At 72.5% G+C, this 230,686-nt stretch carries 153 protein-coding genes and 2 pseudogenes (1 of these 155 only partly in view); 86 read left to right on the top strand and 69 right to left on the bottom strand.

From position 1 onward, the window contains the following. Positions 1-649: 649 nt before the first annotated feature. The 3 genes from WMF24_RS26085 to WMF24_RS26075 all read right to left on the bottom strand — a co-directional run bounded on the left by WMF24_RS26085 (position 650) and on the right by WMF24_RS26075 (position 6,405). Complete coding sequence (locus WMF24_RS26085; protein WP_437730094.1) at positions 650-2,506, bottom strand: CotH kinase family protein; 1,857 nt, start codon at positions 2,504-2,506, stop codon at positions 650-652. A gap of 64 nt (positions 2,507-2,570) precedes the next feature. Continuing rightward, positions 2,571-4,709, bottom strand: a complete 2,139-nt coding sequence (locus tag WMF24_RS26080; RefSeq protein WP_437738856.1) for a cytochrome-c peroxidase — start codon at positions 4,707-4,709, stop codon at positions 2,571-2,573. Between the two features lie 706 nt (positions 4,710-5,415). Continuing rightward, positions 5,416-6,405, bottom strand: coding sequence for an AraC family transcriptional regulator (locus WMF24_RS26075; protein WP_437730093.1), 990 nt, complete (start codon positions 6,403-6,405; stop codon positions 5,416-5,418). Between the two features lie 71 nt (positions 6,406-6,476). Between WMF24_RS26075 and WMF24_RS26070 the strand changes: the two genes are divergently transcribed. From WMF24_RS26070 to WMF24_RS26050, 5 genes are all read left to right on the top strand, one after another. Beyond that, the gene (locus WMF24_RS26070) at positions 6,477-7,403 is read left to right on the top strand and encodes a zinc-binding dehydrogenase (RefSeq protein WP_437730092.1); all 927 of its coding nucleotides are present in this window, start codon (positions 6,477-6,479) and stop codon (positions 7,401-7,403) included. Then, positions 7,400-8,119, top strand: coding sequence for an SDR family oxidoreductase (locus WMF24_RS26065; protein WP_437730091.1), 720 nt, complete (start codon positions 7,400-7,402; stop codon positions 8,117-8,119). Before WMF24_RS26070 ends, WMF24_RS26065 begins: the two co-directional genes overlap by 4 nt. A gap of 16 nt (positions 8,120-8,135) precedes the next feature. Continuing rightward, the gene (locus WMF24_RS26060) at positions 8,136-8,891 is read left to right on the top strand and encodes an SDR family oxidoreductase (protein WP_437730090.1); all 756 of its coding nucleotides are present in this window, start codon (positions 8,136-8,138) and stop codon (positions 8,889-8,891) included. Between the two features lie 684 nt (positions 8,892-9,575). Further along, the gene (locus WMF24_RS26055) at positions 9,576-10,439 is read left to right on the top strand and encodes a tyrosine-type recombinase/integrase (RefSeq protein WP_437730089.1); all 864 of its coding nucleotides are present in this window, start codon (positions 9,576-9,578) and stop codon (positions 10,437-10,439) included. Positions 10,440-10,445: 6 nt separating this feature from the next. Beyond that, positions 10,446-11,720, top strand: coding sequence for an IS91 family transposase (locus tag WMF24_RS26050; RefSeq protein ID WP_437729911.1), 1,275 nt, complete (start codon positions 10,446-10,448; stop codon positions 11,718-11,720). Positions 11,721-12,274: 554 nt separating this feature from the next. On the opposite strand, the gene WMF24_RS26045 is transcribed toward WMF24_RS26050, so the two are convergent. The 3 genes from WMF24_RS26045 to WMF24_RS26035 form a co-directional block, all read right to left on the bottom strand. Further along, positions 12,275-13,576: a cation:proton antiporter gene (locus tag WMF24_RS26045; RefSeq protein ID WP_437730088.1), complete on the bottom strand. Its 1,302-nt coding sequence runs from the start codon at positions 13,574-13,576 to the stop codon at positions 12,275-12,277. Between the two features lie 429 nt (positions 13,577-14,005). Next, positions 14,006-14,620, bottom strand: coding sequence for a glutathione S-transferase family protein (locus WMF24_RS26040; RefSeq protein WP_437730087.1), 615 nt, complete (start codon positions 14,618-14,620; stop codon positions 14,006-14,008). Between the two features lie 230 nt (positions 14,621-14,850). Further along, on the bottom strand, positions 14,851-15,450 hold the full coding sequence (locus WMF24_RS26035; RefSeq protein WP_437730086.1) for a peroxiredoxin-like family protein: 600 nt from the start codon (positions 15,448-15,450) through the stop codon (positions 14,851-14,853). 53 nt (positions 15,451-15,503) lie between these two features. Here WMF24_RS26035 and WMF24_RS26030 point away from each other — a divergent pair, with 53 nt between their 5' ends. Then, complete coding sequence (locus tag WMF24_RS26030) at positions 15,504-16,154, top strand: TetR/AcrR family transcriptional regulator (RefSeq protein ID WP_437730085.1); 651 nt, start codon at positions 15,504-15,506, stop codon at positions 16,152-16,154. Positions 16,155-16,459: 305 nt separating this feature from the next. On the opposite strand, the gene WMF24_RS26025 is transcribed toward WMF24_RS26030, so the two are convergent. Beyond that, a complete protein-coding gene (locus WMF24_RS26025) occupies positions 16,460-17,278 on the bottom strand; it encodes an aminoglycoside N(3)-acetyltransferase (RefSeq protein WP_437730084.1) in 819 nt (272 codons plus the stop codon). A gap of 327 nt (positions 17,279-17,605) precedes the next feature. Between WMF24_RS26025 and WMF24_RS26020 the strand changes: the two genes are divergently transcribed. Further along, the gene (locus WMF24_RS26020; RefSeq protein WP_437730083.1) at positions 17,606-18,040 is read left to right on the top strand and encodes a YciI family protein; all 435 of its coding nucleotides are present in this window, start codon (positions 17,606-17,608) and stop codon (positions 18,038-18,040) included. 41 nt (positions 18,041-18,081) lie between these two features. On the opposite strand, the gene WMF24_RS26015 is transcribed toward WMF24_RS26020, so the two are convergent. From WMF24_RS26015 to WMF24_RS26005, 3 genes are all read right to left on the bottom strand, one after another. Further along, on the bottom strand, positions 18,082-20,649 hold the full coding sequence (locus WMF24_RS26015; protein ID WP_437738855.1) for an ADYC domain-containing protein: 2,568 nt from the start codon (positions 20,647-20,649) through the stop codon (positions 18,082-18,084). A 397-nt stretch (positions 20,650-21,046) separates the two neighbouring features. Then, complete coding sequence (locus WMF24_RS26010) at positions 21,047-25,078, bottom strand: nSTAND1 domain-containing NTPase (protein WP_437730082.1); 4,032 nt, start codon at positions 25,076-25,078, stop codon at positions 21,047-21,049. Then, a complete protein-coding gene (locus WMF24_RS26005; RefSeq protein WP_437730081.1) occupies positions 25,075-26,976 on the bottom strand; it encodes a sigma 54-interacting transcriptional regulator in 1,902 nt (633 codons plus the stop codon). Before WMF24_RS26005 ends, WMF24_RS26010 begins: the two co-directional genes overlap by 4 nt. A gap of 395 nt (positions 26,977-27,371) precedes the next feature. On the opposite strand from WMF24_RS26005, the gene WMF24_RS26000 reads away from it, so the two are divergent. Further along, a complete protein-coding gene (locus WMF24_RS26000; RefSeq protein ID WP_437730080.1) occupies positions 27,372-30,197 on the top strand; it encodes a hypothetical protein in 2,826 nt (941 codons plus the stop codon). A gap of 34 nt (positions 30,198-30,231) precedes the next feature. On the opposite strand, the gene WMF24_RS25995 is transcribed toward WMF24_RS26000, so the two are convergent. The 3 genes from WMF24_RS25995 to WMF24_RS25985 all read right to left on the bottom strand — a co-directional run bounded on the left by WMF24_RS25995 (position 30,232) and on the right by WMF24_RS25985 (position 32,424). Beyond that, the gene (locus WMF24_RS25995; RefSeq protein WP_437730079.1) at positions 30,232-31,095 is read right to left on the bottom strand and encodes a DUF6209 family protein; all 864 of its coding nucleotides are present in this window, start codon (positions 31,093-31,095) and stop codon (positions 30,232-30,234) included. 157 nt (positions 31,096-31,252) lie between these two features. After that, on the bottom strand, positions 31,253-31,453 hold the full coding sequence (locus WMF24_RS25990; protein WP_437730078.1) for a hypothetical protein: 201 nt from the start codon (positions 31,451-31,453) through the stop codon (positions 31,253-31,255). Then, the gene (locus WMF24_RS25985; protein WP_437730077.1) at positions 31,450-32,424 is read right to left on the bottom strand and encodes a GAF domain-containing protein; all 975 of its coding nucleotides are present in this window, start codon (positions 32,422-32,424) and stop codon (positions 31,450-31,452) included. Before WMF24_RS25985 ends, WMF24_RS25990 begins: the two co-directional genes overlap by 4 nt. 290 nt (positions 32,425-32,714) lie before the next feature. On the opposite strand from WMF24_RS25985, the gene WMF24_RS25980 reads away from it, so the two are divergent. Together WMF24_RS25980 and WMF24_RS25975 are read left to right on the top strand one after the other, a co-directional pair. Continuing rightward, entirely contained in the window at positions 32,715-33,242 is a 528-nt protein-coding gene (locus tag WMF24_RS25980) for a methanogen output domain 1-containing protein (RefSeq protein WP_437730076.1), read from the top strand. 9 nt (positions 33,243-33,251) lie between these two features. Then, positions 33,252-35,222, top strand: coding sequence for an ATP-binding protein (locus WMF24_RS25975; RefSeq protein WP_437730075.1), 1,971 nt, complete (start codon positions 33,252-33,254; stop codon positions 35,220-35,222). A gap of 90 nt (positions 35,223-35,312) precedes the next feature. On the opposite strand, the gene WMF24_RS25970 is transcribed toward WMF24_RS25975, so the two are convergent. Then, positions 35,313-36,251: a phosphotransferase gene (locus WMF24_RS25970; RefSeq protein WP_437730074.1), complete on the bottom strand. Its 939-nt coding sequence runs from the start codon at positions 36,249-36,251 to the stop codon at positions 35,313-35,315. After that, positions 36,248-36,790, bottom strand: a complete 543-nt coding sequence (locus tag WMF24_RS25965) for a hypothetical protein (protein ID WP_437730073.1) — start codon at positions 36,788-36,790, stop codon at positions 36,248-36,250. The genes WMF24_RS25970 and WMF24_RS25965 overlap by 4 nt, the downstream gene beginning before the upstream one ends. Before the next feature lie 845 nt (positions 36,791-37,635). Between WMF24_RS25965 and WMF24_RS25960 the strand changes: the two genes are divergently transcribed. The 4 genes from WMF24_RS25960 to WMF24_RS25945 all read left to right on the top strand — a co-directional run bounded on the left by WMF24_RS25960 (position 37,636) and on the right by WMF24_RS25945 (position 43,152). Continuing rightward, positions 37,636-38,991: a glucose/sorbosone family PQQ-dependent dehydrogenase gene (locus WMF24_RS25960; RefSeq protein WP_437730072.1), complete on the top strand. Its 1,356-nt coding sequence runs from the start codon at positions 37,636-37,638 to the stop codon at positions 38,989-38,991. A gap of 166 nt (positions 38,992-39,157) precedes the next feature. Further along, the gene (locus WMF24_RS25955) at positions 39,158-40,306 is read left to right on the top strand and encodes a hypothetical protein (protein WP_437730071.1); all 1,149 of its coding nucleotides are present in this window, start codon (positions 39,158-39,160) and stop codon (positions 40,304-40,306) included. Positions 40,307-40,599: 293 nt separating this feature from the next. Beyond that, positions 40,600-41,991 (top strand): LLM class flavin-dependent oxidoreductase, encoded by a 1,392-nt coding sequence (locus WMF24_RS25950; protein ID WP_437730070.1) that lies wholly within the window; start codon positions 40,600-40,602, stop codon positions 41,989-41,991. Positions 41,992-42,792: 801 nt separating this feature from the next. Next, the gene (locus WMF24_RS25945; protein WP_437730069.1) at positions 42,793-43,152 is read left to right on the top strand and encodes a PQQ-dependent sugar dehydrogenase; all 360 of its coding nucleotides are present in this window, start codon (positions 42,793-42,795) and stop codon (positions 43,150-43,152) included. 143 nt (positions 43,153-43,295) lie between these two features. Here the strand turns inward: WMF24_RS25945 and WMF24_RS25940 are convergent, their stop codons facing one another. The 5 genes from WMF24_RS25940 to WMF24_RS25920 all read right to left on the bottom strand — a co-directional run bounded on the left by WMF24_RS25940 (position 43,296) and on the right by WMF24_RS25920 (position 50,686). Further along, positions 43,296-44,906: a trypsin-like serine peptidase gene (locus tag WMF24_RS25940; protein WP_437730068.1), complete on the bottom strand. Its 1,611-nt coding sequence runs from the start codon at positions 44,904-44,906 to the stop codon at positions 43,296-43,298. A gap of 309 nt (positions 44,907-45,215) precedes the next feature. After that, positions 45,216-45,707: a hypothetical protein gene (locus WMF24_RS25935; protein WP_437730067.1), complete on the bottom strand. Its 492-nt coding sequence runs from the start codon at positions 45,705-45,707 to the stop codon at positions 45,216-45,218. Between the two features lie 76 nt (positions 45,708-45,783). Next, positions 45,784-48,729: a CHAT domain-containing protein gene (locus WMF24_RS25930; protein WP_437730066.1), complete on the bottom strand. Its 2,946-nt coding sequence runs from the start codon at positions 48,727-48,729 to the stop codon at positions 45,784-45,786. A 275-nt stretch (positions 48,730-49,004) separates the two neighbouring features. After that, positions 49,005-49,937 carry a hypothetical protein gene (locus WMF24_RS25925; protein WP_437730065.1) on the bottom strand — a complete coding sequence of 311 codons (933 nt, stop codon included), beginning with the start codon at positions 49,935-49,937 and terminating at the stop codon, positions 49,005-49,007. Next, positions 49,934-50,686, bottom strand: a complete 753-nt coding sequence (locus tag WMF24_RS25920; RefSeq protein ID WP_437730064.1) for an RNA polymerase sigma factor — start codon at positions 50,684-50,686, stop codon at positions 49,934-49,936. Before WMF24_RS25920 ends, WMF24_RS25925 begins: the two co-directional genes overlap by 4 nt. Positions 50,687-51,258: 572 nt before the next feature. Here WMF24_RS25920 and WMF24_RS25915 point away from each other — a divergent pair. The 4 genes from WMF24_RS25915 (at position 51,259) to WMF24_RS25900 (ending at position 57,033) form a co-directional block, all read left to right on the top strand. Further along, positions 51,259-53,082 carry a hypothetical protein gene (locus tag WMF24_RS25915; protein ID WP_437730063.1) on the top strand — a complete coding sequence of 608 codons (1,824 nt, stop codon included), beginning with the start codon at positions 51,259-51,261 and terminating at the stop codon, positions 53,080-53,082. A gap of 27 nt (positions 53,083-53,109) precedes the next feature. After that, complete coding sequence (locus WMF24_RS25910) at positions 53,110-54,240, top strand: hypothetical protein (RefSeq protein ID WP_437730062.1); 1,131 nt, start codon at positions 53,110-53,112, stop codon at positions 54,238-54,240. A 29-nt stretch (positions 54,241-54,269) separates the two neighbouring features. Then, positions 54,270-55,346, top strand: coding sequence for a catalase family protein (locus tag WMF24_RS25905; protein WP_437730061.1), 1,077 nt, complete (start codon positions 54,270-54,272; stop codon positions 55,344-55,346). A gap of 154 nt (positions 55,347-55,500) precedes the next feature. Next, a complete protein-coding gene (locus WMF24_RS25900; RefSeq protein ID WP_437730060.1) occupies positions 55,501-57,033 on the top strand; it encodes a sigma 54-interacting transcriptional regulator in 1,533 nt (510 codons plus the stop codon). Between the two features lie 97 nt (positions 57,034-57,130). Here the strand turns inward: WMF24_RS25900 and WMF24_RS25895 are convergent, their stop codons facing one another. Then, complete coding sequence (locus WMF24_RS25895) at positions 57,131-57,565, bottom strand: globin domain-containing protein (RefSeq protein ID WP_437730059.1); 435 nt, start codon at positions 57,563-57,565, stop codon at positions 57,131-57,133. A 356-nt stretch (positions 57,566-57,921) separates the two neighbouring features. Between WMF24_RS25895 and WMF24_RS25890 the strand changes: the two genes are divergently transcribed. Then, positions 57,922-61,923, top strand: coding sequence for a serine/threonine-protein kinase (locus tag WMF24_RS25890; protein WP_437730058.1), 4,002 nt, complete (start codon positions 57,922-57,924; stop codon positions 61,921-61,923). A gap of 109 nt (positions 61,924-62,032) precedes the next feature. On the opposite strand, the gene WMF24_RS25885 is transcribed toward WMF24_RS25890, so the two are convergent. The 3 genes from WMF24_RS25885 to WMF24_RS25875 all read right to left on the bottom strand — a co-directional run bounded on the left by WMF24_RS25885 (position 62,033) and on the right by WMF24_RS25875 (position 65,782). Next, positions 62,033-63,040 (bottom strand): anion permease, encoded by a 1,008-nt coding sequence (locus WMF24_RS25885; protein WP_437730057.1) that lies wholly within the window; start codon positions 63,038-63,040, stop codon positions 62,033-62,035. Then, positions 63,037-63,654 (bottom strand): DUF47 domain-containing protein, encoded by a 618-nt coding sequence (locus tag WMF24_RS25880; protein WP_437730056.1) that lies wholly within the window; start codon positions 63,652-63,654, stop codon positions 63,037-63,039. The genes WMF24_RS25885 and WMF24_RS25880 overlap by 4 nt, the downstream gene beginning before the upstream one ends. Positions 63,655-64,147: 493 nt before the next feature. Then, complete coding sequence (locus tag WMF24_RS25875) at positions 64,148-65,782, bottom strand: CotH kinase family protein (protein ID WP_437730055.1); 1,635 nt, start codon at positions 65,780-65,782, stop codon at positions 64,148-64,150. A 376-nt stretch (positions 65,783-66,158) separates the two neighbouring features. Here WMF24_RS25875 and WMF24_RS25870 point away from each other — a divergent pair, with 376 nt between their 5' ends. After that, on the top strand, positions 66,159-67,694 hold the full coding sequence (locus WMF24_RS25870) for a serine/threonine-protein kinase (RefSeq protein ID WP_437730054.1): 1,536 nt from the start codon (positions 66,159-66,161) through the stop codon (positions 67,692-67,694). Positions 67,695-67,965: 271 nt separating this feature from the next. Here WMF24_RS25870 and WMF24_RS25865 read toward each other — a convergent pair whose 3' ends face one another. Both WMF24_RS25865 and WMF24_RS25860 read right to left on the bottom strand, forming a co-directional pair. Continuing rightward, positions 67,966-68,553, bottom strand: coding sequence for a superoxide dismutase (locus WMF24_RS25865; protein ID WP_437738854.1), 588 nt, complete (start codon positions 68,551-68,553; stop codon positions 67,966-67,968). Between the two features lie 193 nt (positions 68,554-68,746). Further along, entirely contained in the window at positions 68,747-69,313 is a 567-nt protein-coding gene (locus WMF24_RS25860) for a MarR family winged helix-turn-helix transcriptional regulator (protein ID WP_437730053.1), read from the bottom strand. 444 nt (positions 69,314-69,757) lie between these two features. Here WMF24_RS25860 and WMF24_RS25855 point away from each other — a divergent pair, with 444 nt between their 5' ends. From WMF24_RS25855 to WMF24_RS25840, 4 genes are all read left to right on the top strand, one after another. Continuing rightward, complete coding sequence (locus WMF24_RS25855; protein WP_437730052.1) at positions 69,758-76,741, top strand: SDR family NAD(P)-dependent oxidoreductase; 6,984 nt, start codon at positions 69,758-69,760, stop codon at positions 76,739-76,741. Then, complete coding sequence (locus WMF24_RS25850) at positions 76,738-77,472, top strand: 4'-phosphopantetheinyl transferase superfamily protein (protein ID WP_437730051.1); 735 nt, start codon at positions 76,738-76,740, stop codon at positions 77,470-77,472. Before WMF24_RS25855 ends, WMF24_RS25850 begins: the two co-directional genes overlap by 4 nt. A gap of 30 nt (positions 77,473-77,502) precedes the next feature. Then, the gene (locus tag WMF24_RS25845; RefSeq protein ID WP_437730050.1) at positions 77,503-78,966 is read left to right on the top strand and encodes an SDR family oxidoreductase; all 1,464 of its coding nucleotides are present in this window, start codon (positions 77,503-77,505) and stop codon (positions 78,964-78,966) included. Positions 78,967-79,060: 94 nt separating this feature from the next. After that, entirely contained in the window at positions 79,061-80,596 is a 1,536-nt protein-coding gene (locus WMF24_RS25840) for a cytochrome P450 (RefSeq protein ID WP_437730049.1), read from the top strand. Between the two features lie 105 nt (positions 80,597-80,701). Here the strand turns inward: WMF24_RS25840 and ggt are convergent, their stop codons facing one another. Beyond that, positions 80,702-82,609, bottom strand: coding sequence for a gamma-glutamyltransferase (gene ggt, locus WMF24_RS25835; RefSeq protein ID WP_437730048.1), 1,908 nt, complete (start codon positions 82,607-82,609; stop codon positions 80,702-80,704). A 615-nt stretch (positions 82,610-83,224) separates the two neighbouring features. Between ggt and WMF24_RS25830 the strand changes: the two genes are divergently transcribed. Further along, a complete protein-coding gene (locus WMF24_RS25830) occupies positions 83,225-84,607 on the top strand; it encodes a hypothetical protein (RefSeq protein ID WP_437730047.1) in 1,383 nt (460 codons plus the stop codon). Positions 84,608-84,758: 151 nt separating this feature from the next. Here WMF24_RS25830 and WMF24_RS25825 read toward each other — a convergent pair whose 3' ends face one another. Together WMF24_RS25825 and WMF24_RS25820 are read right to left on the bottom strand one after the other, a co-directional pair. After that, the gene (locus WMF24_RS25825) at positions 84,759-86,009 is read right to left on the bottom strand and encodes a peptide-N-glycosidase F-related protein (RefSeq protein ID WP_437730046.1); all 1,251 of its coding nucleotides are present in this window, start codon (positions 86,007-86,009) and stop codon (positions 84,759-84,761) included. 175 nt (positions 86,010-86,184) lie between these two features. After that, entirely contained in the window at positions 86,185-88,332 is a 2,148-nt protein-coding gene (locus WMF24_RS25820; RefSeq protein ID WP_437730045.1) for a DUF2169 family type VI secretion system accessory protein, read from the bottom strand. 287 nt (positions 88,333-88,619) lie between these two features. Here WMF24_RS25820 and WMF24_RS25815 point away from each other — a divergent pair, with 287 nt between their 5' ends. The 9 genes from WMF24_RS25815 (at position 88,620) to WMF24_RS25775 (ending at position 101,660) form a co-directional block, all read left to right on the top strand. Next, positions 88,620-90,512, top strand: a complete 1,893-nt coding sequence (locus WMF24_RS25815; RefSeq protein ID WP_437730044.1) for a type VI secretion system Vgr family protein — start codon at positions 88,620-88,622, stop codon at positions 90,510-90,512. Positions 90,513-90,737: 225 nt separating this feature from the next. Beyond that, positions 90,738-91,811 carry a DUF2169 family type VI secretion system accessory protein gene (locus WMF24_RS25810; protein WP_437730043.1) on the top strand — a complete coding sequence of 358 codons (1,074 nt, stop codon included), beginning with the start codon at positions 90,738-90,740 and terminating at the stop codon, positions 91,809-91,811. Then, positions 91,808-93,181, top strand: coding sequence for a DUF4150 domain-containing protein (locus WMF24_RS25805; RefSeq protein ID WP_437730042.1), 1,374 nt, complete (start codon positions 91,808-91,810; stop codon positions 93,179-93,181). The genes WMF24_RS25810 and WMF24_RS25805 overlap by 4 nt, the downstream gene beginning before the upstream one ends. Next, the gene (locus WMF24_RS25800; protein ID WP_437730041.1) at positions 93,181-94,164 is read left to right on the top strand and encodes a hypothetical protein; all 984 of its coding nucleotides are present in this window, start codon (positions 93,181-93,183) and stop codon (positions 94,162-94,164) included. Before WMF24_RS25805 ends, WMF24_RS25800 begins: the two co-directional genes overlap by 1 nt. Positions 94,165-94,389: 225 nt before the next feature. Then, a complete protein-coding gene (locus tag WMF24_RS25795) occupies positions 94,390-94,725 on the top strand; it encodes a hypothetical protein (RefSeq protein ID WP_437730040.1) in 336 nt (111 codons plus the stop codon). A 721-nt stretch (positions 94,726-95,446) separates the two neighbouring features. Beyond that, a complete protein-coding gene (locus tag WMF24_RS25790) occupies positions 95,447-96,304 on the top strand; it encodes a hypothetical protein (protein WP_437730039.1) in 858 nt (285 codons plus the stop codon). Positions 96,305-96,356: 52 nt separating this feature from the next. Continuing rightward, on the top strand, positions 96,357-98,258 hold the full coding sequence (locus tag WMF24_RS25785) for a hypothetical protein (protein ID WP_437730038.1): 1,902 nt from the start codon (positions 96,357-96,359) through the stop codon (positions 98,256-98,258). 263 nt (positions 98,259-98,521) lie between these two features. Beyond that, positions 98,522-100,369, top strand: a complete 1,848-nt coding sequence (locus tag WMF24_RS25780) for an ATP-binding protein (RefSeq protein ID WP_437730037.1) — start codon at positions 98,522-98,524, stop codon at positions 100,367-100,369. A 253-nt stretch (positions 100,370-100,622) separates the two neighbouring features. After that, positions 100,623-101,660, top strand: a complete 1,038-nt coding sequence (locus WMF24_RS25775) for a LamG-like jellyroll fold domain-containing protein (RefSeq protein WP_437730036.1) — start codon at positions 100,623-100,625, stop codon at positions 101,658-101,660. Positions 101,661-101,707: 47 nt separating this feature from the next. Here WMF24_RS25775 and leuA read toward each other — a convergent pair whose 3' ends face one another. After that, a complete protein-coding gene (leuA, locus tag WMF24_RS25770; RefSeq protein ID WP_437730035.1) occupies positions 101,708-103,393 on the bottom strand; it encodes a 2-isopropylmalate synthase in 1,686 nt (561 codons plus the stop codon). A gap of 694 nt (positions 103,394-104,087) precedes the next feature. Between leuA and WMF24_RS25765 the strand changes: the two genes are divergently transcribed. Further along, the gene (locus WMF24_RS25765) at positions 104,088-104,660 is read left to right on the top strand and encodes a hypothetical protein (RefSeq protein WP_437730034.1); all 573 of its coding nucleotides are present in this window, start codon (positions 104,088-104,090) and stop codon (positions 104,658-104,660) included. Positions 104,661-105,115: 455 nt separating this feature from the next. On the opposite strand, the gene WMF24_RS25760 is transcribed toward WMF24_RS25765, so the two are convergent. Both WMF24_RS25760 and WMF24_RS25755 read right to left on the bottom strand, forming a co-directional pair. Next, positions 105,116-105,604, bottom strand: coding sequence for a VOC family protein (locus WMF24_RS25760; protein ID WP_437730033.1), 489 nt, complete (start codon positions 105,602-105,604; stop codon positions 105,116-105,118). Between the two features lie 398 nt (positions 105,605-106,002). Next, positions 106,003-107,601: an endo-1,4-beta-xylanase gene (locus WMF24_RS25755; protein ID WP_437730032.1), complete on the bottom strand. Its 1,599-nt coding sequence runs from the start codon at positions 107,599-107,601 to the stop codon at positions 106,003-106,005. A 779-nt stretch (positions 107,602-108,380) separates the two neighbouring features. Here WMF24_RS25755 and WMF24_RS25750 point away from each other — a divergent pair. The 14 genes from WMF24_RS25750 to WMF24_RS25685 all read left to right on the top strand — a co-directional run bounded on the left by WMF24_RS25750 (position 108,381) and on the right by WMF24_RS25685 (position 129,778). Beyond that, complete coding sequence (locus tag WMF24_RS25750) at positions 108,381-110,615, top strand: hypothetical protein (protein WP_437730031.1); 2,235 nt, start codon at positions 108,381-108,383, stop codon at positions 110,613-110,615. A gap of 132 nt (positions 110,616-110,747) precedes the next feature. Further along, complete coding sequence (locus WMF24_RS25745) at positions 110,748-112,616, top strand: IgGFc-binding protein (protein WP_437730030.1); 1,869 nt, start codon at positions 110,748-110,750, stop codon at positions 112,614-112,616. A 1,961-nt stretch (positions 112,617-114,577) separates the two neighbouring features. After that, positions 114,578-116,143 carry an IS21 family transposase gene (istA, locus tag WMF24_RS25740; protein ID WP_437730029.1) on the top strand — a complete coding sequence of 522 codons (1,566 nt, stop codon included), beginning with the start codon at positions 114,578-114,580 and terminating at the stop codon, positions 116,141-116,143. Beyond that, positions 116,143-116,964, top strand: a complete 822-nt coding sequence (locus tag WMF24_RS25735; RefSeq protein WP_437730028.1) for an ATP-binding protein — start codon at positions 116,143-116,145, stop codon at positions 116,962-116,964. The genes istA (WMF24_RS25740) and WMF24_RS25735 overlap by 1 nt, the downstream gene beginning before the upstream one ends. Positions 116,965-117,503: 539 nt before the next feature. Further along, a complete protein-coding gene (locus WMF24_RS25730; protein ID WP_437730027.1) occupies positions 117,504-118,124 on the top strand; it encodes a hypothetical protein in 621 nt (206 codons plus the stop codon). Positions 118,125-118,248: 124 nt separating this feature from the next. Beyond that, on the top strand, positions 118,249-119,640 hold the full coding sequence (locus WMF24_RS25725; RefSeq protein WP_437730026.1) for a DDE-type integrase/transposase/recombinase: 1,392 nt from the start codon (positions 118,249-118,251) through the stop codon (positions 119,638-119,640). A gap of 82 nt (positions 119,641-119,722) precedes the next feature. Further along, positions 119,723-120,448 carry an ExeA family protein gene (locus WMF24_RS25720; protein WP_437730025.1) on the top strand — a complete coding sequence of 242 codons (726 nt, stop codon included), beginning with the start codon at positions 119,723-119,725 and terminating at the stop codon, positions 120,446-120,448. Positions 120,449-120,795: 347 nt separating this feature from the next. Next, positions 120,796-122,796: an ABC-three component system protein gene (locus WMF24_RS25715; protein ID WP_437730024.1), complete on the top strand. Its 2,001-nt coding sequence runs from the start codon at positions 120,796-120,798 to the stop codon at positions 122,794-122,796. Positions 122,797-122,808: 12 nt separating this feature from the next. Next, a complete protein-coding gene (locus WMF24_RS25710) occupies positions 122,809-123,420 on the top strand; it encodes an ABC-three component system middle component 1 (RefSeq protein WP_437730023.1) in 612 nt (203 codons plus the stop codon). Then, complete coding sequence (locus tag WMF24_RS25705; RefSeq protein WP_437730022.1) at positions 123,417-125,627, top strand: AAA family ATPase; 2,211 nt, start codon at positions 123,417-123,419, stop codon at positions 125,625-125,627. The genes WMF24_RS25710 and WMF24_RS25705 overlap by 4 nt, the downstream gene beginning before the upstream one ends. 579 nt (positions 125,628-126,206) lie before the next feature. After that, positions 126,207-126,578 carry a hypothetical protein gene (locus WMF24_RS25700; protein WP_437730021.1) on the top strand — a complete coding sequence of 124 codons (372 nt, stop codon included), beginning with the start codon at positions 126,207-126,209 and terminating at the stop codon, positions 126,576-126,578. Continuing rightward, a complete protein-coding gene (gene istA, locus WMF24_RS25695; protein WP_437730020.1) occupies positions 126,575-128,074 on the top strand; it encodes an IS21 family transposase in 1,500 nt (499 codons plus the stop codon). Before WMF24_RS25700 ends, istA (WMF24_RS25695) begins: the two co-directional genes overlap by 4 nt. Beyond that, the gene (gene istB / locus WMF24_RS25690) at positions 128,061-128,867 is read left to right on the top strand and encodes an IS21-like element helper ATPase IstB (protein WP_437730019.1); all 807 of its coding nucleotides are present in this window, start codon (positions 128,061-128,063) and stop codon (positions 128,865-128,867) included. Before istA (WMF24_RS25695) ends, istB begins: the two co-directional genes overlap by 14 nt. A 38-nt stretch (positions 128,868-128,905) precedes the next feature. After that, on the top strand, positions 128,906-129,778 hold the full coding sequence (locus WMF24_RS25685; RefSeq protein WP_437730018.1) for a hypothetical protein: 873 nt from the start codon (positions 128,906-128,908) through the stop codon (positions 129,776-129,778). A 250-nt stretch (positions 129,779-130,028) separates the two neighbouring features. Here WMF24_RS25685 and WMF24_RS25680 read toward each other — a convergent pair whose 3' ends face one another. Together WMF24_RS25680 and WMF24_RS25675 are read right to left on the bottom strand one after the other, a co-directional pair. Next, positions 130,029-133,535, bottom strand: coding sequence for a protein kinase domain-containing protein (locus tag WMF24_RS25680; protein ID WP_437730017.1), 3,507 nt, complete (start codon positions 133,533-133,535; stop codon positions 130,029-130,031). Positions 133,536-133,677: 142 nt separating this feature from the next. Next, positions 133,678-134,484 carry a hypothetical protein gene (locus WMF24_RS25675; protein WP_437730016.1) on the bottom strand — a complete coding sequence of 269 codons (807 nt, stop codon included), beginning with the start codon at positions 134,482-134,484 and terminating at the stop codon, positions 133,678-133,680. 263 nt (positions 134,485-134,747) lie between these two features. Between WMF24_RS25675 and WMF24_RS25670 the strand changes: the two genes are divergently transcribed. Then, a complete protein-coding gene (locus WMF24_RS25670) occupies positions 134,748-136,586 on the top strand; it encodes a serine/threonine-protein kinase (RefSeq protein ID WP_437730015.1) in 1,839 nt (612 codons plus the stop codon). Positions 136,587-136,611: 25 nt separating this feature from the next. Here the strand turns inward: WMF24_RS25670 and WMF24_RS25665 are convergent, their stop codons facing one another. Further along, the gene (locus WMF24_RS25665; protein ID WP_437730014.1) at positions 136,612-137,199 is read right to left on the bottom strand and encodes a Uma2 family endonuclease; all 588 of its coding nucleotides are present in this window, start codon (positions 137,197-137,199) and stop codon (positions 136,612-136,614) included. Between the two features lie 318 nt (positions 137,200-137,517). Between WMF24_RS25665 and WMF24_RS25660 the strand changes: the two genes are divergently transcribed. The 5 genes from WMF24_RS25660 (at position 137,518) to WMF24_RS25640 (ending at position 141,990) form a co-directional block, all read left to right on the top strand. Continuing rightward, positions 137,518-138,183 carry a hypothetical protein gene (locus tag WMF24_RS25660; RefSeq protein ID WP_437730013.1) on the top strand — a complete coding sequence of 222 codons (666 nt, stop codon included), beginning with the start codon at positions 137,518-137,520 and terminating at the stop codon, positions 138,181-138,183. Further along, positions 138,180-138,977: a hypothetical protein gene (locus tag WMF24_RS25655; RefSeq protein WP_437730012.1), complete on the top strand. Its 798-nt coding sequence runs from the start codon at positions 138,180-138,182 to the stop codon at positions 138,975-138,977. Before WMF24_RS25660 ends, WMF24_RS25655 begins: the two co-directional genes overlap by 4 nt. Then, complete coding sequence (locus WMF24_RS25650) at positions 138,974-139,669, top strand: hypothetical protein (RefSeq protein ID WP_437730011.1); 696 nt, start codon at positions 138,974-138,976, stop codon at positions 139,667-139,669. Before WMF24_RS25655 ends, WMF24_RS25650 begins: the two co-directional genes overlap by 4 nt. Further along, the gene (locus WMF24_RS25645) at positions 139,666-140,358 is read left to right on the top strand and encodes a response regulator (RefSeq protein ID WP_437730010.1); all 693 of its coding nucleotides are present in this window, start codon (positions 139,666-139,668) and stop codon (positions 140,356-140,358) included. Before WMF24_RS25650 ends, WMF24_RS25645 begins: the two co-directional genes overlap by 4 nt. Positions 140,359-140,430: 72 nt before the next feature. Next, positions 140,431-141,990 carry an ATP-binding protein gene (locus WMF24_RS25640; RefSeq protein WP_437730009.1) on the top strand — a complete coding sequence of 520 codons (1,560 nt, stop codon included), beginning with the start codon at positions 140,431-140,433 and terminating at the stop codon, positions 141,988-141,990. An 89-nt stretch (positions 141,991-142,079) separates the two neighbouring features. Here WMF24_RS25640 and WMF24_RS25635 read toward each other — a convergent pair whose 3' ends face one another. From WMF24_RS25635 to WMF24_RS25600, 8 genes are all read right to left on the bottom strand, one after another. Continuing rightward, the gene (locus tag WMF24_RS25635; RefSeq protein ID WP_437730008.1) at positions 142,080-142,865 is read right to left on the bottom strand and encodes a class I SAM-dependent methyltransferase; all 786 of its coding nucleotides are present in this window, start codon (positions 142,863-142,865) and stop codon (positions 142,080-142,082) included. 38 nt (positions 142,866-142,903) lie between these two features. After that, positions 142,904-143,542, bottom strand: a complete 639-nt coding sequence (gene yhhC / locus WMF24_RS25630; RefSeq protein WP_437730007.1) for a cyclophane-containing peptide 2OG-Fe(II) oxygenase YhhC — start codon at positions 143,540-143,542, stop codon at positions 142,904-142,906. 8 nt (positions 143,543-143,550) lie between these two features. Further along, the gene (locus WMF24_RS25625; protein WP_437730006.1) at positions 143,551-144,690 is read right to left on the bottom strand and encodes a hypothetical protein; all 1,140 of its coding nucleotides are present in this window, start codon (positions 144,688-144,690) and stop codon (positions 143,551-143,553) included. Continuing rightward, positions 144,687-145,871 carry an aKG-HExxH-type peptide beta-hydroxylase gene (locus WMF24_RS25620; RefSeq protein ID WP_437730005.1) on the bottom strand — a complete coding sequence of 395 codons (1,185 nt, stop codon included), beginning with the start codon at positions 145,869-145,871 and terminating at the stop codon, positions 144,687-144,689. Before WMF24_RS25620 ends, WMF24_RS25625 begins: the two co-directional genes overlap by 4 nt. Next, positions 145,868-147,058: a radical SAM protein gene (locus WMF24_RS25615; RefSeq protein ID WP_437730004.1), complete on the bottom strand. Its 1,191-nt coding sequence runs from the start codon at positions 147,056-147,058 to the stop codon at positions 145,868-145,870. The genes WMF24_RS25620 and WMF24_RS25615 overlap by 4 nt, the downstream gene beginning before the upstream one ends. A gap of 125 nt (positions 147,059-147,183) precedes the next feature. Continuing rightward, positions 147,184-147,399 carry a hypothetical protein gene (locus WMF24_RS25610; RefSeq protein WP_437730003.1) on the bottom strand — a complete coding sequence of 72 codons (216 nt, stop codon included), beginning with the start codon at positions 147,397-147,399 and terminating at the stop codon, positions 147,184-147,186. Between the two features lie 355 nt (positions 147,400-147,754). Continuing rightward, the gene (locus WMF24_RS25605) at positions 147,755-149,245 is read right to left on the bottom strand and encodes a S41 family peptidase (protein WP_437730002.1); all 1,491 of its coding nucleotides are present in this window, start codon (positions 149,243-149,245) and stop codon (positions 147,755-147,757) included. Positions 149,246-149,555: 310 nt separating this feature from the next. Further along, on the bottom strand, positions 149,556-151,982 hold the full coding sequence (locus WMF24_RS25600) for an FG-GAP-like repeat-containing protein (RefSeq protein WP_437730001.1): 2,427 nt from the start codon (positions 151,980-151,982) through the stop codon (positions 149,556-149,558). Between the two features lie 524 nt (positions 151,983-152,506). On the opposite strand from WMF24_RS25600, the gene WMF24_RS25595 reads away from it, so the two are divergent. Further along, on the top strand, positions 152,507-152,740 hold the full coding sequence (locus tag WMF24_RS25595; RefSeq protein ID WP_437730000.1) for a hypothetical protein: 234 nt from the start codon (positions 152,507-152,509) through the stop codon (positions 152,738-152,740). Between the two features lie 288 nt (positions 152,741-153,028). On the opposite strand, the gene WMF24_RS25590 is transcribed toward WMF24_RS25595, so the two are convergent. Next, entirely contained in the window at positions 153,029-154,450 is a 1,422-nt protein-coding gene (locus tag WMF24_RS25590) for an IS701 family transposase (protein WP_437729999.1), read from the bottom strand. 115 nt (positions 154,451-154,565) lie between these two features. On the opposite strand from WMF24_RS25590, the gene WMF24_RS25585 reads away from it, so the two are divergent. Then, positions 154,566-154,760, top strand: coding sequence for a hypothetical protein (locus WMF24_RS25585; RefSeq protein ID WP_437729998.1), 195 nt, complete (start codon positions 154,566-154,568; stop codon positions 154,758-154,760). Between the two features lie 57 nt (positions 154,761-154,817). Here the strand turns inward: WMF24_RS25585 and WMF24_RS25580 are convergent, their stop codons facing one another. Then, positions 154,818-155,426 (bottom strand): DUF2267 domain-containing protein, encoded by a 609-nt coding sequence (locus WMF24_RS25580; protein WP_437729997.1) that lies wholly within the window; start codon positions 155,424-155,426, stop codon positions 154,818-154,820. 259 nt (positions 155,427-155,685) lie between these two features. Between WMF24_RS25580 and WMF24_RS25575 the strand changes: the two genes are divergently transcribed. Both WMF24_RS25575 and WMF24_RS25570 read left to right on the top strand, forming a co-directional pair. Then, positions 155,686-156,147 (top strand): hypothetical protein, encoded by a 462-nt coding sequence (locus tag WMF24_RS25575; protein ID WP_437729996.1) that lies wholly within the window; start codon positions 155,686-155,688, stop codon positions 156,145-156,147. 206 nt (positions 156,148-156,353) lie between these two features. Then, positions 156,354-157,889, top strand: coding sequence for a dockerin (locus WMF24_RS25570; protein ID WP_437729995.1), 1,536 nt, complete (start codon positions 156,354-156,356; stop codon positions 157,887-157,889). A gap of 49 nt (positions 157,890-157,938) precedes the next feature. Here WMF24_RS25570 and WMF24_RS25565 read toward each other — a convergent pair whose 3' ends face one another. Next, a complete protein-coding gene (locus tag WMF24_RS25565) occupies positions 157,939-158,874 on the bottom strand; it encodes a DUF2935 domain-containing protein (protein ID WP_437729994.1) in 936 nt (311 codons plus the stop codon). A gap of 1,022 nt (positions 158,875-159,896) precedes the next feature. Here WMF24_RS25565 and WMF24_RS25560 point away from each other — a divergent pair. Continuing rightward, on the top strand, positions 159,897-161,411 hold the full coding sequence (locus WMF24_RS25560; protein ID WP_437729993.1) for a serine hydrolase domain-containing protein: 1,515 nt from the start codon (positions 159,897-159,899) through the stop codon (positions 161,409-161,411). Between the two features lie 115 nt (positions 161,412-161,526). Then, positions 161,527-163,041, top strand: a complete 1,515-nt coding sequence (locus WMF24_RS25555; protein ID WP_437729992.1) for a dipeptidase — start codon at positions 161,527-161,529, stop codon at positions 163,039-163,041. A 21-nt stretch (positions 163,042-163,062) separates the two neighbouring features. Here WMF24_RS25555 and WMF24_RS25550 read toward each other — a convergent pair whose 3' ends face one another. Continuing rightward, positions 163,063-163,446, bottom strand: coding sequence for a hypothetical protein (locus WMF24_RS25550; RefSeq protein WP_437729991.1), 384 nt, complete (start codon positions 163,444-163,446; stop codon positions 163,063-163,065). A 244-nt stretch (positions 163,447-163,690) separates the two neighbouring features. Between WMF24_RS25550 and WMF24_RS25545 the strand changes: the two are divergent. The 8 genes and pseudogenes from WMF24_RS25545 to WMF24_RS25510 form a co-directional block, all read left to right on the top strand. Beyond that, positions 163,691-164,473: pseudogene (locus WMF24_RS25545) on the top strand (PAAR-like domain-containing protein); the annotation flags it as partial. 1,427 nt (positions 164,474-165,900) lie between these two features. Next, positions 165,901-166,062: pseudogene (locus tag WMF24_RS25540) on the top strand (RHS repeat-associated core domain-containing protein); the annotation flags it as partial. A 3-nt stretch (positions 166,063-166,065) separates the two neighbouring features. Then, entirely contained in the window at positions 166,066-166,581 is a 516-nt protein-coding gene (locus tag WMF24_RS25535) for a hypothetical protein (protein ID WP_437738953.1), read from the top strand. A gap of 14 nt (positions 166,582-166,595) precedes the next feature. Continuing rightward, entirely contained in the window at positions 166,596-167,609 is a 1,014-nt protein-coding gene (locus tag WMF24_RS25530) for a hypothetical protein (protein WP_437729990.1), read from the top strand. A 66-nt stretch (positions 167,610-167,675) separates the two neighbouring features. Then, positions 167,676-168,158: a DUF1348 family protein gene (locus WMF24_RS25525; RefSeq protein ID WP_437729989.1), complete on the top strand. Its 483-nt coding sequence runs from the start codon at positions 167,676-167,678 to the stop codon at positions 168,156-168,158. 74 nt (positions 168,159-168,232) lie between these two features. Beyond that, positions 168,233-168,892, top strand: coding sequence for a class I SAM-dependent methyltransferase (locus tag WMF24_RS25520; protein WP_437729988.1), 660 nt, complete (start codon positions 168,233-168,235; stop codon positions 168,890-168,892). Positions 168,893-169,074: 182 nt separating this feature from the next. Then, positions 169,075-169,650 (top strand): glutathione S-transferase family protein, encoded by a 576-nt coding sequence (locus tag WMF24_RS25515; protein ID WP_437729987.1) that lies wholly within the window; start codon positions 169,075-169,077, stop codon positions 169,648-169,650. Between the two features lie 73 nt (positions 169,651-169,723). After that, positions 169,724-170,188, top strand: a complete 465-nt coding sequence (locus tag WMF24_RS25510; RefSeq protein ID WP_437729986.1) for a hypothetical protein — start codon at positions 169,724-169,726, stop codon at positions 170,186-170,188. A 126-nt stretch (positions 170,189-170,314) separates the two neighbouring features. Here WMF24_RS25510 and WMF24_RS25505 read toward each other — a convergent pair whose 3' ends face one another. After that, positions 170,315-171,520: an acyl-CoA dehydrogenase family protein gene (locus WMF24_RS25505; protein ID WP_437729985.1), complete on the bottom strand. Its 1,206-nt coding sequence runs from the start codon at positions 171,518-171,520 to the stop codon at positions 170,315-170,317. Between the two features lie 85 nt (positions 171,521-171,605). Between WMF24_RS25505 and WMF24_RS25500 the strand changes: the two genes are divergently transcribed. The 3 genes from WMF24_RS25500 (at position 171,606) to WMF24_RS25490 (ending at position 174,238) form a co-directional block, all read left to right on the top strand. Continuing rightward, positions 171,606-172,391 carry a TetR/AcrR family transcriptional regulator gene (locus WMF24_RS25500; RefSeq protein WP_437729984.1) on the top strand — a complete coding sequence of 262 codons (786 nt, stop codon included), beginning with the start codon at positions 171,606-171,608 and terminating at the stop codon, positions 172,389-172,391. Between the two features lie 275 nt (positions 172,392-172,666). After that, positions 172,667-173,437, top strand: coding sequence for a phosphatase PAP2 family protein (locus WMF24_RS25495; RefSeq protein ID WP_437729983.1), 771 nt, complete (start codon positions 172,667-172,669; stop codon positions 173,435-173,437). A 267-nt stretch (positions 173,438-173,704) separates the two neighbouring features. Further along, positions 173,705-174,238: a hypothetical protein gene (locus WMF24_RS25490; RefSeq protein ID WP_437729982.1), complete on the top strand. Its 534-nt coding sequence runs from the start codon at positions 173,705-173,707 to the stop codon at positions 174,236-174,238. 83 nt (positions 174,239-174,321) lie between these two features. On the opposite strand, the gene ribA is transcribed toward WMF24_RS25490, so the two are convergent. The 5 genes from ribA to WMF24_RS25465 form a co-directional block, all read right to left on the bottom strand. Beyond that, positions 174,322-175,080, bottom strand: coding sequence for a GTP cyclohydrolase II (ribA, locus tag WMF24_RS25485; protein WP_437729981.1), 759 nt, complete (start codon positions 175,078-175,080; stop codon positions 174,322-174,324). 106 nt (positions 175,081-175,186) lie between these two features. Next, a complete protein-coding gene (locus WMF24_RS25480) occupies positions 175,187-176,200 on the bottom strand; it encodes an aldo/keto reductase (protein ID WP_437729980.1) in 1,014 nt (337 codons plus the stop codon). 256 nt (positions 176,201-176,456) lie between these two features. After that, on the bottom strand, positions 176,457-177,698 hold the full coding sequence (locus WMF24_RS25475) for an MFS transporter (RefSeq protein WP_437729979.1): 1,242 nt from the start codon (positions 177,696-177,698) through the stop codon (positions 176,457-176,459). Between the two features lie 43 nt (positions 177,699-177,741). Continuing rightward, a complete protein-coding gene (locus WMF24_RS25470) occupies positions 177,742-179,040 on the bottom strand; it encodes a glycosyltransferase (RefSeq protein WP_437729978.1) in 1,299 nt (432 codons plus the stop codon). Positions 179,041-179,092: 52 nt separating this feature from the next. Next, positions 179,093-179,833, bottom strand: a complete 741-nt coding sequence (locus WMF24_RS25465) for a thioesterase II family protein (RefSeq protein WP_437729977.1) — start codon at positions 179,831-179,833, stop codon at positions 179,093-179,095. Positions 179,834-180,519: 686 nt separating this feature from the next. Between WMF24_RS25465 and WMF24_RS25460 the strand changes: the two genes are divergently transcribed. The 5 genes from WMF24_RS25460 (at position 180,520) to WMF24_RS25440 (ending at position 196,527) form a co-directional block, all read left to right on the top strand. Further along, a complete protein-coding gene (locus WMF24_RS25460; protein ID WP_437729976.1) occupies positions 180,520-186,948 on the top strand; it encodes a MupA/Atu3671 family FMN-dependent luciferase-like monooxygenase in 6,429 nt (2,142 codons plus the stop codon). An 81-nt stretch (positions 186,949-187,029) separates the two neighbouring features. Next, the gene (locus tag WMF24_RS25455; RefSeq protein WP_437729975.1) at positions 187,030-191,649 is read left to right on the top strand and encodes a type I polyketide synthase; all 4,620 of its coding nucleotides are present in this window, start codon (positions 187,030-187,032) and stop codon (positions 191,647-191,649) included. Positions 191,650-191,661: 12 nt separating this feature from the next. Beyond that, the gene (locus WMF24_RS25450) at positions 191,662-194,766 is read left to right on the top strand and encodes a type I polyketide synthase (RefSeq protein WP_437729974.1); all 3,105 of its coding nucleotides are present in this window, start codon (positions 191,662-191,664) and stop codon (positions 194,764-194,766) included. Positions 194,767-194,832: 66 nt separating this feature from the next. Continuing rightward, positions 194,833-196,122 carry a glycosyltransferase family 4 protein gene (locus WMF24_RS25445; RefSeq protein WP_437729973.1) on the top strand — a complete coding sequence of 430 codons (1,290 nt, stop codon included), beginning with the start codon at positions 194,833-194,835 and terminating at the stop codon, positions 196,120-196,122. 72 nt (positions 196,123-196,194) lie between these two features. Then, positions 196,195-196,527, top strand: coding sequence for a hypothetical protein (locus tag WMF24_RS25440; RefSeq protein WP_437729972.1), 333 nt, complete (start codon positions 196,195-196,197; stop codon positions 196,525-196,527). Between the two features lie 264 nt (positions 196,528-196,791). Here the strand turns inward: WMF24_RS25440 and WMF24_RS25435 are convergent, their stop codons facing one another. Further along, positions 196,792-198,747: a type VI secretion system contractile sheath domain-containing protein gene (locus WMF24_RS25435; protein WP_437729971.1), complete on the bottom strand. Its 1,956-nt coding sequence runs from the start codon at positions 198,745-198,747 to the stop codon at positions 196,792-196,794. Between the two features lie 86 nt (positions 198,748-198,833). On the opposite strand from WMF24_RS25435, the gene WMF24_RS25430 reads away from it, so the two are divergent. The 5 genes from WMF24_RS25430 (at position 198,834) to WMF24_RS25410 (ending at position 204,730) form a co-directional block, all read left to right on the top strand. After that, a complete protein-coding gene (locus tag WMF24_RS25430; RefSeq protein WP_437729970.1) occupies positions 198,834-200,210 on the top strand; it encodes a homoserine dehydrogenase in 1,377 nt (458 codons plus the stop codon). Next, complete coding sequence (gene murI, locus WMF24_RS25425) at positions 200,207-201,100, top strand: glutamate racemase (RefSeq protein WP_437729969.1); 894 nt, start codon at positions 200,207-200,209, stop codon at positions 201,098-201,100. Before WMF24_RS25430 ends, murI begins: the two co-directional genes overlap by 4 nt. Before the next feature lie 53 nt (positions 201,101-201,153). Next, positions 201,154-202,338: a chorismate synthase gene (gene aroC / locus WMF24_RS25420; protein WP_437729968.1), complete on the top strand. Its 1,185-nt coding sequence runs from the start codon at positions 201,154-201,156 to the stop codon at positions 202,336-202,338. A 5-nt stretch (positions 202,339-202,343) separates the two neighbouring features. Continuing rightward, positions 202,344-203,954 carry a 3-dehydroquinate synthase gene (gene aroB / locus WMF24_RS25415; RefSeq protein WP_437729967.1) on the top strand — a complete coding sequence of 537 codons (1,611 nt, stop codon included), beginning with the start codon at positions 202,344-202,346 and terminating at the stop codon, positions 203,952-203,954. Positions 203,955-204,376: 422 nt separating this feature from the next. Next, positions 204,377-204,730, top strand: coding sequence for a response regulator transcription factor (locus WMF24_RS25410; protein WP_437729966.1), 354 nt, complete (start codon positions 204,377-204,379; stop codon positions 204,728-204,730). A gap of 507 nt (positions 204,731-205,237) precedes the next feature. Here the strand turns inward: WMF24_RS25410 and WMF24_RS25405 are convergent. Then, on the bottom strand, positions 205,238-205,984 hold the full coding sequence (locus WMF24_RS25405; protein WP_436608824.1) for a TenA family transcriptional regulator: 747 nt from the start codon (positions 205,982-205,984) through the stop codon (positions 205,238-205,240). Between the two features lie 411 nt (positions 205,985-206,395). Further along, positions 206,396-207,001 (bottom strand): hypothetical protein, encoded by a 606-nt coding sequence (locus WMF24_RS25400; RefSeq protein ID WP_061607905.1) that lies wholly within the window; start codon positions 206,999-207,001, stop codon positions 206,396-206,398. Positions 207,002-207,621: 620 nt separating this feature from the next. Here WMF24_RS25400 and WMF24_RS25395 point away from each other — a divergent pair. Continuing rightward, positions 207,622-208,398 (top strand): chlorite dismutase family protein, encoded by a 777-nt coding sequence (locus WMF24_RS25395; protein WP_437729965.1) that lies wholly within the window; start codon positions 207,622-207,624, stop codon positions 208,396-208,398. Between the two features lie 9 nt (positions 208,399-208,407). On the opposite strand, the gene WMF24_RS25390 is transcribed toward WMF24_RS25395, so the two are convergent. The 5 genes from WMF24_RS25390 to WMF24_RS25370 all read right to left on the bottom strand — a co-directional run bounded on the left by WMF24_RS25390 (position 208,408) and on the right by WMF24_RS25370 (position 216,102). After that, positions 208,408-210,189, bottom strand: a complete 1,782-nt coding sequence (locus tag WMF24_RS25390; RefSeq protein WP_437729964.1) for a phospho-sugar mutase — start codon at positions 210,187-210,189, stop codon at positions 208,408-208,410. A gap of 105 nt (positions 210,190-210,294) precedes the next feature. Further along, the gene (locus tag WMF24_RS25385) at positions 210,295-211,695 is read right to left on the bottom strand and encodes an acetyl-CoA carboxylase biotin carboxylase subunit (RefSeq protein WP_437729963.1); all 1,401 of its coding nucleotides are present in this window, start codon (positions 211,693-211,695) and stop codon (positions 210,295-210,297) included. A gap of 153 nt (positions 211,696-211,848) precedes the next feature. Then, the gene (gene rlmN, locus WMF24_RS25380) at positions 211,849-213,009 is read right to left on the bottom strand and encodes a 23S rRNA (adenine(2503)-C(2))-methyltransferase RlmN (RefSeq protein WP_437729962.1); all 1,161 of its coding nucleotides are present in this window, start codon (positions 213,007-213,009) and stop codon (positions 211,849-211,851) included. Between the two features lie 108 nt (positions 213,010-213,117). After that, complete coding sequence (locus WMF24_RS25375; RefSeq protein WP_437729961.1) at positions 213,118-214,269, bottom strand: CgeB family protein; 1,152 nt, start codon at positions 214,267-214,269, stop codon at positions 213,118-213,120. A 942-nt stretch (positions 214,270-215,211) separates the two neighbouring features. Next, positions 215,212-216,102: a serine/threonine-protein kinase gene (locus WMF24_RS25370; protein ID WP_437738853.1), complete on the bottom strand. Its 891-nt coding sequence runs from the start codon at positions 216,100-216,102 to the stop codon at positions 215,212-215,214. A 665-nt stretch (positions 216,103-216,767) separates the two neighbouring features. Here WMF24_RS25370 and WMF24_RS25365 point away from each other — a divergent pair. Both WMF24_RS25365 and WMF24_RS25360 read left to right on the top strand, forming a co-directional pair. Next, on the top strand, positions 216,768-220,631 hold the full coding sequence (locus WMF24_RS25365; protein ID WP_437729960.1) for a serine/threonine-protein kinase: 3,864 nt from the start codon (positions 216,768-216,770) through the stop codon (positions 220,629-220,631). A gap of 233 nt (positions 220,632-220,864) precedes the next feature. Continuing rightward, a complete protein-coding gene (locus tag WMF24_RS25360) occupies positions 220,865-221,542 on the top strand; it encodes a haloacid dehalogenase type II (RefSeq protein ID WP_437729959.1) in 678 nt (225 codons plus the stop codon). A gap of 167 nt (positions 221,543-221,709) precedes the next feature. Here the strand turns inward: WMF24_RS25360 and WMF24_RS25355 are convergent, their stop codons facing one another. The 8 genes from WMF24_RS25355 to WMF24_RS25320 all read right to left on the bottom strand — a co-directional run bounded on the left by WMF24_RS25355 (position 221,710) and on the right by WMF24_RS25320 (position 229,403). Next, the gene (locus tag WMF24_RS25355; RefSeq protein ID WP_437729958.1) at positions 221,710-221,991 is read right to left on the bottom strand and encodes a pyrimidine/purine nucleoside phosphorylase; all 282 of its coding nucleotides are present in this window, start codon (positions 221,989-221,991) and stop codon (positions 221,710-221,712) included. A 147-nt stretch (positions 221,992-222,138) separates the two neighbouring features. Then, a complete protein-coding gene (locus tag WMF24_RS25350) occupies positions 222,139-222,408 on the bottom strand; it encodes a zf-TFIIB domain-containing protein (RefSeq protein WP_437729957.1) in 270 nt (89 codons plus the stop codon). Positions 222,409-222,479: 71 nt separating this feature from the next. Further along, positions 222,480-223,676: an aminoglycoside phosphotransferase family protein gene (locus WMF24_RS25345; RefSeq protein ID WP_437729956.1), complete on the bottom strand. Its 1,197-nt coding sequence runs from the start codon at positions 223,674-223,676 to the stop codon at positions 222,480-222,482. A 94-nt stretch (positions 223,677-223,770) separates the two neighbouring features. After that, positions 223,771-224,637, bottom strand: coding sequence for a hypothetical protein (locus tag WMF24_RS25340; protein WP_437729955.1), 867 nt, complete (start codon positions 224,635-224,637; stop codon positions 223,771-223,773). Between the two features lie 485 nt (positions 224,638-225,122). After that, the gene (locus WMF24_RS25335) at positions 225,123-225,941 is read right to left on the bottom strand and encodes a hypothetical protein (RefSeq protein WP_437729954.1); all 819 of its coding nucleotides are present in this window, start codon (positions 225,939-225,941) and stop codon (positions 225,123-225,125) included. Positions 225,942-225,943: 2 nt separating this feature from the next. Continuing rightward, the gene (locus WMF24_RS25330) at positions 225,944-227,149 is read right to left on the bottom strand and encodes an AAA family ATPase (RefSeq protein ID WP_437729953.1); all 1,206 of its coding nucleotides are present in this window, start codon (positions 227,147-227,149) and stop codon (positions 225,944-225,946) included. Positions 227,150-227,279: 130 nt separating this feature from the next. Beyond that, positions 227,280-228,632 (bottom strand): ATP-binding protein, encoded by a 1,353-nt coding sequence (locus WMF24_RS25325; RefSeq protein WP_437729952.1) that lies wholly within the window; start codon positions 228,630-228,632, stop codon positions 227,280-227,282. Between the two features lie 54 nt (positions 228,633-228,686). Further along, complete coding sequence (locus tag WMF24_RS25320) at positions 228,687-229,403, bottom strand: response regulator transcription factor (protein WP_437729951.1); 717 nt, start codon at positions 229,401-229,403, stop codon at positions 228,687-228,689. Positions 229,404-229,519: 116 nt separating this feature from the next. On the opposite strand from WMF24_RS25320, the gene WMF24_RS25315 reads away from it, so the two are divergent. After that, positions 229,520-230,686: the 5' portion of a TolC family protein gene (locus WMF24_RS25315; protein WP_437729950.1), read on the top strand. 345 nt of this gene lie beyond the right edge of the window; 1,167 of the gene's 1,512 nt are visible here — the first part of the coding sequence; the start codon lies at positions 229,520-229,522; the stop codon falls past the right edge of the window.

Genomic DNA, 230,686 nt, shown 5'->3' with positions numbered 1-230,686 from the left:
AGACCTCCGCCGGATCCCGTTGTGGCACCTCCCTCGCCGGCTCCGCTGTCAGCGCCGGCGGCTCCCCCGCTCCCGCTGGGGGCACCGTCTGCGGCGCCGTTGCCGCCGCCGCCCTCGCCGTTGTCACACGCAATGGACAGGCAACTCACCAGCCACAGCAAGGGCATCCAGACCGTTGGACGAAGCGTGAGCATCCACATACCTCCCTGAGCCGACGGCCTCCTGGGGCCGACGGTCGAACGTTTGCCGCTTGGGTGCGGCCCGCCGCGACTCCGTTCACCGCGCCACGCAGGGCTCGCCGTGGCCGAGGATCTCCGACGATCTCCTCCCGAAGGTCCGGCCGTCGAAGGCGCCGGCCGAGGTGGAGGCGATGAGAGCCCAGGGCCAGCGCGCCGTCGAGCACCTTGACGCGGCCGCCGGCGCGGGTGACGCAGGCGGCGTCGAGCGAGCGGCCACGGCGTCCAGACTGGCCTTCAGGTGCTCGGGGCCAGAGGCCTGCGGCGAGAGGTCGAGGCAGAGGATGGCCTCTCCGCCGAGCGCGGCGCGGGCTTCGATGTGTGGGGCATGGCTCGCGGCAGCGGGGCGGGCCGAGGAGGGGGCTGTCAGCCAGGGGAGTCAGTCGACGGCGGGAGCGCGCCCGACGAACGAATCAAAACAAGCCGCCCCCGAGGAGGGTCGCCTCGAACGAGCCCGTCACGGGCGCCCCGGGCTCCATCGAGGCCTTGTCGAAGCGGATCTTGCCGTCGCCGAACATGCCCGTCATCACGGGCTCCGATTCCGTGAAATCAAGCGCGAACCCGAAGACCGATTGCCAGTCGTACGGGCCCTCGCCTCCGTCGGCGAAGACCTCCGGGGCCACATAGAACACGAGGGCGCGCACCGTCCCGTCGGGGAAGCTCCCGACGATCGACAGCTGGGCGCGCCCGTTCATGATGAACTCGAACCCAGGCTGGGCGGCCTCCTGGCCCGCCGCGACGCCCACGGCCTCGGCCGATTGCGCCGTGTCCGCGGGGATCTCCACGTCGAACGTCCCCGTCCCCGCGGCGAAGGGGTCCATCTGGGCGAGCGACCCCCACGTCGTCGAGAACGTGCCCGTCATGGTCCCCACCGTCGTCATGCACGCCGTGGCGGTGGGCGGGGAGCTCCACTCGGGAGGCGTGGGCTCGATCTCGGCGGTGATCGTGGCGCGGCGCCCGCTCACGAAGCTCCGTATCGCGTCGGTCGCCACCTCCACGGCCTCCGCGTTCTCGCCGACATACGGCGAAAGGAGCCTCTCCATCCTGTCGATCTCGAGGAGCAGCGCGTCCTCGTCCCAGGCCGTCGCGAGGAGGTCCTTCATCGCCTCGGCATAGGCAGCGCGGAGCTCCGGCGTCTTGTAGAGCCGGTCCGCGATGGCCCCCCTCGCCGAGACCGACTGCGGCCGCCCTGGCGCGCCGACCGGGTCGGCCTCATCGAACGACATGTCGGGGCCCCACGGCAAGAAGAACATCTTTCCGGACGCCGGGTCGAAATACACGTGGTGGTTGTTCGTGTTGCCCGCGTAGCCGTCCCACGCGGCAATCAGCGCCTCGGTGGCCCAGTACCTCCGGAAGGTCCCGATATCGAGCACCGCGCCGAGCGTCGCGTCGAGCTCGGCGTCGCTGGCCAGGAGCGCGGCCGCGACGGCGTCGAGCTCGCTTCGGTCCGGGTCGTCCTCGTTGGTCTTCTTCTCGTACGTGGCGGTCCAGCCGTCGCGGAAGTCGCTGATCTGGCCCTCGTAGAGGTCGCCGCTCGCGTCCTGGAAATGGCGCTTGATGAGGCGCTTGCCGACCGGCTCCACGTGCGCGTAGATGCCGAGGTCCTCCCCGTTGACGGTCACGTGGGCGAAGTTGCAGCGCGAGGCGGGCAGGCCTGCGTCGCGAAAGATCTTGAACGCGAGGCACGTCTTTATCAGCGAGGGATCCTGGCGGGCGTTGTTGAGGGTCAGCCCTGCGAGGCCGGCGTGCTCGCGCCCGTCCACGTACTCGTCGAAGCTCACCTTGAGCGACGGCTTCGACAGGCTGGCGGACCCGAGGAAGCCCTTCTTGCGGACGGCGGACATCTCGAGCGTGGTGCCGTCGACGGTGACGGTCGCGGGGAACTGGGTGTAGGGGCTCTCCTTGGGGCCGTCCATGCAGCCCTCGCCGAACAGCTCCGAGACGTTGCGCGACTGTCGGCGGAGCGTCTCCCAGTCCTCGGGCGCCATGGTGATTCCCACCTCGATGACGTGGTCGGGATCGAACATGGCGTCGCTCGGGTCTGGATCGGGTGCGCTGGGGCCGCCGCCGTCGCCGGAGGGGCCGCCGCCGTCGCCGGAGGGGCCGCCGCCGTCGCCGGAGGGGCCGCCGCCGGAGGAGGCGCTGAAGGTTCCGCCGGGCGTCTGCGGCGGATCGGAGCCGCACGCGGATGCGCCGAGGGCCAGCGCGAACGCCACCGCCGAGAGCATGCTGCCTGCGCGAACGAGCGTGGTTGTGTGTGTCCGTGCCATGGGGGCAGTGTCTAGCACGGCCGCCCGCGCCCACGAGCTCGATCGACCGCCGCGCGCGCGACGCTCAGAGCGGGTTGTAGGGCGCGAGCGGCGGGAGGTCCTTCGCGCGGCGCCCAGCGGCTCCGACCGCCGGGATCTCCTTGATCTTTTCGCGCGCGCGGCCGGTGCCGTCGTCGATGGCGGTCCACTCGTTCCAGGTGTGGCCGTCGGCGACGAAGAGCTGCGGGTGATCGAACGGCGCCTGCTCGAACCGGACCCGCTCGTCCGTGAGCGCCTCCAGGAACGCCACGAGCGCCCTGGCCTCGCCGTCCGTCAGGCCGAGCGGCCTGATGTCCGGGTCGAGGTTCGTCGCGTTGGGCTCGACGCCCGTCGTGTCGCCGCCCTCCCGGTGACGACGGTTGCCGCCGCGGTTGTAGAGCTCGACGACCTGCTCGAGCGTCAGCGCGCTGCCGTTGTGGAAATAGGGGCCGGTCAGGGCGACGTTCCGGAGCGTCGGGACCTTGAAGGCGCCGTCGACGGCGTCGCGCTCGCGCGGCTCGATCGGCGCCCCGCTGGCAATCTCGAACGACGCCGGGTCGACGTGGAAGCTATCCGGGACGTCCGCCCGCGCGGCGCGGAGCTTCCCTTGCCGCGCGAAGGAGAGCGGAACGCCGAACGGGTCCACGCCCCCGAGGCCCACGTCCTCGTCGGTCGGCCGGACACCGATGTTGTAGAAGCCGCTGTCGTAGAGCGCGGGGCGGCCGTCCCCCATCAGCATCCGCTTGATCAACCCGCCTTCCTCGGCCTCGTCCTGCAGGTGCGTGGCGGCCCCGGTGAGCTCGGGGCCACGATGGCAGTTGACGCACCTGCCCTTGCCCAGGAAGATCCCGAGCCCCGCGCGCTCCTCGTCGCTCAGGGCGGCGGTGTCCCCTTCGGCAAAGCGGTCGAACCGGGTGTCATCGGACACGAGCGTGGCCTCGTAGAGCTGGATGGCGATGCCCCAGAACAGCGAGAAGTTCGCCTCGATGAGGGGCCTGTCGGCGACGCGCTCGTCCGAGCGCCAGTAGGCCTCCTGGAAGGCCGCCTCGATGAGCTCCCTGTAGGACGGCGCGAGCCCCTGTCCGCTCCGATGGCGGAGCTCGCCGAGGACGCTATCGGTCGGGTCCACGCCCTGCCTGGCGAGCGGCCTGAGCCGCAAGAGCTTCCACCCGATGTCCGGGAACGTCCTCCCCTCGCACGACATCTCGAACGGGTTGACCGCCGGGCCGACCGCCTGCGACGCGAGGCTCGCGTTGTCCAGGTCGACCCGCTCGCGCACGAGGACGCCGTCGCGCGCGGCGTGGACGGCGGCGTCCGGGTCTCGCCGGCCGAAGGGGTTCACGCCGTTGAAATGGTTGCTCGCGCGTCCGTCCCAGAAATTGCGGAAGTTGAACGCTGCGTTGATGACGGTGGGCGTGTGGCGCGGCTCGACGCGGCGCACGCTCACGCCGCCCACCTGGAAGGCGTCCGGCAGCAGCGAGCAGTCCTCCTTGTCGCTCCCGGGCACGACGGCGTTGAAGCGGGCGCCGAACGCGCCCTGCGAAGACACGATGTCGTCGGTCTCGAAGAGGATGTCCGAGTCGCGGTCGCGCGGGTCGGCGAGGCGGAAGAGCGGCCAGTCGCTCGCCCGGAGCGCGAGGTTCGGTCCGCCCCTCGCGCCCGACCCGGTCGGGTCGAACCGCCCGCGCCGCTCGGGGTCGTGGTGGAGGAGGCCGGGGCTGAGCTGGTTTCTCTTTCGGTGATCGGCGCCCGCGTGGAAGTGGCACGTCGCGCACGCCACGCCGTCGCTCCCCGCCTGCATGTCCCAGAAGAACGCCTTTCCGAGCGCGACGGCCGCCTCCCTGCTCTTGACGTACCTGGACAGGTCGCGCGGCTCCGGGACGCGGACGCCCCGGAGCGAGCCGATGGTCGGCGGATCATCCGGCGCGGGCGCCGCGCCTTCGCCCGGCGAGTACGACGGCGGCGGCGGATGCGGCGGCGGCGGCTCGCCGGTCCCGGGCGCGGCCGGCGGCGCTGACCCGCCGGGGTCGAGCGACGATCTCGGTCCGGGATCCGCGCCTCCCGTGCCTTCGGGCTCGAAGGTCCCTTCCGAGCAGCCGGCGATCGCCGACAGGCCGATCAGGGCGCAGGCGAGCATCGCTCCGGGCCCGCTCGCGCGCGGGCCGCCACAGCAAGCATTGACCATCACGAGGAAACCTCCTTCGTCAGTGCGCGGGTGAATGACGGGCGGCGCGCGCCGGCGCCCCCCCGCGGGCCAGCGCGGATCCCGCCCATCCGTCCTGCGACGCGCGGAGCCCCGCGAGCGACGGCGCTCGACGGCGCTCCGCGCCCATCGTTCCAGTTCCTTCAGGCCATTCGAGTCTCGGGACGACAGCGCATGTCCGGGGCGCGCGGCGACGTCTCGCCCTGTGTCGTCTCGTCGCGGCCGGGCGTCTCCTCGCGTCGCGAGCACACCGGCGCGCGCGATGGAATCGAGGGACAGGACGGCCTCAGTCGAGGACCGGGCGAAGAGGGGTGAGGGGACATGACGTATCCCCACAGGGTGCCTGCGCCGCGCCGCGCAGGCCCGGCCATGCGCGCCGCCGAAACCTGACTCATCCACCGACCCGCGGCAATGTCGTCGAAGCCGCACCGCGCGCAGGAGCGAGGCGAGCGCGGATCACCTGGTCATCGAGATCATGGCGAGATCGCGAGACTGCCCTCTTCGAGGATGCCTTGAAGGAACGGGAAGTACGCGAATGGCTCGCTCGCGGCGGAGCCTGTCCGAGGCGGACCGCGCCGGGCGCCCCTCGGTGCACGGAGCCCTCGGCGCGGCGCTCCCGGGCTGGCCGGGACGCGGAGAGACCCGGGATCCCTCCTCTCTGGCGTCCCTCGCGAACATGGCCTCTCGATCACGCCTCCCTGGCGCGCGGAGCCCGGGAGACCTCGTCGCGGCCCTGCCGCCGCACGGCGCTCGGCGGCGACCCCGAGAATCGCTTGAAGGCGCGGCTGAAGGCCGCCTCGGAGTCGTAGCCGAGCCGGCTCGCGGCCTCGGCGACGGTCACGCGCTCGTCGCGCAGCCAGCCGCTCGCCAGGTGCATGCGCCAGCGCGCGAGGTAGCGCGCCGGCGGCGCGCCCACCACGGACGCGAAGCGCTCCGAGAAGATGGATCGCGACATCCTCGCGACGTCGGCCAGCGACTCCACGGACCAGGGGTCGCCCGGGCGCCGGTGGATCGCGGCGAGCGCGCGGCCGATCTGCGGATCGCGGATCGCGGCGAGCCAGCCTTCCGTGTCCTCCCTTCGCGACTCGACCCATGCGCGGACGACCCGCGTGATCACCACGTCGGCGAGGCGCGTCATCACCGTCGCGGCGCCGACGCGCCGCCTGAGCACCTCGTCCGCCATGGCGTCGAGGAGCACGGGCAGCACCGGGTCGTCAGCGCCGCCGCCGCGCACGAGGAGCAGCGGGGGCATCAGCTCGAGCAGCGGATTCACGGCCGGCTGGGCGAAGCTCACGCTGCAACAGACCAGGATCGTCCGCGCGCCCGCGCCGCCGGCGCGCATGTCGAAGACCCGGTCGCCGATCTCCTCGAGCGGCATCTCCTCGAGCGGCCTCACGCGCCCGCGCGCCCTGTGCGCGATCGCGTGGTGCGCGCCGTGCGGCAAGAGGGCGACGTCGCCGGCGTGGAGCTCCAGCCACCCGCGCTCCGGCGCGCGCAGCCAGCAGACGCCCGAGACCACGAAATGGAACCGCGCCTGCGCCACCGGGGGGAGATCGATGCCCCAGGGGCGCGTCAGCTCGCAGCGGCCGTAGGTCCCCTCCGACAGCCGGAGGTCCTGGAGGACCTCGCTCAGCGCGTCGGGGGCGAGCGCCTCCTCGCCGGACGATCGGTCATGCATTGGAGACAAAGTAGCATGGAACGACCGCGGTGACGGGCCCACGATGCCGAGCAGGAGGCATGAGGAACACGATGCGTGCGCTTGTTCATGATCCCAGCCAGCCGCGAGGGCTTCGCTTTGCTGACGTGCCGACCCCGGAGCCGGCGCCGTCGCAGGCGCTCGTGGAGGTCCATGCGATCTCGCTCAACTTCGGAGAGGTCGCGTTCCTCCCGGAGCTGCGCAGGCCCGGCGAGGTGCCGGGGTGGGACGCGGCCGGCGTCGTGGTCCGCGCCGCCGCCGACGGCTCGGGGCCGAAGGAGGGGGCGCGGGTCGCGACGTTCGCGCCGAGCGGCGCGTGGGCGGAGCTGCGCGCGGTCGACACGGCCGATATCGGCGCCGTGCCGGGCTCGGTGGATCTCGGCGCGGCGAGCACCGTCCCGGTGGCGGGCGTGACGGCGCTGCGCGCGCTGCGCGCGCTCGGGCCGGTGGTGGGGCGCCGCGTGCTGGTCACGGGCGCCTCCGGGGGCGTGGGACGCTACGCGGTCCAGCTCGCGCACCGCGCCGGCGCGCATGTGGTGGCCGCGGTCGGGAGCGCGGCGCGCGGCGAGGGGCTGCGCGAGATAGGCGCCGACGAGGTCGTCGTCGGGCTGGACGGGGTGAAGGAGCCCGTCTTCGGGGTGCTCGAGAACGTCGGCGGCGCGCAGCTCGCGCAGGCGCTGAGCCTCGTCGAGCGCGGCGGCTCGGTGCAGAGCATCGGCATGGCGTCGCGCGAGCCGAGCACCATCGACTTCGAGCAGGAGCGGCGGCGCGCGGGGAACCGGCGGGTCGAGGTCTTCGTTGTCGGTCGGAGCTTCGGGGCCGACATTGCGTATCTCGCCTCGCTGCTCGGGCGGGGGGAGCTCGACCCGCAGATCGGCCTTCGTGGGGGCTGGGAGCGGGCGGAGGAGGCGGCCCAGGCGCTCCTGGACCGGCGCGTGGCGGGCAAGGCGGTGCTGGAGCTCCGGAGGGAAGGGCGATGAGCGAGCTGTCGAATCGAACGGTGGTCGTCGCGGGCGCGAGCTCGGGAATCGGGCTCGCGACGGCGCGGGCGGCGGCGGCGCGGGGAGCGCGCGTGGTGATGCTGAGCCGATCGCAATCGAGGCTCGACGAGGCCGCGAGGAGCGTCACCGCGGGAGCCGCGCGCGCGGTGGCCATGGATATGCTGGATCCGGCCGCCGTCGATCGCGTGATGGGGTCGATCGGGGGCGTCGATCATCTCGTGCTCACCGCCGTCGCGGACGAGCTCGGGAGCCGCGCGCCGATCGGGGCGCTGACCGGCGAGCAGGTCGAGCGGAGCTTCGACAAGCTGCGCGGGTTCGTGAACGTGACGCGCGCTGCCGCTCCGCTCCTGCGCGAGGGCGGATCGATAACACTGGTGGCGGGCGCCTCGGCGGTGAAGCCGCCTCGAGAGGGGTTCTCGGTGCTCGCGGCGGCGAGCGGGGCGATCCTGAGCTTCGGCAGGGCGCTGGCGCTGGAGCTCGCGCCGGTGCGCGTCAACGTGGTGATGTCGGGCGTGGTCGACACGGCCATTCACGCCGGGCGGCGCGAGCAGATGAAGGCCTGGGCCGAGAAGGACCTGCTGGTCCGCCGCTTCGGGCAGCCGGAGGACATCGCGCACGCGATCGAGTTCTTGATGACCAACCCGTACATGACGGGCCACACGCTCACGGTCGACGGTGGCCTCGTCGCGATGTGAGGGGATGAGGTGACGGATGGAAGGGAATCATGACCATGGGCGCGCGCTCGAGGGGCGACGGGTCGTCATCGTCGGCGGCACGAGCGGAATGGGGCTCGGTGCGGCGAGGGCCGCGGCGAGGGCGGGCGCGGAGGTGATCGTCGCGGGGCGGCGTCCGTCGGGCGAGCGCGCTGCGAGCGCGCCGGAGGACGCGCGCTTGGCGCACGAGACCGTCGATGTCACGGACGAGGGTTCGGTCAAGGCGCTGTTCGAGCGGACGGGGGAGCTCGATCACCTGTTGATCACCGCCGCGCCAAACCCCGGTTCGTGGGGCGTGTTCCTCGAGCAGGACGTCGCGGGTGCGCAGCAGTTCATGAACGCGAAGTTCTTCGGGAGCTGGGCGTGCGCGCGGTATGCGGCGCCGAGGATGCGGGCCGGGGGGTCGATCACGTTCCTGACCGGCGGCGCCGCGGTCCGTCCGCGCGCGGGGGCGTCGATGGTGTCGGCGACGTTCGCGGCGCTCGAGACGCTGGCGCGCGGTCTGGCGATCGAGATCGGCCCGCTGCGCGTCAACACGATCCGGCCCGGGTACACCGACAGCGAGATGTGGAGCTTCCTCGACGACGAGGCGCGCGAGCAGCTCCGGCAGAAGGTACGGGCGGCAATGCCCGTACGGCGCATCGGGACCGTGGAGGACATCGGGCACGCGGCCGTGTTCCTGATGACCAACCCGCAGATGACCGGGGCGGTGCTGGAGATCACGGGGGGCGAGACGCTGGTGGACGGGCTGTAAAAGTGAACCGCGACCCGACCCGGATTGTCGACCCGGATTGGGCGGTGGGGACCCGACCCAGGTTGGGGGATCCGACCCAGGTTGGGCGCTGGGCGGCGGGGACCCGGTGGGGACCCGACCCCGGCGGGGACCCGACCCAGGTTGAGGTTGGGACCGGGGGGATCCGACCCAGGTTGGGCGCTGGGCGGCGGGGACCCGGTGGGGACCCGACCCCGACGGGGACCCGACCCAGGTTGAGGTTGGGACCGGGGGGATCCGACCCAGGTTGGGCGCTGGGCGGCGGGGACCCGACCCAGGTTGAGGTTGGACCAAGCCGCTTCGCGGCAGCTCCAGCCACCATGAGACCTTGGGAGCCATGGACCTGGCGGCGGCGCTCGGGCCCCCGAGCGAGCGCGATGCGGACGAGGTGCAGGAGTTCGGCGTGAGGCTCAAGAAGATGCTGCGGGCTCTGCTTCGTTGAGCATTCCGGATACCGAGCCGCGATTTCCTTCCGCGGCTCGGGTCCTTGTCGTCGTTGCAGTTGTCGCGGCAGTGATTGCTGCCGCAGCGCGGCTTTTGCCGGTATTCCCTGCGAAAATAAACGCCCGGCGCAGCGCAGGACTGCCCGCCTGCCGCCTCATTCCCTGCCCACCCTGCCGGTCGCGACGCCCCTGCCCGGGCGCCGCGTTCACCAGGAGGGCAGCGATGGGACAGCTCCGCGATCGAATGGCCGAAGACCTGAAGCTGCGGCGATACAAGCCGTCGACATGCGACAATTACCTCCGCTGCGCACGGGCCTTCGTAGCCTACCACCGCAAGCCGCCGCAGCAGCTGGGTCTCGACGAGGTGCGCGCGTTTTTGCTCTACCTCGCCGAGCAGCGGAAGATCGCGGAGGCGACGCAGCACCAGTACGTGGCGGCGATCAAGTTTCTCTACGCCACCACGCTCGGGCGTCCGGAGGTCGCTGTCGCGATCCCGTGGCCGAAGGTACCCCAGAAGCTGCCGCCGGTCCTCAGCGGCACCGAGGTCGAGGCGCTGCTCAACGCGATCGGCTCGGTCAAGCAGCGCACGATCGTGCTGACGGCGTACGGCGCCGGTCTGCGCATCGATGAGGTCTGCTCGCTGCGGGTCGAGGACATCGACAGCAAGCGCCACCTCATCCACGTCCGCAATGGCAAGCACGGGCGTGATCGGTACGTGATGCTCAGCGCCCCCGTGCTGACCGCGCTGCGCATCTACTGGCGGGCGGAAAGACCCGCTGGACCGGAGCTGTTCCCGGGTCGCCAGCAGGGCTCGGTCATCTCGCACGAGGCGGTGCGCAGCGCGCTGCGCGAGGCGGCGAGGCGCTGCAAGCTGCACAAGCGCGTCACCCCGCACGTGCTGCGGCACAGCTTCGCTACCCACCTGCTCGAGCTCGGCACCGATATCCGCGTCATCCAGGCGCTGCTCGGCCACCGCTCCATCCGCACCACCGTCCGCTACGTCCGCGTCAGCCAGGCTCACATCGGTCGCACCCGCAGCCCGGCCGAAGTGCTCGGCACTCAGGAGGCCAAGAAGAAGCTCGGCTGAGCTCGCGTGCACCCGCATCGCCCGGCGCCGCGGCCCGCGGCCGCGGGTAGGCCTCGGCTCGAGGTCGCGGATATCGTCCGCGCCCACGGCGAGGCCTACCTGCGCGCGCACGCCGTCTCCGCCGCCCAGCGCAAGGTCCTGCGCGACATCGCTGCGTGCAGGACCGCGGTGCTCGGCGGCCATGTCGACGTGTGCACGAGCTGCGGCCACGAGCAGCCCTCGTACAACTCCTGCCGCAACCGCCACTGTCCCAAGTGCCAGAGCCTCAGCCAGGCCCGGTGGATCGCCGAGCGGCAGCAACGCATCCTGCCGACGCATTACTTCCACGTCGTCTTCACGCTCCCGGCCGAGCTGCGCCCGCTGGCGCTCGTCAACCAGCAGACGGTCTTCGATCTGCTCTTCCAGTGCGGCTCGCAGACCCTGCTCGCGCTCGGCCGCGATCCCAAGCGGCTCGGCGCCGATCTCGGTGTCACCGCCGTGCTGCACACCTGGAGCCGCGATCTCAGCTTCCATCCGCACCTGCACTGCATCGTCACCGGCGGCGGGCTTTCGCTCGACGGCTCGCGCTGGATCGAGGGGCGGCGCGGCTACCTCTTCCCTGTGCAGGTCCTCGGCAAGCTCTTCCGCGGCAAGTTGCTCGCCGCGCTTCGGCAGGCCTATGACCAAGGAGAGCTCGACCTGACCGGCGGGGCCGCCGCGCTGGCCAACCCCGCGGCCTTCGCTGCGCTGCTCGACGCGCTCTACCGCAAGCCCTGGGTGGTCTACGCCAAGCCGCCCTTTGCTGGGCCCGAGCAGGTCTTTGCCTACCTCGGTCGCTATACCCACCGTGTCGGGCTGTCCAATCACCGACTGCGGTCGATGGATGAGCGCGGCGTGTGCTTCCGGACCCGCGGAGACAAGACCGTGACGCTCTCCGCCGAGGAGTTTCTGCGTCGCTTCCTGCTGCACGTGCTGCCTCATCGCTTCGTGAAGATCCGACACTTCGGCTTGATGGCAGCGTGTCACGCCACCACCACGCTCGAGGTGGCACGCACGACGATCCTGGCGGCGCGAGACGCAGCGCAGCGCGCTGTCGGGGGAGAGGAGCGCCGGGAAGGCAGCTCTCACGAGCACGAGCCCTCTCCGCGCCACGTCGTCAAGGTCGACTGGTGCACGCTGCTCGCCGCGCTCACGGGGATCGACCTGTCCCTCTGTCCTCGCTGCGGTCAGGCTGCGATGGCTCGCCGTCCGCTGCCGTCGTGCGTCGTCGCCTCTTCCGCTGCTCCTCCGGACACGTCATGAGCATCGATGGCCTGGGCAGGAGCAACGACACCACCTCCGTTGCGCGGCGGTCAGGCATCGATCCGCCTTCTGCGCCGTCCATGGCGGCGGCGTGCGTGCTCCTGGGCCTCCGTCGGCGCCGCGCTCTGCCTCGGCACGTCTGCGCCCGACGTCGTGGCAGCGGGATGCCCCCCGCGTGCGAGCCCCGCCGAGCCCGCCCTCTGCTGCCTTCTCGGGCAGGATCCCCATAGGCCTCGCGACCGCTCCGCCCGGCCGCGAACCGGCCCGGTCCAACCCGACGTTTGCGGGACTGCGCCGGGACCTCGCCGCCGCCGCTGCTCAGGCGCAGTCCCGCAAACGCCTATTCGTTGGGCGGCCCGACCCAGGTTGAGGTTGGGGCGACCCAGGTTGGGCGGCCCGACCCAGGTTGAGGTTGGCGGCCCGACCCAGGTTGGGCGGCCCGACCCAGGTTGAGGTTGGGGCGACCCGACCCAGGTTGAGGTTGGGGCGACCCAGGTTGGGCGGCCCGACCCACGTTGGGGCTGGAGCGATGCGAAGCCGCCGCGGGCGCGCGATCAGGCGGCTGCCACGGGGAGCCGGTCCTCGGGCTCAGGCGTGGCGGCTGCGGCGATCGTCCGGCGCAGCAGGGGGCCGATCGTCAGACCCTGCACCACGATGGACGTGACCACCACGACGTAAGTGATCGACAGCACGATCTCGCGCTCGTGGACGAGCGAGCCGTCCGCGAGCTTCCCCGGTATGGAGAGCGCCAGGGCCACGGAGACGCCGCCGCGCAGACCGCCCCAGGTGAGGATGCGGATCGCGCCGGGGGTGAAGGGCCTGCGCCTCTTCATGAGGCTCACCGGCAGCGCGACAGCGATGAACCGCGCCAGCAGCACGACGGGGAACGCGAGCACCCCCGCGAGCACGGACTGGCCGTCGAAGGCGATGATCAGGAGCTCGAGGCCGATCAGGACGAACAGCACCGCGTTCAGGATCTCGTCCATCAGCTCCCAGAAGTCGTCCAGGTGCTCGCGGGTCTTCTCGCTCATCGCGCCTGCGCGCGCTTCATTCCCGATGAAGAGGCCGGCCACCACCATCGCGATCGGGCCGGAGACGTGAATGGCGTACGCCAGGGCGTAGCCGCCCGCCGCGGTCGCCAGCGAGATCAGGACCTCGACCTTGTAGTCGTCGACCTTTCGCAGCATGGCGAGCGCCACGAAGCCGAGCGCGAGGCCATACAGCACGCCGCCGATCGCCTCCTGGAGGAACAGGAGAGAGAGCCTCTGCAGGTCGAAGCCCGACGTCCCCGACGCGATCTCCAGGAGCCCGATGAACGCCACGACGGCCATGCCGTCGTTGAAGAGCGACTCCCCGGCTATCTTCATCTCGAGCTCCTTGGGCGCCCCCACGTGCTTGAGGACGCCGAGCACCGCGATGGGGTCGGTGGGGGAGATCAGCGCGCCGAAGAGCAAGCAGTAAATCGGCCGGATCTCGACGCCCATGAGCGTCATGAGGCCGTAGGTCATGCCGCCCACCAGCAGCGTGGACATGAGCACGCCCCCGGTCGCCAGGACGCCGATCACGAGGCGTTGTTTCTTCAGATCGGCCAGGTTGACGTGCAATGCGGCGGCGAAGAGCAGGAAACCGAGCATCCCTTGCATCAACGTCTTGTTGAAGTCGATGCCCGAGAGGTGCTCCCTCGCCGACGCCTCGACGGCCGGGAACAGCACGCCGATGGCCACCATGGCGATGGAGGTCGTCATCGCGATCAGCATCAAGCCGATCGTTGTCGGCAGCCTGAGGAACCGGTGGTTGAGATAGCTGAAGATCGCAGCGAGAGAGAGCAGGGCCGCCGAGACCTGGAATAGATCCATGCTCCCAGACCTACGGGCCGACGCGCATCGGCTCATGCGAGGCGCGGTGTCGCCCGGGTTGAAGGTTGGACGTCAAAGTTTCCCTGAGCAGAAGATTCAACCTGTCTCGAAATGTCAAGTTCCAGCAGCCTGGCCTATGTCGCTACCGGCGACCTGCCCCGGGTTGCCGGGGTACCCGACTCCGGGGTACCCGACCCAGGTTGAGGTGGGGGTACCCGACCCAGGTTGAGGTGGGGGTACCCGACCCAGGTTGAGGTGGGGGTACCCGACCCAGGTTGAGGTGGAGGGTACCCAACCCAGGTTGAGGTGGGCGACCCAGGTTGAGGTGGCGGTAGAGGTGGGGGGTACCCGACCCAGGTTGAGGTTGGCGGGGGGTACCCGACCCAGGTTGAGGTGGGGGTACCCGACCCAGGTTGAGGTGGGGCTCGATCAGGGGCGGGGCTCGATCGTCGGCAAGCGGTGCGCCGTGTCGATGAGTGAAGCGCGAGCCGCCGTGGCGGTCCACCAGGCTGCCAGGGTGGGACGCCCGATGCGCCAGTTGCGCTCGGGCCAGCGGAAGTCGAGGTAGCCCAGCAGACACGCGACCCCGATCTCGCCGATTGTGAAAAGTTCCGTCGACAACGGTTCTGTCTCGAGCGCATCGAGTGATGCGGCGATCGCTTGCTCGAGCCGCGGAGCCATCGGGTCCGGGTGCTGCGCGGCACGCCGTTCGGCGGCGAACAGCCGTCCGGCGGCCGTTGTCGCGCCGTCGGTCAGGCCCTGGAGCCGCAAGGCGCGGCGACGCTCGCGGCCGGAACGAGGAAAGAGCCGTCCGCCGCCGGCCCTCTCGTCCAGGTGGTCGCAGATCGCCGACGACTCGTAGAGGATCTCGCCTTCTTCGAGGATCAGGGTCGGGACCTTGGCCAACGGGTTGACCGCCCGTAGGCGAGGATCCGTCCACGGGTCGGTTTCAACCAGCTCGATCTCTCCTGCGAGGCCCAGTTCGTGGGCTGCGATGCGGACCTTGCGGGCGAAGGGGGAGGTAAAGGCGATCCACAGCTGCATCGGCGAAGGGTGGCCCATCTGGGGCAATGGAGGGCGACCCAGGTTGAGCGCCCCGAGCGAGCGCCCCGACCCAGGTTGAGCGCCCCGAGCGAGCGCCCCGACCCAGGTTGAGCGCCCCGAGCGAGCGCCCCGACCCAGGTTGAGCGCCCCGACCCAGGTTGCGCCCTTACCGCTGGATACCCGACCCAGGTTGCAGCGAACCGGCGAACCGGTGTCGGCATCGTCCGTGCTCATGCAGTGGCAGCGGACGCACGCCTCGTCGCGGTCGCTCTCGCGTGTTGCGCCAGGGTCACCAGATCGTCCACGGACCACGCGTCGTCGACGTGCTCGCCATACTTTGCGGCCAGCACCCGCCCGTCGCTCGCGAGCAGCAGGTCGGCCGGCAGCCCGAGCCGGCCACCGTGCGGATCGCGCGAGGGAAGTCGCTGCCGCCGCGCGATGACCGCCGGCACACCGAGCGCGATCGCCCTTGAGATCGGCCACCACGCCCGCGGGTCCAGCAGCGCGCGGGGGGCGGACTCGACGCCGAACTCGCTGTAAAGCTGCCTGTCCGGGTCGGCGACGACGGCGAACGGCAGGCCGGCCACGTGCTCGCGGAGCTCGTCGGCGGGCGAGTGGAACAGCACCACCTCGCGGACGCCCGCGGCGGTGATCTCGTCGTGTCGGTGAACAAAGGAGCGCAGGTGGAGGTGGCAGACGGGGCAACCGGCGAAGCGCCGGAACTGCAGGTGGGTCAGGAGCGCAGGGTCGGGGACACGCACCGGAACGCCGGTGACGCTCACGACCTCGCGCCCGGTCACGATGGCGCCGGGCCTCACTTGCCTGGACATCAGCTCACCTCCTTTTAAGCGTACATCGTATACTTACCGAGTATGCGCGTACGATGTACACTGTCAAGGTCATGCCGCGCCCGCGCTCGCTTTCCCATCGAGGCATTGCCGTCGCAGCGCTCGCCGTCATCGACCGAGAGGGGCTCGCGGCGCTCTCGATGCGCGCGGTCGCCAGCGAGCTGGGGATGAGCACGATGGCGCTCTACCGCTACGTGAACGACCGCGAGCAGCTCGAGCGGCTGGTGGTCGACCTGGTGCTCAGCGCCGTCGACGTCGAGGTGCCCTCGCGCGGCTCGTGGATCGAGCGGGTGACGATCCTCGTCGGGCGTGTGCGCGACGCCATCCGTGCGCATCCGTCGGTGGTGCCGCTGACGTTGGCCCATCGGCACAGCTCCGAGGGGGTGCGCCGGTTCGGAGAGGTGCTGCTCGCGGTGCTGACCGAGGCCGGCTTCGCCGGAGCGCAGCGGGTCATCGCCTTTCGCAGCTTGCTCAGTTACGTGATAGGTGCGCTGCAGGCCGAGCACCTCGGGCCGCTGTCGGGGACAGGTACCGCGCAGCTCGCGGAGCTGTCCGAGGCGGAGTATCCGTTTCTCTCAACGACGGCGCGAGATGCGCGGTGCGTGCCGCCGGACCGGGAGTTCTTCGGCGGGCTAGCGATCGTGCTGCGCGGTCTCCAGGCGGACGCGCAACGCTCGGGTTGTTGACGACCGGCGCCCCTCCGGGAGCCGACCCAGGTTGAGCGCCCCGACCCAGGGTGAGCGCCCCGACCCAGGGTGAGCGCCCCGACCCAGGGTGAGCGCCCCGACCCAGGTTGGGCGCCCCGACCCAGGTTGGGCGCCCCGACCCAGGTTGGGCGCCCCGACCCAGGTTGGGCGCCCCGACCCAGGTTGGGCGCCCCGACCCAGGTTGAGCGCCCCGACCCAGGTTGAGCGCCCCGACCCAGGTTGGGCGCCCCGACCCAGGTTGGGCGCCCCGACCCAGGTTGGGCGCCCCGACCCAGGTTGCGCCCTTACCCCCGGTTTCGCGTCATCCACCCCACCCCGTAGTCCACGAGCCCCCGCTGCGGCATCAGCAGGGCCGTGGCGGCGCCGGCGCGGCCGCGGCGTTCCAGGCCGGTGTCCCTGGCGAAATCGGCGCCGACCCGCTCGAAATCTCCGCTGTCGGTCGCGACATCCTCGAACGCAACCCACCTTCGCATCCCGTCGACCAGGATGGGCGCGTGGCGCACCTCGACCCGCTTGCCCGGGTAGTCGGCCCGGTGCTCCGCCAGGTGGAGCGACGTGTTGTTCCCATGACCGACACCCAGCAGCAGCACCCAGCCGTCGAGCTCGTAGATGCGCGCCAGCGGCGACCCCTCGCCGAGGTCGTACTCGAGGCTGTGGTCCGCCGTCACCGCCTCGGCGTGCCGGCCCCAGGCCGCGAACGATGCGAGCGGGTGCGCGCTGCGGCGCACGCCGCGCTGCTTGCGGAACGTCTCGGGGATGGCGCCCATCTGCCGCGTCGGCGTCAGGTCCGGGTCGTAGGCCGGCATCGTCTGGCGGATCGGCTCCCACCACGCCTCGGGCACCGGCGGATCCTGCCAGAGCGCCGGGTCCGACAGGCCGGCCGACTGCGTTGGCATCACCAGCGTGCCCTCGGTCGTCAGGACCTCCTCGAGCGCCAGGATCACCGCGACCGGCCCGCCGCACACCCAGCCCAGCTTGCTCAGCGACGAGTGGACCAGCAACGTCATGCCCGGCCGCACGCCCAGCGCCTTCAAGTCCTCGACCAGCGACGGGACGGTGACGAGGGCGTCCGGGCGCGCCTGGATGACCTTCTCTTCGCTCATGGCACGATGTCGCCTCCAACGTCGCACGGCTCCGTCCCGTGCCGTGAGGCGGGAAGAGACCGCGGCCGTGTCAGCCCCGAAGCTGCTATCACGGGCGCTCCCCGCAGGTCCAGTCGCCCGCCGGCCGCGGCCCCCTGCGGCGGGCGCCGGCGCCAGAGGGCACAAGTGCCTTCGATTCCCGGTGCCTGGCAGCGCAGCGAGAAAAGCTCGCCCCGCGTGTCGATCGCGCGCCCCCTCGTTCGTCGTGAGGGTGGAGCCAGGACCCAGCCGGCCGGGACGACCGTCCGGACGCCCCTCGCGACATCAGCACCAGAAGGAGACACGACGATGCGCTTCATCATCACCGCAGCACCCGGGACCGACCAGGCAAAGACCGATGCGGAAGGACCTCCGGACGAGGAGCTCTTTGCGGCCTACATGAGGTACAACGAGGACATGGCCAAGGCCGGCGTGCTGATCGCGTCCGAGGGACTCAACCCCGGCGGGGCCCGCGCGCGCGTCGGGATCTCCGGAGGGAAGCGCGCCGTGCTCGATGGGCCCTTCGCCGAGACAAAGGAGCTGGTCGGGGGCTTCTACCTCATCGAGGTGAGCTCGAAGGAAGAGGCCATCGAATGGGCGCTGCGCTGCCCCGTCGGCCTCGGCGCCGCCGAGGTGCTCACGATCCAGCAGATGACGGATCTGTCGGACATCCCGCCGCGCTTCAGGGACATCATCGCGGACGTGGCGCCGACGTGGGGCGCGTCGTTCTCGCGGGCGCGGTAGTCGTTCTCGCAGGCGCGGTAGGTGATGGGCGGGCGCCGCCCTCAGTTGCGCGCGGGGACGAACGGCGTCGCGTCGTGGAGGACGATCGACGCGTCCGCCGTGATCCCCTGCCGCTGGGTGAGGCGGTTCGTGGCGATCAGCGGCGCGGACGGGATGATCTCCAGCCATCCGAGCGAGCGGAGGTGGGCCGCCTCGGTGTGCGGTAGCGCCTGCCAGCCCAGATCGATCGCCGCGTCCCAGGCGCCCCTGGCCGGGATCGTCGGCGTGAGCTCGCCGAGAGGGCTCCCGTCGGTCCTGAAGAGCCGCACCGTCATCGTCACGGGCGTGGCGCGCAGGTTGCTCACGACCGGCGCGCTCCACTGCGTCAGCCCCTCGGCGCCGGGCCAGTTCTTGATGTAAAGCCCGCTGACCAGCCTGTCGGAGGCGGGCGTCGCGAGCGGCTCGTCATTGAACTGGACGACCGGCGAGCTCAGGTCACCTCCGTCGCGCAGGATCACCCGGTTCGCGCCGAAGACCGGCAGGTCGGCGCTGATCTCGACCCAGCCGGTGGAGCGCCCGCCGCTGCCCGTGGCCGGGACGCTCGTCCAGTCCGGGTCGCCGTACGCGTTCCAGGCGCCGAAGGGCGGGATCTCCTTCGTGAAGCGCGCGAGAGCGAGGCCTCCGGCGTCCCTGTGCACCGTGACCGTGATGGTCGTCTGCTCCGGATGGGGGTTGTTGACGATCAGGCTCGACCACCAGCTCGTCGTGCCCGTCGCGGGCACGTTCCGAAGGAAGGAGCTCGCGGCGAGCTCCTTCGCCGCCGACCTCGCGTCCGTGAAGCCCACGTCGTCCAGGCGCGCCACGGGCGCGTCGTACGTCGAGCCGCTGCGGTGAACGATGCGGTTCGTCGCGACGACGGGCTCGTCCGACCTGATCTCCACCCAGCCGAGCGCGCCCCCCTTCGTGAGGGTGCTCGGCACGGCCAGCCAGTCGCTGTCGCCATACGAGTTCCACACCCCCCTCGCGGGAACGGCGCGGTGGAGCTCATGGAGGCTGCCGTCGACGCCGTGAATCCGCACCTGGATGGATGCTTGCCTCGTCGACGGGTTGTTGACCACGACGTTCGACCACTGGGTCTTGCCGCCGGCCTCGGGCCAGTTCTTCAGGTAATAGCTCGAGAAGAGTCGCCTGGAGGGCGACATCAGGAAAGGCTCGTCCTCGACGAGCCGGGCGGGCGCGTTCCACGTGCTCCCTGCGCGAAGCGAGGTGCGGTGGGTCGCCACGACGGGCTTGTCGGACGCCAGCGTGATCCACCCGGACGAGGGGCGGTTCTCGTCCGCCGGATCGCCGTCGATCTCCCTCCATCCGGGATCACCGTACGAGTTGTACACACCGAATTTCGGGATCGTGACCGTCACGACGTCGGGAAACGGGGCCCCGCCGCCGGTCGGAAAGACGGTCAGCCTCACGGTGGCCTCCGTGGGGTTCGGGTTGACCACGGTGACGTTCGACCACTGCGTGAGGCCCCCCGAAGCGGGCCAGTTCTTGACGAACACGGACGCATACTGGCGCTCGCACATCGCGTCCGGAGCGCAAGACCAGTTCCGGAGCCGCTCGGGGCGAGAGGGGTCCGGCGCCTCCTCCTCGGGCGAGCACGTCTCCAAGGGGCCCCTGGGCTTGCCGGGATCGGCGATGCGCGGGTGATTCCGGCACACCGCGCCGTCGGGGCCCCAGACGGCCTCCAGGTCCAGCTCGGGCGCGTGGCTACCCTGCTCGCGGATCTGGATCCCCTTGTTGTCCTCGACGTCGATCAGGGTTCCTTCCGCCGTGGCGGCGTCCCCATCACCGGTGTAGTCGGCGCGCACCATCCGGGTGCACGTCTGCCGGAGGCGCTGCGCGTCGTCATCCCCCGGGGTGTCCGGGTAGCCCATCCTGTCGCACTTGATGATCGCCGATGTCGCGCAGGCGAACGTGAAATAATCCGCCGGGGAGGTGCGGGTCCCGCGGTCATCCCAGACCTCGGCGAAAGGAACCGCCCAGCGCGCCTCGGGCGCTTCCAGCGTCGCGCGGCATGCGGGGTGCCACGAGGCTTCGCCCTGGTCCGCCATGGCCGGGTCCTGGATCTCGACATCGTAGTCACGTTCCATCGCGTTCACGCCGCGGATGCGGGCAGGGAACGTCTGCCAACGGCGATCCACGCAGAGGAGATCGACCTTCAGCTCGGCGCCGGCCCAGTCCGCGTCGAGGAGGATGTCTCCCTTGTCGAAGCGGCCTGTCAGCCTGCCTTGCTCGACGCCGACATCGACGATGCGCCGGCCACCCTTCGTGATCTCCGCCAGGCGGAAACGCCTGGGCACCTCGGATGGCTCGGAATCGCCATACGACGAGCCGGGGTCCCAGCGCCCGTGCAGATCAATCCCGTTGCGGGACCGGTGGTTGGTCTCCTGGATGACCTGGCCGGCCGTGGGATCGAGCGAAGGATCGGCGGCCTTCAGGCTCTGCCGCGTGCACCCCATGAGCGATGGCACGAGCGCCAGCTCGGTCGCCAGCGACGCCGCGATCACCTCGGTGGGCTTGCTCGCCCTCGCGATGATCTCGCCCTCCCCTGCGAGCGTCTCCTCCACGTCCATGTCCACCGCGGTGCACGCGGCGCCAGACGCGGCAGCGACGCAGAGGAGCCACCCGGCTGAGTTGCGCCGCGCGCCGGCGCGCCGCCCCGCCGAAACGAAAGACCAAGGAGTCTCACGCCGCTTCGATCCCTGTTGCATACCGAGCTCTCTTCACCTTTCCGTGCTCTGCGCGCGACCGCGCGAGCGACTCGCCGGCGCGCGCGACGCCGCGCCCGCGCCCTCGTGCCCACAGGTCATCGCAAGCCGCGTACCACCAGCACGGCGCCTCGAGCTCGCGTGTCGCTCCACCCGATCCAGCCCACGTCGGTCGCGCGCGCTGCGCTGGTGGTGTGTGTCTTTGGTGGAAAATTCCTTTGACAGCGGTCGCTGTCCATCGCCGGGGACCCCCCGGCGCGGCTCAGTCGCGGTGGGGGCGAGGCGTCGCGCAGATCCGCGCCCCGACCAGGGCGTCGCGCAGGGTCGGCTCCGAGGGCTCGCGGTTGCTGCTCACGCTCGTGAGCGCGTTCTCGTACCAGCTCCCGCCGCGCAGCACGGGCTCGCGCGAGCCGTCGGCCGAGACGGTCCACTCGAACACGTTGCCGGCCAGGTCGTGCACCCCGAACGGGCTCGCCGACGCGGGGTGGGCGCCCACCTCGTCCGGGCCGAAGCCGAGCGGATCGCGGCCGTACGTCGCGTCGTGGTTGGCGTCGTCGGGATCGAGCCGGTCGCCGCCCGGATAGACGCGATCGTCGGCGCCGCGCGCGGCGCGCTCCCACTCCAGCTCGGTGCAGAGCCGCGCGCCGGGCGCGCGCCCGGCCCGGTCGAGCCAGGCCGCGTACGCGCTCGCGTCCTCGAACGAGATCGCCGAGACGGGGAAGCGGCGCCAGTCCTGCGCCGCGCGCCGGGCGCGCCCCGGGTAGCGGAGCAGCTCCCCCTCGCGCGCGCGGTACGCCGCGACCGTGGGCTTCAGCAGGAGCTCGAACGCGCCGCCGCCGGGCTGCGCCAGCTCCAGCACGTGCCAGTCCTTGTGGGCCGCCGGCGTCCGCCGCGCGCGCTCGTCCGGGGGCAGCGCGCGCAGGTACTCCATCCAGTCGGCGAACGTGACCTCGTGCCGCGCGATGAGGTACGCGCCCGTCTCGGCGGCGTGGAGCGGCTGCGCCTTGAGCATCCCCCGGAGCTGGCCCTCCTCGCCCATGCCGTACAGGAAGCGCCCCGGCGGCACGTACACGAACCCCTCGGGCACGTCGGCCGCCGGCGGGAGCGCGACGTCGAGGCGCAGGCGCTCGCCGCGCGCCATCACCACCGGGAGCCGCACCTCGGCGCGCCCCTCCGCGGTCAGCGTGAGCAGGAACGAGCCCTGCTCGACCTCGAGGTCGTCGAGCGGCGCCCTGCCGAGCGCGCGCGGCGCCGAGAGGACGCGGCGGCCGCCCTCCGCCGCGAACCGCTGGAGCGACACCTCGGCCCCCGGCGGGGAGGTGGCCACGGTGACCCGGCCCGGCGCGTCCCAGCGGCGGCGGCGCTCGCCGCCGTCGTCGTGCGCGGCGAGCCGCGCGATCAGCTCGTCGCGCTGGGCGAACCGCCGCTCGCGCTCGGCCAGCGCGGCGCGCTCGAGGAGCGCGTCGCCGAGCAGGGCGCGCGCGTCCGCCCGGTCGCCGCCGAGGCGCAGCGCGGCCTCGAGCTCCTGGGACGCGCGGGCGTACGCGCGGTCGGCGCCGGCCGCGAGCGCGAGCGCGCGCTGCCACGCGGCCTCGCCGCCGTCGGCGTCGCCGGCCCCGAACCGGCCGGCCGCGCCCTGCTTCAGCGCGTCGGCCTCGGCCCCGGCCGCCCGCGCCTCGTCGAGCGCCGCGCGCGCGGCGGCCGCGTGCGCGGCGGCGCTCCGGTCGACCGCCCGCGCCGCCTCCGCGCGCGCCAGCGCGACGCCGAGGCCGGCGACGAGCGGGAGCGCCAGCGCCGCCGCCCACCGGCGGAGCCGCCGCCGGAGCGCGGCGCGGCGCGACGCCGACAGGAAGGCGGCCTCGCGGGGGCCGAGCGCCGCCGGGTCGACGCCGCGCGCCTCGCCGAGCTGCCGCTCGCTCCAGAGCGCCTCGGCGGCGCGGCCGAGGCGGTCCCACTCGGCGGCCGCGCGCTCCAGCCGGTGCGCCACGGCGCGGCGCTCGGCGTCGCCGCTGAGCCAGCCGCGCAGCGTGTCCCAGCCGTGGACGAGCGCCTCGTGCGCGAGCTCGTAGGCGCTCTGCTCCCCCGCGCCCGCCTCGCGGGCGACGAGCAGCCGGCCGCGCACGAGGGCGTCGAGCGCGGCGCGGCCCGCGGCGCGCGCGCGCGGCGGACCGTCGCCGCCGCCCGGCGCGGGGCCGCCGCCCGGCGCGGGGCCGCCGCCCGGCGCGGGCGCGAGGGCCCTGTCGCCGAGGAGCTCGGCGTCGGTCCGGCGGGCGCGCGTGCCGTCGGGGTGCACGAGGGCGACGAGCAGCCGCCGGGCCTCGTCGCGCTGCGCGGGCGAGAGCGCCGCGAGCACGGCGTCGGCGTGGCGCGCGAGCGCCCCGGAGACGCCGCCGAGGGCGTCGAGCGCCGAGGCGGGGATCTCGCGGCGCGCCTCGTCGCGGGCGTCCCAGAGCTCGGCGAGCGTGAACTGCAAGAGCGCGAGGCCGCCCTGGGGCCGCGCCGCCTCGCGGGCCAGCGCCTCGACGACCGCGTCGGAAGCGAACCGGAAGCCCTTGGCGGCGGCGGGGCCCGTGATGACGTCGCGCAGCCGCTCCGGGGAGAGCGGGCGAAGGAGGTAGAGGGCGGGCGCGACCTCGTCGCCGAGGCCGGGCAGCGCGCCGAGCCGGGCGAGGAAGTCGCTGCGCGCCGTCGCGAGCAGGCGCACGCCGCCGCCCGGTCCGATGAGCGCGGCGAGGGCGTCGGCCGCGAGGGCGGCCTCGGCGGGGTCGGCGAGGGTGCAGAGCTCCTCGAGCTGGTCGACGAAGAGGAGCGCGCGCCGGCCGCGCCGGGAGAGCGCGCGCCCGAGGGCGGCCGGCTCGGCGCGGAGCCGCTCGACGAGGGCGGGCTCGCCGCCGTCGGCGAGGGCGGCGAGCGCCGCGGCGAGGGCGGCGAGCGGGCGCCGCCCGAGCCGGGCCGAGGCGACGGCCCAGGCGCCCGCGGCGGCGCCCGCGTCGAGCGCGCCCTCCGCCACGGCGGGGAGCACGCCTGCGCGGCAGAGCGAGGACTTGCCGGCCCCGGAGTCGCCCGCCACGAGCACGAACGGCTGCGCCCGGAGCCGGTCGAGGACGGCGCGGGCGTCGGCGTCGCGGCCGAAGAACAGGCCGCGGTGCTCCGCGTCGAACGGCAGGAGCCCGCGGTACGGCTTTCCCTCCGGGACCGCGGCGTCGACGCGGCGGGCGAGGAGCCGCTCGAGCGCCTCGCGGAGCTCGTCGCCGGAGGCGAAGCGCCGCGCGGGGTCGCGGTCGACGCAGCGGTCGATCACCGCCGCGAAGCGCGGATCGACGCCGGGCGCGAGGGCGGCGACGGGGGCCGGGTCGGTCTCCTGGACGACGCGCGGGAGCTCGGCGAACGGCACCCCGTGGTGCGGCGCTCGCCCGGCGCAGAGCTCGTAGAGGAGCACGCCGAGCGCGTAGATGTCCGCGCGCGGGCTCGCCGGCTCGCCGCGCCAGACCTCGGGCGCCATGTAGAGCGGCGTCCCGACGACGCTCTCGTGCGGGCGAGGCGCGCCGCCGCCGCGCGACGACGCCGGCGGCGCGAGCGGCGCGAGCGGCGTCCTGGCGTTGCCCGGCGCGAACGACGCCGTCGCGCCGCCGTCCTCGGGCAGGGCGCCCCCGGCCCGCGGCGCCTGGGTCTCGCCCGGCTTCACGGACATCGTGGCGGCCGCGTCGTGCATGCCCGCTGCGCCGCCCTCCGCCGCGGCGGGGTGTCGGTGCGCCGCGCCGTCCTCCGGCTCGGAGCCCGCGCCGCCCTCCGGCCCGGGCAGGAGCTTCGCCAGGCCGAAATCGAGCAGCTTGACCTCGCCCTCCTGGGAGAGGACCGCGTTCGCCGGCTTGATGTCGCGGTGGAGCACGCCGCGCCGGTGCGCCGCCGCGAGCCCGCGCGCGAGGCCGACGCCGATGGAGAGCGCCTCGCGCCAGGGGAGCGGCCGGTCGAGCCGGTCGAGGCCCGTGCCGCGCACGTACTCGGAGACGAGGAACGGCCTCCGCCGCACCTCGCCGAAGCGGTGGACCGCGACCACGTTGGGGTGCGAGAGCCGCGCCACCGCGCGCGCCTCGGCGAAGAAGCGCTGGCGCGCCGCCTCCGACGGCGACTCGGCGGCGATGAACTTCACCGCCACGAGCCGGTCGAGCAGCCGGTCCTCGGCCAGGTAGACCTGCCCCATGGCGCCCCGCCCGAGCGGGCGCAGGACGCGGTACTCCTCGAACTCGTCCGGGGGGCTCCACGCCGGATCCGCGCGCTCCGCCGCCACGCTCACGGCCGGCGCTTCGTATCCCGCTGCGACAGGCCGTACTGCTTGATCTTCAGCACGAACGTGCGGACCGGCATGCCGATGAGCTCCGCGGCGCGCGTCTGCACGCCGCCCGTCGCCTCCAGCGCCTCCTCCATGCGACGGCGCTCGAGCTGCCGCACCTCCTCCGCGATCGGCGTGAACCGGCGCGGCGCGGCCGGCGCCGCGGCGTTCGTTCCAGGAACCGCGGCGTGCGCTCCAGGAGCCGCGGCGTGCGCTCCAGGAGCCGCGGCGTTCGTTCCAGGAGCCGCGGCGTGCGCTCCAGGAACCGCGGCGTGCGCTCCAGGAGCCGCCGCCGGCTCCTCGGCCGCGCGGCCGGCCACGCGCGGCGGCAGGTCCCAGACCTCGACGGCGTCGCCCTGGAGCGTCGCGGCGGCGAACTCCATCGCGTGCTTCAGCTCGCGCACGTTGCCGGGCCACGGGTGCGCCGCGACCGCTCGCAGGGCGGCGTCGGACAGCTCGACCTCCGGCAGGCCGAGCCGCGCGCGCGCCCGCGACAGGAACGCGCGCGCAAGGATCGGGATCTCGCGCGGCCGCTGCCGCAGCGGCGGAAGGTCGACCGCGGCGGCGCCCAGCCGGAACAGCAGATCCTGCCGGAAGCGCCCGGCCTGGCACTCGGCCTCGAGGTCGCGGTTCGTCGCGGCCACGATGCGCACGTCGACAGGGCGCTCGCGCACGTCCCCGAGCCGCTGGATCCGCTTCACCTCGAGCGCGCGCAGGAGCTTCGCCTGGGCGCCGAGCGGCAGCTCGCCCACCTCGTCGAGGAAGATGGTCCCGCCGCTTGCGCGCTCGAGCAGCCCGGGCTTCGCCGCCACGGCGCCGGAGAAGGCGCCCCGCTCGTACCCGAACAGCTCGCTCTCCACGAGCGTCTCGGGCAGCGTCGCGCAGTTGACCGCCACGAACGGCCCGGCGGCGCGCCGCGACCAGCGGTGCACGGCGGCCGCGGCGTTCTCCTTGCCGGCGCCCGTCTCGCCGAGCACCAGCACCGGAAGGTCGCTCTGCGAGAGCCGCCGGATGAGGTCGAAGAGCCGGATCATCGCCGGGTCGGCGAGGAGCACGGCCTCATCCCCGAGGACGTGGCGCACCGTGGCCTCGGCCGCCGCCGCGACGCCGCCCGGGGCCGCGACCTCGGCGGCGGCGCGGGCCGCGCAGAGCAGCGTGTCGGCGTCGCAGCCGTCCGCCGGCAGGCACGCGAACCCGCCGCGCGCGCCCGGCGTGACCGGGGCGAGCGCCTCCACGAGCTCCGTCGCGGCCGACCGCGCGGCCTCGCCGGCGAGCTCGGGGAAGACGACGACGAGCTGCGCGCCCCCGCCCCAGGCGACGATGTCCATGCGCCGCACCGCGGCCGCCGCCCTCTGGCCCGCCGCGCGGGGCGCCGCGCCGTCGCCGAGCAAGAGCGCGAGCACCGCGAGCGGGCGGCCGTAATCGGCGGCGCGCTCGACCTCCTCCTCGAGCCGCTGGCGGAGCTGCCCCGCGTCGAGGGCGCTCCGGCTGCGCGCCGGCGGCTCGCACCGCAGGATGAGCGCGACGTCGCCGAGGGCGATCACGTCGCCGGGGCGGAGCGTCCGCGCCCCCGCGATCCGCTCGCCGTTCACGCAGACGCCGTTGTGGCTGTCGAGATCGGCCACGCTGACCTCGCCGTCGGCGACGACGAACCGCGCGTGGCGCCGCGAGATGGCGCCGCTGTCGACGCGGAGGTCGGCCTCCGCCGCGCGCCCCACGAGCAGCGCCCCCTCGGACGGCAGCCAGACCCGCGACGACGAGCCCCCCTGGATCACGAGCAGGTGGGGGCGTACGCCGCGCGGCGCGGCGGACGTGCTGGCGAGCGTCTGCGTCTCGAGGTTCGGGTCCGGCCGCGGACACATTGGCCCGGAGTATCGCTCAGGGGGTCGGGCCCCACAACCGGCGGCCAGCGCGAGGCCAACGCGCGGCCAGCGCGGCCAGCGCGAGGCCAGCGCCCTGGCGGGGCTCGGCAACGTTTGCCGACTCGGCAAGCGCTGCGCGCCGGAGGCGGTGCTCGCCGCGCAGCCGTTGCCGACCGCCGCCCGCCGCGGCGGGGTCGGAGGCCGGTACATCGGTTGCTATTCAGGACCTGGCAGGGCGTGGGACACGCGGCGGGAGCCGCGGGACACGCAGCAGGGCAGGAGAGGGCGCCGGAGGTCCTCCGCGCCGCGGCGCGCGGAGAGCCCTCGCGCCGGCGCCGTCCCGCCCTGGAGACACCATGGAAGATGGAGGGGGAGAGCCCCCAAGGAGCATGCTCGTGCAGACCAGGCAGGCGAAATGGATGATGCTGTCGCTCGCAGTCCCGATGATCCTCGGCGGCTGCGGCGTGAGCGCGGCGGACAGCGACGCAGACGCGGACGGAGGTGAAGAGGCGAGTCAGGAGCAGGTGGCGAGCGCCGCCGACGCCCTCAGCAGGGCCGCCACAGGCACTGTGACGCGCCAGTACGCGTCCCTTTACGTGAAGAACTGGCCCGCGGCGGGCGGGCAGACGCAATGGACCGACATCACGGTCAACAACCCGAACCCGGTCCCCGCGCAGGTCACGATCACGATCCACCGGACCGGCGGGGGATACCCGCTCGAGGTCATCACGAAGACCATCCCGGCGCGCGGCGCGTACAGCTCGTTCGGCGACGCGGCCTGGCTGGCCATCGACGACAGCGACCCGGCGAACCAGCGCTCGATCGGGTGGATCGAGCTCGCCTCCGACGTCCCCGTCGCGGCGACGAGCCGCGTGGCGGTGCGGGACGGGAGCACGTTCGACGCGCCCGTCACCCTCCTCGACGACGAGGCGTTCGTGAGATCGCCCTCCACCCGGCTCTTCTCGAGCCTGTTCCTGAAGAACTGGCCCGCCGGCGGCGGCGCCGCAACGCAATGGACGAACCTGATCGTCAACAACCCAGGTGACCAGGCCGCGACCATCACGGTGCGCGTCCACCGGACCGACGGCGGCGGCGTGCTGGCGTCGCTCAGCCGCACCCTCCCGGCGAAGGGGGTATGGAACTCCTACGGAGACGCGGGCTGGCTCGGCGTCGTGAACACCGACGCGGCGAACGGGCGCTCGATCGGGTGGGTCGAGGTCCTCTCGACAGCCCCCGTCGTCGCGACGAACAGGCTGACGCTCCGGAGCGGCAATACCTACGACGCGCCGGCCGTCCACGTCGAGGACGACGCGCTCACATCGGAGGCGTCGCAGACGCTCCGCGCGAACCTGTTCATCAAGAACTGGCCGACGAACAGCGGGCTCTCGCAGTGGTCCAGCGTCGTCGTCAACAACCCGGGCGCGGCCGCCGCGTCCATCCGGGTGGTGGTGAGGGGCAAGGACGGCGCGATCCTCGGTGATTTCACGAAGACCGTCCCCGCCATGGGATACTGGAACTCGAGCGGCGACGCGAGCTGGGCCGGCGTCCAGAACAGCGATGTCCCGAACAACCGCTCCGTGGGCTGGGTCGAGATCACGTCGAGCCAGCCTGTCTTCGGGATGAACCGGGTGACGTTCCGCGACGGCCATGTGGCGTCCGCGCCCCTCAGGGACCTCGACGACGGCCCGCTCCAGACGGCCACGTCGCGGAAACTCTTCGCCCCGTACTACCTCAATAACTTGCCCACGACGAGCGGGCACACGCAGTGGAGCAACGTCATCGTCAACAACCCGAACGATTACCCCACGACCATCACCGTCCGGATCCTGCGAAAGGACGGCGCGGGCGACGTGACGTTCTTCACGCGGCAGATCCCCGCGCGCGGCCTCTACAACGCGTACGGCGATCCGAGCTGGGTCAACGCGCCGTTCACGGACGCCGCCAACAGGCGCTCTGCTGGGTGGGTCGAGATCACCGCGTCGGCGCCGGTCATCGCCATGGACCGCGTGGTGCACCGGGACGGGAGCGCCTTCGACGCGCCCGACGTGCTGTTCGACGACAACGCGCTCGACGGCGGCGTCCGGTCGGCGTGCGACCCGCTCGGGCCAGGGGAGTTCTGCCCGCGGAGCGCCGAGGAGGTGGTTTCGCCGTTCAAGGAGCTCATGATCGTGGACCCCGCGATCGTGGGCAGCGAGCGCGCCTCCAGCGCGGCGGGCGGGCGCTTCAGCTTCCGCTGGCTGGTGGAGCAGCTCGCGTCGCCTGGCGCGGACCCCTCGGAGCTCGTCGAGCGGTGGCTCTCGACGGGGTTCTCGGCCGGCTCCGTCAACGGCTTCCCGGTCGAGGACCGCCCGGCCGTGCGCGCCCTGCTCGCGTCGTGGCCGAAGATCCCCGGCACGAGCCGGCTCGACCTCTCCCGGTCGCCGTTCGAGCTGCTCGCCATCGTGAACCGGGTCGACCTCTCGTCGGCCGGCGGCGCCGGCGAGGGCCGCTTCGTCTTCGGGCTGAAGCAGGGGAGGGCGGGCGCGCCCATGACGGTCATCTTCGAGTACAAGCTCCCGTCGAGCGCGTCGCGCGAGCTCTGGGCGCAGCGCTTCCACGCGCTCGGCGCTGTCGCGATGGGCCCCGAGCTCGGCGCGCGACTCCAGATGATCACCGACGAGTTCACGTCGCGCGGCGCCGACCCGCTCGGCGCGAACGGCAGCGCGCTCGGGCAGATCCGCACGAACGAGAAGCTCGACTTCAGGCCGTGGCAGCTCCGGGAGTTCAACCTGGTGGGCGGCAGCCCCGCCCGGCTGCAGATCACGACGACGAAGCAGAACCCGGACGAGAGCCTCGGCGGCACGCGCGCGCTGGCCGACTTCATCAACGCGAACGCGGCCGGCATCCTCGCCGGGACGGCGCTCTTCCCGCCGGCGATGCTGGGCGGCGAGTCCAACGCCGAGGGCTTCTTCTGGACGGCGCCCGGCGTGACCGAGCCCCTGCGCCACGCGTTCGCCACGCAGACCTGCAACGGCTGCCACGCCTTCGAGCAGCCGAGCCTCGATGGCTTCTATCACGTGTCGCCGGTGACCTCCGGCGGCGCCGACGGCACGGGGCGGCTCTCCACGTTCCTCCTCGAGACGGACCTGCCCGCCCGCGGACGCTCCCTGCAACAGACGCTCTGCAACGGCAGGTGCCCCGGCGCGGCGCCCGTCCAGGCGACGCCCGCCCGCGTCCACTGACCGGGCGGAGCCGGCGGCGGCCCGCCGCGGGAGCTCAGATCACGGCGTCTTCCGGGAGCTCCGCCTGGTGCAGGACCCCATCCGAGAACACCTGGCCGTCGATCTCGTAATACAGCCGATAGTGCACCTTGCGCGCGTCCGGCCGCGGCGACACCGACCCCGGCGTCGCCGTGGCCCCCTGGAATATCTTGCCCTTGAAGCCGTACTGCTGGACAGGGCCCCACCCGGTATACGCCAGCGTGAGCGTCTCGGCGTGGATGAGCGCGTCGCCGCCGTCGAACACGTGGACGTCGATCCACGCGCGCGCGCCCCACGTCGAGCGGCTGACCCACGCCACGAGGTCGAGGTGGACCTGGATGTCCTTGCCGACGCTCGGCCCGCTCGGGGGCCTGGGGAAGGCGTTCACCTTCGAGATCCGGGCGGATCGCACGTTGACGATGTCGGGCCGCGGCTGCGCCCCGGCGCGGTAGACGACCGGCTGCGCCGGGACCCGCGGCGGCGGGCCGCCCACGTCGAACCAGTAGTTGTCGCCGAAGCGGCTGTCCCACGCGTCGCACCGCGCGCTGGTCTGAGAGAAGTTGTGAAACCACATCTCCACGCGCGTGGCGTCGTCCGGCACGGAGATCTCCAGCGGCGCGGGCCGGTGCGCGATGACGGCCCCTGGCGGATCCCCCGGAGCCCGCTGCGCCTCGACGACGCTCCCCTCGACGATCTCGCCGCGCGGGTGGAAGCGGACAACCGCGGTGATATCGCCGATCTCGGCGCCGCGCCACGGCGTGAAGCACCGGGACAGGCGGGTCATGTCGTACTCGATCCGGAGCCTCCCGCCGCGCTCTATCTCGCCTTGCTGCACGTGCTGCCACGCGGGGAAGAACTGGAGAACAGCCGCCTTTGCCATGGGATCCTCCTCGGTGAAATGGCCAGAGCTACGAACGGGTCGAAACCGCCTGAACGAGCAGAGCTTCTGACCGCCAAGACGCCAAGATGTTGTCTTCTTCTTGGCGTCCTTGGCGCCTTGGCGGTTCATCTCTCGCTCGATCGACGCGATCGTGGTTCTAGTCGCGGCGCGGGAGGATCTCCTCCAGGGCGTGTTCCAGGCGCCGCTCGATCTCGGGATCGTCGAGCGCGGGCGTGATCTCGCCGGGCACGACGCGGGCGCGCATGATGACCCGCGCGTAGATGAAGGCGCTGCGCGCTGTCGGAGGGTCCCTGTCGCCGAGGCAGGAGCGGAGGAGCTGGTAGGCCCTGCCCTTCATGACCCCTCCGCGGCGCGCAGGCGCTCGACGGTGGCGACGATCCGGCGCACCGCGGCGGAGGCCGTCTCGTGCGCGGCGAACGCGTCGCGCACGACGTGGGCCGCCCGGGCGGCGGCGCCCCTGTCCAGCGTGCCCTCCAGCACGCCCTCGGCGAGGCGGACGAGCGGGCCGATCTCGACCATGTCCGTCGCGAGCGAGCGCGTCGCCAGCGCGATCTCCGAGGCCGCCTCGGCCGGGGCCGAGCGCGCGAGCGCCATGGCGTCGTCGGCCAGCTCCTCCGCGATCGCGAACATGTCGCGGTAGCAATCGACCGCCGCGCGCAGGTCGTCCGGGTCGAGCGCGGCCGGGACCGCCTCCGGCAGCGCCGCCGCCGCGCCGTGCGCCGCGGCGATCGCGGGCGCGATCGCCGCGAGCGCGTGCTCCAGCGTGCGCGCCGTCTGTTCGAGCCGGGCGAGGCGCTCGCTCGCGGCCCGGCTCCGCGGCGGCGCGTCGTCCGCGAGCGCCTCGAGCCGCGCCGCCGCCTCGTCGCCGAGCCTCGCCAGGCCGTCGAGCACGCGCGGCCCGAAGCCGCGGGGCACGCCGTCGAGCACGCACAGCGAGCCGACGACGTGCCCCCGCACCCGCAGGGGCACCCCGGCGTAGGCGCGGATGCCGTAGCGCTCGACGAGCTCCCTGGGCACCCGCGCGTCGGTCTCCGCGTCCTCGACGACGAGCGGCTCCTCGTGGCGCACGACGAGCTGGCAGAAGGAGTTGCTGCGCGAGGTCGCGCAGCTGACGCACAGCTCCGGCGGCAGCCCGGTGTGCGCGCGGAAGAGCTGGATGTGCCGGACCACCAGGCTCACGAGCGCCATGGGCGCCCCGGCGAGCTGGGCCGCCCGCGCAACGCAGGCGTCGAGGATGGCGTCCGCGTCGGCGCGCATCAGCACCTGATGCAGCTCGGCGAGGCGCGCAGGATCGTTCAGATCGGCCATGAAGGGGTGCTCTTGGGCGAGGGATCGGCGCCCGCTCCAGGCGCCGCCAGGAGGGCCGCGCCGCGCGCAGAATCTTACCGCAACCGCGCGGCGCGGGCCGCCCCCCGCATGGTGGATGGAGCTCCAGGCTCCAGCGGAGCGCGGACACGCCGCCCTTCATTGCGCGCGACAGAAGAGCTCGCATGCCCGGCGCAGCTGGCAGCGGCATCGCATGGTAAGACCAGCGTGCGCCAAGGGTGAGAGGAACGTGTCCCGGGGCCGACGTGCTCCAGGGGCGAGGAGGCTCCGCGATGAGCAACGATGCAGAGGCCGTACGGCGGCTACCGGTACAGCTCGACAGAGATCACTTCCTGCGGCAGCTCCTGCGCGAGCTCGCCGGGACGTTGCAGGAGGTCGTCGGCCTCGAGCAGGCGTCGGGGTTCGTGAGCATCGTCGGCCAGAAGATCGGCGATCAGATCAACGAAGAATATCGATCGGGGTTCCAGGTCCCGCGGCTCACGCGCGAGCAGGTGACCCAGGTGCTCGTGGACCTGAAGCGGCGGATCCAGGGGGATTTCTACGTCATCGAGGAGAGCGACGAGAAGCTCGTGCTCGGCAACCGCGCGTGCCCGTTCGGCGACATGGTGAAGGACCGGCAGGCGCTGTGCATGATGACCTCCAACGTCTTCGGCCTCATCACCGCGGAGAACCTGGGTTACGCGCGTGTCGTCATCGAGGAGTCGATCGCGCAGGGGCACGCCGGCTGCCGCGTCGTCGTGCACCTGAAGCCGTCGCCCGACGACGCCGGGCCCGCGGGCCAGGAATATTTCAAGGCCTGAGCGCGCGGCATGCTGATGGTCAGCTTCGGCCAGCTCGCCGACGTGCTGCCCGAGCCCATGCTGCTCGTGTCGACCGACGGGCTCGTCGTCGCCGCGAACCTGCGCGCCCGCAAGGAGCTCGGCGGGGAACCCGGCGGGGAGAGCGAGGGCAAGTCCCTCTTCGCGCTCTGCTCCGACGAGGGGGCGCAGGTGGAGGGGCTGCTGAAGCGCTGCGCGCGCGTGCGCCAGCCGACGCTCGGCACGCTGACGCTCCGGGGCGGGCGCCGCTACCGCGTCGAGGGCGCCGTCGTGCGCCCCGCGTCGGAGGGCGCGCCGGCGATCGTCCTGCTCCGCCTCGTGCACGAGCAGGCGGCGCTGTCCGCGTTCGTCGAGCTGAACCGCACGCTCGAGCACCTGCGGCGGGAGATCACGGCCCAGCGGCGGGCGACCCAGGCGCTCGACCGCCAGCGCGAGTGGCTGCGGGTGACCCTCGTCAGCATCGGAGACGCGGTGATCGCGACCGACGTCGAGGGGCGCGTCGTCTTCATGAACCCGGTGGCGGAGCAGCTCACCGGCTGGGCGGAGGGCGAGGCGGTCGGCAGGCCGGTGGTCGAGGTGTTCCACGCCGTCAACGAGGCGACGCGAGAGCCCATCGAGAACCCGACCGTGAGGGTGCTCCGCGAGGGCGTCGTCATGGGCCTCGCCAACCACACCGTGCTCGTGCGCCGGGGCGGCGGCGAGGCGCCGATCGACGACAGCGCGGCGCCGATCCGGGACGCGGGCGGCGAGATCCTCGGCGCCGTGCTGGTGTTCCGCGAGATCGCGGAGCGCCGCGCGCTCGAGCGGGTGGCCGAGCAGCGCCTCGCGGAGCTCGTCGTGGCCGACCGCCGGAAGAACGAGTTCCTCGCCATGCTCGCGCACGAGCTGCGCAACCCGATGGCCGCGATCCTCACGGCCGCGACCGTCCTTCACGCGCCGGACGAGGACCGGGAGGCGGCGGCGTACGCCGCCGCGGTCGTGGAGCGCCAGGTGCGCCACATGGCGCGGCTCGTCGACGATCTGCTCGACGTCGCGCGCATCAACCAGGGCAAGATCACGCTCCGCGCGGAGGTCGTCGACGTCTCGCTCGCGCTCCGGCAGGCCATCGAGACCAGCTGCCGGCCGATCGAGGCTGGCCGGCACGAGCTCCACGTCGAGCTGGCGGAGGGGCTGCCGCCCGTGATGGGCGACGCGACGCGCCTCGAGCAGGTGTTCTGCAACCTGCTGAACAACGCGGCGAAGTACACGCCGCCGGGCGGCCACATCTGGGTGTCGGCGCGCGGCGACGGCGACGAGGTGGTCGTCTCGGTGCGCGACACGGGCGTGGGCATCCCGCCCGAGCTCTTGCCGAACGTCTTCGAGGTCTTCGTGCAAGGCGACAGGTCGCTGCACCGCGCCCGGGACGGGCTCGGCGTCGGGCTCGCGCTGGTCAAGCGGCTGGTCGAGCTGCACGGCGGGTCGTGCTCGTGCGCGAGCGCGGGCGCGGGCCGGGGCGCCGAGTTCACCGTGCGCCTCCCGGCGCTGCGCGGCGGCGTCGCCGCGGCAGGCGCCCGCGCGCGCGAGCCGGCGCTGCCAAGGGAGCGGCTGCGCGTGGCGGTGGTGGACGACAACCACGACGCGGCCCTCCTGCTCGCGATGTCGCTCCGGCACTGGGGGCACGACGTCGTCGTTGCGCACGACGGGATCGAGGCGCTGGCGCTCGTGCGGGCGAGCAGGCCGGACGTCGCGGTGCTGGACATCGGCCTGCCGGGGATCGACGGCTACGAGCTCGCGCGGCGGCTGCGGCAGGAGGCGGCGCTCGACGGGTGCACGCTCATCGCTGTGTCGGGTTACGGCCAGGAGGCCGACCGGCGGCGCGCCCGCGACGCGGGGTTCGACCACCACCTGCTGAAGCCGGTGGAGCCGGCGGCGCTCCTGGATCTGCTCGCGCGGGTGATGCCCTCCGGCGGCGCCGCGCCGTAGGAGGCCCGGCCGCGCCGGGGAAGGGAGGCGGGAGATCCAGGCCGCCCGCGCGCCTCGCGGCCGGACGCGAGGCGCGCCTCGCGCGTGGGCTCACGGGCGCGTCTCGCGCCGCAGCTCGTGGAGGAGCGCGGCGGCGACCGTGCCGGGGTGTACGCGCTCCGGCGCGGCGCGGAGCGCGGCGAGGACGTCCAGGAGCGGGACGGGCTCGCCGGCGGCGGGAGGGGGCCCGCCGAGGAGCGCGCCTGCGAAGAAGAAGCTCGCGGCGTAGAAGGCGAGGGCGATGCGGCGCGCGAGGTGCGCCCGCGCGCGCTCGTCGTCGTCCGGGCGCCGGCCGAGGTACGCGTCGAGCAGGGCCTCGCGCTGCTCGGGCCGCGGGAACGCGAAGACGCCGAGCTGCGCGACGTCGACGAACGGATCGCCCGCGCCGGCGGTCGTCCAGTCGACGAGGACCACGCGGTCGGCCGTGACGAGCACGTTGTTCGGGTTGACGTCGCGGTGGCACGGGGCCGCGTGCGCGTGCGGCGCGCCCGCGCGCTCGAGCTCCTCGACCGCGCGGACGAGCTCGGGCGGGAGGCCCGCGCCGGCGAGCGCGGCGCACCGCGCGTCGAGGGAGCGCAGGAAGTCGATGCGCGCCGGCCCGCGCGGGAACGGCGGGCCGTCGTGGAGCCGGCGCAGCGTCGTCGCGACCCGTTCGAGCAGCGTCGGGTCAGCGCCGGTCGGGCGGAGCGGCGAGCCCGCGATGCGGTCCATGATCGTCACGCCCGTCCGGGCGTCCGCGTGGTGCAGGCGCGGGGCGACGCCGCGCTCGGAGGCGACGCGCATGCAGGCGATCTCGCGCGCGGCGCGCTCCGGGTCGTCGGGGTCGGGCGCGCAGCGCTTGGCGACGTACGGCGCGCCGTCGACGGCGAACGCGAACAGCGTCGCGCCGGAGAGCCCGCCGGAGAGCGGCGTCACGTCCTCGACCGGGCGCCCGGGGAACGCGGCCTCGATCCCGGCGGCGAGCTCGGGGGGCAGCCCCGCGGCGCTCACGACGCCCCCCGCAGCGCGGCGAGCCGCTTCGCGTAGAGGCGGCCCCGCGCGGCCGGGTCGGCGGGGCGCGCCCAGTCCCACCCGATCGCCTGCCAGTCCGGATCGTCGGGGTCGAGCCCGAGCGACGCGACGAACGCGCGGTCGGCGACGAAGAAGTGCCGCCTGTACACGAGGAGATAGCCGCGCGGCGCTTCCGGCAGCGCGTCGACGTGGGCGCGCGCCTCGCCGTGGGTCGCGAACCAGAGGTGCAGGGTGCCGGCGTCGCGGCCGTAGAGCAGCGTCCCGAGCTCGGGCGCGCCGGGTTCTCCCTCGAGGGCGAGGAGCGCCCGCTCCCAGCTCGAAAAGCCGCACTCGCGCGCGACCACCGCGAGGCAGTGCTTGCGGCGGATTCCGGGCGCGGCCGCGGCGAGCGCGGCGTCGTCGGCGCGCCGGAGCTCGGGCAGCGCGCGCAGGCGCCCCAGCGCCCCGGCGTCGCTCGAGGCGACGCGCGTGTGCAACAGCTCGGCGCGGATCTTCAGCTCGCGGACGGGATCCATCATGAACGTCTCCTCTCGAGATCGGCCGCTACCCGCTCCCTCGGCCCGAGGATGTCGACGTGATGATGACGGTGCGAGGTGACCCGCGATCGTCGCGTGCAGGGTGAAAGGCTTCTTTCCGGCGGGAAGGGCGCCCCTGCGCACCCACGCGCGCCAACCTACCGCTTCGAGACGGGGCGCGCCAGGGGGAAGCGCGCGCGTGCTGCCACGCGCTTGACGCCGAGAGGGCGGCGCCGTGGACACGGGCGTCTGCGAGGGCACGCAGGTGTGCGACGACGAGGGGGCTTGCAGCTGGCGCCCGACCGGAGGTGCTCTATCGACGACGCGTGTGCGAGCGAGTCCTGCCTGTACCGCTTCAACGAAGAGGAAGTGGGCCGCGACTCCCCGACGACGTACGAGTCGCCATGAGCTCCGGTGCGCTGTCGGCGCGGTGAGCGCCGGCGCTGGCGAACACGAGCGCCTCGTTCGCGCGATGTGTCATGCGTGGCGCACATGGATTCAACTTGACAGAATGGGTCCGTCCGTACTTTAATAAATACTGTTCCATAACCCGCTTGCCGGACGCTCTGCGATCGGCGTTTTCACGTTGGAAGCTCCCTGAGCGCGCGCCGCGTCCGGCGGGCGGTGGGACGTTGTCTGCGCGGTCACTTGAAAGCAACACAGAGGTAGTTTCGATGTCTCTCTTCATCTCACGTGGTCCGGCCACTTTTCTTGCTCAGCTTGGTCTTCTCACCGCGGCTTCCTGGAGTGCCTCCGGATGTGGCCCCGCGGAGCGACTGGACGGCGCGATCGGGTCGGACGGCCAGGCCGTCATCGTCGACGAGCTAGAGGGCGCTCCGGGTGAGGTCGTGCCCGCCGGGGAAGACGCCTTCACGACGCGCGAGATCACGCAGGGGCTGTCGTACCCGATGCGGATCGTCGTGGGGCCGGACGGCTATCTCTGGTTGACCGAGCGCACCTCGAAGCAGGTCGTGCGCGTGCGGCCGCAGGACGGAGCGCGGACGACCGCCATCACCATCACGGAGGTCTTCCAGTCGGGCGGGCAGGACGGGCTGCTGGGGCTGGCCCTGCACCCGGATCTGCTCAAGGACAAGGGGAAAGACTACGTGTACGTCTCCTACACCTACGACGTCGATCCCGGCGAAGGGGTGGACCGCAGGACGAAGATCCGCCGCTACACGTACGACGCGGCGACCGAGACCCTGGGGAGCCCGCTCGACATCATCACCGGCTTGCCGGGGAGCGACGACCACAACTCCGCGCGGCTCATGTTCGGCGTCGATCAGAAGCTCTATTACACGATCGGCGATCAGGGGAACAACCAGTTCGGCAGGAAGTGCCTCCCCATCCGCGCGCAGGAGCTGCCGACGGCGGCCGACGTCGCGGCGCAGGACTGGTCGACGTACGTCGGCAAGATCCTGCGCTTGAACGTCGACGGCTCGATCCCGAGCGACAACCCGCAGATCGCCGGCACCCGCAGCCATGTCTACTCGTACGGCCACCGCAACCCGCAGGGCCTCACGTTCGGCCTCGGGGGCAAGCTCTACGCGAACGAGCACGGGCCGAAGAGCGACGACGAGCTGAACTTCATCCTGCCCGGCAAGAACTACGGCTGGCCCCACGTGGCCGGCTATCAGGACGGCGAGGCCTACACGTACGACAACTGGTCGGCCTCGAGCCCCGATTCCTGCGAGTCGCTCTCCTGGAACGACTACGTGCCCCCGGCCTCCGTCCCGCGGCAGCAGGAGAGCGCCTTCAGCCACCCTGACTTCCAGGAGCCGCTGCTCACCTTCTACACCGTCCCCAGCAACTACAACTTCTTCGATCCGGCGTGCGGGTTCCTCCAGTACATCTGCTGGCCGACGATCGCGCCCTCCTCGCTCCACTACTACCCCGCCGCGTATGGCAGCTCCGCCGCGACCGCCATCCCCGGGTGGGGGAACTCCCTGCTGATGACGACCCTCAAGAAGGGCGCGCTGTACCGCGTGAAGCTGAGCACGGACGGCGAGTCCGTCGTCGGCGAGCCCGTCGAGCTGTTCAAGACGACCAACCGCTACCGCGACCTCGCGATGAGCCCGGACGGCCAGACGCTCTACGTGATCACCGACACCGCGGGGAACACGAGCGGACCGACCGGCGGGGCCACGACGATCCTGGACAACCCGGGGGCGATCCTCGAGTTCAAGTACACGGGATCGAACTGACGAAGCGCCGGGGGCGCTGGGCCTGCGTCGTGATCGGCGCGGGCCCGCGACCTCGCTGGTAACAGCGCCGGACGACGCCGGACGACGCCGGACGACGCCGGACGACCCCGGGCGCGCGGCTGTTCATGTCAGCACGCGCCCGCCCTGGATCGTGTAGGATGCGAGTGTGGCGGATCTCGACGCGATCTCGGATCGGACCTACGCGGCCGCGGGGGCAGACTTCGCATTCGTGATCACCCGGCGGGGGCGGCTCGTCACCCGGCGGGCGCCCTCCGACATGCCCAGGGAGGGGCGCAGCCGCATCGTCGACGCGGCGGTGCGCCTCGGGGAGCAGGGCCGGCTCGGGCACGTGGAGATGCCGCGCGAGGAGCTGGTCCCGTACGGGGGCGCGGCGCCCATCGACGTGTACTTCGGCGTGGCTGCCGAGGCGATCCTCTGCGTCGTCATGCCCACGTGGGCGGATCGGCACGGCGTCCTTCCCGCGATCGAGCACGGCCTTCGCGCCATCGACGAGGGCACCCCGGCGGAGCCGAGGCCGGCCCGCGCAGGGCACCGGCGGTCCCCCTCGCGCCCGCGCGGTGAGGCGGCGCCCTCCCTGGCGCGCCGCCAGGCCGCCGAGGTCCGCGAGCCGCCGCCGTCCACCTGCGCTGCCGTGGCGCCCTGCGAGGTGCCGCCGTCGCCCTCCCACCGCGCCGCGCCGCCGTCATCGCCGGCCCGCAGGCGCAGCGCCGTCGCGGGCCTCGTCGTGCTCGCGAACGGCGGGCCGCCCCGCTCGCTGGCGCGCCCGGTGCTCCGCGACGCGCCCCCGCCGCCCGCGGGCTCGCCCCGGCCCGCCGCGTCGCCGCAGGCCGTGCGCATCGGCGAGGCGCCGCTCGGCCGCGAGCGCCTCGCGACGATCGACAGGGAGCTCGGCGGGCCGCCGCCGTCGCTGCCCGAGATCCGGGTGGGCGCGGCGTCGGTGGGCCACGAGACGCTGGCGGCGATCGAGGCCGAGCTCCAGCAGCCGGCGCGCCCCGGATCGACGCCCGAGGCGCTGCGCTTCGATCTGGTGAGCATCAGCCGCGAGAGCCTGCTGGAGATAGCGGCCGAGGAGGCGCGCCAGGCGACCGCGGGGCCGCGGCCGTCCATGCCGCTGGTGCGCCCCGAGCGCCTCACCCGCCCCCGGGTGGAGGCGCCCGAGGACGCGCGGCGCGTCGTCGAGGCCGAGAAGCTGGCCCGCAAGACCGCGCCCCCGGAGGTGAGCCTCGAGCCCGGCGAGCCCGGAGCCGAGCTCACGGAAGCGGCGCTGGCCGAGCGGCGCGCGCACCCGGGCTGACCCCCGCCGCCCGGGCCGCCCCCGTGAGGCCGCGCCTCCTGCGCGCGCCGGAGCAGCGGATCCCACGGCGTGCTGCTGGAGCAGCAGCGCGACAGCATCGGTCACATCGCATCTCGGCTCCGCACCGGTGGACGGCGGCCGCGCTCCGACCGGCGCTCACCGCCATGCAGCAAACCGCTCTGCGGCACGGGAGTTGCTGTTTACCAACGCCCAACGCCCAGCGGCCGACAGCCGCCGCCACCGCGCGCAATCCGCCGCGCCGGCGACGACCTCCGCCCCTCCCTGCGGGCCTGATGGACAAGGAGCCTCCCGTGACCGCCTCTCACCGACCCGGCAAGCTGCACCTCAATGCGTTCCTGATGACGATAGGACACCACGAGTCGGCGTGGCGCTTCCCGGAGAGCAGCCTGACCGGCACGTGGGACGTCGCGCACTACAGGCACCTCGCCCGCGTGGCCGAACGAGGCACCTTCGACTCGATCTTCTTCGGCGACGGCCCCGCGCTGCAGGGCGACATCCGCTACAGGCCCGTCGGTCGGCTCGACCCGACCGCGCTGCTGCCGGCGCTCGCCGCGGCGACCGAGCGGATCGGGCTCGTGGCAACGGCCTCGACGACGTACAACGAGCCTTACAACCTGGCCCGTCGCTTCGCCACGATAGACCACATCAGCGGGGGCCGGGCCGGGTGGAACATCGTCACCACGGCCGGCAGCGACGCGGCGCAGAACTTCGGCCTCGACGAGGTGCCTGAGCACCGGCGCCGGTACGAGCGCGCGGCCGAGTTCGTCGATGTGTGCCTCAAGCTGTGGGACAGCTGGGAAGACGATTTCCTGATCGGCGACAGGGCGACAGGGCGCTTCGCGGACGGCGACAGGATCCACCGCATCGATCACGAGGGGCGGTTCTTCCGCGTGCGCGGTCCGCTCAACGTGCCGAGGACGCCGCAGGGACACCCGCTGCTCGTGCAGGCCGGCTCCTCGGAGGATGGCAGGGAGTTCGCCGCCCAGTACGCCGAGGCGGTGTTCACGGCGCAGCAGACGCTGGCCGAGGGGCAGGCGTTCTACGCGGACCTCAAGCGGCGGGTCGCCGCGTTCGGCCGGGACCCGGCGCTCGTGAAGATCCTCCCGGGGATCGTGCCCGTCCTCGGGGGCACCGAGGAAGAGGCCCGGCGGCGCGAGGACGAGCTCGCGGAGCTCCAGGTGCCCGCCTACGGCCTGAAGCAGCTCTCCGGCCTGATCGGCGTCGAGCTGACCGAGGCGGACCTGGACAGGCCGCTGCCCCCCGTTGGCGACGTGAAGGCGGTGCGGGGGATGCAGAGCCGCTTCGCCCTCGTCACCGATCTGGCGCGGCGGGAGAACCTCACCGTGCGGCAGCTGCTTTCGCGCCTCGGGGGCGGCCGCGGACACCGCACGTTCACCGGCACGCCGGAGCAGGTCGCGGACACGATCGAGGAGTGGTTCACGCGCGGGGCGGCCGACGGCTTCAACGTGATGCCGCCGCTGCTCCCCTCCGGCCTGGAGGCGTTCGTCGAGCACGTGGTGCCCATCCTGCGGCGGCGCGGCCTGTTCCGCGCCGAGTACGAGGGCACGACGCTGCGGGACCACTACGGGCTCCCCCGGCCGGAGAACCGGTATACGTTGCGCCGGGCGGCCGGCAGCCAGGCCGCCGCCGCGCTGGCGCGCTGAACGCGCGCGGCGGTGGGCGCCACGCCGCCCGCGCCGGGGCGCACCGGCCGCGACAGCGTGGGCGGCGATAGCGCGGCGCGCGCGGCAGGGGAGGGGAGGGCCTCCTGGCCGACCGGTGCTGTGGACCGTTCCCTCCCGCAGCGGCTGGCGCGCCGCGAGGCTACCTGGTCGAGGCGAGCAAGGGCTGATCATCGCGGCGCCCTTCTCTCCGGCGCCGTGATCGGCCGGAGGGGGCCCGTCTCCTCGCGGCAGGACGCGAGCCACGGACGAGCCCCGAACAACGTGGGGATACGGGCAGGCTCTTCGCGAAGCCCCCGAACTGCGCCGCCTGCTGTCCGGCGATGCGGTGGTTGCCTCAACGCCCGTGTGACCGTGTTCCGCGCCGCGCTCACGCAACGTGTCGATCGTGCTGCAACACAGAATCAACTTGACAGCAGGAGGGGCTTCTGTGCTTTGTGTATTGTAAATACCGATCACTTTGGTCGGAACACAGCTTGTCGGGCGACGCGCGCGTCTGCGGCGCTGGGAGCTCTCTCAGCACATCCACCGCGCCCTGGAGCGCGGATCCCGATCCGCTTCCTCAATCGAAAGAAACAGTGAGGTAGTCAGGACGACCAGGCCTACACGTACGACAACTGGTCCGCCTCGAGCCCGACGCCCTGCGAGGCGCTCGAGTGGAACGACTACGAGGCGCCTCCCTCCGTCCCGCAGCAGGAGGAGAGCGCCTTCAGCCACCCCGATTTCCGGGAGCCGCTCCTCACCTTCTACACCGTCGAGGACGACCACGACTTCCGCACTTCGGTGTGCGGAGAGGTATTCAACTGGATCTGCTGGCCAACGATCGCGCCCTCCTCGCTCCACTACTATCCCGCCGGGCGCGGCGTCCCCGGGTGGGGCAACTCCCTCCTGATCACCAGCCTCAAGAGGGGCGCGGTGTTCCGGGTGAAGCTGAGCGCGAACGGGAAATCTGTGGTCGGCGAGCCTGTCCGCGAGCTCGCCACCAGCAACCGCTACCGCGACCTCGCGATCGGCCCGGACCGCCGGACATTGTACGTGATCACGGATCCGTCGGGGAGCACGAGCGGATCGACCGGTCTTGGCACGACGGTCCTGGACAACCCGGGAGCGATCCTCGAGTTCAAGTACACGGGGTCGCACTAGCCAGCGCCCGAGGCGCCGGGCCTGCGTCGTACCGGCGCAGGCCCGGCCCGGCACCTTCAGGGCCTGATGGCGAGCCGCGCTGGCGTCGGGCGGGGGACCGCGGCGGCCATCGTCTCGATCGGCGTGCGCGCCCGCAGGTCCCGCTAGGGGCAGACGTCAGGCACCCCGCGCGGCACGCAGCGCTGGAGATGGCTGCGCCACTCGCACCCCACGGTGAGGGCGCAGAACAGGGGCCCCTGGTTCTCGCTGCACTCGGTGCAGGCCTCGGCGTCGCCGACGCAGGTCGGCCAGCAGGTCCCGTTGCAGCTCCGGTAAGAGCACCCGGCCGTCGCGGCGCAGGCGCCCGCGTCGCCGTCGTTCGCGCGGCAATCGACGAGGCCGATGGGCCCCATCGTCCCGCCGCACACGGCGTCGACCGGCGTGCCGGTGGGCAGGCATTGCCCCGTGCAGAGGTAGTACGAGCAGCCCGCCTCGGCGTCGCACCCGGCCACGTCGCCGTGGTAGGGCGCGCAGAGCGACGGCGGCACCTGCTCCGCGCACACCGTCTCGAGCGGCGTCCCGCGCGGCCGGCACTGGCCGTTGCACCAGTAGAACCCGCAGCCGGTCGTCGCGTCGCAGCCCGCGATGTCGCGGTCGTGCGCCCGGCACGTCGCCTCGTCGGGCGGCGCACACCCGACGTCCAGCGGCGTGCCCTTGCGGTGGCACCGGCCCGAGCAGCGGTAGTAGCCGCATTCCGCTGCGGCGGAGCAGGCGGGCTCGTCGCCATCCATGTCGCGGCAGTCCGTGCAGGCCTGCGCGATCGCCGTGCCGACAGGCCAGCACGCGTCCGAGCACGCGTACCACCTGCACGCCGGGTCGGCGTCGCACGACGCGACGTCGCGCGCCCCGCCGCACGCGTGGCACGCCTGCTCCAGGGGAGTCCCCTTCAGCCAGCAGCTCCCCGAGCAGTCGTAGTATCCGCAGGCGCCGCCGCAGTGATCGGCCGAGAGCGCGCGGCACGCAGGGTCGTAGTCGCCGACGTGCGAGAAGACGTCGTACTGCAGGGACGGCAAATACTTCAGCCCCCCCGGGCCGTGAATGACCCCGGCGACGTACATGACGCCGCCATCGACCCAGAAGACGGGTCCGCCGCTGTCGCCGCCCTCGACGTCGAGGCCGCCGCTCGTCTTGAACAGGCGCGTCACCGGCAGCCCGTCACGCTCCTCGTCAGGCTCCCAGCCGTCGAACTCCCCCACCGGCGCCGTCCGGCAGGCGTTCAGCCCCGCCGCGCCCGACGCCGAGAGCGTGCGGGAGCCCGCGGCCGCGACGTCGGCCAGGAGCGCGTGGGCGCCGGGCTGGTCGCGCTCGAACTCGATGATGGCCACATCGCGGTCGGGCGCCGGGTAGACGGCCCGCACCTCGCGGCGGATGAGCCCGGCCGCGATGAGCGCGTCGATGTCGGCGTCGGGGCGGATATCGAGATCGCCCGACCAGTGCCAGGTGTCTCCGGTCGTCAGGCCGCAATGGCGCGCGGTGAGCGCGATCGTGGGGGAGAGCATCACGCCGGCGCAGCCGGTGCCGATCGAGAACGGCTGGTCCCGATCACCGCAGTTGCCGTGCTCGTCGCAGCCCCATTGTCGAAAGAGCACGACCTCGCTGCGACACCCCCGCGCCTCCGTCTTGATCGCTCCGTCCGCGCTCCCCACCTCGTCGGATCCTGCCGGCCTGGCGCAGCCGGCGGCCATGAAGGCGGCGACACACAGCCATCGGATCATCTCACGTCGACCTGTCATCTCGGTACCTCGCTTGCATAGGGCAGTTCAGGACGACCACCCCTCCAGGGCCACACGGGCGCGGGCGCCGCGCGCACGTCGGCCCGCTGCCCGGCGCGCGCGCCGAGGAGGCGAGGGCGGCATCCAGCGCAGCGCGGCGCGCCGTCGGAGCCCCTCGATGGTCGGGTGGTCAGGGTCTTGTTCGCCGGCGCCCGCGCGCGTCTGACAATCTTTTTGATCCGGTGGGCAGCGGCGCCCGTGGTCCGCGGCGGGCGCCGGCGCCGGCTGGATTCCTTTCTGGTTCCGCGCGGGTCACTGACCCAGGGCTCTCCAGCCCGACCACCTTTCCTGGAGGGAGGCCCCGATCTGATAGACCGCGCCGGTCTGCTCGATCCAGCGCACGGCGCCCCAGTCCACCGCGGTGTCCTTCATGGGCCCTCCGGGGACGGAGAGGATGATCGCGCCGCCGGTGTAATCCGCGGACGGCTTGAATGCATAACTTGCGATGAGCCCGCCGGCTTGCGAGTAAAGGTCCAGGCGCACCTGAGCCAGCGCGCCCCGGGCCCCGATGTACAGATAGAGCCTCTGCTGCTGGAGGACGTAGGCGGCGCACGCGCCGCACTGGGGGTCCGAGGGCTGCGGCTCCTCGTCGTCGGGCTCTCTCGCGAACTTGAAGCCCGGCGTCTGCGGCGAGCGCACCTCGACGGGCGCGGCCGGCGCTGTCGCCGCGAAGGCCGCGCCGGCCGACGGGTCGAGCGTCGCGAGGAGGAGAGAACCAAGGCCTGACACGAATCGATGCACCATCCGCTTCTCCGTTGTCTTCTGGGGTCGCTCTCTTCTTCGCCGTCACGCCGGCGTTGCTGACGCTGGTTTCGTGCGCTCACGGGACCAGCGCACGAAAGCTCGCCCAGTCGGACGACGGCGCCGCGCGCCGCGCGGCCAGCACGGCTTCCCGGAGACGCGCTCCCGCGTCGGCGGTCGCGAAGCCGGTGTTGTTGTACAGTGTTGATGTAATCTGCTCGGCCACGGCGTCGTTCACCGGCCGCGTCGTCGCGATGACCGAGCCGGCGCCCGCGAGGAGGAACGCCTGCGCCAGGCCGAGCCCGAGCCCCGCGTCGCCTGCGGTGGCCGCCGTGCGCGCCGTGTCGCAGCCCGAGAGGACGATCCGGGCGGGGACCTGCCGGAGCGCCAGGACGTCGCCCACGGCGAGCTCGCCCCCCGCGGCGAGCGGGAGGCTGCTGTCCCAGCCGTCGCGCCCCCCGAAGGCGCCGTGACCTGCGTGGTGGAACACGGCGATCCCGGGCCGCTCCAGCGCGTGGCGCAGCGCGGGGTGCGTGGCGGCGCCGCCCGACAGCCGCGCGACGAGCAGCCCCTCGGCGGAGAGCGCCCCCGCGACGCGCTCGCCCTCGCGCCGCGCCGCCGGCAGATCGCCGCGCGGATCGACGACGACGAGCGCGCCGTCGCCCGCGCGCGGGGCGGCGGCGCCCGCGCTCCGGCCGGGCAGGTCCATGCTGTACGTCACCGGCGCGTGCGCGATGAGCGGTGCGCCGACCCAGGGCAGGGCGTGGAAGTCGACCTGCTCGAGCGCGCCGCTCGGCACGAAGCGGATGCGTCGGGCCGCGGCGATGCTCTCGCGGAAAGGATCGAGGAGCGCCGCGGAGAGCTCGGCGGCGGGCGTCGCGGCGGAGAGCCCGGCGGCGGGCGTCGCGGCGGAGAGCCCGGCGGCGGGCGTCGCGGCGGAGAGCCCGGCGGCGGGCACCGCCACGCCGGCGGCGCCCGCCGCCGCCGACGTCGCGCCGAGCCGCCTCGCCGTGACGCCGGCCCGCGTGACAGCGAACCCCGCCCAGCCGTCGCGGACGCGGTGATAGATGAGCATCAGCTCGCCCTCGTCCAGCGCGGGCAGCGCCAGCGCCCCGTCGCCGGCCGGCTCCGGCGCCGCGCGCCCCAGCACCGCGAGCGCCTCGTCGAGCGTCGCCCGGATCGCCTGGTGGCGCTGCTGCCGGGCGGCGGTCGCGCGCTCGAGCTCGTCGGACGCGAGCCGCCAGTCCTGCCGGTCCTCCGCGTCGAACGCCTCGCGCGCGCGCCGGTACGCTGCCAGGGCGCCCTCCCAGCGCGCCCGCTCCGCCGCGCCCAGCGCCTCGATGCGGTGGCTCCACGCGAGCGCCGCGAGCGCGCGGCCCCGCGACCGCCGCGCGGCCCCGAGCGCCCGCGCCGGATCGCGCCGCAGCAGGAGGTCCACGCGCAGCCGCGCGCTCTCCTCGAGGCGGCCGAGGTACGTCCCCCTGCCCTCGCCGAGCGGCGCGAGCAGCCCGAGCTCGCCGCGCACCGACTCCGCGGCGGCGTAGGCTGCGTCCGCCTCGTCGAGGCGCCCCAGCGCCTCGAGCGCCTCGCCGCGCCCGAGCGCCGCGCGGTAGCGGCCGTGCGCGAGCGCCGACAGCTCGGCGAGCCGCGCGAGCCGCTCGTAGGTCCGCAGCGCGCCCGCGCCGTCGCCGCGCCCGAGCGCGATGCGCCCCTCGATGTCGAGCCAGTGCAGCGCGAGGCGGGCGTCGGGGCTCGGCGCCGCCCTCCGCGCCCCGTCGAGGTGCGCGCGCGCCTCGGCCGGGCGCCGCGCGTAAAGCGCGAGCAGCGCGAGGTTTGTCAGCGCGTTGGCCTTGCCCGCGGGCCTCGGGCACGGCCCGCTGTACAGCGCGATCGCCTGCTCCAGCGCGCCCGGCCCGTCCTCGGCGCTGCCGCCGGCCTCGGCCACGTGGAGCGCGTTCCACCCGACGTCGTTCAGGAGCGACGCGCGCTCGCACGGGGGCGCGCCGGGCGGCGTGGACGCCTGCACCTCGCGCAGGAGCGCCCGCGCCTCCGCGGCGCGCCCGAGGCTCTGGAGCACGTCGGCGCGCTGCTGCATCACGTGGCGCCGGTGCGCGCGCAGGCCGAGGCGCTCGGCGCCCTCGGCCGACGCGTCGAGCTGCCGGAGCGCGGAGCGCAGGTCGCCGGTCTCGAACGAGACGAGCGCCGCGTAATAGTGCTTCATCGCGCGCCCCTCGGGGTGGCTCGCCTCGAGCGGGCCGAGCGCGTCGAGCGCCGCCCGCGCCTCGGTGAACCGCCGCCCGTTGTAGAGGAGCGCGTACGAGAGGGCGAACCGATCGAGGAACTCGTCGGAGATCCGCCCCGCCGCCCGGTGCGACCGGATCGCCTCGTCGAAGCGCGGTATCGCTTCCTGGATCCTGCCGCGCGCGAGGTCCACGCGGGCGAGCTTGCCCGTCGCGCGCGCCCGCGTCGCCGGGTCGGGGCTCGCCGACAGCGCCACGAGCAGCGCGGCGGCCTCGTCGAGCTTGCCCTGCCGGCGCAGGGCGTCGGCCTCGTCGAGCGCGGGCGCCGCGCCCGGCGGCAGGAGCCGCGCGCGGAACGACGCGCGCGCGTCCGCGCCCTCGGCCGTCACCGCGAGCTCGCGCGCGCCCTCGGGCGCGTGGATCTCGGTGAGCACGCCGCCCTGGAAGGGCACGCCGCCCGGCGCGACGGGCGCCGCGTCCAGCGCGATCGAGGCGCGCGCCTCTGCGGGCACCCTGATCCAGACGCGGATCGTCCGGTCGTCCGGCAGCTCGCACACGGGCCCGGCGAGCACGGCGGCGCAGCCCGCGAGCTCGACCTCGAGCGGCAACGGCCGCCGCTCGGGGGCCGTGCGGTGGCGCGCGTCGCCGCCGCACGCGAGCACCGCGAGGCCGAGGAGCGAGAGCGCCGCCGCGCGCGGGGCCACCGCGGGCGCGGCGCGACCCGGCCGCCAGTCACCCCGGCGATCGTCGATGCCGCCCGAGGTGCTCGGTGTCCTGGAGCTCATGCCTCGGGAGCGGGGTTCCCGCCCTCAGCCACGAGCGTGCCCAGGAGCTCGTCCGACGTCCAGACGTGGTCGGTGATGCCGGCCTGCATCGCGGGCGCGACGCACCGCGCGCGCACGACGCGGGTCAGTCAGGTCGTAGGCCACGTGGTTGCGTGCCATAGCGGCGGCGTGGTGCCCGCCTTCCTTCGAGAAGACATGAAGAGATCGGCGCATCGGCCCGTTCGTGTGGCTGGCGATCTTCAGCGGGAAAACCCCTCGGAACGGCGCGGTGCTGGCTAGTCGTGCAGCCGTATCTCGCGCCGCAGCAGCCGGTAGCCCGGGGGGGGCCCGAGCCTCGGCGCGCGCAGGACGTCCTCGGGCCCGGCGGGCAGCGATCCGGGCCGCCCGATCGCGAGCGCGATCTCCAGGTGGCCCGCGGGCACGCCCCGGAAGAGCGTCTTCCGATCTCCCGCGATGCGCGCCGCGCCCTGGCTCGACAGCTCGACCTTCACGTCCCAGGGGCGCGCCCCCCCGTCGCGGATCAGGAAGGCGCGCACCTCGAGCGGGCCCTCGACCCGCGTCGCCGGCCGGAGCGTGATCTCGAGCCTCGATTCAGGGCCGACGCTCGTCGCCTCGCCGCCGGGCGCCGGCTCCGCGCCGGGGTTCCGATTCGTCGAGCGCAGCGCCTGCTCGCCTCCCGAGATGGCGATTGCGTACACCGGCACTGGCGGGAGGGACGGCGCGCCCGGCAGCGCGGTCGGGGCGCTGCCCTGATCCCGGCTCCCGGGCGGCGCGAGCCGGAAAACGAGCAACAGCGCCGCCGCCGCGGCCAGGGCGCCCGTCGCGGCGAGCACCGCGGGGGCGCGGCGCTTCACCGGCAGCGGCAGCACCTTGCCCGCGCCCTGGCCCGCCGCCGCGCCCGCGGCCGCCGCGCCCACGGCCTGCGCGCCCGGCGTGGCCCGCGCTGGCGGGGCGTCGCCCGGGGGCTCCGGCGCCTCCATCCCCGCGAGGATCCGCTCGACGATCTTCCCCCGCGCCTCTCCGTCGAGCGGGCGCGACGCCTCCCAGGCCTCCCGACCCTCCGCGTCGCGCCGCGCCAGCTCCTCGAGCGCCGCGAGCTCGCGCTCGTCCAGCGCCCCGCGGATCCGCGCCGACCAGCGCGGATCGCTCGCGCGGTCCTCGGCGCGCGCGGCGTCCGCCACGGCCCTGAGCAGCTCGTCGTCCCTCATCGGCTACGCCTCGCGGTCGATGTCCCTTCCGGGGACGCTGTCCCCCTCGGCGACGCGTGCACCGCGGCCTCCGCCTCGGCCGCGAGCTCGGCGGCGATCCCGCGGACCTGCCGCGCGAGCCGGCTCCGCCAGGCGTAGACAGCGTCGGCGGTCATCCCGGTGATCGCGCACACGTCCTCGGTCGAGCGCTCGTCGACGAGCAGCAGATAGAAGAGCTCGAGCCCGCGCTCGCTGAGCCGCTCGCGGAGGCGGCGCGCGATGGCCGCGAGGGTGTCGCGCGAGATCATCGCGGGCTCCGGCCCGGTGGCCTCGCTGGCGCCCTTGTCGAGGGTGTCGTCCTCGGTCGGCGCCTCGGTCCACGGGTTGCGGCGGCGGCTGCGCAGGATGGAGGCGACCTCGCGCTCGGCGACGAGCCCGACGAAGCCTGGCAGCGACAGCCCCCGCGCGGCGTCCCACTGCCGGAGCGTCCGCCCGCCGTCCGCGAAGAGCGACAGGAACACGGTCTGGGTCATGTCCTCGACCTCCTGGCGCACGTCGCGGTCCCCCGCCGCCCGGCGCCGCCGGAACAGCGCGCGCGCCACCCGCTCCTGGATGGCCGGCGTGAGCAGGTCCACGAGCTCGCGGAGCGCCGGTCGCTCCCCGGCCATCGCCCGCGCGATGAGCGCGGCCTCCGACGCGCCCCGGGGCTCCGGCGCGACCGCGTCCGCGCCCCTCGACGGCAGCGCCGGTCGAGGAGCCCCTGTCGCCATCGGCGCACGACTACCCGCGCCCTGCCGACCCGTCAAGCCGGGGCCGGCCCGCGCGACGGCCGCGACGCAGGCCGCCCAGAGCACAGACAGGCGCGGTCCGTCACACCCGCCGCACCCGCCGTGTCTGTTGCATCTGTTGCATCTGTTGCGCGCGTTGCGCCCACGACCATGGCGCGTGCGTCCCTCTCATCACGATCTCCACGCTGCGGCCCGGCGCGCTCCGACAGGGATGGACGGGGCAACGATCCCGCGGGCGCCGCCGCGGTCCCACTGGCCTGTTGCCGACGGAGCTTCGCTGCGCCGTCCGGCCATGGAAAGCACCCCCCGAGCGTGCGGGCCCGTGCGTGCGTGCGCGCACGCTCCGTGCGCTCGCACCGCCAGTTTTCTCCAGAAAACACCCGCATTTGGCCGCCGCGCACCGTGGCCCACCCCGTGCTTGGGGCGAGGCTGACCCGCAGCGTGGCGCAACCCGCTGCCGCCACGCCCCTGCTGGCCGAGGCCTGCCGGTCCGGCGCTGTCGTCCCGCGCGACGGACGCCCCGCTCGCCCCGCCCCGCCAAGGAGAGCTCCGCGATGCCCAACGACGACGATCGCATGGTTCCGAGCAGCATGTCTCCCGTGACCGTCCGGCACTACGACCGGGCGTCCCGCACCGTGATCGACACGGCGCCCCCGCAGCCCGGAGAGCTCGAGGTCGCCCCCCGGAGCGCCGGCAAGGGCGGCGCGTGGATCCACCAGAGCATCCTGGGCGCCGCGACCTGGCTGGGCACGAGCCGCGCCGCCTTCGGCATCCCCCTGGTCACCTTTGTTGCGCTGCTCACCGTCCTTTTCTTCCGACCTCGCCAGCTCGCGTCGACAGTCACGGTCGACCTCCACCTCCCCTCGGAAGGGGCCATTCCCGCAGCGCAGCCCGTGGGCGGCGTGGAGCCCGATTGCCAGAAAGACCCCGTGTGGTGCTTCCGGTACGGCGCCACGGGCACCGAGTTCGTCGGCGGCGTCCCTTACTGGATCTTCCGCGTCATGCCGAAGATCTTCGAGGACGAGTTCAAGGGGCGCGGCTACGATCGCTTCGGCTTCGGCGAGGACGACAAGGCCTATTACCATTCGCGCCCGGTGGGCCGCGGGCTCTTCCTCGCCGACTCCACCCTGCACGTCCCGCTGCTGCGCACCAGCTTCGCGCTGAAGCGCGTCGCGATCAACTGCTCCGGGTGCCACCGCGGCGAGCACGAGACAGCGGACGGTAAGGTCACCTACGTCGACGGGATGCCGAACCACACCGCCGACCTTCAGGGATTCAAGCGCTTCTTCTCGCGCGCCTTCCTGGACGAGCGCATGACCGGCGACCGGCTCATCCACGAGATCAACCTCGCGCTCGCGCAGGAAAAGGCCCCCCCGCTCACGGTCCGCGAGCAGATCGTCTATCGGGTCATCCTCTCCGAGCTGAAGCAGCGGGGGCGCGCGGCGACGAGCGCCTGGATGAACCTCCGCGCCGACAACGGACCGGGGCGAATCGACCCCTTCAACGCGGTCAAGTTCGAGGTCCTCGACGCGCCCGACGACGGGAGCGCCGCGCAGATCGACTTCCCCTCGCTGTGGAACCAGCGCGAGGAGATCCGGCCCTGGCACCACGTCGACGGCAACACGAGGAGCTCCATGGCCAGAAACCGCGGCTCGGCCATCGGCGTCGGCGCCGTCGCGATGTCGCTCCCCAAGGACGACATCGACGCGATAGGGCGCTGGCTCGATCGGGACCTCCCGGCGCCGGAATACCCCTTCACGGCGCCCCCGCCGGCGCGGGTGTCGCGCGGCCGCGCGCTCTTCGTCGTGCACTGCGCCTCGTGCCACGGCCTCTACGACCGGCAGACGCGGACGGTCGAGCAGGTCGCGGGCAGCCGCTACATGGAGCGCATCGACGTGGGGACCGATCCGGAGCGCTCCAAGGCGTTCATGAAGCCCGCCGCCGAAGCGCTCAACGCCTTCGGCGAGCGGCGGCACCTCTGGGAGAAAAACGCGTTCCGCCCGGTCAAGAGAGCGGGCGAGTACCTCGCCGGCCCGCTCGACGGGATCTGGGCGCGCGCCCCCTACCTCCACAACGGCTCCGTGCCGACGCTGGGCGACCTGCTCAAGCCGCCCGCGCCGCCCGGCGAGCTCGATCCGGACGAGGCGCAGGCGTTCCGGCCGAAGCAGTTCTACCGCGGCGGCCGGCGCTTCGACGAGCAGAACGTCGGCTGGCTCTCGACCGAGCCGATGGAGGGAGAGCGCGCGCTCTTCCTCTACCGCGCCGTCGACGCCAACGACGAGCCGATCCCGGGCAACGGCAACGAGGGGCACACGTACGGCACCGGCCTCCCGCCCGCGGACCGCGAGGCGCTCGTCGACTACCTGAAGACCCTTTGAACGAACCGGACCAGAAGGAGCATAGCGATGATCCCCCTCTTGGAAACCGCGCTCGCGTTCGCCCTGATCATGCTCACAGCGAGCCTGTTCGTGAGCGCGGTCGTGCAGGTGATCATGAACGTCGGGCGTTACCGGTCCTGCGTCCTCATCCACATGCTGCGGTCGCTGATGCACGGGTTCCGCACGTTCCACAGGGACCCGGAGATCGTCGACCCGGTGACGGGACGCCCGGCGCCCGACGCGCTCGAGAGGAGCGCTGAGTGCGAGATGCGCTTCGTCCACGAGGTGCTCGCGGATCCGGTCCTCCACGCGCGCAGCGCGAAGATCGCCGCCGGGACCGACCCCGAGCAGCTCGCGCTGCAGGTCGAGTACATCGACGCCGACGACCTGATCACCATCGCCGCCGGCGCGTCGGTCCCCATCGACGCGGAGGGGCGCGAGCGCCTGCTGCCAGGCCGGTGGGTGAGCAGCGGCCAGGGCGGCGCCGTCGTGACGAAGCGCTACGCGACGCTCGAGCAGTTCTCCGCCTACGTGCGCCGCTGGTTCCCCACCCTCGAAGGGACGGCATCCCAGACGTTCAAGCAGCGCGCGCGGCGGCTGACGCTCCTCGTCTCCATGATGGTCGTCGTCCTCTTCAACTTCGACGGCTTCCAGGTGCTCGCCCGGCTCCACCAGAACGGCGCCGCGCGCGGGCAGGTCGTCGCGCAGGCGGACACCGTGACGGCCACAGCGGTCCGCCTCGGCGAGGGCACGTCCGCGCAGCGCGCGCCGGACGAGCTCCGCGACGCCACGCTCCAGGATTTCGGGCTCGAGATGCAGAAGACGGCGACCCTCCTCGACGAGGCGAAGCTCGGCCTCGGCTGGCAAGAGAGCTGGATCGTCGAGCGGTTCTGCGCGTACCGCGGCGAGAGCCTCGCGGACCGGCCGACGTGGCTCCAGCTCCTGCGCGATACGCTGTTCTGGCTGGCCGGGCTCGCGTTCTCGTGCGGGATGCTCTCCCTCGGCGCGCCCTTCTGGGTCACCACGTTCTCGCAGCTCATCCAGATGCGCAACGAGGTGCGGCACCGCAAGCAGCAGGAGAGCGCGTCCGGCGCGCGGGCCACGAGCGGCGCCCTGGCGCTCCCCGCGCGCGAGCGCGCCGTCGCGAGGCCTTCCTGAGACGCCCGAGGGGCAGAGAGGACCTTGTCATGAACACGACGATCCGGCTCCACGAGGAGTACCCGCCGCCCGGCGAGGAAGAGACGATTCGACAGCTCATCGAGCTCATGAAGCGCAATTACGAGCGCGCTTACCCGGCGGGCGTCTCCCCGGCGCTCCGCGGCGTGCACCCGAAATCGAACGGCTGCGTGCGGGCCGATTTCATCATCGATGACGGCCTGCCCGACGAGCTCCGTCACGGCGTCTTCCGGGAGCCGCGCGTCTACCCGGCGTGGGTCCGCTTCTCGTCCACATCCCCGCGCATCCAGTCCGATATGCAGCGGGACTCCCGCTGCATGGCGATCAAGCTGCTCGACGTGCCGGGGGAGAAGATCCTCGACGGCGAGAAGGACGCGACGACGCAGGATTTCCTGATGGCGAACACGGACGCGTTCTTCGCCAGGAGCGTGGCGGACTACGCCGAGCTCATGTCCGCCACCGGCGCGGGCAAACCCCTCTCGTTCTTCTTCTCGTGCAGCCCGCCCCGCCTCCGGCTGCGCGAGCTCATGAACTACGTCTCCGTCCTGCTCAAGCCGGTGAAGAACCCGCTTCACGCGCGCTACTGGAGCCAGACGCCGTTCCGGCTCGGCGAGCGGGCGATGAAGTTCTCCGTGGTCCCCCGGCCCTGCGGCGCGCCCCGGGTCGAGGTCGAGCCGGGCGACGACGCGCTGAAGCAGGCCGTGGCGCGGCAGCTCGAGCGGGGGGACTGGATGTTCGACTTCCTCGTGCAGCTCCAGACCCACCCGACGAAGACGCCCATCGAGGATCCGACCATCCGCTGGAGCGAGGACGTGGCGCCGTTCCACAAGGTCGCGACGATGGTGATCCCGGCGCAGCGCCTCGACCAGCCGGGACGGGCCGAGTTCGAGGAGAACCTCTCGTTCACGCCGTGGCACGCCCTGCCGGCGCACCGGCCGCTCGGAGGGCTGAACCGCGCCCGGCGCGCGGTCTACGAGGCGATATCGAAGCTCCGTCACGACAGGAACGGGGTGCGCCGCGAGGAGCCGAGGACGCTCCGCGCATGGCGTGGGCGCGCGCCGTCGAGCGCGCAGCCGCCGCTCGCCTGACAAGAGAGGTCCTGCCCGCCCGCGCCCGAGGGCAGGGAAGGGGGCGCGCGGCGGCCGATCTGCGCAGTACGGAGCGCGCCGACCCGAGCCCCGGGAAGGTTACCGATGTCGGTGTCGGTCTATCGTGATAAACTCACGTTTCGGAATTTCATCCGTGACGTCCTCCACGACCTTGACCGAGCCCAGCGCCCTGTGGTGCCGGAACGACCTGGAGCCGGAGCGGCCTCCGGAGCTCTTTCATCTGGTCATCGCCTGGTCGCGCGAGGAGCCGAGCCGCGTGGGCGAGGCGGCGCTCGTCGAGGGGCGGTGCGTCCTCGGCCGCGGCGGCCCCCAGGCGCAGGACGGCGCGCCGCGCCTCGCCTTCCACCGCCAGCGCCCGATGGGCTGGGCCGCGATGCCGCCGCTGGAGGGGCCGCGGATCTCGCGCCTCCAGCTCGAGATCGAGCCGACCCAGGACGGGCTGCTCGCGGTCCGGTCGGTCGGGCGCTGCCCGCTCTTCATCAACGGCCAGCTCGCGACGCAGGGCCTCCTGAAGCCCGGCGACACGCTCATGCTGCAGAACGCGCTCGTGCTGCTCGTCGTGCGGCGGCGGTGGAGCCTCGAGGTGATCCAGTCGCTCCGGGAGGCGCCGCGGTTCTCGTTCGGCGACGCCGACGCCCACGGCATCGTCGGGGAGAGCCCGGCCGTGTGGGCGCTGCGCAGCAGCCTCGCGTTCGCGGCGCAGTCCGGCAACCACGTGCTCGTGCGCGGCGAGAGCGGCGCCGGAAAAGAGCTCGCCGCCCGCGCCATTCACGCGCTCTCCCGCCGCCGCGCGGGCGTGTTCGTCGCGCGCAACGCGGCGACCTTCCCCGAGGGCCTCGTCGACGCCGAGCTGTTCGGGACGGCCAGGGGCTACCCCAACGCCGGCAGCCCCGAGCGCCCCGGGCTCATCGGCGAGGCGGACGGCGGCACCCTCTTCCTCGACGAGATCGGCGAGCTGCCGCCGCACCTGCAGGCCCACCTGCTGCGGGTGCTCGACCGGGACGGCGAGTACCAGCGGCTCGGCGAGTCGCGGGTGCGCCGCTCGGATCTGCGCGTCATCGCGGCGACGAACCGCCCGGACGAGTCGCTGAAGCACGACTTCCTCGCCCGCTTCGTGATCACGCTGAGCGTCCCCGGCCTCCCCGAGCGCCGCGAGGACATCCCGCTGCTCCTGCGGCACCTGCTCGTCGCCGTCGCCGCGCGCGGGAGCCCGGAGCTGACCGATCGCTTCTTCGAGCGCCGCGGCGACCGGCTCGCCGAGCCGCGGATCGCGCCGGCGCTCGTCGAGGCGCTCCTCCGCCACGCGTACACGCACCACCTGCGCGAGCTGGAGCGGATCATGTGGATCGCCCTGAAGTGGAGCCCGGACAGCTTCCTCGCGCTCACGCCCGAGGTCCGCGCGGCGCTCCGCCCGGAGGCGACCGAGCCCAGGACGGATCCCCCCCGGGCCGGCGCCAGGCTGGAGCCCGGCAAGTCGAACCCGCCGCAGCCGTCCGACTCCAGCCCCCCGATCGGGCGCGCCGAGATCGAGGCCGCCCTCGTGGAGGCCCAGGGCAGCGTGACCGGCGCGGCGCGCATGCTGGGGTTGAAGAACCGCTTCGCCCTGTACCGGCTCATGAAGCGCCACGGCATCGCCGGGCCGGACGAAGAGGTGAGCGAGGGGTGAAGCGGCGCGCGGCGGGCGAACGCGGGTGAAGCGGCGCGCGAACGCGGGTGAGGCGGCGGACGAGGCGTGAGCCGCGGCCGGGCCCGCGGCGCTCGCCTCACGCGCCCCGCGCGGGCGGCGCAGGAGCGTGTTCGCCCGCGCGCATCCGGGCGACGATCGCGCCGTACGCCCTCGTCCACGCGTCCCGGTGCGCCTCGGTCCACTCCGCGGCGCTCACCTCGCGCAGGGCCGCGACGAGCGCCTCGCCGAACCCGTCGTACATCTCCGGGGTCACGCCGTAGGCCACGTGCCGCGCGCCGAGCTCCGCGAGCTTCTCCGTGATCCAGGCGTCGTCCTCGAGGTGGTCGAGCACCGCCATGAGCGCGCGCTCGAACATCGTGCCCTGCGCGCCGGGGCTGTTGCGCGTGAAGAGCGGCCTCGCCTGCGGGTACCGCTCGAACAGGACCCGATAGAAGAGGCGAGGGAACTCGTGATCTCGCTGCACGACGAGCTCGAAGCTGTCGCGCAGCAACTCGGCATCCTGGGACGACATGAGAGACCGCTCCTCCGTCACGATGGGACGACCCCGCGCGGTCAGGCATCGTTCGTGCCCCGGAGCGCGCCCCGGAGCGCGCCCCGGAGCGCGCGATTCTCCAGCCGGCGCGCCGGCCCCCGGCGTGCGCGCACGGCGCGCGCACGTCGGGGGCCGGTGCGCGCACGCTTCAGCAGCGCACCCGAGCGTTCCTCTGCCCACCTGGGCGCCGCTCGCCCCGCGCGACGGCGCCCGCGGCCGAGCGGGCCACCAAAGCAAAAAGCGATCCGTCCGGCTGCCCAGTTGGTATCCTCGATCGCGCACGGGGCGGTCATGCCGCGCTCCCGGTGCGGCCGTGGTGCTGGAGGGCTCGAACCGTGTCGTTCCTCGAAGGTTCTCTGGTTGCGGGTCGGTTCCTGATCGAAGCGCTGGCCAGGAAGGGCGGCATGGGGGAGGTGTTCCGCGCCCGGGACATGACGACCGGCGCGCCGGTGGCCCTCAAGCTGCTGCACGCCGACGCCGAGCGCCCGGAGGAGACCGAGCGTTTCCTGCGGGAGGCGCGGCTCCTCTCCGACCTCAAGCACCCCGGCATCGTCGAGTACCTGGCGCACGGCAAGGCCCAGGACGGCCGGCCGTTCCTCGCGATGGAGTGGCTGTCGGGCAAGGACCTCGGCGAGCGCCTCGATGGCGGCCCGCTGCGCGTCTCCGAGTGCGTGACGCTGCTGGCGAAGGTCGCTGACGCGCTCGCCGTCGCCCACGCGCGGGGCGTCGTCCACCGCGACATCAAGCCGGGCAACCTGTTCCTTCGCGACGAGCGCGTCGACGGCGTCGCGCTGCTCGACTTCGGCATCGCGCGCTGGTCGGTGGCCGGCATGTCGCTCACGCGCACCGGGCGCTTCGTCGGCACCCCCGGCTACATGGCGCCGGAGCAGGCGCGGGGCGATCGCGACCTCGCGCCCAGCACCGACATCTTCGCCCTCGGGTGCGTCCTCTTCGAGTGCCTGACCGGCAAGCACCTGTTCGGCGGCCGGGACCTCGTCGGCGTGCTCGCGAAGATCCTGTTCGACGACGTCCCCGCGGTCGTCTCGCTCCGCCCCGACACGCCGCCCGCGCTGGCCGGCCTGCTCGCGCGGATGCTCGACAAGGACCCGCTCCGGCGCCCCCCCGACGCCGCGGCGCTCCGCGCCGAGCTCGCCGCCCTGTCGCTGCCGGCGTGGGACGACGAGGCGCCGGCGCCCTCGCTCGCGGCGCCGCCCACGTCGCGGGCGCTCACCGGCGAGGCGATGCAGCTCCTCAGCGTCGTCCTCGCCATGCGGGCCGCCGGCGAGCTCGGCGATACGCTGCCGCCCGCCTCGGTCCAGACCTGGTCCCGCCCGACGCGCGACGCCCTGCGCTACCGGCTCGCGCGCATCGGCGGCCGCGCCGAGTGGCTGGCGGACGGCTCGCTGATCGTCATCGTCGCGGCGTCCAGCAGCGCGCACGATCAGGTCTCGGCGGCCGCCCGCTGCGCCATCGAGGTGCAGCAGCACTGGCCCGAGGCCCGCATCGCGCTGACCACCGGCCGCGGGCTCGTCCAGGGCGGGGTCCCCGCCGGCGAGGCGATCGACAGGGCGGTGGCGCTGCTGCGCGTCGGGGCGGAGCCGACGCTGACGGCCGACGCCGAGCCCTCCTACGCGGCGATCGAGCCGGGGATCTGGCTGGACGAGCTGAGCTCGCGGCTCCTCGAGTCGCGCTTCGTCGTCACGACGCTCGGCGGGCAGCTCGTGCTGCGGGGCGAGCGCGCGAGCGTCGACGAGTCGCGCCCGCTGCTCGGCCGCCCGACGCCCTGCGTCGGCCGCGAGCAGGAGCTCTCGATGCTGCTCGGCGCGATCGAGGGGTGCGTCGAGGAGGCGATGCCGTCCGGCGCGATCGTGATCGCGGGGCCCGGCATGGGCAAATCGCGCCTGCGGCACGAGCTGCTCCGGCGCCTCGCCGTCCGGGCGCCCGGCGTCGCGGTGCTGTGCGCGAGCGGCGCGCCGATGACCGCCGGCTCGCCCTACGGCCTGCTCGGCGAGGCGCTGCGCCGCCACTGCGGCGTGGCGGTCGGCGATCCTCCGCCGGCGCAGGAGGCCAAGATCCGCGAGCGCGTCGCCCGCCACGTCCCGCCGGCCGACGCCGAGCGGGTGAGCGAGTTCATCGCGGCCCTGTGCGGCGTCGCGATCGAGCAGCCGAGCGCCTCGCTGCGCGCCGCGCGCGGCGACCCGAAGATCATGAGCGAGCAGATCCGCCGCGCCTTCGTCGAGCTGCTGAGCGCGGAGACCGCGGCGCAGCCCTGCCTCCTCGTGCTGGAGGATCTGCACTGGGGCGACGCGGCCACGGTCAAGCTCGTGGACGCCGCCCTGCTCGAGCTGCGCGAGCGGCCCTTCTTCGTGCTGGCCTTCGCGCGGCGCGAGGTGCACGACGTCTTCCCGAAGCTCTGGGACGGGCGGGTCGTGCAGCGCATCCCGCTCGCCGGGCTGACCCGGAAGGCCGCCGAGCGGCTCGTGACCGCGGTGCTCGGCGCCGACGTCCCGGCCAGCCTCGTGGCGCGCATCGTCGAGCAGGCCGCCGGCAACGCGCTGTTCCTGGAGGAGCTCATCCGCGCGGTCGTCGAGGGCAAGACCGAGGGGCAGCCCGCGACGGTGCTGGCGATGCTCCAGGCGAGGCTGTCGTGCCTCGAGCCCAGGGCGCGCAAGGTGCTTTGCAGCGCGAGCGTGTTCGGGCAGACGTTCTGGCGCAGCGGCGTGCTCGTCCTCCTCGGGCAGGAGCGCACGACCACCGGCGGGGACGGCGCGGACCGCTGGCTGGAGAGCCTCGTCCGCTCCGAGATGGTGGAGGTGCAGTGGAGCAGCCGGTTCCCCGGCGACGCGGAGTACCGGTTCCGCCACGCCCTCGTGCGCGACGCCGCGTACGGCCTGCTCGCCGTGGAGGACCGCGTCCTCGGCCACCGGCTCGCCGGGGCGCACCTGGAGCGGGCGGGGGAGGCGGACCCGATGGTGCTCGCCGAGCACGCGCACCTCGGCGGGGAGCTCGAGCGCGCCGCCCTGTACTACCTGCGCGCGGCCGAGCAGTCGTACCGGAGCAACGACTACGACGGGATGCTCTCGCGCGTCGAGCGCGGCATGAGCTGCGGTCCGCGCGGCGACGTGCTGGGCCGGCTGCTCGGGCTGAAGCTCGACGTCTGCTTCCTTCGCGAGGACTGGCAGGTCGGCCTGGAGATCGGCAAGGAGGCCATGTCGGTGCTGTCGCGGGGCAGCGCCGCCTGGAACAGGGCGGCGGGCCGGCTCATCGTGATGACGGGCCACCTCGGCCTGTCGGACGAGCTGGAGTCGCTCGTGAACGCGATCATGAGCAGCGAGCCCGAGCCGGGGGGCGAGGCGGCGTGCTGCCTGCCCGTCTCGGCGGCGATCACGGCGCTCAGCCACTGGGGCATGCGCGATCTGTCGCTGCGCCTCATCACACGCCTGGAGCAGCTCGCGACGCGCGTGCCCGAGAGCGAGCAGCTCGCGCACGCGCAGCTCCGCTTCAGCCGCTCCACGTTCCTGCGGCTCCTCGGCGACGACCCCTGGCAGGCGTACGAGGACGCGCGGCGCGCCGAGGAGGTGTTCGCGGAGGTGAGCCCCTGGCGCTGGCGCGAGTTCGCGGCGAGCTCGAACGCGCTGGCCATGGCGGAGCTCGGGGAGTGCGCCGAGGCGGAGCGCAAGCTGCGCGAGTCGCTGGAGCGCTCGCTGCGCATCAACGACGCCTTCACGCTCTCCAGCGTCCGCGTCTGGCTGATGATCCTCCTCGCCGAGTGCTGCGCGCCGGAGCACCTGGACGAGATCGAGGCCCTGGCGAACCAGCTCATCAAGCTCGGCGCCATGGAGGCGACGATGGGGCCGGCGCACGGCGCGCTCTCGCGCGTCCAGATGGCGCGGGGCCGCCTCCCGGAGGCGCGGGAGGAGGCCGAGAAGGCGCTCGCGATCCTGCAGCGGGACAGGTTCTACCGGCCGCTCGTCTACCGGACGCTCATCGAGGTGCTGCTCCGTGAAGGCCGCGTGGAGGCCGCCCGGCAGGCCGCGGACGACGGGCTTCGCTACCTCGATCTGCTCGGCGGCTCGCTAGGGTACGGCGAGATCCCGCTGCGCCTCGCGGTCAGCGAGGCGCGCCTCGCCGCCGGGGACGCGGCGCTCGCGCGGGCCGCCATCGAGCAGGCGCTGCGCGCGGTCGAGGTGCGCGCCCGGAAGATCCCCGACGCGGCCGCGCGCCTCCGCTACGTCGAGCAGGTGCGCGGGAACGCGCGGGTGAGGGAGCTCGCGCGCGCGTGGCTCGGGCGCGACGTCGAGCGGCCGCCGGGCGGCGGGACGTCGAGCGACGGCTAGGCGGGCGCGCGCGCCCCGGGCGAGGGCGCGCGCGGGCGCGGCTCCCGATCGCGCGCGACGCGCGGCGGTCGCGCCGGTCGCGCCGGTCGCGCCCGTCGATTCACGGGGATCAGGGCGCGCCGGTCAGCGCGCGGGCGATGGCGTAGATGAGCGCGGAGAGCAGCGCCGAGGCCGGGATGGTGAAGATCCAGGCCCAGACGATGCGGCCGGCCACGCCCCAGCGCACGGCCGACAGCCGGCCGCCCACGGCGCCGACGCCGACGATCGCGCCGGTGATGGTGTGCGTGGTGCTCACCGGGACCCCCAGCGCCGTCGCGCCGAAGAGCGTGGCCGCGCCCGCCGTCTCCGCGGCGAAGCCGCCCACGGGCTTCAGCTTGGTGATCTTCATCCCCATCGTCCTCACGATCCGCCACCCGCCCGACAGCGTGCCAAGGCCCATGGCGGCGTGGCAGACGAGCACCACCCAGAGCATCGGCTCCATGCGCTCGCCGCCCTCCTGGACGCCGGCCGAGATGAGCAGCGCCGTGATGATGCCCATGGTCTTCTGCGCGTCGTTGCCGCCGTGCCCGAGCGAGTAGGCCGCCGCCGAGACGAGCTGGAGCCGCCGGAAGCGCACGTCCACGACCCGGGGCGACCAGGCCCGCCCGAGCCACCGGATCGCCTGCATCAGCGCGAACCCGACGATGGATCCGAGCAGCGGCGCGACGACGATGAACGCCGCCGTCATCCCGAAGATCTTCGCGTCGAGCACCGAGACGCGGCCGGCGTTGAGCACGGCCGCGCCCGCGAAGCCGCCCATGAGCGCGTGCGACGACGACGAGGGCAGGCCCCACCACCAGGTGAGCAGGTTCCAGACGATCGCGCCGGAGAGGCCCCCGAGGATGACGTTGGGGGTGATGAAGGCCGGCTCGACGCCCTTGGCGATGTTGCGGGCGACCGTCGGCTCGAACAGGGCGAACGCGATGAAGTTGAACAGCGCGGCCCAGACCACCGCGGTGCGCGGGGAGAGCACCCGCGTCGAGACCACGGTGGCGATGGAGTTGGCGGCGTCGTGGAAGCCGTTGATGAAGTCGAAGACCAGCGCCACGACGATGATGGCGAGGACGTAGGTCGTCATGCGTGCTCGAGCACCACGCCCTCGATGATGTTCGCGACGTCCTCGCAGCGATCGGTGGCGTTCTCGAGCTGGTCGTAGATGTCGCGCCACTTCATCACGAGCAGCGGGTCGCTGCCTGCCTTGAAGAGCGCCGCCAGCGCCACCCGGTAGTGCGCGTCGGCGACGTTCTCGTGGCGGTTGATCTCGACGCAGAGCTGGAGCAGCCGCTCGCGGTCCTTCATGTCGCGGAGCGACGTGGTCGCCGCGCTCATGGTCACGCACGCGGTCACCACCGACTCCGCGAGCTTTCGCGCCTCCGGCATCGCGGTCTCGATCTCGAAGAGGACGATGCGCTCGCTCGCGGCCTCGATGCAATCGAGCACGTCGTCGAGCCGGGTGATCAGCGCGTGGATCTCCTCCCGGTCGAGCGGGGTGATCCACGTCTGGTGCAGCGCGGCCAGGCAGCGGTGGGTGATCCGGTCTCCCTCGTGCTCGATCTCCTTGATCTTCTTGGCGATTTCCGGGGCGTCATCAAGCCGGTCGAGCATCTCCAGGAGGAGCTCGCTCGCGCTGACGCTCTTCTGCGCGTGCTCGGCGAGGGCGTCGAAAAAGACGGCATCTCGGGTCAATCCCATGCCGCGGTCGTAACCCGGCGCCGCGGCGCGCGTCAACGCGCGCACACGCCCCCAAACAGCTCGTTTATGGACGCAAACAAAGGGAGTCGGCTCCGCCGCCCGCGAGGTCCGCTGTCGGGCCATGCCATCCCGTGCGTTCCAGTTGTGGTGAGTATGTACAATTCCACTTCTCGCCCAGGTTTCACCCGCTGTTCGTTCTCCAGGTGCTTCGATCGGGTGACCGCGGGGCTGGCGGCGCGGGGGGAGCGCTCGCGGCGGGTGGGCTGAGCGGCGGGCCGCCGCTCGCGGCGGGTGGGCCATGGCGTCCGGAGGGCTCCTGGGGCGACGGGGCGCTGCTCCTCGCCCCGTCGCCAGCGGCGATCCCCTCGACGTCGACGAGCTCGCCGACGCCCCCCCGACGCCCCCGCGACGATCGTCTCCGGGGGGACGTCGCCGGTCGCGGACCTGGCGAAGCGCCGTGGGGCGGCGCTCGCCTGTCGGCGATGCCAGGGCGTCACTGCCCGAGGAACGTTGTCACGTCCTGCTGGCGCGCGCTGGCGTGGGCGATCAGCGCGTCGAGGGCCTCGTTGAACGAGGCCTCCGACTGGATGAAGGTGTGCCCCTCGATCTCGCCCTCCGGGCCGACGACGTACGGCGCGATCAGCGCGTGGGCCTCGCGGAAGCGCTGCTCGGCGGCGGCCGGCTCGTACTCGACCTCCACGGTCCGGGCGAGGTAGCCCCGGTACGCCTCGGCGTAGACCTCGTCGTCGAGGAGCAACCGGATGAGCGGCCAGTCGTCGGTGATCTCGTCCAGCGAGAGCGACATCCCCTGTCCGCCGATCCCGCCCGTCGAGAACGCGAAGCTGTGATCCCAGGGGATCCACCGGAGCTGGCTGTTCCTCTCGGCGTCCGCGTACAGGTAATAGTTGTGCGGCATCCGGCCGTACTGGTCCCAGTCCTGGATCACGGTGTTGACGGCGAGCCAGCGAAGGAAGCCGTCGACGTCGAGGCGGGCCTCGATCCCGGCGCGCCACGCCGCCGCGTCGGTCCGGTCCGCGTGGAGGGCGTCGAAGAGCGCCTGGGCGTCCGAGAAGTCGGCCTCGTCCTCGTTGTTCTCCTTGCCGAGCGTGTCCGGATCCCAGGTGGCCCAGGTCGCGCCGGGGCCGTCGGGCTTGTAGAGGTTGCCCTCGTCGTTGCCGAACTGGGTCCTCAGGAACACCTTGTCCGAGGGGAGCTCGATCCCGGTGTACAGCCCGAAGTACGTCGGCCCGTCCCCGTGATCGACGAAGACCCTGTAGAAGGCGGTCGCGGGCACGGGGACCCCGGCCTTGCCGAAGATCTCGGTGGCGATCTTCTCGCGCAGGAGCGACTGGTCCGCCGTGCCGTTGGAGAGGCTCAGGTTCTTGAAGCCGTAGAACCGCTGATCCTTGATCTCCGGATGCTCGTCCTCGAACCTGTCGAACGAGAGGCGGAGCGGGAGCTTCGAGATGCCCTGCGACCAGGCCATGGAAAGGCTCGAGTTGCCCTTGAAGCGGATGCCGACGTGCTGCCACGTCCGGTCCTCGGTCGCGACGTCGCACTCGACGTAGACGGGCGTGCCGTCGATCAGGTCGACGTCGCCGCCGCCCGGCCCGCCCGGCCCGCCCGGCCCGCCTGGACCGCCTGGACCGCCGCTCGGCATGCAGAGCAGGCGGCCGTCGATGAACTCGGCGCACGTCCCCGCGAGCTCGTCGCCGAAGAGCTGCGCGGTGCAGGCCTCGTCGGCCGCGAGGCCCTCGCACGCGGTGAAGAGCTCCTCCGGCGGCCCGCCGCCCGGGCCGCCGGGGCCACCCTGGCCGAAGGGGCCCACCAGCTCGGTCATGTTGTCGAGCATGGCCTGCCAGTTCTCCGGCGTGATGGTGATGTCGAGGCGCGGCACGCGGTCCTGCGGGAACGCTGCGTCGTACTCGGGGGCCTCCTTGGCGTCGCCGTCGCCGCCGGTGCCCGCGCCCCCCGTGCTTGCCCCTCCAGCGCCTCCGCCTCCCGCGCCCGTGCCGGCGGTCGCGCCCGCGCTCGGGTTCGTGTCGGGGGGCGAGTCGCCGCAGCCCTGAAGCGCCGCGGCGGCGAGCGCAATCGCCGTCGCCGCGGTCATGAGGAACCTGTTCTCCATGGAGTCACTCCCGTGCTCGTGTGGTCCGTGGGGATGCTGTTACGAAATCTTCTCGCACGGGTGAAGAAATTGTTTCCATGTGCGAACAGCCCTCGACGCGTCCTTCGGGTACTTTCTCGAGAGCGGCTTCGGCGCGAACGAGAGCGCGCGGGGGGTCTACCTGATCGTTGTCATCTCGGTGGCGCCGGTCCTGTTCGGAGCCCTCGAGCACAGGCCAGCAGGAGCAGAGCCTCGTGCAGTTCGGGACGGAGCCGTGGCCGGTGGGGCCCGAAAAGCCGAGGGGCACGGCGCTGTGGCCGGTTGCTCCCGGCGAGGGTGGTGGGAACGTGTGCTCCTTGTGCTCCGCGCCGCCGCCCGGCTACGCTATCCTCCCACCATGCCGCAGCAGCCCGGTGTCCCCCCCGGCGTCCCCGTCGTCGGCGACGTCATCGCGGGCAAGTACCGTGTCGAGGGCGTCCTCGGAGCGGGCGGTATGGGCGTGGTCCTCGCGGCCTGGCACCTCGTCCTGGAGCGTCGCGTTGCCGTCAAGTTCCTGCTCCCCGAGGCCGCCTCGCTCCCCGACGCCGGCGCCCGCTTCCTCCGTGAGGCCCGCGCCGCCGCGGCCCTCGAGGGACAGCACCTCGCGCGTGTCCTCGACGTCGGCACGCTGGACACCGGCGCGGCCTACATGGTGCTGGAGTACCTGACCGGCGAGGATCTCGGCCAGGTGCTCCAGACCCGCGGCCCCCTCCCGCTCACCGAGGCGGCCGACTACCTCCTGCAGGCCTGCGAGGCGCTCGCCGAGGCCCACGCGCGCGGCATCATCCACAGAGATCTCAAGCCGAAGAACCTCTTCCTCACCCGCCGCCCGGACGGGACTCCGATCCTCAAGGTGCTCGACTTCGGCCTGTCGAAGTTCATCGCCAAGGGTGACTCCGCCAGGGAGGCGAGCATCACGGCGACGGGCCTCACCATGGGCTCCATTCATTACATGCCGCCCGAGCAGATTCGCAGCCTCAAGTACGCGGATGTGCGCACGGACATCTGGGCCCTCGGGGTGATCCTGTATCGCCTGCTCACCGGGCGACACCCGTTCGAGGGCGATGGTGTCGCCGCGGTCGCGGCGGCGATCATGGTGGACACGCCCCCATGGCTCCTGACCCTGCGCCCGGACCTGCCGCCCGAGGTCGCGACGCTCGTGAGCCGTTGCCTCGTGAAGGAGCCGAACGCCCGAGTCCAGAGCGTGACCGAGATCGCCCGCGTGCTCGCGCCCTTCGGGACGCGGCGCGCGATACTCTCGTTCGAGACGATCGATCGCCTCTTGCCGGAGCCCGCCTCCCACGTCACCCGCTCGCCACCGGCGGGCGCTGCCACCGCGGGGCCTGGCGTGCTCGGCACGTCGTCGACCTCGTGGGGTAGAGGGCCCGGAGCGTCGATGACCATCACGACAGCCCCGATGTTCGCGCCCGGGGGCACGCTACCGCCGACCGACAGCGAGACGGCTGGAACGGCGCGCGCCACGCTGCCTCCTTCGTGGAGCAACACCATGCGAAGCCGCGCGCCGCGCGGTCGTGTGGCGCTGCTCGCCGGCGCCGCCGGAGCGCTCGTCCTGGTCGGGTTCTTCCTTGCGTTGTGGCTGACGGCAGGCGCGCCCGCGAGCAGCGTCGCGCCCGCCGGCAGCGGCGCCCCAGCGAGCACCGGCGCGCCCGCGACGACGAAGCCGGCCTCCATGGCGGCCGCGGCCGCCGCGCCAGCGCCCAGCGTCCCGGCGCCGCTCGCGAGCGCATCCGCGGCCGGCGTCACGACGTCGCAGGTCCAGCAGCTGCCGCCCACGCGCAAGTCGAGCCAGCAATCACTGAAGAAGCCACGCGTGCAGCCCGGGCCAGAATCGTCGAACAGCCCGCCGCTCCCGGAAGTTCGAGTAAAGTTTTGAGGTGCTCTCCATCTGTCAAGGAGGCACCTGCTGCGCGATGCCATAGGTAGGGGCTCGCCGCAGGGCAGTGGACGGCCAGCTGCCTACATCCGCATGCGGTCGAGTTTGTACGCCCGGAACCACTGGCGAGATCCGAGCAACGCAGGTTCGCCTTCAAGCTGTGCTTGGGCTGGGTCCACGGCGGGGCGCTCGCCGGCGTCGAGGAGCGCGGCACGGTCGAGAGACAGGCCGCTGCCCCGCTCCCGGGCACCTCGCGTCGCGTGGGCGCGGGCTACTTCGCCGCGCGGAGGTTCCTGGCGACGGCGTCCCAGCTCACGAGCTTGTCGAGGAACACCTCCAGGAAGGCCTGACGGTTGTTGCGGTGGTCGAGGTAATAGGCGTGCTCCCACACGTCGCACGTGAGGAGCGGGACCGCGCCCGTCGTCAGCGGGGTCTCTGCGTTGGGCGTGTCGATGATCTTGCCCTTGCCGCCGTCGAGCACGAGCCACGCGTACCCCGAGCCGAAGCGCGCCACGCCGGCCGCGATGAAGGCGCCGCGGAACTTCTCCCAGCCGCCGAGCCCCGCGATCACGTCGCCCACGTCGCCCGAGGGCGGCGCGCCGCCGCCGCTCGGTTTCATGCCCTCCCAGAAGAAGGTGTGATTCCAGACCTGAGCCGCGTTGTTGAACACCGCGCCAGAGCTCGATCGGATGACGTCGACGAGGCTCCCGCTCGCCTCGGGCTTGCCCTCGAGCAGGCTCTTGAGCTTCGTCATGTAGCCCTTGTGGTGCTTCTCGTAATGAAACTCGAGCGTCTCCCGGCTCATGGCCGGCTCCAGCGCATCCTTGGCGTAGGGGAGCGGTGCCACCTCGAAATTCATCATGTCCTCCTTGTCTCGTTGGTGCGCGCCGCGAGGAGGCCCGCGCCCGGCGACTCTCGAACCCGCGGCGCTGCCCGTCAATCCGCGCTCGCCCCGGCGCCCCCGCCGCACCCCGGAGGTGCCCGCCCGCCCCGGCGCGGCGCGCGTCAGGCCGCGCGGCCGATCGGCCGCGCCGCGACGGCGTCGGCGCGCATCACGTCGCCTTGCGCCTGCCCGGTCGCGCCAGCTTCGCCGGTCGGGCCGGCTTCGCCGGTCGGGCCGGCTTCGCCGGTCGCGCCGGCCGCTCAGGCGCCGGCTTCTTCTCGGTCCGCGTGGCCATCTCGACGACGCGGCCGAGCTCCTCGCGGAGCGCGTCGGCCTTGCCGGGGCCGAGCTGCTCGCGGACGTGCGTCTGGGTCTGCTCCCACAGCGGGAACGCCGCCTCGATGGCGCGCTCCCCCTGCCGCGTCAGGAAGATGAGACGGACGCGCGCGTCGTCCGGCGCGCGCGCCACGCGCAGCAGGCCCGCCTTCTCCAGCGGCACGAGGTTCCTCGTGAGCGTCGTGCGATCCATGACGAGCCCGTCCGCGAGCGCGGTGAGCCGCACGCCCTCGTCCCCGCACGTCGCGACCGCGACGAGCATCGTGAGCTGCGTCGCCTGGAGCCCCAGGGGCCGCAGGCTCTCGTCGTAGAGCCGCGTCAGCGCGCGCGACGCGCGGCGCACGCGCACGAGCGCGCACTGGCTCGCGATGGTCCGGGCTGCGAACGCAAAATCAACCACAAAAGTGTATCTACACGGTGTAGGGCAAATCCGCAAATCGGGCCGTTCAGGACTGCTTGACATCCGTACAGGTGCAGGTACACCTAGTTCCTCAACGCGGCGCGGCTTCGCCCGCTCGCGCTGGCTTTTGCGCTGCGTCCCGAGGTCGCGGCGCGCTCGGACGCGCGCTTGCGGCGCGATCTGGCGACGCGTTTTGACGACGCGTTCTGGCGACGAACACACGGTCCTCCGGCCGTCCGGGCTGCGGTGCGCCTCTGCGCGCGCCGCAGCGCCGGGGCGCGGCGGCCGTGCGCTCGCCGCGGGCGCGCGGGCATCTGGGTGTAGGTACACATATTTGACGGTCCGGACGGCGCAGCGGTGGGCGCCGCACGAGGCGTCGCGCCCGCGCGCGGCGTCGGGCGTGCGTGCGTCGCTGCGCGCGGCGGGCCCCTGAGGAGACGGTCCATGGAGGCGTTCTTCGTCGTTCCTTACTGCGTGAAGTTCGAGGACAGCATGGCGTACGGCAGCCATCACTACCTCACCAACTTCCGCTTCCAGTGCATCGCGCGCGAGACGCTCTACTTCGCCGAGGACGCTGACGGCTCGCGCCCGTGCGAGGACGATCGCGCCGCGATCCGGCTGCTCACCACCGAGGGGTACAGCCGGAACCTGGCGCCGGTCCGCGTGGGCGAGCGCGTCGCGATCTTCATGACCCTCGGCGCGGTCACGCGCTCGAGCGCGTACGGCTACTTCCGCACGGTCCGCTTCGACGGCGAGCCCGTGGCGTGCGGTTACCAGCGCATCGTCTCGGTCGCCGCGGCGAGCGACGAGCTCGCGCCGCTGCCGCGATCGGTGACGATGCACGTCGGGTTGCTCGACGAGCAGCTGCCGCACCCGCGCTTCGTCGAGCTCGCCCTGCGCGGCGGCTCCGCGCTGCGCGAGCTCTTCCCCGAGCGCCTCCTCCGGCACGCCGTCGAGGTCGCGCGCGGCCCGCTGCACGCGTCGCGCCCGCACCGCAAGGTGTGGGGCGCGGCGATCGATGCGGCGCGGGAGGGCGAGGCGGCGCGGGGAGGCGACCGCGCGCCGGAGAGCGAAGCAGCGCGGGGAGGGGAGGGCACGCAGAAGGGGGCAGGCACGCCGGAGGGGCGCGGGAAGGTCGCGCTGCTCCTGCCCGGCCAGGGCTCGTTCGACCTGCGCCTCCTGCGCGCGCTCCACGCGCGCTTCGCGACGGCGCGCGAGGCCGTCGCCGCGGCGGAGCCGGCGGCGCGCGCGCTGCTCGGCGCGTCGCTCGCGGCGCTCGTGGCCGGCGACGAGGCGGAGGCGCAGGCCGCGCTCGACGCGTGCCCCGACCTCGATCAGCTCGGGATCCTCGTCCAGGACCACGTCGCCGTCGCGCTGCTCCGGTCCGCCGGGCTCGCGGCGGACGTCGTGGCAGGGCACAGCTTCGGCGAGATCGCCGCGCTCGCCGCGGGCGGCGCCTTCTCGCTCGCGACGGCCGCCGAGGTCGTGTGCCGGCGGGTGCTCGCCCTCCGCGGCGCGCCGTCCGGGCGGATGCTCGCGGCGCACACGGGCGCCGAGCGCCTGCGCGACGAGGTGCAGGCGCTCGGCCGGGACGACGTGTTCGTGGCCGTCGTCAACGCGGCCGATCAGGCCGTCGCCTCGGGGACGGCGGACGGCATCGCGGCGCTCGAGCGGCGGCTCGCGGGCGCGGGCATCCGCGCGACCGTGCTCGCGAGCCGCCACGCCTTCCACTCGCCGCTGCTCGCGCCGGCGGTCGGGCCGTTCGCGGGCGCCCTGGCGCGCGCGGGCGCGGCGCGGCCCGCGCTGGCCACGTACTCGCCGATCGACCGCGTCCATCACGGCGAGGGCCCGCTCGCGCCGGCGCGGCTGCTGCCCATGCACCTCGTGACGCCGCTCGACTTCGGCGCGGCCGTGCGCGACCTCCACGCGGCGGGCTGCCGCACCTTCGTCGAGTGCGGCGGCGGCAGCACCCTGACCGCGCTCGTCCGGCGGAACGCGCCGAGGGAGCCGGGGCTCCGCGCGATCGCGAGCTTCCGCGCAGGCGAGGACGTCGCGGCCGAGCACCGGCGCGTCGTCGAGGCGCTGCGCGCCGCGGGGCACGCGCTGACGGAGGTCGCGGCGCTCCCGGCCTCGCCCCAGGCCGCCGCGGCACGACCGGCGCAGGTCGCCCGAGACCCGCGCGACGACGGCGCCTCCCCGGCGGACGCCCCCGCGATCGCGATCGTGGGCATGGGCGCCGTGCTGCCCGGGGCCGGCGGCGTCGAGGCCTACCTCGCGCAGCTCCTCGCCGGCACGTGCGGGATCGTCGACAGCGGCGAGCGGCAGCCGGAGCTCGCGACCGACTTCCTGAGCCAGGGCGGCCGCGCCCCCGACAAGACCTACAGCCTGCTGACCGGCGCCGTCGACGCGCTCGGGCCGTACGCCGCCGAGACCGGGTACGACGCCCGCGCCCTCGAGCGGCTGCCGAAGACCGCCCGCATGCTGGCCTGCGCGCTCGCCGAGGCCAGGTCGCGCGCGGCCGCGCTCCGCCAGGGCGCGCCGCTCAGGATCGTGTGCCTCCTCGGGTCGACGGCCGACGGATCGATCGAGCACGACGAGGCGACGCTGCTGCTCGGCGTCGAGCGGGCGCTCGACGGCCTCGCGGCGGGCGCGGCGGACCGCGCGGCCGTCGTGGACGCGCTCGCGGGCGAGCTCGGCCTCGACGCCGAGCGGCGCGCGGCGTGCCGCGGCCACGTCGAGCCGCTCGCGCGCGTCGTGCGCGACGTCGTCGGCGAGGGGGTGCGCACGGTCGTCGTCGACGCCGCGTGCGCGTCGTCGATGCACGCCGTGCACCTCGGCGCCGCGATGCTGCGCCGCGGCCTCGCCGACGTCGTGATCGCCGGCGGCGCCTACCAGCCCGGCCCGACGAACGCCTGCCAGTTCTCGCAGTTCGGCGGGCTCTCCGCGACGGGCAGCCGCCCGTTCGACGCCTCGGCCGACGGCGTCGTGTTCGGCGAGGGCGCCGCCGTCGTCGTCCTCGAGCGGCTCGACGACGCCCGCGCGCGGGGCGATCGCGTCGACGCCGTGCTGCTCGGCAGCGGCCTGTCGAGCGACGGCCCGAGCCCGTCGGTCACGGTGCCGCAGAGCCGCGGGCAGAGCCTCGCGATGCGGCGCGCCTACGCGCGGGCCGGCGTCGCGCCGCGCTCGGTGCAGTACGTCGAGGCGCACGCCACGGCGACGCCGGTCGGCGACGCCACCGAGTTCAAGGCGCTCGCCGAGGTGTTCGCCGGCGACGCGGGCGCGCCGCGCATCACCCTCGGCAGCGTCAAGTCGCTGCTGGGCCACACGGGCTGGACGGCCGGCGTCGCGTCGCTCATCAAGGTGGTGCTCGCGGTGCGGGAGCGCACGCTCTTCCCGCAGCACGGGTTCGAGGCGCCGAGCGCCCGCATCGACCTGGAGCGCTCGCCGTTCGCCATCCCCAGGGCGGCCGCCCCGTGGACGACCGCGGACGGCGCGCCCCGGCGCGCCGCGCTCGACAGCTTCGGCTTCGGCGGCACCAACGCCCACCTCGTCGTCGAGGAGCCCGGCCGCCACGCGCCGCGGTCGCCGGCGCGTCCTGCCGCGCGCGCGCCCGCGCAGGAAGAGCGCGCGCTGTGCGTCGTCGGGCTCGGGGCCGTGTTCCCCGGCGCGGGCGGCGCGCCCGCGGACGCGCCCTCGGGCGCCCTCGCGTTCGACGAGCGCGCGCTGCGGCTCCCGGCCGGGGCGCGGGTCCTCCCCGACGCCCTCGAGGCGATGGACCCGGCGCAGATCCTCGCGGTGATGGCCGCGGAGAGGGCGCTCGCGGCGCTGCCTGTGCGCGACCTGGGCGACCGGATCGGCGTCGTCGTCGGGCACGAGGGCAAGACCCGCCGCGGCGCGCGCGCGAACGAGCGCATCTTCGGCGATCGCGTGGCCCGGGCGCTCCGCGCGCGCGGCGTGAGCCCGGCGCTCGCGGCCCGCGTCGTGGAGGCGCTCCGCGCGGGCTCGCCCGCGACGGGGCCGTACACGCAGCCGGGCAACATGCCCAACGTCATCGCCGGGCGCGTCGCCAACGTCCTCGGCCTGCGCGGGCCGAACTTCCTTGTCGACACCTCCGCGACCTCGCTGCTCGACGCGCTCGCGGCCGCGGATCTCGTGCTCGACGACGACTGCGAGGTCGTGCTCGCGGGGGCGGTCAACGCGTTCAGCGACGACGTCGCGCGCGGCGCCTCCGCGACCGACGATCCGCGGCCGGTGGGCGAGGCGGCGCTGCTCGTGGCGCTCTGCACCGAGGCCACCGCCGCGCGCCACGCCTTTCCGGTGCTCGCGCGCCTCCGCGTCGCCGCCGGCGCGGCCGAGGGCGGCGCCCGGGGCCGCGCGCTCGCGGCCGGCGGCGCGCTCCGCCAGGGCGCGCGGCTGCGCGGGGCCGAGGGCGCGATCGAGCTCCACGCGGCCATCCGCGGCGCGCGGGAGCACGGCGCCGCGGTCGTGCGCTGGCCGTCGGACGGGCGCGCGGTCGAGGTCGCGCCGCCGGGCGACGCGCGGGTCGTGGCCCCCGGCGCGGTCCAGATCGCGGAGGCCGGCGCGGTCCAGATCGCGGAGGCCGGCGCGGTCCAGATCGCGGAGGCCGGCGCGGTCCAGATCGCGGAGGCCGGCGCCGGCCAGCGCGGTGGGGCCGGCGCCGCCCCGCCCGCGCGCCCCGCCGAGGCTCCGGTCGCGCCGGCGCCCGCGGGCTTCACGACGGGTACGCCGATCCAGGTCTTCGTCCCCGCGATCGCGCCGGCGCCGGCGCCCGCGACCGCGGCGCGCGTCCCGTCGCGCGTCGTCCACGTCTGCACCGACGCGGCGCTGGCCGCGGAGGTGCGGCGCGCCGCGCCCGCCGGCGCGCGCGTCCTCGCGCTCGCCCTTGATGCACCGCCCGGCGCGCCCGCGGGGGCGACCCCGCCTGCCCCTGCGGCGCCCCGGCCCGCGCCCGACGTCGCCGGGATCCCGTCGATCGACGCCCGCGACGAGGCGCAGCTCCGCGCGTCGTTCGCGGCCCTCGCCCCCGACGACGTCGATGCGGTCGTGGTGCTCACCCGCGCCGGGGACGCGCGCGCGTTCGTCGACGGCGCGCCCGGCGCGTACCGGCCGGCCCTGCGCGCGCTCTTCGGCGCGGCGCGCCGCTACCACGACGCGATCGCGCGCGGCGAAGTGTCCTTCGCCGCCGTCGTCGTCGGGGCGGTGGACGCGGCCGCGCGGCTCGCGCCGCTCACCGGCGCCGTCGGCGGCTTCGTGAAGTCGCTGGCGCGCGAGCTGCCGGGCGGCGACGTGCGGGTCGTCCACACCGACGCGCGGGACGCCGCGGCGGCGCTCCGCGCGCTCTCCGACGAGTGGCGGCGCGCCCGGCCGGCCGTGCCCGAGGAGGTCATCGATCGCGGCGGCGCGCGGCACACGGTCCAGCTCGCCCGCGCCTCGTCGGAGTACCCCTCCGCGACGCCCCCCGCGCTCCTGCCCCTCGGCGCCGATGCGGTCGCGCTCGTGACCGGCGGCGCGCGCGGCATCACGGCGCAGTTCGTCGAGGGCCTGCTCCGTCGCTTCGGCTGCCGGGCCGTGCTCCTCGGCCGCTCGCGGCTCGAGGACGCCCCGCCGCACACGCTCGCGATGACCGACGCCGAGCTCGACGCGTACGAGCGCGACTTCTACGCCGAGTCGCTGCGCGCCGAGCCCGGCGTGCGCATGGCCGCGCTGCGCGAGCGCTACGCGCGCATCCGGGCCGCGCGCGAGGCGCACCGCGTCCTCTCCCGCCTGCGCGCGCGTGCCGGTGGCGTCGGTGACAGCCACGTCGTCGACTACCACGCCGTCGACGTGACGCGCGGCGAGGACGTGGACCGCGCCGTCGCCGCGGTGGCGGCGGCGTACGGCCGGGTCGACCTGGTCGTGCACGGCGCCGGCATCCAGGTGTCGAGCCGGATCACCTCGAAGTCGCTCGACCTGTTCGAGCGGATCGTCGACACGAAGCTCGCGGGCCTCTCGCACCTCCGCCGCGCCCTCGCGCGCCACCTGCCCGACGCGCGCCCGCACGTCCACCTGGTCACGTCGGCGTTCAGCGTGCTCGGCAACGACGGGCAGCCCGATTACGGCGCGGCCAACGAGGCGATGAACCGCGCCGCCGCGTATTTCGCGGCCGAGGCGGACGCCGGCCCGTGGTCCAGCATCGCGTGGCTCGGCTGGAACGGCGTCGGCATGACCGCCGGGTCCGAGTACAGCGCGCTGGGCGCGGCGCGCGGGCTCCGGGGCATCGAGCCGGAGGAGGGCCGGCGCCTCTTCCTCGATCTCGCGGCCGACCGCCCGGTGGGCGCGGCCCACGTCCTGCTCACGGACGGCGAGATCGAGCGCTTCGCCCCGCGCATCGCGGCGGCGGGCGCGGCGGCCGGCGTCCCGGCGGGCGCGGCGGCCGGCGTCCCGGCGGGCGCGCCCCCGCGCGTCGCGGCGGCGAGCGAGGCGGCCGGCGCTCCGGGGGATGCGGCGGCGGGCGTCCCCGCGGCCGCGCCGAGCCGCACGTGGACGCTCGACCCGCGCGTCGACCCGTGGCTCTCCGACCACCGGGCGCGCTCGAGCGCTGTCGCGGCCGGCGCGTTCCTCGTCGAGCTCGCCGTCCGGCACGCGCTCGCGACGGCGGCGGAGGGCGGCGCCGTCGTCCGCGAGGTCCGCGACGTCCGCTTCCGCGAGTTCCTGCGCCTGCCGGACGCCGACGCGCGCGCGGTGCGCACCGTGACCGCGCGCCGCGAGCGGCTCCCGGGCGGCCGCGCCGCGTGCGCCGTCGAGGTGCGCGGCGACTTCGTCCACCGGTCGGGGGTGGTCCTCCGCGCCGACATCGTCTTCGCGACCTGCGTCGTCGAGCTCGGCCCGGCCCGCGACGGGCTCGCGCCGCGGCACGGCGGGCGCGTGGACGGGCCCTCGATCCGCGATCCGTACGCGAGCCCCGGCGCGCCGGTCCGGCACGCGGGCTGGTTCGACCACGTCGGCTCGTTCGTGCTCGGGACCGCGGTGAAATCCGCCCGGCTCCGCCTCCCCGCCGATCGCTCCCTGGAGCGGCAGCGCGCCGCAGCGACGCCGTTCCTGCTGCTCGACGCGCTCCTGACGCTGGGCACCCTGCGCCGCGACGAGGCGGGCGCGTTCCCTGTGTGCGCCGCGGCCGGCGTCGACCGGATCCGCTTCGGATCGGCCGCGAACGATCTCGGGCTCCGCGAGGCGGGCGGCCCGGTCCGGCTCCTCGCCGCCGTCCCGGGCGCGGCGGACGACCGCGTCGTCGGCGCGTGGGCGCAGGCGCTCGATCCGACGGGCGGCGTGCTGCTCGACGTCGAGGGGCTCGAGGGGCGAGTCGTCGGGCGCGTGGCCGCGGACGCGGGCCTCTCGGCGCCGGCCTCGCTGTCGCTGGGGGCGCCGTGACGCCGCCGCTCGCGATCGCCGTCGTGCGGGCGGACGCCGGCGCGGCGGAGCGCCTCGAGGTCTACCTGACCGCCGCCGAGCGCCGCGCGTGCGCCGCCCTGCGCGTCGCCGCCCGGCGGGCGCAGTCCGCGTGCGCGCGGGTCGCCGCGAAGTGGCTCCGCCTGGAGCTCGCCGCCGGCCGGAGCGCGCCGCTGGTCGCGCTGGACGCGGCCTCGCTGGAGGCGCACCCGCGCGCGGACTACCTCGCCTGCGCGGTCTCCGGCCCCGGCCGCGGTCGCCCGCGCTTCGAGGACGGCGCGCTCGCGCTGTCGCTCTCGCACGCGGGCGACCTCGCCGCGGCCGCGGTCACGGCGGCGCGCGCCGTCGGCGTGGACGTCGAGCGGGTCGAGGCGCGCGCGGCGGCGTTCGCCGACGAGCACTTCACGCCGCGCGAGCGCGAGGCCCTCGAGCGCGGCGCCGCGGCGGGCGCGGATCGCGCCGCGCTCGAGACGCTGCTCTGGAGCGCGAAGGAGGCGCTCTACAAGACGGGGGCGCTCGCGCTCCCCGCGCGGTTCTCGTTCCGCGACATCGACGTCGCGTCGCCGCCGGGGGGCGCGCGCCTCGCGCTGCCCTCGGTCCGCTCCTTCGCGCTCTGCGCGCGCGGCGAGCAGTTCTCCGGCCGGGCCGTGCTCACCGGTGCGTTCGCGCTCGTCGCGGCCGTCCCGGTCTCTCCGGCCGCCGCTCTGGGTTGAATGGACTTCACCAATCACGAGGTATCGACGATGCAAGCTCAGGATCTTCTCGAACACGTCCGCTCCGTCTTCGTGCGCATGACGCGCTACCCCGACGAGGTCGTCGTCGCCGACGCCGACCTGGAGCAGGATCTCGGCATCGACTCCGTGAAGCGCGGCGAAATCCTCGCGACGCTGCGCGCGGATTTCGGCCTCCCGGAGGCGCTCAAGGCGACGCCCGACGAGCTGCGCACCGTGGCCAGCGTCAGCGCCTTCCTGTCGCGGACGATCGCGGCCCGCGGTGGCCACGCCGACGGCCACGCCGCGGCGCCTGCCGGATACGCCAATGGCCACCAGCATGCGGCGCCTGCCGGATACGCCAACGGCCACGAGCACGCGGCGCCCGCCGGCCATGCCAATGGCCACCAGCACGCGGCGCCTGCCGGATACGCCAATGGCCACCAGCATGCGGCGCCCGCCGCCTACGCCAATGGCCACCACACGCCGCCCGCCGGGTACGCCAATGGCCACCACACGCCGCCCGCCGGATACGCCAATGGCCACCACACGTCGCCCGCCGGCTACGCCAATGGCCACCACACGTCGCCCGCCGGGTACGCCGATGGCCACCACACGTCGCCCGCCGGGTACGCCGATGGCCACCACACGTCGCCCGCCGGCTACGCCAACGGTCCCGCAATCACCCCCGCGCGCGCGCCGGCGGCGCTCGCCGCGCAGCGCCCGACACCGGCCCTCGGGGCCGCCCTCGCGGGCAAGACGGTCCTCGTGACCGGTTCGAGCCGCGGGCTCGGCCGCGCCATCGCGACAAAGCTCGGGCGGGCCGGCGCCCGGGTCGTGGTCAACAGCTTCCACTCGCGGGACGACGGCGAGGCGATCGCCGACGAGATCCGGGGCGCCGGCGGCGACGCAGTCCACGTCTGGGGCTCGGTCGCCAACCCCGCGCACATCGACAGGCTCTTCGAGGAGATCGCGCGCGACGTCGGCGAGCTGCACCATTTCGTCAGCAACGCGTCGAACGGCCGCTTCGGCCCGCTCGAGCAGACGACCCCCGAGCACTGGGAGCTGGCGTTCCGCACCAACGTCATCGGCTACCACCTGTGCGCCCTCCGCGCCGCGCGCCTCATGGAGCGGCACGGCGGCGGGCGGATCGTCGCGCTGTCGTCGAACGGCTCGTCGCGGTACCTCGAGCACTTCGGCGCCATGGGCGCCGTGAAGGCCGCCGTCGAGTCGCTGACGCGCGCCCTCGCCGTCGAGCTCGCGCCGCGCAACGTGCAGGTCAACTGCGTCTCCGCCGGGCCGATCTACGGCCACGTGACGAGCAACTACCCGGATCACGAGCGGATCCTCCCGTACTGGGAGTCGCGCACGCCGGGCGGCCGGCTCTGCACCGAAGAGGACGTCGCCGACGCCGTCCTGCTGCTCCTGTCGGACGGGGCGCGCAGGATCAACGGCGCGACCCTCACCGTCGACGGCGGAGGCTCGCTGTGCATCTGACACCCGCCACGATCGGCGCCGGCGTGCATCCGGCCTGCATCGGCGTGGCTTCAGCTCGTGTGTGCCTGGGTCAGCTTGCGGAGAAGGAGGAGTCATGAGTGCCAATGAACATCGGCAGCCGCCGGGCCCCGGCCCGCTCGTCAGCCTCCGGTACCTGGCGAATTTCAGGACCGGCGACATGCGTCATTACGAGGACCTGTTCGCGCGGTACGGCGACGTCGTGCGCCTCCGGGCGCCAGGCGCCGAGGATTTCGTCATGGCGTTTCACCCGAACGACATCGCGCACGTCCTCCGCACGAACGTCAGGAACTATCCCAAGGGCAAGCGGTATCACGAGCTCGCCCCGGTGCTCGGCTGGGGCCTCGTGAACAGCGAGGGCGAGCTCTGGCGGCGCCAGCGCCGGCACGTGCAACCGCAGTTCAACCACGCGAACACGCTCAAGTTCGTGCCCATCATCGTGGACCACATGAACGCTGTGCTGCGGCGCTGGGACGCTCACCCGGGCGAGTTCGAGCGCGACATCAACGACGACATGATGGACGTGACGTTCGGCATCGCGGGCGAGGCGTTCTTCGGCGCCGCGCTCCAGGAGCACACGGACACGGTGCGCGAGGCCTTCAAGTACGCGCTCTCGATCGCGCTCAAGCGGATGTACTCCTTGGTCAATCCACCCCTGTCCTGGCCGCTGCCAAGCCACGTGCGCTTTCGCCGGGCCATGGAGCGCGTGCACACCGTGATCGACGGCATCATCGACGGATACCAGCGCGGCGCCGGCGGCGCGGACAACGTGCTCGTGCGCCTCATGGGCTCGGTCGATCCCGAGACCGGCGCCACGATGGATCGCGCGCAGCTCCGGGACGAGATCAAGACCATCCTGATGGTCGGGCACGAGACGTCGAGCGTCACCGCCTCCTGGGCGCTGTACCTCATCGCGCGGCACCCCGAGGTCCATGCCCGGCTCACCGACGAGATCGACCGCGTCCTCGGCGGCCGGGCTCCGACGGCGAAGGACTTCGAGTCGATGCCTTACCTCGCCATGGTCTTCAACGAGTGCCTCCGGCTCCTGCCGTCCGTGCCGTTCATCCTCCGCAGCCCGCTGGAAGACGACGTCCTCGGCGGCTGCCACGTCGCCGCGGGGTCGACGGTGGCCATCGTCCCGTGGGTCACGCACCGGCACCCGGAGTTCTGGACCGAGCCGCAGCGGTTCATGCCCGAGCGCTTCGCGAATTACCGGCGGAGCGCGGATGACAAGCTCGCCTTCATCCCGTTCGGCGCAGGACAGCGCATCTGCCTTGGCGAGTTCATGGGGCAGCTCGAGGGCAAGATCATGGTGGCGATGGCGCTCCAGCGGTATCGGCTCCGGCTCGTCCCGGGCTTCGACCCGCGCTGCCGTGGCTTCATCTCGCTGCAGCCGGTGAACGGGATGCGCATGATCCTCCGCCGGCGCGAGCCGGTGCGAACGTCGCGCGCGGCCCCGGCAACGCGGGGGGAGCCTGCGGCGGCGGAGGCCGTCGCGGCGGCCGCCCGTGGGGCGGAGGCCGTCGCGCCGGCCGCCCCCGTGGCGGAGGCCGCCCCCGTGCCGGCGCCCGCCGCGAGGGTAAACGGCTGCCCGTTCAGCGCCCGGGCCTGACAGCGCAGATCGGCGCGCGCAGGGCCGGAGCCGGTCCGCGCGCGCTCGTCCTCTCGGCGCCCTCGTCTCCCCCGGACGCTCCAGGAGCGCTATCGCCCCGGGGCGTCACTTCTCCCGTTCGACCATCGCGCTCCCGCCCTGACGGCGGACCGGCTCTGCGACCGCGGTCACGGTGCCGTCGCCGTTGAAGCGGAGCGCTGTCGCCGCGCCGATCTCGCCTCCCGACGTGCTCTTGTCGGAGAACACGTGCCCCAGGTCCCTGAGCCCCTCGGCCTCCGGCGTGCTCAGGAATGCCGTCTCCGCGTCGCTCGACCCGTCGCCGGCGTTGCGCTGCGAGATGCGCGGCGCCGCGAGGGCCTCGTCGATCGGCCGGCCCAGGTCGATGGCGCCGACGAGGATCTGCAGCACCGTCGTGATGATGGTGGACCCGCCCGGCGAGGCGAGCGCGAGCAAGGGTTTGCCGTCCTTCATCACGAGCGTCGGGCTCATGCTGCTGCGCGGCCGCTTGCCCGGCTCGGCCACGTTCGGGTGCGGCGTGGACGGGTCGTCCGGGAGGGTGAAGTCGGTGAGCTCGTTGTTCAGCAGGAAGCCGTGACCGGGGACGACGATGCCATTGCCCCCCTCGGCCTCGATGGTGCACGTGTACGACACCACGTTTCCCGCCGCGTCGCTGATCGTGATGTGCGTTGTCTCGTTGTCGCCCGCGTCGTTCGGGCGGGCGCTCCTGCCCCGCGCCCCCTGGCCGCCGCCCGGCGAGGGGCTCGGGTCGTTCTGGAACGCGAACGGATCGCCGGGCGCGGCCGCCTTCGTGGGGGCCTTGACCAGGTCGATCAGGTCTCGTCGCGCATCCGCGTAGTCCTTCGAGAGCAGCCCTGCGACGGGCGCCTCCACGAACTCGGGATCACCGAGGAAGGCGCCCCGGTCCGCGAACGCGAGGCGCGAGGCGCCGAGGTACCGGTGCAGCACCTCGACCGGCGTGAGGACCTCTGGATCGAAGCCCTCCAGCAGGTTGAGCGCCAGCGCGACCGTGATCCCGCCGCTGCTCGGCAGGCCCATGCCGTGGATGGTGTGACCCCTGTATGTCGTCGAGACCGCCGGGCGGACGCGGACCTCGTAGTCCTGCAGGTCGGAGGGCGCCATCACCCCGGGTCGGACGGTGAGCGCGCTCCCGGGCTCGACCGGCGGACTGCCGACCGCCGCGACGATCGCCTCGGCGACCTCGCCCTCGTAGAAGGCCCTCTCGCCTCCCTCGGCGATGAGGCGGTATGTCCTGGCGAGGTCCGGGTTCTTGAACGTCGTGCCGACGGGCCACGGCTCGCCGTCGGGCCCGAGGAAGAGCTCCTTGCTGCTCGTGATCGCCCGGAAGCGCTCGAGGTTCCGGCCTGTCTGCTCGAAGAAGGTCCTGTCGACGTCGAACCCCGTCTCGGCGACCCGGATGGCCCGCGCCAGCGCGTCGCCGAGCCCGAGGGTCCCGTACCTGCGGAGCGCCTCGCTCCACCCCCGCACCGTGCCGGGCACGCCGACCGACAGGCCGCTCGTGACGAGCTCATCGAAATCGATCGGCGCGCCGCTCTCGTAAAAGGCGCTCGCCGTGAGCCCTGCCGGCGCCGTCTCGCGGTGGTCGATCGTCACCACCTTGCCCTCGCCGGCCAGGTAGATGAGCATGAAGCCGCCGCCGCCGATGCCGCAGGAGAACGGGTCGGTCGCGCCGAGCACGCTGGCCGCGGCCACCGCGGCGTCCACGGCGTTACCGCCCTTCCTGAGGATCTCGATCGCCGCGAGGGTCCCGCGCAGGTCGACTGTCGCCGCCGCGCCGCCCCGCCCGGTGGCGGTCGGCGCGATCTCCGGGAGCGTGGCGAAGAGGTCGTCGCCGGTCCCGCCGCCGTCCGGCTGCGCGCCCGCGTCGCCCGGAGCGGGCTCGACCTGGCTCACCGGGTCGAGCTTCTCGCTCGGGCTGCACGCGGCGCAGAGGACGAGGCCGATCGTGGGGAGGAGATGCTTGCGTTGGGCCATGAGCACGGACGGTAGCAGGGCCTCCCCGGAGCACCCTCGGGAGGGGCATCTTTGCTGCCCACCGCGCAACTGCTGAGCACGGCGCACCGCGGCCCGCGCGCGACGACGCCGGCCGGACGGGGCGCGTGCGCCACACGCCGGCCTGCCCCGGCGCGCGGACAGAGAGAGGAGCGCGCCAGCAGCGTCGTCTCGTCTCGACGACCTCAGGGGATTGCTGGAGCACGAGCGGCGCCAGGCGACCAGAGACCAGAGACCGGAGACCGGAGACCGGAGACCCCGCCCCGTCTTGGCCGGGCCCAGATCGCGGCGGCGCCATAAAAAAGAGTATTGAAATTGTCGGCTGGCTCGCGTATCTGGTTCACCATGGGAAATCGCGCGCGCGCGGTGCTTTCTGCATTGCGGGGGCATCGGGCCACCGCGTGCTCTCATGGGCATTGAACTTGTTCTGGGAGGAGCACGAACATGAACCGACGAGCGCGAAGCGCTCTCGCGGCATTGCTTTCGGCGATGTCGCTGGGGGTAGCGGGGTCAGCCCATGCAGACGTCACCGCCTCGGGGTACGTATCGCCCGGGAACCCGGTCGATCCGTGGAACCTGGGGTCGAGCACGCTTGTCGTGAGCGGCTCGAGCGCCCCTTCGCAGCCCCCTGCCAACGGGGAGGTCATCGTCTCCCATGGCGGGGAGCTGATCACCGCAGCCGCAGCGATAGGAAACCGTTCGAGCGGTACGGTCCAGGTGATCGGGTACGGATCGACGTGGACCAACAGCGGATCCATCCAGATCGCTGCCGCCGGCTACTGCCAGGGGCTGCTCGCCGTCCGGAGCGGCGCCGAGGTGATCACCGATGAACTCGTGGTGGGTCATCAAAACTCCCAGAGCACCGGTCGGCTGCTCGTCGAAGGGTACGACGCCACGCTGACGAGCCTGGGGAACACGTATATCGGCCTCAGGGCGTACGGCTACGTCGAGCTCGAGCAGGGGGCGAGCTTCTTCTCGAACAACGTATACATCGGCGGCGGACAGGGCTGCTCGACCTGCGATGGCCACGTGACCGTGACCGGCTCCGCGACGCGGTGGGTGAGCACGGGGGAGTTCATCGTGGGCGTGCACGCCCAGGGCACGCTGGACATCATCGCGGCGCAGGTCAGCACGACAAACGCCAGGATTGGTGTCTGGGACACGCAGTCGAGGGGGCCCGTGAGCAGCATGGCCACCGTGCGCGGGTGGGGGGGGACGTGGACCAACCAGGGGCTCCTGCGCGTGGGGACGGACACCGGGTACGGCGAGCTCACCGTCGGGGCGTACGGAACCCTCGTGACGGAGGACACCGAGGTCGTCTCCGAGCTCGGCGGGGGCTTCGTCAAGGTGAACGACGTCCATGCGTCATGGCTCAACAGCGGCGACGTCACCATCACCTCCCGGATCAACTCGTCTCCGTCGCTGCTGGTGGACAAGCACGCCTTCGTGAGCATCGGCGGCGTCCTCCGAGCCACGACGTTCGTCTCCGTTCAATATCCCAGCCTGGGGCCCTCCGTGCGCCTCGCGTCAGGGCACCTCATCGCGGGCGCCGTCGAGGTCGGGGAGGACGACTTCGACTTCGCTGGCGGGCGCCTCGAGACCGGCAGCTTCGCGGGCGACCTCGCCAACCTGCAGGCCGGCGAGCTCGCTGTCGGAGACGCTCACCCGTCGACGGGCATCGTCGGCAGCTACAGCCAAGGGCCGGGGGCCCTCCTGAGCGTCACCGTCGGCGGGGTGAGCTCGGCGCCGCTTCTCGACGTGGACGGGGACCTCCTCCTCGATGGGGCGCTGGAGGTCCTGCCGGCCGACGGGACTGCGCCGTTCCAGCTCGGGGACACCATCTCTCTGCTCGGCTGGAGCGGCGGTCTCGCAGGGACGTTCGCCGCCGTGGACATCGCCTTGCCGCTCGCTCCAGGGCTCGCCTGGGATACCTCCGCGCTGTACACGACCGGCGAGATCACCGCCGTCCCCGCGAGCTGATCGCGCCATAACGGGGCCCGCAACCCTGTGGGAGCGCGCCGCCGCATCCGACCCCGAGGAGCACGCCGATTCCCACCACCGTGCGCCGCATCTCGTCGCTCGGGCCGACAGCGGCGCCACACGAGCCGTCGAGAAAGTCAGAGGCGCGTATTCACCGAGCCTGCACGTAGAGCGAGAACGGGAAATTGCCCTGCCCGTCGGCGAAGGTCGCGTCGGGGACGTCGATCACGAACTCGTGCCTGCCGGCGCTCGCGGTCCCCCATGGGACGATCCGGGTGTCGATCACGTCGCCAGGGCACCAGTTGCTGAACGACTGCCACGCTTCGTCCGACCGCGGGGATGGCCCGTAGATGCCGTTGCCCTGGGTGTTGTACTTGCGAAACGGCTCGCACGACGTGCGCCCCGGCTTGTACTGCAAGGCCAGCTTGCCGTCGACGTACACGTAATGATCGCGGCGAATGTACTCCTCGCCGCCCTGGTTAGCGCCGTGGTTCGACGTGATCAACACGAACTGCGCATTCTGTGTGTCTGCCGGCAATTCGAAGCGGACGGTCTTTCGGGTCGTGCCGACCCTGTCGCTGGCGCCCATGGCGTAATTGTTGAATTCTTCGCCGATCGCCAGCGGCAACAGGACGCTGAAGTCCTGGGCCTCCTGCGTGCTGTCGGTATACAGCAGCAGCGATCCGAGCTGCGTGTCGTTGCGACCAGCGCAACCGGCGACCTCGTCGTTCGCGGCGTAGGGCACGCCGAAGATGCTCAGCTCGAACCAGAAATCGTGGTCGGCCAGGAGGTCGGGGTCTTTCAAGACCGGCACGAGGTTGCTGGCCTCCCATTCGTAGGGGACCGTCGTCGGCTGCTTGTTCATGTCCATGAACGGCGTGACGAACCGCGCGACCTCGATCCGGTCGACCTCGCCGGGAACGTAGGTCCGGGCGCCCTTGGGGACCAGCGCCAGGTTGACCGAGCCGAGTCGGTCGTAGTTGTCGCACCGCGCTCCCACGACCACGCGGACCTTGAGGGTGGTCTGGACCCTGGCGAGCAGCTCGTCGGTCAACCTGGTCGCAACCAGCGAGTTGTCGTGGCGGATCACGCCGTCCGTGAGCGGTTCGTCGACCGTCGCGGCGTAGCCGTCGTAGAACACGATGTTCTCCAGCACCGGGATCTCCTCGGGCTCCGGGGGCGGCAGGTCGTCGCTGCCGCCATGGCCGCCAGTGCCCTCGGTCTCGCCAGCGCCGTCGGTGCCGCCGGTGCCAGCGCTGGTCCCGGCCACAGCGCTCGTGGTCCCGGTGCTCCCGGACGTCCCGGTGCCTCCGCCAGTGCCGGCGTCGGAGGGCTGTTCATTCGCGCACGCGGCGAGCAGGGCCAACGGACAGAAGTACGGGATCGCGCGACGCAGGTCCATTCGCCGAATTTATCAGATCGTCGGTACGATGTCGTGCCGGAGCGGCGCACCCACAACGCCCAGGTGGGTGGTGTCCCTGAAGAGGGCGCTCGACGCTTTCGGGACCCGATTGAATTCGCGAGGTTACGCGTGGGTTGTCGATGTCAGAATCTCCCGCCGCTCAGCGCGCCCGCCTTCAAGCTTCGTCCGCCTTCCGCATCGCAGCCCGCACCTCTGCCGCCGCCTTCTGGTCTTTCACGATCCTCTCCAGCCACACCCGACGGATCGGCATCATCGACTCATCTGGCAGGCCCAGCTCGGCCAGTGCCGTCTGGCCCTGCCCCTGCTCGGCCGCGATCACAAGCTGTGCGTACTCGCCCGCTGTGATCGGCCCGCGCTCCTTCTCGAGTGCCGCCACGTAGGCCGCGTCGTACGCTGACAGGAGCTTCTTCTTCCGGCGCGCCAACTCGGCTTGTATCTCGTCAAGCCAGTGTGCGTGCAGCCACTGCCAGGTCTTCGGCGTGAGCTCCTCCGCTTTGAGGAGGGTGTCGCAGTCCCCCGGCCGCTGCGCGAGCGTCGCTGCAACGACTGCGCAACGCTCGATGGGGTAGGCCGCGAGAGGCGGTGCGGGCTCCTCCGCCGCGGGGAGCGGATCAGGCTTGTTCGCATGGGTGCCAGGCTCGGGCGCCTCGTCTGCCGAGGGTTCCGTCGCCCCCAGGTCTGGCCTCGCCAGTGGGCCGAGCATGGGAGGAGGGACGGGCTCCTCTGCCGCCAGGGGCGGAGACGTCGCATCCCGCTCAGCCGCAGGCGGCGCGTGCAGCGCAGGCGGCAGCGCTGGAGGAAGCGCGACAAGCGGCGGACGCAGCTCCTTGTCAGGAGCCTCTGCGGGCACCGCGCCTCGCGGCGACGACGCTGCTTGGTGACGTGGCGCAGGCTCAGCTCGCTCGCCCTGCACGAAGGGCAACGCGGGTTTCGTGGCGACCAGTGAAGCCGCGTCGGTGGCAGCGAGCGCATCGTCGGGCGGCTGCGCCGCGTCTGCCGGTACCGCGGCTGCTGGTGGCGCGGCCTGAACGAACGCGGCGGCCGTATCCGCGAGGTGCTGTGCCCGACTCGACGGGGGGACCGCGGCCGCTGGCGGCGCGGACTGCCCGAAGGGGGGACCTACGAGGCGCTGCGCCGGGCTCGACGGGGGAGCGGGCTGGCCTGCGGGCACTGTGGCGAACGGGAGGGCCGGCAGGGAGACGACGAGATCCTGGTCCACGTTCAACGTCAGGGTGCGGACCTCAGGGTCATCCTCGTTGAGGGCGGGGCTACTGCCATCGTGCGCCTGATCGTAGGGCGCTTGAAGGGCGGTCTCACTCATCGCGCCGCCGGCTGCCTGGTCGCTCGCGAGCCCCACTTCAGAACGCCTCGGCAGGCCCTCGCTGTCGTTACATACAAGGGTCCGATGAGGCCCCTCCAGCGCTACCAGGATCTGCCCGGCCTCTTGCGGCTCTCGGAGTGGGACCTGGCCGCGCCAGGTCACCGTGCAGATGGATCGGTCGGTGTTGATCCAGAGCAGATCGGGCCACATGGGGACGGCCTGCGAGGGCTCGCCCGGGCGGTCGACGTACGCGCGGGGGTGGAGCCCCGGGAGGCTCGTAACGAGGTGCGGGTGCTCGGGGTGGAGGTGCTCGAGGATGAGCCGCTCGTCATTGCGGAGCGCGGTGGTCTGCTGGTCAAACGGCGCGGCGTTGAAGTAGCGGACGTCGAGGTCCGGGGGCAGGGGCTGGCGGTGCCAGTCGTTGACGGGAAACGTCGCCGCGTGGCGCCCCAGCTTCTGCCGGCGGGTGGGCCATCCGGAGGCAACGGGTCCAAACCCCACGGGCTCGATGACGTCGTCCGGCCCGATGACGACAGCGCCTCGACGCTGCAGGTTGGGGAGGTTGCGTCGCCCGTGGATGTCGCGAGCATGGGGGGGCATGCCGACGGGGTTGGAGGTGCCGGGGCCGCCGCCCGCGTACTCCCAGAGCAGCGGCATCTTGGTGAAGCGCGAGCTCTGATCGAGGACGCCGTGCTGCGTGACGCTGCGAGCTCCGTGGACCTCGATGGCCTTGTCGACGTCATTCACGATCACGCGGGCGGTGAGGGATCGGACTGCCGTGCCGTTCGGTGAGAAGGCGTGGCCGACGAGGACGATGTCCGCCCGGAGGCGGTGGGGTACGAGGTCGGAGGCCGCGTAGAGACTCCAGTACGGGTCGTCGCGCCAGTGGCGCTCGGATACGTGGATCGGCTCCTGCTCGGCCGCGAGGGCACACACCCGGGGGCGCAGGTTGAACGTGCCCTTACAGACGAACGTCTGCATCCAGGCGCCTGGATGAGGTTGCCACACGACCAGGCCAACGGGGAGCGGCGAGAGGGAGACGACCTTCACTCCGCCGACGATACTGCACACAGCAACACGGGCGTCAATGCGTGCGCGGTCGACCTTCTGCAACGGTCGCGACCGTCGGAGCCATGACCGTGCGGTGCGCGCGCGCCCCCTCTTGTGATCGGGAAGACTGCCGGCTAGCATCGGCTGTCCGCTCTGGCAGGGCAGGGTAGACCGGGTGAGGAATGCCCGTGGCCGATTCGCACCGGATCATGCGAAATATGGGAACCAGACTCTCTGACCTGACGAACTCCGGGGACTACCGAGCCGAGGCGCAGATCGCTTCGGGCGACATGCTCGATGTGCGTCGCTTCCAGGTCACCGAGCGGATGTCCTCGCTCTTCGAGGTCAAGATCGTCGCCGTATCGGACAACCCGGATATCGACTTCGAGGCTGTCATCGGCCAGCCCATGACCTTCACCGCGCACGCGAACCGGACCCGCAGCTGGTCCGGGCTGTGCAGCCACCTCCAGCAGGTGGCCGTCGAGGAGCGTCACCTCTCCACCTACGAGCTGACCCTGGTCCCGCGGCTCTGGCTCGCCACCCAGCGCCGCAACTACCGCATGTTCCAGCACAAGTCGGAGGTCGACATCGTGCTGCAGCTCCTCGGCGAGTGGGGCATCTCCCCGGCGCAGCGGCTTGCCAGCGAGTACAAGAAGCGCAAGTACCGCGTCCAGTACGGCGAGAGCGACTACACCTTCATCAGCCGCATGCTGGAGGACGCCGGGGTGAGCTTTTACTTCGACAGCGGCGGCGAGAGACGGCTCGTCCTCGACGACCGCCCCCAGGCGAACGTCGCCCGCGTGCCCATCGCCTACCGCGATCACCCGACCGACGCCGACCGCGAGCACGTCACAAAGGTCGTCGTCGGCCGCCGCCTGCGCCCCGGCAAGTACACGGTGCGGGACCACGACTACCGGAGGCCCGCGAACTACAAGCTCCTGGCCACCGCGTCCGGCGCCGGCCCCGTGGAAGATCAGCTGGAGCGCTTCCATTACGTGCCTGGCGCGTTCCTGTTCGAAAGTCAAAAGGGCGAGAGCTCGCCGACGGCCGACGAGCAGGGCAAGTATCGCGCGGACGACTCCGAGGGCGAGGCGCTCGCTCAGCGTCGGCTGGAGGCGAAGCGCGCCTCGGCACGGGAGATCGTGTTCAAGACCAACGTCATCGATCCCGCGCCTGGCGCCGTCCTCTCGTTCCTCGAGCACCCGAAGAGCGAGCTCGGCCCCGACAAGAAGCTGCTCGTCCTCGAGTCCCAGCTCTCCGGCGAGGTCCCTGGCGTGTGGGAGCACTCCTGCGTTGCCGTGAGCGCCGACGCGCCCTACCGACCGCCGCTGCGCACGCGCAAGCCCCGCGCGCAGGGCGTGGAGAGCGCCACGGTGGTTGGTCCGCCCGGCGAGGAGATCCACGTCGACGAGTTCGGCCGCGTGCGCGTCCACTTCCACTGGGATCGCGAGAGCCAGATGAACAACGACTCGTCGTGCTGGATTCACGTCAGCCAGCCCTGGGGCGGCGCCGGCTTCGGCGGCACCAACCTGCCGCGGATCGGACAGGAGGTCATCGTGGACTTCCTCGGGGGCGACCCGGACCGGCCCATCATCGTCGGCCGCGTGTACACCAACCTCCAGAAGACCCCCTACTCGCTGCCCGCGAACAAGACGCAGAGCGGCTTGAAGAGCAACTCGAGCCCGTCCACGGGCGGCTACAACGAGATCATGTTCGAGGACAAGGCCGGCAGCGAGCTCGTCAGGATGCAAGCCGAGAAGGACCTCCATAAGCTCGTCAAGAACGATCAGGAGACGACGATCGGCCGCGACCGGACGACGGGGATCGGCCATAACGAGGACGTCACGGTCGGCAACAACGCCACGAAGAGCGTGCTGAATATCCTGCGCGAAACGGTGGGGATGATCCGCGCCCGCGCCGTGGGGGTCGACGAGACTGTGCAGATTGGCCGGAATCAGACCATCGACGTCGGGGAGAAGATTGAAATCACGTGCGGCAAATCGCAGCTCGTGATGGACAAGGACGGCAACATCACGCTCAAGGGCGTCAGGATCCTGGTCGATGGGAGCGAGCATGTTCAGGTCTTCGGCCATCCGATCGATCTCAATTAGCCCTCAAGGCGGTCGCAGAAAGCGGTTCGAGCCCGAAGCTTCAGGCCGATCGACATCTTGCGGCGTCCCGTCCGGTGTCGTGCTCCTTGGTGTCCATGCAGGGACCCGAGACCGAGTTCGTCATCGATTCTACGTGAGCAGTGCCATGCTGGCCGTGAATCGAACCCCCTTTGCTGCGACGCACCTCATCGACGGCACCCGCGTCGCCGTCCACCGCCGCTAGCCATGTTGGCCTCCAACGCGACCCCCTTCGCCGCGCTAGGGTTCGAGCAGAAGCACCGGGATGGCATGGACATGGCGGTGCTCGCCGTGCGCGCCGAGTTCCTCCTCTCGGCAGAGGGGCGCCTCTCGCCGGCGCCGGACCAAGCGCTCGTCCTCTCCGACGAGTACGAGGGCGCCCCGCAGGCGACGCCGCTCCTCCGCGTCGGCGATCTCATCCCCTGGAAGCCCGCCGCCGACGTCACCCTCCTCGGCGAGGCACACGCACCCTTCGGCGAGCCGGCCCGCGCGTGGACGGTGGGCGTTCGCGTCGGCGAGCACGCGCGCGCCCTTCGCGTCCACGCGCCGCGCACGTGGGAGCCGGACAGCGGCCGCTTCCGACTGGTGGAGGGCGAGCCCGTCGCGCGGGCACCGATCGACTACCGGAGCGCCGCCGGCGGCCCTGTGATCGGCGATCCCGAGGGCAACGTCGACGCGCGCAACCCCATCGGCGCGGGCGTCATCGATCGCCACCACACGCCCACCGATCGGGCGCTCCGCGCGCCCACCGTCGACAGCGAGCGCGACCCCATCCGCGACGCGCTCGCGCGGCCCGCGCCCGAGGGGCTCGGCCCGGTGCCGCCCTTCTGGGAGTCGCGGAGCCGCTTCGCCGGTACGTACGACGACGCATGGGTCGCGACGCGGCACCCGCAGCTCCCGGAGGATTTCGACTACCGCTTCTACCAGACCGCGCCCCCAGGTCTCATCCTGCCCGGCTTCCTGCACGGCGATGAGGGCGTGGCGCTGACGGGGCTCGTGCCGGGCGGCGGGGACATCGCGTTCGCCCTGCCCGGGCTCTCGCCGTGGGCTTGGTTCTGCTGGCGGGGGTGGCTTCGCGTGTCGGTGCGCCTCAACCTCGACGGGCTGCACGTCGACCTGCGGGGCGAAGCTCCGTGGCGCGTTGCGCTCACGTGGCGCGCCTGGGTCGCGCTCTCGGCGGGCTTCACCCACGTCGAGCTCAGGTGCGGGCGGATCGCAGACACCACCTCGATCCCGGGTTGCGACGAGCGCGGCCTCGCCGCGCATGGAGGCGACACATGAGCCTACCTCGCGAGGGCAGCCGCGACATCAGTGAAGGCATCATCGTCTCGACGTGCCCGGACGTCTGCAAGACGCCGGTCGGCGCTGCCGTCGTCCCCATCCCCTACTCAATCTGGGCGAAGCAGAACGACACCGCCTCCGGCGTCGCCGAGTCGGTCTACCAGACTGGCAAGCGCTCGCACAAGCTCGGCTCCGAGATCACGACCTGCCACGGCGATGAGCCTGGCACTGCCAAGGGTGTCAAATCAGGCACGGTGGGCGGCGTCTGCACGCCCAGGACCTACGCGCCCAACGTCCGGATCGAGGGCAAGAACGCCATCCGCCACGGCGACGAGTGGTGGATGAACAACCGCAACACGGTCGGCAAGCTCATCTGGGTGCGCGACGCGCGCACGATGAGCGACGCCGACCCCGAGCCGCTCGGGGTCGCGTCCGACAAGCCGACGCAGCTCGCCTACAATGACACCAAGGGCGAGTTCACGGGCACGCAGGCGCCGGACAAGGGCACGACGCGCGCCGTGACGCGGGGCGGGCTCCACCCCGGGTCCACGCAGCGAGCGCCCGGGGGTAAAGGCGGGCTGTGGGGCCTAGTCGCGAAGCTGCTCGCGGATATGCTAATTACTCCACAGGAGAGCATCGACCACGAGGAGGCGCTGGCGCACATCCCGACGCTCAACAAGGAGTACGGCTTCTCGCTAGACCCGAAAAACCAGGAAGATCTCAACGATGTCTTGCAGTTCGAGCGTGAGCTGTGGGCCACCGATAAACCGCTGTTCGGGAAGAGGCTGTTCACCCCGGAGGAGGCGCTCGAGCGGCTCCGTAAGCGCGTGGAGCAGCGCATCGCGGACGGCGACCTGCGTGCGCCGCAGCGCGGCGACTTGCCTGCCGAGCAGCGCATCTCGGACCCGGCCGATCCCTGCAAAATCGGCAACTACGGCGACATGAAAAGCGGCGGCAAGGACCCTTGTCCACCCGGTCACGACGCGCACCACGTACCCTCCGATTACGTATTTCGCTACGGGACTCGCAACGACTCGAGCTCGCGCATGCCGGAGCTGCCGGGGATCGACGACGGATTGGCGATCTGCCTGCCCAAGCACGAGCACAATGCGGTCCATCGGATCGCCGATCCGGCGGTCGAAAAGCTCGGTAAAGAGGGGTATGCGCCGCTTGGCGACGTGCTCGACGCCTCGCTCGATGCGGTAGATGAGGTCAAAAAGCACAGTCGGGCGTGGGAGGAGTGCAGGGAGAAGCTCCGGAGTGAGGCCGAGAAGAGATATCAGAAATGGCGCAGGGTGCCGGTGCGCACCACCAAGCCGCCGCCGGGCGACCCGCGCGACGCGTACGAGAGCCAGGCGAAAGACGACTGATGACCTCCCGTGTCGAGTTTACGTGTGCGCTCGCCGCCTCCGAGAGGCGTATCCATGTCTCCGGCCGCCTTGAAGCGATGCCGCCCGACGCCGAGTTCAGTCGCCTATTCCGCTACGAGCCCGATCGACCGCAGCCGTGGACCAAGCACGACGTACACTGGGCCACGGTCGGATACGCGAAGTACCACGCTTCCCCCGGAGCGGATCCGGTGGTCTGCGCACTCTCGGAGGAGGGCGACGTCGAACTCGATGGCGCGGGCAGCCGCGTGGTGGAGCGCATCCCGGAGGCGGGGCTCCGCGGGCCGACATCGCGGAAGCTTGGCTACGTGTCATCCATCCGACAGATTGGCAATCATCTCTACGTGTGCGGCGACGGCGGCCAGGCCTACAAGCGCCTCGGGCCGGCGACGTGGGTGCGCATGGATGAAGGCCTTTTGCAGAAGGCCGACGAGCCGCATCTCCTGCTCCTCAACGCCATCGACGGCGCCGCCGAGGACGATCTCTACGTCGCCGGAGACCTCCCCGGCCCCTCCGGTCGCGAGGCGCGCCTCCATCACTGGAACGGGTCGCGGTGGCAGCGCATCAAACTGCCCAGCGTCGGCCCCCTGCGCGCCATTCATATCGAGAATCAGCAGCGCGTCTGGCTCGCAGGAGCGCGCGGCGCGCTTCTCGTCGGCAATCACCGCACCGGCTTTTCCTCCCTGTGGGCGTACAGCAGCCCGCAGGTGTTTCACGACCTTACCTGGTACGAGGGGACCCTGTATCTGGGGTCCAACTTCGGTCTGTTTAAATACGACGAAGCGCGCCGTCGAGTCGTCCGCGCGCGGACCGATCTCGCCGTCGATCTCTCGTACGTACACACGGTCGATCACGCTGGCGGCGTCCTCTGGTGCGTTGGACCTAAGGACATTGCCCGGTTCGACGGGGAGACATGGACCCGGATCCACCACCCCGATAATCCGAGGAGCGGAGAGGAATCGTGACCGGAGGGGGCCGGAGAGCGACGAGGGTGTGGTGAGCGTGCGCGGCGGGGCATGGGGGTCGCGAGCGAGGTGGAGAAGGTGGCCCGAGCGATCCGGAGGCGTCCTGGAGCTATAGTGCGCGGGATGCCCAACGTCGGCGACCGCGTGGCCCAGCACCGGCACATGGATGGGCCCGAGGGAATGCGCCAGAGCATGATGCGGCCACGGCAAGCTGACAGGAGGCACATGGATGAGAAAGAAACGGCCACGAGAGCGGAGGTCATGCGTATGCGAGAGGCCGTAAGGCTGGCCGCACCCCCTCGTGACCCGTTGCGGACGTGGCGGCTCACAGTGAACGGCGGAGCGTACGGCGAGTACGACGAGGCTGGGGCACGGCAAGCCCTTGCGGAGGCCTTAGGCAGGGAAGTGGAGATTCCCTCGGAGTATTACGGCGATCCTTTTGGGCGGATAACCAAGGCCAGCGTCGGACTACAACGGTGGAATGGGAACAGTTGGGGTCCGGTTCCAGATACATCTCGCGATATCGTGGTCGACGTGTCCCTGAGCGGGAAGACGCTGTAGGTGCACCGGCGAACGCGAACAGACTGAACGAACGATGGCGCGGGTTCACGGTACTGGCTGAGGACGTCGAGGCGGAGCTGGAGCGAGGGAGCCTGCGAGTTAGCGGGATATGCCAAGGGTCTCCATGTTCCGAAGTCGGTCGCGCAGGCTCCACCCCCCCGAGTTCTGACTCTTCAACGTATTTCCCGGGGATCGCGGTCGCCTCCGCCGGACGTGGCGCTTCACCCGCGCCACGATCTGCTTCACCTCCTTCGGCGTAAAGCCCCACTTTGCGCGAGGTCCTTGGGAAAGTTTCCGACCAGCAGGCAGCTCCCTCCCAAGGCGCCTGCGGATCGTCTGCATCGAGCACGCGCCCCGATGCGCCAGCTCCCCGAGCTCGACGAGCTCTGGCTTCGGGCCGAGGCGGGGGTTCTCCCGGAGCGCGTCTTCCGGAGGACGTACAGCGCTGGCCCTTCGCGTTCTCGGCCGCGATCCACGCGGCCACCGAGCCGGTCTTCCGTGCCAGCTGAACGCGCTGCCGGAACCGGACCCGTGGGTCCAAGTGATCAGGCTCGGGGGCTCTCGCGCTGCCACGGTCTGTGCCGAGCGGCTTCACGACCGCCGTGGTGCCACGCGGGCGCCGCCATCGGTGCTGCGCGCGAGGCCCGCGTGACGGAGTCCTGCCGCTCCATTGCCTCCTCGAACGCGGTGGTATACGCGCGCCGCATCCTGGAGGAACTACATGGGAATTTTCTTCGTTGCGCTCCTCGTGCTTGCCACTGGCTGTGCGGGACAGGGCAAGACGGCGCAACAGCGGCTCGCCGAGATAAAGACCTACCGCCGTAACCAGGAGATCGAACAGCAGAAGAAGGCCTCGCCTCCGGCGCCGGCCGCCGCCGCTCCAGGCTCGGCCGCTCCGCCCGCCAGTCCGGGTGCGCCGCCGGCAACGGACGCCTCGACCCCCGGCGCTCCGCCCGCTCCGTCGGGCGCCCCTGCCGCCCAGCGGGGCGCGCCTGCTGCCTCGACGGCCGCGACGGCGGGCTCTCCGACCGCGCCCGCCGCGCCGGCGCCCGGGGTGGCCGCCCAGGAGCGGCGGGGGCCTCGCGCGGGCCTCACCGGCTTCGGCGTCACGCTCGGCGGCGCGCTCACCGCGGCGGACCGGAACGTCCCGGCGACCTCGACCCTCTCCCTCCGCGGCTTCGTCAGCGACACGGTGTCTCTGGCCGGCGTGGTTGGGGCGGGCATCGGCGTGTCGGGCGACGACACGGAGCTGCGCCTGGCGCTCGGCGGCGAGGTGGTCGCCTTCTTCGGCGACCTGGGGGAGAACATGCACGCCTTCTTCGTCGGCGAGGCCATGTACAATCGCCTCTCCACCTCCACGTCGCGCGACGAAGGTGATCCGTTCACCGGCGAGCCCGGATCGAGCGCGGCCTCCGCGGTGTCGCTCGGTGCCGGAGGCGGGCTTGAATACTGGATCGCGCCGCGGCTCTCCGTGAACGCGCGCATGATGGTGGGCGGCGTGATCAGCGCGGAAGGGGGTCCGGGCGCCTTCTTCGGCACATTCAGGCCCGGTCTCGGCGTGACGCTCTTCGCCAACTGAGCGGGGCTCGCCCCGCGGGTCGTGCGGCCTCGCTGCTGGTACAAGAGGCGGCGTGAGACGCTTCGCCGCCCTCGCCGCCCTCTCGTTCTCGCTGTGCGCCTGCGCGGGCAGCACGACCGCCGGCGCCCCTCGCTGCCTCACCGGGCCCGCGCCCCGGGTGGGCCTTCCTGCGTCGGACGAGATGCTCGCGCTGATGCGGCGCGAGCGGGAGCGCGCCGACCGGGCGTCCTCTCCGCTCGTCCGCGCCCGCATCCTCGAGGCCCTCCCGGGGCTCTTCCCGGACGTGAGCGACCTCGCCAACGCGCCCCGCTGCGGCGAGGAGCTCGCCGACGAGAACGCCGCGGCCCTCCGCGCCGACCCGCTCGTGTTCTCGCGCCTCCTCGTCGCGCGGCTCCGCACCGTGCACGACCCGCGCATCCTCGTGCCGCTCGTCGCGCGCGGCGACGAGCGCGTCACCGCCTACCAGCTCGGCCCGGACGAGCCGGGGCCTCCGCCCCCGCCATCGCTCGTCAGGCACCTCGCCCTGGCGAGCCTCCCGCCGTCCTATCTCGTGAACGGCCCGCCGGAGGGCCGGCGGCTCGTGCTGGATCGGCTCCGCTCGAGCGGCGACGCCCGCGAGCTCCTCCTCCTGCACGGCGCCGCGACGGCGCTGTTCCAGGAGGCGCTCCGGGGCCACCCCGGGCGCGCGCAGGGCGACGCGGGCCCGTCGCTGCTGCGCGCCTGGGTGCCCGACCTCGCGCGGCGGCTCGACGGCCCGGCGGACCGCATCGGGCTGGAGCTCGCGATCCGCCGGCTCGCCGACCTGGGGACGTACGCCGTGCGCTTCGGCGCGGGGCATGAGGCCCGGGCGCTCGTGGAGCGGGTCCTCGCGGCGAGGGGCGAGGTCCCGCTCGCGCAGGGGATCGCCGGCGGCGCGCGGGACCTGGCCGAGGTGGCGCGCGGGGCGCTCCACGATCTCGACGTCCCGCAGCGATCGGTCGCGGGCGAAGGCCTCCCGCCGCCGCGGCGGGACCGCTTTCGCGTGTGGCGGGACTGGCTCGACGCCGAGCCCGCGGGCGGCCGGGTCTCCGCTGCCGACGTGCTCGCGCGCGTGCGCGACCTCGACGCGGAGCTCGCGGCCCTGCGCTTCGATGCCCCGCGCTGCCGCGTGCTCGAGGAGCTCGGGCAGTGGCTCCCGCCCGACGAGGCGTCCCGGCGCTTCGACGCGCTCGTCGCCCCGGCGTTCGACGGCGATCGCGTCCGCCTGAGCGCCGAGGCGCTCTGCCGGATGCGCGTGGCGCTCCGGCTCGACGGCGTGGACGAGGCGCGGCGGGTGAAGCTCCTCTTGCGGCTGCTGTCCGCGACGCCCGCGCAGCTCAGCGCGCCCGACCGGCGCGGCGGCGAGCAGCACGCCGCGCTCGCGACGCCGCTCGACGCGGAGCTCGCGACGCCGCTCGACGCGGAGTCCGTCGGCGCCGTGGCCGCGCGCGCGCTCGCGGAGCACCTCGGCTGGATCGACCGCCACGCGGATCTGCGCGCCTGGATCGAGGCGCAGGCGCTCGCGCCCATCCCGCTCGGCGAGGGCGCCGCCCGGCGGTGGAGCCTCCTCCAGCCCGCCTTCGAGCGCGTGCTCGAGCTCCACGCCTCCGGCGGTCCGGCCGCGCGGCCGGAGACGGCGGCCGCGATCGTGCGCGCGTGGATGGAGGCCATCCGCGCGGCGGAGGCGCAGCAGGGCGCGACCCGCGCCTTCGTTGGCGAGGTGGTGAGGGCGCGCCTCCGGGCGCTCGGCGAGCACGGGCAGCGCGCCGGCCTCGCCGGGGAGGTCGGCGCGTTCCTCGGCGAGCGCAAGGACCGGCGCGCGGCGGTGATCGCGTCGTACCTGCTGACGCTCCAGCGCCCGGCGCCCGAGGCCGCGCCAGGGCTCCCGGGAGAGCCCTCGCCGCAAGGGCGCGGAGACGCAGGGGCGCAGGAATGAAAACTGCCCTGCATTGTAGCGTCCCCGTGTCACGGCGTCCCCGTGTCCCCATGTCCCCGCGCCCCGTCCAGGCGTCCTTGCGTTGACCCGCGCTCCGCGCTCCGCGCCGCCGGGCCGAAACGGACACGAGACGACCAGGCCACGATCCGCCTGCGCCGCGAAAAATAACCCGGCGCGTACCGCGTCGTTTCCTGCGTGATCTCCACGAGATCGGCATGCTCGGGCGCCGGTCTGCGCTACGCTCTCGGCGGCCCGGAGCCACCATGCAATCATTCGATGGGCAGCCCATCTCTTCAGGGTCCGTCTCCGAGGGCGTAGCGCCCCGTCTCGAGCGGGTGGTCGAGCGGCTCCAGCGCCTGCAGGCCATCACCGCGGCGCTCGCGGGGGCCCGCTCCCTGGCCGAGATCGCGGGCACCATCATCGACCAGGGGATGCCCGCGCTCGACGCCGAGGTGGGCGTCGTCGCGCTCCTGTCGAGCGACGGCGCCACGCTCCGCAACCTCGGCTTCAAGGGGGTCCCCGTCGACACCGAGGCGGACTGGGTCGAGTATCCCGTCGACTCCCCCGTGCCCGTCGCCGAGGCAGCGCGCCTCGGCGCGCCCGTCATCGTGCCGACGCGCGAGGAGCGCAACGCGCGCTATCCGGTCCTCGCCAGCGTCCACGGCGTCGAGCACGGGGGCGCCGTCGTCGCGTTCCCGCTCGTCGTCGAGGCCCGCACGGTCGGCTCGCTCGGCTTCTGCTTTCCTGCCTCGCGCGCGTTCGACGCGGACGACAGCGCGTTCGTCCTCTCCATGGCCCAGCAGTGCGCGCTCGCGATCGAGCGCGTGCGCTGGCACGAGGTCGCCGAGCAGGAGATCGCCCACCGCCGGGCGTCCGAGGCGGCGCTGCGCGCCCGCGAGCGGGAGCTCACCGCGCTCGTCGCCGAGCTCCGGCAGGCCCAGGAGGCCCTGCGGGAGGCCGACCGGCGCAAGGACGAGTTCCTCGCGATGCTCGCCCACGAGCTGCGCAACCCGCTCGCGCCGCTGCTCAACGCCGTGGAGCTGCTCAAGGTCGCGGGCCCGGCGACCCCGGTCGTCGATCGCGCGCGCACCATCATGGATCGCCAGATCGGCCACATGACCCGGCTCGTCGACGACCTGCTCGACATCTCGCGCATCTCCCGGGGCAAGATCGCGCTCTCCGCCGAGCGCCTCGACGTCGTCGAGCTCGCCCGCGCCGCGGCGCTCGATTACCGGCCGTTGCTCGACGCGCGCGGCGTGCGCTTCGAGCTCGCGCTGCCGACCGAGCCGGTATGGCTCCTGGCGGACGCGACGCGGCTCGCCCAGGCGATCGGCAACCTGCTCCAGAACGCGAACAAGTTCACCGACAACGGCGACTCGGTCCGGCTCTCTGTGGTGCCCGACCCCGGCCGCGGCGTCGTCACCGTCGAGGTCGCGGACACCGGCATCGGCATGGATCCGGCCATCCTGGAGCGGATCTTCGAGCCGTTCACGCAGGCGGACCGCAGCCTCGCCCGCAGCCGCGGCGGCCTGGGGCTCGGGCTCGCGCTGGTGAAGGGGGTCGTCGAGCTCCACGGCGGCGCCGTGCGCGCGGCGAGCGCCGGCGTCGGCCGCGGCGCGCAGATCGCGATCGCGCTGCCGCTCGACGCCGCCGCGCCGAGGCCCCGGGGCGCCGCGGCCGCGCGCCGCCCCGCCGCGGCGGCGAGCGCCGGCGTCGCGCGGCGCATCCTGATCATCGAGGACAACCACGACGCGGCCGACAGCCTGCGCATGCTCCTCGAGCGCCGCGGCCACGCCGTGTCCGTGGCGCACAGCGGCGCGGACGGCGTGGCGGCCGCGCGCACGGCGCCGCCCGACGTGATCCTCTGCGACATCGGCCTCCCGGGGGACATGAACGGCTATGGCGTGGCCCGGGCGCTGCGCGGCGAGAGCGCCCTGAAGGCGACGCGGATGGTCGCGCTCACCGGCTATGGCCAGGACGACGACCGCCGGCTCGCCCACGCCGCGGGGTTCGACGCTCACCTCACGAAGCCCGTGACGCAGGCGATGCTGGAGCGTCTCCTCGCCGATCTCGCCTCGCCTTCCGGGCTTTCGCGCGGCGCGCGCGGGTGAGGCGCTCCGCGGCGCGCGGTCAGGCCCGGATCAGCGTCACCTGCCGCCCCCCCGGGGTCGTCGCCGGCGCGGCCGAGAGGCGCTCTGCGAGGGGCGGCGCGTCCGGCCGCCGATCGAAGATCACGAGCCATCCGGGATCTGCGGCACGACATCACGCGTCGGGCCGGCGAGCGCACGCAAGGCCCACGTCAGCGGAGCGTCCCGGGCGCGCCGCCTTCTCCTTGTGAGCGCGCGACGGTAGGATGCGGCGCACATGAGCGCGCGCCTGCTGCTCGTCTCGCTCCAGCTCCTCGTGGCGTGCGCCCCCGAGCTGCGGCTCGGCGATCTCCCCGGCGCCGGCGGGGCCGGCGGCGCAGCGGGCGGCGGCGCTGGCGGTGCCGCTCCGGAGACCGCCGGCGCCTCGACCGGCGGCGGGGGCGGCGGGACCGCCGGCTCCGGCGCGGGAGCCGGCGGCGGCGGGGAGGGCGGCGCGGGAACCGGCGGCGCAGGCGGCGCCGGCGGCGCAGGCGACATCGACTGCACGCGCGACGCCTCCTGCCTCACCGACGACGGCCTCGTTGCGCGGTATTTCCTCGACGAAGCGGCGCTCAGGATCGCCCCAACGCAGGCGGAAGACGCCGCCGACGCGCCGGTGGCGCTCGCGCTGACCACCGGGCCGGAGCTGGGCTTCGTGGGGGACGGCGCGGGGCACAGCGGGCTCGCCTGGACGGCGGCCGGCGGCGACAGCCGGGCCTCCGCCCCGATCGACGGCACGAAGATCCAGAGCCTCCTGCACGGCTCGAGGACCGGCACGATAGAGGCCGTCCTCCGCATCGCCGAGGTGAGCTCCCAGGGCTCGCGCATCGTCCACATCGGGAGCGGGACGGAGCCCGGCCGCTTCACGCTCCGCTCGGACAGGCCGGGCCAGATCGATTTCTGGTGGAACGGCACCAACTGCGGCGGCTCGTGGGACGTCAGGATCCCGGAGCGCGCGGTGGTGCACGGCGTGCTCGACACGACCGTCCAGGAGCCCGCCGAGGCGCGGGTGCGGCTCTACGTCAACGGCGTGCCGGCCCCGCGGCTCAAGCCGGCCGGCGGCTACTGCGCGGACGACGCGCGCCTGCCCGGCGTGGACGCGACGCTCGATCTCCTCGAAGGGCGGCACTTCGTCCTCGGCAACCGCGAGATCGGCGGGCGGACCTTCTCGGGCGCGCTGTACTACGCGGCGCTCTACGCGAGGGCGCTCACGCCCGCGGAGATCGAGCGGCACGTCGCCGGGCTGCTCGCCAGCGACGACCGCCCGGGGCAGTGACGGCGATCCGGCGGCCCGCCTCGCGGCGGGCAGCGGCCCGCGCCAGCTCACTCGGCCGAGAGAGCGAGCCGCGCCGGCTCGGCCGGCCGCGCGCGGTTCCACGCGGAGGCGACGGCGGCGAGCGACGCCATGACGGCGTCCGGGTGCGTCCCCGCCCCGAAGCTGCGCTTTCGCCCGATCGAGAGCGCCACGTACGCCGCGGCCCCGGCGCCCCGCTCGATCGCGTGCGCCGCGTGCTCTTCCACCGCGATCGCGATCCCGGCGTGGCGCGAGAGCGCGCTCGCGAAGGCCTCGACGGCGCTCTGGCCGGCGGCGCTCAGCGCGTGGGATACCCCGCGTATCTGCACGTGGAACTCGTGTCGTTCCCCCGCGCCCTGGCCGCTCCTCCTGTGCTCGACGACGCGCAGCGGCCCCCCGCGGTTCACGTACTCGCGCTCGAAGATCGCGAGGATCTCGGCCTTCTGCACCTCGCCCTCGGTCCGCTCGGCCCGGCGCTGCACGGCCTGGCTCACCTCGACCGCGAGCCCCTTCGGCACCGCGTAGCCGTACTCGTGCTCGAGCACGTAGGCCACGCCGCTCTTGCCCGACTGGCTGTTCACGCGGATCACCGCCTCGTAGCTGCGCCCGACGTCCTGCGGATCGATGGGCAGGTACGGCACCTCCCACAGCGCGCTCCCGCCCTCGCGCATCGCCTTGAAGCCCTTCTTGATCGCGTCCTGGTGCGATCCCGAGAAGGCGGTGTACACGAGGTCGCCGACATAGGGGTGGCGCGGGTGGACCGGCAGCCGATTGCAGTGCTCCGCCGTCTCCTTGATCGCCTGGACGTCGCGGATCTCGAGCTCCGGATCCACGCCCTGGGAGAACAGGTTGAGCGCGAGCGTGACGACATCGACGTTCCCGGTGCGCTCGCCGTTCCCGAACAGCGTGCCTTCCACCCGGTCCGCGCCCGCCATCAGCGCGAGCTCCGCCGCCGCGACCGCGGTGCCGCGGTCGTTGTGCGGGTGGACGCTCAGCACGATGCTGTCGCGCTGCTTCAGGTTCCGGTGCATCCACTCGATCTGATCCGCGTACACGTTGGGCGTGGACATCTCGACGGTCGCCGGCAGATTCAGGATGATCTTCCGTGACGGGCTCGGCTGCCACACGTCCATCACGGCCTCGCAGATCTCCCTCGCGAAATCGAGCTCGGTCCCCGTGAAGCTCTCCGGGGAGTACTCGAGGACGACCTCGGTCTCCGGCATGCGCGCGGCGAGCTCCTTCACGAGCCGCGCGCCGCGCACGGCGATGTCGACGATGCCGGCGCGGTCCAGGCCGAACACGACGCGTCGCTGGAGCGTCGAGGTGGAGTTGTAGAGGTGGACGACCGCGCGGCGCGCCCCGCGGATCGCCTCGAACGTGCGCTCGATCAGCTCGGCGCGCGCCTGCGTGAGCACCTGGATCGTCACGTCGTCGGGGATGAGCCCCTCGTCGATGATCCTGCGCACGAAGTCGAAGTCGGGCTGCGACGCGCTGGGGAAGCCCACCTCGATCTCCTTGAACCCCATGCGCAGGAGCTCGTGCCACATGCGGAGCTTGCGCTCCGGGCCCATGGGCTCGACGAGGGCCTGGTTGCCGTCGCGCAGGTCCACGCTGCACCAGCGCGGCGCCCGCTCGATCACGCGGCCGGGCCATTGCCGGTCGGGCAGGTGGATGGGCTGAAAGGGCTTGTACTTGTGGACAGGCATCGTGGACATGAGAGGACTCCCAGAAAGCTGAGGATGGGAGCCGTCGCGACGACGATGCGAGAGCCCCCACCGGGCCAAGGAACGGGCGGGGGCCGAGCTGCGAAGACGGACGTCGTCAGCAGCGCGCGGAGGGCCCCCGAGGCCGTAGGCCTAGGCAGGGGCGGAGGGCGCGCGCGAGGATCGACATCGGGCGAGCAATCTAGCGAACATCCTCTGGCTTGTCCAGCGGCGCGGCGCGGGCGATGGTGGCCGGGCCTGTGGCTCCGGTCGCGAGCGCTGCGGCTCCGCCGCGGGCGCGGTCCTCGCGGTGCCGCCGCGCGCCGCCATCTCGTGGTGGGCCGCGCGCCGCCATCTCGTGGTGGCCGGCGCGGCGGTGGCGCTCGCGAGGACCGTGTCCGCGGCGCGCTCGCCCCGGGCGGCTCCCTGAGCCGGCCCGCGGTCGGACACATCGTCTTCGCGCCTCGGGCCGATTCGCAGGTCGGAGCACGATGCCTGACATCGGGCCTCACGACAGCGGGGATGTCGGGGAAAAGCTCGACAACTCGCGCGCATCGCGCAGCGAATTGACGGCGGTGGGGATACGATAGCTGGCAGGGTCCTTCCCGACGCGAGGTGACAGAGCATGCCAGGACGCGAGCGCGAGCAAGCTGACGTGGTGAATCGAAGGTCGCTTCGACGAGGGGGGCGCGCTGCTGCGGTAGCGATGCTCGTCTCTGTCTTCCACTTCGGTCCCGGCGAGGCGCGCGCGGACGACGCCCCGCCGCCGGCTGCGCCGCCCGTGCCGGCGCAGCCCCTGCCCGCGCCGCAGGCGGCGCCGCCTCCGGGCTACTATGCCGGCCCCGGCGCTCCCGCTGCGGGCCCGAAGGTGCTCCCCTGGAGGGAGGGTGAGCCGGTGCCGCCCGGCTATCATCCGGAGGCGCGCGTCCGCAAGGGGCTGGTGATCAGCGGCGCGATCGTCTTCGGGACGGTCTACCTCTTCACCGCGATCGGCGGCGCGGACGCCGTGTACCGCGGCTCGTCGGGCTATGCGGCGCTGTTCGTGCCGTGCGCGGGCCCGTTCCTCACCCTGGCCACGACCCGGCAGGACGACCTCGAGACGATGGCGCTCGTCCTCGACGGGCTCGTCCAGATCACGGGGGCCGCCCTGCTCCTGCCCGGCCTCCTCGTCCCGAAGACGGTGCTGGTCCGCAACGATGTCGGCAAGCCGTTCGTGCTCCCGACGCCCATGTCGTTCGGCCCGAGCAGCGCCGGCCTCGGCCTCGTCGGCCGCTTCTGACGATCGATCGACCTGTCCGGCAAGCCGGGAGGTATCCCCGACGGGTCGCCGACCCGTCCGGCAAGCCGGGAGGTATCCCCGACGGGTCGCCGACCCGTCCGGCAAGCCGGGAGGTATCCCCGACGGGTCGCCGACCTGTCCGGCAAGCCGGGAGGTATCCCCGACGGGTCCGCGACCCGTCCGGCAAGCCGGGAGGCATCCCGGACGGGTCGCCGACCTGTCCGGCAAGCCGGGAGGTATCCCCGACGGGTCGCCGACCTGTCCCGGCATGCCGCCGGGCGTTCCAGATCGGGTCGTCGTGGTGCTCACGCAGGCCGATCGGCTTCTCTTCGCGGGTCGCTCACCTGCCGGACGTGCCCCGGGGGCATCCAGAACCGGGTCGTCGACCTGGTCTGCGACCCTCGGGGCCTCCTCGGCCTACGGCGGGGTGGGCTTGCTCACCTGGACAGGCTGGCTCATTTCGGCGCGGGCTCGCCGCGCACCGCCGCCTCGATCGTGGCGACGTCGATCTTCCGCATCTGCATCATCGCCTCGAACGCGCGCTTCGCCACATCGCCGCCCCTGGCCATCGCCTCGGTCAGGACGCGCGGCGTGATCTGCCACGACAGGCCCCATCTGTCCTTGCACCAGCCGCACGCGCTCTCCGCGCCGCCGTTGCCGACGATCGCGTTCCAGTAACGGTCGGTCTCCGCCTGATCGTCGGTGGCGATCTGAAAGGAGAACGCCTCGCTCTGCTTGAACACGTCCCCGCCGTTGAGGCCAATGCACGGCACGCCGCACACCGTGAACTCGACCGTCAGGACGTCGCCCGCCTTGCCGCCTGGAAAGTCGGACGGCGACCGGTGCACCGCGCCGACCGTGCTGTCCGGAAAGGTCCGGGCGTAAAAGCGCGCGGCCTCTTCCGCATCACGGTCGAACCACAAGCAGATGGTGTTCTTGTTCATCGTTGCTCTCCTCTGTTGCACGCGCGGGTCAGCCGCAGGCCGCCCCGGACGAACAGCCTGAAAACCCCGCTCGGTCATGATCCCCCTGCTGCCCCCTTGCTGGTCGCCGAGCGGCGTTGGCCGTCGGTCGGCCTTCGGGGGCGAGCCGACCGACGGCAGGGGGATCTGCCTCGCCAGACGAACCGGCCTTCACGAGCCCGCGCTCGCCGGCGCCTCGACGGGTAGAAATCCTAAAGTCTTTGCGGGCGTCAAGAAGATTCGGATCTTCCGACCTCGGGACTGGCTCGCGTGCGCATGACCTCCTCTGCGCGACCTCGCTCACGTGAGGAGATCACAGCAAAGGCGAGGGGGCTGGAGCAGAAGCCGGAGCCGGGCGGCAATGCGACGGCGATCTGACGTCAGCCGCGGCCGAGGAAGTTCATGAGCCACTGCATGGCCGGCCGCATCCTGCCGTCCGGGTGCTGGATACCCGTGTTGGCCCGCCAGGTGGTGCCCACGATGTAACCCCAGAGGGTGATGCCTTTGACCGAGGGGTGATTGTAGAACATCGTGAACTGCTCCTCCATCACCCGCTTCTGCTGGTTGTCGTCCGCGATGCCGATGTCGTACTCGGTGATGTACACGGGCTTGCCCAGCGAGGCGAGCTTGTCGATGTACCCCTTCACGGTGTTCGTGTTGATCTTGTAGGCGTCGTGGGCCTGCGCGCCGAGGGCGTCGACCGGGGCGCCCGCCCGGATGACCGCCTGCGCGATCCTCATGAAGTTGTCGTGATCGCCCTGGTACTCGATGTTGTTGTAGTCGTTGAGGATCAGCACCGCGTTCGGGCAGTACTCGCGCGCCCACTTGAAGGAGTTGACGATCCAGTCCCAGCCGCTGGCGCCTGAGCCGCCGATGCCGTTGATGTAGGAGGGCGTCGTGTGGGGCGGCGGCTCGTTGACCACGTCGATGTACTTCGTGTCCGGGTAGCGCGCGCAGAACGACCGCATCCAGTCCTTCACGGCCTCCTGCTGCTGCTGCGCGGAGAGGCCCCCGATCCAGCTCGGCTGCTGGGCGCCCCACACGAACACGTGCTGCTTGAAGATGACGTTGTTCTGCTTCGCGTAGTTGTAGATCCGGTCGAGCGCCGCCCAGTTCTTTTGCCCGCGCGTCCGCTCGACGGCGTCCCACTTGCCCTCGTTCTCGGGCGTGATCTGGTTCCAGTACCTCGCGAAGCCGTCGCGCACCGCGCCGCTGGTCGTGATGTTGCCCACGAACTTCCCGCCGCTGGCGCCGCCGCCCCCGCCGCCCGAGCCGCCGCCGCCCGTACCGCCGCCGCCCGCGCCGCCGCCGGTGCCCGAGCTGCTGGAGCTGCTGCTCGAGCTGCCGCCGCCCGTGCCGCCGCCGCCGGTGCCCGAGCTGCTGCTGGAGCTGCTGCTCGATCCGCCGCCGCCGCCCACGGTCCGGAGCGAGAACTTCTGGTTGTCGCCGTTCGCCCAGCTCCACTGCTGGATGCCCGTGCCGTCCCCCGTCCCCCGGCCCATGACGTCGAACGCCTTGCCGCTGGCGCGGCCCATGATGCGCTGGACGCCGTTCGCGACATCGACGAACTGGAATTGCTGGCTCCAGGCATTGCTATTGCAGGCGGACTGGACGATGGTCGCGCCGTTCGCCGTCGAGCTCCCGTTGACCGCGAGACAGAGTCCGCTGTTCACGTTCTTGAGCCGGTAGAACTCGCCGCCCGCCGACTCCGCGCGAAACTGCTGCCGCGTCGCGCCGTTGCAGCTGGCAATCTGCGCCGCCGCAGAGCTCGCCGTGCTCCCGCCCCGGATCTCCACGCACTTGTTGCTCTGGGTTCCGACGATCGTATAGACCGCGCCCGTAGTGACCGAGATGGCGCCGTCGAGCGACCCCCCCTCCTCGGTCTCCGCATCGTACGCCTCCTCGGGACCGAGGACGCACGACACGGCGAGGATGCCCATCGCCGCCGCCAGCAGCGCCTGCTTCATTCCAGATCTCATGTTGTTCTCCTCGTCCTGCCAGGTAAGTGAAACGCGGATCTTTCCACGGCTCGCTGCTGCCTCGCCTCGATCGGGGTCGCTCGCCGCGCGATGGCTCCCGAGGGGCGGCCGCGCTGGCCATTGCCGCTGCGGATGTACCTTGAACGAGATGCGCGCGGAGCGGATGATTTCGTTGCGTGTGCGTGAGGCAACGCGATAGTGAACCTTATCCTTCGTAAAGGGTAGTTACGTCAAGATCATTCGTGCATCGCGCGGCGGCCTGCGCGCGATGCAGGTGCGATGAAATCGGCTGCTGTGGAGTGACGATGGCGGCATCGGGCCGACTCGCGGCCGAGGCGCCGACAGACTCGACCGCACCCGCGCCGCTCGCTCACCCGATACCGGACACCGGACACCGGAACGGCCCTGAACAAATCGCGATCCACCCCTGTCGGAACAGCGATCCTGGGCAAGACGGGATCCACCGGTGACGTCGTGGGCATGACGCGGGTCGCCTTCGATCGCGCGCTGACGCGCAGCGTCTCGTGGGGCGCATGGGGGACAAGCCCTGGGCCCGGCCGCGCCCGCAGGAGCACTCCCGTGCTCCGCGTGAGCACAATCTTGTACGCCTGACGTGATCAGGCGCCTGGCCGGCGGGCATTGCCTACATGTTGGGGGGGCCGGAGGGGCCTCCGCCGACGGTGTAGAAATCGCCTCCGCAAGACGTGACGGGCCGCACCACGCTGACGGCCTCCGCCAGGGGTCGAGAACCGCGACAGGCGTCGCGAAGGGGTTCGCCGATGCGCAACATGGCTTATTGGATCGGGCTCACGTCGGCAATCGCGATCGCGGGCCCGCTCGCGACCGGGTGCGTCGCCCAGATCGGGGACGACAGCGCTCCCGGTCCGGACGGGGCGCAGTCCGGCACGGGAGGTCCCGGCCCGAGCTCGGGCTCGGGAAACCCCGGGAACCCAGATGACCCCCTCAACCCGGGGAACCCGACGAACCCCACGGATCCGACGAGCCCGACCACCCCCCCAGAGCCTCCCGATCCCGGCGTCGTTGCGGCGTGCGAGGCCGGGTTCAGCAAGCTCCCGAACGGCAAGGGCGGCTTCAACGTCGAGGCCGTCTGCATCCCGGAGGGCATGGGCTTCGACAGGGCCCGATCGATCGAGGCGTTCAAGAGGACGGTCTACCCGCTGCTGACTGCGAACTGCGCGCTCTGCCACAGCACGACGAGCAGGGCCCAGTCGCCCATCCACGCCGACGTCGATCCGGAGCTGGCGCACGACTACGCGCTCACGCGCGTGAACTTCAGGAAGCCGGTCGACTCGAAGCTCGTCGTCCGCATGGGGATCGACCGGCACAACTGCTTCGGTCGGGACTGCAAGGACGCGAACGCGCAGATGCTCGCCGCCGTCGAGGCGTGGGCGGCCGAGGTCGCGCCGAGCCTCCCGGAGACCCCGCGCCCCGTCCCGGCGAGCGAGAAGATCGCCGAGGAGCAGGTCAAGCAATGGATCGCGACGGACAGGGCGAACGTCGCCGAGGCCGACAAGGAGTTCATCAAGTACGCCTCGCTGCACGAGATCCACAACGCCGGCGTCTCGGCCGAGGAGATGAACGTGGCCCGCGTGGGGCTGTCGAAGGCCCTGAACTCGACGGCGCGCTGGGCGCCCGTCATCGTCAACCCGGTCGACATCAACGGCAAGGGCATCGTCTACCGCTTCGATACCCGCGATACCTGGGGCTACAACAAGGGCGTCAAGAAGCTCCACTTCGGCGGGTCGGACGACGACCTCGCCTTCGGGACAGCGAAGAAGAACTACCTGGGTGAGGCGGTCGACGGGAGCACGTGGAGCCGGGAACGGTACAACTACACGGCTCAGGTCGAGGAGGATCCGGACTTCGCGAGGCTCGTCTGGCGGCGCATCGAGGCGGGCAACGTGGAGGGCGCGACGGACTCCGGGGTGCTGCCGTCCTACACCGATGGCTTCAAGGGCGAGTACGTCGAGGCGAGCCAGCTCGTCTACACCGTGACGCGCCCGGACGTGTACAACGCCATCATGGCGATCCCCTGGTTCGCCCAGATGCTCGAGGACGAGCTCGGGGTCATCAAGGACCAGGGGATGAAGTCGTACGAGTACATGGTCACGAAGCAGGCCATCACGATCGACTCCCGCATGTACTGGCGCGCCCGGACGAAGAGCGGCGGGTACTACTGGAAGACGTGGGACGTCTTCACCGGGCAGCTCGAGGGGAGCGTCCAGACGATCGAGCAGGCGTACGAGCAGGGCCAGATCCGGTTCCCCTTCTGGGCGCACCCGATCCCGAAGTTCATCGCAGGGACCGGCGGCGGCGTGACGGCGGACAGCCTCAGCTTCGTCGCGACGCTGGCCCAGCCGTTCGGCACCGAGCCCGCCGGGTGCGATGGGCAGCCGAACTACGGCAGCTCGCAGTTCCTCAACTGCCGCTACTACACGGGGACCGACGGGCTCCAGCAGTCGGCGGAAGAGGTGATCTGGGATCTGCCGAACGGCCTGCAGGGGTACTCGCTGTGGGGCGGCTTCAACCAGCGCCGCGTCGACGCGTTCGTGAACATCGTGCGCGACCCGCGCATCACCCGCGAGGACGCGGACGCCGTGATCACGAGCCGGATCGGCTTCGCGAGCACGGACCGCCGCCTGAACACCGGCAGCGCGTGCATCGGCTGCCACGCCGACGGCATGAACCGCGGCGACAACGACCTGCGCGACTGGCTGGATGGGGACCGCCGCTATCTCCCGGACGGGGAGCGCGGGGTCGACCGGTGGATCAACGACGAGGCGACCGTCGCCCAGGTCAAGGAGCTGTACCCGCCCTCGACCGTGATGCGGCAGCGCATGGAGGATGACCGCAAGGTCTTCCTGTCCGCGATGGCGAAGATCAAGCGGGAGATGATCCTCGGCCAGGACAAGAACGTGTACGTCGAGCCCGCGATCTGGACCATCGAGTGGGCGCAGAAATTCTACAAGTACGCGCCGACCCGGTCGAACTAGGCGCGGCGCGTCGCTCCGTCGGGGACGCGCGAAGTTGAAAATCAAGGAGCTTGGCGCGGTCATCGACACTCCTCACCTGATCACGGCCGCGCGGCGCTTGACAGGTCCCCCGCGACACGATGACTTCAGGGGATGAGGTCGCCTTACACCTACCTGCTGTTCGTGCTGCTGCCCTCAGCAGCCGCCGGCTGCGCCGCCACGGCGGACCCGAACAATGGCCCTGACGGGAAACCGGCCGCGTCGTCCAGCGCGGACGGCGTGGGGGGATCGCCAGGGCTGGGCAGCTCGGCGTCCGGAGGCCTGGATATCGGCACCGGCGACAGCAGCAGCGGCGTCGCCGTGGCGACGGGCTGTTCTGCGGACATGCGGGAGGTCGTCGACGCCGAGGGGAACGCCGTCGAGGTGTGCCCGCCCGAGCTGGGGTGTCACCAGGCACAGTGCATTCCCGCGTGCGAGGCCGCGGCGAAGGCGGGCGGATCGATCGGCTGCGATTACCTCGCGCCGTCGCCGCCGTTCTTCGAGAACGAGAACGCCCGCTCCCGCTACAACGGCGCGTGCCACGCGGTCTTCCTCGCGAACACCTGGGCCCGCCACGCGAAGATCCGCGTCGAGCGCGCCGGCGAGGCGCTCGACCCGGCCCGGTTCGCCTACCTCCCGAGCGGCATCGGCCCGGGCACGACGTACACGCCGCTGCCCGAGGAGGGGATCCCGCCGGGCGAGGTGGCGGTGCTGTTCCTCTCTCACCTGCCGGGGGCGTCGACGACCTATGGCACCCTCGAGTGTCCAAAGCGCCCCGCCGTGCTCGACGACGCCGCGGTCCACAAGAGCGGCATGGGCACCGCGTTCCAGGTCACGTCGGATACGCCCGTGTCCGCGTACGACATCCTGCCGTACGGCGGGGCGATCAGCTTCCTCCCGAGCGCGTCGCTGCTCTTGCCGCGCAGCACGTGGGGGACGAACTACTACGCTCTGGCGCCGAACGCGCAGGGCAGCGGCTCGCTGTGGATGATGCTCGTCGCCGCCGAGGACGACACGACGGTGGAGCTGGTGCCCCGCGCGTCGCTGCCGGGCGGCGCCGGGGTGCCGGCCGCGCAGGCGAACGCCACCACGCAGATCACGCTCGGCGCCGGCGAGATCGCGCAGTGGATGGGCGCGGACCCGAGCGGCGCCGTTCTCCAGTCGAGCAAGCCGGTCGGCGTGTGGACCGGCAACACGTACATGCAGGTGAGCTCCGACACGTCGCCGCGGGGGGGCGGGCACGACGCGGCCCACCAGCAGATCGCGCCGATCAGGGCGCTCGGCAGCGAGTACGTCGGCGCCGGCGTCGTGTCGCGCCTGCACAACCAGCGGGCCGAGAGCGTCGTCTACCGCCTGCTCGGCGTGGCCGATGGCACGGTGCTCGCCTGGGATCCGGCGCCGCCCGTGGACGCGCCGATGACGCTGGACGCGGGCGAGGTGAGGGAGTTCGAGACGACGGAGCTGTTCTCGGTGCGTTCGCAGGACGACGAGCACCCGTTCATGCTCACGCACTACATGCCGGGGGCTCCGTCCGCCACGCTGCCGGGGTGCGTGGACGAGATCCCGCTCCCAGGGCAGTCGTGCCTGCTCGGGGACGAGGAGTGGGTGATCCAGCTCCCGCCCAGGCAGTTCCTCGAGCGGTACGCGTTCTTCACGGATCCGACCTACGGGACGACGAACCTCGTGATCACGCGCGTCAAGGGGGCGAACGGCTTCTCGGAGGTGGAGCTGAGCTGCCTCGGTGAGGTGACCGGGTGGCAGCCGGTCGGGACCGGGGGGCACTTCGAGGTGGCGCACGTGGACCTGAGCCGCGGGTTCATCGGCGCGAGGGCGGCGTGCGAGACGAGCCAGCACGAGGCGAGCAGCGCGGGGGCGTTCGGGATCACCGTGTGGGGGACGGATTTCTTCGCCTCGTATGGGTATCCGGCGGGCGGAAATGTCGCGAGCATCAACGACGTGGTGGCGCCGCCCATCCCGCAATAGCCCGGAATGGCCCGGCCCCCGTGGGGGGAGCTCGTCGCGCGGGGCCAGGACAGGCAGAACTCGCGTGAGACGTCCTGTGCCCGGCGTGCTGCGCACGCCAGACACAGGACGTCAAGTCCGCTCAGACAACTGCCTGTCCCAGCCCCGCGCGACGAGCTCCCCCCACGGGGGCCTACGGTGGAAATGGTGTTCAGGGTCGCGAGCGCCCCAGCCCCGCGCGACGAGCTCCCTCCGCGGCGGGCTCACTGTGATCTTAGCGCTCGGCGGGGATCTCTACGGGGAATCTCACTGTCGGACAGTTGAACGCTATGGCGAGGATCTTACAGCTGACGCCATGACCAGGGTCCTACAGCCGACAGCATTGTCCGCGAACAGCTATTCGTCCTTGATTTCACCGACGAGTCGGCGACACACGGGGGCACGGCGGATGGCGCGTCTCGAGGATCGACCACATGACGATTCAGGGCGGAATCCATATTGGGATGCTCGTCCGGTCAGGTGACGCGGTGGCGCTCATCTGGAGCGAGATCCGCGCATCCCATGGATATGGATGCCGCGATGGCGAGAAGTGGCCCGTGCTGAATCACGCACCTGACGGGGCGCATGGCATGTGCGGCGGGAATGCGTGCTCGGCAGTCACCGTGGCCGGCGGGCCTGCGGTGGTGAACCCGTGGTAGCGCGGGACTCGAGCGTCGGTGACAAGGGAAGCGACGGGCTCGCCGACGGCGCGGGAAATGGGGAGGGCGGCGAGCTCGTATCCCAGCCGAACTCCGACCACGATGGTCAGGGAGGACTCGGCAACCGGCGTGGCGATGGTTGCTGCAGCCGTTCCACCAGCAGCAGCGGCATGCGGGGCGTCATCGGCGCGCCTGGCGAGGCCATCGGCGGCTCACGGGGGCAGGATGGGAGGGCGACGAGGCAGGCGATGGCGGTCGCGGTATGCCGGGCCAGGGCGGCGGCCGTCGTGGCGGACTCGGCGTGTGCGGCATGGCCTCCAAGGGAAGCGCAGGCGGCGGCTCGCGCGGCGCAGGGGGCTGCGGTGGCCGAGGACGTCCAGCCGAGCATTGGATCGTCGCGCTTCAGGCCAGGCTGACGGTGCCCGACAGCGCGATCCAGACGCTGCCCGCCGGCCAGGGCGGCGCTCGCGGGCCGCCCGAGGAAGATGGCGAAGGGGGTTCGCCCTCGTCCTCGCCGGGCGCATGACATCGACGACGGCCATGCTTTCGGCCGTGCTCGGGCCGCAGGAGCATGACGCCTACATGTCCGTGAGCGCCTCTATGCAGCAACTCGCGAGCGGCGTCCCTTCCTGGACGGCGGGCCTGCCCGCGGTCGAGGGAGCTTCCGTCGAGACGCACCGCCCCGTGCCGGAAAAGCCAGGTAGATCAATGGTTTATCCGCCCATCGAAACGGCGCCCTCACTCCACAGCCTGCGGGATTGGTGCGGGTTGCGGGAGGCGCTCAGGGCCGGGCGTCGACCAACTGTTACCGCGCCCTCTCAAAAGTGGAGTTCGCCCCGATCTCGATCCCTATTCGTGATGGGAATCCCCTGATCGGCCGCTGCCCGCCCATCAGCGAGCCGGTGTGGGCCCGAGAGAGGAAGCCAGGGTGGAGGCTGATGCCCCGCCGTCGGCCGGCGTTCGCTGTGCATTCCTAAAACCAACCAAAAAATCTCACACAAACGTCAAGTCGCGCGACTTCGCCGCTGCCGGTTTGCAGCCTCATGGGGCCACCTGACGGCGTTTTTTGCAGGGTCATGGGGCCACCCCAAACGCAGGAGGATGGGGCCACCCGCGCGGGGGCGTGACCCAGTTTTTTGCAGGGTCATGGGGCCGGCTTCCGAGGTTTTTTGCAGCCTCATGGGGCCAGCTCGGGACGCCGCGGTCGGGATCTGAGACGGGCTCCTTCCGACGACGGCGCGGGTCGCCGTCGGAAGGAGGCCGATGCCCTACCGAGAGCTGATCATGGTTGACATCAAGGAAATGCTCCGCCGTCGTGCGGCGGGGCAGAGCGCGCGTCACGTGGCGCGCGAGACAGGGTTCGATCGCAAGACGGTCGGCAGGTACTTCGAGGCCGCTGCGACATTGCCACTGCCGCCCGATCGCGAGCCGACGGACGAGGAGATCCACGCAATCGCCCAGCGCGTGCAGGCGCGCCCGGTGCCCGACGCGAGCGAAGAGTGGAAAGAGATCGGCGCGCATCGCGCACGTATCGAGGCCTGGCTCGCCCAGCCTCGGCCGCTGAAGCTGACGAAGATCCACACGCTGCTCAAGCGCGACCACGGCGTCAGCGCGAGCTACGACACGCTCCGGCGCTTCGTCATGGAGGAGCTCGCGTGGCGCAAGAAGACGCCGACGGTTCGCGTCGCTGACACCGAGCCCGGCGAGGTCGCGCAGATCGACTTCGGCCTGATGGGTAAGCTGTTCGATCCAGCGACGCAGCGGGTTCGAAATCTGTGGGTGCTCGTGGTGACGCTCGCGTACAGCCGCTACCAGTTCGTGTGGCCGTCGTTCGAGCAGACCACGGCGGCGGTGTGCGCGGGGCTGGATGCGGCGTGGAGGTTCTTCGGCGCGATGGCGCGCGTGATCCTCCCGGACAACATGAAGGCCATCGTGCTGCGCGCTGACGAGCTCGCCCCCGTGCTCGTGCCGGCGTTCCTCGACTACGCGCAGACGCGCGGGGTGTTGGTGGATGCCGCGCGAGTCAGGTCGCCCAAAGACAAGGCGCGTGTCGAGAATCAGGTCGCGTACGTGCGCGAGAGCTGGTTCGACGGCGAGTCGTTCACCAGCCTCGACGAGGCGCGCGCGTCCGCTGAGCGATGGTGTCGCCACGTCGCCGGTGCGCGCGTCCACGGCACGACGCGCGAAGTGCCGCGCGAGGTGTTCGAGGCACGCGAGAGGAGCGCCATGAAGCCGGCGCCGACAGCTCCGTTCGACGTACCGCACTGGACTGATGCAAAGGTGCACCCGGACCATCACGTGCAGGTCCTCCGGTCGCTCTACAGCGTGCCAACGCGCTACGTCGGCAGCACGGTGCGCGTTCGCGCCGACAGCGTGTCCGTGAGGATCTACGCCGGCACGCAGCTCGTGAAGGTGCACGCGCGCGTTGCGCCGGGCAAGCGCTCCACCGACCCGAGCGACTACCCCGTGGGCAAGGACATCGCGGCCGAGCGCGATGTGGCTTCGCTCATCGCGAGCGCGAAGAAGTGCGGCGTGCACGTCGGCATCTACGCCGAGCGGCTGCTCGATGTGCCGCTACCGTGGACGCGCATGCGGCTCGTCTATGCGCTGCTGCGGCTGTGCAACAAGTTCGGCAACGGGCGCGTCGAGGCGATCTGCCAGAGCGCGCTCGCGTTCGATGTCGTCGACGTGCAGCGCGTGACGCGCATGCTCGAGACGGCGAAGACGCCCGCGTCACCGCCCACGGATGAGCGCAAGGTCGTTGCGCTCCCCACGCCGCGGTTCGCGCGCAGCACCGAGCACTTCGCGACACGCACGCTGGCGGCTGCCGCGACGAAGGAGGAGGCGTGATGAGCTCGAGCGAAGTCGACCCCGCGCTCGTCACGGCGCTCAAGCGCCTGCGCCTCGGCCGCATCGCAGCGACGTTGCGTGAGCGGCTGCTGCTGGCCGAGAAGCAGTCGATGGGGCACGAGGAGATGTTGCTCATGCTGCTCACCGACGAGATCGCGCGCCGCGAGGCGAGCGCGACGGAGAGCCGCGTACGCGACGCCGGGCTCGATCCCAACATGCGCCTGGAGCTCTGGGACAAGACCGCGAAGGTCAGCTTCGACAAGCGTCTGCTCGGTGGGTTCACGAGCCTGCGCTTCCTCGAAGAGCACAAGCACATCGTCATCCTCGGCTCGGTCGGCGTGGGCAAGACCTTCCTCGCGAACGCGCTCGGACACCTCGCGTGCCAGCACGGCTACAGCGTGCGTTTCCTGCGCGCCGACGCGATGCTGCGCAGGCTGCGCCAGAGCAGGCTCGACAACTCACGCGACGCCGAGATGGTCGCGCTCACGACCGTCGACCTGCTCATCCTCGACGACTTCGCGCTCGAGGCGATGAGCAAGGAAGAGAGCCGCGACGTCTACCAGCTCTTCCTCGAGCGCACGGGTCACGCGTCGATGATCGTCACGAGCAATCGCGACACGGCCGAGTGGCTCGCGATGTTCGACGACGTGCTGCTCGCGCAGAGCGCCGTCGATCGGTTCAAGAACGCGGCGTTCGACTTCATCGTCGAGGGCGAGTCGTACAGGCCACGGCTCAAGCCGAAGCTCGACGAGAGCAACACGGCCGCGCCAGTGCCCGCGCGCAGCAAGCCGCCCACCCATCCACGCAGCAAGCGGCGATGACCGCTGCGGCCCCGGCGAGGACGTCGATCCCGGGGCCGCGCCGCTGACCCCCTCGCTCCACTCGGCGCGCCTCGCCCACCCTCGTCAGCATGGCCGCGAGGGGCGCCGGGGGCGGGGTGGACGTTCCTGCTCCTGAGCGTCGTGACCCCTGCGCCGGACCTACCAGGGGGCCCGGGTGGCCCCATGACCCTGCAAAAAAGAGGGACGTCGCCGGTCGCTTCGCGCCCGGCTCCGGGGACCTCGACACGCTTCGCGGTCTCGGGCATGGTCGAGACCGATCACGTCGTCTCCCCCTGGCCCCATGACCCTGCAAAGGGGTGGCCCCATGACCCTGCGACGTGGCATTCGCCGCGCTGAGCGCCCTTGCATTCCCGTTCCACGACCCCAATTACCACTACACTTTGCGACACGTCAGCCCCTCGCTGACGTAAGGCCGGGGCCGAGGGAGCGGAGCATCGGCGCGAGGCCGGCCACAAAATAGGCGACGAGGGGATGCGTGTTGTGGCGACCCGTCTTCCCCTCGTCGTGCTCCGAGCACCGTGCAGGAGCGGAGCTCATGCAGGATCGTTCAAGCCGACGTCGACATCAAGCGCTGGATGACGGTGCTGCCAACGGTTGACCTCGTGCGGCCCGCGCGCTGCCCCTGCTGCGACGCGGCCGGCCGCCCCGTCAACGGCCCGCTGGTGATGCGCGGCCACGGCCTGCGCGAGCGGCTGGTGTGCGGCCCGCTCGAGCCCGGCGGCGCTCCCCAGCAGGTCACGATCCAAGCTCGACGCTACCGCTGCAGCGCCTGCGGCGCGATCGTGGTCGTAGTGCCTCGCGGGTTGCTGCACCGCCGGCGCTACTCCGCGGCGGCGATCGGCTGGGTGCTCGCTCGCATCGGGCTCGACGGCGTGAGCACGCCTGTCGCCCGCGCCGAGGTGTGCCCCTGCGCGACCCTGGGCGTCGCAGCGGCCGAGCGGTGGCTCGCGCCGTCTCGCTGGATCGAGGCCAGCCGCCGTGGACAGCTGTTCCCTCGGCTCGGGCGCCATGGCGCGGAAAGCCCCCGCGCGCAGATCGCCGAGCGCACCGCGATGCAGCTCGTGGGGCTGTCACCTCAGGGCAGCACGCGGGAGCCGGCGCCGCACCTGGCGTTCCGCGGCGCCGTGCTCGCAGCGTGATGCCCATCCGCAGGCCAACGCAAGCTCCGGCGACTCCACCACGCAGGATCGGGCACGGCGGTGCAGGAATGAGGCACTGGGTCCACATGGGTCGTCGAAGACGGACCCGTGGAAAGGACCGCTCGTGGACATCCTCAAACCCAGAGACCACGCGGAGGAGATCGCCATCTTCCGCCACGGCGTGATCGGGCAGCTCTGCGCTCGCGATCTCGAGCATGGCGACCTCGTCGAAGCGCTACGCGCCCTCTCGAAGGAGCGCGTGCGACCGCCCGGGAGCTCGTGTACACGCACCTTCGCGGTGCCGACACTCGAGCGCTGGCTCTATGCCTACCGCCAGCGCGGGCTCGAAGGGCTCTGCCCTCGCGCCCGTCGCGACCGCGGGCGCGGCCGCGAGCTCGACCCGGTGCTGAGAAGGCTGCTGTGCGACATCCGCCGGGAGCACCCGGACGCTTCGGTGCCACTCATCCTGCGCACGCTCCGCGCAGACGGACGCCTGAGCGCCACGGTCAGCGCGTCGACCGTGCGTCGCCTCTTCCGTCAAGAGGGGCTCGACAAGATCCCGCAGCGCGACGGGAAAGGGCCGACGACTCGGCTCAAGTGGCAAGCCGAGCGCCCTGATGCGCTCTGGCATGGTGACGTGTGTCACGGCCCGACACTTCATCTCGACGGCCGAAGGGTCACGGTGCGGATCCACGCCCTGCTCGACGATGCCTCGCGCTTCATCGTCATCCTCTCGGTCGAGAGCGACGAGAAGGAAGACACCCTGCTGCGGCTGCTCGTCCGTGCCCTCCGGCTCTACGGAGTCCCCGATGCGCTCTACCTCGACAACGGTGCAACCTACCGTGGCGACGCCTTGCGCCTCTTCTGCTCGCGCCTCGGGATCACCCTGCTTCACGCGCGCCCCTACGACCCGCAGGCGCGTGGTAAGATGGAGCGATTCTGGCGGACGCTTCGAGAGAACGTGCTCGACCACCTGGGCTCGGTCACGTCGCTGCAGGACATCTCCTCTCGCATCCAGGCCTTCCTCGACGTCCACTACCACCCGTCGCCGCACGCCGGGCTGATGGGGCGCGCGCCGGGGCTTGTGTACGCGCCCGGGCAGCGCGAGATCGACGCCCTCTCCGAGGCTCGCCTGCGCGAGGCGCTCACGCTCCGGCAGCGTCGGCGCGTGCGCCGCGACACGACCGTCGCCCTCCGAGGACAGCTCTTCGAGCTTGATCACGGCTACCTCGCCGGCCGTGTCGTGACGGTCGCCTATTGCCTGCTCGACGAGCCTCTCGCCCCGGTCGTCGAGCTGGAGGGGCAGCGGATCCCGCTTCGCCCTGTCGACCCGGTACACAACGCGCACGTCAAGCGGCCAGCGCGCCGAGCCACGAGCGGCGGCGCGTCGGCCGCGGGGCAGCCTGTTGCCTTCGACCCGGGCGGCGCCCTGCTCGTCAAGAGCGCGCGCGACGCGGCCCTGGCGACCGGCGCGGACGAGGCCGATGGGGAGGAGGACCTCGATGCGATCTTCTGAGCTCGGCTTCTTCGGCCTTCGCACGGCCCCCTTCTCCAAGGAGCTCGACGATGCCGAGCTGTGGTTGCCCACGTCCAAGCAGGTGCTCGTCGACGATCTCGAAGCCGCGCTCCTCGAGCGTGCCAGTGTGCTCCTCGTCGGTGAGCCGGGCGTCGGCAAGACGTGTGTGCTACGGGCCTTGCGGCATCGGCTACCCCAGGCCGGATTCCGCCTGACCTACTGCCACAATGCGACGCTCGGCCGACGCGACTTCTACCGCTATCTCTGCCACGCGCTCGGCCTGCAGCCGACCTCGAGCGCCGCGAACCTGTTCCTCGCCGTCGAGCGGCATGTCCACGAGTTGCGCAGAGATCAGATCCACCCGGTGTTTCTGCTCGACGAGGCCCATCTGCTGCACCCGGACATGATGGCGCACTTGCATATCCTCTTGAATCACGAGTGGGACAGCCGTGCTCTTCTGTCGATCGTCCTTGTTGGCCTCCCGGAGCTCGAGGGCCGCATGGCGCTGCGCTCCCATCGCTCGCTCCTCACGCGCATCCACCACCGCTTCATGATCGAGCCGGCCACGGTGGAGGACACGGCGGAGTACGTGGCCTTCCGGCTGAAGGGCGCCGGTGTGGAACACGAACTCTTCTCGCGCGAGTCGCTCGCCGCGCTGCATGAGCTCGCGTCGGGCTCGCTGCGCGAGATCGACCGCCTCGCCTCGGCGGCGATGCGGGAATCGGCGCGCCGCAAGCGCAAGCTGGTCGACCGCGAAGCGGTGGCCCGCGTCGCCGAGACGCTCACGCTCGCCTCGTCTCTCGGCTGAACGGCGGCGCACAGCCCGCGAGGCTCGTCGGCCTCGCGGGCCGAGGCGCGTCTGATCCAGGATGGCCATCGCCTCGCCGCGAGGGACCGTGGCCGGCACGATGCCCATCGCCGTACAGCGCCGGCGCGACACGCCCGCGATGGGCATCGGCGGCTGGGGAGACCTACCGAGCTGCGGCAAGATGGCCATCATTCAGGCGGGGCGCAGTGCCATCAGCCAGCCGGCTCGGCAACAACCAACCGTGCGCCCAAGGGCTCGCCCGTCGTGCGCCACGCGCGCCTTGACATCGGCGAAAGTTCTACGGTTTCCTAGCCCCGAGCACACGAAAGCGGCTGCCCGATAGCATCATGATAAAGAATCTTCGTCTCAAGTGGAGTGACGAATACGCGTACGCATTCGCAACCAAGCGTGCTGCTGAGATGCTCGTGGCCTGGCTGAACAGGTGGCCAGGTCCGCGCCTCATCGCCAGCGAACACTTCGCCGTTAAGGGATGGGACGACGTCGTTGTCGAAGAATATGACAGGACGCGCGTTCACTATCAGGTGAAGTTCCAAAATACAGACTTTGATACCAAGCCCGTGAGGCGACCACAGGCTGCACCGCATGAAAATCCAACGCAGCGCTTGCGCGGCTCGCCCACGAATGACCACAGTCGTGCGCTCAACAGCACAGTAGCCACGCACGGGTCAACGGGCCCGGTACGGCGTGCGCCTCTTCCCAAGCTCACCGAAGGTGCCGAAAAGAGATCATATGCCGCGTCAGTGAGTGTCGACGTAAGCCCAATGGACCAGATGTTCCAGGAGCTCGCGAAGGTATCCCGCGATGTGCAATGGGACGGTACAATAGATAACTATCGTCGCCACTTCGCGCTCGCGGTTCCAGCGGAGAACCTACAGGTGAAGAAAGGCTTCACACTGGCACATCTACGAGAATTCGTTGAGCGCTGCCGCAAGTTGGGCCAGGTCGCGGACCGGTTAGGACAACCAGGTGACGAGCAAGCTTCCAACAGTCGTACCTGGCTCATGAGCTGGTGCGGATTTGTCGATAACGAACATATCCTCCGCGCGCTTCAGCATGTCAGGATTTACACCATAGGCGTCACGGCGGATCTCGAAAGCGAGGCGGAAAATCTGTTGCAGCCCCTGTTCGCTAAGCCCACCGAGGCACGTCGTGCGATCTTTCACTTCCTTAAAGAGAATGCGGATGAGGTGCAGGAGACGACGCCAGGATTTCTTCTTCCCAGGGTTTCGGAGTACCTCCACGAGACCTACCGGCGTTGGATCCTCTATCATCATGACCCAATGGAGCCTAGGTGGAGGGCCGCAGGTACGATTGAACTTCGCCATCGGTCCTCTTCCACTTCCGCGGATGCCGTGCGGTTCCTCTGGACGCCCGGTAGCAATGCGCCTCCGGAGCTTTGCATCGCCGCTTCGCCTGATCCTAACTGTTCGCTACGGCGATCGCTCATCCGACTCGCAACGCATGCAGAGATTGCTCAGGCAGAAGTGCGAATTTCCGATTGCGTACAATGGAGGTATGTGGTCGCGACTTGGGTGGGTGGCACACTGGGGACCAAGGACCACGATCAGATCGGCTTGAATTGGCGAACTTACAGCGACGTGCCGATCCCGGTGGATTGCTATTTGCTGCCCGAAGGTGACGTTGCCAGCGAAAAAGAGGCACGGGCACTTGCAGACCACATGGACATGCATACATGGACTGAGTTGGTCAAGCTTGTGAATTGCAAGGTTCAGGATTATGGAGCAAAAGATTTGACGATTGCCATGGCCACGGTTTGGGCGCGGTGGCGGAAGGACGTCCGTGAGCATGCCGAGCTGATGCGCAACCTCCTGCAAGCGGATGCGGAGCGCGGAAGATCTGCGCTCGCTGCCATACGGGTAGGACCGCGCACCATTGAGCTCATGGCGAGTGGCATCCTGCTCAACCTGGCTCTGGTCGCAATTCTCGACCCTGAACACGGAACCTGGAACAAGATAATGGGCAAGCGTACGCATACCATCGCCCTGCATCGGTGCTCGGATCTTGATGATTCATCCAGTAGCCCCAAGGATGTATTCCACCAGGCGCAGGCGCTCTTGTGTCAAGAAACCGCATCCATCGTACTGCTCCCCGGTACCGACAGTCCCCCCGAGGAACTGCTACCAGAGAGTCTCATGGACGACGACGCCTCGTCGATGCGCATAGGGCACCGCAAGTTCCCTGAATCCGTGTTCACTGGTTTTTTTGTAAGTACGCAAAAAGCAATGTTAACGAATTCCGTCGCAGTGTCGAAAAACGGCTCAAGAGGTACTCCGACGCGCGTCGGGCTCTATTTGAAACAAGTATGAGGGAGGCGGCGCATGATTGACAAAATTGTTCGCGCCGTCGAAGATCGAGTCAGTGGCAGGTTTGTCGTCGACAAAAGTGGACACTTTCCCGTTCTTCTCGTCGGCTTGAGTCCGCCCGCACTCGCTGAGCGACGGGTTCTCCGTCTTCGCCGCACCGGCCGTCAAGGGGCGGGCTGGCGCACGGTCCTGCTCACCATACTCGCGACCCGCGACAATTACCAGGACGCCCTGAGGTGGGCGGCCGAGGTGCGCCAGGAACTACGCGAGCCTGAGGCGAGCGATCTCTACTTGTGGATGTCAGGGCCAGGCCTGAAAGGACTAGAATCCGAGACGATCGAATCTAACGAACATTTCTGCAGAAAGTTGGTTATTCGAGAACGAGAGCAGGTTTCCCTGGATGACTTTATGGATCGATCGTTCCTTGCTCAGAAGACCGCGTCTGCGGGCGTCGACGGAACGCTCGTGGATCCGCTCACTGCCGCCCTCGCCGACGTTGTGCACAAAGGTCGATTGAATTCTTCGAACGCGCAAACCTGGCGCGTGGCACTCGCGACCATGCCCGGCGGCAAAGACCTCGCCGAGCAGCTCCGAAGCGATTGGTTGAGGGGGAGGGAGTCGACGTGACGTTTTTGACCCGACTGGAGTTGTCGAACTTCCGCCGATTCGGGCCGAAGACGGTGCTGGAGTTTCCCGCTGAGCCAGGCGTGGCCATTCTCGTGGCGCCAAACGGTACCGGGAAGACCTCCATCTTCGAGGCGATCGAGCTAGCCTTAACCGGTGCAGTCCGGCGCTTGGGCAACGCCGGCGTAGCTGCGCTGGTCCGCGATGGCAATCCGCAGGCAGAGGTAAGAGCGTTCTACGGGGAATCGCGTATTCTGGTTTCCATTGACAGGCGAAATGCGAGCGTACCTCTCCATGTCGATGGTGACCCGGTGGCGGTCCTCGGTGCTCATGCAAGCAATGATCTGGCTACGCTTCTGCGGCTCACCCATCTCATGGACCAGAGCGAGCGGTGTTGGTTTATCGGATCTGATCCGGAAGAAGGAGGAGAATCTCTTGCGACGCTGCCCGCAGTGCGGGATACTCTCGCCGCATCGGCTGCGATGTCGAGTACCAAGCGTGCGCTCACGACAGGCGCTAAAGAAGCCCGCGCGGTTGCGGAAGGCGCCAAGATCCGAATCGATGACTGGCGACGGCGGGTAGAAGAGCGCAACGCCGCACGTCAGGAGATTGAATCAGATGCTCCTCTCACCGCGCCGGGGGTGCTCCGGCGCGAACTCGTGACATTGGCGGCGCAGCTCTCGGGCGACCGAGCCCTCATTGGGACGGATGCCAGTCCACCTGCGCTCCAGACGGCCGCTCGCGCGCTCTCAGAGCGCCTGGCTGTGCTTATGTTTGAGCTCGAGCAGAAGAAGGTATCTCTCGCTGCTCTGGATACGTGGGTTGAGCGCTACAACGCGCTTGCTCAGGAAGAGTTCGAGGCGCGGTCGGCCGTCGACGCCTTGCGAACGAAGCGGAACAAATGGTTGGCGGCGCGTGAGGATGCCGATGAGGCGCTTCGTGGTGCCAGTGAAAGCCTCGCGCAATGTCAGTTAGAGGCGACCATCGCGCGAACGCGCCATGATGCGCTTGCGCTCGAACGCGCGCACGGAGAGGCAGCTGCAAACGTGCTTGCTGCCGAAGATAAGCTCAGTGCCACTGAAGACCGCCTGGCCGAGACGGAGCGCACGCTGTCACGGCTGAGGCAGATGCATGGGCGTGAAGTTGAGCTCAAACGTTCGAAAATCGAGCTCGACGACGCCAGGAAGTCCTTGGCGCAGTGGACGGCGTCGGAGATCGAACGCCAGGACCTGGGTGTGCGCATTGTCCAGGCACGTCAATCGCTGGATTCCGCAACGTTGCTCGTCGCAGAGCGAGCCGCCTCATACCAGGGTCGGACGGCGCTCGTTGAGCGGTTACAAGAGGAGCTGACACAGATCAAAGCCTCGGCCGATGCTCTGCGGACCGCCGTTGCCGCTGTGGCTTCTCACCTTTCTCCGAGTGAGGGAACATGTCCTGTGTGTCTATGGCCTCACGGAGCGACAGAGCTGCATCGCAGGGTGCAAGAGGCACTCATGGTGTTGAGTCCCGCAATCGCAGGGGTGCAAGCACGTCTGAGCGACGCGGAGGAGCACCAGAAGGCAGCCAGTGACGCGTTTCACGACTCCGAGCAAGGCCAAGCCGCTGCGTTGGCGACCCTGAAGGATCTGCTCAGGATGGACGATGAGTTGTCCGCAGTGATCAATGCGGCACGGGAGCATCCGCTGCTGGTCCATCTCGAGCGTGATCTCGCACAGCAAGCCCTCGAGCGTCGCGCAGCAAAGCTCAATAATGATGCCAGAACACTCGAAGAGGAGCGCAGTAGCGCACCCGACGAAAGCGACGTGCGAGCGAGCTGGATGGCTCTCACTGAAGAGCGGGATCTGGCACGTGAGCTGGTTGTGAAGGCCGCGTTCGCGCTGGCCGATAGCAAAGCGCAACTCGATCAGGCACTCGAGCGAGTCGGCGCACTCGTCATCGATCCGAGTGTGGCTGCTCTTCTCGATGAGAACGAGTCGGCTCGCAATGTCGCCGCTGCCGATCTGGCGGTCGCTACGGCTCGCGCTGAGAAAGCCAACCGGGAGGGGCTACTCGCCGACGCGTCGGCGGGACTCGCACGCGCAGAGCAAGAGCTTGCAGATCGCAACGCGACCGCGGCTGTCCTTGCGAGTCAACTCCGTGAGGCGGTCTCGATATGGAGAGCTAATCATCTGGAGGGGGTACCCTCGGCAGAAGGCCTGAAACTGGTGTAGACGGCCACCCCGATCCGCAGATTTGTGACCCTCGCGTCGTTACGCCTGGGGCGAGCGCCGGCGGCCGGGAAGTTCGCCAGCGCGAGGGGCGGCGGTAGAGATCGCGCCCAAGCAGCGCGCCGAAAAGACGAAGGCCCTGGGTAGCGACCAGGGCCTTCCGGGGATCGGCGACAGACCGATGTTCGGCCTGTCTCGCACGACCCAGCCGCCGAGGGCAACTTCTCGGCGCGCTCGTCCGGGGACTCGTGCAAGGCAGCTTCCGGCTCGCCCGTTGTGGGCTCTGCGCCGCCATCTTCTTCGTCTGCGGGCGGTGTGATCGAGGGCAGATGTACTGCGGCAGCGGTTGCCGCGACGCGGCTCGCCAGCGGGCCCAGCGCGCGGCGCGGCTGCGGCACCAGCGCTCCCCCGAGGGGCGCCTCGATCACCGCGATCACCAGCGTGCCTACCGCGCCCGACAAGGCCGGCGCGTGATGGATACGGGTTCCGATAACTTGCCCCCGTCCGCCAGCGTGTGCCCGCGGGCCGGCGCGCCGACGTCGAGGGACGACGTGGCCGTCGCCGGCCCGCAGGAGTCGAGGGATGGACGAGCTGGTGATGACGATCTCCGCGACGCCGCGGGAGACGCGGGTGTTGCTGACGCAGGGGCCCGACGAGGTGATGAAGGCCCGGCTGCGGTCGGTGGCCACGCCGGCGCATCGGTTCGCCGGACCCATGCTGTGCGAGTCGATGGCGCTCTGGCACGATCAGAGGGTCCGCGCTGTCGTTTCTGCGGAGTCCGAGGACGTCTTGTTCGCCCTGGGTTTGTGCGACGGCCTCGGCGTCGCGCGCGCGACGCTTCACTACGTTGTCGAGCCTCTGTTCATGGACGCCCCGCCCCGCCGTGGTCAACGGCTGCCGGGGATCGGTAACTTCCGTGGCGAGCATCGCCTTCGCAGGAGCCTCGGTCGATGACGATCGACCAGGCCAAGGAGGCGGAGATCCGCCGCCTGCACTTCGCCGAGCACTGGAAGGTCGGCACCATCGCGACGCAGCTCGGTCTGCACCACGACACCGTCGAGCGCGTGCTCGGCCTCGGCAAGGGGGCGCGCTCGCTGCCCATCGTTCGCGACGCGGAGGCCGCGATGAGCGAGGTGCCTTTGCCGCTGCGCGGCTACGAGGCCTTCGTCATCGAGACGCTGACGCAGTATCCCCGGCTCCGCGCCACGCGCCTGTACGACATGCTGGTGGAGCGCGGCTACGAGGGCAGCATCCGCACGGTGCGACGGCATGTCCGGCTCGTGCGCCCGGCGCCTCAGAGCGAGGCCTTCCTCCGCGTCGAGCCGCTCATCGCCGAGCAGGCCCAGATCGACTGGGCCTATATCGGCAAGCTGTGCGTCGCGGGAGGCACGCGTCAGCTCTGGGCCTTCGTCATGGTCCTGTCGTACTCGCGCGCGATCTGGGGCGAGCTCGTGCTCGATCTGTCCGCGAGCTCGCTCCGCCGCTCGCTCGTGCGCGCGTGCTGCTACTTCGGCGGCGCGACCAGACAGTGGCTCTTCGACAACCCCAAGACCGTTGTCATCGAGCGCCACGGCGACGCGGTGCGCTTCCACCCGGACCTGCTCTCGCTCGCCGGGCAGCTCTGCGTCGCGCCGCGGCTCTGCGCCGTGCGCAAGCCGCAGCACAAGGGCAAGGTTGAGCGAGCGATCCGCTTCCTGCGCGACCGCTTCTTCGCCGCGCGGACGATTCGTGACCTCGATCAGGGCAACGCCGAGCTGCTCGCCTTCCTCGACGAGATCGCCAACGTGCGCCCGCACCCGCGGTGGCCTGAGCGGCGCGTCGACCAGGTGCTCGCGGAGGAAAGGACGCGGCTGCTCGCGCTGCCCGACCCGCTGCCGGAGACCGACCTCGTCGAGCCCGTGTCCGTCGACAAGACCGCCTTCGTGCACTTCGACGGAAACCGCTATTCGGCGCCGTCGATCCACCACGGCAAGACGCTGACGCTCGTCGCCAGTGACAGGACCGTGCGGCTCTCGGACGGCAGCACCGAGGTAGCGCGGCACGCGCGCTGCTGGGGACGACGCCAGATCATCGAGGCGCCCGAGCATCGTGCCGAGCTGCTCGACCACAAGCGCGCCGCGCGCGAGGCCAAGGGGCGAGATCGGCTCGGCGCCGCGATCCCCGGCTTCGAGATCCTGCAAGCGCGCTGGGTCGAGGCCGGTCGCAACGTCGGCTTCATGACCGCCAAGGCCCTGCGCCTTCTCGACCTGTACGGCGTCGAGATCCTGGGCGCTGCGGCGCGCGAGGCCATCGCCCGCGGCACCCACGATCCCGGCGCCCTCGCCGTGCTCTGCGAGGAGCGCCGCCGCGCCGCCGACGGCCCCGTCCCCATCGACATCGATCTCGGAGCCCACGTCCCCGATCGCGACGTGATCCCCCACGACCTGGAGTCCTACGATGCCCAACGATGACGTCGCCGAGCTGATTCGCTCTCTCGGCGTACGCGTGTCGCGCGAGGCGCTGCTCGCGCTCATCGCGCACGCCACCACGGCGCGCCTGTCGCCGGTGCAGACCTTCGAGGAGCTCGCCGCCATCGCCCGCCGCGAGCGCGCGGAGCGCAACCTCGCCGCGCGCGCCAAGGCGGCGACCCTCGGCGCCTTCAAGCCCCTTGAACGCTTCGACTGGAACCACCCGCGCACGATCCAGCGTGAGCTCGTCGAGGAGCTGATGACCCTCGACTTCATCGCCAAGGGGCACAACGTCCTGCTCCGAGGTCCGAGCGGCGTCGGCAAGACCATGCTCGCCCAGAACCTCGGCATGCTCGCGCTCCAGCGCGGCTACACCGTGCGCTTCACGACGCTGTCGGCCGCGCTCGCCGATCTGCTCAAGCAGGAGTCGCTGCCGGCCCTGGAGCGGCGGCTGCGGAAATACACGGCCCCGTCGCTGCTGATCCTGGACGAGATCGGCTACCTGCCGTGCAGCCGTCAGTCCGCCGACCTGCTCTACAACATCATCAGCCGCAGGCACGAGAGCCGCTCGCTCGTGCTGACGACGAACTTGCCATTCAAGCAGTGGAGCACGGTGTTTCCAGGCGCGGCGTGCGTCTCGGCGCTGATCGACCGCTTCGTCCAGCACTGCCACATCCTCGACATCGATGCCGACTCGTGGCGGCAGAAGGAGTCGCTGGCCATGAGCGAGGCGCGCTCCAGGCCGAGGGCGGAGGCCGCAGAGCCGCCTGCGCCCGCGGCAACGAAGCGGCGCTGACCCGGGCGAGATCGGGTCAGATTTCCGCGGCGCCCAGGGTGAGATTCCCGCGGGCGCCGCGGTCATTTCTCTGCGGACGCGAGGGTCACGTTTCCGCGGATTGTCGCGGTCAGATTCCTGCGGATTTTCGAGGCCATCTACAGAAACTGGCGCGGCTTGATATCGAGCGCGCCGCCGCGCAAGCCGCTGATGCACGCAAGCGCCTCGACGCGGCGAGTTTTCAGATTGCGCGCTGGGTGTCTGCGGAGCGGCTCAAGGATCGCGAAGCTCGCGTCGCTGAGCTGTGCACGAATGGTGAGGACGAGCAAGCCTGTGGCGAACGGCTACTACAGGAGCAAAAGCGCGCGGAACAGAATGCGAGAGATGCGGAAAGTATTGCAATGGCGCTGGAAGATCTCGATTCGTCGCTGCGGGGTCGACTGGAGTCATTTCGCACTAGCGTGATTCGACCGGTTATACCCGTGCAGCAGGCGCTCCTCCGTAGAATGGTGCGAGATCAGCGGTTCAGTATGGCGAAGGTCTCTTTTAGGCAGTTTTATGGCAAACAGCACGCCGAGGCCCAGGTGCCGCTTCATGGTGCCGAAGTTCCCGTTAGATTGATCGCGAGCGAGGCTCAGCGTACAGAGATTCAGCTATCGCTCCTGCTTGCTCTCGCACTCAATCATCAATGGTGCGGCTGGCGCGCGCTGCTGCTTGATGATCCAACCCAGCATCATGACATTATCCATGCGTCGGCTGTGTTCGATGTGCTTCGTGACTTCGTTTGCGACCACGGCTTTCAAATTGTTTTTGCTACCCACGACGCAGGGCAGGCGCGGTTCTTCGAGCGTAAGCTCCAGAATGACGGGCTGCCGACCAACGTATATACGTTACTCCCTGGGCAGGACGGCGTTGTTGCTAAGTCCGGCTGAGGTCTCCCTGCTCTCGAAGGTATACGCGCGCTCAGGTTGCTGAATGGCGGTCGCCGGGCGCCATGCAGCGCGGTTGATGCCCTGCAAGGTGGTTCATGGACAGCGGGCCGTTGGCGATCCCGATTTGTCGTGCTCAATGTACGGTAGCATCGCTAGCTAGATGTTGCAGTCATCCCCGTGGAATTGATAGACGGGGGGACGGGGACCAGCGGAGCCCTGCGGTGGAGCAAGGCTGGCCTGGACGCGGGGTTCAGGGGAGGCGCTGGTGCCAGGAGAGCATCACGCGCAGGTGCGTCACCTGCGTGCGCGGCAGGGCAGGCGCCACGAGCAAGATGCGGCCGTCCGGGGCCACGGTGTAACTCTGAAGGTCGGGATCGGCCTGGCCAAAGGGCTTGTCGTAGATCACGAGGGGCGGGCCGACGGGACGGGCGTCGAGAGGAGAGACGGGGGCGGCGTGGAGCTTGCCGTCGGCACGGTAGTAGACCCGCGCGCCGTCAGGGGACCACGCGGGCTCGGTGCCCTCGCGCGGCGAGATCTGACGCTTCACCTTGCCGTCGGGAAAGGACACGACATAGACCTGCCGCACGCCGGCCTCGTCGGAGGTGTACGCGAGCCAGCGGCCGTCGCGAGAGAAACGAGGGTACCGGTCGTCCGATGGGCCGACGATGAGATCCCGCGGGCGGGCGTCGTCCAGGGAGAAGACCCGGATGTCGCGGGGCGAACGGCCGTCGGGCGACATCGACAGGGCGATGTGCCGGCCGTCAGGAGACCAGTCGACCGCAAGGGCGAAGTTGATGAGGCCGTCGGCGAGCCGGCGCTCCTCGCCCGTGGCGAGCGACTTGACCCACGCGCCGAATCGACCCCCGCGCATGCCGCTGAAGGCGAGCCAGGTGCCGTCCGGCGAGATCGCGGCCGACTCGACCTCGTTGTCGAACACGACACGATCGAAGATGCCCCGGGCCTCCTCGCGCACGTACGCCGTGTACGTGTCCTCCTTGAGCACCACCGAGAGCTTCTTGCCGTCGGCCGAGAAGCGCGGCTCGGCGAAGGGGAGCGGATCGTCGATGAACGGAGACGTCTTTCCGTCGTCGCCGAGCCACGCGAGCTGGCTCTCCTCGTGGAAGACGGCGCCGGGCACCCAGACGAGCGTGCCCTCGTCGGAGACATCGAAGAACGAGGCGTAATCGGTGCCGTCCGTGAGCACGCCGTCCACGATGGCGTGCTCGGGACCGGCGAGGCGCAAGGCGCCCACGTCGAAGCGGGCCGCGTAGATCGTCCCCTTGCGCTCCCAGAGGAGATGATCGCCGCGCGGGGTGCGGGCGAAGCGCGGCGTGGAGCCGCTCTGGACCACCGTGGCGCGCGCGCCGGTCGAGAGGTCGAGCACCTCGATGCGGGTGTCCTTCTTGCCACCCCAGGAGGTGAACAGGACCGCCCGGTTGTCAGGGAGCACGCACGGGAGCACCTGCGCGTAATCGCCGAGATCCGGGCGAACCTCGGAGACGAACCGGAAGTCGCCGCCCTGCGCAGGGATGCGCGCCAGGCCGCGACCCCACTCCGGAAAGAACGACACGAACCCGTCCGTCCCCCACGCGGCGCCCGCCGACCACGCAGCGCTGGAGAGCCGCTCGCTGTTGCCGCCGAGGACCCGGCGCTTCCAGAGCTCGCCGCCACGGTAGAAGGCGACCCATTCGCCGTCGGGCGAGAGGGTCGGGTCCCAGCCCTCCTCGGTGCCCGGGAGCAGCGCCGCGCTCCCTTCCGCGAGGCTCCGGTACCAGAGCCCGAAGACGCCATCCGCGCCGGCCGCGCCGAAGACGACGCGGCTGCCGTCGTCGGAAACCGCGAGGCGCAGCCGGGTCAGCGGCGCCTGGGGGGCGGGATACAGGAGATCGAACTGCCGCGCGGGCGGCCCGGGCGCGGGGGTTTCGAGCGCGCGCAGGAGCCCCGCCGAAGTCGCGGCGCCGACGAGGGCAGCGCCGGCCGCGGCGAGCGCGAGGCGCCTGCGGCCAGCAGCGCGCGCGGCGCGCGCGGGGGCGGGCTCGGGCGGAACGGCCGAGGAACGGCCGGAAGGAGCGAGGGCGCCAGAGGGACGGCCGGCAGGCGCGAGAGCGGCGCGGCTGCCCGGCGGAGGAGGGACGGAGGACGGGCGGCCGGCGGGCAGAGGCGCCGCGGAGGGGCGGCCGGCGGACAAGGGCGGCGTGGCCGAAGGACGGCCGGCGGACGGGGGAGGGACGGAGGAGGGGGCAGCGACGGAGGAGGCGGCAGCGGCGGAGGAGGGGCGGCCGGCGGGCAGAGGCGCCGCGGCCGAAGGACGGCCGGCAGGACCGGCAGGCGCGGGCGCGGAAGGGCGGCCGGCAGGGGCGCGGGCCGCAGCGAGGGAGCCGGCGGGCGCGACGGCGGCGGCGGGCGGGGGCGCCGCAGCGGAGCCGGCGACGGGCGCCGGAACGGCCGCCGCGGCGCCGCCGGCCGGCGCGGGGGCCGCAGCGCCGGACGCGGGCCCTGGAACGGCCGCCGCGGCGCCGCCGGCCGGCGCGGGGGCCGCAGCGCCGGACGCGGGCCCTGGAACGAGCGCCGCGGCGCCGCCGGCCGGCGCGGCGGCCGCAGCGGCGTTGCCGGCGCGCGCGGCGTGCGCCGGCGACGACGGCAGCGTGGCCCGGGTCTGACGCAGCTCGAGGAGCGCCTCCTCGATCTCCTGGCAGGCAAGGCCGATGTCCGGCAGCCGTCGGGCCGGATCCTTCGCGAGGCAGCGCCGCAGCAGGTCGACGACGCGCGGGGGGACCTCGGGCGACACGAGGGCCATGTCGGGCTCGCGCTCGAGCGTCGTGGCGAGCCGATCCGCCACGGTCTCGCCAGGAAAGGCGACCTCGCCGGTCAGGCACTCGTAGAGGAGCACCCCGAACGCGAAGATGTCCGCGCGCCGATCGACGCCGCGGCCCCGGATCTGCTCGGGGCTCATGTAGCCCGGCGTGCCAAGGATGATGAACGGCAACGTGAGCGTCGCGGCCGACAGCGGGGGCGCGTCGTCGGCGTCCGGCTTCACGGCGCGCGCGATGCCGAAGTCGACGAGCTTGGCCTTGCCGTCGCGCGTGAGCAGGACGTTGCTCGGCTTCAGATCCCGGTGGATGAGCGCCGCCTCGTGCGCCGCCTCCACACCCCGGCCGATCTGCAGCGCGAGCGGCAGCGCCTCCATCACCGGGAGCGGCCCGCGGGAGAGCCGCTCCGACAGCGTGGAGCCGACGACGAGCTCCATGACGAGGTAGTCGGCGTCGTCCTGCTCCAGGCCGTAGACGGTGGCGATGTTGGGGTGCGAGATCGAGGCGAGGAGCTTCGCCTCGCGCCGCAGCCGCGCGCGCTGCCCGGGGTCGTCCGTGACCGCCCGCGGGAGCGCCTTGATCGCGACAGGCCGCTGGAGGCGCGTGTCGCGCCCGGAGAAGACGATCCCCATGCCGCCCCGCGCGAGCAGGCCGGTGATCTCGTACGCGCCGATCCGCCGCCCCACCATGGCCGCGAGGTCGGCGTCCTCCGCCGTCGGCTGGTCGAAGGCGCGCCGGCGCCGCTCGGTCGCGTCGCCCTCCGCGCCGTCCAGCGCGTCCGTCACGAGAGACGTCGTCGTGCGAGGGGCCGCCGCGGCGTCGCGCCCCACGGCGCTGACCGCCCCCGACGCACGCAGGCTGGAGGTGTCAGCGCGCTCCAGCGCCCGGCCTTCCTCTCCGCCCGGTACGCCGGATCCGCCGGCGTCCACGTCGCTGTTGGCCTTCACACCACGTCTCCTGGGGGGAGGCCAGGATAGCTCGGTCCGCGCAAAGCTCCTTCAGAAGATGGCGTCGATGTCCGCGGACAGCGTGGCCCAGCTCACGCGCGCTGCGCGCATCGAGGGGCCGGGCACGTGAGCGACCGCGAGCTCACCTGCAGGCGACAGTGACCTCGGCGCCGTGGTCGCTGACCAGGCCCTCGCGCGCGACGCGGAGGCGGTACCGCACGTGGACGCCCGGCGCGACCTGCCCGACGGCGTGCTGGTACGAGGTCTCGTCGTGCACGACGGCGACGAGCCGGTAGGCCGCGCTGTCCGGCGCGAGCGGCGAGCCGCGGTAGAGCTTGCCGACGGCGGCCTCGATCAGGTAGCGCGCGCCCGGCTCGCCGGTGCCGCGCCAGCTCAGGTGGTTGACGCGGTTCGGCCGCGCCGCGACCTGGAGATCCGCCGGCGCCGCGAGCCGGATCGACGAGGACGAGATGCGGCCGCTGCTCGGCGTGGCCGGCGCGGGGGTGCTCGGCGTGGCCGGCGCGGGGGTGCTGCCGTGGCTCTCGCGCGCGCCCTGCGCGGGCTCGCCCTGCGCCTTCAAGGAAGCGCTCGAGCGCCGCCGGCGCTGCGCGAGCTCGGCGACGGGGCGCGCGGCCCTCGCCGCCGCCGCGAGCGCCAGATCCCTGGCGCCCTCGGCCGCGAGCAGCCCGCGCTTCGCCTCGGCGCGGCCCCGCTCCGCCTCGACGAGCTCCGCCATCGCCCGCTCCGCGGCGCCCCTCGCCTCGGCGACGGCGTCCTCGGCCTGGCGCAGATCCTCGGAGCGCTGGCCGAGCAGCCGCCTCGCGCACCCGAGCCGATCCAGCGTCTCGCCGTCGAGGCCGAAGCGGCCGCGATGGGCCTGCGCCACCGCCTCGAAGTTATCGAGCCAGCGCGCGAGCTCGTGAATGTCGCCCGGGAGCGGGTCAATCATCCCGGCCTCCAGCGCCGCGCGCCTGTCGCGCCGCGGGGGCGCTCCCGCGCCGCGCGCGGCCGAGGCCATCTCGGGTGCTCCCTCGTTCCATCATGGCCGCGCAGGATGCCACCCCCGGTCGCGGAAGGGAACGCGCGGGGGCGCGAGCGAGGAGAAACAAGGAGGCTCGACACGAATGAATCGCGCGCGAAACCAGGGGGAAACAGCGGTCCGCATAACGATGGCCCCCGGCGAGGCTCCGTGTGAGCTCCAGCGGTCCTGTCATGTCTCTCCCACTGCCTGCGATCCCAGAAGGCCTGCCGAAGCAAGGTGACGTCATCGCCGGGAAGTATCGTGTCGAGGGCGTCCTCGGCGCCGGCGGGATGGGCGTCGTCGTCTCTGCCCTCCACATCGCGCTCGGCCAGCGCGTCGCCGTGAAGTTCCTGTCGCCGACGGCGCAACAGGTGTTCCCGGACGCGAGCGCGCGCTTCCTGCGCGAGGCGCGATCGGCCATGGCGATCCGGAGCGAGCACGTCACCCGCGTCCTCGACATGGGGGAGCTCGACGGCGGCTCGCCGTACATCGTGATGGAGCTGCTCACCGGGCTCGACCTGTCGCAGCTGCTCAAGTCGCGCGGCGCCCCGCTCCCGGTCGACGAGGCCGTGGACATGATCCTCCAGGCGGGCGAGGCCATCGCCGAGGCGCACTCGCTCGGGATCATCCACCGGGATCTCAAGCTCACGAACCTCTTCCGCACGACGTACGCGGACGGCGCTCCGTTCGTGAAGGTGCTCGACTTCGGCCTCTCCAAGCTCGTCGCGCCCGACGCCGGCGGCGGCGTGGAGTCGAGCCTCACCCTGACGAGCGTCATCGTCGGCTCGCCGCACTACATGTCGCCCGAGCAGATCCGCAGCCTCAAGCACGCCGACGCCCGCAGCGACATCTGGGCGCTCGGCGTGATCCTGTACCAGCTCGTCTCCGCGCGGCGGCCGTTCCGGGGCCACAGCCTGCCGTCGATCTGCATGAGCGTCGCGACCGACACGCCGAGGCCGATCCACGCCTTCTTGCCGGACGTGCCGCCCGCGCTCGACGACGTGATCCAGCGCTGCCTCGACAAGGACGTGAACACCCGCGTGCAGACGGTGGCCGAGCTCGCCGAGGCGCTCGCGCCGTTCGCCTCGCCGCACGCGGCGGTGTCGCTGCGCCGCATCCTCCGGGGGCGGCCCAGCTATCCGGCGGTGAGCTCGCGCCCGAGCGCCCCTCCTCCCTCCAGCGCCGTCCCCGAGCCGACGAGGCTCCCCGCGGACGCGTGGAGCGCGGCGCTGGCGGGGCAGGGGAGCGCCGCGTTCCTGCCGTGGCTCCAGGGCTTCGACGCCTTCGCCCGCGCCCACGGCGCCCGGCTCGGCCTGGACGAGGCGAGCCTCGCCGCGGTCTCCACGGCGCGCGCGAGCCTGGAGCGCGCCGACCGCGGCGTGGACGACGCCGCGTCGTCCGTCGCCGAGGCAGCGCAGCGGGTCGCGCGCGCCGAGGCCGCGGTCGCCGAGGCCGAGCGGCGCTGCGACGCGAGCCAGGGCGCGCTCGGCGCCGCGGTCGTCGCGGCGAGGGAGCGGATCGTCGGCGAGGTGCTCGGCGCCCTGCGGCCCATCGTCGAGGACCTCCTGGAGCACGACGACATCACCGGCGCGATCCTCCGGCAGATGGGGCTCCGCCCGTCCGCGCTGCCGCGGCGCGCGAGCGACCCCGCCGTCGCGGCGAGCGGCCGCCCGCCGGCGAGCTCGGCGCCGCCGCCCGCGTCGCCGCGCTCGTGGCCGGCGCTCGAGCCGCCGAGGCGCCTGCTCGTGCTGGTGCAGCCCGGCCGCACCAACGTGCTGGAATGGGCGAGCGGCGACGCGCCGGGCACGAGCTACGTCATCGAGGCGGCCGTCGGCCAGCTCTACCGCGGCACGCCGGTCGACCCGGAGCCGAGCGCGTACAGGCCGATCGCGACGGTGATGGACAGGACGACGTACCGCCACGTCGTGGGGTCGGTCCCGGCGGGGGTCCGGGTGAAGTACCGGGTCCGCGCGGGACACGGCAGCTCGCTGAGCGGTTACAGCGCCGAGGTCATGGTCGCTTGCAAGTGACCGGCCTGCGCTGCCTGGAGCGGCGCTACGTGGCCTCGTCCCCGAAGAGCGCGTCCATGTCCAGCTCGACCTCCACGAACGGCTCTGCCCTGACCCGCTCGCCACGCTCTGCGGTGAGGATGAGCAGATAGCCTTCGGGCGTCCACCGATAGACCATCAGCGTCTGATCCTCGGGGTCGACCATCCAGTGGTGCGGCACCTCGCATCGCTGGTAGACGCGCATCTTCTTCACCCGATCGTTGCGCGCGGTGGTGGGCGAAAGCACCTCGCAGACCCAGTCGGGCCGCACCGGGATCGGCGTCGTCTCCGGCAGCTCGGGCAGCCTCTCGCGCCGCCATCCGAGCACGTCGGGTCGATAGACGTGCTCCTGCTCGAGCAGCACCTCGGTCTCGGTCACGATCCACCACCCGCCCGGGAGCCGCCCGCCCGGCCGCCGGTCGTACGGATCGCCGATGCGACCGCCGAGCACGCGCTGCGCCCTCCCGTGGGGGCCGCTGGGCCTGGCCTTGCGAACGAGCTCGCCGTCGACGATCTCGTGGAAGCGCTGCTCCTCCGGGATCGCCAGCAGATCCGCGAGGTTGGCCCGGGTACCGAGCTTGCCGGCGACCGACATGCGGCGAGCATACCGCGCGCGCCGCGGGCCTGCAGGCCGACCGCGGCCGGCGCCTGTCCTCCGAAGCACGGGGCGCACGGCGCGGCGCGCGGGCTCCCGGTGCGCCGGGCGCCCCGGCCGCTACAGGCGACCTGCCACAACTCCGCCACAACCTCTCCGCGCCTGTTCCTCGTCGCGGGCGCGGGCGCGCCTCGCCCGGGGGGTACTCCCATCGACGCTGCGGCGGCACCCGAGAGGGCCGCGCAGCGCTCACCCCACGGAGGTCCTGTGCAGGCGCAAGCTCCCTGTCTCCCCATCCCATCCTCGCCGCAGTCCGCCATGGAAGCCGGCATCCCGGACCCGCCCGAGCCTCGCGGCGACGCCGCGGCGGCGCCCCCGGCCGGCGCCGCCGCCGCGCCCGCGGCGCCCGGCGGACACCCCGGCTGGACGGCCGCGCTCCTCGCCGAGCGGTCGCCCGCGCTGCTCCGCGACGACCTGTCCCGGTTCGGCGTCGGCGTCGGCCTCGCCTCGCTCTACGGCCTGGCGCTCGGCGCGCGCCAGGGCGGCGTGTCGCTCGTCCAGCACGCCGCCGGCGTGCCCGCCGCCGTGATCGCCGTCGCGTGCCTCGGCGTGCCGGCGCTCCTCATCGTCCTCACGCTCTTCGACGCGCCGCTCGACCCGCCGCGCGCCCTGTCGGCCACGGCGCGCGCCGCCGCGGCGACGGGCCTCGTGCTCGGTGGCCTCGCGCCGGCCGCCGCGCTCTTCGTCGTCACGAGCGCGTCGGACCTGACCGCCGCCCTCATGGGCCTGCTCGGCCTCGCCGTGGCCGGCGCCCTCGGCGTTCATGTCCTGCTGCGCGACCTCCGGGCCGCCCTCCAGCGCGACGGCGGCCTCCTCCTCGCCGGGCAGGGCGCTGCGCTCCTCGGGTTCGCGGGGTTCGCCGTCGCGCTCGCCCTGCGCGTCTGGTGGGGGACGCTCCCGATCCTGAAGGGAGGTGCCCTGTGAGCGCCGCCGTCATCAGCCGCCTCCTCCGGGCGCCCTCGGACATCGCCGCGAGCTGCCGCGAGGACAGGGACACCCGCGCCATCGCGCTCGCGTCGCTCGGCGCCGTCGCCCTCGGCTCCGCCGTCTTCGGCGCCGTGATCGGGAGCTTCCGCGGCCAGGAGCAGATCCTCTACGCGGCCATCAAGGTGCCGCTCGCCATGCTGATCACGCTCGCGCTCTCGGCCCCGGCGTTCCACGCGCTCGCCGCGGTCCTCGGCCGCCCCTGGCCGATGCGGTCCTTCGTCGCCCTCGCGCTCGCGTCGGCGGGCCGCTCCTCGCTCGTGCTGCTCGCGCTCGCGCCGGTGCTCTGGCTGCTCATCGACCTGGGGCTCGGCTACCACGCCTCGTCGGTCGCCGCCTGGCTCGCCTACGCGGTCGCGGGCCTCGCCGCGCTCGGCGTGCTCGTGCGCGGGATCGGCGCGGGCCCGGGCCGCGCGCTCACCGCGCTCGCGTTCGTCGCGGTGTTCTTCGCTGTCGGCGGCCAGGCCGCGTGGATCCTCCGGCCCTACCTCGGGCGGCCGAGCGAGAAGGCGGTCCCGTTCCTGCGCGCCCGCGAGGGGAGCTTCTCCGACGCGCTCGTCCGGAGCTGCCGCTCCGCGCTCGGCATCTACGACCGCGTGGCCCCGGGCCGGCTGCCGGGCGTCGAGCACCGGACCCCGGGGGGCGAGCACTGGACCCCGGCCGTCGAGGGGGACGAGCACCACGAGGAAGGCGCCGCGCGCGAGCGCGAGGGCCTGCCGGAGGGCTCGCGATGAGCCTGCGCGACCTCTCGGTCCTCTACCTCATCGCCGGGCTCGCGTGCGCCGTGGCCGTCTACCGCGCCTCGCGCCATGACGGCCACGGCGCGCGCCGCCGCGCCGCCCTCTCCGCGGCGCTCTGCGTGCCGCTCTGGCCCATCTGGGCGCCCGTCGCGCTCACCGCGCGCCGCGCGGAGCCCGGCGGCGCCCCGGGCACCGCCGCCGCCGCCGCGCGCGTCCAGGGCGCGCTGCGCGAGGGCGTCAGCGCGTGCGCCGGCACGTCGTTCGAGGCGCTGCTGTCGCGCGAGGCCGCCGCGCGCATCGAGGCCGAGGTGACGCGCGCCGCCGCCCGCCACGCCGAGCTCGACGCGCTGCTCCGCCAGGGCGGCTTCGACGAGGCCGCGGCCGCGGCGCGCGTCGCCGAGATCGAGCGCGGCGGCGCGGGCTCCGGGCGTGCGCTGGCGACGGCGCACCTGCACCTCGACAACATCCGGCGCCTCCGGGCGATGCGCGACCGCGACGCCCGCGCCCTCGAGGAGCTCGCGGACCTCGTGCAGGCGCTCCGCACGCAGCTCGTGCTGGCGCGCTTCGCCGGGTCCTCGGTCGAGGGCGTCGGTGGTATCGTGTCCGAGGTCTGGGCGCGCGTGGAGGGCCTCGGCGCCGCCATCGACGCGCACGGCGCATGCTCCGGGGAACCGATCGAGACGTGAGCAAGCACATCCTGGTCGTCGACGACGAGGCGCGCATCCGCGAGGTCCTGCTCTACGCCCTGCAGAAGGAGGGCTACGCCGTGACGGCGGTGGCCGACGGGCGCGCCGCCGTCGAGGCGGCGGGGGCGGGGAACGTCGACCTCGTGGTGCTGGACGTGATGCTCCCCGAGCTCGACGGCCTCGAGGTGTGCCGCCGCCTGCGCGCCGGCGGCAGGACGCCGATCCTCTTCCTGTCGGCGCGCGCGGACGAGGTGGACCGCATCGTCGGCCTGGAGCTCGGCGGCGACGACTACCTGACGAAGCCGTTCTCGCCGCGCGAGCTCGTGGCGCGCGTGCGCGCGCTCTTGCGGCGGGCCGAGGCGCCGCCGCCCGCGCCGGCGGAGGCGCGCGCGGCGGTGCTCCGCCACGGGCCGATCGAGGTGGACACGGAGCGGCACGAGGCGCGCTACCTCGGGCAGCCCGTGTCGCTCACCGCGACGGAGCTCGGCGTGCTCGGCGCGCTGCTCGAGCGGCCCGGGGTCGTGCTGTCGCGCGGGCAGCTCATGCAGCGCGCCTACCGCTACGACAACCTGATCACGGAGCGCACCATCGACACCCACGTCCGCCGGATTCGCGCGAAGTTCCGGGTAGTTGGCGGCGATCCGATCGCGACGGTGCACGGCGTCGGGTACAAGGTGAATGGGGCGTAGCCGGGCGGTGCGGTGTCGAGCGGTGCGATGCCGGCGGGGGCGACGCCGAGCGGTGCGACGGCGGGCCGTGGGATGCGTACGATGATCGCGCGCCTGCGCCGGGAGCTCGGCCGGATCCGCGTCCGGCTGCTCGTCGTCAACCTGGTGGTGCTGCTCGTACCGGTGGCCGGGCTCGAGTTCGCGCGCCTCTACGAGCGGCAGCTCCTCGGCTCGCTGGAGCGCGACATGGCGAACCAGGCGGCCCTCGTGGCGGCGATGCTCGCCTCGGGCCTCGACCGGGGGCTCGCTCTCGGGGCGCCGGAGCACGGCGAGGTGCTGACCCAGGCCGCGCGGCACACGCGCACGCGCGTGCGGGTCCTCGACCGGGAGGGCGCGGTCGTCGTCGACTCGCACGAGAACGGCCCGCCCGAGGGGCCCGAGCCGCCGGTCCCCGCGCTGGTCCAGGCGCCCGGCCAGCGCGAGCGCGACCATGCTCCGAGCTCCGCGCGCTTCACCGAATATGCTGAGCGGGTGCAGCCGATCGGCCCGGGCGCGCGCGAGCGCTGGTCCGAGATCCTGGATCGCCCCGAGGTCCACGAGGCGCTCGGCGGGCGGCGCGCCGCGCGGACGCGCGTCCGGGAGCGGCCGCCGGCGGTCTTCCTGTTCCTCGCGGAGCCGATCCGGCGTGGCGGCGAGGTGCTCGGCGCGGTCTACGTGGTCCGCTCGACGCAGCCGGTGCTCGTGGAGCTCTACCGGATCCGGTCGGGCCTCACCCGGGTGCTCGTCGTCGCGAGCCTCTTCACGGGCCTGGTGACGCTGGCGCTCGCGTGGACGATCTCGCGGCCGCTCGGCAAGCTCTCGCGCGCGGCAAAGCGCATCGCCGCCGGCGAGCGCGACATCGAGGTGCCCGTCTCGGGGAGCGGAGAGATCCGCGAGCTCGGCGAATCGTTCGCGGCGATGAACGAGCGGCTGGGGGCGCGCCTCAGGTACATCTCGGACTTCGCGGCGGACGTGGCGCACGAGTTCAAGTCGCCGCTCACGTCGATCCGCGGGGCCGCCGAGCTGCTCGACGAGGGGGCGGCGGACGACCTCGAGGCGCGGCGGCGCTTCCTGCGGAACATCGAGCTCGACGTGGAGCGGCTCGACCGGCTCGTGTCGAGGCTCCTGGAGCTGAGCCGCATCGAGGCGTCGAGCGAGGCGATGACGGTGCTCGACCTGGAGGCGCTCGTCGGCCGTGTGGTGGAGCGGTGCACGAGCCGCGAGAAGCCGGTGGTGCTGCGGTACGAGATGCCGAAGCGGCTCGTGCGGGCGCGGCAGACGGACCTGGAGACGGCGCTCCTCAACCTGGTGGACAACGCGGTGAAGTTCTCGCCGGCGGGCGAGGCGGTGGTCGTGACCGTGGAGGGCGGGGAAGCCGGGGAGGGGAGGAAGACGGTGAGGATCTCGGTGCGCGACAGGGGGCCGGGGATACCGGCGCAGCATCTGTCCCGGATCTTCGACAGGTTCTTCACGACCGATGAGAGCAGGAACGGGACGGGGCTCGGGCTCGCCATCGTGAAGAGCGTGGTCGAGGCGCACGGCGGGGTGGTGACCGTGGAGAGCGCGCCGGGGGAGGGGGCGAGGTTCGTCGTGGAGCTGCCGGTGCGGCAGTAGAGAGGGAGCTGGACGACCGCGGCGGCCGCGCGCCAACGTCCGCAGCGCGCCTCCGCCTCGCGACGCGCCGAGCCCTGGCGCGGCGATGGCTACAGGCCGCGCAGGGTCGTCCGGGGATGGGGCTGGAGATCGATCGGCTCGAGCTTCAGCCAGGCCGTGCCGTTCTGATCGCGCGCCTTCGTCTCGGTGATGTGGACCAGGGTGACGCGGCGGTTCCGGAGGAGCGGCCCCAGATCGACCGGGCTCCGGTCCTGGAGCATCCCCGGCACGTGGCCCCGGTTGAGCTGCGCGACGAGCTGCTCGAGCAGCAGGTACGAGGGCCAGGCCGTCGGCGCCGAGTCGATGAGGATGGATGACGCCGGCGACATCCGCGGCAGGAAGTGGCCCAGGAGCGCCAGGATGTCCGCCGGACCGTGCCTGAAGTCCGAGAACAGCAGATCGACCGGCTCACCGGCGAACGGGTAGCGATCGAAATGGCCCGCCTCGTCGAGAGCCATCCTCTCGTGCACGAAGGTGATGTGCTCCTGCAGACCCAGCAGCCTCGACACCTCCGCGAAGTACTGCCGCGCCGTCGTGGCCTCCAGCGAGGCGAACTGCCGCCTGCGCAGCTGCTCGACGACCGTCTCCAGGAGGCCCTCGCCGCTCTCGAACAGGTCGAGGTCGTCCACGGTCCAGACGTGCCCCACCCCGTTGCGCTTGGCGGCGAGCGCCATCCAGAACGCCGACGCCCCGAGCCCCGTGCCCAGCTCGACGACGGTCCTTGGCGCGTGCATCTTGACGAGGCTGTAGAGGAACAGGCTGAAATCCTCGGTCCCGAAGACCGTCCCGACCACGTCGCTCAGGAGCAGGAGCCTGGCGCGCTCGTCCATCTCCATGGAATGTCCCGCCTTTCTCGTATCTCGATCGCCGCCGCTCAGCGGCTCGCTCCCCCGAGCGTGAAGGTGCGCCGCGCGTTCCTGGATTCGTCGAACGCGGACGAGGCCTCCCAGAAGCCATAGATCACCGTCAGGCGCTCGCCCCGCGAGACGTCGCTGACCGCATGGTAGGAGACGCCGCCCAGGGAGAAGCCGACCGCCGTGTTGAAGACGTGCCGGAACATGGCCCGCACGTCGTTGACATCGCTGCTGCCGAAGAAGACGAGATTCCCGCCAAAGTCGTCCTGCCAGTCCCTGGAGAGCTGGACGACGATCCGATGGGTCTCCTCGCCGGGCGCGCTGTCGGTGTGAAGGCCGATCCCCTGCCCGTCGACGAGCTTGTGCGCGCCGACGCAGACGTTCGGGCGAAACCGGGTCCCGAACAGCTGCTCCGCCAGCACCGTCACCTGGCCGAGGGCGGCGGGCGAGAGCAGCGGCGCGGCGATCGCGTCCGGCAGCGCGGCCACGTCGCGGAAGTTGAGCTCGAACTGATCATAGAAATGGTGAACCGCGCGCCGCCAGGGCGCCGCGCTGTCCAGCCATCGGCCAAGCCGCTCGGCCAGCCCGGCCTCGTAGAAATCGTCGAGCACGAAGTGAAGAAACGGATCGCGGCTCGTCTGCAGCAGCCTGGGCTTCATGGGCGTCCTCATGCAAGGGAGAGCATCCGCGCTTCGATCTCGTCGAGCAGCTGCCGGACGCCCTCCGTGAGCAGGTGTCGAAATGGGGCCAACCCCGCGCCGACAGGGCGCTGCCGAAAACCGCGCCGCGCGCGCCGGCGCAGCGCCTCCGCCCGCCCGGGCGCGCAGTCGGCGACGAGCCCCTCCGTCGACCACAGCCAGTAGACACCGTACCAGACGGCGCACGCATGGACATAGGAGTGGAGCCGGATCGTGGCGCCCGTCCAGGGAGACGTCACCGTTGCCCGGTTGGCCTCCGGCGCGTTCAGGAAGGGCTGATCGAGCTCCTCGTGGACGTGGAGGAGGCAATGAATCGCCTCGTGGACCAGCGCTTCCACCACCGCTGTCATGTCCACGTCCGGGAGGTGAGCGTTCGTGAGCCGAACGAGCCCCGCGCACGGGGCGAAGGTGCTGGACTGAAATGCCGTCGCGCCGGCGGGCTCACGTCGAAGCGCCAGCACCTCCGTCGAGGCGGTCACGATCTCCAGCGCGGGCGCGCACGCCCGGCGCAGCGCCGCGAGCCCGTCCACGACCCTGCCGATCGCGATCGCGAGCTCACGGCGATCGTGGGGCACGGTCACGGCGATACCGAACTCGTCGTCCGGAAAGGGAAACGGGCTCCCCTCGTCGAGCGTGATGCCCGTATCCCCGAGGGGCGGGCCAGGCGCCGTCCAGCGCTCCGGCGCGGAGGGATCCAGGAGGCGATCGCCGCGGGCCGTCCAGAGCGAGCCGGGTAGCTCCGTCGCGAGGCCGGCCGAGGCGAGCTCGGCCAGCAACAGCTCGGAGAAGAGCCGTCCATCGAACGGGTCGGCCACGTCGCGGCGCAGGAGCATGGCGACGGCGGGGGCGCGGAGAAAACGACGGCGCCGTCGCTCCGGCAGGAGCGCGAGGCCCTGCGCGAGGGATCCCTCCGGATCCGAGCGCGCGAACGCGGCGGCGGCGCGGCGCGCGAGGTGCTCCTCGAAGGCGTCGCGCCACGCCAGGGGATCCACCTCGGCCGGCTCCCAGCGCAGCAGCTCCGCCATCACGTGAAGCGGCGGAACCCCGCCGACCCCGCCACGCTCCCGCGGGTCGTCGCAGCGCCGCGCCGATGCGTGCGCCAAGGTCATGCGCTCACCTGGATCGACGGCGCCTCGCGCAGCCTCTCCATCAGCGGCTGGCACAGATCGCGGCCGATGTCGGTGAGGGCAGGGCTGTCGCGCAGGGGCCGCTCGAGCGCCTCGACCTCGGCGGTCAGCCTCGCCTCGAGGGCCCGGCAGTGCGGGTCCTCGGCCAGCCCGCTGCGCAGCAGCGTGCGGTAGAAGAGCAGCATGTTGGCAAAGGCGTGATAGCCGATGAGGATCTTGCTCAGCGGCCGATGCCGCTGCACCGCGGGCGAGTAGTATTGCTGCGCGTCGCTGCCGTCCACCACCGGTCCCACGCGGGAGACGAGGTAGAAGCGCTGGTGAGACGACTCGTGCACCAGCATCTCGGCGATCTCGATGGGGTTCGCCGACCAGGACACCAGGACGATGCCGGGCGCGTGCATCCAGCTGCTGCTGCGCGTGCGGCTCTCCTGACAGCGGCAGACCACGACGCCGCGCAGGACGCGCTCGACCCAGGTCAGGTACACCGGCGCGTGCCGCGCCAGGAGCTCCAGCGCGTCCGCGAACGGCTGGGCCACGTCCGGCGTGACCGGGGGAAACGCGAAGATGGAGTGGAAGTCGTCCTCGACGATCATATCGCGCGGCACCGCGTCCGACGGGAAGAGCGTGATGGGCCGCCGCCTCCCCACCTGGAGCAGCCGCTCAAGGCCCTCCGCGCTCCACCCGTTCTCCTCGCGGTGCAGCGCGGCGACGAAGCGCCCTCCGTCCACCCCCTTCAGCTCCAGGGCCGCGGCGGCGCCGCTGCTGTCGAGCGACACCTCCCGCGCCGCGGGGAGCACGAAGGCGCCGTCCCAGCACAGCCGTCGCCCCTCGCTCAACGTCGCGGCCCACCGCCCCGGGAAACCCCGGGCCGCGAGCCGCAACGCCACATCGACGAGCACGTCGACCGCGGAGACGTCGTCCGACTCGAGGGCCCGCAGGACGCGACCGAAGGACAGATCCCACGTGGTCTCGAAGTCGGTCGTGGTCCCCAGCCACCGCTCGAGGGTCTCCACGAGGCCGTGCGAGCGGCTCCGGAGGAGATCGCGCTTTTGCGAGAGCAACATCTCCACGGACGCGGTGCCGTGGGCGACGGCGATGAAGGTGGCCCGGTCGTCGCCGGAGCGCTCGGGGCACGAGAACTGACGGTAATTCCAGGGCTTCACGGTGAGACCTCCAGTCGCCCCGCCGTCGATCCGGCCGCCGTGGGGCGGATCTGGATCAGCGAAGGCGGCACGTCGGCGCGGAGGGCGGCGGCCATGCGCTCCGCCACCGCATAGAGCGCCTCGCAGTAAATCGATGGATTGGCGAACGATCGGCCATCGTAGCGATGGGGCAGGTAGCCGCCCCCGCAGCTCTGGAGGTGAGGGCACGCCTCGCATTTCGCCGACGGGCGCTGGATCTCGTCGATGCGATAGGCGTCCGTGCGCGCGTCGAGCGGATCGGTCGCGACGTTGAGCCGATCGACCGAGAACTCCCCCTGGCAGAACCGCAGCACGTCGCTCACCCCGATGGATCCGTCGGACTCCACCACGCACAGCTTCCGCAGGTCGCCGCCGAGCGCGTCGAGCTGCGGCTTGATGCCCATGAACGCCATCAGCATGACCTCGAAGAGGCGGATCTGCGGCGCGCGCTCCTCGAGCGCGTACCACGCGTCGAACGCCTCCTGCAGGAAGCGCCGGAACGGCGCCACCCCCGGCCAGCCGGGGGACTGGTTGACGTAGTTGACGTCGGGGAGGAGGAACTCGAAGCAGTCGAAGCCGTTCTCCACGAACCACCGCACCACGTCACCGCCGTTCACCGTGGGATCGACGACGCAGAGGACGCCCCCGAGGAGCCGGTCGAACCTGGGGCCGGCCCGCCGCAGGCGCTCGATGTTCTGGAGCAATTGCCTCGTCGAGCCCTTGCCGTTGAGAAAGACGCGGTGGCGGTCCGCCACCTCCGGCGGGCCATCGAGGCTGATGCCGAAGCTCATCCCGTTGCGCTCGAACAGCACCAGCCACTCCTCGTCGAGGAGGAGCCCGTTGGTCTGCAAGATCAGCCGCAGCTCCACGCCGGGGCACAGACCGCGGAGGCTGTCGATGATGCGCTGCATGCGCGCCTTGCCGACGAGCAGGGGCTCACCCCCGTGCATCTCGACGACGAAGCGCTCCAGCGAGTATTTCGCGCACTGCTCCGCGATGCGGCGCCCGACCGCGCTCACGACCTCGTCCGGGACGATGGGCGGCCGCCCCTTCCACGAATCGTCTCCACGATTGTAGACGTAGCAATACGTGCAGTTCAGGTTGCAGCGCTGCGCGATCTTGAACACGATCCAGTCGAGCGGCGCCAAGGACGTCGTTGTCACAGCCATCGACCTCTGCCCGCCAGGCGCTTGCCGTGCGGACCCTATGCGTGAGTGGTCTGCGCTATCCGCGTTTCGTGGACACAGCGCACGGCCCGAGGCGCGTGACGTGCTTCGGGCCGTGCGCGACGGACCTACGGGGTCTGGGGGAGCTTCACCTTCTCCAGTGCGCCTTCGATCCTCGACGGGCTGGCCCTCGAGTGGCCGCTGCCGTGCCGATCATAGCCGTCGGCCGCGATCGAGCCGAGCTTCGCCCGCTCCGCCAGCCGCGCCACGATCGAGTTCTTGATCTTGTTCAGATCGTCGTCCGAGGCATTCGCGAGATCTACGGTGAGTACCTTGTCGCTCATGTTCTGTCTCCTCCCTGAAATCAGGGGGACGGGTCCGCACGATGCTGGCAAAGAGCGCCTCTCAAGACCTCCCGTCGCCCGGCTGCCGAGGATGGCGGCATTGCGTCGTTGTTCCTCGACGCTCGACGAAAGGAAGGCCCCTCGTCGCGCCTGGTACGTTGTCGCCCAGGCTCGTCCCGGGGTCGTCGCTCACGGGGGCCTGTGCTCCGGCCCCTCCGCCACGACCCCGGGACGAGCCTGGGTGACGCGGCACCAACGCTGCCCCCGGTCTCCGGCTGCCTGATCCGGATTGGTCTGATTCGGCGCGCCAGGAACCCAGCAGGTGCGCACCCCCGCCCCCAGCTTCAGGTGAGCTTCAACGTAGCATCGCCGACCGCGCGGCCGCAATGGCTGCTTCCGCCCGAAGCGTGCTGCCGGTTTCTGACGTCCAGGGGACGGCAATGTCCGGCGTGATTCCCTCCGCCTCGCTATGGCCGTCGGCGCGAAAACGAATGCAATCGGGCATGCGCACGGTGACGCCGATGTTCTGCAAATGGAGGATCACGCCGCCGGCCATGTAGCCGCAGCCGGAGCCGAGCGTCCGCTCCCCGAGGAGGGTTGCGGCCCCGTTGTCCTTCAGCAACGCCGCGAAACCCTCTGCCGCCGAGGCCGTCCAGCGATCGACGAGCACGTACAGGGGTCCTGTCCAGACGCCTTCCCGGTACGCGTACTGGCCTGGATTGAAGAGGAGGCCCTTCGTCTTCAGTCCATCCAGCTCGCCAGGCCGGGCATACCGCAGGTAGCCGGGGAACCGGCCGACCGGCTGGCATGGCGCCTCCAGGGCGGCCTGCGTCCAGGCAGCGGAGAGATCGCAGCGCTGCGCCGCCTCGGCGCGCATGCCCTCCGCCGTGTCGCGCGCGCTCTCCAGCAAGGCGCGATGCTCGGCCGGCAGATCGGTGCGCTTCAGCTCCTCGGCGAAGGCGTCGCGGGCCGCGGTGAACCGCTTCTCCCAGAGGGGGTGCCGGATGAAGCCGAGCTCGGGTGTCCGCAGCGGGACGGCGGTGAGCGCGCGGGCCATCGGATCGGCCACGCTCGACCCACCCCCGTTGCCCGTGATGTCGACGAGGAGCGAACCCGCCCCGGCGCGGTCCAGCTCCTCGAGCTGCGCCGCCAACCGATCGATGAGCGCGGATTCCACCTTCAGCGTGAAGGCATCCTGACACTCCACGTCGCACGGTGCCTTCTGCGCCCTGCGCTGCTCCTCCCATTGCGCCGCGCAGAGCGCGGGGAACGCCTCGACGCCGAACGAGGGGATGCGCAGCACCGCCATCGGGCGGTGCCCCTCCTCTTCGATCAACCCCGCGGGGAAGGGCCGCTCCGCGGTCCCGCCGCCGAGCGGTCGCCAGCGGGGCAAGGCGGACCACGTTATCTCGCCGAGATCCGCGGCCTGGTACCCCATCCGTGCGCAGGCCTCCGCTCCGGGCGTCTCCGTCGGGAGCGCCTCGGGGTCGGCGGGCGTCTTGCCGGTCAGGCGGAGCTTCCAGCGCTCCAGCGTTCCCGGGCGGGTGCGGACCTTGAGGTGGTTGTCGTCGAAGGCGGCGACGAAGGCCCGCAACGCGGCCTGCGCCTCGTCGAGATTGCGGGCGTGACGCAATGCCTCGCGGGTCCGCGCGTCGAGGTCCCGGGGCGAGAGCTTCCGGGTACGGAGTCGCTCGGTGAAGTTCGCGTAGGCCGCGGGCATCTGGTCCCGCAGGGTCTCGTAGTCCGCGAGCCAGCCAGCGCGCGTGGCCTCGGTGGGCGGCCAGCACCATGACCCCAGCGCGGCCAGCGCGACGACCCCCGCGATGAACAAGCCTTTCCGCCTCATGGTCCCCCCATCCATCACGAAGGCCGGCGGCTGCCTGCCAGCGTCGTGCCACGATGGACGCCCGGGGTCAAGCTGGCCAGTTTCCTCGGGAGCTGCCGGTGAGGCAGCAGGGGGCGGGGAGGGGCTCTCGTGGTATATCGGGACGGTCGCCCCGTCCTCGACCGCGCGCTGGATGCCGTCGACCGAGATTCGTCGCCGAAGACGGCGCGGGTGTTCTTGTCGATCGCATCGACGGGCGTGCCCGTGAAGCCGATGGGCGGCGCGCTCGGCAGGCGCGCCGCCCCAGCTGGGTGAGCCCTGGGCAGCTCGGTCAGTACTGGAGCGTGATGTTGGCCGTGTATCCCTGCGCGGCGAAGCTGTTCACGGTGAGGGTCAGGCCGCCAGGGACCGTGTAGGTCGTGCCGGGCAGGCGCTCGGTGCCGCCGGCCGTGATGAGGTAAGGCACGCCGTTCACGACCCGATGGAGGAGCACGGTGTCGCGCGGGATGCCCTGATCCCAGCCGCTCCGCATCCGGTACTCGATCACGTAATGATCGTTGTTGTTGGCGCCCACGCGCACCATGAGCGGCCCGTCGGCCTCCGGCCGGCTGAGCGCGGCGAGCTTGAGCGTCGCCGTCTGCCGCGCGCTGCCGGGGTTGAGCTGCAGCGTGCGGTGCGCCGGGATGAAGCTCTTCTGAGCCCGGAGCGGCGCGTTCATCTCCGGTCCGGCCTGGAAGCCCGCGAGGTTGTTGAACGTGTACACGTTCATCGCGCTCATGATGTCCCAGTGATCCCAGTACTCGCCGGGCCCGGACCACGAGGCGGCGCGCCGGGTCGTGTCGTCGAACGAGTGGCCCCAGCCGAAGCCGTGCGCCATCTCGTGAGCAGCGAACGTGACGTTCCACGCGCCGGGATCCAGGAGGACGCGATTCCCGGCGGCGCCCGAGTCGACCGCGCCGTTGATGAGCGCGACGACGCTCACGTACCCGGAGGTCGAGCCGCCGTAGGCGTCGACGCAGCGCTGGATGCGGTCCCAGCGGCTCAGCGACCGGGACTGGTCCAGGGTGACGGACATCGTGTACCAGGAGCTCGGGATCTGGGTGCCTGTCAGGTCCCACGAGCCATACGACTGGTCGCGGAAGTAGTTCACCGTGCCGAACGCGCTGTCACCCGTGAACAGGTTGCGGAAGAACGGGTGCGCCTGCGGCTCCGCCGCGATGTCGCGGAACTTGCACTTCAGGACGAGCCACGGCTTGGCGGTGAACGGCGCCCAGCCGGCGTGGTTGCCTGGCGCGTACTGCGTGTAGACCCACCAGTACGTGAGGCCGCTGCCGTCCCAGCGCGCATCGCTGCGGATCACACCGTTCCAGCTCGGCTGATAGACGATGGCGTCCTCGCGGTAACGGCCGCCGGGCTCGGCGATATCGCCGCGAAGGGAGCCGAAGAACAGCTGCGCGCCGCCGGCGGTGTCGATCTGCCCGAGGGCCACCCCGGGGAGCGCTGGCAGGTCGCCCGCCTGGTATTCCATCCGGAAGAACCGGGTCGCCCCCGTCACGCGGTTTCGCAGCACGACGTCGTCGGCGGCGTTGTCGTCGATGCGCGCAGCCTGGACCTGATCGTCGGCGGACACGAACCCGGACCGGGTGGTGAACGCCCACCAGAAGGTGTGGTTCGTGCCGTCGAACACCGACACGTAATAGAGGACCTGGCCCCATCCGTTCACGGCCATGATGTCGTCGCGGCCATCGCCGTTGAAGTCGCCGGCGCGCAACGTCACGCCCGATGTCGCGATCCCCGCCAGGTTGCCCTGGTGGAAGAGCGGCGTGGACGCGAAGACGTGGTCGCCCTTGACCGAGTACATCCGGTACGCGCCGCCGCTCCTGTTATAGACCAGGATGTCGTCGCGGCGGTCCCCGTCGAAGTCGCCCACGATCGCGTCTTCATTGCTGCCGACGAAGCTCCCCTGCGTGAACCACCACCAGAGCTCGCGGCGATCGGCGCCGATGCCGTAGCACTCGAGCGAGCCGTCATCGAGGATCAAGCAGGTCTGATCGTAGCGATCGCCGTGGAAGTCGCCCGTCAGCACGCGCGTGATCGGGCGGCGGGTGTACAGGTGAAGGACGCCGGTCTTCTCGAAATCGGTCTTGCTCACGAAGAGCTTGTTGCTGGTGAACTGGAGAAAATCGCTCACCCCGTCAGCGTCGATGTCCGCCAAGAGGGTGTTGTTCGGCAGCATGTTTTGCGTGTTGCTGCCGCGCCCCTTCCTGCCCGAGCTGGCGATGGCGGAGCGGACGTCCGCCTCGGCGGGTCCGAGCACGATCTTGGCCGCGCATGGCACCTCCCCGCACGCCGGCGCAACGCTGGGGCCAAGCTCCTCGCCGTCCACCGGAGCGGCCGGCGAGCGCGTGAGCGGCGGGTGCTCGAGCTCGTCGAGGTGCGCTGCAGGCGCGTCGAGAGCGGGTGAGTCGGAATCGGCAGATGGGCTGTCGGTCGAGGGCTCGTCGGCGCGCGACCCGTCCTCGCCAGCGGAGCCTCCCCCGACGTCACCCTCAGGCTCCTCGGTGCTCGGCGGCGCGACGCAGGCCGCCTGGCCGAGCACCAGCACGGAGGCGCCGGCCAGGAGCGCGCGGGTGAGGATCCCCGGCGCGCGCCGCGAGGCTCTCCGCGCGCGGCCCGGCGCGCTGGCCGGGGTCGGCGACGCGGGGTGAAGCGACGGGGAGGCAGGGGGAAGATCGTTTCCATAAGTATTTTCGTTCATGGTCATTCTCCGTCGACTGCGCTCCACGAGCGCTCGAGGCTCCGCCGCGCGGCCGAGCCAGCCACTGCATCTCGGGATCTGCGCGCCGCACGTCACCGCGACAGCGCCGACCTCCGCCGGCCCTCTTTGCAGTGCGCGTACCAGGGCGCACCTCGCCACGGCACCTGCGGAAACCGCGCCGCGCCGGGGCTCGCCGTGGCGCGCGCTGCGACAGGTGAGGGGCGGCGCGCGGCAGCCGTCGTCGCCGGCGCGTCGGCGTGCGACACGCCGGGGGCAGCGTGCTCCGCTGGGTCGCAGCTCGAGGGGCGCCGGCGCCGGATGTGCCCCTCGCCGGTGGCACCGCCCCTTCCAGCCCGTGGCCCTACCCCTCGGGTGGGTTCACGTCGAGCGTTGAGAGGATAGCCCGCCCTCTAGATTCTCGCGGTCATGCTCACACTGGCCAGCTCGTGCAGCGGGACGATGGAGTCTCCGGAGCGAGGACGCCCCGGACGCGCGGCGATCGACGCGGACGCTTTCCCCCACGGATGACCCCCGATACGGGCGCCTTCCTCGGGATCGTCGCGGACAGCGCCATGTTCCCCGCCCTCCGCCGCCCGGAGGGCCTCGCCTTCGGCCCCGATGGGGAGCTGTACGTCACGAGCTTTCGCGACGACACCGACACCGCAACCACCATCGACCAGATCCTCGTCTTCGACGTGGTCGGCCGGACGCAGGCCGTGCTCGTGGATTCGATCCCTCTAGAACAACGATCACGTTGATCGAGCGAGAAATGAACCGCCAAGACGTCGAGGACGCCAAGAAGAAGACAAAGTCTTGGCGTCCTCGGCGTCTTGGCGGTTCGAAGTTCTGCTCGTTTCAGGCGGGTTCAACCCGGTTGTCGCTCTAGTACTACAGCCGCGGTTAGGGAGCCCGGGCGCGGGCAAGCGGCCGATGGCGGCGGCGCCGGTAGCAACAGGCGCGAGCCTGGGCGCGTTTTCGGCGTCGCCACCTCGACCACGCCCAGCGGAACTCGGGCGAATGGGCGGGCAGCGGAAGTACCAGCTCCATCAGGCGGCGGACTTCGGGAATGCTCCAGGGCGCCAGCGTCGGCGGACCGTCGGTTTCTTCGGGCGCGGCAGGCTTTTTTTCCCCGACGTGTCAAGCGCCGTCTTCTGCATGGGCTTGACGTTCTTCCTCGATCCCGGGCGCGTCGCTTTGGGCACGAGCTCGGGGTTCATCGCCGGGGCGTACGGGAAGGCGCCCTCCGCGGGAAGCTTCGCGCGCACGAAGGCCAACCACGCCAGGGCCATCATCCCGAGGGTGATGTACCGATGCCAGCTCGGCCACGAGCGGACCTCGTAGTGGTCGAGGCCCACGTCATCCTTCGCCTCCTCGAAGCACTGCTCGATCGTGTAGCGCGTGGAGGCCACGTGCGCGAGCGTTGTCAGCGGCGTGTCGGCTCCGGCGTTGGACAGGTAGTAGCCCACGTCCGACGGCTTCGAAACAGAACGGCGGGCCAGTAGCCAGACGTCGTCGGCCGGCAAGCGCCGACGGCTGTCGACGACGCGCGCGCAGGCCCAGTCGTACTCGATGGGTCCCTTCTCGCCTTGATGGATGGCGAGGCGATGCCATTGCTTCGGCGACCACTGGGCCACCACCTTGGCCACGGTGGTGGCGTGCGGCGCGCCCGGTGCAAGACGAGTGCGCGTGCGGAGCGGACCACGAGGGTGCTCTCGTTCGGTTGGGGGCTCCGCGACCTCGGGTCGCTCGGGCCACACCGGCGTGCTCGAGACGACCGCGAGAACATACCGATGGCCCTGCGCGGCGATGCCGTCGCGAAGCACGCGGTCGCCCCCGTAGACTTCATCGCCGGCGACCCACGCCATCGGTACACCTCGCTGCCAGGCGCCATGCAGCATCTGCATCGCCAGCTGCGGCTTAGTCCGGAACGCGACATCCTCCGGAACGTGAGCGTCCTGCCTCCGCTCCGGATCGCTGCACCACGATTCCGGCAAGTAAAGACGACGATCAAGGATCACATGTCCACGTGGGCCGTTGTAGCTGAGGAACACACCGATCTGGCAGTTCTCGATCTTGCCTGCCGTCCCACTGTATTGCCGCGCCACGCCGACGGACTTTGTGCCTTTCTTGAGGAAGCCCGTTTCGTCTAGCACGCCGATGCCCTGCGGATCGCCGAACTGCTCGATCGTGAAGTCCATCAGGAGATCGCGCGCCGCATCCGCGCTCCAGTCCGCACTGTACAGCAGCCGCTGCACGCGATCGGGCGTCGGATCCCCGATGGCCTCGGCCAGCTGCCAACCGTTCCGCCTCGCCGCCGGCCCCATCAGCGAGCGCACGTACTTGATCGCCTGCTCGCGCGGCTCGCTGCGCGCGAACAGCCCCGCGAATCGCGCGTGAAATGCCTCAAAATCTGCTGCCAGCGCGTCCCACGCGGCCGCTGCTGGCAGCTCGCTTGCCCCCGGATCCATAGGCGGATCCTGGGTCCAACCGGATCGATGTCGAGGTGCGGCTGTAGTACTAGGGCAGATCGGTCAACCCCGCGCTTTTGCGCAGGCGCTGGTCTTCGGCCCGAACGGCCTGTACGTGCCAATCGCGGGCGGCGACCCGGCGACGACGGGGCAACCCCGCGTCTACAACCTCGGGACGGAGCCCGAGACCCATACTCTCCTCGCCGAGGCCGGCGGCCCGCTGCGGTCCCCCTGGTACCTCACGTTTTGCGGGACCAACCCCGCCACGCTCGCCTACGAGCCGCGGCGGCGCTGCGCCTGCGGCCACTGACGACCCGCGACCGAGCCATCACGACGCTCGCGGTCCCCACCCGTTCGGTTTGCCCCGTCAGCTCGCGCGCCTCTTGGCGGGGACGTCGCCGGACGAGCCCGCCGCCGTGCTGTCCGCGCCCACGTCGCCGCGGCGCTGCTCGGGCGCGGGCGCGTCCACGCCCGCCCGCGGGGGAGGCTCTGCCAGCGACGTGTCCGCCGGCCGCTCCGCGTGGGAGCTGCCCGCGACGCGGTGACGCCCCCAGAGGTCCTTGAGATCGGCCGGGAGCTGGCTCTCGATGTCCGTGACCTCCTTCGTGGGGATCTCGCGCTCCACGGCCGCGAAGACCGCGGAGGACACCGCCCTCGCCTGGTCGGTATCGATGTGCAGGTGCTCCGCGAGCGTCTCCAGGAACTCTCGACGACTGAAGACCTCGGGATCCTCGTCGCGGTGCGTGGCGCACGGCTGGACGATCGCCTGGATCGTCGAGGGCAGGGCCGCGGCGAGGTCCCGCGCCTCTCCGCCGCTCAGCCGGCGCGACAGCGTGCACAGGGCCACGCCGACGGCCTCGGGCGCCCCCAGGTGCGGCGGCAGCGCGCCGCTCTGCTCGACCTGCCGGAAGATGTGCTCGGATACCTCGTCGATCGGCCGACCGGCCGCGGTCGTCGTGTTCACCATGCTGCCCATTCGACTTCTCCTCTCGTGCGGGAATCCTGCGAGACCGCCGTGACAGAAGGCAAGCGCGGTGCCGACCCCCGCGCACGGCGAGAATCCACCGTTGTCTCCTCTTCTATGAGTCACCTCCCCCTCAAATTCTCTCTGGACTCCGCTCTTCGCTTCGTGAATACAGGAGCGCTGGCCCGTCTGGCAGTCCAGCGCAGTCCCGCGCTCCTGCCACGGACGAGGGGGATCCCGGGCGTCGCGATCGCCGGCGCGGCCGGCATCGATGATGCCCTTCACCCCACGGCCCCTGCCACCGAGGTCTCATGCCGCCCGTCTGCGCGACCCTCTCGACGCCTCTCTCGTCCCGGCGCTCGCGATCCCGCGGCTGAGGCTCGACCTGGAGGGGGGGTTCGGCGAGCTCGTCGGTCGGCCCCTGCTCGGCGAGGCGCTGCGCGGCAAGCGCTTCGGCGAGGCGAAGCAGCGGGTGCAGTTTCACCTGAACGAGGGCGGCGCCGGCGCGACGGCGGAGGCGGTGGTGGGCTCGTACGGGCTGCCGCCGCCCCGGTCCTTCCTTGTGACGGCGCCGTTCCTTGTGCTGCTCCAGCGGCGCGGGGCGCGCGCGCCCTACCTGGCGGCGTGGGTGGAGAGCACGGCCTGGATGGAGGTGCTCGGCCAGGTGGCGCCGCCGGCGCCGCTTCCGGCGGGGTGGGGATCGCCGCCGGGGTGGGGAGCGCCGCCGGGGTGAGGATCGCCGCCCTCCGTCCGGCACGACGCGAGGGCGCCGGACGCCGGGGCAACGCGCGGTCGGCGCACGACGAGCGCCCGCGCGCCATGCGCGGTCCCGGACGTACGAACTGAACCGGTTCATCTTCCTCCGCGAGGGCCGATGATCAAAGCTCCGCGCCGCGGGGATCCCCGGGGTCCCCACGTGCGGCAGCAGAAGGAGCCATCATGCGAAGTTCATCGTTCTTGAGCTTGAGCTCGTCAGGTACGTTCGTCCTCCTCCTCATGGCGCTCGGGTGCGGCTCGTCGAACGAGCCGTCCTCCGGCGCCGGCGGCGACGGGGGCGCCGGCGGTCAGGGCGCGACGAGCAGCGCGAGCGGCACCGACCCGGTCGGCGGCACCGGCGGGGCAGGGGGCGCGGGCGGCGACGCGGCCGGCACCGGCGGCGACGCGGCCGGCGCCGGCGGCACCGGCGGCGCCGGCGGCACCGGCGGCACCGGCGGCGGGGCGCCTGCGGGGCCGGGCTGGGACTGGACCGGGATCGTCGGCACGGGACAGAGCCTCTCGGTCGGCGTCGAGGGCACGCCGCCGCGCACGACGGAGCAGCGCTTCAGCAACCTGAAGCTGTCGCTCGGCGACGCGGCCGTGCCCCCGTTCGACGCGTCGAACGGCGACTTCTCGCTCGTCCCGCTCACCGAGCCCATCCGCGGGTTCGCGACGGCCTACCCCAGCGCCTACCCAAGGAACCTCTACGGCGAGACGCCCCACACGGCCATGGCCGACCAGATCTCGACGCTGGCGCAGGCCGCCGGCGGCGATCACGTCACGGTGCACACCGTCGTCGGCGAGAGCGGGCAGCCCATGAACGTCCTCTGGAAAGCCGCCAACCCGACGACGGCCGAGGGCGGCAAGACGACGGGCCACGCCTACGCGGCGACGCTGTTCGAGGCGGAGGCGATCGCGCGCCTCGCCAGGGAGGCCGGCAAGACGTACGGAATCGGCGCGATCATCATCACGCACGGCGAGTCCGACGCCGGCAGCGCGACCTACGAGGACGATCTCGTCAAGCTCTGGTCCGATTACAACGCGGACCTCCTGCCCATCACCGGGCAGTCGCGGAGCATTCCCATGCTCGTGTCCCAGCAGCACTCGGTGCACCTCGAGGTGGGCTCGCGCTCGACGTCCACCCAGGCGCAGTGGCGCGTGGGCGTGAGCCACCCGGGCGACATCGTCTGCTCGGGCCCGAAGTACCAGTATCCGTACGCGGAGGATCACATCCACCTCACCGCGCACGGCTACCAGCTCCTCGGCGAGAAGTACGGCCAGGTCTACTTCGAGAAGGTCGTCCTCGGGAAGGACTGGCAGCCGCTCCAGCCGACGGGCGTCGAGCGCAGCGGGAACGTGATCACCGTGCGCTTCCACGTCCCGGTGCCGCCGCTCGCCTGGGACAGCGCGCTGCCGTCTCCCCACCAGACGGCGTTCACGGAGTGGTCGAAGGGCCGCGGCTTCCAGGTCTGGAGCGGCGACACCCGGATCGAGATCAGCAGCGTCGAGATCGACGGCGACGCGGTGAAGATCACGTGCGCGTCGGATCTCCCCTCGTCCGGCGCGATGGTCGGCTACGCGGCGACGACCGACGGGACCGCGATGCCCGGCGGCACGACGCGCTGGGGGCAGCTCCGCGACTCCGATCCGTTCGTCGGCTCGATCACGGGCAAGCCCCAGCCGAACTACAGCGTCGCGTTCGAGATGAGCGTGCCCTGAGCCCCGCGCGGCCGCGCGCGGAGAGACGCCGCGCGGCCTTCCCCCGGCGTCACTGGGCGCGCCGGATCTCGTCGGAGAACCTCACGGCCTCGCGGAGCACGTGATCGGCGAGCGAGGGATCGATGATGCTCTTGACCTGCCCCGTCTCGATCCCCTGCTCCGCGGCCGTCTTGAAGTCGATGACCTCGTCGGCCATGCTCGCGAGGTGCCCGGCGCCGACGCGCTGGATGTGCGCCTGGTACATCGCGCCGGCGCGCGCGTTCGCCTGGTCGACGAGCTGGCGCTCCTGCGGGTCGAGCAGGTGCGCGATGAACTCCAGGTGCTCGGCCATGATCCGCGTCCAGAACGACCCGACCTCGTCGCGCTGGAACCCGGCGCCGCCGTTCGCGAGCAGATCGAGCCGGCCGGCGAACCGCTCGGCCTCGCGCGCGATGTGGTCGAAGAACAGCGGCCAGACGAGGCTCTTCAGCGCGCCGGCCTCCTGCGCAGCCTGCATGCGGCGCTTGTACTCGAGGAACTGAAGGACGCTCGACCGTGTTTGTGCGAGCAGCGGATAGAGCTCGTCATCGCGGTAGGCGCGGTCGCGGGACGAGACGAAGTGCTGGGCGAAGAGGACCTGGAATTGCCGCGCCTCGTCCCGCTCCGCGCGGAGGCGGTCGCCCGGCATGAGGAGCGCGATGAACATCGCGTGTTCCATCATGATGTCCGTCCAGAAGAGGACCTCCGCGAGGGCGTGCGCCGCGAGGCCGGCGTGCATGCCGGGCAGGTAGATCGGCTTCTTCGCGCGCTGATCGACGAGGATACCGGGCGTCTGGGGGACGCCTTCGGGGAGCGACAGGGGCCCGACCGGCTCGCAGCTCCCGGCGCCCTTGTCGACCGCGAGCGCGAGGCCCGGCGGGGCGAGCAGCGAGACACCCACGGTGGCCGCCGCCCTGCCGGCGAATCGCCGGCGTCCAAATTTGCCTTGTGAAACACGCTTCTCCATCGACGCTCCTCCAGGTTCGTACTGCCGTGAGAGCCCGAGCGAGGGTGCATGTCCCGCGCCCGCTCGCCAGGGAGGACGCGACGGCCGGTTCGCCGGCCAGCGTCTCGCCGGATCCCGGCGACCGGAGACGCCGGGGATCGCCGCGCGCGACGCTCCCTCTGCAGGGGAGTCGCGGGGGCGCGCCGTGCGCCGAGCGGCTGCGGGATCCGCCCGTGATGGGCGACGCGGCGACCGGCGCCGTGCGAACGCCGAGCACAGGGGCGCCTGGTTGCGGGCCCCGTGCGACGACCGAGCACATGGTGCCGCGGAGTACCACAGGAGCCCGGCCCCGAAGTGGACGGTGTCGGTCCAGGCGGGGCAGAGATGGGGCGTTGGCGGGCTGGGCGGGTTCACCCGTCCGGGCAGGGCGCGCGATCGCCCGCGTGGCTCGGCGCGCTCTCCGTGGTCAGCGACGTCACGTCGCCGGCGCTCCGAGCGAGAGGTGGCTGATCATCCATCCGGTGCCTCATGGCTTCCTGTCCGAGCGGCCTCCCCGGCCGGAGCCTGGGCGTAACCAGATGTCCGGCATTCACGAGTGACCAGCTCGGCGGGGCGCGCTCCGCGAACGATGGGCGTCGACGCGTCGCGCAGGTGGAAGGGCGCGACGGACGGTCCAAGGGCGCAGCCTGTCGGCGAGCGGGGCGCGGCGCGCGGCGGATCGTGCGCGCGCTGTGTCTTTGTCGAAACGTCGTTGTCGATTCGGGTCGTCACGTCCTGCGCCGGCGATCTACGCCTGTGCCGGGCTCGGCTGTGCCTGAGACGTTCCGGGACGTGGCGCGCGGAGATCGCGCGTGGGCGGCAGAGGCGGCTCATGACGACTGCTGTGTCTGGCAACGATGTTCGAGAATCGCGGCGGCATGCTGTCGAGCGCTTGTGCTCACGCACCGATTCTGTACTGTCGTGCCCATCCGGATTGTTGCCCTGGAGATCGCATGCGAACCTTGAACCAAGTCTCTCGACATCAAGGCTTCCTTCTCGCCCTCATGGCGTCGGGCGCGCTCACCCTCGGCGCTGGCTGCGACGGCGGCGAGACCGTGGACCCGTCGAGCGCCTCGTCGACGACAAGCACCAGCACCGGCGGCGCTGGCGGTGAAGGCGGAGCCGCTGATGAGGGCGGCGGCGGCGCAGGAGGCGCGAACGAGGGCGGCGGCGGCGCGGACGGCGCAAATGAGGGCGGCAGCGCGAACGAGGGCGGCGGCGGCGCGGGGGGCGCGAACGAGGGCGGCGGCGGCACGGGGGGCGCGAACGAGGGCGGCGGCGGCGCGGGGGGCGCGAACGAGGGCGGCGGCGGCACGGGGGGCGCGAACGAGGGCGGCGGCGCGGGCAGCGCGAACGAGGGCGGCGGCGGCGCGGGGGGCGCGGGCAGCGCGAACGAGGGCGGCGGCGGCACAGGCGGCGCGGGCGGCGCGAACGAGGGCGGCGGCGGCACAGGCGGCGCGGGCGGCGCGAACGAGGGCGGCGCGGGCGGCGGCAGCGTGGACGCCTGCGCCGAGCTCGCAGAGGCCCTCCAGGCGCGCCTCGACGGGGCGCGGGTGGCGCTCGGCACCCCGGGCGCCGTCCTCGCGGTCAGCACGCCGGGGTGCGGCGTCCTGGGCTTCGCGAGCGGCGAGTCGGCGCCCGGCGTCCCGATGCGGGCCGAACACGTGCTCCGCATCGGCAGCGTGACAAAGACCTACGTCGCCGCCGCGGTGCTCCGGCTCGCGCACGAGGGCGCGCTCGACCTGGACGACCCGATCTCGACCTGGATCACGACGTTTCCCGGCGGGGACGGCATCACCGTACGACAGCTCCTGAACCACTCGAGCGGCATCTTCGACTACACGGAGGACGCGGAGCTCCCGGTCGCCGTGCTGTCCGATCCGGCCCGCGTGTGGAGCCCCGAGGAGATCGTCGCCGCCGCGGCCGAGCACGAGCCCTATTTCGCGCCCGGCGATGGGTGGCATTACTCGAGCACGAACTACATCCTCCTCGGGATGATCATCGAGGCCGCGACGGGCGAGGGCGTCGCCGCCGTGATCCGCGAGCGGCTGCTCGAACCGAACGCGCTCTCGAGCACCTCGTTCGACGGAGAGGAGCCGATCGAGGGCGATCTCGCCCGCGGCTACACCACCGGCGGGACGGACATGACATCCATCGTTCATCCCTCGTTGCCGTGGTCCGCCGGCGCCATGGTGGCGAGCGCGGGCGACGTCGCCCGCTGGGCCGTCGCGCTCTACGGCGGCGCGGCGCTCGAGCCGGACTCGCTCGCAGAGATGATCGCGGATCCCGTGCCCACCGGCGTCGCGGGCCAGGGGTACGGGCTCGGGACGCTCGTCATCGGGCGCGAGGTCCTGGGAGTCCCCGCCCTCGGGCACGACGGCGGCATTCCGGGCTACGCCACGGAGATGCTGTATTACCCCGAGCAGCAGGCCGCCGTGGCCGCCATCGTGAACAGCGACACAGCGGATCCCGCCCTCATCGCGCTCTCCGCGAGCGGGCTCCTCCTCGAATCCGACTGAGCCGGGCACGCGCCCCGCGCCGGCGCCGCCGCTCCGGCGCTCGCCGCCGCGCTCGCGGCGGGCTCTGCCATGCTCGCCGTCCGCGCGCGGCGATCGCGCGTGATACGATGGGCCCGTGCGCACGTCGTACCCCCTCGCGCTCCTCACCGCGGCGTCCCTCGCGGCCTGCGCTCCTGCCGTGCCGCCCTGGTTGATGTACCCGTCCCCCGACCCGGCCGACGCCGCGCCCTCGACCGAGGCCGTGTCCGCCGGCGACGTCGAGCGCCCTGCTGCGCCAGAGACCCAGGAGCAGCGGGCCGCGCGGCTGCGCGCCGCGGCCCTCCTCGTCGAGGGCCACAGCGGTGCTCTGCCGCTCGTCCTCGGCGGCCCGCTCGATCCTGCGAGCGCGGTCCGCGAGGCCACGCCCGCGGATCTCGCCAGGATGAAGGCGGCCGGCATCACCGGCGAGCTCTTGCCGATCCACGTCGGCGCGCTCCCCGGGCCGAGGCAGGCCGTGCACGGCGGCGCCGCCCGCCGCGCGCTCGAGCGCATCGACGCGGCCTACCGGCAGATCGAGCGCCACGGCGCGGAGCGGGCGCTGGCAAGGAGCGCGCGCGACCTGCGCCGCGCGAAGCGTGAAGGCAAGATCGCCGCGCTCCTGGGCATCGAGGGCGGACACGCGATCGAGAACTCCCTGCCTGCGCTGCGCTCGTTCTATCGCCTCGGCGTCCGTTACATGACGCTCACGGACACGAGCACGAACGACTGGGCCGACGCCGAGGGGGGAGCCCTCGAGCCCGCGGCGGTCCGCCACCGCGGCCTGTCTCCCTTCGGGGAGGAGGTGGTCCGCGAGATGCAGCGGATGGGCATGCTCGTCGACGTCTCGCACGCGTCGGAGGCCACGCTCCGGTCGGTCCTCAAGGTGGCGACGGCGCCGGTCATCACCGCTTCCTCGGTCCGCGCCCAGGCGCACCACCGCCGCCAGCTCGACGACGACCTGCTGCGCGCGCTCGCGAAGGGCGGCGGCGTCGCCGTGGTGAGCTCCTGGGCGCTGTTCCTGGACGAGGCGTACGCGGAGCAGGCGGCGCGCTTTCATCAGAAGCACGGGGCGCGCCTCAGGGAGCTCGGCGAGCGCTACCCGGGCGACCCGGCGCGGCTCCGGGAGGAGATCGAGCGCATCGAGGCCCAGGAAGGCCCGATCAAGCCGCCGCCGCTCTCGCGGATCGCGGACCACATCGACCAGCTCGTGAGGGTCGCTGGGGTCGATCATGTCGCGCTCGGCGCCGATTTCGACGGGATGGCCGCGTCCCCGCACGGGCTCGCCGGCATCGACGGGACCCCGTCGATGGCGCTGGAGCTCGTCCGGCGAGGCTACTCGGACGAGGACATCCTCAAGATCCTGGGCGGGAACTTCCTGCGCGTCCTCGAGCAAGCCGAGGCGTACGCGGCCTCGACGCAGACGACGCTCTCCGGCGACGGCAGCACGCGGCAGCTCTCCGCGGCCGAGCTGCCGCCGTCCCTCCCGGAGCCGCCGGGCGCGGATCCGCGGCCTCAGATGCCGCCGCCCCTGCCCCCGGCGCCGGCCCCGAGGCCAGCGAAGCCCGCCCCGCCGCCGGACCCTGGCGGTCTGGATCTCATGCTGTCCAGATAAGGAGCGGAGTCGTCCTCGCCATCACGACGGGCGCGCTCGCCGGCCGGCGTCGCTGCGCGCCTGTTCGCGCGCGGCGGCCTCGGTCGCGATGCGATCCAGGCTCCGCTCCCCCTCGCGGAGGTCCGCGCGCAGGGCGGCGACGTTCCTGGGGAGCTGGTCCAGCGGGGCCGGGACCTGATCGGCGGGGCCGAGCTCACGCAGCCGCTCCTCGGCCTCGTCGACGAAGGCGCCGGCGCGCCGGTGCGCCGCGCGCGCGGTGGCGAGGAACTGGAAGCGCCACGGCGACGAGCCGGCGCGCTCGGCGCTGCCGAGCCACCGCTTCATCGCCGCGAGCTGGCTGGCGCCCCCGCGGATCGCCGCGAAGATCGCGTCCAGGTAGCCGGCCTCCCCAGGGTCGGCGCTCACGGCTGCCTCGACATACGGCATCTGTACCACAGCCTCCAGGTTCCGGCGGTTGAGTCCGTGTCGGGACCATCGCTTTCGAGGGGCTGCGATCCGTCGTCTCGCCCCCACGAAATTGCGGCGGCTCCTACGGACCGCGCCGGTTCGCCGGCGCCCGCCGGCCGCGCGCTGATCCGCCGCGAGCACGGCCTACGCCGCACGCGGCCGCTTCCCGCGCCTGTCCCCGGCGTGCGACCATCGCGTTGCCATGGGCAAGGTCACCGCGCTCCACATGGACACCATCACCGAGAAATCCGGTCACCAAATGACCGGAATGGCCGTGAGCGTGTGTCTCACCCCTGCCGCGCCGAGCCCCGTGCCGATCCCTTATCCCACGATGGGCACCGTGGCCGAGGGGATCATCGATCCGTGCATGCGGACGAAGATCGAAGGCGCGAAGATCCTCACCGTGGGCGGCTGCATGAAGGCGTGCCACGGCAACGAGCCCGGCACGCTCAAGGAGGTCGTCAGCCTCAACACCGGCGGCCCCTGCTTCCCCTGGCTCGGCGCGCCCAACGTGCTCATCGAGCTCGGCATGGCCGGCATCACCGGCAGCATGGGGCAGATGAACAAGTCGATCACCGTCGGCGCCGGCGCGAGCGCGAGCGGCGCCGGCGGCGGGGGCGGCGGCGGGGGCGGCGGCGGAGGCGGCGCCGGCGGGCCTGGCGGGGGCGGGCCGCAGGGCGGGAGCAACGCCGGCGGAGGCGGCGGCGGGAGCAACCAGGGCGCAGGGCCGCCCAACCCGCCCGCTGCGCCAGGGGCCGACGGTCAAGCCGATGCGGGGCACCCCGTCGACATCGTCACCGGCACGATGTTCACGCCGCCGGAAACCGATTTTCTCCTCCCGGGGCCCCTGCCGGTCAGCTGGATCCGCACGTACCGCACCTCCTCGGTCCTGCGGGAGTGCGGCATCGGCCGCGGCTGGTCCCACGCCCTGTGCTGGCAGGCCGAGATCCGGGGGGACCGGCTCATCCTGATCGACGAGACCCTCCGCGAGACGACCCTCGCCGTTCCAGCCGGCGACGTCGAGGTGCTGCTCCCCTTCGCGCGGCGCGTGTACTGGGAGGGCGACGCGCTCGTCGTCGACCTCGACGACGGCATCCTCCGCGTCCTTCGGCGCGGGCACGCGCCCGGCACCTTCCGGCTCGCGCAGATGCGCGATCGGGCCGGCAATCTCGCTGAGATAACATGGGATGAGCGCGAGGTGGTCCAGATCCTGGATTCGGTCGGGCGCCGCGCATGGCTCGTCCGGGAGGGCCAGTACAGGAGCTGGTGGGTCGCCGTGACCGGCGCGGACGGCGTGGAGCACACGAAGCGCCTCGTGACGTACGAGCTCGACACGAAGGGAGACCTCGTCCGCGTCATCGACGCCGGCGGCGCGGAGACGCGGTACGCGTACGACGACGAGCACTATCTCGTCCAGGAGCAGCAGTCGGGCGGCCTCCTGTATCACTTCGTGTACGCCGAGGTCTCGGGGGAGCGGCGCTGCGTGGAGACCTGGGGCGACATTGAGGGCGCCGACGTCCTCCGGGAGGTCGGCGCGCCGGAAGCCTCGATGGCGGCGCGTCCCAAGGGCCTCTTCCACATGCGGTTCCAGTACGGGCCCGGCCCTTACGAAACCACCGTCATCGACGGCCTCGGGTACAGGTTCCGCTACAAGGGAAACGCGCTTGGCCTCGTGGAGCGATACGAGGATCCGGCAGGCCAGCAAAAGAACCTGTCGTATAACGCAGTCGGCCAGGTCGTCCGCTCCACCACGTCAGACGGGATCGAGCGGAGCACCTACGATGCGAGGGGCCGACTCGCCTGCTTCACGGACGCGACGGGACGCTCGTTCAGCCTGAAGCGTCGCGAGGACGGCGCCATCGTCGAGGTGCCCGATCCCGTGGGCGCTCGGTATGCCTTCGCTGTCGGCGAGCACGGGCAGATGCTCGAGCGCGCCGACCCGCTCGGGGCGAAGACACGGTATGAGTACGATAAGCGCGGGAGGGTGATCACCATCGTTGCGCCCGACGGCTCCGTCGAGGCTTTCGAATACGACGCCCACGGAAACCTCGCCGCGCGGACGCTGCCGGGCGGCGGGAAAGTGCGGTACACCCATGATCTCTTCGGCCAGCTCGTTCGTGTCGAGATGCCGGAAGGCGCGGTGTACGAGCTCGACTACGACAGCCGAGGCCTCCCGGTGCGGGTCCGGGCGCCGGGGGGCGTGGTCGTCGAGAAGGCGTACAACGACGCGCGTCGCCCCGTGTCGGCGCGCCATCCGGGCGGCGGCCTCTCGTCCGCGCGCTATGTCGGGCACCTCGTCGTGGAGGAGGTGCAATCGGACGGCGCCCGGTACAGGTTCGGTTACGACGCCCGCGGGCGGCTCTCCTGGGTCAAGAACCCGGCCGGCGAGTCGCTCACCATCGAGCGGGACGGGTGCGGCCGCGTGATCCGGACGAGGACGTTGGGCCGTTCACCGCGCTCCGGTTCGCGGGGCAGCGCCACGATGAGCTCACCGGGCTCACCTACCACCGCGCCAGGTATTACGCCCCGGACCTCGGGACTTTCACCACGCCCGACCCGCTCTGGATCGATGCCTCCATGTTCGAGTTGGCGTTCGTTCCCAACGTCACGCTCTGGGTCGATCCGCTCGGCCTCGCCATTCTGCTCATGAGCGACGACCCGACCTGCGTGAACGGCGCGAACGCGCGGTCGCGGGCCACGGGGCAGCGGATCGTGCACTATAGCGAGCTCGGGAATCCGAGGGCGCTCGCCGATGAGAGCGATCTCTACGTCTACGGGCACGGGTCGCCCGGCACGATCCACTACGCCGACCCGAGCGGGCGGTTCACGGGGTCCACGATGAGCGGCCAGCAGCTGGCGAGCAGCATCCAGGGCGCAGGCTTCACGGGCAACAGGGTTCACATGACGGTCTGCCATGGCGGCACCGACCCGCCTGGCCAGCCGGGTGGGTCGATCGCGCAGTCGGTGGCGAGCGCGACCGGCGCGACCACGATAGCCTGCGTCGGCGACAAGATGTACGACCACCCCACGATCCCGGGCGTCACGATCGCCGGCCCCGCCGGCGCGATGCAGCCCTTCACCCGCCGACCTTGACCGATCGAGGTTCCATGCCGTCTGTCTGCGCGAGCCTGTCCACGCCGCTCTCGTCGTCTCGGGAAGATCTCGTCTTCTGCGCCGCGTTCGCGCTCGCCTGGGAGCGGCTGCGGGCGCGGTTCGGACCGATCCGCATGGAACCGCAGCCGGCCCTGGCCGACGCGCTCAACGCGATGCGGCTTGGCGCCGACGTGGTGGATCCGGCCTGGAGCGTGTCGGGGGCTGGGTTCGGCGGCGAGGACATCGTGGAGGCGCTGCGCGCCGAGCTCTTCTCGAAGTTCCCCGGCGCGAGGCCGGAGTACCTGCCGCAAGCAGTGCCCGCCGATGCCCTGCTGGCATACGGTTATCTGAGCAAGGTCCTGAAGTTCGGGACGACGTTTGCTGTGCGGGAAGGGACGTTCAAGGACTGGAGGGTTCGCGCCTTCGGGCTGGACGGCAATCCGTTCAGCGCGGATCCGGCGCGCAGGACGCAGGTCGTCGTGCACGACTGGGCGACGCCGGAGGACTTCGTGCTCGAGCTCGTCGCCGACGATCCGGACAGCCGCGTCCTCGTCGCGCAGGTCGCGCCGGCGGAGACGCTGGCAGCGACGGTGTCCAGCGCGGTCGCCCGGCTCGATCGGCTCCAGGGAGTGGCTCGGCAGATGGCGCCCGACGAGGCGCTCGCGATCCCGCGGCTGAGGCTCGATCTCGAGGGGATCTTCGGTGACCTCATCGGTCGGCCGCTGCTCGGCGAGGCGCTGCGAGGGAAGCGCTTCGACGGGGCGAAGCAGCGGGTGAACTTTCACCTGAACGAGGGCGGCGCAGGCGCGACGGCCGAGGCGGTCGTGGGCTCGTACGGGCCGCCGCCGCCGAGGTCATTCCGGGTGACACAGCCGTTCCTGGTGCTGCTCCAGCGGCGCGGGGCGAGCGCGCCCTACCTGGCGGCGTGGGTGGAGAGCACGGCCTGGATGGAGGTGCTCGGTCAGGTCGCGCCGCCTGCCGCGCCGCCGGTGGGGTGGGGGGCGCCGCCCGGATGGGGGCCGGGGTGAGGCGCGGCGCGCGAAAAGGGGGTTGCCTGGGACGGGCGATTCGACGAAGGTTCGCGCAGGTGCCCCGTGAGCCAGCAGCCCGCCGCGTCGCGTCCGCCGCTTCCGCCCTTCACCGCCGAGACCGCCGCGCAGAAAGCGCGGCTGGCGGAGGACGCCTGGAACAGCCGGGATCCCGCGCGCGTGGCCCTGGCGTACACCGTCGACAGCCGCTGGCGCAACCGGGCCGAGTTCTTTCAGGGCCGGGAGGCGATCGAGGCGTTCCTGCACCGCAAGTGGCAGCGGGAGCTGGACTATCGCCTGATCAAGGAGGTCTGGGCGTTCACCGGCGACCGCATCGCCGTGCGCTTCGTCTACGAGTGGCACGACGACAGCGGGAGCTGGTACCGGTCCCACGGCAACGAGCAGTGGGAGTTCGACGAACACGGCTTGATGCGCCGGCGCGAGGCGAGCATCAATGACGTGCGGATCGAGGCGGCGGACCGGAAGTTCCACTGGCCGCTCGGGCGGCGGCCGGACGATCACCCCGGCCTGAGCGAGCTCGGCCTGTAGCAGGCGGCGCCCGCGCCGGACCGCTCCGGCGGCGGCAAGGCGCCTTCAGGTTGGCCAAAGGCACACGATTCGATATGTCCAGCACCTCGAGCAAGCCAGAGATCGCCACGGCCTACGACCGCTGGGCCGAGACGTACGATGACGACGACAACCGGACCCGCGAGCTCGCGGCCGCGGTCCTCCGGCAGCGCGACCTCGTGCTGACCGGCCGCGACGTGGTCGAGATCGGGTGCGGCACCGGGCGCAACACGCCGTGGCTCGCCGAGCGCGCCGCGAGCGTGCTCGCCCTGGATTTCTCCGAGGGGATGTTGCGGCACGCGAGGGCGCGCGTGCAATCCCCCCGCGTCCGCTTCGTGCACCACGACATCCGCGCTGCCTGGCCGATGGCGGACGGCTCGGCCGACGTCGTTGTCGCCCTGCTCGTGCTGGAGCACATCGAGCACCTCGAGGCGATCTTCGCCGAGGCGGCCCGCGCCTCGCGCGCGGGAGGCGAGCTCTTCCTGTGCGAGCTCCACCCGATGCGCCAGATGCGCGGCGGCCAGGCCAACTTCGTCAACCGCGCCACCGGCGAGCCCGAGCGGGTGCCCGCGTTCCTTCACGACGTCTCCGAGTACGTGAACGCGGGCCTGTCGTCCGGATTCGAGCTCGTTCACCTGGGCGAGTGGCGCGACGCCGGGGCCCTCCGGAACGACCCTCCGCGGCTCCTGTCCGTGCATCTCCGGCGCAGGGCGTAGCTTCCGTCTGCGGTAGAAGGCAATCCTCGACCGAGGAGCCTGCTTGTTGGCGCGCCGCGCGAGGGGCGGACCGCGCCGGGCGCCGTGTGAAGTGATCTGCCGTGCTGCCTGCGCGCTCTGGAACGCGCCTCGCGGTTCTGGCATGCTCGCGGCCGTTCCACCGACCATCGAGGGAGATTGCGATGAAGCTCTACTTCAACCAGCAGAGTCGCGCGGTGATCGCAAAGTGGATGCTCGACGAGTGCGGCGCCACCTACGAGCTCGTGCCCATCAGCTTCGAGAAGCGGGAGCACAAGTCGCCCGAGTTCTTGAAGATCAACCCGGCGGGCAAGCTGCCTGCGCTGGTGGACGGCGATGCCCGGCTGTTCGAGAACGCGGCGATCTGTCTGTACCTGGCGGAGAAGTTCCCCGAGGCCAGGCTCGCGCCCGCGATCGGCGCGCTGCAGCGGGCGCGCTACCTGTCGCTGATGGTCTATTCGACCTCCCAGCTCGAGCCGGCGATGGGCGACCGCCTGCTGAAGGTCGAGACGCAACCGCAGCGGGGTTGGACCGATTTCGACACGGCCATGAACGTCGTCGAGGGCGAGCTCGGGGAGGGCCCTTATCTGTTCGGCGACTGGTTCACCGCGGCCGACGTGATGATCGGCTCGATGTTCATCTGGATGCGGCTGTGGGCCGGCCCGACGGGCCGCCCCAGGCTGGACGCCTACGTGGACCGCCTGCTGGCGCGCCCGAAGGGGATGAAGGTGGAGCCGTGAGCCGTTCGCCTGGTGGTGCGCTGTCGCCGGCGTTCAGGTGACGTGGGCCGCGTCACGCGTCATGATGCGCGCCATGAGGCCTTCCTCCCGCCGCCGGCGTGCGCTCGCGTCATCGTTCCTCGTCACGGTGGCCGGCAGCGCGGCCGGCTGTGCCTCGACCCCGCCGCCGTCCGATCCGCCGGACGCGACGTCCAACCCGCCGCGCCCTGAGCTCCCGCCGACCGGCGCGCCCGGCGCGGGGGGCGCCGCCGCTCCCGATGCGCTCCAGGACGCCGGGGCGACGGCGGCGCAGGACGCGGCGGCGCCGGAGCCGCAGGACGCCGGGGCGACGGCGGCGCACCGGGAGCAGGAGCCGCTCCCGCCGCCCGCGCCCGGGGGGAGGATCGTCCGGGACGCAGACGGCACGTGTCGGCAGTTCCTCCCCAGCCCGTGCCCGCGGGCCTTGCCGTCGGACGACGCAGGCCCCCCCGTGATGATCATGTGCAACCCGCCGCCGCCCCGGCGGGTCGCGTGCCCGCCGGAAGGCGGCCAGCGCTGATCGGCGTGCCCGCCCCGGGGGCAGCCATGACGGCTCCCCGTTGAAAGCACCCATGGCCGGACCGGCAGCGTCACGGCGGTATCCGGTGGGGCTGCGACGGACCGGCGCGCATCTCCACGCGCGCCCTCAGCCCGCGCCGCCCGCCGCCGGCCGCGGGGCGAGCATCGGGTGCAGCTCGGCGATCCCGAGCCGCGCGCGCCCCGCGAACTCGTACGCATCGTCGGTCGCGGCGATGTGCTGCGTCGCCGCGTGGATGTCGCGGAAGCACCGCTGCAGCGCGCTCTCCGCGTACAGGGCGCCCCCGCCGCCGGCGCGGTACGCGAAGCCCGCGACCTCCGCGGCCACGTCGGTCACGTACGTCTGGGCGAGCCGGATCGCGCTCCAGTCCTCGATCGAGAGCGCCTCCCCGGCGCGCGCCCGGTCCCACATCCGCCCGAGCGCGTCGAACGCGTAGGCGCGCGCCGCGGCGAGCTTCGCCTCCGCCCGCCCGAGGTCCATGTGGAACGCCGCGTGGCTGCCCAGCGCGAGCTGGGGCCAGGCCTTGATGCGGCGCGGAGCGACCGCCGCGATCTCGTCGAGCGCGCGCCGCCCTACGCCGAGCGCGAAGCCGACGTGCCCGGCGGCGGTCAGGGCGACGAGCGGGAGCGCGTACAGCGCGCCGCCGCGCCGCTGCGGGGCGGCCGGGAACGGGCACGTCAGCGCCTCGGGCACGAGCGCGCCCTCGATCCGGTAGTGCTCGCTCCCGGTGCCGCGCAGCCCGGCGACGTCCCACGTGTCCTCGATCACCACCTGCTCGCGCGGGACGGCGAGGCTCACCATCTCGGGCGGCCCCGCCGGAGGCGCCCCGCCCTCGGGCGCCACGACGGCGCAGGTGAAGACCCATCGCGCGTGCCGCACGCCGCTTCCGAACGCCCAGCGCCCCTCGAGCGCGTAGCCGCCCGCCGCGCGCCGCGCGACGCCGTACGGCACCTGCAGCCCCGCGAACGTGGGGAAGGGCCCGGCGAAGACCTCCCGCGCCCCCTCGTCGGGCAAGGTGCCCCCGGCCACCGCGGCGAGCAGCGCGCTGATCATCAGCGACCACCCCGCCGAGGCGTCCGCGCGCGCCATCGCCTCGAAGACCTCGACCTGCGTCAGCGGATCGCACTCGGCCCCGCCCAGCGCGCGCGGCGCGGCCACGGCGAAGAGGCCGCTCGATCGCAGCGCGTCGACGACCGCCGGTGCGAGCGTGCGCAGCCGCTCGGACGCCTCGGCGTGGGCGGCGGCGACGCCGCGCACGCGCTCCACGGCGGCGAGGAGGCGTTCGCGTTCGGGGGATCGACGGGGCTCGGACATACGGGGCTCCTTTCCTTCTCCAGGGGGGGTGCGGCGCGCCGGCCCCCTCCGGGCCGCCCGCGCGCCCGATGATGACACTGACAACATGCGAAAGTTTCCACCGTCTACATTTTCGTCGCGGCCGCCCGCCGGCCCTGCGGCGCAGGGCCGTCGTGGTATCGTGCGCGCCTCCGCCGTGGCTTCCTCCTCGAGACGCCGCCGCGCGCGCGCGCGCACCCCGCCTGCGCCTGCGCCTGCGCCCGCGCCGCGCGCCGCCGACCGGCCCTACCACCACGGCGACCTCCGGCGCGCCGTGCTGGAGGAGGCGCTCGCGCTCATCGAGGAGCAGGGCAACGCGGGCTTCACCCTGCGCGAGGTCGCGCGGCGCATCGGCGTCTCCCACGCCGCGCCCTACCGCCATTTCCCGGACAAGCGCGCGCTGATGACGGAGCTCGCCGTCCAGGCGAGCACGGAGCTCGCCGCGCGGATCTCGGCGGCGCTGGAGGCGGCCGGCGGCGACCTCCGGGCGCGCTTCCTGGCCGCCGGCTTCGCTTACGTCCGGTTCGCGCTGGAGCACCCGGCGCCGTTCCATGTGATGTACTCCGGCGAGGTCGACCCCGACGAGCCGCGCGTCGCGGCGGCCACGTCGAGGAGCCTCGCGCTGCTCCTCGGGTTCATCGAGGAGGCGCAGCGCGCCGGGGCGTTCCCGCCCGGCGAGCCGATGGCGCTGGCGGTCCCGATCTGGGCGATGCACCACGGCCTCGCGACGCTCGCGGCGTCGGGCGCGCTGTCCAGGGCCGGCCCGGCGGAGCTCCGGCGCGTCGTCGACGACGCCCACGCGCGCCTCCTCGACGGGCTGCTCCTCGGCGCGCCGGGGCCGCCGCGCGCCTGAGCAGCGGCCCGCGTCTCACGGCGCCGGGGCCGCCGCGCGGCAGAGCAGCGGCCCGCGTCTCACGGCGCCGGGGCCGCCGCGCGGCAGAGCAGCGGCCCGCGTCTCAGGCCGCCGCGCGGCAGAGCTGCGGCGCGCGCGGCGGGTTCCCGTGCCGCGCCGCCCGGGCTAGGCTCGCCCTCCTCGTGCGCGCCGCCCTCGCTGCGACAACGCTGTCCGCCCTCCTCCTCGCCCCCTCACCGGCCGCCGCCGCAGAGCCGTCCCCCGAGCTCACGTACGTGCCGGAGGTCGACCTGCCCGTGACCGTCGTCGGCGGAGCCGCGTGGATCGCCACCGAGCTCGCCAAGAAGGGCCTCGCCCCCGACGCGTGCCGCTGGTGCGCGGTCGGCGCGCTCGACACCTCGGTCCGCGACGCGCTCCTCTGGAGCGGCAACCCGGGCGTCGCCCATCAGCTGAGCAACGCGACGGTCCTCGCCCTCGCGCCCGCCTCCGCGCTGGGCCTCACCGCGTTCGCCGCGTGGCACGACGGCCGGACCGAGAACATCACAGCCGACCTCGTCATCGTCACCGAGGCGACGGTGCTGGCGATGAACCTGAACCAGCTCACCAAATACATCGTCGGCCGCCAGCGGCCCTATGCCCATTTCGAGAACGCCGACGTGCTTCATTGCGAGGGCGCGGGCTGCTCGCGCCCGCTCGCGCACGACGACGATCTCTCGTTCTTCTCGGGTCACACGACCGCTGCCTTCTCCCTCGCCGCGGCGAGCGGCACCGTGGCGTCGATGCGCGGCTATCGCGCAGCGCCGTGGGTATGGGCCCAGGGAATGGCGATCGCCGTGCTTTCCGGATACCTGCGCATAGCCTCCGACCGCCATTACTTCAGCGACGTGGTCACGGGCGCCGCCATCGGCTCGGCGGCCGGCGTGCTGATTCCGTATCTGTTTCACGGCCCGCGCGCGCGCGTTGCCGGCCCGGACACACGGAGTTTCCGCCTCTCGCTCGCGCCGGCTGGCAGCGGCGCCGGTGTGGGCGTCGCCGCCGATTTCTGAGCCGAGTGGGGCAGTCGCGGCGATAGACAAGCGGCCGCGTCGCGCCCGGACGGCCTAAGTAAGTAGTCTTGACAAACTGGGATCCGGGCTCAAACTACGCCCGTGAGCCAGGAATGCTGGCGCTCGGGCAACCGTTGCTGGAGCGCGAGCTGAAGATATCGGACGCGCCGCGCCGCTTCGGCGGCGACGGCGCGGCGAGCTGCGGTCCGGGAGAGGGCGTGCGCGCTGGAGCGAGCCCGTTTCCGCGGAGATCCGGCGGCTCGACCCATGAAGGAGTCCAGCGACATGAACGTCGTTGTCGATCATTCGCATTCGTCACACAATCGGTGGTTCGCGGGCGGCCTCGCCGCCGCGATCGTCGTCCACCTCGCGGGCTGCAGCGATCAGGCGCTCGGTGCGCCGCCCGGCGAGGACGCAGGCGCCGGGCAGGGGGAGGCGGCCGCCGCGCGCGGGCAGCGGCCGTCGGGGGGCGCCCTCCCGGGCGATCCCGCGGCCGGTCCGGCGACGCCGCAGGCCGAGGCGCTCGCGCGCGACGAGCTGCTCCGGGAGGGCCGGAGGCTCGCGGAGATCAGGGCGGCGCTCGCGCGATCGCCGCAGGCGTCGCTCGCGCTGCTCGATGAGCACCGGGCCGAGTTCCCGGGCGGTCGGCTCGCGGCGGAGCGGGAGCTCATCGCGATCGACGCGCTGGTGCGCCGCGGGCGTCCCGACCAGGCGCACGCCCGCGCCGAGGCGTTCCTCGCACAGTTCCCGTCGAGCCCCCACGCCGAGCGGGTACGCCGCCTGACCGACGCCGCGCCGTGAGGCGATGCGGCGGGCGCGGCGCCGCCTGACGAGCCCCGCGCGGTGACGCCCGGCGCGCCGCCGCCCGGCGCCGCGCGGGCGGCTCAGCTCGCGGGCGTCCGGTCGGACTCGGGCGGCGCCATCCCGTCGACGACCACCGGATCGCTCTGCTCGACGAGGTGCGGCTTGCCCCACGTGTCGATGAAATGCCCCGATCGCTTCGCCTTGGTCTCCAGGTAAAAGCGGTTGTGCTCGTTGGGCGGGATCACGTGCGGGATGCGCCCTGTCACGGACACCCCGTATTGCGTGAGCTGCTGGACCTTGTTCGGGTTGTTGGTGATGAGCTTGACCGACTTCACGTCGAGGCTGTGCAGCATGTGCGCCGCGACGGCGTAGTCGCGCTCGTCGTCCCGGAAGCCGAGCGCCAGGTTCGCCTCGACCGTGTCGAGCCCCTGGTCCTGCAGGGCATACGCCCGGATCTTGTTGATGAGCCCGATCCCGCGGCCCTCCTGGCGCAGATAGAGCAGGATGCCGCGCTCCATGCTCTGGATCTTCTTCAGCCCTTCGAGCAGCTGATCGCGGCAGTCGCAGCGCAGCGAGCCCATGACATCGCCGGTCAGGCACTCGGAGTGGAGCCGCGTCGGCACGTCCGAGGCGCCGACGACGTCGCCGTGCACCATCGCGATGTGCTCCTTGGCGTCGCGGTTGTTCCAGAACGCGACGATGCGGAAGCGGCCGGCGCGCGTCGGCAGCTCGGCGACGCCGACCACCCGCACGCAGACGCTCTCTTGACCATACCCCTCGCAGTCGTGCTCCTGATCGCGCGCGACGAGCTCCAGCAGCGGATTCCCCGGATCGGTCATTGTCCTGCCTCCGCGAGGGGCCTCCCCGCGCGGGCGCGGCGGTGCGCGCGAGCGACGACGACCAGGTCCTCTCCACCGGAGCTCGTCATGGGTTCAGGTGCGCACTCTACCAGCGGCGCGGGTGCGGGCGGAAGTCCGCGTAGCCGTCGGTGTAGTAGTACGGCACGAGCGCGCTGCCAGGCGGCGAGATGCGGTCGACGCGCGCGAGATCGTCCGCCGTGAGCGTCACGTCGACGGCGCCGAGCTGCTCCTCGAGCTGCGCCACGCTGCGCGGCCCGACCACGGGGCTCGTGACGGCGGGCATGTGCAGCAGCCAGCCGAGCGCGAGCTGCGTCATCGTGCAGCCCTTCTCCTTCGCCAGCGCGGCGAGGCCGTCCAGCGCCTCGAACGCGGCGGGCGTGAAGTGCTTGTCGCCCCAGGCGTTCCCCGGCTGGAGGCGCCCGCCCTCCACGACGCCCCCGCGCTTGTACTTGCCCGTGAGCAGGCCGCCCGCCAGCGGCGACCACGGCATGATGCCGAGGTCGTACGTCTGCGCCATGGGGATGAGCTCGCGCTCGACGCTGCGCTCCAGCAGGTGATACGGCGGCTGCTCCGCCACGAAGCGGTTCAGGCGCATGCGATCCGACACCCACAGCGCCTCGAGGACCGACCACGCGGCGAACGTGCTGCACGCGATGTACTGGACCTTGCCCTGGTGGATCAGGTCGTCCAGCGCGCGCAGCGTCTCATCGATGGGGATGTCCGATTGCGGGCGGTGGATGTAGTAGAGATCGATCGTGTCGGTCTTCAGCCGCCGGAGCGACTCGTGCGCCTGCTCCATGATGTGGCGGCGGTGATTGCCCGCGGCGTTTCGATCTTCGTCGCGCATCCGGACGTTGACCTTCGTCGCGAGCACGACGCCCTGGCGCTTGCCGTCGCGGCCGAGGGCGCGCCCGACGATCTCCTCGCTGACCCCGCGCCCGTAGACGTTGGCGGTATCGATGTAGTTGATGCCCGCGTCCAGCGCGCGATCCACGACGCGCACCGCCTCGTCCTCCGGCGTCTTGCCGCCGAACTCCATCGATCCAAGACAGAGCTCGCTCACCTGCACGCCCGTGCGTCCCAACGTCCTATATTTCATGGACAAGTCTCCTTGCGTACTCGCGTAGTTCGTGTGGGGTTCCTCGGAGGCGACCCCGCGTCTCTCGGGTGGTGCGGGTCGGAAGCCCCCGCGTCGTGCGCCCTCCCGCGGCTATCACGTCTTCAGGCCATGCCTCGAGCGCAGACGCCCTGACACGACCGGCCGCGCAGAGCGCTACCGGGGAACAGGCAAAGAGTCAAGGGAGAGGCCGTCATCGAAGGTCCGCGAGCGCCTCGCCGCCCGCGGAGGACCCGTCTCACGTCGTCGCCTCGCTGAACGCCGGATCGCGGGCAAAGACCCACGCCAGCCCGACGATCGCGCCGCCGCCGAGGAACAGGCCGGCGATCGTGTGCTCGGCGGCGAAGCCGCTGGCCGCATAGGAGATCGGGCCCAGGCCGTTTGCGGACAGCGCCAGGATCGACATCACGCGGCCGAGCATCGCCCTGGGGACGCGCGCCTGCAGCCAGCTGAGCCCCTGTACGTTCAGATAGCCGAGCGCCGCGCCAGCGCCGAAGACGGTCACGAACACCAGCGCGACGAACCGCGGGGACATCGTCGCGGCGCCCAGGAGCGCCATGCCCGCGGCGAGCCCTCCTGTGGCCCACCGGGTCACGGGGCCAGGGCGGCGCGGGCGAGGGGACAGCGCCGCTGTCAACATGCCCGCGAGCGCTCCCGCCGCGAACGTCCCCATGATCACGCCGAGCATCGTCGAGCCGGCCCCGAGCTCGCCGCGCACGAGCGCGGGCAAGCCGACCGCGATAGGCCCGAGGACCCCGAGGTTGATCGCGGCGATGATCGCGAGCACCGTGCGCAGCACCGGGTCGGTGAGCACGGCGCGCACCACGTCCCGGATGGCCTTCGGCGGCTCGGAGGGCTGCTCCGCGACCGGCGCGGGCCGAGCAGCGGAGTCGGACACGAGCAATTGGCCCAGCCGCCACAGGATTGCCACCGAGACGGCGAACGACAGCGCGTCGATGGCGAAGGCGCCGGCGTTCCCGACGACAGCGACGACGACGCCGGCGAGCGCGGGCCCGATCATGCCCGCCATCTGCGCGGTCCCCTGGATCGCCGCGTTCGCGGCAGGGAGGCGGTCCTCGGTGACGAGGCGCGGCGTGATGCTCGCGAACGCCGGGTACGCGAGCGCGTCCGCGGCCCCGAACGCGGCGCCGAGCACGAAGAGGTGCCAGACCTGGGTCTGATCGGTCACGACGAGCGCGGTCAACGCGGCGACGATGACCCCGCGGGCGGCGTTGCTCACCAGCAGCACGGCCTCGGGGCTCCATCGATCGACGACGACGCCGCCGATCGGCATGAGCGCGGCCCGGGGGATGGCCGCTGCCATCAGCACGTTGCCGAGCGTCGACGGAGACCCCGTGAGCTCCAGCGTCAGCCAGGGCAAGGCCAGCAGGTAAAACTGGTCGCCGAGCACGGATATCGCCTCGCTCACCCAGAAGAGACGGAAGATCCGGTTCGCGAGGAGCTGCTTGAGACCGCTCATGTCGTCGTGGCTCCGTTGTGTGCGAGGAGCGCCGGGCGAGCGCTCACGTCGTCGCGACGCGCTGCTGGCCTGCCCGCGCCGGGCTCGGCGCGGCGCCGACGGCGCCGTGGATGCGGTCCACGGCCTCCTTCAGCCCGTCTTCGGCCCGGACGCGCCGCCCGAGCTCCGCCGCGCGCGCCCGCATCGCCGCGTCGCGCGCGAGGCGATCGAAGGCCCCGGCGAGGCGCGCGGCGGTGAGGTCGCGGAGGCGGAGCGGCGCCGGGGCCGCCCCGAGCTCGGCCACGCGCTTTCCCCAGAAGGGCTGATCGAAATTGTACGGGATCACGAGAGAGGGGACGCCGGCCCGGAGCACGGCTCCGGTCGTACCCGCTCCCCCGTGGTGCACGACGCCGGCGACCCGCGGGAACAACCAGTCGTGCGGCGCCTGGTCGAGCGCGAGCACGGAGTCCGGGAGGTCGACGCCGCGACCCAGGTCGCCCCAGCCGCCGAGGAGGATCGCGCGCTGGCCCGAGCGGCGCAACCCGTCGAGAAGGAGGGTGAGGAGGCGCCTGGGATCGGCGTTCGTCATGCTGCCGAACCCGATGGATACAGGAGGCGGCCCCGCCTCCAGGAACCGCGACAGGGACTCAGGCGGCGTCCACGAGAGGGCAGCGTCGAGGAACAGGAAGCCGGTCACGTGGAAATGTGTCGGCCAGTCACCCGGCTTCGGCAGCACACTGGGGCTGTACGCGTGAAGCGTCGTCGGCTCGTCGGCCGGCCGCACGCCGAGGTAGGGCAGGGGGGCGAAGCCCAGCTCGCGCCGGAGCGCCTGGACCCCCTCGCGCCCGATCGACCAGATGGCGAACGCCATGGCCTCGCCCAGGGCGCGGTTCACCCGCGCGCCGCCGTCGAACGTCGTTCCCAGGAGCGGCGGAGGAAACGCCGCCGACGGCGCCATGGGCTGGAGCGCCACCGAGACCGCGGGGATGCGGAGCGCCTCGGCCACGGTGCTTCCGGCCGAAAGGCCGCTCTTGTAGACGAGCGCGTCGACCCCCTGGGAGATGCGAAGGGCGTCGCGGCTGATCCTCGTCTGACGCTCGCGCAGCCGCGCGAGCGGCGCCCCCCGGAACGCGGACAGGATATTGCCGGACTGTACGATCTTCTTGGTCTCGGATTCCTGCATCAGCGTCCGGCTGTCAGGCCCCATGGCCTGGAACTCCACGCCGTGCTCCGCCGCGAGCGACGAGAAGTTCGGCGGCGCTCCGAGGAACACGGAGTGACCGGCGCGCCGGAGCGCCTGCGCCAGGGCGAGGAAGGGCTGGATGTCTCCGCGGGAGCCGATGGTCAGGACGGCGATGCGCATGGGGCCTCGTATCAGGTGCTCGGGGGTGGTATGCTGTCCGGTTCGGTGACGCTCACGCGCTCTTCGCGAGGGCCCGGCGGACGGCCTGGATCACGCCCCGCGGCGTCTCGCGGAGAAAGAAGTGGTCCCCGAGGAACGTCTGCGACTGGAAGGCCCCGCGCGTGAGCGCCCGCCAGCCGGCGATGTCCTCCTCGGGCACGTAGTCCGTGTTCCCGCGGAACGCCGAGATGGGGCACGGGAGGGCTTCCTCCTTTACATGCTCGTATTCCTCGCAGAGCCGGGTGTCGGCCTCCAGCGTGGGTACGAGGAGCTCGAGCAACTCCCCCTTCATCTCCGCGGGGACGGCCTGGGCGCCGGTGAGCTTCTTCGCCGCCTCGTGCCTCACGGTGCCGGCCCGATCCTCCCGGCGTTGCAGGTGAGGCGCGCAGTAGCTCGCGACGAACAGGTGCGCCGGCAGGGGCAGGCCGCGTCGCCGCAGCTCCCGGGTCAGCTCGAAGCCGATCAGCGCGCCCATGCTGTGGCCGAAGATCGCGTAGCGACGATCCAGGTAGACCGCGAGCGCGTCGGCGAGGCGAGCGACGAGCGGGCCGAGGCTCGGCACCGCCGGCTCGCGAATCCGCCCCTCCCGGCCGGGGAGCTGCACCGGGCACACCTCGGCGAGCGGGGCGAGCTCCGCGCTCCACGGGTGAAACAATGACGCGCCGCCGCCGGCGTGGGGCAGGCAGAAGAGCCGGAACGGCGCCTCCGGCCGGGGGACATGAAAGGCGAGCCAGGCCCCCTCAGCCGCCGTCACGACCTCACCTCTGCGGCGCGGGGCGCGCGGCCAGCCGTGTCGAGCCAGAGCGAATTCGCCAAGAGATTCCACTGTTTGCTCATCACCGACCATCCTCTCGAGCCGACTCGCCGGCCGTGCAGCGCCTCGTCGGAGGTGCTCGCACGCGTGCGGCTCATGGCACAGGATCAGGGTGCCTTCCGCGCATCGGTGCACCCCGAGGGGTCGCCGTCGCAGCGCGCCACCATGATGCAGGCCGTCATCTAGCACACTCCGTTCGGCATTGCTCTCACCGATGTCAACGGCAGTTGCAGCAGGAATTTGACGAAGGGATGCGGTGGCGGCTGGATTCGTGTGACGGCTGGGTCCCATCGTCGGAAAGAATCGACGTATGAACTACCATACCTCTTTGCATTAATTCTCGTCTCGTGTTAAGGCGTCGCCCTACGCTGCGAGGCGCACGGACGCCCGGTCCGGGACCGAGGATGTGCGCGGTTACGCTGCGGTAGATTTGTTCTGATTTGTTAAGTCTCATTAACAAGTCAGAAACACGGAAGGCCGTTTAGTTCGAGTAGGTTCTCTTCTCATCCGAGCCGAGCGAGGCTGGGCAGCGTTCCCCGTTCTACGGGTCGTGTGCGCTCCGGGCGCCGACGTCGTTGCGGGGATGCTGGAATGTTTCCTCGTGCTCGTTCACCAGGGACCTTGCAATGGATGCCGACATCTTGACGTGCGCCACCCTGCCCGATCTTCTGAGGCTTCAGGCCGATAGGCGGGGCGATGAGCTGCTCTATCGATTCCTGAGCACCGGAGATCCGGACGGGGCCGCGGAGGAGTGGACCTTCGCGGACTTCGAGCGTCGCGCCCGGGGGATCGGCGCGCTGCTCCAGGAGGTCGGCGCCGCCGGCGAGCGGGCCCTGCTCGTGTATCCGCCTGGCCTCGAGTTCATCGAGGGCTTCATGGGATGCCTGTGCGCGGGGGCCGTCGCCGTCCCCACCTACCCGCCGGATCCCACGCGCCTGGAGAGGACGCTGCCCCGGCTGCGCGCGATCGCCCAGGACTCCGGGGCGAAGTTCGTCCTCACGACGACACAGATCCTGGCCATGGCCGAGGCCATCCTGCCGGCGGCGCCCGAGCTCGCGGCCCTGCGCTGGGTGGCGACCGACGCGCCGCCTCCCGAGCTCGCCTCGGCCTTCCGCGCGCCGCGGATCGAGGCCGATGCGCTCGCATTTCTGCAGTACACCTCCGGGTCGACGGGCGATCCGCGGGGGGTGATGATCACGCACGCGAACGTGCTCCACAACGAGCGCGCGATCGCGCGGGCCTTCCGGCATGACACGACCTCGCGCGGTGTCGGATGGCTGCCCCTGTTCCACGATATGGGGCTGATCGGCAACGTGCTTCAGCCGCTCTATACGGGCTTCTCCTGCACGCTGATGTCGCCGCTCGCGTTCCTGCAGCAGCCGCTCCGCTGGCTCAGGGCCATCTCCCGATTCCGGGCGACGACGAGCGGCGGGCCGAACTTCGCCTACGAGCTGTGCGTGCGCAAGATCCGCCCGGAGGACCGGGCGAGCCTCGATCTGAGCTCCTGGAACGTGGCGTTCAACGGGGCAGAGCCCGTCCGGAGCGCCACCCTCGACAGGTTCGCCGAGGCGTTCGCGCCCTGCGGCTTCGATCGCGCGTCGTTCTATCCCTGCTACGGACTGGCCGAGTCGACGCTCATCGTCTCTGGGGCGGAGTCGCGGCGCGCGCCGGTCACGCGCGCCGTCTCGGCGGCGGCGCTCGGCGCCGGCGAGGCGCGGGAGGCGCGCGAGGTCCGAGAGGGCGACGGTCCGGCGCGGCCCCTCGTCTCCTCGGGCCAGCCGGCGCTCGATCAGCGCATCCTCGTGGTGGACCCTGCCACGGGCGCGCCGCTGCCCGCCGGCAAGGTCGGTGAGATCTGGACCACCAGCCCCAGCGTGGCCCTCGGGTACTGGGGTCGCGCCGAGGAGACGGCGCGGGCGTTCGGCGCGCGGCTCGCGAGCGGCGAGGGCCCGTTCCTGCGCACGGGCGATCTCGGCTTCGTGCTCGATGGAGAGCTGTTCATCACCGGGCGGTCCAAGGACGTCATCATCCTCCGCGGCCGCAACCACTATCCCCAGGACATCGAGCAGACCGTCGAGGCGGCGCACCCGGCCGTGCGCGCCGGCTGCGTCGCGGCGTTCGCCCTGGAGGTCGACGGCGCGGAGCGGCTCGGCGTGGCGGCGGAGATCGACCCGGGGCGCGCGGGCGGGGATCCCGGCGCCGTGGGCCGCGCGATCCAGCAGGCGATCGCGGGGGAGCACGGGCTGCAGGTCCACGTCCTGGCGCTGCTGCCGCCCCAGGGGATCCCGAAGACCTCCAGCGGAAAAATCCAGCGTCGCGCGACGGCGCAAGCGGTCTCCTCGGGGACGCTGCCGGAGCTGTTGCGCGTGGAGGGCGCGGCCGAGGCCGCGGACGGCGAGGGCGCGGACGGCGCGTTCGCCGTGCGGGACGCGCTCGAGGCGGCGCCCGCGGCCGAGCGCGGGGCGCTGATCCTGACGCTGCTCCGCCACGAGCTCGCGCGGGAGCTCCAGCAGGATCCGGCGCGGATCGACGCCGAGCGCGCCCCGGCGGAGCTCGGGCTCGACTCGCTGGGGATGCTCTCCGCCGAGGGGCGGATCGAGGGCGCGCTGGGCATCGCGCTGCCGCCCATGCTGCTCTGGCGCCACCGGACGCTCACGGCGGCGGCGGAGGAGCTCTGCGCCGCCTGGGAGGCCCGCCAGCCCGACGGGGCGCCGGACGCGCCGGGGGCAGACGCGCCCGCCGCGCCGGGGGTGTCCTCCGGGCAGGCGCGGCTCTGGTTCCTCGACCGGCTGATGCCCGAGAACGCGGCGTACCACGTGCACGCCGGGCTGCGGATGAGCGGGCCGCTCGACACGGCGGCGCTCGAGCGGAGCCTCGCCGCGGTCGTCGAGCGCCACGCGGTCCTGCGCACCTCCTTCGTCGCGGGCGAGGACGGGGCCCCGCGCGCCCAGGTGGCGCCGCCGGCGCCCGTCGCGCTCCCGCGCGTCGACCTCCGGAGCCAGCCGGCGGAGGCGCGCGCCGAGGCGCTGCAGGCGCTGTCGCACGCCGAGGGGACGCGGCCGTTCGACCTGGAGGCGGGCCCGCTCTTCCGGGCGACGCTGGCGCGCGTCGCGGACGACGAGCACGTGCTGCTCCTGACCGTGCACCACACGGTGACGGACGGCTGGTCGATGGGCATCCTGACCCGGGAGCTCGCGGCCCTGTACGTCCAGGCGCGGAAGGGCGAGGCCCCGCGGCTGCCGCCGGCGCCGCGGTACGACGACTACGTGCGGCACGCCCGCGCGCGCGGCCGGGAGCTCGACGCGCAGCGCGCGTTCTGGAAGGGCCAGCTCGCGGGCCTGCCGCGGCTCGATCTGCCCATCGCGCGCACCCCCTCGGGGCCGCCCTCGACGCGGGGGGCCACGGTCCGCGCGACGCTGCCCGCGGAGCTCGTGGAGGGCGTGCGGCGGATCGCGCGCGAGCGCGGGACGACGCTCTTCGCCGCGATGATCGGGGCCTTCGGCGCGCTGCTGCACCGCTACAGCGGCCAGAGCGATCTCGGCATCGGCACCGTCGTCGCCAACCGCGGGCGAAGGGAGCACCAGAGCCTCGTCGGGTTCCTGACCAACACGCTCGTGATCCGCCTGGATCTCGCGAAGGATCCCTCGTTCCTGGAGCTCATCGAGCGCAGCCGGCGCACGGTCAGCGAGGCGCTCGCCCGCGCGGAGCTCCCGTTCGACGAGGTGGTGCGGGCGTGCCGGGCCGCCGCCGACGCGGACAACAACCCGCTCTTCCAGGTGGCCTTCATGATGGAGAGCCTGCCGCCCCTCGACCTCAGCGTGCCGGGGATGCGGTGGGAGACGCACCTCGACGTGCCCGACGGCTCGCTCGAGGACACGGCGAAGTTCGACCTCGCCCTCATGATGGTCGAGACCCCCGCCGGGGCGAGCCTCGCCTTCCAGTACAGCGCCGACCGGTTCGACGCGCCGTCGATCGAGCGGCTCGTCGCGCACTTCGAGGTGCTGCTGCGCGGCCTCGTCAGCGAGCCCGCGCGCCGGATCTCGGCGCTCCCGCTGCTCACCGCCGAGGAGCGGCGGCGGATCGTCCACGAGTGGAACGCGACGGCGCTCGATTTCCCGCGTGACGCCTGCGTTCACCGCCTGTTCGAGGCGCAGGTCGCGCGGACGCCGGGCGCGACGGCGGTGACGTTCGGCGACGCCTCGCTGAGCTACGCGGAGCTCGACGCGCGGGCCAGCCGGCTGGCCGCGCGCCTCCTCTCGGCCGGGGTGGGGCGCGAGGCCCGGGTGGGGCTCTACGTGGAGCGCTCCCTGGAGCTCGCGGTGGGCCTCTTGGGCATCCTCAAGGCGGGCGCGGCCTACGTGCCGCTCGACCCCGCGTACCCCGCAGACCGGGTCGCCTTCGTCCTGACGGACGCCAGCGTGGCCGCGCTCGTCACGCAGGAGCACCTCGCGCCGGACCTGCCGGACCAGGGCTGCCCGGTCCTGTGCCTGGACGGGCCCGACGCGGACGACGAGGGCGCCGTGGCGCCGTCGGTCGAGGCCGACCCGCGATCGCTCGCGTACGTCATCTACACCTCGGGATCCACGGGGCGCCCCAAGGGCGTCATGCTGAGCCACCTCGGCGTCGTGAGCTTCTTCGCGTCGATGGACGAGCGCATCGGCGCGCAGCCCCCGGGCGTGTTCCTGGCGCTCACCAGCGTGTCGTTCGACATCTCGGTGCTCGAGCTGCTCTGGACGGTGACGCGCGGCTTCCACGTCGTCATCCACCCCGAGCAGCGGACCGCGGCGCTGCGCGCGGGCAGCCGGTCGCGCGCCGCCGAGTTCAGCCTGTTCTACTTCGCCGACGACGAGGAGCGCGGCGGCAGCGACCGCTTCCGGCTCCTGCTGGAGGGGGCGCGGTTCGCGGACGAGAACGGCTTCGCCGCCGTGTGGACCCCGGAGCGCCACTTCCACGCGTTCGGCGGCCTCTACACGAACCCGTCCGTCACCGGCGCGGCCGTCGCGGCGGTCACCCGCCGCGTCGGCATCCGCGCGGGCAGCGTCGTGCTGCCGCTCCACAACCCGGTCCGCGTCGCGGAGGAGTGGTCGATGGTCGACAACCTCTCCGGCGGCCGCGTGGGCATCTCGGTCGCGTCCGGGTGGCACGCCGACGACTTCGCCCTCGCGCCGGGGCGCTACGAGCGGCGCCGCGAGGCCATGATGGAGGACCTCGCGCTCATCCGGCGCTTCTGGCGCGGCGAGCCGGTGAGCCTGCCCAACGGGGCCGGCCAGATGAAGGAGTTCCGGCTGCGGCCGCGCCCGGTGCAGCGCGAGCTGCCCGTCTGGCTCACCGCCGCGGGCAACCCGGAGACGTTCCGGGTGGCCGGCGAGATCGGGGCGAACGTGCTCACCCACCTGCTCGGCCAGAGCCTCGAGGATCTGCGCGAGAAGATCGCCCTGTACCGGGAGGCCCGCCGCCGCGCCGGACACGAGGGCGCGGGGCACGTGACGCTGATGCTCCACGCGTTCGTGGAGCGGGACATGGAGATCGTGCGCGAGAAGGCGGCGGAGCCCTTCCGGCGTTACCTGAAGAGCTCCCTCGACCTCATGCGCGGCTTCGGCCGCAGCGTGGGGATCGACGTCGACGCGAGCACGTTCAGCCCGGCCGATCTCGACGCCCTCGTGGGCCGGGCCCACGAGCGCTTCTTCGCGCAGAGCGGCCTGTTCGGGACGCCGCGATCCTGCGAGGAGATGGTCGGCCGCATCGAGGAGCTCGGCGTCGACGAGATCGCGTGCCTCGTCGACTTCGGCGTCGAGACGGAATCGGCGCTCGGCGGCCTGCGGTACCTCGACGCCCTGAGGCGCCGCGCGCTGCGGCGCCCGCCGGCGTCGGTGCAGGTGCCCGCGCAGATCGCGGCGCACGGCGTGACGCACGTGCAGTGCACGCCGTCGTTCGCGCAGGCGCTCCTCCTCGACCCGGACGCCGAGGGCGCCCTGGCCTCCCTGCGCGCGCTGCTCGTCGGGGGCGAGGCGCTGCCCACGCCGCTCGCGGCGCGCCTCACGGCGGCGGCGCCGGGCCGGGTGATCAACATGTACGGCCCGACCGAGACGACCATCTGGTCCGCGACGCGCAGGGTGGAGCACGACGAGCGCGGCGCCGTGGTGAGCATCGGCACGCCGATCGGGAACACGTCGCTCTACGTGCTCGACGCCCGGCTGGAGCCGCTCCCGGTCGGGGTCCCGGGGGAGCTGTACATCGGCGGCGTCGGCCTGGCCCGCGGCTACCATGCGCGGCCGGCGCTCACGGCCGAGCGCTTCGTCCCCGATCCGTTCGCCGGCGAGGGGGCGAGGATGTACCGCACCGGGGATCTGGCGCGCTACCGGCCGGACGGCTCGATCGAGTTCCTCGGCCGCTCCGACCAGCAGATCAAGCTGCGCGGCTTCCGGATCGAGCTCGGCGAGATCGAGGCGAGGATCGCCGAGCACCCGGGCGTCCGCGACGTCGCGGTCGCCGTGCGCGAGGAGCGGCCCGGGGATCAGCGGCTCGTCGCGTACGTCGTGCCGCGCGGCGACGCGGCGCCGGACGCCGAGGAGCTCCAGCGCTTCGCGCGGCAGCGGCTGCCCGAGTACATGGTCCCCTCGGCGGTCGTCCGGCTCCAGGCGATGCCGCTGACGCCGAACGGCAAGCTCGATCGCAAGGCGCTGCCGGCGCTCGGGGCCGAGCCGGCGCGGCCGCGGCAGGCCTTCGCCGCCGCGCGCAACGACATGGAGCGCCAGATCGCGGCCATCTGGACGAGCGTGCTCGGCGTGCCGGAGGTGGGCATCCACGACAACTTCTTCGATCTCGGCGGGCACTCGCTGCTGCTCGCGCAGGTGCACGCGCGCGTCCGGGCGAGCCTCCGGTCCGACCTGCCGCTGATGCGGCTCATCGAGCACCCGACGGTCGCGTCGCTGGCCCGCCACCTGAGCGAGGAGCCGGCGGCGGCGGCCGCGACGGTGGCCCGGTCGGCGCAGGACCGCGCGCGGCAGCAGATGGAGGCGCTCCGGCGCCAGCGCGCGCGGGAGCCGAAGCGCTGATCGGCCGCCGGCGCTCTCCTCTCGGGCGCCGGCGCGAAGGGTTCACGGAGAGAGACAACAGCGCACAGCAAAGAGCCATCCATGAGCGAGGAACATCTGCAGTCCCCCGAGCCGTCGTCCGATCTCCCCGAGGACTCCTTCGACATCGCGGTCGTCGGGATGTCCTGCCGTCTCCCGGGAGCCCGGAGCGTCGAGGACTTCTGGCGCGCCCTGCGCGGAGGGGTGGAGTGCATCCGCCACTTCAGCGACGAGGAGCTCCTGTCCCGCGGCGTCCCCCGGGAGGCGCTCACCGCCGAGGGCTTCGTCAAGGCGGGCGCCGTGCTCGACGACATCGACCGGTTCGACGCCGCCTTCTTCGGCTACTCGCCCCGCGAGGCCGAGCTCATGGATCCTCAGCACCGGCTCTTCCTCGAGTGCGCCTGGGAGGCCCTGGAGCGCGCGGCCTTCGTGCCGGACGCCGGGCGCACGGTGGGCGTGTTCGCCGGGGCAGGGCTCAGCACGTACCTGCTCTACAACCTGGCCTCGCGCCCGGACCTGTTCGACGCGGACGACAGCTTCCAGATCATGATCGGGAACGACAAGGACTTCCTGGCCACAAGGCTGTCCTATCTCCTCGATCTGCGGGGGCCGAGCGTCACGGTGCAGACGGGGTGCTCGACGTCCCTCGTGGCCGTCCACCTCGCCTGCCAGGGCCTGCTCGGCTACCAGTGCGACGTCGCGATCGCCGGCGGCGCCGCGGTGCAGGTGCCGCAGCGCACCGGATACCGCTACCAGCCCGAGGGGATCGCCTCGCCGGACGGGCACTGCCGGCCGTTCGACGCCGACGCCGCGGGCACGATCTTCGGCAGCGGCGTGGGGGTCGTCGTCCTGAAGCGGCTCTCGGACGCGATCGCGGACGGCGATCACATCCACGCCGTCATCAAGGGGAGCGCGATCAACAACGACGGGTCGGCCAAGCTCGGCTACACGGCGCCCAGCGTCGAGGGGCAGGTGGAGGTCATCACGCGGGCGCAGTCGATCGCCGGCGTGTCGCCCGACAGCATCGGGCTCGTCGAGGCGCACGGCACGGCGACGGCGCTCGGCGATCCGGTGGAGGTCGAGGCGCTGACGCGCGTGTTCCGCGCGGCGACGGGGGACGCGAAGTTCTGCGCGCTCGGCTCGGTGAAGTCGAACATCGGCCACCTCGACGCGGCCGCCGGCGTGGCGGGCCTGATGAAGGGCGTGCTCGCGATCGAGCACGGGGAGCTGCCGCCCACGCTGCACTTCCAGCGGCCGAACCCGCGGTTCGAGTGGCAGGACAGCCCGTTCTTCGTCAACGCCGCGCTGCAGCCCTGGGGGCGCACCGGCGGCCGCCGCCGCGCCGGCGTGAGCTCGTTCGGGATCGGCGGCACCAACGCGCACGTTGTCCTGGAGGAGGCGCCGCCGCGGCCGTCGTCGGGGCCCTCGCGGCCCCACCAGCTCCTCGTGCTGTCGGCGAAGACGCGCGCCGCCCTGGACCTCGCGACGGAGAACCTGGCCCGCCACCTCGAGGAGCACCCGGAGCTGCCGATCGCCGACGTGGCCTACACGCTCCAGGTCGGGCGCCGGGCGCTCCCGCACCGGCGCGCGGTCGTCTGCTCGGACGCGGCGGACGCGGCGCGCGCCCTCGCCGAGCTCCCGCCGCAGCGCTCCGCCGCGGGCGAGGCCCGCACCCGGCAGGCGGTGTTCATGTTCCCCGGCGGCGGCGCGCAGCACCCGGGCATGGGCGCCTGGCTCTACGAGCACGAGCCGACCTTCCGCCAGCACATCGATGCGTGCGGGGACATCCTGGCGCCCCGCCTCGGCGTCCACCTGCGGGACGTCATCTACGCGCGCGCGGCGGGCGACGGCCAGGAGGCCCGCCTGACGCGCACCGGCGTCGCGCTGCCCGCGCTGTTCGCCGTCGAGTACGCGCTGGCCCGGCTGTGGATGGACTGGGGCGTCGAGCCCGCCGCCATGATCGGGCACAGCATGGGCGAGTACGCCGCCGCGTGCCTGGCCGGCGTCTTCTCGCTGGAGGACGCGCTCGCCCTCGTGGCGGAGCGGGGCCGCCTGTTCGAGCAGGTGCCGCGGGGCGCGATGCTGGGCGTGGAGCTGCCCGAGCCCGAGCTGCGGAAGCTCTGCAGCGACAGGCTGTCGATCGCGGCGGTCAACGGGCCGGAGCAGGGCGTGATGTCCGGTGACGAGGCCGCCATCGAGCAGCTCGCGGCGGCGCTCGAGCAGCGCGGCGTCGAGGTCCGGCGCGTCCACATCGACGTCGCGGCCCACTCGCACCTCATCGACGACATCATGCCGGCGTTCGCCGCGTTCCTCCGCACGCTGCGGCTCAACGCGCCCGAGCGACCGTTCGTGTCGAGCGTGACGGGCACGTGGATCACCGAGGGCGACGCGACGAGCGTCGCGTACTGGGTGAGGCACCTGCGCCAGACGGTGCGCTTCGGCGACGGCGTGCGGACGCTCCTCGAGGAGCCCGGGCGCGTCCTCCTCGAGGTGGGCCCCGGCCGGGTCCTGAGCTCGCTGGCGCGGCTCCAGATCGCGCCCGAGAGCGCCGCGGTGGTGCTCACGTCGATGCGCTCCCCGGTCGAGGACCGCCCGGACACCGAGGTGCTGCTGACGACGCTGGGGCGGCTGTGGGCGGCGGGGGTGAAGGTCGATTTCGCCCGCGCTTCGGCGCACGAGCAGCGGCGGCGCGTCCCGCTGCCGACCTACCCGTGGGAGCGCCGGCGCTTCTGGATCGACCCCCGCCCCGCGGGCGCGAGCCGGCCCGAGGCCGCCCCGACGGAGCGGCGCGAGCTCGCGGACTGGTTCTACCTGCCCTCGTGGCGGCGCGCCCCGTCCCCGGCGCCTGCGACCCCCGCGGGCGCGCGCTGGCTCGTCTTCGCCGATCCCGGCGGGGTGGGGCCGCGTGTGGCGGCCCGGCTCGCCGCGAAGGGCCACGACGTGACGACGGTCGCGCCCGGCGCGGCGCTGCGCCAGGTCGACGCCGGCGCCTACGAGCTCGATCCCGAGCGGGAGGACGCCTACGCGGCGCTGCTCGCCGAGCTGGATCGCGCGGGGCGGCGCCCGGACCGCATCGTCTACGCGTGGGGCCTGCTGGAGCCCCCGGCCGGCGCCGACCCTGTCGAGCACGCGCGGCGGCTCGGGCTGGACGCCCTGATCGCGCTCGGCAAGGCCCTCGGCGCCTCATCGAGCGGGCGGCCCCTCCACCTCGCGGTGGTCGGAAGCGGGGTCGAGTCCGTCTCCGAGCGCGAGCCCGTGCGGCCCGAGCGGGCGCTGATGCTCGGCCCCTGCAGGGTGCTGCCGCTGGAGCAGCCGGGCGTCACCTGCGCGCTGATCGACGTCCCGGGGACGGCGCTGAGCGACGTGGACCTCGACCGGCTCGCCGCCGAGGTCGAGGGGCCCGCGCAGAGCGCCGTGGTGGCGCTCCGCGGGGCCCGGCGGCTGGTTCAGGCGTTCGACCCTGTGCGGCTCGACGCGCCGGCATTGCAGGCCGCGCCGGCGTCGCCGCTGTTCAGGCCCCGCGGGACGTACCTCATCACCGGCGGCCTCGGCGGCATCGGCCTCGTCGTGGCCGAGCACCTGGCGCGGCGGGCGCAGGCGCGCCTCGCGCTCGTCGGGCGCGCCGAGCTCCCCGAGCGCGCGGCGTGGCCGGCCTGGCTCGCAGGCCACCCCGAGGACGACCCCACCTCGGTCCGGATCCGCCGCGTGCAGGCGATCGAGGCGCTCGGCGCGGAGGTGCTCGTGCTGCGCGCCGACGTGGCGGACGCCGGCCAGGTCGAGCGCGCGCTCGGGCAGCTCCGGGAGCGCTTCGGCGCGCTGCACGGCGTGATCCACGCGGCCGGCGTGCCCGCGGGGGGCCTCATCCAGGTGAAGGACCGCGACGCCGTCGCGCAGGTGCTGCGGCCGAAGGTGCAGGGGACGCTCGTCCTCGATCGGCTCCTCGCCGGCGCGCCGCTCGACTTCTTCGTCCTCTGCTCGTCCCGGACCGCCGCGACGGGCGACCTCGGCCAGGTCGACCACGTCGCCGCGAACGCCTTCCAGGAGGCGTTCGCGGAGCGGTGCGCCCAGGAGGGCCGCTCCGGCGTGATCGCGCTCGCGTGGGACACGTGGGCCGAGGTGGGGCAGGCCGTCACCACCGCCGTCTCCGGGGCGCTGGAGGGCGTTCGCGCGCAGCTCCTCGCGCACGCGATCCGGCCGGCCGAAGGGCCGGAGGTGCTCGAGCGGGCCCTCTCGAGCCCCGCGGCGCGGATCGTCGTGTCCACGCGCTCGATCGAGGCGGCGGCCGAGGAGAGCCGGCGCGTCGCGCGCGAGCTGATGGAGGCGCTCGGCGCGACGGACGAGCCCGCGGAGGGCGCGGCCCCGCGCCCGCTCCCGGCCCCGGGGGACGCCGTGCTCGTCATGGCGCGGATCTGGGAGCGCGTGCTCCGCGTCGAGCGGGTGGGCCCGCACGACAGCTTCTTCGACCTGGGCGGCAACTCGGTGCTGGGCCTGCGCCTCATCGCGGAGATCAAGCGCGAGCTCGGCCTCTCGCTGCCCGCGGTCAGCCTCTTCGAGAACCCCACCGTGACCGCGCTCGCGCGGCGCGTCGCCGGGGGCAGCGACCCCGACGACGCGCACGAGGATCGCCGGAGCCGGGGCGCGCGGCGCCGCGAGCGCCATCAACGCAAGCACGATGCGAAGTAGGAGTCGCCTCCCATGACCCACGCTGCAAACGGCAACGAGATCGCCATCATCGGGATATCAGGCCGCTTTCCCGGCGCCGAGAGCCTCGAGGAGCTCTGGCAGAACCTGTGCGACGGCGTCGAGTCCATCGTCACGTTCACGGACGAGGAGCTCGCCGCGCGCGGCGTGCCCGAGCACCAGCGCCGCGATCCGCGCTTCGTCAAGGCCGCGGCGTCGCTGCGCGACCCGGCGCTGTTCGACGCCGGCTTCTTCGGCTACACGCCGCGCGAGGCGGAGCTCATCGACCCGCAGCAGCGCGTCTTCCTGGAGTGCGCCTGGGAGGCGCTCGAGGACGCCGGCCACGCCCCCGCCGAGCAGGACCTCCTCGTGGGCGTCTTCGGCGGCGCGGCGCTCAGCTCGTACCTCGTCTTCAACATCCTCTCCAACCCCGCGCTGCTCGCCACGCTCGATCCGCTGCAGGTCAACCTCGGCAACGCCAACTCCTTCTTGACCACGCGCGCCTCGTACAAGCTCGATCTCAAGGGCCCGAGCTTCCTCGTGGAGAGCGCCTGCTCGACGTCGCTCGTGGCCGTCCACGTCGCCTGCCAGAGCCTGCTCAACCACGAGTGCGACCTGGCGCTCGCGGGCGGCGTCTCCATCAACCTCGGCGTGCAGCACGGCTACCGCTACATCGAGGGGAGCATCCTCTCCCCCGACGGCCGGTGCCGCCCGTTTGACGCGAACGCCGGCGGCATCGTCTTCGGCAGCGGCGCCGGCGTCGTGGCGCTGCGGCGGCTCGAGGACGCGATCGCCGACGGCGACCCCATCTACGCGGTCATCCGCGGCTCCGCGGTGAACAACGACGGGGCGCTCCGCGCGGGGTACACGGCGCCCGGCGTCGACGGGCAGGCGCAGGTGATCACCGAGGCGCTGGCCAACGCCGACATCCCCGCCGAGACCATCGGTTACATCGAGACGCACGGCACGGGCACGGCGCTCGGGGATCCGATCGAGATCCAGGCGCTCACCCGCGCGTACCGCGAGCAGACGCAGGCGAAGCGCTTCTGCGCCATCGGCTCGCTCAAGGCGAACATCGGCCACCTGGACGCGGCCTCGGGCGTCGCGGGCCTCATCAAGACGACCCTCGCGCTGCACCGCGGCCTCCTCCCCCCCAGCATCAACTGCGAGACCCCGAACCCCGCCATCGCGTGGGAGTCCTCGCCGTTCCGCGTCTGCACGTCGCTCACGCCGTGGGAGCCCGCCGCAGCGCCGCGGCGCGCGGGCGTGAGCTCGTTTGGCATGGGCGGCACGAACGCGCACGTGATCCTGGAGGAGCCGCCGCCGCGCCGGTCGGAGCCGCCCGCGCGGGACCGGCAGGTCCTCGCGCTGTCCGCGAAGAGCCCGGCCGCGCTCGACGCCATGACGGCGCGCCTCGCGCGCCACCTCCGGAAGCACCCCGACACGAGCGTCGCCGACCTGGCCTACACGCTGCAGATCGGCCGGCAGCGCTTCCCTCACCGGCGCGCGCTCGTGTGCGACGGCAAGGACGCGGCGAGCGCGGCGGCGGCGCTCGAGGACGCGGCCAGCCGGGCCTTCACCGGCCACGAGCAGCGCACCGGCCGCCCCGTCGTGTTCATGTTCCCCGGCCAGGGCGCGCAGCACGTGCAGATGGCGGCGCGGCTGTACGCCCACGAGCCCGTGTTCCGCCGGTACGTCGACGAGGGCGCGGCCATCCTCCAGCCGCTGATGAAGCAGGACCCGCGGGCGCTGCTCTACCCCGGGGCGGCGCCGACCGAGGCGGCGCGCGCGGCCGTCGATCGCACCGAGCTCGCGCAGCCGCTCCTGTTCTTGATCGAGCACGCGCTCGCCCAGACGTGGATGTCCTGGGGCGTCGTGCCCACGGCGATGATCGGCCACAGCGTGGGCGAGTACGTCGCCGCGTGCCTGGCCGGGGTGCTGTCGCTGGGCGAGGCGCTCGCCCTGGTCGTCGCGCGCGGCCGGCTGATGCAGTCGCTGCCCCCGGGCGCGATGCTGTCGGTGAACCTGCCCGAGGCCGAGCTGTCGCGCCTCATCGAGCACCCGCTCGGCATCGCGGCGGTGAACGCGCCGTCGCTCTGCGTGGCCTCGGGCCCGCTGGACGCCATCGCCGACCTGGAGCGCCGCCTCGGCGCGATGGGCGTCGGCGCGCGCCGCCTCCGGACCTCGCACGCCTACCACTCCCCGCTGCTGGAGCCCATCGTCGGGCCGTTCGCCGAGCAGGTGAAGCGCATCCGCCTGAGCGCGCCGCGGATGCCCTGGGTCTCCAACGTCACCGGCACGTGGATCACCGCGCAGGAGGCGCAGGATCCAGGGTACTGGGTGCGCCACCTGTGCAAGACGGTCCGCTTCGCCGCCGGGCTCGAGGTGCTCGCCGAGCGGCCGGAGCGGCTGCTGCTCGAGGTGGGGCCGGGCCGGTCGCTGACGACGATGGCGCGCCAGCACCCGGCCTTCGCCGGCGAGGGCGGCGCGCTGCACTCGCTCCCGCACCCGACGGACGCGACGCCGGACGACGTCCACCTGCTCGAGACGCTGGGCCGCGCGTGGATCGCCGGCGTCGACGTCGACTGGCGGGCCCTCCACGCGGGAGCGCGCCGGCTGCGGGTGCCGCTGCCGACGTACCCCTTCGAGCGCCGGCGCTACTGGATCGAGCCCGGGGCGCTCGCGCAGGGCGGGCTCATCCCGGCCGCGCCCGCCGACGCCGCGGCGGAGCCGCTCGCCGACGCGGCCGCGCCCGCGTCGGCCGTCCGGTCGCACCCCCGCCCGCGGCTCCGCACGGCGCTCGTCCCGCCGCGCACCGACCACGAGCACGCCATCGCGCGCATCTGGCAGGAGGTCCTCGGCATCGACGAGGTCGGCGTGAACGACAACTTCTTCGAGCTGGGGGGCCACTCGCTGCTGGCCACGGCGGTGATCGGCCGGCTGCGCGAGAGCTTCCACCTCGAGGTCCCGCTGCAGATCCTCTTCGAGGCGCAGACGGTGGCGAGCATGGCCGAGGTGGTCGGCGCTCTCCAGGCGAACGCGGGCGGCGACGATCCGCAGCTCAGGGCGCTCCTGGAGAAGCTGAGCGAGCTCGCCGAGGGAGATCCAACGGACGTATGACGCGGCAGCAGGGTGGAGCTTTCGCTCGGACGTCAGCGCAACGGACGGCCATCCAGAGGGAATCGCATGGATAACGCAAACGGGTTACTCAGGGTGCTCCTCGTCGCGATGGAGTACACGCCCAAGGTGAGCGGCGGCGTCGGGACGTATGTCTTCGAGCTCGCCAACGGCCTGGCGCGCGCCGGCTGCGCCGTGACGGTGCTCGCCTACACCCCGGGCGAGGCCGCCGTGCTGCACCAGCCGAACCTGGAGGTGCACCTCATCGCGCCCCGCAAGGAGACGTTCAACAGCGCCTCCGGGGCCTCGCTGGTCCAGGGCATCCTGACGTTCAACGACGATCTTGTCCGGTACGCAAAGCAGCACCTCGGCGCGTGGCGCCCGGACATCGTCCACTTCCACCAGTGGCACACCCGCGACGCCGGCCGCCGCATCGCCGAGGAGCTCGGCGTCCCGGTCGTCGGGACGAGCCATCACCTCTCCGAGCCGACGGAGCGCTGGTGGGGGCAGGCGCCCGATCCGGAGATCGTGGAGCAGGAGAAGCGCTTCTACGACGGCAGCACCCACGTCATCACGGTGAGCGAGTCGATGCGATCGCTCATCTGCGAGACGTACGGCCTGCCGGCGCACAAGATCGACATGATCCACTGCGCGCTGAACCTGGACCCCTTCTTCACCCCCGCTTACCCCGAGTCGACCTTCGCGGAGCTGCGCCGCACCGTGGCCGAGCCCGACGAGGCGGTCGTGCTCTACACGGGCCGGATCCACCCGCAAAAGGGAATCCCGGCGATCTTCGCCGCGGCCGAGCGCGTGCTCGCCGAGCGCTCGCGCGTCGTCTACCTGCTGGCGGGCGGCACGGACTCGCGCGAGTCGACCCGGATGATCCAGGAGCTCTCGGCGCGCTATGCGTCGCTGGGATCGCGCATCAAGGTGCTCGGCAAGCTGCCGCGCAAGCAGCTCCGGTTCCTGCATCGGATCGCCGACATGGCGCTCGTGCCCTCGCTCTACGAGCCGTTCGGCTTCACGGCCATCGAGGCGATGGCGTCGGGGGTGCCCGTGATCGCGGCAAGGTCCGGCGGGCTCGCGGAGATCGTGCAGGACGGCGAGTCCGGGTTGCTCGTCCCCGTGCGGCAGACGGCGTCCGACGTGCGGGAGGTCGACGTGGAGCGCCTCGCTGCCGCGCAGCTCACGCTGCTCGCGGATCCGGCGCTCGCGCGCCGGCTCGGCCGGGAGGGGCAGCGGCGCGTGGCCGAGCTGTTCCAGCTGCCGCGGATGATCCAGGGCAACCTCCAGGTCTTCTGGCAGCTCCTCGGCCGGGGCGCCGCGCCGCTCTCGAGAGGGCGCGCGGCGACGGCCTGATATCGTCTGGAGCGGCGCGGCCGAGGCCGCCTCCAACCAGCGCGTGAGATCACGATTGAAAGGACATGTTCGATGAAATTTCTTCTGTTCCTCAACGAGAAGCCGAACCGCCCGCAGATGGACTGGGCGGCGCTCAACCGGTCGATCCGTGAGCACGTCTCGCGAATGCTCGAGGACGGGACGCTCGACTGCGCGCACTACGTGCTGCCCAACCGGGGCGTCTGCATCATGAACGCGAGCTCGCACGAGGCGCTGCTGGCCCAGATCCGCTCCTGGCCCGCGTACTCCCATCACGACTTCGAGATCTACCCGCTCTGCAACATCTTCCAGGCCATCGACGACAACTTCGGTCGTGTCGCGCCGGCCGCGGGCAATGCGGCGGGGCCGCAGGGCGGGACGACGTAGCGCCGTCGCCTCGACGCGGGCGCCGCGTCGTCTCCCGGGAAAGCTCGGCCTTCCTGCGAGCCCGCCGGCGCTACCTGGCGCGGCACCCGCAACCGGAGCCGGCGGCGGGCGCCTGCGGGGCCGGCCGCCGCTGGCAGGTCGTGACGAGGGTGGCCAGGACGGCCATGAGGATCGCGACGCGCCATCGCATGCGCGACATCCTCGTCCCGGCGCCTGGCGACGTCAATTCCCCGCCTCGGCCGCCGCTCCGTCGGCGCGGCGGCCTCAGCCGAGCGGCACCTCGAGCGACACCTCGTCGAGCCCGACGCCGAGGAACCGGCGCGGGCGCACCGCGACGGCGACGTGCGCCCCGCCCTCGGCGCGGCTCGCCTTGACCGCGAGCTCGATCGTGGCCGGCGGCGCGTTCTCGAACAGCGCCCACAGCGCGCCCTCGACCACGGGCTGGACCTCCGCCGGATCGCTGTCCGGGGGCAGCTTCGCGCAGAGCGCGCGCAGGAACTGGACGACGCGCGCGACGAAGAGCTGATCGACCAGCGAGACCCGGTCGAGGCGCGCGTCCGGCTCGGCGGTGGGGCTGTCGTACGTGAGCTTCTCCGGCGGGACGTAGGCCGTCGGCGCATGGAGCACGTACACAGCGTCGCTGTTCGGGGCCGACGCGAGCAGGAGCACGCCGCTCTTCGCGAGATCGCGCTGGGTGTCCGTCGACACGAACGCCTCGGTCGGGATCGCGACGCCCTCGTCGCCCTCGTAGGCGCCCTTCACCTCGTGCACCGGCAGATCCCCGAGCACGCCGCCGCCCTTCGCGCCCGCGATGCGGCAGGGCCACGCCGTCTCGCGGAAGCTCGCCGCGATCAGCGCGCCGACGAGGTACGCCGGCGAGATCCAGACGCGGCCGCCCTCGTCGGCCGGCTGCTCGACGATCGCCGCCTCCCGGATGCGCGAGGTCGACCTGTCGTACGGCATCCGGCCGAGCACGCGGTTCATGGCGATCGCGACCCAGCGCACGGAGTGCCGCGCCGCGGCGGCGCGCCACGGCGCCCGGTGCGGCGCCCGGAACAGCGCCGCCTTGTTGTCGAGGCGCTCGACGCCGCCGAGGTCGTCCACGCCGAGCAGCCCCGCGGCGCCGTTCACGACGGCGGGGATCGCGTGCGCCTCGGCGACGCGGGCGATCTCCTCGAGCCGCGCGAGCGAGGCGGCGGTGCCGTCGATCGCGACGTCCACGATCGCGACCGACGCCGGCGGCTCGGTGCTCGCCGTCTGCGCGATCACCCGGGCGAGCGCGCCCGCCGCCTCGTCCGGCCGCGCGCTGACGACCTCGATCCGGACGCCCTCCGCGGCCTTCACGCGGTCGACGAGCAGGCCCAGCCCCCGCCACGCCTCCTCGAGGCGCCGCACCTCCGGGTGCTGCAGGATCGCGCCGATCTGCGCGCCGATCGCGCGCTCGATCTGCGCGATCGCCTCGGCGGGGCGGGCGGGCTGCCCCGCGCGCGGGCGCGCGCTCGCGGCCACGGTCGCGATGAGCTCCGAGAACCGCCCCCCGCCCGCCGGCTTCGGACCGGCGTCGCCCGGCGTGGCCGTCGGCGGCGCCGGCGCCGCGGCGGCCTCCCCGCCGCCCCCGCCGAGGTCGACCATCGAGAGCAGCGCGTCGATGTCGGCGCCGCCCGTCGGCGCGGCCGGCGCGGCGGCCGCGGCGGGCCGCTCTGCCGCGGCCGCCGCCGGCCGGGCGGGCGAGGCGCCCTCGCGCTCCGGGACGAGCCCGAGGATGTCGCGCACGAGCGGGGAGCCGCCCCAGAGCCGATCGAGCTCGCCGCGCGCCTTGTCGAGCGTCGTCGAGCCGTCGCGCAGCCCCTCGAGGACCCGCCGGCCGTCGAGCAGCGAGCGCAGGAGCGGCACCTCGGCGCAGAGCGCGTCGGGCCGGAAGCTCTTCAGGCTGGTGGGCGACAGGTCGACGCGCGCCGGCCGGCCCCCCGCGAGCACGCTCGGCACCTCGATCGCGATCCGCGGCCGGAGCATCGCGAAGAGGTTATCGAACCGGCTCGCGTCGACCCGGCTCGCGCCCGCGGGCGGGCTCGCCCCTGCGTTGTGCGGATCGCGGGGGACGAGATCGGCGACGACGAGCACGCGCAGCGGGAGCAGCGGCCCCCGCGCCGCGGCGCCCCCGTCCTCGCCCACGTGGAACCTGAACTCCTCGCCCAGAACGCCCTTGATCGCATCCGCCATGGGCCCTGCAGCATAGGCGTCACCTCTCGGCGCGAGAAGCGCTAAGCTCCGCGCGCATGAAGACGGAAGGCGGTTCGCCCTTGAACTTGAACCCTGAACCCCACGCCGCCAGCGATCGCCGGCGCCTGCGCGGAGGCGCCCCGATCCAGATCGGGCTCCTCGGCTGCGGCACGGTCGGCGGCGGCGTCCTCCGCCTGCTCGCCGAGAACTCCGGCTACCTCGCGGAGCGCGCCGGCGTGCCCCTCGTGGTCAAGCGCGTGGTCGTGCGCGACCTCGAGAAGGAGCGCGTCTCGGCCCTGGATCGCGGCCTGCTCACCACGAGCGCGGAGGAGGTGGTCGACGACCCCACGATCGACCTGGTCGTCGAGGTGATGGGCGGCGAGACGCCCGCCCGCGCCCTGATCGAGCGCGCCATCGACCGCGGCAAGGGCGTCGTGACCGCGAACAAGCTGCTGCTCGCGGCCCACGGCCCCGCGCTCCTCGCGCGGGCCGCGGCGCGCCAGGTCGACCTCGCGTTCGAGGGGGCGGTCGGCGGCGGCATCCCGATCATCCGCACGCTCCGGGACGCCTTCGCGAGCGACTGGGTCGAGCGGGTCACCGCGATCGTGAACGGCACCTGCAACTACATCCTCACGCGCATGCGCGACACGGGCGCGTCGTTCGACGCTGCGCTGCGCGAGGCGCAGGACCTCGGCTACGCCGAGAAGCCCGACCCGTCGCTCGACGTCGACGGCCACGACGCGGCGCACAAGCTGATCGTGCTCGCGATGCTCGCCTTCGGGGCGCAGGTCGACAGCAACGACGTCCACACCTCCGGCATCCGCACGATCGAGGAGGCCGACCACCGCTACGCCGATCGCTTCGGCTACACGATCAAGCACCTCGCGATCGGCCGCGATCTCGGCGACTCCATCGAGCTGCGCGTGCACCCCACGCTGATCCCGAAGCAGAGCGTGCTCGCCAACGTCTCCGGCGTGCTCAACGCCGTGCTCCTCGAGGGGCGCGCCGTCGGGCCGTCGCTCGTCTACGGCCGCGGCGCCGGCGACCTGCCGACGGCGGTCAGCGTCGTCTCCGACGTCCTCGACGTCGCCCGCTCGATCGCCTCGGGCGTCGCGGGCATGCAGGGCCGCGGCATGTCGATCAAGCCCCGCCGGGTCCGCCCGATGAGCGAGATCGTCTCGCGGTACTACCTGCGCTTCGCGGTCGAGGACCGCCCGGGCGTCATGGGCCGCCTCGCCGGCGCGCTCGGCGACGCGGGCGTCAGCATCGAGCAGATCGTTCAGCAGGGGCCGACCAAGGCCAGCCAGGGCGCGGGCGGCGCGGGCGCGCGCGAGCCCGGGGTGGACGTTGTGCTCATCACGCACGACGCGCAGGAGGGGCTCGTGCGGAGCGCGCTCGACGCGATCGCGCGCGAGGAGTTCCTGCGCGAGCCGCCGCACCTGTTCCGCATCGAGGAGCCGTGACGTCGCACGGCGACGCGCCGCTCGGGGTGTTCGACTCGGGCCTCGGCGGCCTCACGGTCGTGCGCGCGCTGCGCAGGCGCTGCCCGGCGGAGGACATCGTCTACCTGGGCGACACGGCGCGCGTCCCGTACGGCACCCGGTCCCCCGAGACGGTGGTCCGCTACGCGCTCGGCTGCGCGCGCGTGCTGATCGAGCGCGGGGTCAAGGCGATCGTGGTCGCGTGCAACACGGTCAGCGCTGTCGCGATCGACATGCTCCGGGTCGAGCTCGACCTGCCCGTCCTCGGGGTCATCCTGCCCGGCGCGCGCGCCGCCGTCGCCGCGTCGCGCGGCGCGACGATCGGCGTGCTCGGCACGGCGGGGACGATCGCGTCGGGCGCGTACCCCCGCGCCGTGGCGTCGCTCAGCACGCGCACCGAGGTCGCCGGCCAGGCGGCCCCGCTGCTCGTCTCGCTGGCGGAGGAGGGCTGGGTCGAGGGCGAGGTCCCGCGCCTCGTCGCGCGGCGCTACCTGGAGCCGCTCATCGCCGCGGGCGCCCGCTCGATCGTGCTCGGCTGCACGCATTTCCCGCTCCTGCGCGCCGCGATCGAGGCCGAGACGGCGGCGCTCGCCGGCGGCCCCCTCCCGATCGTGGACAGCGCGTCGGCGACCGCGGAGGAGGTGGCGTCGTTCCTCGCCGAGCGCGGGCTCGCGACGTCCCGGAGCGCGCCGGGCAGCCTGGCGCTGCTCGTCACCGATCTGCCGAAGAGCTTCGCCTCGGTGGCGGCCCGGTTCCTGGGGGAGCCGGTCGTCGGAGGCGAGGGCGCCAGCCGCCCGCCGATCCGCCCCGAGACGGACGGCGCCGGCCGATCCCCGGCGCAGGGCGTCGACGTCGAGCAGATCGACCTGTAATAGGGCAGCAGGATTGGCCCGGAGACCCGGGCGCAGAGGAGGTTTTCCACACGATGACGCAGCTCAGATGGCTTTCGGCCGGCGAGTCGCACGGGCCGGAGCTCGTGGCGACCGTCGAGGGTATTCCGGCGGGTCTGCCGCTCCTCGCCGAGGACATCGACGAGGATCTGGCGCGGCGCCAGCGCGGCTACGGGCGCGGCGGGCGGATGAAGATCGAGACCGATCGCGTCCGCCTCGTCGCCGGCGTTCGCGGCGGCGAGACGCTCGGCGGCCCCATCGCCATGGTGATCGAGAACCGCGATCACGCGAGCTGGGCCGGGCGCATGGGCCCGGAGCCGTTCCCCGAGCCGCCCGAGGCGCTCACCCGCCCGCGCCCCGGCCACGCGGACCTCGCCGGCGGCCTCAAGTACGCCCGGCGGGACCTGCGCGACGTGCTCGAGCGGGCGAGCGCGCGCGAGACCGCCGCGCGCGTCGCGGTGGGCGGCGTCTGCCGCAAGCTCCTCCGGTCGGTCGGCGTCGAGGTCTTCGCCCACGTGCTCTCGATCGGCCCTGTGCAGTCGAAGATCTCCGCGGCCTCGGGCGGCGGCGACCTCCCGCTCACCGAGCTCCGCGAGCGCGCCCGCGCCTCCGACCTCGCGTGCGTCGACGCCGAGGTCGCGCAGGCGATGCGCGACGCCATCCGCGAGGCCGCGCACCGGGGCGACACGCTCGGCGGCGTCTTCGAGGTGATCGCCACCGGCCTGCCGCCCGGGCTCGGGAGCCACGTGCAGTGGGACCGCAAGCTCGACGGCCGGCTCGCGCAGGCGCTGATGAGCATCCAGGCGATCAAGGGCGTCGAGATCGGCATCGGCTTCGAGGCCGCGCGCATCTCGGGCTCCGAGGTGCACGACCCGATCGGCTACGACCAGGACGCGCACGCGTTCACCCGCCCCTCGAACCGCGCCGGCGGCCTCGAGGGCGGCATCACGAACGGCATGCCGCTCATCTGCCGGGCCGCCATGAAGCCGATCGCCACGCTGAAGCGCGCGCTCCCCTCGGTCGACGTGCGCACCAAGGAGCAGTTCGACGCCGCCTTCGAGCGGAGCGACGTCTGCGCCGTCGCGGCCGCCTCGGTCGTCGGCGAGGCGATGGTGGCGATCACGCTCGCCGCCGCGCTGCTCGAGAAGTTCGGCAGCGACAGCCTCACCGAGCTCTCGCGCAACGTCGACAGCTACCTCCAGCAGGTCCGCTCTTACTGAACGCCATGGATTTCCTCCCCGACGCACCTCCGCTCCTTCTCACCGGCTTCATGGGGGCCGGCAAGACCACCGTGGGCCGCATCGCCGCCGCGCGCGCGGGCCTCGCGTTCATCGATCTCGACGACGCCATCACGGCCGAGGCCGGCGAGACGGTCCCGTCGCTCTTCGCCTCGCGCGGCGAGGCCGGCTTCCGCGCCCTGGAGGCGGCCACCTTGCGCCGGCTGCTCGCGACGCGCGGCCCGCGCGTCATCGCGCTCGGCGGCGGCGCCCTCGTCGACCCCGCGCTCCGCGCCGAGGCGCTCGAGCGCGGCTGCGTCGTCGCGCTCAGCGCGAGCCCCCGCACCATCGCCGCGCGCACGCCGAGCGGCGCGCGCCCGCTGCTCGACGGCGCGCCGGACCGGGAGGCGCGCATCCGCGAGCTCCTGGCCGCGCGCGCGGCCGTGTACGCCGAGGCCCACGCGCGCGTCGTGACGGACGACGTCGCGCCCGAGGCGGTCGCCGCGCGGGTCCTCCGCGCCTACGCGGATCGCCCCCTCTTCGTGCCGCTCGGCGACAAGAGCTACGCGGTGCGCATCGCCTCCGACGCGGCGGCGTCCGCGGCCGACGCCGTCGCCGCGCTCGCGCCGTCATCGGTCTTCGTGGTCACGGACGAGAACGTGAGCCGCCTCTGGGGCGCGCCGATGCTCGAGGCGCTCGCGGCGCTTGGAAAGCCGGCCGCGGCGGTCACGGTGCTCCGGCCCGGCGAGGAGCACAAGAAGCTCTCGGCCGTCGAGGCGGCGCTCACGGCGATGATCGAGGCGGGCGCCGATCGCGACGCGGTGGTGCTGGCGCACGGCGGGGGCGTCGTGACCGACATCGGCGGCTTCGCCGCGTCGACGCTGCTGCGCGGCGTCCGCTGGGTCGGGGCGCCGACGACGCTCCTCTCGATGGTCGACGCCTCGGTCGGCGGCAAGACCGGGGTCGACCTCGGCCCAGCGAAGAACGCCGTCGGCACCTTCCACCAGCCGTCCGCGGTCATCGCGAGCCCCGCGGCGCTCGCGACCGAGACCGACCGCGCCTACCGGAGCGGGCTCGCCGAGGTCGTGAAGACGGCCTGCATCGGCGACCCGGAGCTGCACGCGCTGCTCGAGCGCGAGGCCGACCGGGTCCTCGCGCGCGACCCCGGCCTGCTCGCCGAGATCATCCGGCGCTCGATCGCCGTGAAGGCGGCCATCGTCGCCCGCGACGAGCGCGAGTCGGGCGACCGCGCCCTTCTGAACTTCGGCCACACGCTCGGGCACGCGCTCGAGGCGGAGGGCGGGTTCGTCCGGCTGGCGCACGGCGAGGCGGTGTCGCTCGGCATGGTGGCGATGCTCCGGGTCGGCTGCTCGCTGGGCGTGACCGACCGCGCGTCCGCCGATCGGGTGATCCGCCTGCTCGCCCGGCTCGGGCTGCCCACGCGGATCGAGGACGAGCCGGTCTCGGCCGCGCTGCGCTTCCTGTCGCTCGACAAGAAGCGCCGCGGCTCGACGGTCCGCACGGTGCTGATGCGCGACATCGGCAGCACGTTCGTGGAGCCCATGCAGATCGACCGCCTCGCGTCGCTGCTCGAGCGCGCGGCGGCCAGCGCCGCCTGAGCCGTCCGGCTCGGTCCGTCTCCGAACAGGTGATTGCGCTCACGCCCGGGCGCGCCGCGGCCCGCCCGCCGGCGCGCGCTCGGAACGCCTCCCGCCGCGGCCGGGCCGGTCCTGCCTCGCTCTCCCCGCGCGTCCCCGCGAGCCCCTGCGGATGGGGCGAGGAGATGTCGAATGGCGCCGGCGTGGCCGGCGCTCATGGGATCGCGGCGCGCTGGAGACAGCCCTGTCCTCCACGCAGGCGCCGCGCTCCACGCGCTGGTCGCCGCTGCTCTCCCGTGGAAGCGCCAGATTGCGATGACAGCGGAGAAAATTGGTGCGATTTCAATGTCTTCGGAAAAAATGCCCCGCGCACGGCCCTAGCCGGCCGCTTCGCGCTATCCTTCCCACCGCAGATGGTGACCGCGACAAAAAAGAGAGTCCTGGTGGTGGAGGACGAGGCGGACACGGCGGCGATGATTGCCCGGTTCCTCAGCGACGAGTTCGACACCGTGGTCGCGACGAACGGGGTCGACGGTCTGGCGCTGGCGCAGCAGGAGCCGCGGCCGGATCTCGTCATCGTGGACATCATGATGCCGAAGCTTGACGGGGTGAGCATGACGCGGCGACTCCGTGAGAACGACCAGATGCGCCGCGTGCCGGTCATCTTCCTGACGGCCAAGTCGGATCCGATGGATGTCATTGCCGGCATCCAGGCTGGCGCTCGTCATTACATCACGAAGCCCTTCGTGCTCGACGACCTCAAGAAGAAGGTCCGCAAAGCCGTCTACGGCCGCTAGAGAGGGGCTCACCCGCTTCGGATACGGGCCCATCTCGACGTTTTCGGTGCTCGGCGTACAGGAGTACGCCTGCGCGCCGAAAACGCCGATCTGGGCCCGTCTCCTGTGCGGGTGAGCCCCTCTCTGGGTCGGCAGGAGCGACGGTGGGGAAGGGCTCTCGGGCGGCAGGAGCGATGGGGGGGAAGGGCTCTCGGGCGGCAGGAGCGATGGGGGGAAGGCGAGGGGCTGAGGGTGCCTGCCGAAGACGTGGGCTTTCCGCGGGGGCGCGGCACGAGATCCGTTGATGTGAGGTTTCGGCCCGTGGGCGGAGGGCGATCCTGCGTTGAACGATGGGTCGATTGTCGAGGAGGGCGGGAGTGGGGGACAAGAGCGCCTGGCACGCTCGGGGTCCTCCTGGCTCGCGTGCGGGGCGCGGGAGGGATGCTCCGTCGCGGGGCGCGGGAGCGGCGCTCGTCCGGGCTGCGGCGCGGGCCGGCAGAGCTGTGGGGGAGAATCGAGGGGGACGCGTCAGCTGCGGCTGCGGGGCGCGTTGGAGCAGGCCTTGAAGGCGCGCTCGAAGAGCTCGAGAGAGCGGGCGATGCTCGAATGCACCCGGCGGATCTCCTCGGCGGAGGTGGTGGCGAGCTTCACGATCTCGAGCGCCTCGCGGGGGTGGGCGTCATCGTAGTTCGCGTGCGCCGCGAGCCACGTCAGCGACTTGCTCCCCTCGCCGTAGAGCTTCGTGAAGGCCGGGAGCACCACGCGGGACCACTCGCCCGTGACGCCCTCGATCGCATAGTTGACCGCGCCGACCGCCTCGGCGAGGGAGCCGCGGTAGGACACCGACCAGAGCCAGTCGAAGAGCGAGGCGACCTCCGTGGTCGGACGGTGGCTCGTGATCTCCGAGGCGCTGATGCCGTGCCCCGCCGCCCAGTCGAGGTACCAGCGCACATGCAGCGCCTCGACCCGGATGTTGCCGATCAGCCAGTCGCGCACCAGAAAGTCGCGCGGCGTCTGGCCGTACGTCGTCTTCGCCAGGCTGAGCCCCATGTACTTCGGGAACGCCTCGACGACGCAGAAGAACTCCCGGATCATCAGGCCCCAGGTCTCCTGATCGACCGGCTCCGTCATCGTCCGCGCGATCGGTGGCGTGTAGACCGCGGCCTTCCACTGATCGGCAAGGGACTCGAGCATGTCCTCGACCCAGACCGGATGCGGCGTCGCCTTGAGGCTGTCCTTGACTTCCTTGTGCCGCTGCGAGCGAGGTGACAGCATGATTTACCTGGAGGGTTGCTGGGTCAATCTCCCTGGTGCCTGCCCGCCGGTCTCTGCTCCACCAATCCCCTCAGGCTGACCGGCCAGCGGCCGTCAGGAGACAATGCGCGGCGCGGGTACGATGCTGACCCTCAGCCGCCGAGGGTGAAAGGGCCAGCACGATGACCTCACCATGAGAGGTTTCGCGTACATGTGTCCCGCCTGCATCCAGTTTGGATCAGAGCGTAGTGACAAGTCAACAGGCAAATGGGCGCTGTGTTTCGTCGAGGCTTCGGCCCGAGCCACTCGTCACAGGGCTTTCTCTCAGGGCTTTCTCAGGGCTTCCCCGGGGCTTCACGCTTCGCGCAGGTTCTCGTCGGCTTCGTCTTCGCGCTCGCGGGCCCCGGCGGCGCCCTCGGATCGTTCAGCGGCTCACCAGACGACCTCGGAGAGGCACTCGGTCGCGCCGCGGAACCGGCACCGCTGGTGGGTCACCTTGGGGGTGGACGCGCCGCACAGGAGCAGCGCCTGCTCCACCCACCCGCACACGCCGTCGCCGCAGTTCATCGCGGACGGCCCCTCGTCGTCCCCGGTCGGCCCCGTGATGGTCAGCACCCACTCCCGCGGCTTCACCATTCGCGGGAACACCTTCCCGGAATCGAAGTAGCGCGACCAGAACATTCCAGTGCGGGCGACGATCGTGTCGGGCATCGCGATCGAGAGCGCAAACTTCATCACCGTATTGAGGTCGCGATCCGCCACGTAGCGGGCAAACCGCTTGATCTCGGCGGCCTGGTCGCTCGCGGAGCGCACGTGCGTTCGCAATGCCCGGTTCCAGACGCCGATCGGATACCAGCTGCTCGGCAGCAGCGGCTGATAAAGTACGTCCCGGTCTGACTTGGGCAACGAGGTCACCAGCCGCTCCCAGGCCCCGGCGTCGCGGTTCGTCGTGACGAACGACCGGAGGTTGACCAGCAACGTTCCTTTGCATCGACCGGCGGGGATCGAGGATTTGCTCTTCGTTTCGTGCGTCTTCATCGCGGCGAACCTACGGCGGGAAGACCCTGACGACGCCGGACCCGGTCGCGGGCGCAGCGCATGCGGCCTCGGGCGGGAAGCCCTGCCCGGGAGCGCATCGTCGGGGTGACTCCAGGAGTCGTGGTTGTACCTTGCAGGGGAGCGTGAGTTCGCCGCGATGGCAAGAGATGATTACGCGGGAGCAGGCGCGCGACACGGAATGCCGCGTCACTGGACAGGCCTTCGCCGGTTGTCCAGCTCTCGTTTCGACCCGATGACCTGATCGAAGAATGGGGAACATCGGCCCGGATACGGGGTGCAGGTGTGATCCGCATTACCCATCTCCGTGATCCGGCAAATGACGCGCGGTCGGATGAGCGGAGCGCGATCGGGTGCGTGACGCGCGGTCAGGTGAGCGGCGCTGCCGGGGGGATGGCGCGGTTGCGTGAGCAGAGCGCGGTCGGGTGAGCGGCGCGGTTGCGTGAGCAGCGCGCGGTCGGGGGAGCGGCGTCATCCGGCGACGGGGCGACCGGAGCGTGGGCCAGCGGGCGCCCGGCGCGGTGCGGCGGCGCTCGGGCGGCGGCGGTGAGGCGTCGCGCCTCGCTGTTGCCCTCCTGCGCGAACCTCGGTACCCCTACGCCATGAGCGAATCCACAACGGGCCGGCCGGCCGCCGGCCACGCGGAGCCCGAGCTGCCGCACATCGATGTGGCCGAGCGGGGGGCGCCGCGCGACGGGCGACCGCAGGTCATCGACCGCAGGCTGTTCATGCAGCTCCTCGTCTTTCGCTGCCCGAGCGCGGCCGATCCGGCGGAGCTGACCCGCGCGGTCGGCCAGGCCCTGGAGACCCAGCGCGTCGGCGCGGTCGTGTACGAGGATGTCAGCGATCCGCGCGGGATCGCGGTGCTCACCTGGGCGGAGGACCCGGCCGCCTTCGTCGAGAAGGTCCGGCCCGCGCTCAACCGCGGCGACCTCCGGGGGCTGGAGCTTCGCCCCGACTTCACCATGCTGGGGCGCACGTACTCGACAGGCTACGAGCAGGACCTCGAGTACTGGATGCTCCGGCGACCGGCCGAGACCGTGCTCAACCCCGCCTGGTCCTGGGCGGTGTGGTACCCGCTCCGCCGCAGCGGCACGTTCTCCAAGCTCGAGCCGCGCGAGCAGGGGGGCATCCTGCGCGAGCACGGCACCATCGGCCGGGCCTACGGCGCGCAGGACCTCGCCCACGACATCCGCCTCGCGTGCCACGGGCTCGACGCCCGCGACAACGAGTTCGTGATCGGGCTCGTCGGCAAGGAGCTCCACCCGCTGTCGCACATCGTCCAGGCGATGCGGAAGACCCGCCAGACGTCGGAGTTCATCAGCCAAATGGGCCCGTTCTTCGTCGGGCGCGTCGCCTTCCGCAGCGCCGGCGGCTGAACCGGCCGCTCAGCCGATGCCGGCCAGGGCGGCGAACGCCCTGGCCAGCGCGTCGAGCCGCGCCACCGCGCGCGCCTCGGCCTCGGCCATCGGCTCGTCCGCGGCGACCCCCTCGCGCACGTCGAAGTAGAACTTGATCTTCGGCTCGGTGCCGCTCGGGCGCGCGATGATCCGGCTGCCGCCGTCGAGCTCGTACACGAGCACGTTGCTCGGGGGCAGGACCAGCGTGGCTGTCGTGCCGTCGCTCAGGGTGCGCGTGCGCGCCTCGAAATCGCGCCACGCCACCACCGGGATGCCGCCGATCTCCGCCGGCGGGCTCTTCCTCAGCGCGGCCATGATCGCCGTGATCCGCTCGCCGCCGTCGACGCCGCGCAGGGTGTAGGAGCGCTGCCCGCTCATGTAGAGGCCGTAGGTGCGGGCGAGCGCCTGGAGCTCGTCGAGCAACGTCTTGCCCTCGGCCTTGCGCACCGCGGCGAGCTCGGCGAGCACAACCGCCGCGCTGATGCCGTCCTTGTCGCGCACGACAGGGCCGATGGTGTAGCCGAGCGCCTCCTCGAAGCCGAACACGAAGCGGGCGCCCGTCGACCGCTCGATATCCATCGCCCGGTTGGCGATCCATTTGAACCCGGTCAGGGTCTCCTCGTAATGCACCCCGAGCGCCGCGGCGATCGCGCCGAGCATCGGGGTCGAGACGCACGAGGCCAGCACGAGGCGGCGCTCCTTGGCTCCGCCGCCCTGAGCGCGCCGCTCGGTGAGCAGGTAATGGCCGAGGAGCACGCCGAGCTGGTTGCCCGTGAGCTGGACGTACTCGCCGTCCGGGCGCCGCACCGCCACGGCGAGGCGGTCGACGTCCGGATCGTTGGCGAGGACGAGGTCGGCGCCCTCCTTCTTCGCGAGGGCGAGCGCCAGGTCCATGACGCCCTTCTCCTCGGGGTTCGGGAACGCGACCGTCGGGAACGCGCCGTCCGGCTCGGCCTGCTCGGGCACGCTCGTCACGCGCGTGAAGCCGGCCTGCGCGAGCGCCTCGCGGACGAGGCGGTCGCCCACGCCGTGCAGCGGCGTGTAGACGATGCCGAGGCCGCGGTCGCCGTCGCTCCGCACCGAGAGGCCGCGGATCGCGCGGAGGTAGGCCTGCTCCAGGTCCGCGGGGAAGTCGCGCACGAGGCCCCGCTGCCGCGCCTCGTCGAGCGGCAAGCGGGGGACCTGATCCGCCGGGGGCGCGGCGTCGATCGCCGTCGCGATGCCGGTGTCGTGCGGTGGGATGATCTGTGCGGCGTTGTCCCAGTAGACCTTGTAGCCGTTGTACTCGGGGGGGTTGTGGCTCGCCGTGACCATCACGCCCGCGGCCGCGCCGAGGTGGCCGACAGCGAACGCGGCGATCGGGGTGGGGCAGGGGCCGGGCGCGAGGTGGGCCGGGATGCCCGCGGCGGCGAGGGCGCAGGCGGTGTCCTCCGCGAACTCGCGGCTCATCCGGCGGGCGTCGTGGCCGACGACGACGCCGGCGCTCCGCGCCTTGTCGCCGAGCGTCGCGAGGAGATGGCGCGCGAGGCCGGCGGTCGTGCGGAGGATGACGGCGCGGTTCATCCGGCTCTCGCCGGCGCCGAGCACGCCCCGGATGCCGGCCGTGCCGAACTCGAGGGGACCGGCGAAGCGCTCGGCGAGCTCGGCGCGGACGCCCTCCTCGCCGGCCTGGGCCGCGTCGATGAGCCGGCGCAGCTCGCCCTGGGTCTCCGGATCGGGGTCGTGGGCAAGCCAGCGCTCGGCAGGCTCGAGGACGAAATCGTGGCTCACGACTTCATCTTTAGTTCAAGCTGGCCGCCGTGTGCACCGGGCGCACGCGCGATCGCGCGCGGAGCCCGCACGATCCGCGCGCGGCGCTCGCGCGGGCGGGCGGGGTTAGCCGGCCTTCTTGCCGGCGGCGAGCGCCTCGGCGAAGCGCGTGTCGTACTGCCCGCTCCGGAAGTCGCCGTCCGCCAGGATCTGCCGGAGGAACGCGAGGTTCGTCGCGGCCGGGCCGGCCGGGCCGGCGAGCTCGATCGTCGTCTCGGCGAGCGCCCGGTCCAGGCGGGCGATCGCGTCGTCGCGCGTCGGCCCGTGGGCGACGATCTTGGCGAGCAGCGGATCGTAGAACGGCGTCACCTCGAGCCCCTCGGCGACGCCTGTCTCGATCCGCAGGTCGTCGCCCGCGGCGGGCCAGCGGAGCGCCGTGATGCGGCCGGGCTGCGGGGCGAACTTCTTCGCCGGATCCTCGGCGTAGAGGCGCGCCTCGATGGAATGGCCGCGGTACGCGTGGCCGAGGACCTCCGGCGCGAGCGGCTCGCCCGACGCGACGCGGATCTGGTGCTCGACGAGGTCGAGCCCCGTGCACATCTCGGTGACGCAGTGCTCCACCTGGAGCCGCGCGTTGACCTCGAGGAAGTAGAGCTCGCCGCTCTCCGCCGCGACGAACTCGACGGTGCCGGCGCCGACATAGCCGGCGGCGGTCACGATCCGGAGGGCGCTCTCGTGGAGCGTCTTCCGGCGGGACTCGCCCGCGTCTCCCTGGAAGAACGAGGCGGGCGACGGGCTCTCCTCGACGATCTTCTGGTGCCTGCGCTGCGCGCTGCACTCGCGCTCGCCGATCGCGACGGCGCCGCCCTGGCCGTCGCAGAGCACCTGCACCTCGATGTGGCGCGGGCGCTCGATGTAGCGCTCCATGTAGACGCGCGGGTCGCCGAACGCGGAGCGGCCGCGGTCGGAGCACGCGGTGAGGGCGCGCGCGAGCTTGACCGGCTCCGTGACGATCTGCATGCCGATGCCGCCGCCGCCGCCCGCCGCCTTCACGAGCAGCGGGAAGCCGATGCTCTCGGCGGCGCGCTGGGCGGCCTCGAGGTCGGCGGGGTCGATAGGGCCATTGGTGCCCGGCGGCGGGAAGACGTCGGCCGCGCGCGCGTGCTCGCGCGCGAGGATCTTGTCGCCGAAGGCGTGGAGCACCGCGGGCGGCGGGCCGATGAAGGTGATGCCCGCCGCGAGGACGGCCTCGGCGAAGGCCTCGTTCTCGCTGAGCAGCCCGTAGCCGGGGTGGATGCCGTCGGCGCCCGTCGCCCGGGCCGCCTCGACGATCGCGTGGATGACGAGGTAGCTGTCCCGGACCGGCGGCGGACCGATGCGCACGGCCTCGTCGGCCATCGCGACGTGCGGCGCGCCCGCGTCGGCGTCCGAGTAGACGGCGACCGTCGCGATCCCGAGCCGTTTGCAGGTCCGGAGGACGCGGCAGGCGATCTCTCCACGGTTGGCGACGAGGATCTTTTTCAGCACGGCTGACAGCTACGCCCCCGAGCGGCGGGGCGTCAAGGCGGTCCGGGCGCGGCGACGCGCCCCGCGCGCTCGCGGACATACCCTCTCCGGACAGGCTCCGGCTCCCCGCCGGACGGCCTCCGGCGAGCGCTCGGCCCCACCCGCCCGGCGGGCTCAGCCGACCGCGCGCCGCACCTTCGGCCTGGCCCCGAGCAGCACGAGCTGCCCGCACGCCGCCGAGACGTCGTCCCCGCGCCGGCGCCGCACGAAGCAGGAGTACCCCGCCTGGGTGAGCACCTCCTGGAACGCGGCGACGCGGTCCTGGCCGGGCGGGCCCAGCGAGGAGGCCTCGATCGGGTTCATCGGGATGAGGTTGATCTTCACCGGGATGCCGCGCAGGAGCTTCGCGAGCCGGCGCGCCTCGGCCGGGTCGTCGTTCTGCCCGGCCACGAGCGTGTACTCGATGGTGATGCGCCGGCGCCGCGGCAGGGGGTAGGCCCGCAGCGCCGCGAGCAGCTCGTCGAGCGGGTACTTGCGGTTGATGGGCATCAGCGCCGAGCGGGTCGCGTCGTCCGCGGCGTGCAGCGAGATCGCCAGCGCGATCTGGCCGCCGAAGTCCGCGCCGAGCCGCGCGATCTCCGGGACGAGGCCCGACGTGGACACCGTGACCCGCCGCGTCGAGAGGTTGATCCCCTCCGGGTGCGTGAGCAGGCGCAGCGAGCGCGCCGTCGCCTCGTAGTTGTGGAGCGGCTCGCCCATGCCCATGTAGACGACGTTGCGGAGCTCCTCGCCCTCCTCGAGCATCGCCCGCCCGAGGAGCACCTGGCCCGCGATCTCCTCGGCCCCGAGGTGGCGCTTGAGCCCGGCGACGCCGCTCGCGCAGAAGCCGCACCCCATGGCGCAGCCGACCTGCGTGGAGATGCACTGGGTGACGCGGACGCGCGGCGCGGCGCCCTCCTCGGCGTCGTCGTCCTCGTCGTCGTCGCCCGCCGCCGCGTCGGCGTCGAGCTGCGCCTGCGCGCCGGGGCCCGACACCGCCGGGAGCAGGACCGTCTCGATCGTCGCGCCGTCGTGGAGGCGCAGCAGCAGCTTGCGCGTGCCGTCCTCGGAGCGGTGGACCCGCTCGGGCGTCAGCACCTCGCCGAGCCCCTCCGCAGCGAGGTGCTCGCGCAGCCGCGCCGGGAGGTTCGTCATCGCCGCCGGATCCAGGACGCCGCGGCGGTGGATCCAGTGGAATACCTGCTTCGCCGTGAACGACCGCTCTCCGCGGGCGGCCAGCGAGGCCGACCATTCTTCAGGCAGGCGGGCTACAGGGTGAAGCGGGGTGGAGCGCACCACCGTGGCGTACTGCGCGCTGACCCGAGGGGCAAGGGAGCAGGGGCGGGGCGCGGCCGCCCGCGCCCGGCCGGTATGTCGAGCGCGCGCTCCGGCACGCGCGGCGCGTCAGCCGCTCTGGGTCTCGACCTGCGCCGCGGGGAGCTGCCCGTCGCGGTCGCGGCGCGCCCGCGCGCGGCTCCCGGCGTCGAGCACCTCGCGGGTGTAGCGCTCGAACGCCTCGGCCCGGTGCATCGCCGTGTGCTCGGCGAAGACGCGCTGCCGCGCCCGCTGGCCCACCGTGAGGCGCTTGTCCTCCTTCATTTCCCGGAGCTTCCGGAGCACGTCCTCCGGCGTGCGGACGAGGAGGATCTCCTCGCCGGGCTGGAAGAACGTCTCGATCCCCGGCCAGGTGTCGCTGAGGACAGGGGTCCCGCACGCGGCCGCCTCGAACAGGCGCGCGCTCGGCGACCACCCGGACTCGACCATCGCCCGGCGGGTCAGGTTCAGCGTGAAGCGCTGGGCGTTGTAGAAGATGCGGTGCTCGTCCGGCGGGAGGTGCTCCGTCCGGGTGATGTTCTCGGGCCACGCGAGCGACGCCGGGTACTGCGCGCCCGCGACAGCGAAGCGCCCGCGGCGCATGCGCCGCGCCGGCTCCAGCAGGAGCCGCTCGACAGCCGCCTGCCGGTCGTCGCTGTACGTGCCGAGGTAGCCGAGATCCCAGCGCATGGGCGCCGGCTGGGGGTGGTAGACGTCCGTGTCGGCCGAGCAGTAGAGCGCCCGCGCGCGCACCGCCCCGTGGCCGCGCTCGAGCCGCTCCAGCGTCGGTCCCCCCGTCGCCGACAGGTAGAGATCGTACCGCGGGATCAGCGCCGGCGTGAGGTAGGCGTGATCCCCGTGCGCCAGCCGGCCGAGCGTGACCGGCGTGTCGAGATCGTAGAACGCGGTCTTGCCGCGGGCCTCCTCCGTGATCCACGCCCCGACGGTCGCCCCTTCCGGGACGAAGGAGCCGACGATCACGAGATCGGCTTCGCGCACAGCGCGTGAGAATCGATCGCGGAGCTCGGGAATGCTCGAGTATTGCTCGGTCTTGCCGTAAGGCGGGTTGGGCAGGTCCCGGTGCTGGTCATAGATGGAGAGGTTCCGCTCCAGAAAGAGCACGTGGTGGCCGCGCGACGCGAGCGCCCGGAGGAGCGCTCTGTACGTCGTGGCGTGGCCGTTGCCCCACGAAGACGTGATGGAGAGTCCCAGGAAGACATAACGGTAGGTAGGTGTCGTCATAACGTGGTGGCAGCGAGGGTTGAGAGATCCCAGGCGACGTGCCGGCCCGGAATGGGCCGGTCCCGCGGTGCACCTCGGCGGCGCCGGAGAGGCTGAAAGAGGCCTCCGCCCCGCGCGGCCAGGCAGACAGGCAGGGAGCAGCACGTCGCTCCGGTTGCCCTGGCGCCGCACGAGAGGGCGCGGCGACGAGCGAACGAACCCCGGATTAACATGCGTGCTCACGCTCTGCAATCCTGCGAGAGGCGGTTTCTGGACTGAAGATGCGTATTCCTCGTCAGGGCCCCAGGCGATAAGGCCCGGACTGATCTCGTGATCAAGAAAGGCGCAGAACCGTAACTCGCGCTGGAAAAGACGGGCCGCGAGCGCAAAGCATCCCTCCGCCTCGCCGCGCCTGCCCGGACAACCGGCCTGTGCGGCGACGAGGGATGACAGCGCCGATGAGAAAATCAGAGGCAGTGTCGCAATGGCGTACGTGGCCGCGTGCACGGCCGCCGATCGAACGGAGTCGCGGCGGCAAAGCCCGACCCGGAACGCCGGGGCAGCGCTCGTCAGGCGCCGCGGACCGGCCGCGTCCGACGCCGCGGACCGGCCTCGTCAGGCGCGCGGGCGCGGCGGCGGTGCGGACGAGCGGCGCCGGCGAGGCCTCGCGCAGGGCGCGATCGAGGGCGATTGAGCGCGATCGAGCGCGCTCGACCGCGGGGCCGGCAGGCATTCCGGCGTCTCGCCACGATCGCCGGCGCACCTGCGGCATCGGGCCGGGCGGGGACCTTCGCTTCTCGACGAGAAATCGAGCAGGGAGTCAGCAAGACACGGAGAGCGGGAAGGGCGGGAGAGGAGAGGGCGCCGGTGCCGCCCTCCTGTCCGCGGGCGCGTTTCGTGGAGCGGGAGACCCGGGTGTCCAGCCTTCAGCGGCGGGGCGCCGCTCGGGGGCAGCCGCGACGTTCAGGTGGCGGGGCGCAGCGCCCGCCAGCCGTCGATCACCTCGGCGATGTTCGCGAAGCGGCGGTCGGGGCTGTGGGCGAGGCCGCGGTTGACGAACACCTCGACCTGCCGGTCGACCGGCGGGGGCATCAGGCTCCCGAGGCGCCGCGGTGCCGTCCTCGTCTTCAGATCGGCGAGCATCATCAGGTTGCGCGCGGCGTACGGGAGCTCGCCGGTGAGCGCCTGAAAGACCACCGTCATGGCCGCATAGATGTCGGCCCGATGATCCACCGTCTTCCCCTTCATGAGCTGCTCCGGGGGCGCGAACCGCGGGTCGCCGAGGAGGCGGCCCGCGACGGTCGCCTCCTCGTCGCAGAGCGGGGGCGGGAGCTTGCACGAGCCGAGATCCAGGAGCGTCAGCCGCTCCCCCTCGGGGCCGCGATCGAGCAGCACGCTCGCGGAGCTGATGTCGCGGTGGATGATGCCAATCTCGTGGAGCTCGGCGATCGCCAGCCAGAGCTGCTCGCCGAGCGGGTGCAGGGCGTCGAGCGGGATCGCCCCGTGACGGGCGATGCGGTCGACGAGGAGCTCCCCCTCGCGCAGCTCGAAGACGATGACGGGGCCGTGCACCGGGTCCGCGCCGTCGCCGATCGACGGGAGCGTGTGCGGGCCCCGCAGCCGCGCGCACGCCAGCGCCTCGCGCCGGAAGCGCGCCTCGGCCTCGGCCAGGGGCATTCGCTCCGGCGCGCTGAACACGCTCCCCGGATCCACGCGCGCGGGAGGCTCGCCGAGCACCTTCACCGCGACACGGCGGCCGGTGCTCGCGTCCTCGGCGCTGAACACTTCGCCTAGCCCCTCGCGGCGGAGGTGACGCACGACGCGGTAGCGCTGGAGCAGGACGGTTCCGGGCACGATTGACAAGAGCGGCCTCCTTCGCTTGACAAAAAGGGGTCGAGCGCGTTCCTGTCGCCTCCCCCCGGTCCCAGACAAGCTCATTTATCACGCGGACGCGACAGGTGAAGCGCCGCGCGCCGGGCCGCGCAAAGAAGGGACCCCGCCTACACCGGCCACGCCGCGTCGCCGGCGCCACGCTCGAGGCCGTCTGGACGAAACGGGGCGGACGCGGCGAGACGAGCGCGGCGTGCGGCGTCGAGGCCCGCCGCCGTGGAGGTGAGACCGACCACCGGGCGGCCGCGGTGGCTGCTCCGGTGTTGCGTGCCCGCTCGATACGGCGGAGAGGCCGCGCGGCGCCCGCTCTGACGACAGCGGAGGAGCACCGACATGCACCGCGGCCGGACGCGGCGGCGCGGCCGCTCCGAGCGCGTCGTCGCCCCTCGTCACCCCTCGCCACCCGTCGTCGCCCGTCATCGCTCCGGAGTTGCCCCGGACCGCGCTCTCTGGTGACCATGCGGTCCGAAGCGCGGCAATCGGCGGTGATTGCATGAGGGAACGCGGAGGCGTGGCGCCGCCGCTCCCGGTGACACGCCTGCTACCCCGAACCGCTGGCCATCCACATGAACTTCGCGTAGCTCCCACACAGGACGGACGGCGGTCTGCGGGGAGCAGCGGCAGGGGCAATGCGCGCGGGAAACGTCATCGACGGCCGGTTCGAGATCGTGGAGCTCGCGGGCGCCGGCGGCATGGGCCACGTCTTCCGCGCGAACGACCTCACGACGGGCGAGACCGTCGCCCTCAAGGTCCTCCAGAACGCAGCCTCCCAGGACTCCAGCCGCCTCGCGCGCGAGGCGCAGGCGCTCGCCACGCTGCGCGTGCCGGGCGTGGTGCGCTACATCGCGCACGGCCTCACCGACACCGGGCACCCCTACCTCGCCATGGAATGGCTCACCGGCGAGACGCTCTCCCAGCGCCTCGCCCGGCAGGCGTTCACCCTGGAAGAGAGCCTCAAGCTCGCCCGGCGCGTCGCGATCACCCTCGGGTCCGTTCACCGGCTCGGCGTCATCCACCGCGACCTCAAGCCGAGCAACCTGCTGCTCGTCGACGGCGCCATCGAGGGCATCACGCTCATCGACTTCGGCGTGGTCCGCATGTCCGGCATCGACCAGCAGCTCACCATGCCGGGCGCCATCCTCGGCACCCCCGGCTACATGGCCCCCGAGCAGGCGCGCGGCGAGGCGCAGGTCGACGCCCGCGCCGACATCTTCGCGCTCGGCTGCCTTCTCTACAAGTGCGTCTCGGGGCGCGCGCCCTTCCGCGGCGCGCGCGGGCTCGCCGTGCTCGTCAAGGTGCTCATCGAGGAGCCGCCGTCGCTCCGGTGGCTCCGCGACGACGTGCCCGAGGCGCTCGACGAGCTCGTCATGCGCATGCTGTCGAAGTCGCCCGAGGGGCGGCCGAGCGACGGCAACGCGGTCGCGGCCGAGCTCGCCGCGCTCATGGATCCCGCGTCGATCTCCATCCGCCCGCCCGCGCCCTCCATCCGCCCGCCGGAGCTCACGACCGGCGAGCGCAAGGTGATGTGCCTCGTCCTCGCGCGCGACGGGCTCGCCCCCGCCGCGGCCGATCCGGCGCAGCCCGAGGTCGACGAGCAGGCGCGCGCGCAGGCGCTCGCGGCCACGGCGGCGCGCTACCGCGGCCAGCTCGAGCTGGTCGAGGCGCGGCTGCCGCTCGTCGTGCTCTCCGGCGCGGGCGCGACGACCGACCTCGCGGCCCGCGCGGCCCGCTGCGCGCTCGCCGTGCAGGCGCTCCTCGGCGGCGCGCCGGTCGCGGTCGTCACGGGCCGGGCGGAGATCGCCTCGCGCATGCCCATCGGCGACCTCATCGACCGCGTCGTCCAGCTCCTGCCCGAGACCCCCGCCCCGTCGCGCGCGGCGGCGATCCGCATCGACGAGGTGACGGCCGGGCTGCTCGGGCCGCGGTTCGAGATCACCGCCGGCGAGGCGGGCCGCTGGCTCCACGGCGCGCGCGAGGAGCCGGACCCGGCGCCGCTCCTGCTCGGCAAGGCGACGGCGTGCGTCGGGCGCGAGCGCGAGCTGTCGCTGATCCGCGACGAGCTCGCGCGCTGCATCGAGGAGTCGACCCCGAGCGTGGTGCTCGTGACGGGGCCGGCGGGCATCGGCAAGTCGCGGCTCCGCCACGAGCTCGTCCGCGGCCTCCGGGAGGAGGGCTCGCCGGTCGAGGTGTGGCTCGGGCAGGTAGACCCGATGAGCGCCGGCTCGGCGTTCGGCCTGCTCGCGCACGCGCTCCGGCGCGCGATCGGCCTCCTGGACGCCGACCCGATCGAGGAGCGGCGGCGCAAGGTGCGGGCGCGGGTCGAGCGGCACGCGGCGCTCGACGCGGCGCGCGTGGCGACGTTCCTCGGCGAGCTCGTGGGCGCGCCGTTCCCGGACGACGACGTGCAGCTCCGCGCGGCGCGGCGGAACCCGATGCTCATGGGCGATCAGCTCCGCCTCGCGTGGGAGGACTTCCTTCGCGCCGAGTGCGCGGAGCACCCGGTGCTGCTCGTGCTCGAGGATCTGCACTGGGGCGACCTGCCCACGGTCACGATGGTCGACGCCGCGCTCCGGAACCTGAAGGACCGGCCGTTCATGGTGATGGCGCTCGGCCGCCCCGAGGTGCACGAGCTCTTCCCGAAGCTGTGGGACGAGCGGCGCGGGCACAAGCTCCGCCTGGCGGGGATCTCGCGCCGGTCGAGCGAGCGGCTCGTGCGCCAGGTGCTCGGGGAGGGCGAGAGCCCGGCGCTCGTGGCGACGCTCGTGGAGCGCGCCGACGGCAACGCCTTCTATCTGGAGGAGCAGATCCGCGCGGCGGCGGCCGGCCACGGGGCGGACCTGCCGGAGACGGTGCTGGCGATGGTGCAGGCGGAGCTCGACGCGCTCGACGTCGGGGCGCGGCGCGCGCTGCGCGCCGGGGCGATCTTCGGCGAGAGCTTCCCGCGGGGCGGGGTCGCCGCGCTGGTCGGCCGGGCGGCGGTCGACCCGCTGCTCGCCGAGCTCGAGGCGCGGGAGCTCGTCGCGCGGCGCGCGGCCGAGGGCGCGTCCGAGGCGGTCGAGTACCGGTTCCGGCACGCGCTCGTGCGCGAGGCGGCGTACGGGATGCTGACCGATCACGACCGCCGCCTCGGCCACCGGCTCGCTGGCGAGTGGCTGGAGCGCGCGGGCGGGGCGGACCCGATGGCGCTGGCCGAGCACTTCGAGCGCGGCGGCGAGCCGTCGCGGGCGGCGACGTGGTCGCTGCGCGCGGCCGAGCAGGCGCTGCTCGGGAGCGACCTCGGCGCGGCGATCGAGCGCGCGGAGCGCGGCATCGCGCGCGGGGCGTCGAAGTCGACGGCCGGGGCGCTGCGGCTCTGCCAGGCCGAGGCGCACCTCTGGCGCGGCGAGTTCGCGCTGGCGGAGCGGCGGGGGATGGAGGCGCTGGAGCGGCTCTCGCCCGGGTCGGCGCCGTGGTTCTCGGCGCTCACGCAGATGATCCTCGCGGCCTCGAAGCGGGGCAACCACGACCAGGTGGAGCGCCTCGTGCGCGTGGCGCAGACGACCGAGCCGCGCCGGTCGGCGCGCCCCGCGCGCAGCGTGTGCCTGTGCGCTGGCGCCGGGCGTCTCGTGTTCGGCGGGCGGTACCGCTTCGCGGACGAGCTGCTCGACGCGATCGAGCAGGACGCCGAGGAGACGCCGCAGGAGGTCGAGGTGCTGGCGCGGCTCCACGAGGCGCGCGCGTACCGGGCGATGGCGGACGGCGATCCCGGCGCGAGCCTCGCGGGCTTCGAGGCGGCGCTCGCGGCGTTCGAGCAGGCGGGGGACCGGCGCAACGCCTGCTGGGCGCGGAACAACCTGGGCTCTTGCACCGCGGAGCTCGGCGACGTCGAGGGCGCCGAGGCGGCGCTGCGCGCGTCGCTCGAGGACGCGGAGCGGATGGGCCTCTCGGACGCGCGGCTCGGGGCGCTCTTGAGCCTGGGTCCGGTGCTCGCGCGGCGGGGCCTCGTCGAGGACGGGCGGCAGACGGAGGAGGAGGCGATCGCGATGTCGCAGCGCCTCGGCGACGTGCGGATGGAGGGCGCGGCGCGGACGTGCCTCGCGCGGATCCTGCTCCTGTCGGGCGATCTCGGCGGCGCCGAGCGCGAGGCGCGCGCCGCGGTGGCGATCCTGTACGGCGCGCCGCCGCTGCGCGCGTTCGCGTACGCCGTCCTCGGGCGGGCGCTGCTCGACGCGGGGCAGGCGGTGGACGCGCTCGCGGCGACGACGGAGGCGTACTGCCTCCTCGAGTCGGTGGGCGCCGAGATGGGCGAGTCGCTCGTGCGCCTCGCGCACGCCGAGGCGCTCTCCGCGTGCGGCCACCGGCGGGAGGCGACGATGGCGATCGCGTCCGCGCGGGAGCGCCTGCTCGACCGGGCGAGGAGGATCGGCGATCCGGCGTGGCGCGCGAAATTCCTCGGCAACGTGCCGGACAACGTGGCGACGCTCGAGCTCGAGCGGATGTGGCTTGGGGCCTAGGTCGCGGCGCGGCGCGGCGGGACGGGAGCGGCGGGATCGGGCATGCTTGGGCGGTGATCGATGATCAAAGGCCGAGAATCATGACAGAGAGATCAACCGCCAAGGACGCCAAGAACGCCAGGAGCGCCAGGAGAGAATAAAGTACATATTCTCTCTGTTTCCTGGCGCTCTTGGCGTCTTGGCGGTTCACCCTCTTCTGACACCGATCCACAAGCCAGGGAGGTCATAAGGACATGCCGGACATCCGAGCCGCCGTCTTCGACGCCTATGGCACGTTGCTCGACGTGCACGCCCCCGTGCTGGCGCAGTCCGAGCGCATCGGTCCGCACTGGCGCCGGTTCTCGGCCGACTGGCGGGCGAAGCAGCTCGAGTACACGTGGGTGCGCAGCCTGACCGGGCCTGCCCATCACCGCGACTTCTGGCGGTGCACGGAGGACGCGCTCGACTACGTCGCTGCGCGGCACGGCCTCTCCGACCCCGACCTGCGCGCGGCGCTGCTCGACGCGTACCGGGCCTGCCCCGCGTACCCGGAGGTGCCGCCGGTGCTGAACGCGCTCCGCGGCCGCGGGATCGCGACAGCGATCCTCTCCAACGGGGAGCCTGGCATGCTGGCGGCCGCGGTCGCCGCCGCGGGCATCGCCGACCTGCTCGACGACGTGCTGAGCGTGGAGGCGATCGGCGTCTTCAAGCCGCACCCGCTCGTCTACCGCCTGCCGGAGCGCCGCTTCGGCCACGCGGCCGCCGCCATGGCGTTCGTCTCTGCCAACGCGTGGGACACGCAGGGGGCGCTCGCCTGCGGATACCGCGCCTTCCGCGTGAACCGCACGGGAGATCCGGACGAGTACGGCCTGCGCGGCCGGGCGCTGGAGATCGACGAGCTCGCGAAGCTGCCCGCGCTGCTGGACGGGTGATGCCGGCCGCCTGAGCCGTCAGGGCGGCTGGCGGGCGGGACGCTGCTGAACGGGTCATGCTGGCCGCCTGCGCCGTCAGCGCGGCTGGCGGACGGAGGCGAGGGCCGACAGGGACGGCGGACAGGCGCGCTGCGGGGGGCGCGAAGGGGCCTGGCGCCCCCGCGCGATCAGAGGAACTCGCAGAAGTACCCGGTCGGCTGCGAGGCCTTGACGTCGAAGCCGCTCTTGCCCGCCACCTCGAACGACGTCCCCGCCGGGTACACGCGCCACTCCGACGAGCCGTCGAGGCGGATCGCGAGCTCGCCCGCGACGACGGTCATCCGCTCCGGCGACTCGGTCGAGAAGTGGAACTCGCCTGTGTCGATGACGCCCATCGTCTGCCGGCGCCCGTGGCGCTCGAAGCCGAGGCTCTGGACGCCGCCGTTGAAGTAGCTGTTGTGCTTGAGCATGGCGCCCTCTACCGCGTCCCGCCCCGGGAGGCCAGCCCGACACGCGCGCTCGTCGTGGCGCCGCGGGCCGGTGGCGCGGCCGCGATCGAGGCCGGTCCCGGCATCAGGCACGTCGCGCCGCGTGCGTCGCAGCGCAGGTGGCTTGGCTCACGAGGAGAAGAGCATCTTGGCGAAGCTCTTGTGTCGCCTGTGCCCGTAGTGATGCTGCGGCGCGCCCCACGCGGGCGGCGGCGGGGCCGCGGGGACGCCGTGCATCGGCGGCGCCGGGGGCGGAGCCCACTGGGACTCCAGGCGAGCCAGGGCCTCGAGCTCGCCGTAATCCAGGAAGATCCCGCGACAGCCGTCGCACTGCTCGATGTGAATCCCGTTGCGGTTGTAGGTCCGCATGGTGGCGTGGCACTTGGGACACTGCAGCATAGAAGCCTCGTTTCGAGTGGCAGCTTCCCGCGGAGAGGGAGCTGACGTTGGCGTTGACGTTGATCGAGCGATCATACCATCGGCGGGGCGCCCACGCCGTCGACGCGGACCATGCGCCGGCACGCGTCGACGAGCGCGGTCTCCACCTCGTCGAGCGGACGGCCGTCGCGGCTGGCGGCCGCGACGGCGAGCGCCGCGGACTGCACGGCCAGCGCGCGCGCCGCGGCATCGAGCGCCGGCCACGGGTCGCCCTCCGCCGGCACCGCGCACCCGCCCGCCGCGCGGTAGGCCGAGAGGAACCGCGACAGATCCTCGGGCGCCAGCAGCCCGGCGGCGTACCAGGCGGCCGGCCGCGCGAGGTCCCACGCCGGATCGCCGACGCCGAGATCGTCGATGTCGATGAGCCGAAAGCCTCCTCCGGAGGGGCCGCCGCGGGGCGGCTGCCGTGCGTCCGGCGCGCCGGCCGTCCCATGGCCGGCCGCGCGCGCGTCCGGCAAGCGGATCACCTGGCCGAGGTGGAAGTCGCCGTGAACGAGCACGTCGCTCCGCTCCCCTCGCCAGCGCGCGCCGTGCGCGAGGAAACGCGCAAAGGACGCGTCGGAGGATGCATCGGACGACGCCGCTGTCCCGCCGCCCGCCTGCGGCGTCAGCCTGGCAAAGGCCTCTTCCACCGCGGTGGCCGCCGGCGATCGGCCCGCGGCCCGGAGGCGCGCCATCGCGCGGGCGACCCGGCCGGGCGCGCCCGATCGAGGGAGCCGGCCCGCCGAGGAGACGGCGGGGAGCGCTGTCGCGTGCAGGCGCGCGAGCAGCGTCGCCGCCTCTTCCCAGGGCGCGGCGTCCGGATCGTCGGGGCTCACCGGCTCTCCAGCGGGCCATGCCGTGACCAGCCGGCCGCGCACCTCCAGCGCGAGCCGCTCGTGCGTGTCGTCCAGCGCGTCATCGAAGCGCGCGTGTTCGACAGGCATGTTGTCTGGCGGCATCGGGCGCCACGACAGCGGGGCTCCGGGCGAGGGGACGGCGAGCGGGGAGAGCAGCACGGCGCGGAGCTGCGGGCTCGCCGCGAGCTCTAGCCGCGTCACGAGATCCCGCGGGCTGGTCTCCTGCGCATGGGCCTTGACCACCACGTCGCCGATCCGCACGACCAGCCCGTCCACACGGCTGGAGAGCACGATCGGGTCGACCGGAGGACCGGAGTCGCCCGAGAGGGACCTCCCGATCCGGACGAGGTCGCGGATGAGCCCGCTGTCGGGCGGAGGGTCGGTGCGCATCGGGGGAGTTCAGCACACCGGCTCAGCCCGGACCATCGTCGAGGGCACGTTGCGCCCTCGATCGGGGTTGCGCTGAGCTTTCCGGGAGGGGGGCTCAGGACACGGCGCCCTCGTCGTCGTCCTCGTCGTCGCTCGGGTCGGCCTCACCCGACGTCGACGCGGGGCTGACCTCCTCTTCCTCTGCCGCCTCTTCCTCCGCCGGCGCCACCTCGGGCTTGCCGCTCACGTAGCGCTTGCCCGCGCGGCCCGAGGCCCGGAGCACGGGCCCGCGGATGATCTCGATATCGCGCGCCGGGGCGCGGGACATCTCGAGGTTGGAGAGCACGAGCGACACGACCTTGAACCACTGGCTGCGGGCGGACTGGATGGTTGTCTTCGTGACGGGCGTGGTCGTCTCGGTCGCCTCGAGCTCCGTGCGGGCGCGCTCGATGGCCTGGAGCTCACGGCCCTTGGTGAGCCACTGCTTCACGACGTCGAGCAGGGTCGTCTTGCCGCGGGCGGGGATGGACCTGAGAACGCCGGCGATCTCGGGCTCTTCCTCGAGGAGGCGAGCGATGCGCGTCGTGTTGCCCGCCTCGGCGAGCGGCGAGGCGTTGAGGATGGAGAGGCCGTTCGGGAAGAGCTTCTTCTGGACGAGATCGCACCGCGCGGCGCCGTCCGCGTCGGCCGGCGCCTCGGCGAGGCAGAGCTCGCGTCGCGCGTCGACGCCGTACGACACGGCCCGGGCGAGGTGATCGTGGCACCGGTCGACCTCGTTGCCCTCGGCGATGAGCGCGCGCATCTTCGACGATGTGCCGCGGCTGCTCGGCTGCACCGCGATCACCGCCTCGTGGGCCTCCACGACCCTCGGGTGGAGCGGCGCTACCTCGGGGATCGACAGGAACACCTTGCGCTGCTTCGGATCCTCGACCCACGGGGAGAGGAGCGCGATCATCTCGTCGAGATTCAGATGCTTCAACATGGGAGACACCTCCTGATGGGGTGATGCGGACAATGCCAGAGGAGGCATTGCGGGTGAGCGGGTAAAGGAAGTCCTGTTTTGCTTTGCGTCAACCCATGTGCGGTGTGGGTTTCGTGCGGTGTCGGCGTGGGCGTTGAACTGTTGCAGGCACGGTGAAGCGTCGATGCACGGCGGGCGGGGGTCGGAGGGGTCGTGCAGGGTCGCGACGTGCTGGAGCGGCCTCGGGAGGGGGTGCAGGTCGATCCGGGATCGAATGGGGGCGGTGCGGAGGCCGGCTGGGCGAGGTCGCGATGGGGCGGGGCCGCCTCGGGAGGCGGTGGGATCGATCCGCGACCGAATGGGGCGGCCTCAAAAGGCGGCGCGGGGAGGTCGCGACGTGGCGGAGCCACCTCGGGAGGGGGGGCGGGTCGGTCCGAGATCAAGACCGCCGGCCCCGGAAGGGCACGGGTCGATCCGAGATCGAAACCGGAGGGGAGAGCCGGGGTTCAGGAGCGGTCGGGGACGCTGGCGCCCGTATCGTCCCCCTCTTGCACGGACGGCTGCGCTGGATCCGGCTCAGCGCTGGATTTTTCCCCGAAGGCAGCGTTCGCCAAGGCAGGCACAAGCCGATCCTCGACCTCGCTCAGGAATGCGGCGAGGCCGTTGTCCCTTCCTCGCTCGCGCAGACGGGCGAGGGGCGGCTCCGTCCAGCACCGCGCCTCACGCTCGTTCTCGCCGCCGGTGAGGAGGTCAAGAACGCGCTTCGGGCTCTTCTTCGCCGTCTTGCTCGACGCGTCGAGCTCGTGCGACCTGGCGGTGGGGTCGAAGCCGAGCTCCTTCCTGAGGTCGGCGAGCGAAGCCGTCTCTTGCCTGGTACCCGGGACGAAGCCGGCGAGCACCCAGCACTCTCGCATCGGGTGGGCGACGCCGAGGATCACCTCGAAGGGCCAGTCGGCGTCCTGTCGCGCCTGCTCCAGGCCTTGGCGGCGCTCGGCCGCCCTTCCGTCGCTGTCGCGCACCAGCACGACAGCCCGGGGCCGCGGATCCCGAGCGACGAAGCCACGGAGCGCCAGCACGGCCGTACGAGCGTCCTCGATCGCCGGCTCTCCCCCGAAGTGTCCGTGTCTTCGCGGAACTCGATAGTGATGGACCGAGCTCCACATGACGCACGAGGCACCGGGCTCGATACCGCAATAGCTTCGAGCCTGCCCGAGCTTGCCTTCCGGAACGGAAAACGCGTCCGTGAGGACGCGATCGACGAGCCCTGGCACCGTCCTCGCGTCATCCGGGCCCTCGACCACCAGCCCGACGCGATGGGCCGTCACGCTCAGCCTTGCTCCTGAGGGGTGCGTGCCTGCTGCGCAACCCAGTCCTCGCCGACGAAGCTCCAGAGCTCACCGGATCGCGTCGTGCTCTTCCAGCGGTCGAAATCGGGGTGGTCGGTGAGCCGGGCGCAGGCGGTGGATCCATCCGGCAGGAGCGCCGTGAGGAGCACGTCCTGCGCGTCGAAGTGATCCAGGAGATAGGGCGAGTGGCTGGTGGCAATGACCTGGAGCTCGGGCGACATCTCCAGGATCTTTCGGATCTGCGTCACGAGCTCCTCCTGCGCGCGCGGGTGAAGCGCCTTGTCGATGTCGTCGAGGAGCAGCAGCCGGGGGCGGGGCTCCATCCACAGTGCGGTGAGCAGGCCGATGACGAGCAGGGTGCCCTCGCTCGCAAGCGGCGCCGGGACATCCGGGGCGCCCTTGAAGTCGAGCACGAGCTGCTGGCCCCAGTAGAAGCGATCCACGGAGTGCAGGATCGGTTCGCCGTCGATGCGAACGTCCTGGTATTCGCGCCTGTGCACCTTGGCGCGACGCGTGCGGATCCGTTCGAGCGTCGGGATCACCCGGCGCGCGGCCTCCTGGATCCACTGGAACACCTCGGGGCTGCGCCCCGCCGCGTCTGCCAGCACCGACGCGAGATCCTTGCCGTTCGTCGCGAGGTGAGGTGTCTCTTCCTCGCTGTACGACGGCGCCGCGAGTGCCTCGAGGTCCAGCCGGAGCTTGCGCGCGGAGCCGAGCTCTCTCTCGAGCTCCGTCATCTCGGGGTGCTCATGCTCCCGCACGCTCTCTGGCGGTGATGCCACCAGCGGCTCCGGCTTGAGGTGCCGCGATCCCCTGTCTGTCTCGGCGGTCTCCTCGATGACATCACCCCAGCGTCGAGCGAGCTTCCCGAGCCAGTGGGAGCTGCCGTTTGCGTCGTCCTCGCACTCGACGGTGAGCTCGACTTCGGCGTTCACACCGTGGAATCTGCCGCTGAGCGCGAGCCTCATGGCACCTGTACTGCCGCGGCTCTTCAGGCTCGGAGGGGCGAATACCCCGCGCATGACCTGCGCCAGCGGACTTCGCGTCACGTGCGCCAGGTAGTGCAGGCCGTCGAGGATGCTCGTCTTGCCGGAGCCGTTCGGCCCGACGATGACCATGAAGCGCCCGAGGTGAGCGTCGACCCTGCGCAGGGACTTGAAGTTCGTGAAGGAGACCTGCTGGATCATGGTTGTCGCCGCCTGTCACGTGCCGGGCCGCGCCGCCGAGGTCCTTCGGGCACCGACAGGGTATATACCCAAACGCCGGCAGAGGAGGCGACCAACCGGGCTCCGTCCACCGCGCCTGCCGGCGCTCGGCTCAGCCCCCCGCCACCACCGGCAGCCGCAGCGCGACGACGAGCCCGCCGTCCTCCGCGTTCCTCGCCTCGACCTCGCCGCCGTGCAGCAGCACCGCCCGCTGCGTGATCGCCAGGCCGATCCCCGTGCCGCCGGCGCCGCGCGCCCGGTGGTCGTCGACCCGGTAGAACGGCCTGAAGATGTCCCCGAGCGCCGCCTCCGGGACCCCCGGCCCATGGTCGCGCACGCGCAGCTCGGCGAGGCCGCCGGCGCACACGAGGTCGACCCGGACCGCGGTGCCCGGCTCGGTGAAGCGCACCGCGTTGCGCACCACGTTCTCGATCGCCCGCCGGAGCAGCTCGCCGTTGCCGTCCAGCGAGCACGCGTCGCGCGAGCCCAGCTCGACAGAGCACCCCTGCTGCTCGGCCTCGAACGACGCGTCCTCGACGAGCTGCTCCACGAGCGCCGTCAGGTCGACCCGCTCGGTGCGCTCCATGCCCCGGCCCGTCTCCAGCCGGCTCAGCGTGAGGAGCTCGCCGATCATCCCGTTGAGCCGCTCCGTCTCGCGCTCGATCCGGTCGAACGCCGGCTCGACGTCCGGCGGCGAACGGCGCCGGACGAGCTCCAGCGCGATGTTGAGCCGCGCGAGCGGCGACCGGAGCTCGTGCGAGACGTCGCGGAGCAGCCGGCGCTGCGTCTCCAGCAGCTCGTCGATGCGCTCGGCCATCCGGTCCATGTCGCGGCCGAGCGCCACCGTCTCGCCGTCCGCGCCCGCGAGCTGCTGCGAGACGCGCACCGAGAGATCGCCCGCCGCCATCCGCTGCGTCGCGCCCCTGAGGACGCGGATCGGGCGCGACAGGTACCGCGCGAGGACCACCGCCACGAGCCCGGTGACGGCGACGATCGCGAGGAGCCGGAGCGGCAACGTCTCCGGCACGATGAAGAACATCCACGGCGACCGGACCGGGCCCGTCGCGACCGCGACGAGCGCCGGGTCGCGGCGCAGGACGACCGCGACGAGCTCCCGGTCGTCGATCTCGACGGCGATGCCGTCGGCCGAGCGCCTCGCCCGCTCCTCGACGCCCGCCGCGCCCTCGACCGGCTCGCCGGCCACGAGCGCGCCGGACCTGTAGACGGCGACGCGCTGGTCCCGGGGATCGAGCGGCGTGAGGCGCTGCGCGCAGCCGTCGATCCCGTCCCGCGCGCAGGTGATCGCGCTCTCGGCGCGGAGCTCGATCGTGCGCGTGTTCAGGCGGCGGCGCAGCGAGCTCGACTCCGCCGAGAACGCCCAGCCGTGGATCACCGCGAACAGGCCGACGAGGAGCGCCATGGCGATCCACAGCGAGACGAGGAGCCGCAGGAACAGGCTCTTCATGGGCACCCTCCGAGGACGAAGCGCTTCACGAACACCCTCCGGGCCAGCGGCTCTTCACGCGCGCTCCCGGGCCAGGATGTAGCCCGCGTTGCGCACCGTCTTGATGCGCTCGCCGCCGCCCGGGCCGGGGCCGAGCTTGCGGCGGAGGTTCGAGACGTGCATGTCGATGCCGCGGTCGTACGCCGCGAGCCGGCGGCCGAGGACGCGCTTCGCGAGCTCCTCGCGCGAGACCACCGTGCCCGCCTGCCGGACGAGGACCTCGAGCAGGTCGTACTCGGCCGTCGTGAGCTTGATCTCCTCGCCGCGCACGCGGACGCGCCGCGCCGCGGGCGCCACCTCGAGGTCGTCCACCGTGAGGACCTCGGCGGGGCCCGGCGCCGCCGCGCCCACCGCGCCCGGAGGCGCGGCGCGCCGGTGGAGCGCGCGCACCCGGGCGACGAGCTCGCGCGGGTTGAACGGCTTGGGCAGGTAGTCGTCCGCGCCCATCTCGAGGCCGACGATGCGGTCGACGTCCTCGCCCCGCGCCGTGAGCATCAGGACAGGGACCCGGGAGCTCTGCCGCAGCCGCGTGAGCACCTCGAAGCCGTTCAGCCCGGGCAGCATCACGTCGAGCACCACGAGGGTGAACGCCTTGTCCTGCGCGCGCGCGAGGCCGGTGATCGCGTCGCGCGCGCTCTCGACCACATAACCCTCCTGGCCGAGCAGCTCGGCCAGGAGCTCGCAGAGCTCGGCGTCGTCGTCGATGACCAGGATCTGGGGCGGATCCGCCATGCCGGGGACTCTAGCGCGGCCCGCGCGACGCCGTGTAAGGGCTGGTCAAAAGGCTCTTGACGAATCTTTACACGAACCGGACACCTCTTGAGACACTGCCCTCTAGCTTGCGGCGCATGACGCTCTCTCGCTCCGTTCCCCTGCCGTGGCTGGCGCCCCTCGCGTTCATCGCCGCGTGCTCGCTGAGCAGCGCGGCGCGCGCCGAGACGCTCACCGCGGAAGAAGCGGTCGGCCGCGCGGCCTCCCACAACCCGACCCTCCGCGCGGCCCTGCTCGAGGCCACCGCCGCGCGACAGGCCGTGGCCGCCGAGCAAGGCGCCCGCAGGCCCACGCTCTCCGCCTCGGTGACAGGGCAGTACACAGAGGCCTTCCGGGGCGGCGGCGCCGGCCTCGCGCGCTCGGACAGCACGTCCGTCGCGGGGAACGCGGCGCTCCGGTACACGACCGACATCGGCACGGGCCTCGAGGTGGGCGCGTCGGCGAACTCGGGGTGGCAGAGCGACGACAGGAGAGCGCTCGACGGCGCGATCGCCGGGCCCACCTACAGGGCGGAGGCGTACGTGTCCGCGCGGCAGCCGCTCCTCCGGGGCGCCGGGACCGACGCCGTGCTCGCGCCGCTCACGCAGGCGGAGGCGTCGGCGGTCGCCGTGGAGCGGGAGCGCGAGCTCATGGCGAGCCAGACCGCGCTCGACGTGCTCGATGCGTACTGGGAGCTCTGGTACGCGGAGCAGGCGATCGGCGTGCAGGAGCAGGCGCTCGCCGCGGCGCAGCGGCAGCTCGCCGACGCCAGGGCCCGCGCCGAGACGCTCGGGACCGGCACGCGCGTCGACGTGCTGCAGTTCTCGACGTCGGCCGGGTCGATCGCCGACGCGCTGTCGCAGGCGCGCGCGGCGCGCTCGGCGCGGGCGATCGCGCTCGGGCGCGCGCTCGGCATGGACCCGGCGCGCGCGGCGTCGCTCGCCGCGACGGGCGCGCCGCCGTCGCTCGGGGCCCTGCCGCCCGCCGCCGCGCTCGTGAAGGCCGCCAGCGAGCGGTCGCAGGAGCTCGCCGCCCTGCGCGCCGATCTCGAGGCGCTGCGCGCGCGTGTGGGCGCCGCCGAGGACGCGGATCAGATCCGCCTCGACGTGTTCACGACGGCGTCGGTGGGCACCCTGTGGGCGGACGACGACCTGTCCGGGCTCTCGCTGCCGGGCGGGCGGCCGGCGTTCAGCGTGCTGGGCGGGCTCGACCTCGAGCTGCCGCTCGGCGGGGGCCGGGCGTCCGCCGACGCGGCGCGCGCGCGC

It is taken from the genome of Sorangium sp. So ce1335, from assembly GCF_051521615.1.
In the GTDB taxonomy this organism is placed as follows: Bacteria; Myxococcota_A; Polyangia; order Polyangiales; family Polyangiaceae; genus Sorangium.
Note: the sequence above shows the minus strand (reverse complement) of the source record. Positions and strands in the feature narration are given on the sequence as shown.

Coding starts and splice junctions, on each gene's coding strand:
- WMF24_RS25710 (WP_437730023.1), top strand. CDS start 122,809: ATGATTGACAAAATTGTTCGCGCCGTCGAAGATCGAGTCAGTGGCAGG.
- WMF24_RS25640 (WP_437730009.1), top strand. CDS start 140,431: ATGCGTACGATGATCGCGCGCCTGCGCCGGGAGCTCGGCCGGATCCGC.
- WMF24_RS26060 (WP_437730090.1), top strand. CDS start 8,136: ATGGAAGGGAATCATGACCATGGGCGCGCGCTCGAGGGGCGACGGGTC.
- WMF24_RS25605 (WP_437730002.1), bottom strand. CDS start 149,245: ATGAGGCGGAAAGGCTTGTTCATCGCGGGGGTCGTCGCGCTGGCCGCG.
- WMF24_RS26055 (WP_437730089.1), top strand. CDS start 9,576: ATGGGACAGCTCCGCGATCGAATGGCCGAAGACCTGAAGCTGCGGCGA.
- istA (WP_437730029.1), top strand. CDS start 114,578: ATGGTTGACATCAAGGAAATGCTCCGCCGTCGTGCGGCGGGGCAGAGC.
- WMF24_RS25775 (WP_437730036.1), top strand. CDS start 100,623: ATGAGCGCGCGCCTGCTGCTCGTCTCGCTCCAGCTCCTCGTGGCGTGC.
- WMF24_RS25780 (WP_437730037.1), top strand. CDS start 98,522: ATGCAATCATTCGATGGGCAGCCCATCTCTTCAGGGTCCGTCTCCGAG.
- WMF24_RS25895 (WP_437730059.1), bottom strand. CDS start 57,565: ATGTCGTCCCAGGATGCCGAGTTGCTGCGCGACAGCTTCGAGCTCGTC.
- WMF24_RS25345 (WP_437729956.1), bottom strand. CDS start 223,676: ATGCGCACCGACCCTCCGCCCGACAGCGGGCTCATCCGCGACCTCGTC.
- WMF24_RS25700 (WP_437730021.1), top strand. CDS start 126,207: ATGGACGAGCTGGTGATGACGATCTCCGCGACGCCGCGGGAGACGCGG.
- WMF24_RS25595 (WP_437730000.1), top strand. CDS start 152,507: ATGACCCCCGATACGGGCGCCTTCCTCGGGATCGTCGCGGACAGCGCC.
- WMF24_RS25745 (WP_437730030.1), top strand. CDS start 110,748: ATGAGGTCGCCTTACACCTACCTGCTGTTCGTGCTGCTGCCCTCAGCA.
- WMF24_RS25565 (WP_437729994.1), bottom strand. CDS start 158,874: ATGGAGAAGCGTGTTTCACAAGGCAAATTTGGACGCCGGCGATTCGCC.
- WMF24_RS25790 (WP_437730039.1), top strand. CDS start 95,447: ATGGGAATTTTCTTCGTTGCGCTCCTCGTGCTTGCCACTGGCTGTGCG.
- WMF24_RS25870 (WP_437730054.1), top strand. CDS start 66,159: ATGCCGCAGCAGCCCGGTGTCCCCCCCGGCGTCCCCGTCGTCGGCGAC.
- WMF24_RS26035 (WP_437730086.1), bottom strand. CDS start 15,450: ATGTCCAGGCAAGTGAGGCCCGGCGCCATCGTGACCGGGCGCGAGGTC.
- WMF24_RS25535 (WP_437738953.1), top strand. CDS start 166,066: ATGTTCGAGTTGGCGTTCGTTCCCAACGTCACGCTCTGGGTCGATCCG.
- WMF24_RS25675 (WP_437730016.1), bottom strand. CDS start 134,484: ATGATTGACCCGCTCCCGGGCGACATTCACGAGCTCGCGCGCTGGCTC.
- WMF24_RS25560 (WP_437729993.1), top strand. CDS start 159,897: ATGGCGTCGGGCGCGCTCACCCTCGGCGCTGGCTGCGACGGCGGCGAG.
- WMF24_RS25820 (WP_437730045.1), bottom strand. CDS start 88,332: ATGCAGACGTTCGTCTGTAAGGGCACGTTCAACCTGCGCCCCCGGGTG.
- WMF24_RS25950 (WP_437730070.1), top strand. CDS start 40,600: ATGGACAAGGAGCCTCCCGTGACCGCCTCTCACCGACCCGGCAAGCTG.
- WMF24_RS25320 (WP_437729951.1), bottom strand. CDS start 229,403: ATGGCGGATCCGCCCCAGATCCTGGTCATCGACGACGACGCCGAGCTC.
- WMF24_RS25760 (WP_437730033.1), bottom strand. CDS start 105,604: ATGAACAAGAACACCATCTGCTTGTGGTTCGACCGTGATGCGGAAGAG.
- WMF24_RS26025 (WP_437730084.1), bottom strand. CDS start 17,278: ATGAGCGAAGAGAAGGTCATCCAGGCGCGCCCGGACGCCCTCGTCACC.
- WMF24_RS25660 (WP_437730013.1), top strand. CDS start 137,518: ATGGAAGCCGGCATCCCGGACCCGCCCGAGCCTCGCGGCGACGCCGCG.
- WMF24_RS26040 (WP_437730087.1), bottom strand. CDS start 14,620: ATGCAGCTGTGGATCGCCTTTACCTCCCCCTTCGCCCGCAAGGTCCGC.
- WMF24_RS25825 (WP_437730046.1), bottom strand. CDS start 86,009: ATGGACCTGCGTCGCGCGATCCCGTACTTCTGTCCGTTGGCCCTGCTC.
- WMF24_RS25445 (WP_437729973.1), top strand. CDS start 194,833: ATGGATAACGCAAACGGGTTACTCAGGGTGCTCCTCGTCGCGATGGAG.
- WMF24_RS26065 (WP_437730091.1), top strand. CDS start 7,400: ATGAGCGAGCTGTCGAATCGAACGGTGGTCGTCGCGGGCGCGAGCTCG.
- WMF24_RS25875 (WP_437730055.1), bottom strand. CDS start 65,782: ATGGAGAACAGGTTCCTCATGACCGCGGCGACGGCGATTGCGCTCGCC.
- WMF24_RS25735 (WP_437730028.1), top strand. CDS start 116,143: ATGAGCTCGAGCGAAGTCGACCCCGCGCTCGTCACGGCGCTCAAGCGC.
- WMF24_RS25450 (WP_437729974.1), top strand. CDS start 191,662: ATGACCCACGCTGCAAACGGCAACGAGATCGCCATCATCGGGATATCA.
- WMF24_RS25905 (WP_437730061.1), top strand. CDS start 54,270: ATGAACACGACGATCCGGCTCCACGAGGAGTACCCGCCGCCCGGCGAG.
- istB (WP_437730019.1), top strand. CDS start 128,061: ATGCCCAACGATGACGTCGCCGAGCTGATTCGCTCTCTCGGCGTACGC.
- WMF24_RS25355 (WP_437729958.1), bottom strand. CDS start 221,991: ATGCTCAAGCACAACAGCTACTTCAACGGCGGCGTCCAGAGCCTCGGC.
- WMF24_RS25965 (WP_437730073.1), bottom strand. CDS start 36,790: ATGATGGATCCCGTCCGCGAGCTGAAGATCCGCGCCGAGCTGTTGCAC.
- WMF24_RS25590 (WP_437729999.1), bottom strand. CDS start 154,450: ATGGATCCGGGGGCAAGCGAGCTGCCAGCAGCGGCCGCGTGGGACGCG.
- WMF24_RS26075 (WP_437730093.1), bottom strand. CDS start 6,405: ATGCATGACCGATCGTCCGGCGAGGAGGCGCTCGCCCCCGACGCGCTG.
- WMF24_RS25530 (WP_437729990.1), top strand. CDS start 166,596: ATGCCGTCTGTCTGCGCGAGCCTGTCCACGCCGCTCTCGTCGTCTCGG.
- WMF24_RS26030 (WP_437730085.1), top strand. CDS start 15,504: ATGTACACTGTCAAGGTCATGCCGCGCCCGCGCTCGCTTTCCCATCGA.
- WMF24_RS25350 (WP_437729957.1), bottom strand. CDS start 222,408: ATGCTGCAGTGTCCCAAGTGCCACGCCACCATGCGGACCTACAACCGC.
- WMF24_RS25665 (WP_437730014.1), bottom strand. CDS start 137,199: ATGTCGGTCGCCGGCAAGCTCGGTACCCGGGCCAACCTCGCGGATCTG.
- WMF24_RS25800 (WP_437730041.1), top strand. CDS start 93,181: ATGACCTCCCGTGTCGAGTTTACGTGTGCGCTCGCCGCCTCCGAGAGG.
- WMF24_RS25570 (WP_437729995.1), top strand. CDS start 156,354: ATGCGAAGTTCATCGTTCTTGAGCTTGAGCTCGTCAGGTACGTTCGTC.
- WMF24_RS25995 (WP_437730079.1), bottom strand. CDS start 31,095: ATGGCAAAGGCGGCTGTTCTCCAGTTCTTCCCCGCGTGGCAGCACGTG.
- WMF24_RS25765 (WP_437730034.1), top strand. CDS start 104,088: ATGCTCGTCTCTGTCTTCCACTTCGGTCCCGGCGAGGCGCGCGCGGAC.
- WMF24_RS25975 (WP_437730075.1), top strand. CDS start 33,252: ATGCTGATGGTCAGCTTCGGCCAGCTCGCCGACGTGCTGCCCGAGCCC.
- WMF24_RS26020 (WP_437730083.1), top strand. CDS start 17,606: ATGCGCTTCATCATCACCGCAGCACCCGGGACCGACCAGGCAAAGACC.
- WMF24_RS25670 (WP_437730015.1), top strand. CDS start 134,748: ATGTCTCTCCCACTGCCTGCGATCCCAGAAGGCCTGCCGAAGCAAGGT.
- WMF24_RS25980 (WP_437730076.1), top strand. CDS start 32,715: ATGAGCAACGATGCAGAGGCCGTACGGCGGCTACCGGTACAGCTCGAC.
- ggt (WP_437730048.1), bottom strand. CDS start 82,609: ATGGCCCAACGCAAGCATCTCCTCCCCACGATCGGCCTCGTCCTCTGC.
- WMF24_RS25810 (WP_437730043.1), top strand. CDS start 90,738: ATGTTGGCCTCCAACGCGACCCCCTTCGCCGCGCTAGGGTTCGAGCAG.
- aroB (WP_437729967.1), top strand. CDS start 202,344: ATGGATTTCCTCCCCGACGCACCTCCGCTCCTTCTCACCGGCTTCATG.
- WMF24_RS25845 (WP_437730050.1), top strand. CDS start 77,503: ATGCAAGCTCAGGATCTTCTCGAACACGTCCGCTCCGTCTTCGTGCGC.
- WMF24_RS25325 (WP_437729952.1), bottom strand. CDS start 228,632: ATGAAGAGCCTGTTCCTGCGGCTCCTCGTCTCGCTGTGGATCGCCATG.
- WMF24_RS25935 (WP_437730067.1), bottom strand. CDS start 45,707: ATGGTGCATCGATTCGTGTCAGGCCTTGGTTCTCTCCTCCTCGCGACG.
- WMF24_RS25840 (WP_437730049.1), top strand. CDS start 79,061: ATGAGTGCCAATGAACATCGGCAGCCGCCGGGCCCCGGCCCGCTCGTC.
- WMF24_RS25885 (WP_437730057.1), bottom strand. CDS start 63,040: ATGACGACCTACGTCCTCGCCATCATCGTCGTGGCGCTGGTCTTCGAC.
- WMF24_RS25750 (WP_437730031.1), top strand. CDS start 108,381: ATGCGCAACATGGCTTATTGGATCGGGCTCACGTCGGCAATCGCGATC.
- WMF24_RS25715 (WP_437730024.1), top strand. CDS start 120,796: ATGATAAAGAATCTTCGTCTCAAGTGGAGTGACGAATACGCGTACGCA.
- WMF24_RS25985 (WP_437730077.1), bottom strand. CDS start 32,424: ATGGCCGATCTGAACGATCCTGCGCGCCTCGCCGAGCTGCATCAGGTG.
- WMF24_RS25755 (WP_437730032.1), bottom strand. CDS start 107,601: ATGAGATCTGGAATGAAGCAGGCGCTGCTGGCGGCGGCGATGGGCATC.
- yhhC (WP_437730007.1), bottom strand. CDS start 143,542: ATGAAGCCCAGGCTGCTGCAGACGAGCCGCGATCCGTTTCTTCACTTC.
- WMF24_RS25805 (WP_437730042.1), top strand. CDS start 91,808: ATGAGCCTACCTCGCGAGGGCAGCCGCGACATCAGTGAAGGCATCATC.
- WMF24_RS25615 (WP_437730004.1), bottom strand. CDS start 147,058: ATGGCTGTGACAACGACGTCCTTGGCGCCGCTCGACTGGATCGTGTTC.
- WMF24_RS25505 (WP_437729985.1), bottom strand. CDS start 171,520: ATGTCCGAGCCCCGTCGATCCCCCGAACGCGAACGCCTCCTCGCCGCC.
- WMF24_RS25940 (WP_437730068.1), bottom strand. CDS start 44,906: ATGATCCGATGGCTGTGTGTCGCCGCCTTCATGGCCGCCGGCTGCGCC.
- WMF24_RS26070 (WP_437730092.1), top strand. CDS start 6,477: ATGCGTGCGCTTGTTCATGATCCCAGCCAGCCGCGAGGGCTTCGCTTT.
- WMF24_RS25635 (WP_437730008.1), bottom strand. CDS start 142,865: ATGGAGATGGACGAGCGCGCCAGGCTCCTGCTCCTGAGCGACGTGGTC.
- WMF24_RS25930 (WP_437730066.1), bottom strand. CDS start 48,729: ATGAGCTCCAGGACACCGAGCACCTCGGGCGGCATCGACGATCGCCGG.
- WMF24_RS25815 (WP_437730044.1), top strand. CDS start 88,620: ATGGGAACCAGACTCTCTGACCTGACGAACTCCGGGGACTACCGAGCC.
- WMF24_RS25625 (WP_437730006.1), bottom strand. CDS start 144,690: ATGACCTTGGCGCACGCATCGGCGCGGCGCTGCGACGACCCGCGGGAG.
- leuA (WP_437730035.1), bottom strand. CDS start 103,393: ATGTCCACGATGCCTGTCCACAAGTACAAGCCCTTTCAGCCCATCCAC.
- WMF24_RS25600 (WP_437730001.1), bottom strand. CDS start 151,982: ATGAACGAAAATACTTATGGAAACGATCTTCCCCCTGCCTCCCCGTCG.
- WMF24_RS26080 (WP_437738856.1), bottom strand. CDS start 4,709: ATGGTCAATGCTTGCTGTGGCGGCCCGCGCGCGAGCGGGCCCGGAGCG.
- WMF24_RS25520 (WP_437729988.1), top strand. CDS start 168,233: ATGTCCAGCACCTCGAGCAAGCCAGAGATCGCCACGGCCTACGACCGC.
- WMF24_RS25510 (WP_437729986.1), top strand. CDS start 169,724: ATGAGGCCTTCCTCCCGCCGCCGGCGTGCGCTCGCGTCATCGTTCCTC.
- WMF24_RS25475 (WP_437729979.1), bottom strand. CDS start 177,698: ATGAGCGGTCTCAAGCAGCTCCTCGCGAACCGGATCTTCCGTCTCTTC.
- WMF24_RS25460 (WP_437729976.1), top strand. CDS start 180,520: ATGGATGCCGACATCTTGACGTGCGCCACCCTGCCCGATCTTCTGAGG.
- WMF24_RS25360 (WP_437729959.1), top strand. CDS start 220,865: ATGCCGGACATCCGAGCCGCCGTCTTCGACGCCTATGGCACGTTGCTC.
- WMF24_RS25480 (WP_437729980.1), bottom strand. CDS start 176,200: ATGAAATATAGGACGTTGGGACGCACGGGCGTGCAGGTGAGCGAGCTC.
- WMF24_RS25490 (WP_437729982.1), top strand. CDS start 173,705: ATGAAGGAGTCCAGCGACATGAACGTCGTTGTCGATCATTCGCATTCG.
- WMF24_RS26085 (WP_437730094.1), bottom strand. CDS start 2,506: ATGGCACGGACACACACAACCACGCTCGTTCGCGCAGGCAGCATGCTC.
- WMF24_RS25455 (WP_437729975.1), top strand. CDS start 187,030: ATGAGCGAGGAACATCTGCAGTCCCCCGAGCCGTCGTCCGATCTCCCC.
- WMF24_RS25580 (WP_437729997.1), bottom strand. CDS start 155,426: ATGGGCAGCATGGTGAACACGACGACCGCGGCCGGTCGGCCGATCGAC.
- WMF24_RS25990 (WP_437730078.1), bottom strand. CDS start 31,453: ATGAAGGGCAGGGCCTACCAGCTCCTCCGCTCCTGCCTCGGCGACAGG.
- WMF24_RS25400 (WP_061607905.1), bottom strand. CDS start 207,001: ATGAAGACGCACGAAACGAAGAGCAAATCCTCGATCCCCGCCGGTCGA.
- WMF24_RS25395 (WP_437729965.1), top strand. CDS start 207,622: ATGAGCGAATCCACAACGGGCCGGCCGGCCGCCGGCCACGCGGAGCCC.
- WMF24_RS25405 (WP_436608824.1), bottom strand. CDS start 205,984: ATGCTGTCACCTCGCTCGCAGCGGCACAAGGAAGTCAAGGACAGCCTC.
- WMF24_RS25470 (WP_437729978.1), bottom strand. CDS start 179,040: ATGCGCATCGCCGTCCTGACCATCGGCTCCCGCGGAGACATCCAGCCC.
- WMF24_RS25340 (WP_437729955.1), bottom strand. CDS start 224,637: ATGTTGAAGCATCTGAATCTCGACGAGATGATCGCGCTCCTCTCCCCG.
- WMF24_RS25915 (WP_437730063.1), top strand. CDS start 51,259: ATGCCCAACGACGACGATCGCATGGTTCCGAGCAGCATGTCTCCCGTG.
- WMF24_RS25910 (WP_437730062.1), top strand. CDS start 53,110: ATGATCCCCCTCTTGGAAACCGCGCTCGCGTTCGCCCTGATCATGCTC.
- WMF24_RS25650 (WP_437730011.1), top strand. CDS start 138,974: ATGAGCCTGCGCGACCTCTCGGTCCTCTACCTCATCGCCGGGCTCGCG.
- WMF24_RS25365 (WP_437729960.1), top strand. CDS start 216,768: ATGCGCGCGGGAAACGTCATCGACGGCCGGTTCGAGATCGTGGAGCTC.
- WMF24_RS25435 (WP_437729971.1), bottom strand. CDS start 198,747: ATGGCGGATGCGATCAAGGGCGTTCTGGGCGAGGAGTTCAGGTTCCAC.
- WMF24_RS26005 (WP_437730081.1), bottom strand. CDS start 26,976: ATGTGTCCGCGGCCGGACCCGAACCTCGAGACGCAGACGCTCGCCAGC.
- WMF24_RS25375 (WP_437729961.1), bottom strand. CDS start 214,269: ATGACGACACCTACCTACCGTTATGTCTTCCTGGGACTCTCCATCACG.
- WMF24_RS25515 (WP_437729987.1), top strand. CDS start 169,075: ATGAAGCTCTACTTCAACCAGCAGAGTCGCGCGGTGATCGCAAAGTGG.
- WMF24_RS25575 (WP_437729996.1), top strand. CDS start 155,686: ATGATGCCCTTCACCCCACGGCCCCTGCCACCGAGGTCTCATGCCGCC.
- WMF24_RS25440 (WP_437729972.1), top strand. CDS start 196,195: ATGAAATTTCTTCTGTTCCTCAACGAGAAGCCGAACCGCCCGCAGATG.
- aroC (WP_437729968.1), top strand. CDS start 201,154: ATGACGCAGCTCAGATGGCTTTCGGCCGGCGAGTCGCACGGGCCGGAG.
- WMF24_RS26045 (WP_437730088.1), bottom strand. CDS start 13,576: ATGGATCTATTCCAGGTCTCGGCGGCCCTGCTCTCTCTCGCTGCGATC.
- WMF24_RS25865 (WP_437738854.1), bottom strand. CDS start 68,553: ATGAATTTCGAGGTGGCACCGCTCCCCTACGCCAAGGATGCGCTGGAG.
- WMF24_RS26015 (WP_437738855.1), bottom strand. CDS start 20,649: ATGGACGTGGAGGAGACGCTCGCAGGGGAGGGCGAGATCATCGCGAGG.
- ribA (WP_437729981.1), bottom strand. CDS start 175,080: ATGACCGATCCGGGGAATCCGCTGCTGGAGCTCGTCGCGCGCGATCAG.
- WMF24_RS25920 (WP_437730064.1), bottom strand. CDS start 50,686: ATGGCGACAGGGGCTCCTCGACCGGCGCTGCCGTCGAGGGGCGCGGAC.
- WMF24_RS25330 (WP_437729953.1), bottom strand. CDS start 227,149: ATGATCCAGCAGGTCTCCTTCACGAACTTCAAGTCCCTGCGCAGGGTC.
- WMF24_RS25855 (WP_437730052.1), top strand. CDS start 69,758: ATGGAGGCGTTCTTCGTCGTTCCTTACTGCGTGAAGTTCGAGGACAGC.
- WMF24_RS25795 (WP_437730040.1), top strand. CDS start 94,390: ATGGATGAGAAAGAAACGGCCACGAGAGCGGAGGTCATGCGTATGCGA.
- istA (WP_437730020.1), top strand. CDS start 126,575: ATGACGATCGACCAGGCCAAGGAGGCGGAGATCCGCCGCCTGCACTTC.
- WMF24_RS25610 (WP_437730003.1), bottom strand. CDS start 147,399: ATGAGCGACAAGGTACTCACCGTAGATCTCGCGAATGCCTCGGACGAC.
- WMF24_RS25925 (WP_437730065.1), bottom strand. CDS start 49,937: ATGAGGGACGACGAGCTGCTCAGGGCCGTGGCGGACGCCGCGCGCGCC.
- WMF24_RS25500 (WP_437729984.1), top strand. CDS start 171,606: ATGCGAAAGTTTCCACCGTCTACATTTTCGTCGCGGCCGCCCGCCGGC.
- WMF24_RS25880 (WP_437730056.1), bottom strand. CDS start 63,654: ATGGGATTGACCCGAGATGCCGTCTTTTTCGACGCCCTCGCCGAGCAC.